This window comes from Frigoribacterium sp. CFBP 8759, assembly GCF_014841655.1.
Lineage (GTDB): Bacteria > Actinomycetota > Actinomycetes > Actinomycetales > Microbacteriaceae > Frigoribacterium.
In genome coordinates this window covers 113041-339515 of record NZ_JACYUH010000001.1, presented here as the reverse complement: position 1 = coordinate 339515, position 226475 = coordinate 113041, and the positions used below count along the sequence as shown (strand labels likewise).

General features: G+C 71.7%; 208 protein-coding genes, 7 tRNA genes and 1 riboswitch (2 of these 216 only partly in view). Of the genes, 129 read left to right on the top strand and 86 right to left on the bottom strand.

The annotated features are described in order from the left end of the window. Positions 1 to 45, top strand: the 3' end of a protein-coding gene (locus IFT79_RS01605; protein WP_082460573.1) for a citrate synthase. It extends 1251 nt beyond the left edge of the window; only the last 45 of its 1296 coding nucleotides appear in the window; its start codon lies beyond the left edge, outside the window; its stop codon occupies positions 43 to 45. A 99-nt stretch (positions 46 to 144) separates the two neighbouring features. Here the strand turns inward: IFT79_RS01605 and dapD are convergent, their stop codons facing one another. Next, entirely contained in the window at positions 145 to 1119 is a 975-nt protein-coding gene (gene dapD / locus IFT79_RS01600) for a 2,3,4,5-tetrahydropyridine-2,6-dicarboxylate N-succinyltransferase (RefSeq protein WP_056048688.1), read from the bottom strand. 76 nt (positions 1120 to 1195) lie between these two features. Here dapD and dapE point away from each other — a divergent pair, with 76 nt between their 5' ends. The 3 genes from dapE to IFT79_RS01585 all read left to right on the top strand — a co-directional run bounded on the left by dapE (position 1196) and on the right by IFT79_RS01585 (position 3779). Beyond that, entirely contained in the window at positions 1196 to 2269 is a 1074-nt protein-coding gene (gene dapE / locus IFT79_RS01595) for a succinyl-diaminopimelate desuccinylase (protein ID WP_056048684.1), read from the top strand. After that, positions 2254 to 3525: a hypothetical protein gene (locus tag IFT79_RS01590; protein WP_342211742.1), complete on the top strand. Its 1272-nt coding sequence runs from the start codon at positions 2254 to 2256 to the stop codon at positions 3523 to 3525. The genes dapE and IFT79_RS01590 overlap by 16 nt, the downstream gene beginning before the upstream one ends. An 83-nt stretch (positions 3526 to 3608) precedes the next feature. Further along, positions 3609 to 3779 (top strand): DUF3117 domain-containing protein, encoded by a 171-nt coding sequence (locus IFT79_RS01585; RefSeq protein ID WP_071256769.1) that lies wholly within the window; start codon positions 3609 to 3611, stop codon positions 3777 to 3779. Between the two features lie 158 nt (positions 3780 to 3937). On the opposite strand, the gene IFT79_RS01580 is transcribed toward IFT79_RS01585, so the two are convergent. Continuing rightward, positions 3938 to 4564: an O-methyltransferase gene (locus IFT79_RS01580; RefSeq protein ID WP_159827108.1), complete on the bottom strand. Its 627-nt coding sequence runs from the start codon at positions 4562 to 4564 to the stop codon at positions 3938 to 3940. Between the two features lie 69 nt (positions 4565 to 4633). On the opposite strand from IFT79_RS01580, the gene IFT79_RS01575 reads away from it, so the two are divergent. Next, entirely contained in the window at positions 4634 to 5041 is a 408-nt protein-coding gene (locus IFT79_RS01575; protein ID WP_056048676.1) for a hypothetical protein, read from the top strand. 117 nt (positions 5042 to 5158) lie between these two features. Here the strand turns inward: IFT79_RS01575 and IFT79_RS01570 are convergent, their stop codons facing one another. Then, on the bottom strand, positions 5159 to 6073 hold the full coding sequence (locus tag IFT79_RS01570; RefSeq protein WP_056048675.1) for a LysR family transcriptional regulator: 915 nt from the start codon (positions 6071 to 6073) through the stop codon (positions 5159 to 5161). A gap of 188 nt (positions 6074 to 6261) precedes the next feature. On the opposite strand from IFT79_RS01570, the gene IFT79_RS16595 reads away from it, so the two are divergent. Next, positions 6262 to 6384: a hypothetical protein gene (locus IFT79_RS16595; RefSeq protein ID WP_255350805.1), complete on the top strand. Its 123-nt coding sequence runs from the start codon at positions 6262 to 6264 to the stop codon at positions 6382 to 6384. A 175-nt stretch (positions 6385 to 6559) separates the two neighbouring features. Here IFT79_RS16595 and IFT79_RS01565 read toward each other — a convergent pair whose 3' ends face one another. The 3 genes from IFT79_RS01565 to IFT79_RS01555 are packed head-to-tail and all read right to left on the bottom strand — an operon-like array spanning position 6560 to position 9609. Beyond that, the gene (locus IFT79_RS01565; RefSeq protein WP_307784999.1) at positions 6560 to 7726 is read right to left on the bottom strand and encodes an Mrp/NBP35 family ATP-binding protein; all 1167 of its coding nucleotides are present in this window, start codon (positions 7724 to 7726) and stop codon (positions 6560 to 6562) included. Beyond that, positions 7719 to 8300 carry a DUF1003 domain-containing protein gene (locus IFT79_RS01560; protein WP_056048668.1) on the bottom strand — a complete coding sequence of 194 codons (582 nt, stop codon included), beginning with the start codon at positions 8298 to 8300 and terminating at the stop codon, positions 7719 to 7721. The genes IFT79_RS01565 and IFT79_RS01560 overlap by 8 nt, the downstream gene beginning before the upstream one ends. Beyond that, complete coding sequence (locus IFT79_RS01555) at positions 8287 to 9609, bottom strand: magnesium transporter MgtE N-terminal domain-containing protein (protein ID WP_192122740.1); 1323 nt, start codon at positions 9607 to 9609, stop codon at positions 8287 to 8289. The genes IFT79_RS01560 and IFT79_RS01555 overlap by 14 nt, the downstream gene beginning before the upstream one ends. 71 nt (positions 9610 to 9680) lie before the next feature. Here IFT79_RS01555 and IFT79_RS01550 point away from each other — a divergent pair, with 71 nt between their 5' ends. From IFT79_RS01550 to IFT79_RS01535, 4 genes are all read left to right on the top strand, one after another. Beyond that, the gene (locus IFT79_RS01550) at positions 9681 to 10181 is read left to right on the top strand and encodes a general stress protein (RefSeq protein ID WP_056048662.1); all 501 of its coding nucleotides are present in this window, start codon (positions 9681 to 9683) and stop codon (positions 10179 to 10181) included. Positions 10182 to 10198: 17 nt separating this feature from the next. After that, complete coding sequence (locus IFT79_RS01545; protein ID WP_192122739.1) at positions 10199 to 10840, top strand: hypothetical protein; 642 nt, start codon at positions 10199 to 10201, stop codon at positions 10838 to 10840. Between the two features lie 118 nt (positions 10841 to 10958). After that, positions 10959 to 11786 (top strand): YcnI family copper-binding membrane protein, encoded by an 828-nt coding sequence (locus IFT79_RS01540; protein WP_192122738.1) that lies wholly within the window; start codon positions 10959 to 10961, stop codon positions 11784 to 11786. Further along, positions 11783 to 12562: a copper resistance CopC family protein gene (locus tag IFT79_RS01535; protein ID WP_342211741.1), complete on the top strand. Its 780-nt coding sequence runs from the start codon at positions 11783 to 11785 to the stop codon at positions 12560 to 12562. The genes IFT79_RS01540 and IFT79_RS01535 overlap by 4 nt, the downstream gene beginning before the upstream one ends. Positions 12563 to 12639: 77 nt before the next feature. Here IFT79_RS01535 and IFT79_RS01530 read toward each other — a convergent pair whose 3' ends face one another. Both IFT79_RS01530 and IFT79_RS01525 read right to left on the bottom strand, forming a co-directional pair. Next, on the bottom strand, positions 12640 to 14160 hold the full coding sequence (locus IFT79_RS01530) for an aminopeptidase P family protein (RefSeq protein ID WP_192122737.1): 1521 nt from the start codon (positions 14158 to 14160) through the stop codon (positions 12640 to 12642). Between the two features lie 46 nt (positions 14161 to 14206). Then, on the bottom strand, positions 14207 to 15238 hold the full coding sequence (locus IFT79_RS01525) for an endonuclease/exonuclease/phosphatase family protein (RefSeq protein ID WP_173152734.1): 1032 nt from the start codon (positions 15236 to 15238) through the stop codon (positions 14207 to 14209). 83 nt (positions 15239 to 15321) lie between these two features. On the opposite strand from IFT79_RS01525, the gene IFT79_RS01520 reads away from it, so the two are divergent. Next, complete coding sequence (locus tag IFT79_RS01520) at positions 15322 to 16176, top strand: PHP domain-containing protein (protein ID WP_192122736.1); 855 nt, start codon at positions 15322 to 15324, stop codon at positions 16174 to 16176. Between the two features lie 155 nt (positions 16177 to 16331). Here IFT79_RS01520 and IFT79_RS01515 read toward each other — a convergent pair whose 3' ends face one another. Beyond that, positions 16332 to 17783 carry a DEAD/DEAH box helicase gene (locus IFT79_RS01515; protein ID WP_192122735.1) on the bottom strand — a complete coding sequence of 484 codons (1452 nt, stop codon included), beginning with the start codon at positions 17781 to 17783 and terminating at the stop codon, positions 16332 to 16334. Positions 17784 to 17867: 84 nt separating this feature from the next. Between IFT79_RS01515 and IFT79_RS01510 the strand changes: the two genes are divergently transcribed. Then, a complete protein-coding gene (locus tag IFT79_RS01510) occupies positions 17868 to 18587 on the top strand; it encodes a ferritin-like fold-containing protein (RefSeq protein ID WP_082460613.1) in 720 nt (239 codons plus the stop codon). A 106-nt stretch (positions 18588 to 18693) separates the two neighbouring features. Here the strand turns inward: IFT79_RS01510 and IFT79_RS01505 are convergent, their stop codons facing one another. Together IFT79_RS01505 and IFT79_RS01500 are read right to left on the bottom strand one after the other, a co-directional pair. Further along, positions 18694 to 18990, bottom strand: coding sequence for a hypothetical protein (locus tag IFT79_RS01505; protein WP_056048642.1), 297 nt, complete (start codon positions 18988 to 18990; stop codon positions 18694 to 18696). Between the two features lie 2 nt (positions 18991 to 18992). After that, positions 18993 to 19217 (bottom strand): DUF3107 domain-containing protein, encoded by a 225-nt coding sequence (locus tag IFT79_RS01500; protein WP_043595511.1) that lies wholly within the window; start codon positions 19215 to 19217, stop codon positions 18993 to 18995. A gap of 131 nt (positions 19218 to 19348) precedes the next feature. Between IFT79_RS01500 and IFT79_RS01495 the strand changes: the two genes are divergently transcribed. Together IFT79_RS01495 and IFT79_RS01490 are read left to right on the top strand one after the other, a co-directional pair. Next, positions 19349 to 22546 (top strand): UrvD/REP family ATP-dependent DNA helicase, encoded by a 3198-nt coding sequence (locus IFT79_RS01495; protein WP_192122734.1) that lies wholly within the window; start codon positions 19349 to 19351, stop codon positions 22544 to 22546. Then, entirely contained in the window at positions 22543 to 25896 is a 3354-nt protein-coding gene (locus IFT79_RS01490; protein WP_192122733.1) for a UvrD-helicase domain-containing protein, read from the top strand. Before IFT79_RS01495 ends, IFT79_RS01490 begins: the two co-directional genes overlap by 4 nt. Here IFT79_RS01490 and IFT79_RS01485 read toward each other — a convergent pair. Further along, positions 25887 to 26888, bottom strand: coding sequence for a phosphotransferase (locus IFT79_RS01485; protein ID WP_056048636.1), 1002 nt, complete (start codon positions 26886 to 26888; stop codon positions 25887 to 25889). The two genes, IFT79_RS01490 and IFT79_RS01485, sit on opposite strands and share 10 nt — an antisense overlap. Positions 26889 to 26962: 74 nt before the next feature. Between IFT79_RS01485 and nudC the strand changes: the two genes are divergently transcribed. From nudC to IFT79_RS01470, 3 genes are all read left to right on the top strand, one after another. Beyond that, positions 26963 to 27895, top strand: coding sequence for an NAD(+) diphosphatase (gene nudC / locus IFT79_RS01480; RefSeq protein WP_192122732.1), 933 nt, complete (start codon positions 26963 to 26965; stop codon positions 27893 to 27895). Next, complete coding sequence (locus tag IFT79_RS01475) at positions 27892 to 29604, top strand: ATP-dependent helicase (RefSeq protein ID WP_123571543.1); 1713 nt, start codon at positions 27892 to 27894, stop codon at positions 29602 to 29604. Before nudC ends, IFT79_RS01475 begins: the two co-directional genes overlap by 4 nt. A gap of 256 nt (positions 29605 to 29860) precedes the next feature. Next, complete coding sequence (locus IFT79_RS01470; RefSeq protein WP_192122731.1) at positions 29861 to 30373, top strand: hypothetical protein; 513 nt, start codon at positions 29861 to 29863, stop codon at positions 30371 to 30373. A 43-nt stretch (positions 30374 to 30416) separates the two neighbouring features. Here the strand turns inward: IFT79_RS01470 and IFT79_RS01465 are convergent, their stop codons facing one another. Next, entirely contained in the window at positions 30417 to 31811 is a 1395-nt protein-coding gene (locus IFT79_RS01465) for a zinc-dependent metalloprotease (protein ID WP_192122730.1), read from the bottom strand. A gap of 122 nt (positions 31812 to 31933) precedes the next feature. Here IFT79_RS01465 and IFT79_RS01460 point away from each other — a divergent pair, with 122 nt between their 5' ends. The 5 genes from IFT79_RS01460 (at position 31934) to IFT79_RS01440 (ending at position 38361) form a co-directional block, all read left to right on the top strand. Next, a complete protein-coding gene (locus tag IFT79_RS01460) occupies positions 31934 to 33046 on the top strand; it encodes a YlbL family protein (RefSeq protein ID WP_123571541.1) in 1113 nt (370 codons plus the stop codon). A gap of 145 nt (positions 33047 to 33191) precedes the next feature. After that, the gene (locus IFT79_RS01455; RefSeq protein ID WP_446718846.1) at positions 33192 to 36092 is read left to right on the top strand and encodes a UPF0182 family membrane protein; all 2901 of its coding nucleotides are present in this window, start codon (positions 33192 to 33194) and stop codon (positions 36090 to 36092) included. A 134-nt stretch (positions 36093 to 36226) separates the two neighbouring features. Then, a tRNA-Met gene (locus tag IFT79_RS01450) sits at positions 36227 to 36300 on the top strand. 103 nt (positions 36301 to 36403) lie between these two features. Further along, complete coding sequence (locus tag IFT79_RS01445) at positions 36404 to 37498, top strand: glycerate kinase (RefSeq protein ID WP_123571539.1); 1095 nt, start codon at positions 36404 to 36406, stop codon at positions 37496 to 37498. Then, positions 37495 to 38361: a carbon-nitrogen hydrolase family protein gene (locus IFT79_RS01440; protein ID WP_056049178.1), complete on the top strand. Its 867-nt coding sequence runs from the start codon at positions 37495 to 37497 to the stop codon at positions 38359 to 38361. Before IFT79_RS01445 ends, IFT79_RS01440 begins: the two co-directional genes overlap by 4 nt. Here IFT79_RS01440 and IFT79_RS01435 read toward each other — a convergent pair. Continuing rightward, positions 38347 to 39546 (bottom strand): aminotransferase class I/II-fold pyridoxal phosphate-dependent enzyme, encoded by a 1200-nt coding sequence (locus IFT79_RS01435; protein ID WP_192122729.1) that lies wholly within the window; start codon positions 39544 to 39546, stop codon positions 38347 to 38349. The two genes, IFT79_RS01440 and IFT79_RS01435, sit on opposite strands and share 15 nt — an antisense overlap. Positions 39547 to 39690: 144 nt before the next feature. On the opposite strand from IFT79_RS01435, the gene IFT79_RS01430 reads away from it, so the two are divergent. The 6 genes from IFT79_RS01430 (at position 39691) to IFT79_RS01405 (ending at position 46108) form a co-directional block, all read left to right on the top strand. Next, positions 39691 to 41430 (top strand): S1C family serine protease, encoded by a 1740-nt coding sequence (locus tag IFT79_RS01430; protein ID WP_192122728.1) that lies wholly within the window; start codon positions 39691 to 39693, stop codon positions 41428 to 41430. A gap of 175 nt (positions 41431 to 41605) precedes the next feature. Continuing rightward, a complete protein-coding gene (locus IFT79_RS01425; RefSeq protein WP_173152696.1) occupies positions 41606 to 42649 on the top strand; it encodes a glycosyltransferase family 2 protein in 1044 nt (347 codons plus the stop codon). 6 nt (positions 42650 to 42655) lie between these two features. Beyond that, the gene (locus IFT79_RS01420) at positions 42656 to 43462 is read left to right on the top strand and encodes a CDP-alcohol phosphatidyltransferase family protein (RefSeq protein WP_192122727.1); all 807 of its coding nucleotides are present in this window, start codon (positions 42656 to 42658) and stop codon (positions 43460 to 43462) included. Further along, positions 43459 to 44346 carry a glycosyltransferase family 2 protein gene (locus IFT79_RS01415; protein WP_192123107.1) on the top strand — a complete coding sequence of 296 codons (888 nt, stop codon included), beginning with the start codon at positions 43459 to 43461 and terminating at the stop codon, positions 44344 to 44346. Before IFT79_RS01420 ends, IFT79_RS01415 begins: the two co-directional genes overlap by 4 nt. Positions 44347 to 44398: 52 nt before the next feature. Further along, complete coding sequence (locus IFT79_RS01410) at positions 44399 to 45703, top strand: CDP-glycerol glycerophosphotransferase family protein (protein WP_192122726.1); 1305 nt, start codon at positions 44399 to 44401, stop codon at positions 45701 to 45703. A gap of 99 nt (positions 45704 to 45802) precedes the next feature. Then, on the top strand, positions 45803 to 46108 hold the full coding sequence (locus IFT79_RS01405; RefSeq protein ID WP_192122725.1) for a helix-turn-helix domain-containing protein: 306 nt from the start codon (positions 45803 to 45805) through the stop codon (positions 46106 to 46108). Between the two features lie 50 nt (positions 46109 to 46158). Here IFT79_RS01405 and IFT79_RS01400 read toward each other — a convergent pair whose 3' ends face one another. From IFT79_RS01400 to IFT79_RS01380, 5 genes are all read right to left on the bottom strand, one after another. Further along, the gene (locus IFT79_RS01400; protein WP_192122724.1) at positions 46159 to 46440 is read right to left on the bottom strand and encodes a hypothetical protein; all 282 of its coding nucleotides are present in this window, start codon (positions 46438 to 46440) and stop codon (positions 46159 to 46161) included. Between the two features lie 153 nt (positions 46441 to 46593). After that, complete coding sequence (locus IFT79_RS01395) at positions 46594 to 47397, bottom strand: hypothetical protein (RefSeq protein ID WP_342211740.1); 804 nt, start codon at positions 47395 to 47397, stop codon at positions 46594 to 46596. A gap of 9 nt (positions 47398 to 47406) precedes the next feature. Beyond that, on the bottom strand, positions 47407 to 48168 hold the full coding sequence (locus IFT79_RS01390; protein ID WP_056048596.1) for an ABC transporter ATP-binding protein: 762 nt from the start codon (positions 48166 to 48168) through the stop codon (positions 47407 to 47409). After that, positions 48168 to 48965 (bottom strand): ABC transporter permease, encoded by a 798-nt coding sequence (locus tag IFT79_RS01385; RefSeq protein ID WP_173152684.1) that lies wholly within the window; start codon positions 48963 to 48965, stop codon positions 48168 to 48170. Before IFT79_RS01385 ends, IFT79_RS01390 begins: the two co-directional genes overlap by 1 nt. Before the next feature lie 61 nt (positions 48966 to 49026). Then, a complete protein-coding gene (locus tag IFT79_RS01380; protein ID WP_159827048.1) occupies positions 49027 to 49740 on the bottom strand; it encodes a phosphocholine cytidylyltransferase family protein in 714 nt (237 codons plus the stop codon). A 264-nt stretch (positions 49741 to 50004) separates the two neighbouring features. Here IFT79_RS01380 and IFT79_RS01375 point away from each other — a divergent pair, with 264 nt between their 5' ends. From IFT79_RS01375 to IFT79_RS01365, 3 genes are read left to right on the top strand one after another with little or no spacing between them, the layout of a single operon-like run. Beyond that, a complete protein-coding gene (locus IFT79_RS01375; RefSeq protein ID WP_192122723.1) occupies positions 50005 to 51417 on the top strand; it encodes an ABC transporter ATP-binding protein in 1413 nt (470 codons plus the stop codon). Then, a complete protein-coding gene (locus IFT79_RS01370; RefSeq protein WP_192122722.1) occupies positions 51393 to 52958 on the top strand; it encodes an ABC transporter permease in 1566 nt (521 codons plus the stop codon). Before IFT79_RS01375 ends, IFT79_RS01370 begins: the two co-directional genes overlap by 25 nt. Before the next feature lie 25 nt (positions 52959 to 52983). Continuing rightward, a complete protein-coding gene (locus tag IFT79_RS01365; protein WP_043595414.1) occupies positions 52984 to 53244 on the top strand; it encodes a DUF3039 domain-containing protein in 261 nt (86 codons plus the stop codon). Positions 53245 to 53257: 13 nt separating this feature from the next. Here the strand turns inward: IFT79_RS01365 and IFT79_RS01360 are convergent, their stop codons facing one another. Then, positions 53258 to 54508, bottom strand: a complete 1251-nt coding sequence (locus tag IFT79_RS01360; protein WP_199859421.1) for a nicotinate phosphoribosyltransferase — start codon at positions 54506 to 54508, stop codon at positions 53258 to 53260. Positions 54509 to 54613: 105 nt separating this feature from the next. Here IFT79_RS01360 and murI point away from each other — a divergent pair, with 105 nt between their 5' ends. The 3 genes from murI to IFT79_RS01345 all read left to right on the top strand — a co-directional run bounded on the left by murI (position 54614) and on the right by IFT79_RS01345 (position 56910). Beyond that, entirely contained in the window at positions 54614 to 55468 is an 855-nt protein-coding gene (murI, locus tag IFT79_RS01355) for a glutamate racemase (protein WP_192122720.1), read from the top strand. 72 nt (positions 55469 to 55540) lie between these two features. Beyond that, entirely contained in the window at positions 55541 to 56287 is a 747-nt protein-coding gene (gene rph, locus IFT79_RS01350; protein WP_043595412.1) for a ribonuclease PH, read from the top strand. After that, positions 56284 to 56910 carry a non-canonical purine NTP pyrophosphatase gene (locus tag IFT79_RS01345; RefSeq protein WP_192122719.1) on the top strand — a complete coding sequence of 209 codons (627 nt, stop codon included), beginning with the start codon at positions 56284 to 56286 and terminating at the stop codon, positions 56908 to 56910. Before rph ends, IFT79_RS01345 begins: the two co-directional genes overlap by 4 nt. A gap of 62 nt (positions 56911 to 56972) precedes the next feature. Here the strand turns inward: IFT79_RS01345 and IFT79_RS01340 are convergent, their stop codons facing one another. The 3 genes from IFT79_RS01340 to IFT79_RS01330 all read right to left on the bottom strand — a co-directional run bounded on the left by IFT79_RS01340 (position 56973) and on the right by IFT79_RS01330 (position 59234). Further along, a complete protein-coding gene (locus IFT79_RS01340; RefSeq protein WP_056048583.1) occupies positions 56973 to 57680 on the bottom strand; it encodes a DedA family protein in 708 nt (235 codons plus the stop codon). Positions 57681 to 57846: 166 nt separating this feature from the next. Further along, positions 57847 to 57928: transfer RNA gene (locus IFT79_RS01335), tRNA-Leu, on the bottom strand. A 55-nt stretch (positions 57929 to 57983) separates the two neighbouring features. Next, positions 57984 to 59234: an MFS transporter gene (locus IFT79_RS01330; RefSeq protein WP_192122718.1), complete on the bottom strand. Its 1251-nt coding sequence runs from the start codon at positions 59232 to 59234 to the stop codon at positions 57984 to 57986. Between the two features lie 39 nt (positions 59235 to 59273). On the opposite strand from IFT79_RS01330, the gene mnmA reads away from it, so the two are divergent. The 10 genes from mnmA to IFT79_RS01280 all read left to right on the top strand — a co-directional run bounded on the left by mnmA (position 59274) and on the right by IFT79_RS01280 (position 70884). After that, positions 59274 to 60404, top strand: coding sequence for a tRNA 2-thiouridine(34) synthase MnmA (mnmA, locus tag IFT79_RS01325; RefSeq protein ID WP_192122717.1), 1131 nt, complete (start codon positions 59274 to 59276; stop codon positions 60402 to 60404). Positions 60405 to 60414: 10 nt separating this feature from the next. Continuing rightward, positions 60415 to 62766 (top strand): NAD-dependent DNA ligase LigA, encoded by a 2352-nt coding sequence (gene ligA / locus IFT79_RS01320; protein ID WP_192122716.1) that lies wholly within the window; start codon positions 60415 to 60417, stop codon positions 62764 to 62766. A gap of 125 nt (positions 62767 to 62891) precedes the next feature. Continuing rightward, positions 62892 to 64328: an alpha/beta hydrolase gene (locus tag IFT79_RS01315; protein ID WP_207116405.1), complete on the top strand. Its 1437-nt coding sequence runs from the start codon at positions 62892 to 62894 to the stop codon at positions 64326 to 64328. 106 nt (positions 64329 to 64434) lie between these two features. Next, complete coding sequence (gene gatC / locus IFT79_RS01310) at positions 64435 to 64734, top strand: Asp-tRNA(Asn)/Glu-tRNA(Gln) amidotransferase subunit GatC (RefSeq protein WP_043594160.1); 300 nt, start codon at positions 64435 to 64437, stop codon at positions 64732 to 64734. A 2-nt stretch (positions 64735 to 64736) separates the two neighbouring features. Continuing rightward, positions 64737 to 66287 carry an Asp-tRNA(Asn)/Glu-tRNA(Gln) amidotransferase subunit GatA gene (gene gatA / locus IFT79_RS01305; protein ID WP_159827029.1) on the top strand — a complete coding sequence of 517 codons (1551 nt, stop codon included), beginning with the start codon at positions 64737 to 64739 and terminating at the stop codon, positions 66285 to 66287. Then, positions 66287 to 67786: an Asp-tRNA(Asn)/Glu-tRNA(Gln) amidotransferase subunit GatB gene (gene gatB, locus IFT79_RS01300; protein WP_056048565.1), complete on the top strand. Its 1500-nt coding sequence runs from the start codon at positions 66287 to 66289 to the stop codon at positions 67784 to 67786. The genes gatA and gatB overlap by 1 nt, the downstream gene beginning before the upstream one ends. A 37-nt stretch (positions 67787 to 67823) precedes the next feature. Next, positions 67824 to 68621 carry a hypothetical protein gene (locus tag IFT79_RS16090; protein WP_192122714.1) on the top strand — a complete coding sequence of 266 codons (798 nt, stop codon included), beginning with the start codon at positions 67824 to 67826 and terminating at the stop codon, positions 68619 to 68621. Beyond that, the gene (locus IFT79_RS01290; protein ID WP_192122713.1) at positions 68614 to 69450 is read left to right on the top strand and encodes a DUF3097 domain-containing protein; all 837 of its coding nucleotides are present in this window, start codon (positions 68614 to 68616) and stop codon (positions 69448 to 69450) included. The genes IFT79_RS16090 and IFT79_RS01290 overlap by 8 nt, the downstream gene beginning before the upstream one ends. A 137-nt stretch (positions 69451 to 69587) precedes the next feature. Beyond that, a complete protein-coding gene (locus tag IFT79_RS01285; protein ID WP_192122712.1) occupies positions 69588 to 70433 on the top strand; it encodes a spermidine/putrescine ABC transporter substrate-binding protein in 846 nt (281 codons plus the stop codon). A gap of 52 nt (positions 70434 to 70485) precedes the next feature. Then, positions 70486 to 70884 carry a DUF3054 domain-containing protein gene (locus IFT79_RS01280; RefSeq protein WP_192122711.1) on the top strand — a complete coding sequence of 133 codons (399 nt, stop codon included), beginning with the start codon at positions 70486 to 70488 and terminating at the stop codon, positions 70882 to 70884. A gap of 10 nt (positions 70885 to 70894) precedes the next feature. Here IFT79_RS01280 and IFT79_RS01275 read toward each other — a convergent pair whose 3' ends face one another. Both IFT79_RS01275 and IFT79_RS01270 read right to left on the bottom strand, forming a co-directional pair. After that, positions 70895 to 72595 carry a discoidin domain-containing protein gene (locus IFT79_RS01275; protein WP_199859368.1) on the bottom strand — a complete coding sequence of 567 codons (1701 nt, stop codon included), beginning with the start codon at positions 72593 to 72595 and terminating at the stop codon, positions 70895 to 70897. An 83-nt stretch (positions 72596 to 72678) separates the two neighbouring features. Continuing rightward, a complete protein-coding gene (locus tag IFT79_RS01270; RefSeq protein WP_056048554.1) occupies positions 72679 to 73005 on the bottom strand; it encodes a DUF7882 family protein in 327 nt (108 codons plus the stop codon). Between the two features lie 191 nt (positions 73006 to 73196). Here IFT79_RS01270 and IFT79_RS01265 point away from each other — a divergent pair, with 191 nt between their 5' ends. The 5 genes from IFT79_RS01265 (at position 73197) to IFT79_RS01245 (ending at position 77981) form a co-directional block, all read left to right on the top strand. Then, entirely contained in the window at positions 73197 to 73913 is a 717-nt protein-coding gene (locus tag IFT79_RS01265; protein ID WP_123571520.1) for a DedA family protein, read from the top strand. Positions 73914 to 74022: 109 nt separating this feature from the next. Beyond that, entirely contained in the window at positions 74023 to 74856 is an 834-nt protein-coding gene (locus IFT79_RS01260) for a hypothetical protein (protein WP_192122710.1), read from the top strand. Between the two features lie 90 nt (positions 74857 to 74946). Beyond that, entirely contained in the window at positions 74947 to 75957 is a 1011-nt protein-coding gene (locus IFT79_RS01255; RefSeq protein WP_192122709.1) for an SDR family oxidoreductase, read from the top strand. After that, positions 75954 to 77417, top strand: a complete 1464-nt coding sequence (locus tag IFT79_RS01250) for a phytoene desaturase family protein (protein WP_192122708.1) — start codon at positions 75954 to 75956, stop codon at positions 77415 to 77417. Before IFT79_RS01255 ends, IFT79_RS01250 begins: the two co-directional genes overlap by 4 nt. 108 nt (positions 77418 to 77525) lie before the next feature. Continuing rightward, a complete protein-coding gene (locus IFT79_RS01245; RefSeq protein WP_192122707.1) occupies positions 77526 to 77981 on the top strand; it encodes an SRPBCC family protein in 456 nt (151 codons plus the stop codon). 83 nt (positions 77982 to 78064) lie between these two features. Here IFT79_RS01245 and IFT79_RS01240 read toward each other — a convergent pair whose 3' ends face one another. Beyond that, positions 78065 to 79747: a long-chain-fatty-acid--CoA ligase gene (locus tag IFT79_RS01240; RefSeq protein ID WP_056048538.1), complete on the bottom strand. Its 1683-nt coding sequence runs from the start codon at positions 79745 to 79747 to the stop codon at positions 78065 to 78067. Between the two features lie 123 nt (positions 79748 to 79870). On the opposite strand from IFT79_RS01240, the gene IFT79_RS01235 reads away from it, so the two are divergent. From IFT79_RS01235 to lepB, 3 genes are all read left to right on the top strand, one after another. Then, the gene (locus tag IFT79_RS01235; protein ID WP_342211739.1) at positions 79871 to 80689 is read left to right on the top strand and encodes an SDR family oxidoreductase; all 819 of its coding nucleotides are present in this window, start codon (positions 79871 to 79873) and stop codon (positions 80687 to 80689) included. A gap of 128 nt (positions 80690 to 80817) precedes the next feature. Next, positions 80818 to 81735: an oxygenase MpaB family protein gene (locus IFT79_RS01230; protein ID WP_056048531.1), complete on the top strand. Its 918-nt coding sequence runs from the start codon at positions 80818 to 80820 to the stop codon at positions 81733 to 81735. Positions 81736 to 81821: 86 nt separating this feature from the next. Then, positions 81822 to 82463: a signal peptidase I gene (gene lepB / locus IFT79_RS01225; RefSeq protein WP_342211738.1), complete on the top strand. Its 642-nt coding sequence runs from the start codon at positions 81822 to 81824 to the stop codon at positions 82461 to 82463. A gap of 106 nt (positions 82464 to 82569) precedes the next feature. Here lepB and IFT79_RS01220 read toward each other — a convergent pair whose 3' ends face one another. Continuing rightward, on the bottom strand, positions 82570 to 84264 hold the full coding sequence (locus IFT79_RS01220; RefSeq protein WP_192122706.1) for a long-chain-fatty-acid--CoA ligase: 1695 nt from the start codon (positions 84262 to 84264) through the stop codon (positions 82570 to 82572). A gap of 86 nt (positions 84265 to 84350) precedes the next feature. Then, a complete protein-coding gene (locus IFT79_RS01215) occupies positions 84351 to 84908 on the bottom strand; it encodes a TIGR03086 family metal-binding protein (protein WP_056048524.1) in 558 nt (185 codons plus the stop codon). Positions 84909 to 85019: 111 nt separating this feature from the next. Between IFT79_RS01215 and IFT79_RS01210 the strand changes: the two genes are divergently transcribed. Next, a complete protein-coding gene (locus IFT79_RS01210; RefSeq protein ID WP_056048521.1) occupies positions 85020 to 85316 on the top strand; it encodes a DUF6412 domain-containing protein in 297 nt (98 codons plus the stop codon). A 78-nt stretch (positions 85317 to 85394) separates the two neighbouring features. Further along, positions 85395 to 86138 carry a membrane protein insertase YidC gene (gene yidC / locus IFT79_RS01205; RefSeq protein WP_192122705.1) on the top strand — a complete coding sequence of 248 codons (744 nt, stop codon included), beginning with the start codon at positions 85395 to 85397 and terminating at the stop codon, positions 86136 to 86138. A 54-nt stretch (positions 86139 to 86192) separates the two neighbouring features. Here the strand turns inward: yidC and IFT79_RS01200 are convergent, their stop codons facing one another. Both IFT79_RS01200 and IFT79_RS01195 read right to left on the bottom strand, forming a co-directional pair. Further along, positions 86193 to 86744, bottom strand: coding sequence for a YceI family protein (locus tag IFT79_RS01200; protein ID WP_054144994.1), 552 nt, complete (start codon positions 86742 to 86744; stop codon positions 86193 to 86195). Between the two features lie 156 nt (positions 86745 to 86900). Further along, entirely contained in the window at positions 86901 to 87905 is a 1005-nt protein-coding gene (locus IFT79_RS01195) for an aldo/keto reductase family protein (RefSeq protein ID WP_056048517.1), read from the bottom strand. Positions 87906 to 88088: 183 nt separating this feature from the next. Between IFT79_RS01195 and IFT79_RS01190 the strand changes: the two genes are divergently transcribed. From IFT79_RS01190 to IFT79_RS01155, 8 genes are all read left to right on the top strand, one after another. Further along, complete coding sequence (locus IFT79_RS01190; RefSeq protein ID WP_192122704.1) at positions 88089 to 89528, top strand: glycosyltransferase; 1440 nt, start codon at positions 88089 to 88091, stop codon at positions 89526 to 89528. Positions 89529 to 89613: 85 nt separating this feature from the next. Beyond that, on the top strand, positions 89614 to 90225 hold the full coding sequence (locus IFT79_RS01185) for a GtrA family protein (RefSeq protein ID WP_173152630.1): 612 nt from the start codon (positions 89614 to 89616) through the stop codon (positions 90223 to 90225). 15 nt (positions 90226 to 90240) lie between these two features. Further along, positions 90241 to 91731 carry a glycosyltransferase gene (locus IFT79_RS01180; protein ID WP_342211737.1) on the top strand — a complete coding sequence of 497 codons (1491 nt, stop codon included), beginning with the start codon at positions 90241 to 90243 and terminating at the stop codon, positions 91729 to 91731. Then, a complete protein-coding gene (locus tag IFT79_RS01175) occupies positions 91728 to 93734 on the top strand; it encodes an ArnT family glycosyltransferase (protein ID WP_192122703.1) in 2007 nt (668 codons plus the stop codon). Before IFT79_RS01180 ends, IFT79_RS01175 begins: the two co-directional genes overlap by 4 nt. A 98-nt stretch (positions 93735 to 93832) precedes the next feature. Then, complete coding sequence (locus IFT79_RS01170; protein ID WP_056048509.1) at positions 93833 to 94699, top strand: DUF4397 domain-containing protein; 867 nt, start codon at positions 93833 to 93835, stop codon at positions 94697 to 94699. A gap of 132 nt (positions 94700 to 94831) precedes the next feature. Then, a complete protein-coding gene (locus IFT79_RS01165) occupies positions 94832 to 96001 on the top strand; it encodes a glycosyl hydrolase family 8 (protein ID WP_192122702.1) in 1170 nt (389 codons plus the stop codon). Then, on the top strand, positions 95998 to 96681 hold the full coding sequence (locus tag IFT79_RS01160; RefSeq protein ID WP_192122701.1) for a class F sortase: 684 nt from the start codon (positions 95998 to 96000) through the stop codon (positions 96679 to 96681). The genes IFT79_RS01165 and IFT79_RS01160 overlap by 4 nt, the downstream gene beginning before the upstream one ends. 92 nt (positions 96682 to 96773) lie before the next feature. Next, positions 96774 to 97580, top strand: coding sequence for a polyprenol monophosphomannose synthase (locus IFT79_RS01155; protein WP_056048503.1), 807 nt, complete (start codon positions 96774 to 96776; stop codon positions 97578 to 97580). Between the two features lie 108 nt (positions 97581 to 97688). Here IFT79_RS01155 and treZ read toward each other — a convergent pair whose 3' ends face one another. From treZ to IFT79_RS01135, 4 genes are all read right to left on the bottom strand, one after another. Beyond that, on the bottom strand, positions 97689 to 99461 hold the full coding sequence (gene treZ, locus IFT79_RS01150) for a malto-oligosyltrehalose trehalohydrolase (protein WP_192122700.1): 1773 nt from the start codon (positions 99459 to 99461) through the stop codon (positions 97689 to 97691). A 142-nt stretch (positions 99462 to 99603) separates the two neighbouring features. Next, a complete protein-coding gene (treY, locus tag IFT79_RS01145) occupies positions 99604 to 101979 on the bottom strand; it encodes a malto-oligosyltrehalose synthase (RefSeq protein ID WP_192123102.1) in 2376 nt (791 codons plus the stop codon). A 17-nt stretch (positions 101980 to 101996) separates the two neighbouring features. Continuing rightward, a complete protein-coding gene (gene glgX, locus IFT79_RS01140) occupies positions 101997 to 104195 on the bottom strand; it encodes a glycogen debranching protein GlgX (protein WP_082460561.1) in 2199 nt (732 codons plus the stop codon). A gap of 90 nt (positions 104196 to 104285) precedes the next feature. Then, positions 104286 to 105872 (bottom strand): S8 family serine peptidase, encoded by a 1587-nt coding sequence (locus IFT79_RS01135; protein WP_192122699.1) that lies wholly within the window; start codon positions 105870 to 105872, stop codon positions 104286 to 104288. Positions 105873 to 106166: 294 nt separating this feature from the next. Between IFT79_RS01135 and IFT79_RS01130 the strand changes: the two genes are divergently transcribed. Then, positions 106167 to 107126: an NAD-dependent epimerase/dehydratase family protein gene (locus tag IFT79_RS01130; protein WP_192122698.1), complete on the top strand. Its 960-nt coding sequence runs from the start codon at positions 106167 to 106169 to the stop codon at positions 107124 to 107126. Positions 107127 to 107231: 105 nt separating this feature from the next. On the opposite strand, the gene IFT79_RS01125 is transcribed toward IFT79_RS01130, so the two are convergent. The 3 genes from IFT79_RS01125 to IFT79_RS01115 form a co-directional block, all read right to left on the bottom strand. Next, positions 107232 to 107525, bottom strand: coding sequence for a hypothetical protein (locus IFT79_RS01125; protein ID WP_192122697.1), 294 nt, complete (start codon positions 107523 to 107525; stop codon positions 107232 to 107234). Positions 107526 to 107696: 171 nt separating this feature from the next. Next, positions 107697 to 108404: a hypothetical protein gene (locus IFT79_RS01120; RefSeq protein ID WP_192122696.1), complete on the bottom strand. Its 708-nt coding sequence runs from the start codon at positions 108402 to 108404 to the stop codon at positions 107697 to 107699. 120 nt (positions 108405 to 108524) lie between these two features. After that, positions 108525 to 109457, bottom strand: a complete 933-nt coding sequence (locus IFT79_RS01115) for an alpha/beta fold hydrolase (protein WP_277959749.1) — start codon at positions 109455 to 109457, stop codon at positions 108525 to 108527. Positions 109458 to 109625: 168 nt separating this feature from the next. Here IFT79_RS01115 and IFT79_RS01110 point away from each other — a divergent pair, with 168 nt between their 5' ends. Further along, positions 109626 to 110294 (top strand): NUDIX domain-containing protein, encoded by a 669-nt coding sequence (locus IFT79_RS01110; RefSeq protein ID WP_123571883.1) that lies wholly within the window; start codon positions 109626 to 109628, stop codon positions 110292 to 110294. 24 nt (positions 110295 to 110318) lie between these two features. On the opposite strand, the gene IFT79_RS01105 is transcribed toward IFT79_RS01110, so the two are convergent. After that, the gene (locus IFT79_RS01105) at positions 110319 to 111179 is read right to left on the bottom strand and encodes an alpha/beta fold hydrolase (protein ID WP_056048477.1); all 861 of its coding nucleotides are present in this window, start codon (positions 111177 to 111179) and stop codon (positions 110319 to 110321) included. An 85-nt stretch (positions 111180 to 111264) separates the two neighbouring features. Here IFT79_RS01105 and IFT79_RS17035 point away from each other — a divergent pair, with 85 nt between their 5' ends. The 3 genes from IFT79_RS17035 (at position 111265) to IFT79_RS01090 (ending at position 113353) form a co-directional block, all read left to right on the top strand. Further along, complete coding sequence (locus tag IFT79_RS17035) at positions 111265 to 111762, top strand: CGNR zinc finger domain-containing protein (RefSeq protein WP_123571882.1); 498 nt, start codon at positions 111265 to 111267, stop codon at positions 111760 to 111762. A gap of 86 nt (positions 111763 to 111848) precedes the next feature. Beyond that, positions 111849 to 112736, top strand: coding sequence for an NAD-dependent epimerase/dehydratase family protein (locus IFT79_RS01095; RefSeq protein ID WP_192122694.1), 888 nt, complete (start codon positions 111849 to 111851; stop codon positions 112734 to 112736). A gap of 176 nt (positions 112737 to 112912) precedes the next feature. After that, the gene (locus tag IFT79_RS01090; protein WP_192122693.1) at positions 112913 to 113353 is read left to right on the top strand and encodes a hypothetical protein; all 441 of its coding nucleotides are present in this window, start codon (positions 112913 to 112915) and stop codon (positions 113351 to 113353) included. A gap of 4 nt (positions 113354 to 113357) precedes the next feature. Here IFT79_RS01090 and IFT79_RS01085 read toward each other — a convergent pair whose 3' ends face one another. Further along, positions 113358 to 113756, bottom strand: a complete 399-nt coding sequence (locus tag IFT79_RS01085; RefSeq protein WP_192122692.1) for a hypothetical protein — start codon at positions 113754 to 113756, stop codon at positions 113358 to 113360. A gap of 73 nt (positions 113757 to 113829) precedes the next feature. Further along, positions 113830 to 113938: riboswitch (TPP riboswitch) on the top strand. Here IFT79_RS01085 and IFT79_RS01080 point away from each other — a divergent pair. The 4 genes from IFT79_RS01080 (at position 113934) to IFT79_RS01065 (ending at position 117533) form a co-directional block, all read left to right on the top strand. After that, complete coding sequence (locus IFT79_RS01080; protein WP_123571879.1) at positions 113934 to 114596, top strand: ECF transporter S component; 663 nt, start codon at positions 113934 to 113936, stop codon at positions 114594 to 114596. It overlaps the preceding riboswitch by 5 nt. 24 nt (positions 114597 to 114620) lie before the next feature. Continuing rightward, the gene (locus IFT79_RS01075) at positions 114621 to 116132 is read left to right on the top strand and encodes an ABC transporter ATP-binding protein (RefSeq protein WP_307785106.1); all 1512 of its coding nucleotides are present in this window, start codon (positions 114621 to 114623) and stop codon (positions 116130 to 116132) included. Continuing rightward, a complete protein-coding gene (locus IFT79_RS01070; RefSeq protein ID WP_192122691.1) occupies positions 116129 to 116923 on the top strand; it encodes an energy-coupling factor transporter transmembrane component T family protein in 795 nt (264 codons plus the stop codon). The genes IFT79_RS01075 and IFT79_RS01070 overlap by 4 nt, the downstream gene beginning before the upstream one ends. Beyond that, positions 116916 to 117533, top strand: a complete 618-nt coding sequence (locus IFT79_RS01065; protein ID WP_249407721.1) for an ATP-binding protein — start codon at positions 116916 to 116918, stop codon at positions 117531 to 117533. The genes IFT79_RS01070 and IFT79_RS01065 overlap by 8 nt, the downstream gene beginning before the upstream one ends. Here IFT79_RS01065 and IFT79_RS01060 read toward each other — a convergent pair. Next, on the bottom strand, positions 117489 to 119714 hold the full coding sequence (locus tag IFT79_RS01060) for an acyltransferase family protein (RefSeq protein WP_192122690.1): 2226 nt from the start codon (positions 119712 to 119714) through the stop codon (positions 117489 to 117491). The two genes, IFT79_RS01065 and IFT79_RS01060, sit on opposite strands and share 45 nt — an antisense overlap. 42 nt (positions 119715 to 119756) lie before the next feature. Here IFT79_RS01060 and IFT79_RS01055 point away from each other — a divergent pair, with 42 nt between their 5' ends. Continuing rightward, positions 119757 to 121382: a glycosyl hydrolase family 28-related protein gene (locus IFT79_RS01055; protein WP_192122689.1), complete on the top strand. Its 1626-nt coding sequence runs from the start codon at positions 119757 to 119759 to the stop codon at positions 121380 to 121382. A gap of 12 nt (positions 121383 to 121394) precedes the next feature. On the opposite strand, the gene IFT79_RS01050 is transcribed toward IFT79_RS01055, so the two are convergent. From IFT79_RS01050 to IFT79_RS01030, 5 genes are all read right to left on the bottom strand, one after another. Beyond that, complete coding sequence (locus IFT79_RS01050) at positions 121395 to 121712, bottom strand: metallopeptidase family protein (RefSeq protein WP_173154727.1); 318 nt, start codon at positions 121710 to 121712, stop codon at positions 121395 to 121397. Positions 121713 to 122027: 315 nt separating this feature from the next. Continuing rightward, positions 122028 to 122100: transfer RNA gene (locus IFT79_RS01045), tRNA-His, on the bottom strand. A gap of 59 nt (positions 122101 to 122159) precedes the next feature. Further along, positions 122160 to 122780 carry an oligoribonuclease gene (gene orn / locus IFT79_RS01040; RefSeq protein WP_123571875.1) on the bottom strand — a complete coding sequence of 207 codons (621 nt, stop codon included), beginning with the start codon at positions 122778 to 122780 and terminating at the stop codon, positions 122160 to 122162. A 78-nt stretch (positions 122781 to 122858) separates the two neighbouring features. Next, complete coding sequence (locus IFT79_RS01035; RefSeq protein ID WP_192122688.1) at positions 122859 to 124127, bottom strand: MFS transporter; 1269 nt, start codon at positions 124125 to 124127, stop codon at positions 122859 to 122861. After that, the gene (locus IFT79_RS01030; protein ID WP_192122687.1) at positions 124124 to 124597 is read right to left on the bottom strand and encodes a MarR family winged helix-turn-helix transcriptional regulator; all 474 of its coding nucleotides are present in this window, start codon (positions 124595 to 124597) and stop codon (positions 124124 to 124126) included. Before IFT79_RS01030 ends, IFT79_RS01035 begins: the two co-directional genes overlap by 4 nt. 95 nt (positions 124598 to 124692) lie before the next feature. Here IFT79_RS01030 and IFT79_RS01025 point away from each other — a divergent pair, with 95 nt between their 5' ends. The 5 genes from IFT79_RS01025 (at position 124693) to IFT79_RS01005 (ending at position 129093) form a co-directional block, all read left to right on the top strand. Next, positions 124693 to 124977 carry an oligoribonuclease gene (locus IFT79_RS01025; protein WP_157485491.1) on the top strand — a complete coding sequence of 95 codons (285 nt, stop codon included), beginning with the start codon at positions 124693 to 124695 and terminating at the stop codon, positions 124975 to 124977. A gap of 84 nt (positions 124978 to 125061) precedes the next feature. Beyond that, positions 125062 to 125322: a thioredoxin domain-containing protein gene (locus tag IFT79_RS01020; protein WP_192122686.1), complete on the top strand. Its 261-nt coding sequence runs from the start codon at positions 125062 to 125064 to the stop codon at positions 125320 to 125322. A gap of 97 nt (positions 125323 to 125419) precedes the next feature. Then, a complete protein-coding gene (locus IFT79_RS01015) occupies positions 125420 to 126718 on the top strand; it encodes a bifunctional glycosyltransferase family 2/GtrA family protein (RefSeq protein WP_192122685.1) in 1299 nt (432 codons plus the stop codon). Beyond that, entirely contained in the window at positions 126715 to 128841 is a 2127-nt protein-coding gene (locus IFT79_RS01010) for an ArnT family glycosyltransferase (protein WP_192122684.1), read from the top strand. The genes IFT79_RS01015 and IFT79_RS01010 overlap by 4 nt, the downstream gene beginning before the upstream one ends. 176 nt (positions 128842 to 129017) lie before the next feature. After that, positions 129018 to 129093 (top strand) — tRNA-Arg (locus IFT79_RS01005). A 153-nt stretch (positions 129094 to 129246) separates the two neighbouring features. Here the strand turns inward: IFT79_RS01005 and IFT79_RS01000 are convergent. From IFT79_RS01000 to IFT79_RS00990, 3 genes are all read right to left on the bottom strand, one after another. Further along, entirely contained in the window at positions 129247 to 130113 is an 867-nt protein-coding gene (locus IFT79_RS01000) for a hypothetical protein (protein ID WP_192122683.1), read from the bottom strand. A gap of 102 nt (positions 130114 to 130215) precedes the next feature. Then, complete coding sequence (locus IFT79_RS00995) at positions 130216 to 130512, bottom strand: hypothetical protein (protein WP_236557023.1); 297 nt, start codon at positions 130510 to 130512, stop codon at positions 130216 to 130218. Positions 130513 to 130670: 158 nt separating this feature from the next. Further along, entirely contained in the window at positions 130671 to 131690 is a 1020-nt protein-coding gene (locus tag IFT79_RS00990) for an aldo/keto reductase (RefSeq protein WP_173152568.1), read from the bottom strand. 47 nt (positions 131691 to 131737) lie between these two features. Between IFT79_RS00990 and msrA the strand changes: the two genes are divergently transcribed. The 6 genes from msrA (at position 131738) to IFT79_RS00960 (ending at position 136046) form a co-directional block, all read left to right on the top strand. Continuing rightward, positions 131738 to 132265 (top strand): peptide-methionine (S)-S-oxide reductase MsrA, encoded by a 528-nt coding sequence (gene msrA / locus IFT79_RS00985; RefSeq protein WP_159826945.1) that lies wholly within the window; start codon positions 131738 to 131740, stop codon positions 132263 to 132265. A gap of 55 nt (positions 132266 to 132320) precedes the next feature. After that, positions 132321 to 132536 carry a methyltransferase gene (locus tag IFT79_RS00980; protein ID WP_159826943.1) on the top strand — a complete coding sequence of 72 codons (216 nt, stop codon included), beginning with the start codon at positions 132321 to 132323 and terminating at the stop codon, positions 132534 to 132536. Between the two features lie 132 nt (positions 132537 to 132668). Next, a complete protein-coding gene (locus IFT79_RS00975; RefSeq protein WP_123571869.1) occupies positions 132669 to 133271 on the top strand; it encodes a single-stranded DNA-binding protein in 603 nt (200 codons plus the stop codon). Positions 133272 to 133371: 100 nt separating this feature from the next. Continuing rightward, on the top strand, positions 133372 to 133833 hold the full coding sequence (locus IFT79_RS00970) for a DUF6993 domain-containing protein (protein ID WP_123571868.1): 462 nt from the start codon (positions 133372 to 133374) through the stop codon (positions 133831 to 133833). Positions 133834 to 133870: 37 nt separating this feature from the next. Next, positions 133871 to 135556 (top strand): energy-dependent translational throttle protein EttA, encoded by a 1686-nt coding sequence (gene ettA / locus IFT79_RS00965; RefSeq protein WP_056048420.1) that lies wholly within the window; start codon positions 133871 to 133873, stop codon positions 135554 to 135556. A 16-nt stretch (positions 135557 to 135572) separates the two neighbouring features. Next, positions 135573 to 136046 carry an acyl-CoA thioesterase gene (locus IFT79_RS00960; protein ID WP_056048417.1) on the top strand — a complete coding sequence of 158 codons (474 nt, stop codon included), beginning with the start codon at positions 135573 to 135575 and terminating at the stop codon, positions 136044 to 136046. A 16-nt stretch (positions 136047 to 136062) separates the two neighbouring features. Here the strand turns inward: IFT79_RS00960 and IFT79_RS00955 are convergent, their stop codons facing one another. Beyond that, on the bottom strand, positions 136063 to 136932 hold the full coding sequence (locus tag IFT79_RS00955) for an acyl-CoA thioesterase (protein ID WP_236557022.1): 870 nt from the start codon (positions 136930 to 136932) through the stop codon (positions 136063 to 136065). A 21-nt stretch (positions 136933 to 136953) separates the two neighbouring features. On the opposite strand from IFT79_RS00955, the gene IFT79_RS00950 reads away from it, so the two are divergent. After that, entirely contained in the window at positions 136954 to 137625 is a 672-nt protein-coding gene (locus IFT79_RS00950; protein WP_192122682.1) for a hypothetical protein, read from the top strand. A gap of 51 nt (positions 137626 to 137676) precedes the next feature. Here the strand turns inward: IFT79_RS00950 and IFT79_RS00945 are convergent, their stop codons facing one another. The 3 genes from IFT79_RS00945 to pepN form a co-directional block, all read right to left on the bottom strand. Beyond that, entirely contained in the window at positions 137677 to 138162 is a 486-nt protein-coding gene (locus IFT79_RS00945) for a globin (RefSeq protein ID WP_192122681.1), read from the bottom strand. Next, entirely contained in the window at positions 138159 to 139160 is a 1002-nt protein-coding gene (locus tag IFT79_RS00940) for a mechanosensitive ion channel family protein (protein ID WP_249407720.1), read from the bottom strand. Before IFT79_RS00940 ends, IFT79_RS00945 begins: the two co-directional genes overlap by 4 nt. Positions 139161 to 139288: 128 nt before the next feature. Beyond that, the gene (gene pepN / locus IFT79_RS00935; protein WP_192122680.1) at positions 139289 to 141829 is read right to left on the bottom strand and encodes an aminopeptidase N; all 2541 of its coding nucleotides are present in this window, start codon (positions 141827 to 141829) and stop codon (positions 139289 to 139291) included. 91 nt (positions 141830 to 141920) lie between these two features. On the opposite strand from pepN, the gene IFT79_RS00930 reads away from it, so the two are divergent. From IFT79_RS00930 to IFT79_RS00910, 5 genes are all read left to right on the top strand, one after another. Beyond that, a complete protein-coding gene (locus tag IFT79_RS00930) occupies positions 141921 to 142547 on the top strand; it encodes a mycothiol-dependent nitroreductase Rv2466c family protein (RefSeq protein ID WP_056048400.1) in 627 nt (208 codons plus the stop codon). A gap of 21 nt (positions 142548 to 142568) precedes the next feature. Then, positions 142569 to 143054, top strand: coding sequence for a ribose-5-phosphate isomerase (locus tag IFT79_RS00925; RefSeq protein WP_043597130.1), 486 nt, complete (start codon positions 142569 to 142571; stop codon positions 143052 to 143054). 106 nt (positions 143055 to 143160) lie between these two features. After that, complete coding sequence (locus IFT79_RS00920) at positions 143161 to 144135, top strand: Fpg/Nei family DNA glycosylase (protein WP_123571865.1); 975 nt, start codon at positions 143161 to 143163, stop codon at positions 144133 to 144135. A 4-nt stretch (positions 144136 to 144139) separates the two neighbouring features. Continuing rightward, positions 144140 to 144763 (top strand): FMN-binding negative transcriptional regulator, encoded by a 624-nt coding sequence (locus IFT79_RS00915; RefSeq protein ID WP_123571864.1) that lies wholly within the window; start codon positions 144140 to 144142, stop codon positions 144761 to 144763. Next, a complete protein-coding gene (locus IFT79_RS00910) occupies positions 144760 to 146268 on the top strand; it encodes an amidohydrolase (RefSeq protein WP_192122679.1) in 1509 nt (502 codons plus the stop codon). The genes IFT79_RS00915 and IFT79_RS00910 overlap by 4 nt, the downstream gene beginning before the upstream one ends. A gap of 77 nt (positions 146269 to 146345) precedes the next feature. On the opposite strand, the gene IFT79_RS00905 is transcribed toward IFT79_RS00910, so the two are convergent. Then, entirely contained in the window at positions 146346 to 146834 is a 489-nt protein-coding gene (locus IFT79_RS00905; RefSeq protein WP_043597026.1) for a Dps family protein, read from the bottom strand. 186 nt (positions 146835 to 147020) lie between these two features. Here IFT79_RS00905 and IFT79_RS00900 point away from each other — a divergent pair, with 186 nt between their 5' ends. Both IFT79_RS00900 and IFT79_RS00895 read left to right on the top strand, forming a co-directional pair. Beyond that, positions 147021 to 148529 carry a sensor histidine kinase gene (locus tag IFT79_RS00900; RefSeq protein ID WP_192122678.1) on the top strand — a complete coding sequence of 503 codons (1509 nt, stop codon included), beginning with the start codon at positions 147021 to 147023 and terminating at the stop codon, positions 148527 to 148529. A gap of 29 nt (positions 148530 to 148558) precedes the next feature. After that, entirely contained in the window at positions 148559 to 149227 is a 669-nt protein-coding gene (locus IFT79_RS00895) for a response regulator (protein ID WP_056048385.1), read from the top strand. Positions 149228 to 149293: 66 nt separating this feature from the next. On the opposite strand, the gene IFT79_RS00890 is transcribed toward IFT79_RS00895, so the two are convergent. Next, complete coding sequence (locus IFT79_RS00890; RefSeq protein ID WP_192122677.1) at positions 149294 to 150082, bottom strand: SGNH/GDSL hydrolase family protein; 789 nt, start codon at positions 150080 to 150082, stop codon at positions 149294 to 149296. Between the two features lie 224 nt (positions 150083 to 150306). After that, a tRNA-Gly gene (locus IFT79_RS00885) sits at positions 150307 to 150377 on the bottom strand. A gap of 152 nt (positions 150378 to 150529) precedes the next feature. Between IFT79_RS00885 and IFT79_RS00880 the strand changes: the two genes are divergently transcribed. The 5 genes from IFT79_RS00880 to clpX all read left to right on the top strand — a co-directional run bounded on the left by IFT79_RS00880 (position 150530) and on the right by clpX (position 154991). Beyond that, positions 150530 to 150602 (top strand) — tRNA-Pro (locus tag IFT79_RS00880). Positions 150603 to 150664: 62 nt separating this feature from the next. Then, complete coding sequence (tig, locus tag IFT79_RS00875; RefSeq protein ID WP_056048379.1) at positions 150665 to 151990, top strand: trigger factor; 1326 nt, start codon at positions 150665 to 150667, stop codon at positions 151988 to 151990. A gap of 218 nt (positions 151991 to 152208) precedes the next feature. Further along, entirely contained in the window at positions 152209 to 152796 is a 588-nt protein-coding gene (locus IFT79_RS00870; RefSeq protein ID WP_043597035.1) for an ATP-dependent Clp protease proteolytic subunit, read from the top strand. Between the two features lie 40 nt (positions 152797 to 152836). Continuing rightward, positions 152837 to 153502: an ATP-dependent Clp protease proteolytic subunit gene (locus tag IFT79_RS00865; protein WP_056048376.1), complete on the top strand. Its 666-nt coding sequence runs from the start codon at positions 152837 to 152839 to the stop codon at positions 153500 to 153502. Between the two features lie 208 nt (positions 153503 to 153710). Next, positions 153711 to 154991 carry an ATP-dependent Clp protease ATP-binding subunit ClpX gene (gene clpX / locus IFT79_RS00860; protein WP_043597039.1) on the top strand — a complete coding sequence of 427 codons (1281 nt, stop codon included), beginning with the start codon at positions 153711 to 153713 and terminating at the stop codon, positions 154989 to 154991. Positions 154992 to 155038: 47 nt separating this feature from the next. On the opposite strand, the gene IFT79_RS00855 is transcribed toward clpX, so the two are convergent. Next, positions 155039 to 157066 carry a M3 family metallopeptidase gene (locus tag IFT79_RS00855; RefSeq protein WP_192122676.1) on the bottom strand — a complete coding sequence of 676 codons (2028 nt, stop codon included), beginning with the start codon at positions 157064 to 157066 and terminating at the stop codon, positions 155039 to 155041. Positions 157067 to 157100: 34 nt separating this feature from the next. Between IFT79_RS00855 and IFT79_RS00850 the strand changes: the two genes are divergently transcribed. Further along, positions 157101 to 157919 carry a methyltransferase domain-containing protein gene (locus tag IFT79_RS00850; protein WP_159826923.1) on the top strand — a complete coding sequence of 273 codons (819 nt, stop codon included), beginning with the start codon at positions 157101 to 157103 and terminating at the stop codon, positions 157917 to 157919. A gap of 84 nt (positions 157920 to 158003) precedes the next feature. Here IFT79_RS00850 and IFT79_RS00845 read toward each other — a convergent pair whose 3' ends face one another. Both IFT79_RS00845 and valS read right to left on the bottom strand, forming a co-directional pair. Further along, positions 158004 to 158261: a hypothetical protein gene (locus IFT79_RS00845; protein ID WP_123571857.1), complete on the bottom strand. Its 258-nt coding sequence runs from the start codon at positions 158259 to 158261 to the stop codon at positions 158004 to 158006. After that, complete coding sequence (valS, locus tag IFT79_RS00840; protein ID WP_192122675.1) at positions 158261 to 160879, bottom strand: valine--tRNA ligase; 2619 nt, start codon at positions 160877 to 160879, stop codon at positions 158261 to 158263. The genes IFT79_RS00845 and valS overlap by 1 nt, the downstream gene beginning before the upstream one ends. Positions 160880 to 161137: 258 nt before the next feature. Here valS and proP point away from each other — a divergent pair, with 258 nt between their 5' ends. Then, positions 161138 to 162673: a glycine betaine/L-proline transporter ProP gene (gene proP, locus IFT79_RS00835; protein ID WP_192122674.1), complete on the top strand. Its 1536-nt coding sequence runs from the start codon at positions 161138 to 161140 to the stop codon at positions 162671 to 162673. Between the two features lie 71 nt (positions 162674 to 162744). On the opposite strand, the gene IFT79_RS00830 is transcribed toward proP, so the two are convergent. The 4 genes from IFT79_RS00830 to IFT79_RS00815 are packed head-to-tail and all read right to left on the bottom strand — an operon-like array spanning position 162745 to position 167957. Continuing rightward, entirely contained in the window at positions 162745 to 164475 is a 1731-nt protein-coding gene (locus tag IFT79_RS00830; RefSeq protein ID WP_192122673.1) for a dipeptide ABC transporter ATP-binding protein, read from the bottom strand. After that, positions 164472 to 165368 carry an ABC transporter permease gene (locus tag IFT79_RS00825; RefSeq protein ID WP_192122672.1) on the bottom strand — a complete coding sequence of 299 codons (897 nt, stop codon included), beginning with the start codon at positions 165366 to 165368 and terminating at the stop codon, positions 164472 to 164474. Before IFT79_RS00825 ends, IFT79_RS00830 begins: the two co-directional genes overlap by 4 nt. Further along, positions 165365 to 166315 (bottom strand): ABC transporter permease subunit, encoded by a 951-nt coding sequence (locus tag IFT79_RS00820; RefSeq protein ID WP_192122671.1) that lies wholly within the window; start codon positions 166313 to 166315, stop codon positions 165365 to 165367. The genes IFT79_RS00825 and IFT79_RS00820 overlap by 4 nt, the downstream gene beginning before the upstream one ends. Before the next feature lie 4 nt (positions 166316 to 166319). Continuing rightward, positions 166320 to 167957 (bottom strand): ABC transporter substrate-binding protein, encoded by a 1638-nt coding sequence (locus IFT79_RS00815; protein ID WP_192122670.1) that lies wholly within the window; start codon positions 167955 to 167957, stop codon positions 166320 to 166322. Between the two features lie 116 nt (positions 167958 to 168073). On the opposite strand from IFT79_RS00815, the gene IFT79_RS00810 reads away from it, so the two are divergent. Then, on the top strand, positions 168074 to 168706 hold the full coding sequence (locus tag IFT79_RS00810) for a TetR/AcrR family transcriptional regulator (RefSeq protein WP_173152503.1): 633 nt from the start codon (positions 168074 to 168076) through the stop codon (positions 168704 to 168706). Here the strand turns inward: IFT79_RS00810 and IFT79_RS00805 are convergent. Further along, positions 168703 to 169212 carry a GtrA family protein gene (locus IFT79_RS00805; protein WP_056048350.1) on the bottom strand — a complete coding sequence of 170 codons (510 nt, stop codon included), beginning with the start codon at positions 169210 to 169212 and terminating at the stop codon, positions 168703 to 168705. The two genes, IFT79_RS00810 and IFT79_RS00805, sit on opposite strands and share 4 nt — an antisense overlap. A gap of 285 nt (positions 169213 to 169497) precedes the next feature. On the opposite strand from IFT79_RS00805, the gene IFT79_RS00800 reads away from it, so the two are divergent. Next, on the top strand, positions 169498 to 170754 hold the full coding sequence (locus tag IFT79_RS00800) for an LAETG motif-containing sortase-dependent surface protein (RefSeq protein ID WP_192122669.1): 1257 nt from the start codon (positions 169498 to 169500) through the stop codon (positions 170752 to 170754). Positions 170755 to 170769: 15 nt separating this feature from the next. Here the strand turns inward: IFT79_RS00800 and IFT79_RS00795 are convergent, their stop codons facing one another. Then, positions 170770 to 171750 (bottom strand): cation diffusion facilitator family transporter, encoded by a 981-nt coding sequence (locus IFT79_RS00795; RefSeq protein ID WP_159826911.1) that lies wholly within the window; start codon positions 171748 to 171750, stop codon positions 170770 to 170772. A 326-nt stretch (positions 171751 to 172076) separates the two neighbouring features. Between IFT79_RS00795 and ileS the strand changes: the two genes are divergently transcribed. The 4 genes from ileS to ndk all read left to right on the top strand — a co-directional run bounded on the left by ileS (position 172077) and on the right by ndk (position 177704). Further along, complete coding sequence (gene ileS, locus IFT79_RS00790) at positions 172077 to 175370, top strand: isoleucine--tRNA ligase (protein ID WP_192122668.1); 3294 nt, start codon at positions 172077 to 172079, stop codon at positions 175368 to 175370. Further along, positions 175367 to 176773: a bifunctional folylpolyglutamate synthase/dihydrofolate synthase gene (locus IFT79_RS00785; RefSeq protein ID WP_192122667.1), complete on the top strand. Its 1407-nt coding sequence runs from the start codon at positions 175367 to 175369 to the stop codon at positions 176771 to 176773. Before ileS ends, IFT79_RS00785 begins: the two co-directional genes overlap by 4 nt. Next, positions 176770 to 177198, top strand: a complete 429-nt coding sequence (locus IFT79_RS00780) for a DUF4233 domain-containing protein (protein ID WP_056048336.1) — start codon at positions 176770 to 176772, stop codon at positions 177196 to 177198. The genes IFT79_RS00785 and IFT79_RS00780 overlap by 4 nt, the downstream gene beginning before the upstream one ends. 89 nt (positions 177199 to 177287) lie before the next feature. Further along, positions 177288 to 177704 carry a nucleoside-diphosphate kinase gene (ndk, locus tag IFT79_RS00775; protein WP_056048334.1) on the top strand — a complete coding sequence of 139 codons (417 nt, stop codon included), beginning with the start codon at positions 177288 to 177290 and terminating at the stop codon, positions 177702 to 177704. 93 nt (positions 177705 to 177797) lie between these two features. Here ndk and IFT79_RS00770 read toward each other — a convergent pair whose 3' ends face one another. The 3 genes from IFT79_RS00770 to IFT79_RS00760 form a co-directional block, all read right to left on the bottom strand. After that, positions 177798 to 178721, bottom strand: a complete 924-nt coding sequence (locus tag IFT79_RS00770; RefSeq protein ID WP_192122666.1) for a DsbA family protein — start codon at positions 178719 to 178721, stop codon at positions 177798 to 177800. A 127-nt stretch (positions 178722 to 178848) separates the two neighbouring features. Then, positions 178849 to 179478: a vitamin K epoxide reductase family protein gene (locus tag IFT79_RS00765; protein WP_233568524.1), complete on the bottom strand. Its 630-nt coding sequence runs from the start codon at positions 179476 to 179478 to the stop codon at positions 178849 to 178851. A gap of 106 nt (positions 179479 to 179584) precedes the next feature. Further along, positions 179585 to 179767 carry a hypothetical protein gene (locus IFT79_RS00760; RefSeq protein WP_056048330.1) on the bottom strand — a complete coding sequence of 61 codons (183 nt, stop codon included), beginning with the start codon at positions 179765 to 179767 and terminating at the stop codon, positions 179585 to 179587. A 322-nt stretch (positions 179768 to 180089) separates the two neighbouring features. On the opposite strand from IFT79_RS00760, the gene IFT79_RS00755 reads away from it, so the two are divergent. The 5 genes from IFT79_RS00755 to IFT79_RS00735 all read left to right on the top strand — a co-directional run bounded on the left by IFT79_RS00755 (position 180090) and on the right by IFT79_RS00735 (position 187017). Further along, positions 180090 to 182825 (top strand): Rne/Rng family ribonuclease, encoded by a 2736-nt coding sequence (locus IFT79_RS00755; RefSeq protein ID WP_342211736.1) that lies wholly within the window; start codon positions 180090 to 180092, stop codon positions 182823 to 182825. Positions 182826 to 182843: 18 nt separating this feature from the next. Continuing rightward, the gene (locus IFT79_RS00750) at positions 182844 to 183650 is read left to right on the top strand and encodes a hypothetical protein (protein ID WP_192122665.1); all 807 of its coding nucleotides are present in this window, start codon (positions 182844 to 182846) and stop codon (positions 183648 to 183650) included. Next, entirely contained in the window at positions 183647 to 184699 is a 1053-nt protein-coding gene (locus IFT79_RS00745; RefSeq protein ID WP_056048320.1) for a permease, read from the top strand. The genes IFT79_RS00750 and IFT79_RS00745 overlap by 4 nt, the downstream gene beginning before the upstream one ends. Continuing rightward, the gene (locus IFT79_RS00740; RefSeq protein WP_159826904.1) at positions 184689 to 185573 is read left to right on the top strand and encodes a TIGR03943 family putative permease subunit; all 885 of its coding nucleotides are present in this window, start codon (positions 184689 to 184691) and stop codon (positions 185571 to 185573) included. Before IFT79_RS00745 ends, IFT79_RS00740 begins: the two co-directional genes overlap by 11 nt. Positions 185574 to 185637: 64 nt before the next feature. Then, entirely contained in the window at positions 185638 to 187017 is a 1380-nt protein-coding gene (locus tag IFT79_RS00735) for a hypothetical protein (RefSeq protein ID WP_056048313.1), read from the top strand. A 33-nt stretch (positions 187018 to 187050) separates the two neighbouring features. On the opposite strand, the gene IFT79_RS00730 is transcribed toward IFT79_RS00735, so the two are convergent. Continuing rightward, positions 187051 to 187326 (bottom strand): DUF4031 domain-containing protein, encoded by a 276-nt coding sequence (locus IFT79_RS00730; RefSeq protein WP_369794401.1) that lies wholly within the window; start codon positions 187324 to 187326, stop codon positions 187051 to 187053. Between the two features lie 175 nt (positions 187327 to 187501). Between IFT79_RS00730 and rplU the strand changes: the two genes are divergently transcribed. The 10 genes from rplU to IFT79_RS00680 all read left to right on the top strand — a co-directional run bounded on the left by rplU (position 187502) and on the right by IFT79_RS00680 (position 194857). Further along, the gene (gene rplU, locus IFT79_RS00725; RefSeq protein ID WP_056048310.1) at positions 187502 to 187810 is read left to right on the top strand and encodes a 50S ribosomal protein L21; all 309 of its coding nucleotides are present in this window, start codon (positions 187502 to 187504) and stop codon (positions 187808 to 187810) included. Between the two features lie 18 nt (positions 187811 to 187828). Beyond that, positions 187829 to 188095, top strand: a complete 267-nt coding sequence (gene rpmA, locus IFT79_RS00720) for a 50S ribosomal protein L27 (RefSeq protein WP_123571842.1) — start codon at positions 187829 to 187831, stop codon at positions 188093 to 188095. Between the two features lie 144 nt (positions 188096 to 188239). Then, on the top strand, positions 188240 to 189790 hold the full coding sequence (gene obgE / locus IFT79_RS00715) for a GTPase ObgE (RefSeq protein ID WP_123571841.1): 1551 nt from the start codon (positions 188240 to 188242) through the stop codon (positions 189788 to 189790). Further along, on the top strand, positions 189787 to 190632 hold the full coding sequence (gene proB, locus IFT79_RS00710; protein ID WP_159826900.1) for a glutamate 5-kinase: 846 nt from the start codon (positions 189787 to 189789) through the stop codon (positions 190630 to 190632). Before obgE ends, proB begins: the two co-directional genes overlap by 4 nt. An 86-nt stretch (positions 190633 to 190718) precedes the next feature. After that, positions 190719 to 191987 (top strand): glutamate-5-semialdehyde dehydrogenase, encoded by a 1269-nt coding sequence (locus tag IFT79_RS00705; RefSeq protein ID WP_056048302.1) that lies wholly within the window; start codon positions 190719 to 190721, stop codon positions 191985 to 191987. Between the two features lie 38 nt (positions 191988 to 192025). Continuing rightward, a complete protein-coding gene (locus IFT79_RS00700) occupies positions 192026 to 192247 on the top strand; it encodes a hypothetical protein (protein WP_056048301.1) in 222 nt (73 codons plus the stop codon). Positions 192248 to 192264: 17 nt separating this feature from the next. Further along, on the top strand, positions 192265 to 192891 hold the full coding sequence (gene nadD / locus IFT79_RS00695) for a nicotinate-nucleotide adenylyltransferase (protein WP_082060195.1): 627 nt from the start codon (positions 192265 to 192267) through the stop codon (positions 192889 to 192891). Further along, positions 192888 to 194105 (top strand): hypothetical protein, encoded by a 1218-nt coding sequence (locus tag IFT79_RS00690; protein ID WP_192122664.1) that lies wholly within the window; start codon positions 192888 to 192890, stop codon positions 194103 to 194105. Before nadD ends, IFT79_RS00690 begins: the two co-directional genes overlap by 4 nt. Positions 194106 to 194167: 62 nt before the next feature. Next, positions 194168 to 194581: a ribosome silencing factor gene (rsfS, locus tag IFT79_RS00685; RefSeq protein WP_192122663.1), complete on the top strand. Its 414-nt coding sequence runs from the start codon at positions 194168 to 194170 to the stop codon at positions 194579 to 194581. A gap of 200 nt (positions 194582 to 194781) precedes the next feature. Continuing rightward, positions 194782 to 194857: transfer RNA gene (locus IFT79_RS00680), tRNA-Ala, on the top strand. Positions 194858 to 195080: 223 nt separating this feature from the next. On the opposite strand, the gene IFT79_RS00675 is transcribed toward IFT79_RS00680, so the two are convergent. The 7 genes from IFT79_RS00675 to IFT79_RS00645 are packed head-to-tail and all read right to left on the bottom strand — an operon-like array spanning position 195081 to position 202363. Beyond that, entirely contained in the window at positions 195081 to 196541 is a 1461-nt protein-coding gene (locus IFT79_RS00675; RefSeq protein WP_192122662.1) for an 8-oxoguanine deaminase, read from the bottom strand. After that, positions 196538 to 197587, bottom strand: a complete 1050-nt coding sequence (add, locus tag IFT79_RS00670; RefSeq protein ID WP_199859365.1) for an adenosine deaminase — start codon at positions 197585 to 197587, stop codon at positions 196538 to 196540. Before add ends, IFT79_RS00675 begins: the two co-directional genes overlap by 4 nt. Next, entirely contained in the window at positions 197584 to 198573 is a 990-nt protein-coding gene (locus IFT79_RS00665) for a nucleoside hydrolase (RefSeq protein WP_192122661.1), read from the bottom strand. The genes add and IFT79_RS00665 overlap by 4 nt, the downstream gene beginning before the upstream one ends. After that, a complete protein-coding gene (locus IFT79_RS00660) occupies positions 198570 to 199466 on the bottom strand; it encodes an ABC transporter permease (protein ID WP_192122660.1) in 897 nt (298 codons plus the stop codon). Before IFT79_RS00660 ends, IFT79_RS00665 begins: the two co-directional genes overlap by 4 nt. After that, positions 199466 to 200380, bottom strand: a complete 915-nt coding sequence (locus tag IFT79_RS00655) for an ABC transporter permease (protein ID WP_056048290.1) — start codon at positions 200378 to 200380, stop codon at positions 199466 to 199468. Before IFT79_RS00655 ends, IFT79_RS00660 begins: the two co-directional genes overlap by 1 nt. Further along, the gene (locus IFT79_RS00650; RefSeq protein ID WP_192122659.1) at positions 200373 to 201236 is read right to left on the bottom strand and encodes an ABC transporter ATP-binding protein; all 864 of its coding nucleotides are present in this window, start codon (positions 201234 to 201236) and stop codon (positions 200373 to 200375) included. Before IFT79_RS00650 ends, IFT79_RS00655 begins: the two co-directional genes overlap by 8 nt. Then, entirely contained in the window at positions 201233 to 202363 is a 1131-nt protein-coding gene (locus tag IFT79_RS00645) for an ABC transporter substrate-binding protein (protein WP_056048287.1), read from the bottom strand. The genes IFT79_RS00650 and IFT79_RS00645 overlap by 4 nt, the downstream gene beginning before the upstream one ends. Positions 202364 to 202482: 119 nt before the next feature. On the opposite strand from IFT79_RS00645, the gene IFT79_RS00640 reads away from it, so the two are divergent. Together IFT79_RS00640 and IFT79_RS00635 are read left to right on the top strand one after the other, a co-directional pair. Further along, entirely contained in the window at positions 202483 to 203082 is a 600-nt protein-coding gene (locus tag IFT79_RS00640; protein WP_056048284.1) for a TetR/AcrR family transcriptional regulator, read from the top strand. A 68-nt stretch (positions 203083 to 203150) separates the two neighbouring features. Then, positions 203151 to 204551, top strand: coding sequence for an NtaA/DmoA family FMN-dependent monooxygenase (locus IFT79_RS00635; RefSeq protein ID WP_123571833.1), 1401 nt, complete (start codon positions 203151 to 203153; stop codon positions 204549 to 204551). 120 nt (positions 204552 to 204671) lie between these two features. On the opposite strand, the gene IFT79_RS00630 is transcribed toward IFT79_RS00635, so the two are convergent. Continuing rightward, a complete protein-coding gene (locus IFT79_RS00630; protein WP_056048278.1) occupies positions 204672 to 205409 on the bottom strand; it encodes an HAD family hydrolase in 738 nt (245 codons plus the stop codon). 141 nt (positions 205410 to 205550) lie between these two features. On the opposite strand from IFT79_RS00630, the gene IFT79_RS16085 reads away from it, so the two are divergent. The 3 genes from IFT79_RS16085 (at position 205551) to IFT79_RS00615 (ending at position 207081) form a co-directional block, all read left to right on the top strand. Continuing rightward, a complete protein-coding gene (locus IFT79_RS16085) occupies positions 205551 to 206267 on the top strand; it encodes a general stress protein (RefSeq protein ID WP_249407719.1) in 717 nt (238 codons plus the stop codon). A 128-nt stretch (positions 206268 to 206395) separates the two neighbouring features. Next, complete coding sequence (locus IFT79_RS00620; RefSeq protein ID WP_056048275.1) at positions 206396 to 206635, top strand: hypothetical protein; 240 nt, start codon at positions 206396 to 206398, stop codon at positions 206633 to 206635. Beyond that, positions 206632 to 207081 (top strand): MarR family winged helix-turn-helix transcriptional regulator, encoded by a 450-nt coding sequence (locus IFT79_RS00615; RefSeq protein ID WP_056048272.1) that lies wholly within the window; start codon positions 206632 to 206634, stop codon positions 207079 to 207081. The genes IFT79_RS00620 and IFT79_RS00615 overlap by 4 nt, the downstream gene beginning before the upstream one ends. Before the next feature lie 20 nt (positions 207082 to 207101). Here IFT79_RS00615 and IFT79_RS00610 read toward each other — a convergent pair whose 3' ends face one another. After that, entirely contained in the window at positions 207102 to 207413 is a 312-nt protein-coding gene (locus IFT79_RS00610; protein WP_056048270.1) for a hypothetical protein, read from the bottom strand. A gap of 176 nt (positions 207414 to 207589) precedes the next feature. After that, the gene (locus IFT79_RS00605) at positions 207590 to 208324 is read right to left on the bottom strand and encodes a FadR/GntR family transcriptional regulator (RefSeq protein ID WP_162234613.1); all 735 of its coding nucleotides are present in this window, start codon (positions 208322 to 208324) and stop codon (positions 207590 to 207592) included. 212 nt (positions 208325 to 208536) lie between these two features. Between IFT79_RS00605 and IFT79_RS00600 the strand changes: the two genes are divergently transcribed. The 3 genes from IFT79_RS00600 (at position 208537) to IFT79_RS00590 (ending at position 211934) form a co-directional block, all read left to right on the top strand. Further along, positions 208537 to 209928 (top strand): GntP family permease, encoded by a 1392-nt coding sequence (locus IFT79_RS00600; RefSeq protein ID WP_056048264.1) that lies wholly within the window; start codon positions 208537 to 208539, stop codon positions 209926 to 209928. Beyond that, positions 209928 to 210521 carry a gluconokinase gene (locus IFT79_RS00595; protein WP_082452443.1) on the top strand — a complete coding sequence of 198 codons (594 nt, stop codon included), beginning with the start codon at positions 209928 to 209930 and terminating at the stop codon, positions 210519 to 210521. Before IFT79_RS00600 ends, IFT79_RS00595 begins: the two co-directional genes overlap by 1 nt. Positions 210522 to 210773: 252 nt before the next feature. Beyond that, complete coding sequence (locus IFT79_RS00590) at positions 210774 to 211934, top strand: zinc-binding dehydrogenase (RefSeq protein ID WP_192122658.1); 1161 nt, start codon at positions 210774 to 210776, stop codon at positions 211932 to 211934. Positions 211935 to 212027: 93 nt separating this feature from the next. Here IFT79_RS00590 and IFT79_RS00585 read toward each other — a convergent pair whose 3' ends face one another. From IFT79_RS00585 to IFT79_RS00575, 3 genes are all read right to left on the bottom strand, one after another. Beyond that, positions 212028 to 212567: a GNAT family N-acetyltransferase gene (locus IFT79_RS00585; RefSeq protein WP_192122657.1), complete on the bottom strand. Its 540-nt coding sequence runs from the start codon at positions 212565 to 212567 to the stop codon at positions 212028 to 212030. Between the two features lie 144 nt (positions 212568 to 212711). Further along, entirely contained in the window at positions 212712 to 217781 is a 5070-nt protein-coding gene (locus tag IFT79_RS00580; protein ID WP_192122656.1) for a glycoside hydrolase family 3 N-terminal domain-containing protein, read from the bottom strand. Positions 217782 to 218022: 241 nt separating this feature from the next. Continuing rightward, the gene (locus tag IFT79_RS00575; RefSeq protein ID WP_192122655.1) at positions 218023 to 218520 is read right to left on the bottom strand and encodes a DUF4188 domain-containing protein; all 498 of its coding nucleotides are present in this window, start codon (positions 218518 to 218520) and stop codon (positions 218023 to 218025) included. A gap of 73 nt (positions 218521 to 218593) precedes the next feature. On the opposite strand from IFT79_RS00575, the gene IFT79_RS00570 reads away from it, so the two are divergent. Then, a complete protein-coding gene (locus IFT79_RS00570; protein ID WP_192122654.1) occupies positions 218594 to 219202 on the top strand; it encodes a MerR family transcriptional regulator in 609 nt (202 codons plus the stop codon). 65 nt (positions 219203 to 219267) lie between these two features. Here the strand turns inward: IFT79_RS00570 and IFT79_RS00565 are convergent, their stop codons facing one another. The 3 genes from IFT79_RS00565 to IFT79_RS00555 form a co-directional block, all read right to left on the bottom strand. Further along, positions 219268 to 220701: an MFS transporter gene (locus tag IFT79_RS00565; protein WP_173152434.1), complete on the bottom strand. Its 1434-nt coding sequence runs from the start codon at positions 220699 to 220701 to the stop codon at positions 219268 to 219270. Positions 220702 to 220758: 57 nt separating this feature from the next. Then, the gene (locus tag IFT79_RS00560; RefSeq protein WP_192122653.1) at positions 220759 to 223383 is read right to left on the bottom strand and encodes an ATP-dependent DNA ligase; all 2625 of its coding nucleotides are present in this window, start codon (positions 223381 to 223383) and stop codon (positions 220759 to 220761) included. A 132-nt stretch (positions 223384 to 223515) separates the two neighbouring features. Then, positions 223516 to 224403 (bottom strand): SDR family oxidoreductase, encoded by an 888-nt coding sequence (locus tag IFT79_RS00555; RefSeq protein WP_056049091.1) that lies wholly within the window; start codon positions 224401 to 224403, stop codon positions 223516 to 223518. Between the two features lie 93 nt (positions 224404 to 224496). Here IFT79_RS00555 and ku point away from each other — a divergent pair, with 93 nt between their 5' ends. Further along, complete coding sequence (gene ku, locus IFT79_RS00550) at positions 224497 to 225486, top strand: non-homologous end joining protein Ku (protein WP_192122652.1); 990 nt, start codon at positions 224497 to 224499, stop codon at positions 225484 to 225486. Positions 225487 to 225495: 9 nt separating this feature from the next. Here the strand turns inward: ku and IFT79_RS00545 are convergent, their stop codons facing one another. Together IFT79_RS00545 and IFT79_RS00540 are read right to left on the bottom strand one after the other, a co-directional pair. After that, a complete protein-coding gene (locus IFT79_RS00545; RefSeq protein ID WP_056048240.1) occupies positions 225496 to 225774 on the bottom strand; it encodes a DUF7218 family protein in 279 nt (92 codons plus the stop codon). A gap of 40 nt (positions 225775 to 225814) precedes the next feature. Further along, positions 225815 to 226475, bottom strand: the 3' end of a protein-coding gene (locus tag IFT79_RS00540; protein WP_192123098.1) for a phosphoketolase family protein. The gene runs 1715 nt beyond the window's last position; 661 of the gene's 2376 nt are visible here — the last part of the coding sequence; its start codon lies off the right edge, out of view — the gene reads right to left on this strand; the stop codon is at positions 225815 to 225817.

Here is a 226475-nt window from a genome sequence, read left to right as displayed (position 1 = left end):
CAGTTGTACCTGGGCGCGACCGAACGCGATTGGCCGCAGCGCTAGTCCGCCGGATCGATCGGCACGACGCGAGGGGGTGGGCACGACGCCGGGTTCAGACCTGGGGTCGTGCCCACCCCTTTCGTCGTGGTGCTCGTCGAAGACCTATGCGTGCAACTGCGAGTTGAGCGTGATGCCGTGGCCCTTGCGGGGCAGCACCTCGACGGCGCCGGTCAGCGAGTTGCGGCGGAAGAGCAGTCCGGGCTGGCCCGAGAGCTCGACGGCCTTGACCGTCTGCGGCGAACCGTCGTTGGTCGGGGTGCCGCCCACGACGACGACCTTGGTGCCCGCCGTCACGTAGAGCCCGGCCTCGACGACGGTGTCGTCGCCGATCGCGATGCCGATGCCGGCGTTGGCGCCGAGCAGGGCGCGGGCGCCGATCGTCACCCGCTGGGTGCCGCCGCCCGACAGCGTGCCCATGATCGAGGCTCCGCCGCCGATGTCGGACCCGTCACCCACGACGACGCCCTGGGAGATGCGGCCCTCGACCATCGACGACCCGAGCGTGCCCGCGTTGAAGTTCACGAACCCCTCGTGCATGACCGTGGTGCCGGGGGCCAGGTGGGCACCGAGCCTCACCCGCGACGCGTCGGCGATGCGGACGCGGTCGGGCGAGACGTAGTCGAGCATGCGGGGGAACTTGTCGATGCCGGTCGCGACGATGCCGGCACGCTGCAGCCTCGGACGGAGCCGTGCGAAGTCGTCGGGGTGGACCGGCCCCGCGTTCGTCCAGGTGACGATGGGCAGGTGCGCGAACACGCCGTCGAGGTTGACCGTGTTGGGCTCGACGAGGAGGTGGCTCAGCAGGTGCAGTCGCAGGTACGCGTCGGGCGTGGACGCAGGAGGCGCGCTCAGGTCGATCTCGACGGTCACCGGGACGAGGTCGACCGCGCGGCGCTCGTCGGGTCCGGCCGCGTCGGCCAGCTCGGCCGGGACGATCTCGGGGTCACGGTCGGCCGGGAGGGTGCCGAGCCGGGGGGAGGGGAACCAGGTGTCGAGCGTGGTGCCGTCGTGCGAGACGGTCGCGAGGCCGTACCCGTAGGCGTGGGTCGGGGCGGTGGCGGTGGCGTCGGAAGTCATGGACCCGAGCGTATCGGCAGCCGCCGACGGACCGCTTCGGAGGTGACCCGTGCCCTGGCCCCGTAAACTCGCCCGCATGGCACCGATCGACCTCTCCGTCTCGCCCGTGGACGTCACCAGGCAGCTCTGCGACATCCGATCGGAGTCGGGCGACGAACGCCTCGTCGCCGACGAGATCTGGTCCACGCTCGACGGTTGCGACCACCTCGAGTTGTTCCGTGACGGCGACGCGATCGTCGCCCGGACCCGGCTCGGCCGGGCCTCGCGGGTCGTCATCGCCGGTCACATCGACACGGTGCCGATCAACGACAACGTGCCCACGCGCTACGAGACCGAGGACGGGGTCGACTACCTCTGGGGTCGCGGCACCGTCGACATGAAGGCCGGCTGTGCCGTTCACCTGAGGCTCGCGGTCGAGTTGACCGAGCCCGGCGTCGACGTCACCTGGGTCTGGTACGACCACGAAGAGGTCTCCGACGCCCTGAACGGCCTGGGCCGCCTCGCGCGGGCCCGACCCGACCTGTTGGCCGGCGACTTCGCCGTCCTGGGCGAACCGAGCAACAGCGGGGTCGAAGGGGGCTGCAACGGCAACCTGCGCGCCGAGATCCGCACCTTCGGCGCCCGCTCGCACAGCGCCCGCTCGTGGGTCGGCGACAACGCCATCCACAAGGCCGCGCCGATCCTCGACGTGCTGGCGGCCTACGAGGCGCGAGAGGTCGAGGTCGACGGGCTCGTCTACCGCGAGGGCCTCAACGCCGTGGGCATCACGGGCGGCGTGGCCGGCAACGTCATCCCCGACGAGTGCATGGTGCACGTCAACTACCGGTTCGCCCCGAGCCGCAGCGGCGACGAGGCCGTCGCCCACGTCCGCGAGCTCTTCGAGGGCTTCGACGTCACGATCGTCGACCTCGCCCCCGGGGCCCGGCCCGGTCTGGACGCCCCGCTGGCACAGCAGTTCCTGCGTGCCGTGGGCGGCGAGGCCAAGCCTAAGTACGGGTGGACGGACGTCGCGCGGTTCTCCGCGCTCGGCGTCCCCGCGGTCAACTACGGTCCGGGTGACCCGATGCTGGCCCACCACGACGACGAGCGGGTGCCCGTGCAGCAGATCCTCGACAACGAGCGCGGACTGCGGGCGTGGCTGACGGCCTGACCGTCGACGACGCGAGTCGCGCCTCCTCGTCCCCGTCGACGCGGCACGATCCCCGACGACCGACCTCGGCGTCGCGGCGCCTCCTGTTGCGCTACCGGCTCACGCCGTGGTGGGCCCGGGTGCTCGTGGTGTTCGTCCTGTCGCGCGCCGTCAGCACGATCGCGCTGCTCACCTTCGCCGGTGCCCAGCAGGCCAACGCGTGGACCCTCGCGAGCCCGGACTACGGCAGCTTCGCCACGATCTGGGACGGTCACTGGTACAACATCATCGCCGTGGTGGGGTACCCGCGCGACCTCCCCATCACCGGCGACGGCCACGTCGGAGAGAACGCCTGGGCGTTCATGCCCGCCTACCCGTTCGTCGTCCGTGGGCTGATGGGCCTGACGGGCCTGTCGTTCGCGGCGCTGGCCGTCGTCGTGTCTGTCGCCTGTGCCGCGGGGACGGCCCTGTTGTTCTACCGCCTCATGCGGCACGCGCTGCCCGAGTCGACCTCGTTGTTCGCGGTCGTCCTGTTCTGCGTGGCGCCCCTGTCGCCGCTGCTGCAGGTGGCCTACGCCGAGTCGATGTTCCTGCTGCTGCTCTGCGCGAGCCTGCTCATGCTGGTGCGGCGGCAGTACCTGGCGATGCTGCCGGTCGTGCTGATCATGTCCTTCACGCGGCCCGGAGCCCTTCCGCTCGCCCTGGCGATCGGTCTCCACGGGGTGCTGCGCTGGTGGCGCCGGCACGACGATCCCTTCCCGGTGCGCGAGCGCGTCCGGGTGGCGGTGTCGACGGCGGCCACGGGCGTGTTCGGCGTCGCCTGGCTCGTCGTCGCCGGCGCGGTCACGGGGGTGCCGGGGGCGTACACCGAGACCGAACTCGCCTGGCGGGCGCCCTACATCGGCTACGGACCGCTCGTGCCGTTCACCCCGTGGGTCGACGGGGCGAACTGGTGGTTTCCGGGTGGTTCCGGCATCGCCCTCCTCGTGGTCACGCTCGTGGCGTTCGGAGCCCTGCTGCTGTCGCCGTGGGCACGCCGGACGAGCACCGACCTGAGGCTGTGGGGCGTCGCCTACGGGCTCTACCTGCTGGCGGTGTTCTTCCCGCAGTCCAGCACCTTCCGGCTCCTGATGCCGCTCTTCCCCCTGCTGGGCGTCCTCGCGGTGCCGCGCTCGAAGGTCTACCGGGCGCTGCTCGTCGCCGTGTTCGTGGCGGCACAGTGGGTGTGGCTCTACTACTGCTGGTGGGTGAACGGGTACGACTGGACGCCGCCGTGATCGGCCGGGGAACGGCGTCGTTTAGGTCGGGGGCCCGAAATCACGGATAATGGGACCAGCAACTTGCGAAAGGGGACTATCTGATGGCAGCCATGAAGCCGAGGACCGGCGACGGGCCTATGGAAGCCGTTAAGGAGGGCCGTCTCATCATCGTGCGTGTTCCGCTCGAGGGTGGGGGACGCCTCGTGGTGTCGGTCAACGACGACGAAGCCAAAGAGTTGCACGACGCCCTCGCCGGCGTCGTCAGCGCCTAGTCGGCCGCCTCCTTAATAACCCCGGACGCCCCGCCCGCCGCACCTGCGGCGCGCGGGGCGTCCGTGCGCGTGCCCGCCTCCGTGCGCGTGCCCGCCTCCGTGCGCTGGCTACCGCGCCGGTTGCCTGCTGCACGGGCAGGGAGCCCGGCGGGGGAGCGTCACCGCTTGATCAGCGAGAGCAGCCCGTCGCCCGCCGTCGAGAGCGAGCTGATCACGGCCGGTGAGGTGGACACCTCGGTCAGCAAGGTGCGGAAGCCCGTGGTCGTGCTGTCGCGGACGGCGGGATTGGCCACCCGTCCGTGCCAGAGTGCGTGCGCGACGAGGACGAGTCCGCCCGGGCGGGCGAGGCGCAGGCCGTGCTCGACGTACTCGATGACCGAGCCGGGGTCGGCGTCGACGAAGACGATGTCGTACGAGTTCTCGTTCATCCGGGGCAACACGTCGGCGGCACGGCCGGCGATCATGCGGAAGCGGCTGGCAGGGATGCCCGCCTGCAGGTAGGCGTCCCGGGCGGCCTGCTGGTGCTCGATCTCGCGGTCGATGGTCGTCAGGACGGCCGCGGGGGCGCCCGAGAGCAACCAGAGCCCGCTGACGCCCAGGCCCGTACCGACCTCGATGATCGACGAGGCGTTCGAGGCGGCGGCGACGACCGCGAGCTGGGCGCCGACCGCCGGCGAGACGGCCTCGACCCCGACCTCCAACGAATGCTGTCGAGCCTCGGCGATCGCGTCGCTCTCGGTGACGAGTTCTTCCGCGAACTTCCAACTTGACTCTATCTGCGACACACCCACTCCTCGAAAGGCCAACTCTAGGGGGTTCCCCGAGTCGTCACCGGTTAGTCTGCTTGCGTGTCCATGTTCGGTCTGACGTTCGACAAGCTGCTCATCATCGGTGTGCTCGCGGTCTTCCTGCTCGGTCCCGAACGACTGCCCGGCTACGCGGCGAAGCTCGCCCAGCTCGTCCGGACGGTGCGCGACATGGCCAACGGCGCGAAGACGCGCATGCGCGACGAGATGGGCCCCGAGTTCGACGATGTCGAGTGGCAGAAGCTCGACCCCCGTCAGTACGACCCGCGGCGCATCATCCGCGACGCCTTGCTCGACGGCACGGATGGCGCCCCCAAGCCCTCGGCGCCGAGCATGGCGACGGCCGGTGCCGCCGCCGCGGCTGTGTCCGCAGGGTTGCCGGGGGGTCGTTCCCCCGCGCAGGTGGTGCCGCTCGCGACGGGCGAGGTGCCGCCGTACGACTCCGAGGCGACCTGACCCGCCTGCGGCACCGCGCCTCCTGACCTCGTCGCCCGCCTCGTGGTCTGCCGTCCCGTGGCTCCTCGCCCCCAGCTCCTCACTCGGTTGCCACGCGGCCCGCGGGCGGCGTGGTGGTCAGACGCCTCCGTGCAGTGCCGCCACGCGTGAGGCCTCGGCCCTGAGCGCGTCGACGACCCGTCGCACCGAGGGACGCTCGGCCCGGTCGCGCCGCATCACGGCGGACACCCAGCGCACGGCCCGGATGCTCTCGAGCGGCACGAGCACCATGTCGTCCCGGGCGTCCTTGGCGGTGAAGCGCGGCAGCACGGCGATGCCGAGGCCGGCCCCGACGAGCGACTCGGTCACCTTGGTGTCGCTGAAGCGCTGGGCGACGCGGACGGGGCTGCCGGTCACGCGCTCGATCTCGCGGTAGACCCACTCGAACGGGAAGTCGTGCGGGACGCCGATCCAGTTCTCGCCCTCGAGGTCGCCGGGTGCGAGCGAGGCGCGACCGGCGAGACGGTGGTCGGCGGGCAGGGCGATGTCGAGGGGCTCGGTCAACAAGGGGACGGTGACGAGTCCGCGTCCGGGCCACGGCTTGTCGTCGGACGAGTGCGCCACGACGACGTCGTGGTCGGCGGCCAGCTCGGGGAACTCGCGGATCGACGGGTCGTGGTCGCTCGCGACGACCACCAGGCCGGGGGTCTCGGCCACCGTGCGCAGCAGCCCCGGCAGCAGCATCTGTCCGCCCGTGGGGAAGGTGGCCAGCGTGACCTCGCCCTGGGGGGTGGCGACGAAGTCGTCCCAGACCGCCTGGGCTCGCTCCAGTGCCACGGCGACGTCGGTGGCCGTCTGGGCCAGCACGCGCCCGGAGCCGGTGAGCACGATGCCGCGTCCCACCCGCTCGGTCAACGCCACGCCCGCCTCGCGCTCGAGCACCTTGAGCTGCTGCGAGACGGCACTCGGGGTGCGGTGGGTGGCCCGGGCGACGGCGGCCACGCTGCCTCGTTCGGCGAGTTCGCGGAGCAGTTCGAGACGCTTGACATCCATGTAGCAAATCTACGCTGTTTCGGTAGAAACGTGAGATTGATCTACCGCTTCTCGGGGCGCATCATTGAAGAGTCCCCGGAGCGCGTCGTAGCGCTCCCGAGCTCCGGTCGACCTGGTCCCGGGCTCGGTGGCGAATCCATCCCACCACGCAGAATCGCGCGTCGAACCGCGCCAGAAAAGAGTCCCCCATGCTCACCGGAATCATCGTCCTCGCCATCGCCGCAGTCGTCGGAATCGCCGGCTCGCTCGTCTCGGTCGCCCGAGACGGTTTCCGCGCCATCCCGACCAAGACCTACAACCGCTGGTCCTAGTCCGCTTCGCGGTGGTCGGCGCGTCTCCCTCCTGAGCGTGCCGTCACCGTGTGTGCCGCCTCCGTGCTGGGGTGCGGCACGAGCACGTCGCCGCCCCTCGGGCGAGACGCTGTGACGAAAGGGCACCTCGCCACGCGAGGTGCCCTTTCTGCACGTGCGGGGTGCTCGACCCCGGTCAGGTGACGCTGAGTCCGAGCTTCCGGCCGGCCAACCCCCGGGCCCGCACCGCCAGTCGGCCCGCCAGCTCGTCGATGGCCGTGGCCGCAGGATCGTCGGGAGCGGCGAGCACGACCGGTACGCCGTCGTCGCCCCCCTGGCGCAGGCCCAGACTGAGCGGCACGCTGGCGAGCAACGGCACCTCGGCCTCTTGACCGGACGACAGTCGGCGGGCGGTCTCGACGCCACCACCGGAGCCGAAGAGCTCGAGGACGCTGCCGTCGGCCTGGGGCAGACCTGCCATGTTCTCGACGACCCCGAGCAACCGCTGACCCGTCTGGCGTGCCACGAGCCCGCTGCGCTCGGCGACGTCGGCGGCGGCCGGTTGAGGGGTCGTGACGACCAGCACCTCGGCGTGCGGCAGCAACTGCCCCACCGAGATGGCGACGTCGCCCGTCCCGGGCGGCAGGTCGAGCAACAACACGTCGAGGTCGCCGAAGTACACGTCGGTCAGGAACTGCTGGATCGTCCGGTGCAGCATCGGCCCGCGCCAGGCGACGGCGGTCGAGGCGTCGTCGACGAACATGCCGATCGAGATGACCTTCACGCCGTGGGCGACGGGCGGCAGGATCATGTCGTCGACGCGGGTGGGCTTCACCGAGGCGCCGTCGGGGCCGACGAGGCCGAGGAGTCCGGGGATGCTGAAGCCGTACACGTCGGCGTCGACGACGCCGACGGCGAGACCCCGGGCCGCGAGGGCGACCGCGAGGTTGGCGGTCACGGTGGACTTCCCCACCCCGCCCTTGCCGCTCGTGACGGCGTACACGCGCGTCAGCGTGTCGGGGCCGAACTGCATGCCGCGCGCCGCCCGGCCCGCCCGCAGCTTCTCGGTGAGGGCGTGTCGTTCGTCCTTGGTCATGACGGTCACGTCGACGGTAACGTCGGTGACGCCGGTCACCGAGGCCGTGGCCTCGCGGACGTCGCGTTCGATCGTGTCGGCTGCCGGGCACCCCACGATCGTGAGCTTGACGGCCACCGTCGCCGCGCCTCCTGCGTCGACGACGACGTCACCGATCATGTCGAGTTCGGTGACGGGCTTGCGGATCTCGGGGTCGAGCACCCGCGCGAGCGCGCGACGGACGTCGTCCGGCGTCGCGGGGCGGGTGGCGGCGACCGGCTCAGCCACGGTGGTGGCCGTCGCGCCGGGCGTCGCGTCGTGACGACGAGGAGGTGCGGGTCGGCTCGACCGCGGGGCTCTCGTCGTCGTCGCGCCGGTCGAGCTCGTCGAGCAGCGAGCGGAGCTCGGCCCGGATGAAGTCCTTGCTGGCCATGTCGCGGATCGCGATCCGGAGCGCGACGACCTCGCGGGCCAGGTACTCGGTGTCGGCCAGGTTGCGTTCGGCGCGCTGACGGTCCTGTTCGAACTGCACGCGGTCGCGGTCGTCCTGCCGGTTCTGCGCGAGCAGGATGAGGGGAGCGGCGTACGACGCCTGCAGCGACAGGATCAGCGTCAGGGCCGTGAAGCCGATGGCGGCGCTGTCGAAGCGGATGTCGATCGGGGCGACCGTGTTGTAGATCATCCAGACGACGCAGAACAGGGTGAGGGCGATCAGGAAGTAGGGCGTGCCCATGCCCCGGGCGATGGACTCGGTCGCCCGACCGAAGCGGTCGCTGCTGACCCGCTTGCGCCCGGGCAGCACGCGGGGGCGCAGACCCTTGGGGGCGTCGAGGCGGACGTCGTTGCGGTTATCGCGGGCCATCGTCGCTCCTCGTGCTCTGGCCGATCGCGGGGCGACGGGCGCGGCCACGCGATCGGCTCGGGGTCAGCGGTTGGTCGGGGTCCTGACTGCGCCAGTCGTCGGGCAGGACGTGGTCGAGGACGTCGTCGATGGTGACGACGCCGACGAGGCGGTGCGCCGAGTCGACGACGGGGACCGAGACGAGGTTGTAGGTCGCCATGACCCGCGTGACCTCGAGGGCCGTGGCGTCGACGCGGACCGGTTCGGTGGTCTGGTCGAGGATCGTCCCCAGGCGCTCGTTCGGCGGGTAACGGAGCATCCGCTGGAAGTGCACCATGCCGAGGAACCGGCCGGTGGGCGGTTCGTAGGGTGGCAGGACGACGCAGACCGCCGCGCCGAGCGCCGGGGCCAGTTCGTGACGACGGATGAGGGCGAGGCCCTCGGCGACCGTGGCGTCGGCCGAGACGATGACGGGCTCGGTCGTCATCAGTCCGCCGGCGGTGTCGGAGTCGTAGCTGAGCAGCATGCGCACGTCGTCGGCCTCGTCGGGCTCCATCAGCGTGAGCAGCTGCTCGGTGCGTTCGTCGGGCAGCTGGGCGATGAGGTCGGCCGCGTCGTCGGGCTGCATCTGGTCGAGGACGCTCGCCGCACGGTGGTCGTCGAGGCCCGTGAAGATCTCGACCTGCTCGGCCTCGGGCAGCTCTTCGAGCACGTCCGCGAGGCGGTCGTCGGACAGTTCGCCGGCGACCTCGAGCCGCCGCTCGGGCGTGAGGTCGAGCAGGGTGTTCGCGAGGTCCGCTGGCACGAGGTCGGAGTACGCGGCGATCAGGTGCTCGGCGCTCTGCGCCTCGCCCGGTCCGGCCTCCTCGACGACGTCGTCCCACGCCGCGAACGCCGTCGGCGCCTTGACGAACGGCGACGGCGACGTCTTGGGCTTGCGCAGGAAGAGCTGGCCGACCTCCCAGTCGCCCTCGCTCACCTCGTCGATCGCCACGTCCTCGATGGTGGCGTGGCCGCCACCGTGCCGGAACGACACGCGACGACCGAGCAGGTCGGCGATGACCCGGGTCTCGCCGCCACGCTGCTCGAAGCGGCGGAGCGTGATGACGCCGTTCGTGATGATCTGGCCCGAGCCAATGCTCGTGACGCGTCCGATCCCCACGAAGACCCGGCGCTTGCCGGGGACCTCGACCACGAGGCCCACCACGCGCGGCGCCCCGGTGCGGCGGTAGACCACCAGCACGTCGCGCACCTTGCCGACCTTGTCGCCCGCAGGGTCGAAGACGGAGCAACCGGCCAGCCGGGCGACGAAGACTCTGGTTGCACTCACGCGTCCAATTTAGTCGCTCGCGGGGTCGCCGCCGACGGGTGCCCGGCAGGGGCACCGTGTTTAATGCTGGGATGACGAACCCGGGCCCCGTGGGCCGCCGCCCGCCGATGGTGCCCACCCTGCCGCGGGGCGACGTCCTCGGCACCTACGACACGTATCCCGAGGCGCAGCGCGTGGTCGACCGGCTGTCACAGGCCGAGTTCCCGATCAAGCGGCTGGCGATCATCGGCAACGACCTCAAGACCGTCGAACGCGTCACCGGTCGCCTGAGCTACGGGCGTGCCGCGCTGGCCGGGGCCGTGACCGGACTCTGGCTCGGCGTCTTCTTCGGGCTCGTCATGCTCGTCTTCGCGACCGAGACCGCCACCGCGGCCACCGTCGGGGCGGCGGCCCTGCTCGGAGCCGGCTTCGGCATGCTCTACGGCATCGTCAGCTTCGCGATCACCCGTCGCCGCCGTGACTTCACCTCGACGCACCAGGTGCTCGCGTCGAACTACCAGATCGTGGTCGACCCCGAGGTCTCCGGGCGGGCGCACGAGATCCTCGCGCGTCCCGAGACCCCGCGCCGCTGACGTACCCTGGTGTCGACATGGCACCCCGCGACCCCTCCACGACGGCCACCCGGGCCGAGCGCTTCGCGCGTGGTTGGCTGACCGCCGGTGCGTCGACCCTGGTCGCGGCCTTCTCCCACGTGGCCGGCGGTGGCATGGAGCCCGGACTGCTCGGCGTCGTCCTCGCCCTGGCCGTGGCCGTGCCCGTCTCGATCGCCCTGGCGGGCGTGCACCTCTCGACCGTGAGGCTCGCGGTCGCGGTCGCGCTCAGCCAGGTCGCGTTCCACCTGCTGTTCTCCCTCGGAGCCTCGGACGGCGGGGGCGCCTCGGCGACGGGCGGGCACCACTCCGCACTCGTGATCTCGACGATCGCCGACGGCGCCGCGTCCGGTGGCGGCGTCGGCCAGGCCATGGTCATGGGTGGCCCCGCCATGTGGCTGGCCCACGCGCTCGCGGCCGTGGTCACGATCGTCGCCCTGCGGCGTGGCGAGGGCGCCGCGTGGGCCCTCGTCCGACTGGCCATCCGCGGTCTGGCCGTCGCGCGCCTCCTGACCGCCGGGCACCGGCCCGAGGCGCCCGTCGTCCGGCGCCCGCCGACTCCGGTCGGCGTCCGTCCGCGCCCGCCCGGCCGACGACACCTCACGGCCCGACCCCGTCGCGGTCCGCCCTGCCCTGCCTGACCCCGCACACCGCCGACCTCCGTCGCCGGTGACCCCGTCGGACGCGCCCGTCGCGCCGTCGGGCCCCATCGTCATGCACCGCAGACCGATCGCACTCGCGATCGAGAGGACCAGATCCATGAACCGCAGCACCAACCCCATTTCCGTCGCGTCCCGCCGTCCCCGGTCGTCCGCCGTCGTCGCCCGTTCGGCAGCGGCCCTCGGCGCCGCCGCCCTGCTCGCGTTGGCCGCGCCCCTCGCGGCCTCGGCCCACATCCACGTCGAGCCCGGTCAGGCCGAGGCCGGGTCGTACGAGACGTTGACCTTCAAGGTGCCGAACGAGTCGGCGACCGCGGGCACCGTCGGGCTCGTCGTCGACCTGCCCACCGACACCCCGTTCACCTCGGTGTCGTACGAGCCCCTCCCGGGGTGGACCACCGAGGTCACCACCAGCACGTTGCCCGAGCCGGTCGAGCTCGACGGCACGACGATCACCGAGGCGCCGACGCAGGTGACCTGGACGGCCGAGGGCGACACGCAGATCGCACCCGGACAGTTCCAGCAGTTCGTCATCTCGGCCGGTGCGGTGCCCGACACCGGGTCGATCGCGCTGCCGGCCCACCAGCGCTACTCGGACGGCACGGTGGTCGACTGGGCCGACGCGACTCCCGCCTCGGGAGAAGAGCCCGAGCACCCCGCACCGACCCTCTACGTCAACGACGCGCCGCCGGCCGACGAGCACGACGGCCACGCGACGGACGACGACGCGACGACCGCGGGTGTCGGCACCTCCGGCGACTCGGCGTCGGGCTCCGGCGACGGCGCGGTCGGACCGCTCTCGATCGGCCTGGGCATCGGCGGTCTCGCCCTGGGTGCGCTGGCGCTCGTCGTCTCGGTCGTCGCGCTGACCCGTCGGCCCCGGGCGACCGCGTCCCGCACCTCGACGAACGGCGGGGTGGACGCGTGACGGCCGCGCGCTCGCGGACACCGCGCCTCCTCGGCGTCCTCGTGACGGCCGGGCTGGGTACCGCGGTCGGTGCCCTCGCCCTCGTACCGGCGGGATCGGCCGCGGCGCACGACTACGTCGTGAGCAGCACGCCGGCCGCGGGCTCGACCGTCGACTCGTCCCCGGCGACCGTGTCGATCACGTTCAACGACGTGATCCTCGACCTCTCGGGCACCGGTAGCTCGAACGTGCTCGAGGTGACGGACGCCGCCGGTCTGCACTACGAGGACGGCTGCTCGACGACCTCGGGACCGACGCTGACGACCGGTGTCGCGCTCGGGTCGCCCGGCGCCTACACGATGACCTACCAGGCCGTCTCGGCCGACGGCCACACGGTCTCGGACGCCGTCCCGTTCACCTACGCCCCCGCCGCGGGCACCGCGGAGGGGGCAGGCTCGCCGACCCGTCCGAGCTGCGGCAGCGCGGGAGGCGCGGCTGGCGGTGCCGGCGCCCCCACCGGTGACGAGACCGGGGCGGCCTCGCCCTCGGCCTCGTCCGAGCCCGAGATGACGACCATGGCGACCCCGGGTGACGACACCGTGGCGACGCCGTCGGCTGGGCCCGAGTCGGGCTCGGTGAACGCCGGACTCGTCATCGGCATCGCGGTCGCGATCGTCGTGCTGGCCGCCGCCGGTGTGGTCGTGGCCATCGTCACCGGCCGGCGACGTGACGGGACACCGTCCGAGACCGACGACACGTCGGCCCCGGACGGCGACTCGTCGTCCGACGGTCGATGACCCTGCCTCGCTGATCGGGGTGTGAACGGGCGAAGGGCCCCGGGTGCGACGCACCCGGGGCCCTTCGGTGTAGGACCTCAGCCGCGGGAGATCCACGCCTCGACGTCGGCGACCGTGCGGGGGATGCCCACCGAGAGGTTCTCGGCCCCGTCGGCGGTCACGAGGATGTCGTCCTCGATGCGCACGCCGATGCCGCGGAACTCCTCGGGCACGGTGAGGTCGTCGGGCTGGAAGTACAGGCCGGGTTCGATCGTGAACACCATGCCGGGCTCGAGCACGCCGTCGAGGTAGAGGTCGCGGCGGGCGGCGGCGCAGTCGTGCACGTCGATGCCGAGGTGGTGGCTCGTGCCGTGCACCATGTAGCGACGGTGGTACTGGTGGTCGGGCTTCAGCGACTCCTCGGCGGACACCGGCAGGAAGCCCCATTCGGCCGTCCGTTCGGCGATGACCTTCATGGCCGTCGCGTGGATCTCGCGGAACGCGATGCCCGGACGCACGATCGCGAACGCCGCGTCGGCCGCCTCGAGCACGGCTTCGTAAACGAGACGTTGCACGTCGGTGAACCGGCCCGAGACGGGCAGCGTGCGGGTGATGTCGGCCGTGTAGAGGCTGTCGAGTTCGATGCCCGCATCGATGAGGATGAGGTCGCCGTCGCGGACGACGCCGTCGTTGCGGGTCCAGTGCAGGACGCAGGCGTGGTCACCCGACGCGGCGATCGTGTCGTAGCCGACCGTGTTGCCGTCGGCGCGGGCCCGACGGTTGAAGGTGCCCTCGACGAGCCGCTCGCCGCGCGGGTGCGCGACGATGTCGTCGAAGTCGGCGATCACGTCGGTGAACCCCTTGCCCGTCACCGTCACGGCCTGGCGCATCTGCGCGACCTCGTACGCGTCCTTGACGAGACGCAGCTCGCTCAGGTCACGGGCCAGGTCGGCGGAGGTCGCCCGCTCGCGGGGGCGGTCGTCGTCGGAGGTCACGACGGCCGTCGTCCCCGCCGAGACGGGGGACTGCTCGGCGGCGGCCTCGACGACGGCGTCGAGACGGCGGGTCAGGTCGGGGTCGGCTTCGCGGACGACGAGGGTGCCGGCGTCGATGGTGCCGACCACGGCCTCGAAGTCGGCCAGGTCACGCGTGGCGAGACCCAGGTCGGCGGCGACCTGCGTCAAACAGGGGCGCGGGCCGATCCAGAACTCGCCGATCTCGGGGTTGGCGTAGAACTCGTCCGAGTCGCGCCCGGCGCTCGCCCGCAGGTACAGGGTGGCGTCGTGGCCCTCGGCCGTGGGCTCGAGCACGAGCACCGAGCCGGGCACGGTGTCGGAACCCCAGCCCGTCAGGTGCGAGAACGCCGAGTGCGCACGGAAGGGGTAGTCGCAGTCGTTGGACCGGACCTTGGCGGAGCCGGCCGGCACGACCAGGCGGGTGCCCGGGTGCAGCGCGGACAGCCGCTCGCGACGGTCGGCGGCGAACGGCGCCTGCTCACGCGGCTCGGGGAGGACGTCGGGGCGGTCGGCCCACTGCGACGAGATGTAGTCCTTGAACGTGTCCGACCCGGGGGTGGTGGAGCGGTTGGTGGTCGCGCGCGGCGCCTTCTGATCTGCCATGCCCACCATTGTCCCGCCAAACGGGCCGGACGCCCAGTCGGCGGGCTCAGGCTCCCGTGCGACTGAGCTGGGCGACGACCGCCCGGTGGTCGCTGCCGGCGTCGTCGAGCTCGGTCACGACCCGGAAGCCGGTCGGCAGCCACTGCTCGGTGGCCATGACGTGGTCGATCGGCGCACCGAGGAGGGGAGGGACGTCGGTCGGCCAGGTCCCGACGCCGGCGTTCGCGGTCGCCTCGGCGGCATCGCGGCAGGCTCCGAGCGCTCCACCGTCGGTGCCGAGCCCGGCCATGTGGTCGAGGGTGGCGTTGAAGTCACCCGCCATGATCACGTTCCCCGACCGGCAGACGTCGGCGAGGTACCCCAGGCCGGCACGCCACTGCCCCATGTGCTCGGGCGTCGGCGACACGGGATGGGCGGCGACGATCGTGGGGCCCTCGCCCGACACGGGTGTCGCGACGACCGTCGGGAGGACGGGCGTCGTCCGTGCGTCGGTGGTGCCGTCGTCACCGATCGCGACCTGGTAGTCGCCCAGCGCGGCACTGATCAGGAGGGTCGTCGAGCGGCCGCTCGCGATCTGGTCGTAGGCCACCGTGTGCACCCACATGGGCTTGCCGGCGGCGGCCATGGCCTCGGCGACGGCGACGCCGACCTCCTGGCGGGTCTCGGGCAGGGCGATCACGTCGGCACCGACCTCGGTCGCGAGGGCGACGACGGCGTCGGCCCCGGTCGCCGCGCCGAGGGTGTTCCACGACAGCACGGTGACGTCGGTGGGCGTCTTCTCGACGAAGTCGGTGCGGCCCAGGCCGCGAGCCGTCACGACGCCCGCCGAGAGGACGCCGAACACGAGCAGCAGCACGGCCGCGCTCGCCGTGAGCGACCGGATCGGCCGTGCGACCAGGCCCAGCACGAGCAGCAGCACCACCAGGACGATCGCGACGGCCCCGGCGACGAGGCGGAACGACACCACCTGACCGACCGGGAAGACGCGCTGCAGCCCGACGGCCTGGGGCCAGAGGGCGGCCAGGAGCACCGCGGCGACGGCGAGGACGAAGACGAGGGCGACGAGACGACGGATCATGGCCCCTGGAGCCTAGGGGAACCCCCGACCGCACGTCGGGCGCCGCACGGACGGCTCGGATGCGCGCCGCCTACGATGGGGGGATGCCCACGCGCCTGGTCGACCTGCACACTCACTCGAGCGTGTCGGACGGCACCGAGGCGCCCGCCGCGCTGGTCGCGTCGGCCGTGCGCGCGGGGCTCGACACCGTCGCCCTGACCGACCACGACAGCACGGCCGGGTGGTCCGAGGCCACGGCCGCCGTCGCCGGCACCGGTCTCACCCTCCTCCCCGGCATGGAGCTCAGCACCCGGCTCGGACTGAACAGCGTCCACATGCTCGGCTACCTCTTCGACCCCGCCCACCCGGGCCTCGTCGCCGAGACGGCCCGCCTGCGCGACAGCCGTCTGCACCGGGCCGAGCGCATCGTCGAACGCATCGCCGCCGACTACGACCTGACCTGGGGCGACGTCCTCGCCCAGGCCAGCTCGGGGGCGACCCTGGGACGGCCGCACATCGCCGACGCCCTCGTCGCCAAGGGCTACGCGCCCGACCGCAGCGCCGCCTTCGCGGGCATCCTGCACTGGCGGTCCGGGTACTACGAGCCGCACGAGGCACCCAGCCCCCTGATCGGCGTCCGCCTGATCCGGGAGGCCGGGGGCGTCCCCGTCATCGCCCACCCGGCGACGCGGGGTCGCGAGCCGAACGTCTCCAGCGAGGGCTTCGAGGCCCTCGTCGACGCCGGGCTGCTCGGCGTCGAGATCGACCACCGCGAGAACACCTCGGCCGGCAAGGCGCGACTGCTCGAGCTCGCCCGACGGTACGACCTCATCGTGACCGGGTCGAGCGACTACCACGGCGACGGCAAGCCCAACCGGTTGGGCGAGAACACCACGGCTCCCGGACAACTCGACCGGATCGTCGACGCGGCGACCGGGTGGGTGCCCGTCCGGGGCTGAACCGGCCCGCGCCTCCTCGTCCGCACGGCTCCCTGCCGGGCGATGACGTGCCGGACGGCGGCGTTCCGGACGGTGACGTGCCGGACGGCGACGTGCCGGACGCACGAGACCCCCTCGCCGCGGACGGTCGAGAGGGTCTCGCGCTGGATCGGTCGTCAGCCCTGCGGCTGTGACGACGAGTCGCCGGCGGGACGACGGCGACGGTTGCGGCTGCGCTTGCGCGGGGCCTCACCCGTGCCCTCGCCGGCCGAAGCCGCCGCGTCGGGCGCCTGTGCGGCGCCGCGGCCCGTGGTCGAGGGCTCACCGGAGGCCCGCACGGGAGCGTCGCCACGACCGCGACCGCGACCCCTGTCACGATCGCCCTGGGGGCCGCCGGTGCGCTCGCGCGAGCCGACCGAACCCGCCTTGACAGCTGACAAGGAGCTCGCGCGCAGGCGTCCCTTCGTCCCGGCGGGGATGTCGAGGTCGGCGAAGAGGTGCGGGCTCGACGAGTAGGTCTCGACCGGCTCGGGCTGGCCCATGTCGAGGGCCCGGTTGATCAGGGCCCACTTGTGCAGGTCGTCCCAGTCGACGAACGTCACGGCGATGCCGGTCTTGCCGGCGCGGCCGGTTCGGCCGGCGCGGTGCAGGTAGGTGTCGTGGTCGTCGGGCACGGTGTGGTTAATCACGTGCGTGACGTCGTTCACGTCGATGCCTCGGGCCGCGACGTCGGTCGCAATCAGGATGTCCTTCTTGCCCGCCTTGAACGCGGCCATCGCGCGCTCGCGCTGCTCCTGGTTGAGGTCACCGTGGACGGCCGCCGCGTTGAAGCCGCGGTCGTTCAGCTCTTCGACGAGCTTGGCGGCCGCGCGCTTGGTCCGGGTGAAGACGACGGTCTTGCCACGCCCCTCGGCCTGGAGGATGCGCGCGATCACCTCGTCCTTGTCGAGCGAGTGGGCCCGGTAGACGACGTGCTTGATGTTCGCCTGCGTGAGGCCCTCGTCGGGGTCGGTCGCGCGGATGTGGATCGGCTTCGACATGAACCGGCGTGCCAAGGCCACGATCGGGCCGGGCATGGTCGCCGAGAACAGCATGGTGTGACGGGTGGCCGGCACCTGCTGGAAGATCTTCTCGATGTCGCTGAGGAAGCCCAGGTCGAGCATCTTGTCGGCCTCGTCCAGCACGACCTCTTGCACCTCTTTGAGGTTCAAGAGGCGCTGGCCGGCCAGGTCGAGGAGGCGCCCGGGGGTGCCCACGACGATCTGCGCGCCGGCCTTGAGTTGCTCGACCTGGCCCTCGTAGGCCTTGCCGCCGTAGATGCTGACGATCTTGGTCGCCCGGTTCGAGGTGGCGAGCTCGAGGTCGTCGGCCACCTGGACGCAGAGTTCGCGGGTCGGGACGACGACGAGCACCTTGACGCCGGGGGCCGGGTCGAGGCCGATGCGCTGGATGATCGGGAGGCCGAAGCCGAAGGTCTTGCCGGTGCCCGTCTTGGCCTGGCCGATGATGTCCTGCCCGGCGAGGGCGAGGGGGATGGTCTGCGTCTGGATGGGGAAAGGTTCGAGGATCCCCTTCGACGCCAGAGCGTCGACCATGTCGGGGTCGATCGCGAGGTCAGTGAATGTCAAAGTGTTGCCCTGTCTCATATAGGGGGATGCGTCGAGTTTAGCCCGTCGCGACGGGCGGCCCCTCGGACCCCGTAAGATGTGGGCGTGGTGTCCTGGCCCGGTCGAGGTGCGAAACGCGGCGTCCCGTCCCTGCAGTGGCCGCGGCCCGCGGCGAAGCCGACCCCCGCGGCCCGGGTCGAGCTCGACCAGTTCACCCCCGACTTGTTGGTCTTCCTGGGGCACGCGGCCTACCTCGAACTCGCGCTCTTCGAGACGCTGGGCCGCTCGTCGGCCTTCGCCCCCGACGTCCGTGCGAAAGAGACCACCGGCCGCATCGCCGAGACGACCTTGGCCCGACACCGCGGCCTGGTGGCCGAGATCGAACGGTCCGGCCACGACGCCACCGAGTCGATGGAGCCCCACATCGCCGCCATCGACGAGTTCCGGGCCCGGACCGGAGGCACGGACTGGTACGAGGCGATCGTCGCGGACTACGTCGCGGCCGGCCTGCTCAACGACGTCTTCGTGCGGTTGGCGGCCGGACTGCCGGCGGACCACCACAAGCGGATCGTGGCGGTGCTCGAGGCCCACGACGACGCACCGCTCGTGGTGCGAGAACTCTCCGCGGCCATCGAGGCCGACCCGCGGCTCGCGTCACGGCTGGCCCTCTGGGGGCGCAGGTTGGTGGGAGACACCCTGTTGGTCGCTCGCGCCGCGGTGTCCGCGTCGCACGTGTCCGCCGACGACGAGCGTCTCGAACCCGTCTTCACGGAACTCATCGCCGCCCACACGCGCCGCATGGACGCCCTCGGACTCACCGCCTGAGCGCTGACCGCTGGTAGCCCTCCGGCTGGCGGGCGCGTGCCCGGCGAACTGGCGTGGCCGCCCTGGGCGACCGGCCGTGCATCGAGGGCCTGGCGGAGGCGCGGCGTCAGGAGGCGGAGCGCACCAGGCGGGCGAAGTGCTCGCTGTCGTGAGCCCGGCGGCGGGCCGCCGCGACACGGCAGACCACGAACGCGACGACGGCGGGGAGGACGAGTGCTGCCACCCAGATCCATCCGCCGTCGGCGGGCCATCCGGCCCAGGTCAGGACCTCCCACACGATCGCCGCCACGACGGCGCCGGACGCGGGCGCGAGCAGGACGCCGCGGGTGTCGCCGTCGGGCAGCGCGTAGTGGAGGACGAACCCGAGGATGGCGCCGCCCAGGACGACGAAGAGGAGTTCCACGACTAGCTGACGAACCCGACCTTGCGGCTCTCTTCGCTGCCGACCTCGACGTAGGCGAGCGATGCGGTGGGGACCAGGTAGGTCTTGCCCTTGGAGTCGGCGAGGGTGACGTACGACTTGCCGCCGTCGAGCGCGTCGCCGACGACCTTCTCGACCTCGTCGGCGGTCTGGGCCGTCTCAAAGCTGATCTCACGGGGGCTGTTGGTGATGCCGATGCGAATGTCCACGAGGTCACGATATCCGACCTCGCCGTCCCGGCTCTGCACGTTCTCTGTCGGCGCACACGGGGTGGCCCGTCGGGCCGTCGACGGTCCACGCGACCGACCTCGATGTCGGTGCCAGCCGGTAGCGTCGGGACATGGCCTCGACCGTCTCACCGCCCCTCTCGAGTCCGGCCCGAGCCTCGGTGCCGCCGGTGCTCGACGACTCGCAGCGGGCCGTGCTCGACCTGGCCGACGGGCGGTCGGCCGCGGTCCTGGGTGCCCCGGGCTCGGGCAAGACCCGCACGCTCGTCGAGTTCGTGGTCGACCGTGTCGAACGGCGCGGTTGGGGTCCGGCCGCCGTCATGGTGCTCGCACCGACGCGCTCGACGGCGACGACGCTCCGTGACGTCATCGCGTCGAGGCTCACCGTGCCGACCCCGGGGCCCCTGGCCCGCACCGTCTCGTCCCTGGCGTTCGACGTGGTCGGCCATGCGGCGCGGCTCGTCGGCCTGCCCACGCCGACCCTGCTGACGGGCGGCGACCAGGACAGCATCGTCCGTTCCCTCCTCGAGGGGCACGAGGTCGACGGCACGGGCCCGTCCTGGCCCGAGGGGCTCGGCCCGACCGTTCGTCGACTCCGCGGCTTCCGCACCGAACTGCGCGAAGTCCTCATGCGGTCGACCGAGCACCGCATCGGGTCCGAGGGGCTCCGACGAGCCGCCGAGAGGGCCGACCGGCCCGAATGGGCGGCGGTGGCCGACTTCCGCGACGAGTACCTGAGCGTCCTCGACGCCGCACGGGGGCGGCACCTCGACTCGGCGGACCTGGTCGACTACGCCGTCGCCGCCCTCGACCGCGGCGAGACCTCCCCGGTCGTCGAGGGGCTGAGGGTCGTCCTCGTCGACGACGCGCAGGAAGCGACCGAGTCGACCCTGGCGCTGCTCCGCGCCCTGACGCGGCGGGGTGTCGCCGTGGTCGCGTTCGGCGACCCCGACCTGTCCACCAGCGCGTTCCGCGGGGGCACGCCCGACGTGCTCGGTCGTCTCGGCCCTCGGCTCGGCCTGTCCGACGTCGAGACCCTGTACCTCTCCACGGCCCACCGGCACCAGCCTCCGTTGCGCGATCTCGTGCAGCGGGTCACCTCGCGCATCGGGACGGCCGGCGCCGGTCGCCAGCACGCCGCGGTGGCGGCTCCGGCGATCGAGCCCTCCGAGGCCGGGGGAGCGGCGGACCCGGTGGCGGTCCCGATCGTGACCGTCCGGGCCGACAGCCCGAGCCACGAAGTGGCGTCGGTGGCCCGCCTGCTGCGCGAGCACCACCTGGTCCGCAGGGTGCCGTGGTCGCGCATGATGGTGGTCGTCCGCAGCGGTGGGCAGGTGGCCGGAGTCGCCCGGGGGCTGCAGCTCGCCGAGGTCCCGACCCGCACCTCCGTCGCCGGACGCGCCGTTCGCGACGAACACGCGGCCCGCCACCTGTTGCTCGCCGCCGCCGTCGCCGTCGGTCGCGACGAGCTCACCGTCGAGCTCGCGACCGAGCTGCTGCTGGGGCCGCTCGCCGGCTTCGACGCGTTGTCGCTCCGACGCCTGAGGCTCGCCCTGCGAGCCGACGAGCTCGGCACGGGCGGCGTCCGCTCGGCCGACGACCTGCTCGTCGAGGCGCTCGAGGGAGCCGGTCGCTTCGTCACGATCGACTCGAGGTTCGCGGCCCGAGCCGGGCGTTTCTCGACCAGTCTCGACGCGGCCCGCCGTGCAGCCGCGACCGGCGCGAGCATCGAAGAGGTGCTCTGGGGCCTCTGGGAGCGCAGCGGACTCGCGGCCGAGTGGTCGGCCCAGAGCGACGGTCGCGGCATCGTTGCCGCCGAGGCCGACCGTCACCTCGACGGTGTCGTCGCCCTGTTCACGGCCGCCAAGCGCTTCGTCGAACGCACCCCCGAGGCACCCGCCGGTGCCTTCCTCGACTCGCTGCTCGGGGCCGAGGTGCCCGAGGACACCCTCTCGCCGCAGGCGACGGCCGAGACCGTGCTGGTGTGCTCGCCGTCGAACGCCGTGGGCATCGAGGTCGACGTGGTCGTCGCCGCTCGGCTGCAGGACGGCGTGTGGCCAAACCTCCGGGTCCGGGGCGGCCTGCTCGCCCCCGACGAGCTGGTCGACCTCGCCGAGCGCGGCCTGCTCCGCGGTGGTCCGGTCGACGACCACGACCACGACGACGAGCCGGCAGCCCCCTCCGACGCGCGGGCCACGGTTCTGTCCGACGAACTACGCATGTTCGCCCTCACCGTGTCGCGGGCCACCCGACAGGTCGTGCTCTCCTGCACCTCGAACGACGACGAGGGGCCCTCGCCGTTCTTCCGGCTGCTGCCCGACGGCTGCCCCGAGGCACCCGCCGGGCACCCCCTGTCGCTTCGAGGACTCGTGGGGCACCTCCGTCACGTGCTCGTCTCGTCGCCTCACGGACCACGGGCCGACGACGCGGTCGAGGCGTTGGCCCGACTCGCCGGCGAAGGCGTGGCGGGGGCGTCGCCGGACGACTGGTACGGGTTGCTCGACCCGAGCACCGTCGAGCCGCTCATCGACCTGGAGGCTCCCGAGGCCCACGTGCCGGTCTCGCCGTCGCAACTCGGGTCGTTCGAGGAGTGCCCCCTGCACTGGTTCGTCGACCGGTTCGGCGGGTCCCCTCCCAACGCGGCGATGGGTCTCGGCACGGTGCTGCACGACGTGATGGAGCACGCCGAGGGCACCGACGTCGACTCGCTCTGGCAGTCGGTCGAGGGGCGCTGGCCCGAGCTCGAGTTCGAGTCGGCCTGGATCGCAGAGGCCGAGAAACGCCGGGCGCGCGACATGACCGAGAGCCTCTCCTCCTACCTGCGGGACTTCGAGGCGTCGGGCGGGAGCCTGCTCGGCGCCGAGTCCACCTTTAGCCTCGACATCGGGCCGGCGCGTCTGCGCGGGTCCATCGACAGGGTGGAGCGCACCCGCGAGGGCGCCGCCGTGATCGTCGACCTCAAGACGGGCCGGTCGGCCCCGACGTCGCCCCAGGCCGTCGCCGAACACCCCCAGCTGGGCAGCTACCAGGTCGCCCTCGCCGACGGTGCCGTCGAGGCCGTGCCCGAGGGCACACCTCCCGGCGGGGCGAAGCTCGTGATCGTGTCGTCGGGCGTCCGGGGCAAGCTCTACCGGGAGCCCGCCCAGGGGGCGTTCGACGACGACCGACTCGCGGCCTTCCGTGCCCGGGTCGTCGACTCGGCCGAGCACATGGCGGGGCGGGTGTTCGTGGCCCGTCTCGACGACCACTGCGAAGGGCGGCACGGCGGATCGTGCCGCATCCACGTGGTGGGCGAGGTGAGCGGCTCGTGACGACCGGGGGTCGCGCCGCCGACGGGGGTGGCGCGGCGGGCACGCGTGACGGGGTCGACGGTCGTGGCGTCGACGGCACGACGCGCGCCTCCTCGTCCCGGCTCGGAGCAGCCGAGATCTCCGAGGCGCTCGGGCTTCCCACGCCGACCCCCGAGCAGCAAGCCGTCATCGAGGCCCCTCTCGAACCCGCCCTGGTCGTCGCGGGCGCCGGCAGCGGCAAGACCGAGACCATGGCCAACCGCGTGGTGTGGCTGCTGGCCAACCGTCTCGTCGGCGTCTCGCAGGTGCTCGGCCTGACCTTCACCCGCAAGGCCGCCGGCGAACTCGGTGAGCGGATCGAGCGGCGCATCGGCCAGCTCGCCGCCGTCGGACTGCTCGGCGACGAGGCCGATCCCTTCGACGTGCCCACCGTCTCGACCTACAACGCCTTCGCCAACGCGATCTTCCGCGACAACGCCCTGCGGGTCGGTCGAGAGAGCGAGTCGCAGGTGCTCGGCGATGCGTCCGCCTGGCAACTGGCACGCTCACTCGTCGTGGGCAGCCACGACGAGCGCCTCGCGGGGCTCGGTCGAAGCGTCGACGGCATCACCGAGGCCGTCCTCCGCCTGAGCCACGCCCTCAGCGAGAACGTCACCGGGCCCGAGCCCGTGGCACACCTGGCCGACCGGTTCCTCGACCTCGCGAGTCTTCCGTCGACCAAGGGCAGCGCCTACAAGTCGGTCGTCGACGCCGTCGGCGCGGTGTCGGCGCTCCCGCCGCTGCTCGACCTCGCCGTGGCCTTCGCCGACGAGAAGGCCCGTCGGGGCCTCGTCGAGTACTCCGACCAGGTGGCCCTGGCCCTCGAGGTGTGCGACACGGCGCCGAACGTCGTGGCCGAGTTGCGCGACCGCTACCGCGTCGTGTTGCTCGACGAGTACCAGGACACCAGCGTCGTGCAGACCACCTTGTTGTCCCGCCTCTTCGAGGGCACCGGGGTGATGGCGGTCGGGGACCCCCACCAGTCCATCTACGGGTTCCGGGGTGCCAGCGCCGCGAACCTCGGACGGTTCCCGGTGGACTTCGGAGCCCGGCCCGATGCGGTGTTCAGCCTCTCGACCAGCTGGCGCAACGCGTCACGAGTGCTCGACGCCGCGAACACCGTCGTGGCCGAACTCGCGCGGTCCTCCGGGGCGGTCGTGGGCGAGCTGCGAGCCCGGCCGGGTGCGCCCGAGGGGCGCGTCGAACTGCTCTTCGACCAGACGCTGCCGGGCGAGGCCGACCAGGTCGCGGCCTGGCTGCAGAGCGAGCTGGCCGTGCCCACGATCGTCGACGGCGAGCCCGCCCGCCGAACGGCGGCGTTGCTCTTCCGATCGAAGAAGACCATGCCCGTCTTCGTCGAGGCCCTCGCCGCTCGCGGCGTCAGGTACCACGTGCTCGGCGTCGGTGGTCTCCTGCAGCGGCCCGAGGTCGTCGACCTCGTGTCCTGCCTCCGGGTGCTGCACGACCCGTCGGCCGGTTCCGAGGCCATCCGTCTGATGGCCGGTGCCCGATGGCGGATCGGCGTTCGAGACATCGCCCGGTTGCGCGACGTCGCCTCGTGGCTCTTCTCGCACGACCACGCCCAACAGCGCCTCGACGACGAGGTCGCCGCCGGGTTCCGGGCGTCGGTCGCCGCGGGTGAGCACGGGTCGATCGTCGACGCCCTCGACTTCGTGGCCACGGCGCCCGTCACGCATCGGCAGCTCTCCGAGTTCAGTGACGAGGGGCTCGTCCGCCTGAGGCGGCTCGGCTCGCAGCTCGCCTTCCTCCGGGCCCGCACCGGTCTCGATCTCGTCGACCTGGTCACGCTGGTCGAGCACGAGATGCTGCTCGACGTCGAGGTGGCGGCGGCCACCGGCGCGCCGTCGGGGGGCGCGTGGCTGCAAGCCTTCGAAGACGAACTGGCAGGGTACGTCGCGACCGACGAGAACGCCGGCCTCGGGGGCTTCCTGTCGTGGCTGGCAGCCGCCGAGCGGCGTGACGACATGGGTCCGCGGTCCGAGCAGGCCGAGCGGGGCACCGTCCAGCTCCTGACCATCCACGGCTCCAAGGGGCTCGAGTGGGACGTCGTCGCGGTGCCACGACTCGTCGAGGGCGAGTTGCCCGGCACCTCCCGCGAAGGCGTGGGGTGGCTCGGTTTCGGCGAACTGCCGTACGAGTTCCGCGGCGATGCCGCCGAGCTGCCCGTGCTCGGCTGGCGGGGCGTGGCCGACCAGAAGGAGTTCGACCAAGCGCTGAAGGCGTTCAAGGACGAGTTGGTCGTCCGGCACCAGGCCGAGGAACGGCGGCTGGCCTACGTCGCACTCACCCGGGCCCGAGACGCCCTGCTCGTGAGCGGCTCCTTCTGGACGAGTGCCGTCCGCCCCCGCCCTGCCAGCCGGTTCGTCGTCGAATTGGCCGAGCGTGGGCTCGTGCCGACCGGTGACCTCCCCGAACGACCCGACGACGACGAGAACCCCCTGGCCGCCGCATCCCGAGAGCTCAGCTGGCCGCTCGACCCCTTGGGGCAACGCCGCGCGGTGGTCGAGGACGCCGCTGCACGGGTCACCACGGCCGTCGACCGGCGCTCACGAGACGAGCCCGCCGACACGCAGCAGCCAGGCACCGCGTCGAGATGGTCGTCCGACATCGACCTGCTGCTGCTCGAGCGCGACGCCGCGCGAGCGGGCGCCGGGGCGGTCCCCCTTCCCCAGCGCATCCCGGCCTCGAGGTTCAAGGACTACGTCGACGACCCCGCCGCGGTCGCCGCCGCGCTCCGTCGTCCCCTGCCCGAACGGCCCTACCGGGCGACCCGCCTCGGCACGCTGTTCCACGAGTGGGTCGAAGAGCGCTTCCGGCCGACGGGTCGTGCCGAGACCCTCGACGCCTGGGGTGACGAGAGCGATCTCGACGACGAGCGGGTCGGCTCACCCGGGTCGGGGCCGATCGATCCCGACGACGCGAGGCGGTTCGAGCAGCTGGTGACGACCTTCGAGCGCTCGGCCTGGGCGTCTCTCGAACCGACGGACGTCGAGCTCGAGATCCACCTCCCCCTCGGCAGTCGCACCGTCATCTGCAAGATCGATGCCGTCTTCGAACGCGACGGCCGGTTCGAGGTCGTCGACTGGAAGACGGGCAAGGCACCCACCGACGACGCCGACCTCGAGCTCAAGCAGCTCCAGCTGGCGCTCTACCGCGAGGCCTACGCGCGATTCAGGGGTGTCCCGGCGGACACGATCGACGCGGTCTTCTACTTCGTCGCCGACGACGTGGTGCTGCGGCCCCGGCACGTGGCCGACCGCGACGAGCTCGTCGAACTCTGGCAGCGGGTCGAGGCGTCGACTCAGACGTGACGGCGCTCGGTGGCCTCGAGCAGGTCCTCGACGCCGTCCACGTCCAAGGCCGCGGTCGAGCCCGAGCCGATGCCGGCCCGTCGGTCACCGGGCAAGGAGTCGACCAGCTTCGTCATCATCTCGACGGCGTCGTCGACCACCGACGTGTTCTTGGTGCCGGTGCCGTGCAGCAGCCACTTCGCCAGGTCGAGTTCGCGGTAGAGGGTCGCCCGGTGCCGCAGCTGGTGGTCGCTCGTGCCGCGAGCGGTGTTGTAGGCGTCGAACGCCGTGTCGACCGCCGTCGGGCTCGGGGCACCCAGCAACCAGGCGAGGTCACGGGCGGGGTCACCGACCTGGAGGTCGTGCCAGCCGAGCACACCGCTGACCGTGTCGCCGAGGACGAGCACCGAACCGGCGTCGAGGGAGCCGTTGACGACCGTGGGCTGGAACTGCCACAGCACCGAGTCCTGGATCGCGGCTTCCCATCGCTCGAGCAGCGCGGCCGGCAGGAGGCGGGTCGAGGCCGCACGATCGACCAAGGCCGCCGACGAGCGCATGGCCTCGAACGGGGTGTGACTGATCAGGCCGGCGTCGGTCACGAAGCTCGTCGGCAGCGAGTGGATCGCCGCCACGGCACGGCCGAGTGCCGTCGGGAGGTCGCTGGTGGCGGTCAGTCGCGAGATCGACAGGTGCTCGCCGGGGACGACGTCGTAGACGATGCCGCGTGTGCGGCCGATCGGGGCCTGACCCCGGTAGGCCGGCACGTCGAACGAGAGCCGCCCTCGGACGCCTGCGCTCAGGGCACGGAGGGCGACGAGATCGGCCGACTGCTCGGCCTCGGCCCGTTGCGAGCGAGGGACGCGGACGATGCAGTGCTCTCCGCCACGGCCGTCGACGAGTGCGGAGTCGAAGTCGCCGCCCGTCTCGCTGCCGTGGCGTGACGCACGCGTGACGTCCAGGTCCGCGACGGCGGCCGTGGCCAGCGCGGCTAGAGTGAGATGAGATCTGGCCATGCCCTCAGGGTAGGCCGCCGCACGCGATGCCCTGCCGTGCGCCACGCTGTCAACTCGCGATGATTGGTCGTCCGATGTCCTCGCCTCTCACGTCCCGGCTCCCGCTGTCCCGACACCAGGTCGACCGGGACTACCTCACCCGTGAGCGTGACGGAGTCGTCGACGAACTGCTCGCGTTGGAGGTGACCCGTGTGCTCCCGGTCTGGCGGGGGCGGACGTTGATGGCCTCCCCGGATTCCCTCGCGCTCCTGCCGGCTGCCGCGGTGCCGGCCGCCGACGACTACGTCTACCTCGGTGTCTCGAAGGACCCCTCCGCCGTCGAGCCGGTGGGCACACCCGTCCTCGCGGCGCTGCTCGACGACGAGCGCGCGCGGTCGCTCTCGTCCGACGACTCCGCCTGGGGCAGCCCGCGGGTCTCGGGAACGGCGTTGAGTGCCCGGGACGCGGGCCTCGCCGTCGAGGCCGTCGCCGTGGCGAACTGGCACGACTCGCACCGGTTCTCGCCGCGCACCGGCCGCCGCCTGGTCACCGACAAGGCGGGCTGGGTCCGTCGCGACCCGGATGACGGCCACGAGGTCTTCCCCCGGACCGATCCTGCGATCATCGTCGGCGTCACCGACGCGGACGACCAAATCCTGCTCGGCTCGAACGCCCTGTGGGAGCAGAACCGGTACTCGTTGCTCGCCGGCTTCGTCGAGCCCGGCGAGTCCCTCGAGCACGCGGTGCAGCGCGAGATCTTCGAGGAGTCCGGCATCAACGTCGTGTCGCCTCGATACGTCGGCTCGCAACCGTGGCCCTTCCCGGCGAGCCTCATGCTCGGCTTCCGGGCCGAGGTCGACGCCGACGACCCGGGGACGCTCACGCCTGACGGAGCCGAGATCCTCGACCTGCGCTGGTTCAGTCGTGACGACCTGGTCGCCGGCCTGGGCGAGATCGTCCTGCCCGGACGGACGTCCATCGCCCGGGCGATCATCGAGGACTGGTTCGGCGGCGAGATCGACCAGTGACCGAGGCCGCCGACCTGATCGCGGGGCTCGACGAACAGCAGCGCCGTGCGGCGTCGAAACTGCTCGGCCCCGTGTGCCTCCTCGCGGGTGCCGGTACGGGCAAGACCCGTGCCATCACCCATCGCATCGCCTACGGGGTCGCCACCGGCGTGTACGCCCCGAACCGCGTCATGGCGCTCACGTTCACCTCACGCGCGGCCGCCGAACTGCGCGGCCGTCTGCGTCACCTGGGCGCCGGGGGAGTCTCTGCACGGACCTTCCACGCCTCGGCCCTGTCCCAGCTGTCGTACTTCTGGCCGCAGACGATGGGTGGTCAGATGCCGCGCCTCCTCGACAGCAAGGCCAAGGCGCTCGCCCACGCCGCCGAGTCCCTGAGGCTCAAGATCGACACGGCGGCGCTGCGCGACCTCGCGGCCGAGATCGAGTGGCGGAAGGTCTCTCGGCTCACCCTCGAGGACTATGCCGAGGCGTTGCCGAGCAGGTCGTTGCCGCCGGCCATCAGCGTCGAGAAAGCCGTCGACCTGCACCGTGCCTACGAGGCCGTCAAGGACGAACGGCGACAGCTCGACTTCGAGGACGTCCTGCTCGCGACGGTCGGCATGCTCGAGCTCGAGCCGCGGGTGGCCCAACAGGTGCACGAGCAGTACCGCTTCTTCGTCGTCGACGAGTACCAGGACGTCTCGCCCCTCCAGCAGGACCTGCTCGACCTGTGGCTCGGCGGCCGGAACGACCTCTGCGTGGTCGGCGACGCCAGTCAGACCATCTACTCGTTCGCGGGTGCGTCCTCGGACTACCTGCTCGGGTTCGGTTCACGGTACGACGACGCCACGGTCGTCCGTCTCGAGCAGAACTACCGCTCGTCGCGGCAGATCGTCGACACGGCGAACCAACTCATGCGGGGCCGTCCGGGTGCCCTGCACCTCCACCCGGCCGTCGAGACGACGGGCCCGGTGCCGCCCGTGACCGAGTACGCCAGCGATTCGGCCGAGGCCAGGGGCATCGCCGAGACCATCGCCGACGAGATCCGGTCGGGCGTCGCGCCGGAGGAGATCGCGGTGCTGTACCGGGTCAACGTCCAGGCGGCGGCGATCGAGCGCGCACTCGCCGACGTCGGCGTGTCGACCCGCATCCACGGCGCGACGCGCTTCTTCGAGCTCCGTGAGGTGAAAGAGGCCCTGATGATGATGAAGGGCGCGGCGGTGAGCATCGTGGGCGAGCCGCTCTTCAAGACCGTCAGCGACGTCCTCCGGTCGCTCGGCTGGACCCAGGACGCACCCGACCAGAGAGGCGCGATCCGCGACCGCTGGGAGTCCTTGAACACGATCATGGGCCTGGCCGAGGCATCACCCCCCGGGACGACCCTCCGCCAGTTCGTCGACGAGCTCTTCGCCCGCCAGGCCGGTCAGCACGAGCCGACCATGGCCGCGGTCACCCTGGCGACGTTGCACTCCGCGAAGGGCCTCGAATGGCGCAGCGTCTATCTGATCGGCCTCAGCGAGGGCCTCGTCCCGATCAGCTACGCGAAGGACGACGCGGCGATCGACGAGGAGCGCCGCCTCTTGTACGTCGGCGTCACGAGGGCGCGTGAGCGGCTCCGGTTGTCGTGGAGTCGCTCGGGGCAGGGGCGCGGCGGCGAACGGCGGGTGAGCCGGTTCGTGGAAGAGCTGCGCACCCGCACTCCGGGTGCGGCGACACGTCCGCGCGAGTGACCAGCCCGTCGGCGATCGAGACCGACTCGACCTCGGAGTCCTCGGGGGCGCCGTCCGCGCCGGTCAGACGGGACCACAGCCGGCGGGCGGCTCTCGTGGCGACCTCGTGGACGGACAGCAGCGGAGGCGCGGTGAGGGGACGGGCGCTCAGCTGACCGGCGATCGCGGGCCAGGCACGGTCGGCCTCGCCGGCATGGAGGTCGAGACACCGGGCGCAGGCCGTCGAACCGGGCACCGTCACGGGGCCGATCCGCGCGTGACGATCGCCCACGCGTACGACGAGGTGCGTCAGGTCGGACCTCACCCACTCTCGGACGACCCCGGGGTCGAGCACGTGCCCGCCGACCAGGACGCCCGTGGCGTGCCGCGGTGGAGCCAGGTCGGCGTCGGCCCGTCGGACGTCGGCACCGCAGGAGCCGAGGAGGCGCGCGACGGCATCGGCGACGGGGCCCGGCCCGCCGACGACGACGGTCGGCGGGACGACCGACCGGGTGTCGCCGCCCAGCGCGGGTCGCAGGCGCTCGACGGAGGCTTCGACCGCGGCGCGATCCAGGCCGAGGTGGGCGACGAGGGTGGGCAGGCCCCCCGCGCCGTGCCCCGCGGCGAGGGCCGCGACCACCCGCTCGTCGAGCCTGCTGACCGGACTCAGGACGAGCGTGGGGCGGTCGACGCCGACCTGGAGGGTCGACGGATCGCGCCAGACGACGGGGATGCGGGGATCGAGGACGAGGGGCATCGTCCGATCATGTCGTGGGGCCGGGGCGGATGAGGAGTTGTCCACAGGTCCGCCCGGGTCCCGGTGACGGTGTCCGTCAGGACCGGGGGGCGTCCTGGTCGGGCCCGGACTCGCCGGGCTCGGTCGCCGAGCCGTCGTCCCCCTCGCGGGGGCGGTCGTCGGTCGTGTCGTCGAGCAGGTCCTGGATCGCCTGGTCGACGTCGTCGAAGGTGGGCACGTCCGACGTCAGGCGGGCCACGAGGGCCTGCGGGTCGTCGACGTCGGCGCTGGTGGGCACGATGTCCGGGTGCGACCAGAGGTCGTCTCGGCGCTCGGCACCGACGGCGTCGGTCACGGTCTGCCAGAGGACGGCCGCCTCGCGGAGGCGCCGCGGCCGCAGTTCGAGGCCGACCAGGGTGGAGAAGGCCGACTCGGCAGGTCCGCCGGCGGCCCGGCGGCGGCGGACCGTCTCGGCGATCGCCGCGGACTTCGGGAGGCGCGCCGTGGCCTGGGCGGTCACCACGTCGACCCAGCCCTCGATCAGGGCCAGGGTGGTCTCGAGCCGGGCGAGGGCGGCGAGCTGCTCGTCGGTCTTCGGGGGGATGAGGGCCCCGCTCTTCATGGCCTCCTGCAGGTCGCCGGGGTTCGAGGGATCGAAGTCCACCGCGAGTTCTTCGAGCCGGGAGGTGTCGATGCGGATGCCCTGGGCGAACTCGCGGATGGACGAGATGAGGTGCAGGCGCAGCCATCGGGCGTGCCGGAACAGGCGGGCGTGCGCGAGTTCGCGGACCGCCAGGTAGAGCTGCACCTGGTCGGCCTCGATGTCGAGGCCCTCGCCAAAGGCGGCGACGTTCTGGGGGAGCAGCGCCGCCTGCTGCTCGTCGAGGAGCGGGATGCCGACGTCGCCGCCGGACACGACCTCGGTCGAGAGCTGGCCGACGACCTGTCCGAGCTGCATGGCGAAGAGCGTGCCGCCGACGCTGCGCATGACCTGGCTGGCCCCGGCGAGCATCGAGCGCATCTCTTCGGGAGCCTGCTCGCTGAGCACGCCGGTCAGGGAGTCCGCGATCGACGTGGCCACGGGCTCGGCGAGCTGGCTCCACACGGGCATGGTGAGACGTGCCCACTCGGCGCGGGTCACGAGGCGCGGCGTGGCGGTGAGCTCGGCCACGAACGTGACGTCGTCGAGCCACAGCGCGGCGACGTGGAACGCCTGCTCGAGGGCGGCGGTCTCGGCCGCGGTCGGCACGACGGCGCTCTGGGCGCCCACGGCGGTCGCCTGTTCGGTGGCGATCGACCAGTCGATGCCGTCACCGCTGCTGTTGACGGCGTTCTGCAGCTGACTCATGAGTCGCGCCACGAAGGCAGGGTCGTCGGGCAGCCCGGCGGCCCCGGCGAGCTGCGACGGATCGATCTCGGAACCGCCGGACAGGAACTGCCGCAACATGTCACGGAACTCGTCCTCAGGCCCGCGCGGCGAATCATCGGTCATGCTGACTACGCTAGCTGCTGGCCGCACGAAGATCCTGGGATTCGGCCACCGCTCCGGGGGCGTCGCTCCGCTCGTGGCGAACGCGACCCGCGCCTCCCCGGCCGATCCCGAAAGGACCCTCCGTGGCCTTCTTCACGCCCCCGCGCACCGCCCCCTCGTCAGCACGCCGAGCGAGCAGGTTCGGCTGGCCCCTCCTGGGTGTCGCCGTCGTCTCGGCCGTGGTCCTGAGCCTCCTCCCGGGGCCCTACCTGATCGAACAGCCCGGCCCCGTGTTCGACACCCTGGGCAGTGCCGAGTACGAGGGTTCGTCCCAACCCCTGATCACCGTGTCGGGCCACGAGACCTACCCCACCGCGGGCACCCTCGACCTGCTGACCGTGAGCGTGCAGGGCAACCAGGACGTCCGGCCGGGCTGGGTCGACGTCGTCCGCGCGTGGGCGGACCGAAGCCGTTCGGTCATCCCGGTCGAGGCCGTGTACCCGTCGGGGGTGTCGAACGACCAGGTCGACGAACAGAACGCCGTCGACATGCAGAACTCCCAGAAGTCCGCGATCGCCGCGGCGCTGATCCACGAGGGGTACGCCGTCCCCAGCGCCGTGACGGTCAGCCAGGTCTCCGAGGGGAGCCCTGCCGAGGGCGTCCTGCGTGAAGGTGACGTCCTGGTCAGCGTCAACGGCACGAGTCTCGCCACCGATGCGGACGTGGACGTCCTCCGCGGCCTGGTGGCGGCGAACGGGGCGTCGACGCCGGCGGAGGTGGTCCTCGAACGCGCGGGGACGAGCATGACCGAGCAGGTCACCCCGCAAGAAGTCGACGGCACGCCGCTCCTCGGCGTCGGGGTCAGCGTGGACTACACGTATCCCTTCGACGTCACGCTCAAGCTCGACCAGGTCGGCGGACCGAGTGCCGGCATGATGTTCGCGCTCGGCATCATCGACAAGACGACACCCGGCGAGCTCACCGGCGGCGCGAAGGTCGCGGGCACGGGCACGATCACGGCCTCGGGCGAGGTGGGTGCCATCGGCGGCATCCGACAGAAGCTCTACGGCGCTCGCGACGCCGGGGCGACCGTCTTCCTGGCACCGTCCACGAACTGTTCCGAGGTCGTCGGGAACGTGCCCTCCGGGCTGGACGTCTACTCGGTCGCCACGTTGGACGATGCGGTCACGGCGCTCGAGACGGTCGCGGACGGCGGCGACACGTCGTCCCTGGCCACCTGCACGGCCGGTCGATAGCGCTCGTGCAGCCCGCGCAAAGCTGAGAAGGGGACGCTGAGTCGGCCAGGCTCGACACGTAGGATGGCCGTCCACGTCCCCGTCAGCCAGGAGTCCACCCTTGACGTCACCCGCATCGTCGCGAACCGCACGACGCTCGCCCCGATTGCCCGTCCTGGTCACGGTGGCCGTCCTCGCCGCCCTGGTCATCGCCTTCTTCATCTTCTCGTCGCTGCTGACCGACTACCTCTGGTACCAGCAGCTCGGGTTCACGGGAGTGCTCACGACACAGTGGATCTCCCGCCTCGTGATGTTCGCGGTGGGCTTCGTGGCCATGGCGGTGCCGGTGTACGTCAGCATCGAGGTGGCCTTCCGGTTCCGGCCGGTGTACGCCAAGTTGAACTCTCAGCTCGACCGCTACCAGCAGGTCATCGAGCCCCTGCGTCGGGCCGTCGTCATCGGCGTCCCCGCCGTCCTCGGCCTCTTCGCCGGCATCGCCACGTCGACGCAGTGGCAGACCGTCCTCGAGTGGATCAACCGCACCCCCTTCGGTCAGACCGACGCGCAGTTCGGGCTCGACATCGGGTTCTACGTCTTCGAGCTGCCGCTCTACCAGGCCGTGGTCGGCTTCGCCTCGGCCGTCGTGCTCATCGCCGGCATCGCCGCCGTCGCGACCAGCTACCTCTACGGTGCCCTGCGCTTCACCGGTCGCGAAGTGCGCATCTCGAAGGTCGCGCGCATCCAGTTGGCCGTCACGGCCGCCGTCTACCTGCTCCTCCAGGGCGTGAGCCTCTGGCTCGACCAGTACGCGACCCTGTCCGACGGAACGAACAAGCTCCTCACGGGTGCCACGTACACCGACGTCAACGCGGGCATCCCCGGCAAGCAGATCCTGGCCGGCATCGCGGTGGTCGTGGCCGTCCTGTTCATCGTGACCGCGATCGTCGGCCGCTGGCGCCTCCCGGTCATCGGTACGGCCGCGCTCATCATCATCAGCATCATCGTCGGGGGCATCTACCCCTGGATCGTCCAGCGCTTCACGGTCGAGCCCAGCGAGCGGACGGTCGAGTCGCCGTACATCGAGCGCAACATCCAGGCGACGCGTGAGGCGTACGGCGTGGCCGACGTCGAAGAGCAGACCTACGATGCGAAGTCCGACGCCGAGGCCGGCGCCCTGGCCGGTGACGCCGTCACCACCGCGAACATCCGCATCATCGACCCCGCACTCGTGACCGACGCCTTCGCCCAGCTGCAGCAGTACCGCCAGTACTACAGCTTCCCCGAGCAGCTCGCGGTCGACCGGTACACGATCGACGGCAACGTGCAGGACACCGTCATCGCCGTGCGCGAGCTGAACACCTCGCAGCTCGGCAACTCGGCGACCCCCTACAACACGACCTTCGTCTACACGCACGGCTACGGCGTGGTGGCGGCCTACGGCAACCAGCGGTCGGCGGACGGCCAGCCGGTCTTCCTCGAGTCCGGCATCCCGGTGACGGGCGCCCTGGGCGACGCCGGCGACTACGAACCGCGAATCTATTTCGGCCAGGAGTCGCCCACCTACTCGATCGTGGGTGGCGACGGCGGCAACGACATCGAGCTCGACTACCCGTCGGGCAGCAACGACAACGGCACCAACGAGACGACGACCTTCGAGGGAGACGGTGGGCCCAAGCTCGACAACGTCTTCAAGAAGCTCATCTACGCCATCAAGTTCCAGTCCGAGCAGATCTTCCTGTCCGACGCGGTGAACGACCAGTCGCAGATCCTCTACGACCGTGACCCCACCGAGCGCGTCCAGAAGGTCGCTCCCTACCTCACCATCGACAGCGCGCCGTACCCCTCCGTCGTCGACGGCAAGGTCGTCTGGATCGTCGACGGCTACACCACGACCAACGAGTACCCGTACTCGAAGCCGCAGGCGTTGTCCGACGCGATCGCCGACACGTACAACGACCGCCCGGTGTACGCCTCGAACAACATCAACTACATCCGCAACTCGGTGAAGGCCACGGTCGACGCGTACGACGGCTCGGTCAAGCTCTACGCGTGGGACACCAGCGACCCGATCCTGCAGACCTACGACAAGATCTTCCCCTCCACGCTGTCGCCGCTGAGCGACATGTCGGCCGAGCTGCTCCAGCACGTCCGCTATCCGCAGGACATGTTCAAGGTGCAGCGGGCGATCCTCGGCACGTACCACGTGACGGACGCCGACTCGTTCTACTCGAGCGACGACGCGTGGGTCACGCCCAACGAGCCGACGAGCAACGCCCAGAACCCGCCGTTGCAGCCTCCGTACTACCTGACGCTGCAGCTGCCCGATCAAGACCCTGCGTTCTCGATCTACTCGACGTACATCCCGCAACAGTCGGGTGAGAACGCCCGGAACGTCCTGACGGGCTATCTCGCGGCGAATGCCGATGCCGGGTCGACGCCGGGCGAGATCTCGTCGGACTACGGCAAGCTGACGCTGCTGGCCTTGCCGCGCACCGACACGCTGCCCGGTCCCGGACAGGTGCAGAACAACTTCAACACCGACACGGCCGTGGCCAACCAGCTCGCTCTCCTCACCCGGGGTGACACGAGCGTCGTCCGAGGCAACCTGCTGACCCTGCCGGTCGGCGGTGGTCTGCTCTACGTCCAGCCGATCTACGTGAAGTCGAACTCCGAGACGTCGTACCCGGTCCTGCAGCGCATCCTGGTCTCGTTCGGAGACAAGATCGCCTTCGAGGACACCCTCGACGGCGCCCTCGACTCGCTGTTCGGTGGCAACTCGGGTGCGACCGCCGGCGACAACGGCGTGCCGACCACGGGTGACGGGACCGACGGCACCGGCACCGGCACCGGCGACGGAGCGACCGACGGTGGTACGGCGACCCCCGACACCGGCGGCACCGGATCGGGTACCGACAACGCAGCGCTCGACCAGGCCCTGGCCGACGCTCAGCAGGCCCTGACCGACCGTGCCGCGGCCTATGCCGACAACGACCTGGTCGCGGCGGCGGAAGCCGACACGCGCCTCCAGACCGCGCTCGAGGACGCGGTCGCCGCCAGCGGTCAGTAGGCCCGAGCGGTGATCGTCGACCCCCCTTCCGGCATGCCGGGAGGGGGTTCGTCGTCGATCCAGCGTCGTGGGTGCCTCTTCCGGTGGCTCGATTGGACGGGGGCCGAACGGCGTGCTAGAGTCATTTCTTGTGCCGCGGGGTGGAGCAGTTCGGTAGCTCGCTGGGCTCATAACCCAGAGGTCGTAGGTTCAAATCCTGCCCCCGCAACAAGAACGATGAAGGCCCCGGTCGAATGACCGGGGCCTTCTTCGTGTCCTCGTGCGCGTGATCGGGTCTGTGCCCCGGCCGCCGATCATGCCAAGGTTGAGGCATGTCGAGACTCCGGGTGGTCATCGCGCCCGATTCGTTCAAGGGATCCCTCGGCGCACCAGAGGTGGCGGCGGCCCTCGCCGCCGGCTGGTCACGATCACGGCCGGACGACGTCGTCGTCACCCTGCCCTTGGCGGACGGCGGCGAGGGCACCCTCGACGCGTTCGAGCGGGCGTGCCCCGGGAGCGTCCGCCACGAGAGCGTCGTGGAGGGCCCTGACGGCCGCCCGGTCGACGCCCCCTGGCTCACGCTGCCCGACGGTACGGCCGTCGTCGAGCTCGCCTCGTCCTGCGGGCTCGGCCTGCTGAGCTCGCCCGCGCCGCACGACGCGAACACCCGCGGCCTGGGTGGCGTCATCCGTGCGGCCGTCGACGCCGGAGCCACCCGGCTCGTCGTCGGCCTCGGAGGCAGCGCGTCGACGGACGGGGGAGCGGGCGCTCTGACGATCCTCGGTGCCCGCATCGTGGATTCCCTGGGGGAGCCCGTCGCCTCGGGCAACCACGGCCTCACGACAGCCGCCCGGGTCGATCTGTCGGGTCTCATCGCCCTCCCGCCCGACGGCGTCACCCTGTTGGTCGACGTCGACAGCCCCCTGCTCGGTCCCGACGGTGCCGCGGCCGTGTTCGGGCCGCAGAAGGGTGCCTCCGTCGACGACGTCCTCGCACTCGAGCAGGGTCTCGAGCGTTTCGCGAGCCTCGTCGACGTCGATCCCACGACGCCCGGGGCCGGGGCCGCAGGAGGAACGGGTTTCGGTCTGCTCGCCTGGGGTGCCCGTCTGCAACCCGGAGCGGTCGCCGTCGCCGAGACGGTCCGTCTCGCCGAGGCCCTGGCCCACGGTGACGTCGTCGTCACGGGAGAAGGATCGTTCGACGGTCAGACCGCCGCCGGGAAGACCGTGTCGCTCGTGCGTCGGATGGCCGACGCCGTCGGAGTACCGGTCGTCCTCGTCGCCGGTGCGGTCGACGCGCCTGCGGACGGCTTCGCGGACGCCGTCTCGACCACGCAGGTGGCCGGGGGCGTCGCCGAGTCCACGACCCGCGCCTCCTACTGGGTGGGCGAGGCCGCCGCCCAGGTGGCGGGGCGGTGGGCGCGATGAGCGCCGGCAGGACACCCGAGGTCGTCGTCGCGGTCGTGCAGACCGCACCCGGCGACGACCCGGCGAGCAACCGGCGGACCATCACGGACCTCACCGAGGAGGCGGTCCGCCGCGGAGCACAGGTGGCGGTCTTCCCTGAGTACTCGTCGTATTTTTCCCCCGACCTGGGCCCGGCGTACCTCGAGGCCGCGGAATCGACGGACGGGCCCTTCGTGCGCCATCTGACCGCGCTGGCCGACCGGCTCGGCGTCGTGGTCGTCGCCGGCCTCGTCGCCGTCTCGCCCGACCCGGCCCGGTTCGAGAACCTGCTCGTGGCCGTGGCGCCCGGTCGGGGCGTCGTCGCCCGCTACTCGAAGCAGCACCTGTACGACGCATTCGGTGGGCAGGAGTCCCGGTGGATCGTGCCGGGCCCGTTGGCCGTCGCCGCGACCTTCGAGGTCGGCGGGCTCGTCTTCGGTCTGCAGACCTGCTACGACCTGCGGTTCCCCGAGGTCACGCGGACGCTCGTCGACGCCGGGGCCGACGTCGTCCTGATGCCGGCCGAATGGGTGCGCGGGCCGCTCAAGCAGCACCACTGGACGACCCTCCTGACCGCTCGTGCGCTCGAGAACACCGTGTACGTCGCCGCCGCGGACCACGCACCGCCGATCGGCGTGGGCTGCAGCACGATCGTCGACCCGACGGGCGTGGCCGTCGCCTCGGTCGGGGACGAGGTCGACGTCATGGCAGTGGCCGGGGTCTCGGCCGACCGGATCGCCGCCGTGCGGCGCCTGAACCCGTCCCTGGCCCTGCGTCGGTACGACGTGGTCCCGCGCCGCGTGGGGGCCGGCGAGACCTCCACGGAGCGCTCAGACCGAGAGTGACGCGAGTCGGGCCGCGGCCTGCTCGAGCACCTCGACGCGCTTGCAGAAGGCGAAGCGGACGAGGGACGACTGCTCGGCGGCGAGCGCCGGGTGGCAGAAGGCGCTGATCGGCAACCCGACGACTCCGACCGATTCCGGGAGGCGCCGGCAGAGCTCGGCCGCGTCGTCGAACCCCAGCGGAGCGGCGTCGGCGACCACGAAGTACGAGCCGCGGCTCGCGCGCACCGCGAAGCCGGCCCGACGCAGCCCGTCCGACAGCACGTCTCGCTTGTGGGCCAGCGTGCGAGCGATCCCGTCGAAGTAGGCGTCGGGAAGTCCGAGTCCGACGGCGATCGCGGGCTGGAAGACCGAGCCGTTCACGAAGGTCAGGTACTGCTTGACGGCGACGATGCGGTCGACGAGTTCGGCCGGACCGGTCAGCCAGCCGATCTTCCACCCCGTCGTGTTGAAGGTCTTGCCTCCCGACGAGATGCTGATCGTCCGGGCCGCCGCTCCGGGCAGGGTGGCGAACGGCACGTGTGCCGCTCCGTCGAAGAGCAGGTGCTCGTAGACCTCGTCGGTGACGACGAGCGCGTCGTGCTCGACGGCGAGTTCGAGCAGGAGGCGCCTGGTCGCGTCGTCGAGGACGCTGCCCGTGGGGTTGTGCGGGTCGTTCAGCACGACGAGGCGGGTGCGCGGTCCGAAGGCCCGTCGGAGTTCGTCCGGGTCGACGACCGAGTCCGGACCCCGGAGCGGGACGGTGACGTGGACGCCGCCCGCGAGCCCGATGACGGCTCCGTACGCATCGTAGAAGGGCTCGAGCGTCACCACCTCGTCACCGCGGTCGACGAAGGCCAGGATCGTGGCCGCCAGCGCCTCGGTCGCCCCCGCGGTCACGAGCACCTCGTGTCGCGGATCGAGGTCGATGCCGTAGAACCGCCTCTGGTGGGCGGCGACGGCGTCGAGGAGGACGGGCATGCCCCGGCCCGGCGGGTACTGGTTGAGGCCCGAGCGCAGTGCCTCGTGCGCCGCCTCGAGGACCTCGACCGGGCCGTCCTCGTCGGGGTATCCCTGCCCGAGGTTGATGCTGTCCGTCGCCGTGGCGAGCGCCGACATCTCGGCGAAGATGGTCGGGGCGAGTCGACCGGCGGCGTCGAGGAGCATGGCGCCGCTCGCCGCGCGTTGCCAGGGTGCTTGAGGAGTCATGATCCCGTCACCGTAGCCGCGGTGGAGGGGCTCTGGGGAGGTCCCGTCCAGCCGCCGCATAAGCTGGGCGCAGTCCGCTCACAGGCTCGCCGTATGATCCGCCCAGCTTGGGCGACCAGGCTGTCAGGGCTTGGAAGGAGCACCATGACCGACACCCCCCGCCACGACGACGCCGACGACGGAGCACCGCGCACGCCCGAGGGCACCGCCGACGGTTCGCAGGGCGTCCCGGGCACCGACCGGGCCACGAACGACGGTGCCCAGCCCACGACGCCGTACCCGGCGGACCAGGGCGTCACCTACGGTGCTCCGCCTCTCCCCGGCAGCACGCCGCGAGCGGGCGAGTTCGAGTCCGGCCCCGACGGGCGCCGGAACGACGACTCGCAGCCTCGACCCGGCTCGTTCCCGCATCCGTCGTCTCACCAGCAGGCGGGTCCCTACCAGCAGCCCGGTTCGTACCAGCAGACGGGTTCGTACCAGCAGTCCGGGGACCCTCAGCAACCCGGTCCCTACCAGCAGCCCGGTTCGTACCAGCAGCCGTCCTCCTACCAGCAACCCGGGTCGTACCAGCAGCCGTCCTCCTACCAGCAGGCCGGGACCGACCCCTATCGGCAGCCGGACTCCGACCCGTCGGCGTTCGCGTACGACACGACGAACTCGTACGCAGCGGCTGGTTGGCGGGCGCCTGCGGAGAAACCGAAGAAGAGCCGGCGTGGTGCGGGGTCCGTCGCGGCGGCCCTCCTGGTCGGCGTCCTCGTCGGAGGCGCGGCGGGCGGCGGCGTCGCCGCGGTGCTGTCCCGCGACTCCGGGGCCGGCGTCTCGGCCACGGGTCAGTCGCGAGACCTGACGGTCAACGACTACGACGACGCGACGGTCGTCACGGCGGTGGCGGCGAAGGCCACGAAGTCGGTCGTCACGATCAACGTGACGGCGGGCGAGTCCGGCGGCACCGGCTCGGGCGTCATCCTGAGCGACGACGGCTACATCGTCACGAACACGCACGTCGTCACCCTCGACGGGGCGAGTGCGTCGGGTTCCGTCACCGTCACGCTCAGCGACGGCAGCATCCTGCCGGCCGAGGTCGTTGGCCTCGACCCCACCGTCGACCTCGCCGTGCTGAAGGTCGACGCGCCCGGGCTCACCCCCATCGACTTCGCCGACTCGTCGGAGCTGAACGTCGGCGACACCGCCGTGGCCATCGGCGCACCGCTCGGTCTGTCGAACACGGTGACCGACGGCATCGTCTCGACCCTCAACCGCAGCATCACCGTGCAGTCCTCGGCCGCCCCGACGGACGGCAGCGACCAGGGCCAGCAGAACGACAACAACGGCCAGGGGCCCTTCTCCTTCAACAACGGCGACGGCGGCACGCAGAACCAGGCCAGCTCGGTCATCTCGCTGCCGGTCATCCAGACCGACGCGTCCATCAACCCGGGCAACTCGGGCGGTGCGCTGCTCGACTCGCAAGGAGAGCTGATCGGCCTCAACGTCGCCATCGCCAGTTCCGGAGAATCGTCCGGCAGCATCGGCGTCGGGTTCTCGGTGCCGTCGAACCTCGTGCAGCGCGTCGCCAAAGAGATCATGGCGAACGGGAAGGCCAGCCACGGCCTCCTCGGCGCCAGCGTGAACGACGCCACGAGCGACGCGGCCGCCACCCGGGTCGGGGCGCTCATCGTCCAGCTCAGCCCCGGTGGTGCGGCGCAGAACGCCGGCCTGCGGCAGGGCGACGTCGTGACCGAGTTCAACGGCGTGCCGATCAGCGACCGGACGGACCTCACGGCGCAGGTCCGGTTCCTCGCCGGTGGCGCGACGGCCGACCTCACCTACGTCCGGGACGGGAAGACCGACACCACGAAGGTGACCCTCGACACCCTGACCTCCTGAGGCTCTGCCCGGTCGGTGCGGCGGGGTGGGGACGCGACGGCGTCCCAACGGGGGTCGGGACGCGACGGCGTCCCGGCCCCCGTTGGCGTGTTGCTAAGCTCGCCACGATCCCTGCGGCCGTCCGCAGTCCCGACCCGCGCCTCCCCGGCGCTCACGAGCCCGAGGAACGCGATCCATGCAAGCAGGCGACGCCACCCGACCCGGTGTCTCGTACGTCATGCCCGTCCTCAACGAAGAGCACGAGATCCGGGCGGCGGTCGAGAGCCTGCTCGACCAGGACTACGAAGGCCCGTTCGAGGTGATCCTGGCCCTCGGTCCGAGCGTCGACCGCACGAACGAGGTCGTGGCCGAGATGTCGGCGGCCGACCCGCGTGTCCGCAGCATCCCCAACCCCGTCGGTTCGACCCCTGCCGGGCTCAACGTGGCCATCCGGGCCTCGGTCCACCCCGTCACGGTCCGCGTCGACGCCCACTCGGTGCTGCCTCGCGACTACACGCGCATCGCGGTCGAGACCCTCGAACGCAGCGGGGCCGACAACGTGGGCGGCATCATGGCCGCCGTCGGGCGCACCCCCTTCGAGAAGGCCGTCGCCCGCGCCTACGGCAGTCGGGTCGGCCTCGGTGGGACGCCGCACCACGTCGGCGGGGCCGAGGGACCGACCGACACGGCTTACCTGGGGGTGTTCCTCCGGCACCGTCTGATCGAGGTCGGCCTCTTCGACGAGGGCGTCAAGCGCGGTCAGGACTGGGAGCTCAACCGCCGGCTCCGGGCCACGGGCGGCACGGTCTGGTTCACCCCTCGGCTCGTGGTGACCTATCGTCCGCGACCGAGCCTGCGCAAGCTGGCGCGCCAGTTCGTCGCGACCGGGCTCTGGCGGGGCGAACTGGCCCGACGCTTCCCCAAGGCGAACACCGTGCGGTACCTGGTCCCTCCCGCCATGGTGCTCGGCGTGGCGCTCGGCCTGGTGGTCGGCCTGACCGGCCTGGTCGGCCTCGCCCTCGGCACCGCCCTCGGGTGGGCCACGCTCGCCCTCGTCGTACCCGGTGTCTACGTCGTCTTCGTGCTCGCGGCCGCTCTGCTCGCTGCCCGCGGCGACGACCTCCGCACCCGGCTCTGGTTTCTCGTAGTCTTGCCTTCCATCCACTTCGGGTGGGGCGTCGGCTTCGTGCTCGGCTTCCTCGACCTCACGAAGAACATCACCGCCCAGACCGGAAGGTAGCCGCCGATGACCGCGCTGCCCACCAGACCGAGCTCGATCGCCGAGCTGCGACGCGTCGCCCAGCCGCCCGAGGTGCGCAGCCGCGCGAACGCCGAGCACTGGACGGCCTCTCTGTACCTGCGCGACGTCTCGCCCTACCTGACCTGGTGGTTGCTCAAGACCAGCGTCTCGGCGAACGGCGTGACCGGGTTGATGATCCTCGTCGGCTGGTGCACCGCCCTGTCGCTGCTCGTGCCGGGCATCACCGGTGCCCTGCTCGCCCTCGTGCTGGGCCAGCTGCAGATGCTCGTCGACTGCTGTGACGGCGAGGTGGCCCGCTGGCGCGGAACGAGCTCGCCGGCCGGGGTCTTCCTCGACAAGGTCGGCCACTACTCGACCGAGGCGCTCATCCCGATCGTGCTGGGCGTCCGTGCCGCCGGGTTCCCCTTCGAGACCCCGGAGGACTTCCTCTGGACGACCGCCGGCTTCGCCCTGGCCCTCGTGATCGTGCTCAACAAGGCCCTCAACGACATGGTCCACGTCGCCCGGGCGAACGCGGGCCTCGCCCGGCTCGAAGACAAACGAGGAGGCGCGACCCAACCGAGCGGGCGCCTCCTGTCCCGACTGCGCAGCGCCGCGCGCTTCGTGCCGTTCCATCGGCTGTACCACTCGGTCGAGCTGACGATGCTCGTCTTCCTGGCCGCGATCGTCGGCCTCGTCGTGGGCGGTGTCACCGCCGACCGCGTCCTGCTCGTCGCCCTGCTCCCGCTGTCGGTGCTGGCGTTGGTCGGCCACTTCGTCGCCATCATGGCGTCGAAGCGGGTGCGATCCTGAGCGAGGTCCGGCCCCGGGTCGGAGTCGTGAGCCTGACCCAGGGGCGACGTCCGCGCGACCTGGCCCGGGGGTTGGCCACGATGCTGGCCCAGCGCGACGTCGAGCTGGACGTCGTCTGCGTGGTGAACGGACGAGACGCCGCGATCGCCGAGGTCGAGGTCCCGACCGGGGTCCGCCTGCTCGAACTCGCCGAGAACGTGGGCATCCCCGCTGGCCGTAACCGGGGAGCCGAAGCGGTCTCGGGCGAGTGGATCTTCTTCCTCGACGACGACGCGAGCCTGCCCTCCGAGCGGTTCCTCGCCGACGCCGTCGCGTTGATGCGGGCCCGACCCGAGATCGGGCTCCTGCAGCCGCGGGTCGTGGACCCCGACGGCGCCGCGAACCCCCGCCGCTGGACGCCTCGACTGCGCAAGGGCGACCCTCGCCGCTCGAGCGACGTGTTCTCCGTCTGGGAGGGGGCCACCCTGCTGCCGCGCGACGTCTTCGACACCTGCGCCGGCTGGGGGGAGCCGTACTTCTACGCGCACGAGGGCATCGAGCTGGCGTGGCGGGTCTGGGCCCAGGGCAGGCGCACCTGGTACGAGGGCTCGCTCGTGGCGAACCACCCGGCCATCGACCCGGCGCGGCACGCCGACTACTACCGTCTGAACGCCCGGAACCGGGTCTGGCTCGCCAAGCGCAACCTGCCCTGGCCGTTGGTCCCCGTCTACGTCGCGTCCTGGACGGGGGTCCAGCTGCTGCGCTGGGCACGCACCCCGCAACGCCTGCGGCCCTGGTTCGCGGGCTGGGTCGAGGGGTGGCGAGAGGCGCCGGGCGGTCGACGGTCCATCGGTTGGGTAACGGTCCTCCGCATGTCCAGGGCCGGTCGACCTCCGGTCCTCTAGGCTTTCCGGGGTCCGGCGCCGATCGGGTGACGGACCGACCCGAGGAGGGCATGTGCCGCTGACCCGAGACCTGGGGCTCGCCTGGAGCCTCGCCCGCCGGGCCGTCCGTTCACGCAGCAGTCGACGTCGGCTCGAGCGCGACCCGCGGGTCGCGGTGACGCCGGCTCCGGGCACCGTGCGCGTCGCCGTGTACTTCGCCGACACGGCCGTCAACATGTACCAGATCCGCCAGTGGTACGCGCCTCTCGCCCACCTGGCCGAGACCTTCCCCGTCGCCATCGTCGTCCGTTCGCCGGGCACCATGGTGACCATGCTCGACGAGAGTCCGGTGCCGTTGGTCTACGCCCGCAAGGTGGCCGACCTCGAGGACTTCGTCGCCGCTCAGCCGCTGGCCCTGACCCTGTACGTCAACCAGAACGCCAAGAACTTCCAGATGATGCGGTACGGCCGCATGTGGCACGTCTTCGTCAACCACGGCGAGAGCGACAAGATGTACATGACGACGAACCAGTTCAAGGCCTACGACTACGCCTTCGTCGCGGGCGACGCCGCGAAGGACCGCCTCGCCGCCAAGCTCTGGGACTACGACCTCGAGAAGCGCGCCGTGCCCATCGGCCGCCCGCAGGCCGACCACTTCTCGGGCGAGGTGCCCTACCCCGCCGACGACCGCCTCGTCGTGCTCTACGCCCCGACCTGGGAGGGTGACCGTCCCGCGGCCGCGTACGGGTCGATCGCGACGCACGGCCTCGCCCTCGTCAGGGCCCTGCTGGCGTCGGGACGTCACCGGGTCGTCTACCGGGCGCATCCGCGGAGCGGCGTGCTCGACCCCGAGTACCGGCGGGCGCACGAGGCGATCATCCGGGCCCTCGGCGAGGCGAACGCGCGCGATCCCGACGCCCACCACGTCCACGACGTGGGGCCCGAGCTCGGCTGGCAACTGGCTGCGGCCGACGTCGCCGTGACCGACATCTCGGCGATGGTCTACGACCGCCTCGCCACGGGCCGTCCCCTCGTCGTGACCCGTCCGGTCGCCGTCGAGGCCGACGTCGACGAATCGGGCTACCTCGGCGACGCCGAGTGGTTGACGGCCGACGGTGCGGGCGACATCGTCGCCCTCGTCGATCGGGTCGTCGACGATCCGGAGGCGCGGGGTCGCCTCGAACACTGGGTCCGTCGTCACTTCGGTGACACGTCGCCCGGAGCGGCCACGCATCGGTTCGAGAGCGCGGTGGCGCGCCTCGTGCAGCTGCGTGACGACTACGCGGCGCGCCGGCCGTCGACCGACGACCCACGTTCGACCGGTTCGGCGGGCGACGCCGACCAGGAGGCCGGCGACGCGGAGGCATCCGATCTTTGATCCCGAGCGCCACACTCGACGGGTCTCGAGCACTAGGGCTTCTATGTCTCGGTGCCATGGACTCTGGATGTCAGACGCTGAGCAGCGTATCCATGAGGCATGCCTGAACCGACGTCCGCCGCCGCCCGCCTCTTCGGAGAACGCATCCGTGACGCGCGTCTGCGCCTCGGGCTGAGCCAGGACGAGGTGGCGCACCTCGCGGGCATGAACGTGTCCAACTACGGAAAGATCGAGCGCGGCATCGGCAACCCCGTGCTGCACACGATCGTCCGTCTCGCCGTCGTGCTCGGTGTCGACCCGGGCGTGCTGGTCACCGACCTCGGGGCCGATCACCTGCCGCCCGTCCTCGAGGCCTTCACGGCTGCGGACTACGTCGCCGAGAGACGCGCTCGGCTCAGCAGCTGACCCGCCACCTCACGGGAAGGGCTCGTCGGCCAGGGTTCCGTCGACCAGGCTCAGAAACTGAACCGCCAGAGGTACTCCTCGCCGCCGGGCCGGAACCATCGCACGACGGCGATCGCACTCCGGCTCAGTTCGACGCCCAGCACGCAGAGGTCGACGGACTGGGCGGGGTCGAGACGGGTGGTCGCGACGGGGACGAGGAGCCCGGTGCCCACGAGGGTGACCCTGACGCCCGTCACGGTCTCGGGGGAGTCGTTGACCAGCCGGTAGACGCGGGGTGCGCGGGAGCGGTCGAGGCTGAAGGGGACAGTGTAGGCAAGGGTCGACGTCGTCATGTCGTCGACCCTAGGAGCGACCGACGCGGGTCGACGCGCGTTCTTGTGGACGACGGCTGACTGGGGAGGACCCGTCAGGGGCCGGATCGCCGCCTCGCGCGAGGCCCGCGTGGCCGCCTCGCGGACGCCGGGTCGCCCTGGCGAGGGGAACGGTCAGAGCGACAGGTCGAGGGGGAATTCGGCAGGGGCCGCACCGAACGCCGTGCGGGCCGTCGTGACGACCTTGCGTCCGAGGAGGTGGTTGCCCGTCCCTCCCACGACGGCACCGATGCCGAACGGAAGGGCCCTGCCGAGGACCGAAGCCCCCTGCGACGCGGCGAACCGTCGGACGAACTGCTTGCGGATCGTGTCGGTCAGGCCGCTCATCGCCGCCTTGGGCAGTTTCGAGGTCACGAGCTCACCCCAGAACGCGGTCCTGGCCGGGGCCGTCCCCATGGCCTCGCCCGCGAACTGTCGGACGAGGCTGGCACCCGGGCCGCCGAGCAGCATCGCCATGACGAGGGCCCGGGCGCGGTCGGGGTCCGAGACGGCGATGCCGTGGACCTCGGTCACGGACTGCGCGAAGAGGGCGCTCGCCTCGAGGAAGCCCGCGGTCTCGACACCCGAGAGGGCCAACGACACGCCCCAGCCGACACCGGGGATCACGGCGCTGGCCCCGACGGCGGCCCCGCCGGTCGTCACCGCGGCGAGGTACTCGCGTTCGAGGATGGTGATCAGCTTCTGTGGCGTCGCCTTCTTGTGCCGACGGCGCAGCGTGGCGACGTGCTTGACGACCACCGGACGTTGGACGGCCAGCAGCTTGTCGAGACGGCGCACCCAGGCGGTGTCCTCGGACCTGTCGGGCGCGGACGTCTGGTAGTGGTACTCGGTCGAGTTCCCGGCGTCACGGGCGACGAGTCGTCCGTCCGCCGTCGAGGCGTCGTGGTCGGGGCTGTGGGGCTGACTGCGTTCGGGCACTCCTCGACCCTACGCCGAGGGGCGGGGAGGGTGATCGGTGGCGTACCGGGCCAGGGCGTCGTCGAGTGGGCCGTCGAACACCAGGGCGCCCTTGTCGAGGTAGAGGCCCCGTCGGCAGAACCGTTTGAGGTCGCGTTCGTTGTGCGACACGAGGAAGAGCGTGCGACCGTCGGCGAGCATCTCGCCGATCCGGGCGTAGCACTTCTCACGGAACGCCTTGTCGCCCACGGCGAGCACCTCGTCGACCAGCACGACGGGCTCCTCGAGCCGCGAGATGACGGCGAACGCGATGCGGACCTTCATTCCGCTCGAGAGGTGTTTGTAGGGCGTGTCGACGAAGTCGCCGATCTCGGCGAACTCGATGATCTCGTCGAAGCGCCGGTCGATCTCGGGGCGGGACATGCCGTGCAGGCCGGCGGTCAGGTACACGTTCTCCCGGACGGTGAGGTCGGCGACGAAGCCACCGGTGATCTCGATGAGCGGCGCGACGCCGCCCGTCACCTCGACGGTGCCGGTGTCGGGCAGGATCACCTCGGCCACCAGCTTCAGCAACGTCGACTTGCCCTGGCCGTTGCGTCCCACGACGCCGATGGCCTCGCCCGGCTGCACCTCGAAGCTGATGTCGCGCAGGGCCCAGAACTCGCCCGGCCGGGACCGCCTGCCGCTGTCGGCGAAGAGGTCCTTGAACGACCGTCGGCCACGTCGGTTGCGGCGGAAGCGGATGCCGACCCCGTCGACGCGGATCACGGGGCGAGGTCCGGCGATGGTCATCAGATCTCCTTCAGGACGGCACGTTCGCTGGCTCGGAAGACGAGCAGCCCGACCGCCAGGACCACGACGCACACGCCTCCGCCGACCAGCACCTCGGTGAGGTCGAACTGTTCCGGGAAGAACGCCGACCGGTAGAGGCCGAAGATGCCGCTCAACGGGTTGAACGCCGCCAGCAGGTGGAGGCTCTCGGGGAGGTCCTGGGTGCCGTAGATGATGGGCGAGGCGTAGAAGGCGAACCGGAGGGCGAGCTTCGTGGCGCGCTCCAGGTCGCGGAAGAACACGACGAGCGGCGCGACGATCAGCCCCACCCCGGCGACGAGCACGGTCTGCATGACCATGGCCAGGGGGAAGAACACCACCTGCCACTGCAGGTGCGCGCCGCCCACGACGGCGAACAAGGCCAGGACGGGAAGGCTGAGGGTGAACTCGATGCCCTTCGAGCCGACGAGCCGGAACACCCAGATCGTCCGGGGGATCTTGGTCGACCGGACGAGCTTCGCCTCGCGGATGAACGCCCGGGTGCTGTCGGACACCGCCCCGTTGAACCACATCCAGGGCAGGAGGCCCGAGAGCAGGAAGACGATGTACGGCTCGTCGCCGACCGACCGCTTGAAGACGACCGAGAAGACGAAGAAGTAGATGCCCGACATGACGAGCGGGTCGAGGATCGACCAGAAGTAGCCGAGCTTCGACGTCGAGTACCGGACCTTGAGGTCGCGGCTCGTCAGCAGCCACAGCGTCTGTCGGTACCGCGCGAAGCCGCTACGACGGGGCCGTTCGGCCAGGTCAGTGCTCACGGACTTCCTTCTCGTTCAGGACACCAGGCACCGGCGCGCAGCCGTCGGGAGACGGCTCGGTTCAGACGAACAGGTTCGCGCGCTCGAGGTCTTCGGCGAAGTCGACCTCGACGGCGTAGAGGTCGGAGATGTCCACGGGCTCAAAGCGTAGCCCGTCCTGGCCGATGGCCAATTCGATGCCACGCTCGAAGTAGTCCTGGTTGTCGACCTTCGAGAGCTGGTGCATGAGCGTCGCCTTGTCGGCCTTCGACACGAAGTTGATGCCGACGGCCTCGCCCAGACCACCCTTGACCTGCTTCGACAACTCGGCGATGTAGCCCTCGGCATCGGTCGTGTACTTGACCTCTTCGTCGGACACCTTCGAGGTGTTGACGGTGACGAACGACTGGTCGTCGCGGACCAGGCGGGCCGCGCGAGTCAGGGCTGTAGGGTCGAAGACAACGTCGCCGTTCATCCACAGGACGCCACCGGAGGCGCTGGCCCGCAGGGCGCGGAGCAGGCTCTTCGACGTGTTCGTCTGGTCGTACATCTCGTTGTAGACGAACGAGGCCGACGGGAACGCCTCGACGATGTGCTCGAACTTGTAGCCCACGACGACGGTCACCCGGGCGTCGGGCCCGAAGGCGGCCCGGATGTTGTCGAACTGTTGCTGCATGATGGTGCGGCCGTCGTTGAGCTCGGTCAGTGCCTTGGGCAACGAGCGGCCGAGGCGGCTGCCGAGCCCGGCGGCCAGGATGACGATCTGCTGGCGGTGGTTCGTGTCGTTCTTGCTCACGCTGGTCTCCTCACAAGGGGCGAGCCCATGCGGGACGGGCTCTGCGGTGGCCCCGGCGGTGCGGACCGGACCCGTCTCTGGGTGCGATTCGCCTCGTGTTCGAGCGGTGTTCACCGCGGAGCATCGATCTGGACACGTCGTCGTGCTGTTGCAGACTACCCGATGGGGCCAGGAGCGGCCAGGGACCGTGCCCGAAGCGTGTCCGTTTCGTGATATGAGTCACCCGTCGACCGGTCGGCGTCGCGGCCTTGGTACGGTGGGGCGATGGCTGGACGGCGCGAGGACGAATTGGGTGACATCGCCCCCGACTCGACACCGGGTGACGACACGGTCGGAGCGGTGGGCGCGTCCGACCAGGGGGAGAACACAGTGGACGACGACTCGACGACCGCGGGGGACGTGGCCGAGGGGACGGCTGAGTCGACGGAGGCCGCGACGCCCCGCGTCCCGGTGACGAAGTCGTCGACCGCGCGCAAGCCCCCGGCACCCCGGAAGCCCTCGTCGCCCCGCAAACCCTCGCAGCGCACCGCCGCCGACCGGTCGGCGGCGGCCAAGAAGGCAGCGGCCACCCGTGCCGCGAACGCGCGCGCCCGGGCCGAGGCGGCGGCGAAGGCCGCGGAAGAAGAGGTCGTCGCCGAACTCGCCGACGCGGGTGCCACGACGGACGGCACGGTCGTCGTCCCCGTCTCGGCCGACGACTACTTCGGCGACGCCCTGACGGCCGAGGAGGAATCGGCGGTCGCCCCGGACGACACGCTCGCCGCCGACGCACCGACGACCGCCGGCGCTACCGCCCCGGCCGACGAGGCCACCGTCGAGGTCCCCGAGGCCGAGACCGAGGCCGACGACGTCGAGGCCGCCGAGGCCCTCGACAGCGAGGGCGACGTCCGACCGACCCGTCAGGTCGACGTCGAGGCGCCCGTCGTGCTGTCGATCTCGGGGCTCATGAAGCGCTACGGCGGCACGGTCGCCGTCGAGAACGTCGACCTCGAGGTGCGGGCCGGGTCGTTCTACGGCATCGTCGGTCCGAACGGGGCCGGCAAGACGACGACCCTGTCGATCGTGACCGGTCTCCTGCGTCCCGACGCCGGCACCGTGACCGTCCTCGGGGCCGACGTCTGGCGCGACCCGGCCGCGGCGAAGCGAAGCCTCGGCGTCCTCCCCGACCGCCTGCGGCTCTTCGACCGGCTGACGGGTGCCCAGCTCCTCTACTATTCCGCGACCCTGCGGGGGCTCGACGGCGTGACGGCGCGCAAGCGCTCCTCCGACCTCGCCACCGCGTTCGGGCTCCACGACGCGCTCGGCCGTCTCGTCAGCGACTACTCCGTGGGCATGACGAAGAAGATCGCCCTGGCCGCCGCGATCATCCACTCGCCCCGGGTCCTCGTCCTCGACGAGCCTTTCGAATCGGTCGACCCCGTCTCGGCCGCGACCGTGACGGACGTCCTGCAGCGCTACGTGGCCGGGGGCGGGACGGTGCTGCTCTCGAGCCACAGCATGGACCTCGTCGAGCGCATCTGCGACAGCGTCGCGGTGATCGTCGACGGCCACGTGCTCGCCAGCGGCACGGTCGACGAGGTGCGGGCCGGACGCTCCCTCGAGCAGCGGTTCGTCGAGCTCGCCGGCGGGCGCGCGGTCACGGAGGGCATGGAATGGTTGCAGAACTTCTCCGACTGAGGCTCCAGACGATCGGCAACACGGTCCGCTTCGGGCCCCGCCGACTGACCGTCGCCGTCGCGTCCGTGCTGGCCGTGTTGATCGCGACCATCGCGGTCGCGAGCCTCGTGAGCGGCCTGCGTGATGCGCCCCTCGACGACGTGCGCGCCCTCGCGGTCGGCGGGGGAGCCCTCTTGCTGGTCGGATTCGCCGTCGTCCCCTTCGCGACGGTCCGTCCTGCCTGGAGCGACCCCCGCCGCCTCGCCGTCCTCGGCGTGCCCGAGGGGCGGGCGGCGATCGGACTCGCGCTCGGTGCCGCGGTCGGACTCCCCACGCTGGCCCTGCTGGTCCTCTCGACCGGGTACGTCCGGGCCTGGGGCGAGGGCACCGGCGTCGCCGCGGTCGCGGTCGTGGGGGCACTCGTCGCCGGCGTCACCGCACTGTTGCTGGCCCTCGTGGCCTCCACGCTGAACAGCGTCGTCCTGACCTCCCGACGCGGTCGCGAACTCGCACTCGTCGGTGCCGTGCTCGTCGTGCTGCTCGCCGTGCCCGTGGTCGTCGACCTCGTCCGTCTCTCGCTGCCCGGCCGTTCGGGCACCGGCGTCGTCGCGGACGCCCTCGCCTGGACGCCCTTCGGAGCCGCGCTGGCGCTCCCCGGTCACGTCGCCGCAGGTCAGACCGGTCGCGTCGTGGCCGACGTCGCCATCGCCGCCGTCACGCTCGTGGCGCTCTGGCTCGCCTGGCGGGCACTCGTCGCGCGCGCGTTCGTCGACCGACCCGAGCCCGAGGAGGTCGACGACGGCGATGGACTCGGGTGGTTCGAGTACGTCAGGGCCTCGCCGACCGGAGCCGTGGCGGGCCGCAGCCTCACCTACTGGATGCGCGACGCCCGCTACCGCATGTCGCTCGTCATCATCCCGTTCCTCCCGTTGCTCGTCGTCCCCCTCGGCATCGCGGGTGTCAGCTGGAACTGGCTGGCCCTCGTCCCGGTGCCGATCATGTGCCTGATCCTGGGGTTCCTGCCGCACAACGACGTGGCCTACGACAGCACGGCGCTCTGGATGCACGTGGCGTCCGACACGCGGGGTCTGGCGGACCGGGTGGGGCGACTCGCGCCTCCTCTGCTGATCGGCGTCCCGCTCGTGGTGCTCGGCTCGGTCGTCGCGACCTGGTTGTTCGGGGACTGGCAGGCCCTGCCGTCCGAGCTGGGGGTCAGCGCCGGCTTCCTCCTCAGCGGCCTCGGTCTCTCGAGCCTGGTGTCGGCCCTCCTGCCGTACGCCACGGTCCGACCGCACGACGACCCGTTCCAGCAGCCGCAGTCGAACGGCGCGACCGCGGCCTGGGCCCAGACCGTCATGATCGGGGGAGCCGTCCTCGCCACCGCACCCGCCCTCTGGTTCGCCGGTCGCGGGCTCATCACGGGCTACCCCGCGGGCGGCACGTGGGCGCTGGTCCTCGGCGTCGGCATCGGACTCGTCGTGCTGGTCGCGGGTGTCGCCCTGGGTGCCCGGGTCTTCTCGCGGCGGGCTCCCGAGCTGCTGGCGTTCGCCCTCCGCAGCTGAGCCGAGGTCGACGTACGATGTCTGCATGACTGACACGCAGACGGGCGGCGGCCTCGACGTCATGGACCGCGAGCTCGAGAAGCTCCTGAACGACGAGGCGATCGACCCGGGCGACCACGAGCGCTTCTCGCACTACGTGAAGAAGGACAAGATCATGGAGTCCGCGCTGAGCGGCAAGCCCGTCAAGGCGCTCTGTGGCAAGAAATGGACGCCCGGTCGCGACCCCGAGAAGTTCCCGGTGTGCCCGACCTGCAAAGAGATCTACGAGAAGATGACGTCCGAGTGACGTCGGCGCCTGATCACGCGTAGACGGTCGGCACGACCGGCTCGCCGCGACCGAGCCGCAGCGCCTGGTCGGGTAGCTCGGCCACGGCCGCGGCTCGGTGGAGGCGCGCGCGAGCGACACCCCCCGGCCCGGTGTGCCGGGCGTCGATCTCGCCGGCCGTGACGAGCGGGACGTGCAGCGACCGTTCACCGGACGCCGTCTCCGACGACCCGACGCGGATGAGTTCGCGGGTGGCGACCCCGTCCACGATGACGCGCACGGGGGACTTCCGTCCACCCACGGAGGCCTTGTCGGCCGACTTCTTCGCCACGGAGACCCACTCGCCGTCGTCGCCGCGACGGGCGACCAGTTTGAAGACCATGCCGGCGGCCGGGTGGCCCGATCCCGAGACGACCGAGGTGCCGACGCCGAACGAGTCGACCGGGGCCGCGCGCAGGGCGGCGATCGTGTACTCGTCCAGGTCGTTCGTGACGGTGATCTTCGCCGCCGTCGCGCCGAGCTCGTCGAGCTGAGTGCGGACCTGGCCCACCAGCGACGGCAGGTCGCCGCTGTCGATGCGCACGGCCCCGAGCGACGGCCCGGCGACCCGGACGGCCGTGGCCACGGCTTCGGGGATGTCGTAGGTGTCGACGAGCAGGGTGGTGCCCGGCCCCAAGGTGTCGACCTGGGCGCGGAAGGCGTCCTCTTCGGTGTCGTGCAACAGGGTGAACGCGTGGGCGGCGGTGCCCATCGTCGGGACGCCCCACGACCGGCCGGCCTCGAGGTTGCTCGTGGCACCGAAGCCCGCGATGTAGGCGGCCCGGGCAGCGGCCACGGCGCTGCGTTCGCCCGTCCGCCGTGAGCCCATCTCGGCGAGCGGGCGACCGTCGGCGGCCGAGACCATGCGTGCCGCCGCGCTGGCCACGGCCGAGTCGTAGTTGAAGACGCTCAGCGCCAGGGTCTCGAGCAGCACGGCCTCGGCGAAGGTCGACTGGATGACCAGCAGCGGCGACCCCGGCAGGTAGACCTCGCCCTCGGCGTAACCCCAGATGTCGCCCGAGAACCGGTAGTCGGCCAGCCAGTCGGCGGTCGTCGCGTCCACGACCCCCGCCTCGCGCAGCCAGGCCACCTCGTCGTCGCCGAAACGGAAGTCGGCGAGCAGCTCGAGGAACCGACCGGTGCCCGCGACGATGCCGTAGCGCCGCCCCTCGGGCAGACGTCGCGCGAACACCTCGAACACGCTGTCGCGGTGGGCCGTGCCCGCCTTGAGGGCGGCCTCCACCATGGTGAGCTCGTACCGGTCGGTCAACAGCGCGCTGGTCACCCCGCCAGCCTAGGCTCGCCCGGTCGTCGAGGGGGTCGCGGCTCGCGCCGGGTAGGCTTCGTGGTCGTGACGGACGCACCCATCGGAGTCTTCGACAGCGGCGTCGGCGGGCTGACCGTGTCGAGGGCGATCATCGACCAGCTGCCCCACGAGTCGATCCGGTACGTCGGCGACACGGCCCATTCGCCGTACGGGCCGAAGCCGATCGCCCAGGTGCGCGGCTACGCCCTCGCCGTGATGGACGACCTCGTCGCCCAGGGTGTCAAGTTGCTGGTCATCGCCTGCAACACCGCCTCGTCCGCGGTGCTGCGCGACGCCCGGGAGCGGTACACGATCGGCGCGGGCATCCCCGTCGTCGAGGTGATCCAGCCCGCCGTGCGCGCGGCGGTGCAGCAGACGCGCAACGGCCGCATCGGCGTCATCGGCACCGAGGGCACGATCAACTCGCGCGCCTACGAGGACGCGTTCGCGGCGGCCGCGGGTCTCGAGCTGATCACGCAGGCCTGTCCCCGCTTCGTCGAGTTCGTCGAGGCGGGCGACACGTCGAGCCCCGAGCTGCGGGCAGTCGCCGAGGGGTACCTCGCCCCGCTGCGCGACGCCGGCATCGACACCCTCGTCCTGGGCTGCACGCACTACCCCCTCATGTCGGCGGCCGTCCAGTACGTCGTGGGCCCCGACGTCCGTCTCGTGTCCAGCGCGGAAGAGACGGCAGCCGACGTCTACCGCACCCTCGTCCAGCACGGGCTCGAGCGCACCGACCGGGGCGAGCCGCACCACGAGTTCGAGGCGACCGGGCCCGACGAGAAGTCGTTCCTGCGCCTGGCCCGCCGGTTCCTGGGTCCCGAGGTCTCGCGCGTCGGGCACCTCGAGACGGGGGCGATCGAGTTGCCCCCGGGCCGCCGCCCCGTCGACCGGACCTGACCCGCGCCTCCTGCGCCCGCGGGGTCGACGACCCCGCCCGCCACCGTCCATCCCCAGCCGAGAGAAGGCACCATGACCGACACCACGAGCACGACCGTCCGCGCCGACGGTCGCAGCACGACCGACCTGCGCCCCGTCACGATCGAGACCGGGTGGAGCGCCCACGCCGAGGGCAGCGCCCTCATCACCTTCGGCGGCACGAAGGTGCTCTGCACGGCGTCATTCACGAACGGCGTGCCCCGCTGGCTGACCGGCAAGGGCAAGGGCTGGGTCACGGCCGAGTACGCGATGCTGCCCCGGGCCACCAACTCGCGCAACGACCGCGAGAGCGTCAAGGGCAAGATCGGCGGTCGCACGCACGAGATCTCGCGCCTGATCGGCCGCAGCCTCCGCGCCGTGGTCGACACCAAGGCCCTCGGAGAGAACACGATCGTCCTCGACTGCGACGTCCTGCAGGCGGACGGCGGCACCCGCACCGCCGCGATCACGGGTGCCTACGTCGCCCTCGCCCAGGCGATCGAGTGGGGGCGCGAGAAGAAGTTCGTCGGGCAGAAGGCCACGCCCCTGACCGACAGCGTCTCCGCCGTCTCGGTGGGCATCATCGACGGCGAGCCGATGCTCGACCTCGCCTACGTCGAGGACGTCCGGGCCGAGACCGACATGAACGTCGTCGTCACGGGCAGCGGATCGTTCGTCGAGGTGCAGGGCACGGCCGAGGGCGCGCCGTTCGACCGTCGCGAGCTCGACTCGTTGCTCGACCTCGCCGTCGCCGGCGCCGTCGACCTGAGCCGCTTCCAGCGCGAGGCCCTCGGCCGATGACCCGCGTCGTCATCGCCACGCACAACCAGGGCAAGGTGGCCGAGCTCCGGCTGCTGCTCGCCCAGACGGCGCCGGGCGTCGAGCTGGTCGCCTACGACGGCCCCGAGCCGGTCGAGGACGGTGACAGCTTCGCGGCCAACGCCCTGATCAAGGCACGTGCAGCAGCACGTCACACCGGGCTGCCCGCCCTTGCCGACGACAGCGGGATCTCGGCGGCGGCCCTCGGCGGGGCTCCCGGCATCCATTCGGCGCGCTACGCCGGCACCCGCGACGCGGACGACAACATCGACAAGCTGCTGACCGAGCTCGACGGTGCCGACGACCGCTCGGCCTGGTTCTCGTGCGCCGCCGCCCTCGTCGTGCCGCCGGCCGTCGGTGCCCAGGGCCCCGACGGGCCGCCCGACGCGAGCGCGTGGGTCGAGCACGTCGAGTACGGCGAATGGCACGGCGAGGTTCTGGAGGCGCGGGTCGGCTCGAACGGGCACGGTTACGACCCCGTGTTCCGCCCCGAGGGCGAGAGCCGCAGCGCGGCCGAGCTCACCGCGGACGAGAAGAACGCCGTCAGCCATCGCTCCCGGGCGTTCCGGGCGATCGCGCCCCGGGTGGCCGCGCTCGCGGACTGAGCCGCGCGCGCCTCCTCGGGCCCTCGGTCATCTGCCGACGGGCGCCTGGGTGCCCGCGGTGGTCAGGCGTCGTGCGGCGCGGACGAGACCTGCGGCGTCTCGACCTCGCCCGAGGCCTCGGCCTTCTTGGCCTGGTGCACCCCGTGGAAGTAGTGGATCGCGATGGGGATCACCGTCGCCAGCACGGCCCCGAGCAGGATGAGGTCGATGTACGAGCTGACGAAGTCCGCGACGGGCGGGATGTGTCCGATGCCGAAGCCCGCCAACGTGATGCCCATGCCCCAGACGACGGCGCCGACGGCGTTGAACAGCGAGTACCGCCGGTAGCTCATGTGGCCGACTCCGGCCATGATCGGCGCGAAGGTGCGGATCACGGGGACGAACCGGGCGATGATGACGGCCATCGGGCCGAACCGCTCGAAGAAGGCGTTCGTGCGGTTGACGTTCGCGACGCTGAACAGCCCGCTCTCCTTCCGCTCGAAGATGCGGGGGCCGACCTTGTGGCCGATGAGGTAGCCGAGCTCGCCGCCGGCGAACGCGGCGATGCTGATGAAGATCGCGATCAGCCAGATCGGCAGGCCGAGGGCGCCGGGGTTCGTCGCGGCGAGGATGCCCGTGATGATCAACAGCGTGTCACCCGGGAACAGGAAGCCGATCAGCAGGCCCGTCTCGGCGAAGACGAGCAGGCAGACGCCGAGCACGGCCCACGGTCCGAAGGACGTGAGCAGGTACTCGGGGTTCAACCAGGGGATGGAGACGAGGGGCAGCATCGGGTGTTCTCCGGTCGTGGTGGCCGGCCTGCCGGTCTCGCTCAGGGTACCCGTGCGGGTGGAGGGACGTGAACCCTGGCGGGAGGGGCACGTCGTGACGGCGCTCTGTGTGCGGGAGAAGGGACGTGAACCCTGGCGGGAGGGGGCACGTCGAAGTCGTCGTCTGTGCGGGAGAAGGGACTTGAACCCTCACGCTCGAAAGCACAGGAACCTAAATCCTGCGTGTCTGCCAATTCCACCACTCCCGCGGCAGCACCGAGTGTACCGACGGCGACCCTCGGCGGGAACGGGGACGAGGAGGCGCTAGCGCTGCGAGCGGGGCACGTGCGGTGAGTAGCGGGGCACGTAGCGCACGAGGATCGCCGCACCCACGAGGCCGAGGACGCCCATCACCCCGCTGGCGAGCGAGATCGACACGACCGCGGTCACCCCGGAGATGAGCAGGGGCGCCGCAGCGCTGCCCGCGTCGCCGGTGAAGCGCCAGGCGCCGAGGAAGGGGGCGGGGTCGCCTTTGTCGGCCAGGTCGGCACCGAGCGTCATGAGGATGCCGCTGCCGACGCCGTTGGCGAGGGACATCAGGATCGCGACGGCGACGAACCATCCGACCCTCGCGTCGAGGTCGTGCGTGACCGACAGGGCGAGGTACGAGAGTCCGAGGCCCACCATGCAGGGGACGGCGCTCCAGAGGCGTCCAAAGCGGTCCATGATCTGTCCGCTCGTGTAGAAGAGCGCGAAGTCCACGGCGCCGGCGATGCCGATGATGATCGCGGTCTCGGACGCCCCGAGGCCGATGCTGACGGCCCAGAGGGGCAGCATGACCTGGCGACCGGAACGCATGGCGCCGATCAGGGCCGCCCCGCTGCCGAGCTTCAGCAGCACGCCTCGATGACGCCAGAGGGTCGCGAAGAGGCCGTGTGCCTCCCGGGCGACGAGGTCGGTGCCGTCCTCCGTGCCGCTGCCGGGCCGGACGCCGAAGGCAGCCGACGGGTCGCGCAGGACGAGCAGCGCGATCGCCGCGCCCAGGCAGCCGACGATGTGGACGACGAAGGCCGATTGCACGGACCCGGTCAGCTCGATGACCCCGGCCGAGAGGAACGGGCCGACGAAGTAGCCGAGTCGGAAGACTCCGCCGAGGCTCGACAGCGCCCTGGCGCGGATCTCGACGGGCACGAAGCTGGTCATGAAGGCGTGCCGTGCGAGGGCGAAGACCGCGGTCGCGAGGCCGATCACCAGCACGCCGACGGCGAGGACGATCTCGTTCGGCGCCAGCAGACAGGTGACGAGTCCGCCGATGCTCACGAGTGAGGCACCGATCATCGCGGTGCGCTCGCCGATGCGGCTGACGAGCCATCCGCTCGGGATGTCGCCGATCAGCTCGCCCACGAGGATGAGCGCGGCGACGAAGCCGGCGAAGGGGAGCGAGGCACCGAGCTCGCTCGCCACGACGGGGATGATCGGGATGATGGCCCCCTCGCCGATGGCGAAGAGCGCCGCGGGCAGGAACGCCGCGAGGGCCACCGACCGCATGCTGAAGGCGGGGGAGGAGGAAGACATGTCGCTCGCCACCCTAGGCCCGCTGCGTACACTTGTCGGATGAAGGTCTTGGCAGCGATGAGTGGTGGAGTCGACTCGGCGGTGGCCGCGGCGAGGGCGGTCGAGGCCGGCCACGACGTGGTGGGCGTGCACCTGGCCCTCAGCCGGATGCCGGGAACGCTCCGAACGGGCAGCCGTGGCTGCTGCACCATCGAGGACTCGATGGACGCCCAGCGCGCCGCCAACAAGATCGGCATCCCCTATTACGTGTGGGACTTCTCCGAGCGCTTCAAGCTCGACGTCGTCGACGACTTCGTCGCCGAGTACACCGCAGGCCGCACGCCCAATCCCTGCATGCGCTGCAACGAGCGCATCAAGTTCGCCGCCCTGCTCGAGAAGGCGCTCGCGCTCGGCTTCGACGCGGTCTGCACGGGTCACTACGCGACCATCGTCACCGACGACCGGGGCAACCGAGAGCTGCACCGCGCCTCCGCCTGGGCGAAGGACCAGTCGTACGTGCTGGGCGTGCTCACCGCCGAGCAGCTCGCGCACTCGATGTTCCCGCTCGGGGCGACGCCCTCCAAGGCCGAGGTGCGGGCCGAGGCCGCCGAGCGCGGCTTCAGCGTGGCGTCCAAGCCCGACAGCCACGACATCTGCTTCATCCCCGACGGCGACACCCGCGGGTGGCTCGCCGAGCGGGTCGGTGCCGAGACGGGTGAGATCCTCGATCGCAGCGGTGCCGTGGTCGGGTCGCACGAGGGGGCGCACGCCTTCACGGTCGGCCAGCGCAAGGGCCTCAACATCGGCTTCCCGTCCGACGACGGGAAGCCGCGCTTCGTGCTCGAGGTGCGACCGGTCGACAACACGGTCGTCGTCGGACCGAAGGAGGCCCTGGACATCGCCGAGATCGCCGGCGGCTCGTACACCTGGGCCGGGCTCGCCCCGGTCGACCCGACGGTCGCGTTCGACTGCGACGTGCAGATCCGTGCCCACGCCGACCCCGTACCCGCCGTCGCGCGGGTGTCGGAGGTCGAGGGTAAGAAAGAACTCGTGATCACACCTCGCGAACCCCTCAACGGCGTCGCCCCCGGGCAGACCGCCGTCGTCTACGTCGGCACCCGCGTCCTCGGGCAGTGCACGATCGACCGCACGGTCAGCGCCGTGCCCGTGCCTGCAGCCGTCACCGTCTGAGGCGAGCACGATGAGCGAGACCGGCGCCGATGCCGCCCCCTCCCGGCCCGCGGTCGAGACCGACGGCGTCCCCGGCGACCTGTCCCAGGCGCGAGACGAGGCCGAACGTCTGACGACCCGCATCCTCGTGCTGCGTGACCAGTACTACGAGGGCAACGGCTCGACCGTCACCGACGCCGACTACGACGGCCTCGTGCGACGCCTCGACTCCCTCGAACGGGCGCACCCCGAGCTGCAGAAGCCCGACAGTCCCACGCAGACGGTCGGTGGCCGGGCCGAGACCACGCAGTTCGCCCCGGTCGAGCACGCCGAGCGCATGCTCAGCCTCGACAACGTGTTCAGCGACGAAGAGCTCGCCGAGTGGGCGGGCAAGGTCCAGCGCGACGCCGGGGCCGAACGCGTGCGGTTCCTCACCGAATTGAAGATCGACGGCCTGGCGATCAACCTGCGGTACGAGGACGGCGTGCTCGTCACCGCCGCCACCCGCGGCGACGGCGTCGTCGGTGAGGACGTGACCGGCAACGTGCTCGCCATGGGCACGATCCCCGAACGGCTCGAGGGCACCGGGCACCCGCCGCTGGTCGAGGTGCGAGGCGAGATCTTCTTCCCTGTCAGCGAGTTCGACGAACTGAACGCCCAGCAGCGCGAGGCGGGAGAACGCGTCTTCGCGAACCCCCGCAACGCCGCCGCCGGCTCGCTGCGTCAGAAAGAAGAGGGCAAGAGCCCCGAGAAGCGCGAGTTGATGCACGCACGCCTGCGCCGCCTGCGGATGCTCGTGCACGGCATCGGCGCCTGGCCGGTTCGCGAACTCGAGCGGGCGACCGAAGTCCGGTCGCAATCCGAGGTCTACGACCTGCTGGGCGGGTGGGGCCTGCCCATCTCGACCCACTACCGCGTCTTCGACACCGTCGACGAGGTCGAGGCCTTCATCCACGACTACGGGGTGCGGCGCTCGTCGGTCGAGCACCAGATCGACGGCATCGTCGTCAAGGTCGACGACCTGGCCCTGCACGAAGAGCTCGGAGCCACGAGCCGGGCTCCTCGGTGGGCGACGGCGTTCAAGTACCCGCCCGAAGAGGTCAACACGACGCTGCTCGACATCGTCGTGAGCGTCGGACGCACGGGTCGGGCCACGCCCTTCGCCGTCATGGAGAAGGTCGAGGTCGCCGGCAGCGAGGTGCGCCAGGCGACCCTGCACAACCAGCAGGTCGTCAAGGCGAAGGGCGTGCTGATCGGCGACACCGTCGTGCTGCGCAAGGCGGGCGACGTCATCCCCGAGGTGCTCGGCCCGGTCATCGAGCTGCGCGACGGCACCGAACGCGAGTTCGTCATGCCCGTCGACTGCCCCGAGTGCGGCACCCCGCTCAAGCCCGCCAAAGAGGGCGACATCGACCTACGCTGTCCCAACGCCGAGAGCTGCCCTGCCCAGGTCCGCGGACGCGTCGAGCACATCGCGTCCCGCGGCTCGCTCGACGTCGAAGGCCTCGGCGAGGTCGCGGCGGCCGCGCTGACGCAGCCCGTCGAGCCGGCCACGCCGCCCCTGCGCACCGAGGCCGGCCTCTTCAGCCTGACGATGGCCGACATCTTCCCCGTACGGGTCGTCGTCCGCGACACCGAGACCGGCATGCAGAAGCTCGAGGCCGACGGGCAGCCGAAACTCGTCACCCCGTTCCGCCGGAAGCGCGCCAAGCGCGACGGCGCCTTCGACGCCTCGGCGACCGAGTTCTCGGGTGACGAGACCTCGGTGCCGTCCAAGACGGCGATCGAGATGCTCGCGAACCTCGAGAAGGCGAAGACCAGCCCGCTGTGGCGGTTCCTGGTCGGTCTGAGCATCCGACACGTCGGGCCGGTCGCGGCCCGGGCGCTGGCCAACCACTTCGGCTCGCTCGACGCCATCCGAGCCGCCTCGCGGGACGAGCTCGCGGCCGTCGACGGCGTGGGCGGCATCATCGCCGATGCGCTGCTCGCCTGGTTCGACGTCGACTGGCACGTCGAGATCATCGATCGGTGGACGGCGGCGGGAGTGCAGTTCGCCACACCCGGTCATCCCGGACCGGGTGCGGCCGAGGCGGCGGGTGGCGTGCTCTCGGGCGTGACGGTCGTGGCGACCGGGAGCCTCGAGGGGTTCACGCGCGAGGGCGCACTCGAGGCCATCGTCGAGGCCGGCGGCAAGGCGGCGAGCAGCGTCAGCAAGAAGACGGACTTCGTCGCGGCCGGACCCGGCGCCGGATCGAAGTTGACGAAGGCCGAGCAACTCGGGGTACGGATCATCGACGCGGAGCAATTCGCTGTCCTCCTTAAGGAGGGCCCGGCGGCTCTCGTTGTCCCCCAGGTGGGGGACGAGGAGGCGCCTGAATCATGATTTCCCTGGTCAGGGGCACTTTCGTTTCCTAGGATGTGAGGACGTGTCGTTCTCCAGCAGTAGGGAGCCGGGGTACAGGCACGTGACTAGGGGGAAGACCCGACGTGCTGTTCCTCGCTGCAGCAATGCTTTCTGCCTCGGTGCACCTCGCCGGGGTGGCCGACGCTCCGACCGTGCCGTCGGCGACCGACGTGACGCTCGACCGCCCGGCCACCGGGCCACTCGTCGGGGAGTCGCCGGGCAACGTCCCGGGGGTCGCACCGGTACGGGACGGTCGTGCCGTGCCCGAGCTCGACGGCTGCCGGGAGGTCGAGGCGACCGCCTTCTCGGCCGAGGCCTGCCTCGACCAGCTGGCCCGCGCCTCCTCGGCCGGGGTCGAGCGCTTCGCCGACACCCTCGACGCCGACGGTGACGACGCGACGGCGCTGACGGCGGCGCTCGGTGAGCAGGTCGCACCCGAGGTCACGGCCGCCTGGTGGTCCGGGCTGGGCGACGGTCGGCAGGCGGTCCTCGCGCGCAGCGTGCCGGGCGTCGTCGGCAACCTCGAGGGCGTCCCGTACTCGGTGCGCGACACCGCCAACCGGCAGCTCCTGCGGTACGCGACGGTCGCCGTCTCGCAGCGGATCGGTTCGGACGACGAGGAGCCGGGTGACGCCCGTCGTCTGGCCATGCTCCAGCAGGTGCGGGCGACGCTCGACGGGGCGACGAACGACGTCCCCTTCGCCGGGGCGGCCGACCGACACCTCGTGGCGCTCGACACGGTCCTGCCCGGACGCGCGGCCGTCACCGTCGGCGACCTCGACACCGCCGACGACGTCAGCGTGCTCGTCCCCGGCATGCTGTTCACGGTGTCGGACCAGCTCGTGGACTGGACCAACACCGCCGGCGCCCTCCACGACGAGCAGGCCACCTGGGCGACGTTGCTGGGCCGCGGTGGCCCCGGCCCCGTGCCGACCGTCGCCGTCGTGGCCTGGATGGGCTACCAGACGCCCGACCTGACCAACTTCTACGACCTCGGCCTCGCTCGGCAGGGTGCGTCCCACCTCGTGGACGCGCTCGACGGGCTCGACGCGGCCCGGGCGGACGACGAGCCGCGGGTGTCGGTCATGGCGCACTCGTACGGCTCGACGACGGCGACGATCGCCCTGTCGTCCGGAGGCGTGTCGGTCGACTCGCTGGTGCTGCTCGGATCGCCGGGCAGCGTCGTCTCCGACGCCGGGGAGCTCGCGGTCCGCGGTCACGACGTGTACGCCGCCGCCGGCAGCTTCGACCCCGTGGCCGGGAGCGGCTTCTTCGGGGCCGACCCGGCGACGGGCGCCTTCGGCGCCGTCGTGCTGCACCTGAGCGGTGGAGCCGACGCGGTGACGGGACACGCCCTGGCCTCCGCCCTCGGTCACAACGACTACTTCCGGGCCGGCACCGAGTCGATGCGCAGCCTGGCCCTCATCGGGCTCGGGCACGGCGCACTCGTCGACGGTCGCACCGGCCAACCGGGCGAGGGCGGTCCGGAGGCGCCCGCCCTCACGCTCGTGCGGCCGCAGGACGTCTACTTCCGCGACTGAGGGTCCGACGCCGCGACCCCCCACGACCCCGCGCGTCGGTGCCGCCCCGTAGAATCGTGCGGTACCGCCGCCGCGGTACCCCCGCACGACCACGTGAGAGAGAAGCATGTCCGAAATCACGCGCGAGCAGGTGCAGCACCTCGCCGGTCTCGCCCGCATCGCCCTCACCGAGGCCGAGATCGACACGATGACCGCCGAGCTCGGCCACATCGTCGACAGCGTCGCCAAGGTCCGAGAGGTCGCGACCGACGACGTCCCGGCGACCAGCCACCCGATCCCGCTCGAGAACGTGTTCCGGCCCGACGTCGTGGGCGAGACGCTCACGGCCGAGCAGGCCCTGTCCGGCGCCCCCGACCACGACGGCTCGCGCTTCCGGGTGAGCGCGATCCTGGGAGAAGAGCAGTAGCCATGACCGACACCACCTCGCTCGTCCACCTGTCCGCCGCCGAGCTGTCGACCCGCCTCGCCGCCGGCGACGTGTCGTCGGTCGACGTCACGCGCGCCCACCTCGATCGCATCGAGGCGGTCGACGGGGACGTCCACGCCTTCCTGCACGTCAGCACGGCCGCACTCGACACGGCGGCCGACGTCGACCGCCGCCGCGCCGCGGGCGAGGCCCTCGGCCCGCTCGCCGGCGTCCCGATCGCCATCAAGGACGTCCTCTGCACGATCGACATGCCGTCGACCTCCGGCAGCAAGATCCTCGAGGGTTGGGTGCCGCCGTACGACGCCACCGTCGTCGCCAAGCTGCGCGCGGCCGACCTCGTCCCCCTCGGCAAGACCAACATGGACGAGTTCGCGATGGGCTCGTCGACCGAGTTCTCGGCCTACGGACCCACGCACAACCCCTGGTCGCTCGACCGCATCCCCGGTGGCTCGGGTGGTGGCTCCGCGGCCGCCGTCGCCGCCTTCGAGGCGCCCCTCGCCCTCGGTAGCGACACCGGCGGGTCCATCCGCCAGCCCGGTGCCGTCACCGGCACCGTCGGGGTCAAGCCGACCTACGGGTCGGTCAGCCGCTACGGCGCGATCGCCCTGGCCAGCTCGCTCGACCAGGTCGGCCCGGTCAGCCGCACGGTGCTCGACAGCGCCATGCTGCACGACGTCATCACGGGGCACGACCCCCGCGACTCCACCTCGCTGCGCGACGCCTGGCCCTCGTTCACCGAGGCGGCCCGCACCGGTCTCGCCGGCGGTGCCCTGCAGGGCGTCCGCATCGGAGTCGTCCGCGAGCTGAACGGCGAGGGCTTCCAGGCCGGCGTCAAGGCCCGCTTCGCCGAGGCCCTAGACCTCATGAGCGCGGCCGGTGCCGAGATCGTCGAGATCTCGGCCCCGAGCTTCGAGCACGCCATCAGCGCCTACTACCTGATCCTGCCGGCCGAGGCGTCGAGCAACCTCGCCAAGTTCGACTCGGTGCGCTTCGGCCTTCGGGTCGTCCCCGAGGGAGGCGGCACCGTCGAGGACGTCATGGCCGCCACCCGCGAGGCCGGCTTCGGCCCCGAGGTGAAGCGCCGCATCATCCTCGGCACCTACGCGCTGAGCGCGGGCTACTACGACGCCTACTACGGCAGCGCGCAGAAGGTGCGCACCCTCGTGCAGCGCGACTTCGCGGCGGCGTTCGACCAGGTCGACGTCCTCGTCTCGCCGTCGGCGCCCACCACGGCGTTCCGGCTGGGCGAGAAGATCGACGATCCGCTGGCCATGTACCTCAACGACATCACGACGATCCCGGCCAACCTGGCCGGCATCCCCGGCATCACGGTGCCGATGGGCCTGGCCGCCGAGGACGGGCTGCCGACGGGGTTGCAGTTCATGGCCCCCGCGCGCGGCGACGCCCGCCTCTACACCTACGGCGCCGCCCTCGAGCAGTTGCTCGAGCAGGGCTGGGGCCACACGCTCATCTCGCGCGCGCCCGACCTGAGCGCGACCGAGCAGACCGCCGCCACCGAGGGAGTCATCTGATGGCCAAGGCAGACCTGATGGACTACGAGAAGGCCCTCGAGCAGTTCGAGGTCGTCCTCGGCTTCGAGGTCCACGTCGAGCTCGCGACCAAGACCAAGATGTTCTCGGACGCCCCGAACTTCTTCGGTGGCGAGCCCAACACCAACGTGACCCCGGTCGACCTGGGACTGCCCGGATCGCTGCCGGTGGTCAACGAGCAGGCCGTGCGCTACTCGATCAGCCTCGGCTTGGCCCTGGGCTGCTCGATCGCCGAGAGCTCGCGCTTCGCCCGCAAGAACTACTTCTACCCCGACAACCCCAAGAACTACCAGGTCAGCCAGTTCGACGAACCCATCGCGTTCGAGGGCGAGGTCGAGGTCGAGCTGCCGGACGGGACCGTCTTCGCGATCCCGATCGAGCGCGCCCACATGGAAGAAGACGCCGGCAAGCTGACGCACGTCGGCGGGTCGACCGGTCGCATCCAGGGCGCCGAGTACTCCCTCGTCGACTACAACCGCGCCGGCATCCCGCTCGTCGAGATCGTCACCAAGCCGATCATCGGGGCGGGCGCCAAGGGCCCCGAGCTGGGCGCGGCCTACGTGTCGACCATCCGTGACATCGTGCGGGCCCTCGGCGTCAGCGAGGCCCGCATGGAGCGCGGCAACCTGCGCTGCGACGCGAACGTCTCCCTGCGTCCGCACGGGCAGGAGAAGCTCGGCACCCGCACCGAGACCAAGAACGTCAACTCGTTCCGTTCGGTCGAGCGCGCGGTCCGCTACGAGATCCAGCGTCAGGCCGCGATCCTCGCCGCGGGCGGCACCATCACGCAAGAGACGCGCCACTGGCACGAAGACACCGGTCGCACCTCGGCGGGCCGCCCCAAGAGCGACGCCGACGACTACCGGTACTTCCCCGAGCCCGACCTGCTGCCCGTCGTCCCTCCTCGCGAGCTCGTCGAAGAACTGCGTCTGGCCCTTCCCGAGGCGCCGGTCGCCCAGCGTCGCCGGCTCAAGTCCGAGTGGGGGTTCGCCGACCTCGAGTTCCAGGACGTCGTGAACTCCGGCCTGCTCACCGAGCTCGTCGAGACCGTCGCCGCGGGTGCCTCACCCCAGGCCGCACGCAAGTGGTGGACCGGCGAGATCGCCCGCCTCGCCAACGCGCAGGGCGTCGAGGCCTCGAGCCTCGTGTCGCCCCTGCACGTCAGCGAACTCATCGCGCTCGTCGAGAGCGGCGAGCTGACCGACCGACTGGCCCGTCAGGTGCTCGAGGGTGTCGTCGCCGGCGAGGGCAGCCCGTCCGAGGTCGTCGAGGCCCGCGGGCTGAAGGTCGTCTCGGACGACGGCGCGCTCATCGCCGCCATCGACGAGGCCCTGGCCGGTCAGCCCGACGTGCTGGCGAAGATCCGCGACGGCAAGGTCCAGGCCGCCGGTGCCGTCATCGGCGCCGTCATGAAGGCCATGAAGGGGCAGGCGGACGCCGCGCGCGTCCGCGAGCTGGTGCTCGAGCGGGCGCAGGCCTGATCGACGTGACCACGGCCGCGGCAGGGAGCGGCGCACGATGAACCTCGTCGCGCGTCTGCGCCCCGCCGTGCCCGTGGCCGTCGCCCTCGTCGGCGTGCTCGTGACGCTCGCGGTGGCCTCGCGCGTCCTGCCCGGCCGGGTCGTGATGGTCCACCTCAGCGAGACGGGTGGGTCGGCGTTCGCGGCGAGCCGTGACGACCTCGTCCTCCTGGGCGCCGTGCTCGTGGTCGGCATCGTCGTGACCTGGTCGGTGTCGGCTCTGTTCCTCGCGGTCACGCCCGCCCGCCACGTGCTCGTCCCGCACGCCGCCTTCTGGAAGAACCCGGCCAACCGGGCCGAGATGAGGCGCCGGTACCAGCGCTACCTCGCGGTGGCGACCAGCGCCTCCCTGTGGTTCGTCGCGGCGCTGTTCGTCCTGGCCCTCGTCTCCCAGGGCGGGCCCCTCGCGGCCTGGTGGCTGCCCGCGGCCGTGTCGGCCGCGTTCGTGCTCTTCGTCCTGGGTGGTCTGATCTGGGTGTTCACGGCCGGCTTCACGCCGACCCCGGCGGGCGTCGCGGTCCGCACGGCTGCATCCGACCGCGAGGCGCGGGTCGCGTCGTCACCGTCCTCCACCCGCGTCGCGCTCCCGAAGCCCGACGCGTCGGCGGCGCGTCCGCCGAAGGTGAGCGCGCGTCCGACGGAGGCGACGCCACGGAGCGGCACCGCGCCTCCTGCTCCGTCCCCCCGGCCGGGCCGCACGTCCGGGCGTCCCGAGACCGCACCCGCCGACGGCCCGCGAAAGGGCCCACCCCGCCCCTACCAACCCCGACCACGCTCCGGAGGCCCCCGTGGATGACGACCGGTACGGTGCCGACGTGCTCGCCGGCGACTGGAAGCGCTCGACGAAGCCGGCGCCGACGCCGACCGACGCGGTCCGCGACCTCGTGGTGGAAGAGGTCCGGTCGGGCTTCACGGGCGCGATCGTCCGCGTCGAGGCCGGCACCGTCGAGCTCGAGGACTGGAAAGGCCGGGTGCGGGCCTTTCCGATGTCGGGCTCGTTCTCGATCGATGGCGCCCCCGTCGCGCTGCGGGTGCCGCGGGCGGCACCCCAGGGGCGCGCGCGCACGGCGTCCGGCTCGTTCGCCGTCGAGGGGGCCAAGGCCCGGGTCGCCCGTCAGAGCCGCATCTTCGTCGAGGGACGGCACGACGCCGAGCTGGTCGAGAAGGTCTGGGGCTCCGACCTGCGGGTCGAGGGCGTCGTCGTCGAGTACCTCGAGGGCGTCGACCACCTGGCCGACGTGCTCCGCGACTTCCGGCCGGGGCCCGAGCGACGCGTCGGCGTGCTCGTCGACCACCTGGTGCCGGGCTCGAAAGAGAGCCGTGTCGCCGAGGGCATCGCCCGCAGTCCGCTCGGCCGCCACGTGTTGGTGGTCGGGCACCCGTTCGTCGACGTCTGGCAGGCCGTCAAGCCCGGGCGGCTCGGTGTCGAGGCCTGGCCGGTCGTGCCCCGATCCGTCGAGTGGAAGCACGGCGTGTGCGAGGCCATGGGCTGGCCGCACGAGGACCAGGCGGACATCGCGCGGGCCTGGCAGCACATCCTGTCGCGCGTGCGGAGCTATGCCGACCTCGAGCCGTCGGTGCTCGGCCGGGTCGAGGAACTCATCGACTTCGTCACGTCGGGCTGAGTCCCGGCGTCGACGCGGGTGACGCGGCCCGAGTCGTGCATCGCCGTCGACTCCGCCGGGCTGCTCGGACACCTCGATCCCCGGGAATCGCCCGGGCGTGTCGGCGTCCCGGCCGCTTTTCGCCCTAGATTCGAGGCATGGCCGAGCAGATCGAGGGACGCGTGAGCTCTGCCGTCGACGCCTGGCTGCGCTGGCTGCCCCGGTGGCACATCGGCACCGCCCGCGGTCGCACGCGACCGTGTCGGGTGTGCCTCGGCTCGCCCGTCGCCACCGCCGCCGGATTCGACCACGACGTGCCGCACGCCGTCCAGCACGCGCTGCTGAACCGGATGCGGCAGATCGTCGACGACGACGTGGACGAGTACACGGCCCGCAACCTCCCGCTCGTCACGCGCGAGCTGCGACTGGCCGAGGCCCAGGAGGCGCGGGGCTACCGACCCGAGCAGGGTCTCGACCCCGAGTTCCAGGGTCTCGATCTCGACCCCGAACCCGAACCGGGCCAGCCGTTCCTCTTCACGCTCGCCGGGCTCGCGGGGATGCCGGCGGACGCCGGCATCGTCCCGCCCGACCCGACCGTCGTGGGCGCGTCCACGGACTCCACGTCCGAGGCCGACGTCGCTGCCGCGCCGTTCGACCCCGACGACCTCGACGGCTGGCTGCTGCCGCCCGACTCGGTGACGCCGACCGACGCGCCCGTGCCGGACGCGCCTCGTCCGCCCGCCGGATCGGAACTCCGACCGGGTCCGGCCCCACGACCCGAGCCCGAGCCCCAGCCCGAGTACTCGGACGAGGCCAAGGCCGCACTGCGACACGAGATCACCCTGGCGGGCGACCACGCCGAGTCCGTCGGCACGAGCCTGTGCCTGGCCCTGGTGCAGCACCGTCCGCGCATCGCCGAGGCCCTCGACCGCCTCGTGGCCCCCCAGGTCGACGAACTGCTGGCAGAGTTGTCGCGCGCACTCGAGCAGCCGCGGTCGCGCTGAACCCGAGCGACCCGGTCCGCGGCTGGAGCCGACGTCACGAGAGGACACCGAGATGACCCGCCCCAGCCCGACCTTGTCCCCGACGACCCGGCGGCGGGAGGTCGGCCCGGCCTGGTGGCCGATCGTCGTCGACCTCGTCGCGGTCCTGGCCTTCGTCGTCATCGGCCGTCGCAGCCACGCCGAAGGTCTCGACCTGCCCGGCCTGCTCGGCACGCTGTGGCCGTTCGTGGTCGGCTCGGTCGTCGGCTGGGCGAGCGTGACCGGCGTCCGCTGGCCGCTGTCGGCCGTCCGCTCGGGAGCGGTCGTCTGGGTCTCCACCGCCGTGATCGGCGTGCTGCTCCGTGTGGTGAGCGGTCAGGGTGTGCAGGTCAGCTTCGTCGTCGTGACGGTCGTCGTGCTCGGCGTGTTCGTCGTGGGGTGGCGAGCGGTCGCCGCCCTCGTCCGCCGCTGACGCGGGGACCTCAGACGACGCGGACCGAGCGGGCCTCGATGCCCACGTTGCCCCGGCCGTCGAGCGCGTAGACGTAGATCTTCCACACCCCGGGGCGAGACGGGGCCTGCACCGTCATGGTCCCCGGCCCCGTGGTGGTCGCCGGCATCGGCCGGAGGGACTCGTCCCCGTCGACGTACCGGCTCGTGGCGTAGACCCGGTAGGTCACGGGGTCGCCGTCGGGGTCGGTCACCGAGGTCGTCAGCGTGACCGGTGTGCCCGGGCGCACTCCCGACGCCGGGGACAGCGTCATTGAGCGCACGACGGGCGACGTGTTGGTGGGCGCCTCCCCGCCGTAGGCGCGTTGCACGGCGAAGTACGACAGCCGACGGAGGCCGTCGGTCCGGAGGTTCAACCAGACGCCGGGCTCGTCGTTCTCGAGGCCGTAGTTGAACACGGTGGCCCCGAGGGCGACGCCGGGATGGGACTGGACGGCCTGCCACGCGGCGGTGTAGGCCCGGGCCTTGGCCTCGTCGCCGGGTTCGAGCGGGATGCCGTTCGCGTCGTCGGGGACCTCCCACGATCCGGCCGGACCGGTCTCGGTCACCAGGTAGGGCTTGGTGTAGCCGCCGGAGTTCCACCCGTCCTCGAGGTACCCGACACCGCCGTACGAGTTGACCGAGTAGAAGTCGAGCGACGGAGCGTGCTCCTCGTAGTACGAGAGGGCGCCGATCCAGGCGTCGGTCGAGGTGACGGGGTGGCCCGGGTCGATCGAGTGGATCGTCCGGGCGACCTCGTCGACGAAGCGGGCGTAGGCGACACGTTGGCTCTCGCCCTGCCCCAGCATCACCTCGTTGCCCACGTCCCAGGCCAGGAGGCTCGGTCGATCCCGGTAGGCGGCCACGGTCGAGCGGATGCTCGCCAGGGTGGCCGTCTTGTACGCGGTGTCGCCGACGTAGTCGACGCCGTGGTCGAGCCACAGGCCGGCGACGACGTGGAGACCGGACGCCGACGCGGCGTCGAAGAGGCGCCCCGAGCCCGTGTCGGTGCCCCAGGTGCGGACCGTGTTGGCGCCCATCGAGGCGATGTCGGGGAAGTGGGTGGCCGCCTCGGCGACCGGGGCGCCGTAGGTGACCCCCTCGACCATGAAGGGCCGCCCGTCGACCTCGAGGTGCCACGAGCCGGCACCACCGGCGAGCCGGACGCCCGGGGTGGCGGACGACGACCCGGTCCGGGACCCACGCACCGTCAGCTCGGACAGCGAGTACCCCGTGCCCGTAGCCGAGACCGTCGCGAGCACCCGGACGTGCCTCCCCGTCCCCGCCACGTCGTACGTGTCCGTGCCGCCGTCACCCCGGGTCGTCGACGCCAGCGTGCGCCAGGTCTTGCCGTTCGACGAGATCTGGACCTCGTAGGCCGTCGCCGGGGCGTCACCCCACTGCAGCGAGACCTGCGACACGTCGACCTGCGGCCCGATGCTGACCTGCAACCACTGCGAGCCCGCCCGCGCGCTCCTCCAGCCCGTCCGCCCGTCGCCGTCCACCGCGGCCGCTGCCGGGGTGGACCGCGAAGCGACCGACGAGGCCCCCGCACTGCGTCCCTGCGAGAGGACGGCGTCCGAGGCCCGGGCCGCGACGGGGGCCTGGGCCGTCACGAGGGCCGCGACCAGGGCGACCGTCATCATCGTGGCGATCGCCAGACGGCCCGCGCTCGCGCGCCTGGCACCTTGCATGACCGCCCCCTCCGTCGCCGTCGGGCCCACGGTACGGAACGGACCCGAACCGGGTCAACGCCTCGAAAGGGGGGAGGCGCGGGTCAGCCGCGTCGTTTGGCGCTGTTGTCGAGACTGGGCTCGTCGGTGAGGACGAGGCCGGACGAGCTGTTCGACGAGGCCGTCAGCTCGGTGAGCCAGTCACGGTTGATCGACGGCACCCGGCCGCCGGAGTACTTGAAGTAGAGCGGGATGCCGGCGTCCAGCCAGATGCTGCTGCGACCGTCACCGACCTTCTGCGTGTCGCGCCACGAGAAGAAGAACGACTCGCGGCGACGCAGCTTGGTGGCGATGACGATCTGGAGGTGTTCGAGCACGCGGTCCTCGAACTCGACCTCGATGCCCGAGGTTCCGTAGATGAGCGATCCCATTGGGGTCCTGTTTCGTGAGTGTGTCCGGCGTCGGAAACCAAGCCGACACAGGTCAATGTAGCAAGCGATGCGGTGTTCCCCGTCAGGCGCAGCCCACCCGGGCGTTGTGGGCGGACGCGCAGGCTGCCCCGCCATACTCGGGGCTGCCGATCCGTTGCGCCCCCGAGCGCCCGACCGACCACCTGGGACCCATGACCTCGACAGCCCTCGTCCTCCGCGCCTCCTCGTCCTCGAGCCAGGACGTCGTCGCCGACCTCGACGGCCTCGTCGGGTTCGCCGCCCGCGTCATCGACGCCCTCGGCGAGTGGGGCGTCGCCCTGCTGACCTTCGTCGAGACCGTGTTCCCGCCGATCCCCAGCGAGGTCATCCTGCCGCTGGCCGGGTTCCTGGCCGGCGCCGGGTCGATGAACATCGTGCTGTTGATCGCGCTGAGCACCCTCGGCGCCTACCTGGGCGCCCTGGTCCTCTACGGGCTCGGGGCCGGTCTCGGCCTCGACCGCAGCATTCGGTGGCTGGCCAAGTTGCCGCTGGTCGACCGCCACGACTTCGAGAAGGCGGCCGGCTGGTTCGAGCGCCACGGGCGGTCCGCGGTGTTCTTCGGCCGGTTCATCCCGGGCGTGCGCAGCCTCATCTCGCTTCCCGCCGGTGCCGAGCGCATGCCCCTGCTGGTCTTCTCGGTCTTCACGATCGTGGGCAGCGGCCTCTGGAACGGGCTGTTGATCGGGTTGGGCGCCGCCCTCGGCACCCAGTACGAGCTCATCGACCGGTACGCGAAGTACCTGGACTACGTCGTGTACGCCGCCATCGCGGGCGTCGTGGTGTTCCTCGTCGTCCGGTCGGTGCGCCGCCGTCGAGCCGGCGTCGACGACGCGTCGCGTGACGCCGTCGATCAGGACGTTCGCGGCTGACGTTCCGTCGCCGTCCAGGCGGCGGGCCGGGACGATCCGTACCGTGGTGGGCAGACCGACGTCGCGCCCCGCGCGCGGCACCGAGCACACGATCCGACAGGACACCACCATGGGATTCCTCGACCGCCTCCTCGGCCGCGAGCCGCAGCAGGGCCAGCCGCAGCAGCCCTCCGCTCCGCAGGGCTACCGGTACGGGCAGCAGAGCTACGAGCAGCCCGCCGCCCCGCAGCAGGGGTACGGCCAGCAGGGGTACGACCAGCAGGGCTACGGCCAGCAGTCGCCGGTCCCGGCCTCGTCGGCCGGCACCGGACCGGCCCGCAGCGACGACGAGATCGCCGTCGAGCGGTACCGCTACCTGCTGAAGACCGCCCCGCCCGAGACCATCGAGCAGGTGCACGCCGAGGCGTTCGCGAAGCTCAGCCCCGAACAACGCCGTCTCGTCTTCGACCAGCTGACGGCCGAGTCGAGCCCCGGCGAGGCACCGCGCGGCGACGACGCCGGCTCGCTCGCCCAGGCCGCCACCCGGTCCGAGCTGCGACGACCCGGGACCCTCGAGCGCACCCTCGGCGGCGGCCCGGACGGACGGCAGCAGGTCGGGCCGAACGGCCAGCCCCTCCGTCAGGGCCCCGGCATGGGTTCGATCATCGGCGGGTCGATCCTGGGCACGGTGGCCGGTTACGTCATCGGGTCGACCTTGATGAGCGCGTTCCTGCCCGACGCCGGGGCGACGGCGGACGGAGGCGCGGGTGACGACGCCGGCGGCGACCAGGGCTCCGAGGGCGAGGGCGGCGCGGACGGCGGTGCCGACGCCGGCACCGAGACGGCGAGCGACGGCGGCGGCGACTTCGGTGCCGACGGGGCCGGCGACTCCGGCGGGGGCTTCGGGGACTTCGGGGGAGGCGACTTCGGCGGAGGCGACTTCGGCGGAGGCTTCGACATCTGACACCTGGGCATCACCCCCGGGACGGACCTCCGGTCGCGGACTAGCGTCGGGGGTCCGTCCACGATCCGCCGAGAGGCCCGAGGGAGCACCATGACCAGCACGAGAACCGCCGTCGTCACCGGAGGGTCCGCGGGACTCGGCCGGGCCACCGTCCGAGAGCTCGCCGCGCGCGGATGGGACGTCGCGATCCTCGCTCGGGGACAGGACGGCCTCGACGGGGCCGTCCGCGACGTCGAGGCCGCCGGTCGCCGTGCGCTGGGCATCTCGACCGACGTGGCCGATCGCGCCCAGGTCGAGTCGGCCGCCGATCGCGTCGAGGCCGAGCTCGGGCCGATCGACCTCTGGGTCAACGACGCGATGGTCGGTGTGTTCGGCGAGTTCCTCGAGACGGACCCCGACGACTTCGAGCGGGCCACGGCCGTCAACTACTTCGGCTTCGTCAACGGCACTCGTGCGGCCCTGTCGCGCATGGTGCCCCGCGACCGCGGGCAGGTCATCCAGGTGGGATCGGCGCTCGCCCACCGAGGCATCCCGCTCCAGGCCTCGTACTGCGGCGCGAAGCACGCCGTCCAGGGCTTCACCGAGTCGGTGACGACCGAGTTGATCCACAACAAGAGCTCGGTGCGGATCAGCACGGTCGACATGCCGGCCCTCAACACCATCCAGTTCAACTGGGTGCGCTCGACCCTGCCCGAGCACCCCCAGCCCGTGCCGCCCATCTTCGAACCCGAGGTCGGGGCCCGGGCGATCGCCGACGTCGCCGACAAGCCGCGTCGCCGGACCTGGCTCGGCGAGCCCACCGTCATGACGGTGCTCGGCAACCGGTTCGTCGCGAACTTCCTGGACGTCTACCTCGCCAAGAGCGGGTACTCCGGCCAGCAGGCTCCCGACAAGAGCGAGCCCATGCTGCCCGACAACCTCTACGAGCCCACGGCCGGTGACCACGGGGCTCGCGGCATCTTCAGCGACCGCGCGCGCACCACGAGTCCGCAGGTCTGGTACACCCGCAACCGCGCCCTGACCATGGGGGCCGTGGTGGGGGCGTCCGCGGCCGCCACCGCCGCCGTGGTGGGTCGGGTGACCCGCGGGCGTCGGGCATGAGCGCCGCGCCCGAGGTGGACGCGGTCGTCGTCGGTGCGGGGCCCAACGGTCTCGCGGCGGCCGTGGTGCTCGCTCGGGCCGGTCTCCGCGTCGAGGTCGTCGAACGGGCCGACACGATCGGTGGGGGAGCGCGCACGCAGGAGGCGACCCTGCCGGGCTTCCGCCACGACATCTGTTCGGCCGTGCACCCCATGGCCCTCGCCTCGGGGTTCTTCCAGCGGTTCCAACTCGACCGCCGGATCGAGCTGACGGTCCCCGACATCTCGTACGCCCACCCGCTCGACGGCGGACGTGCCGGCATCGCCTACCGGGACCTCGACCGGACGGCGGACGGGCTCGGTGCCGACGGGGCCGCCTGGGCGCGCCTCCTGCGGGGTCTGGTCGAGACCGAGCCCCGCATGGCGAAGTTCACGATGCGCGAGCTCGTCCGGGTGCCGGACGACCCGGTGACCCTCGCGCGCTTCGGTCTGGCCGCCCTGTCGCAGAGCGGCCCCTGGTGGAACGCCGGGTTCTCGGGTGACGAGGCCCCGGCCATGCTCGCCGGGGTGATGGCCCACGCGATCCGCCCGATGCCGAGCCTGTCGACCTCGGCCGCCGGGCTCGTCCTGGCCGTCCACGCGCACGCCCGGGGCTGGCCGGTGCCGACCGGTGGCAGCCAGTCGATCGTCGACGCCATGGCCGACGACGTCCTGGCCCACGGAGGCACCATCACGACGGGCGTGGACGTCACGTCGATCGACGAGCTGCCGAGGGCGAAGGCCACGATCTTCGACACGAGCGCCCGTGCCCTGGCCGACATCGCGGGCAGTCGTCTGCCCGACCGGTACGAGCGCGCCCTGCGGCGCTTCCGGTACGGGAACGCGGCGGCCAAGGTCGACTTCGCGCTGTCGGGGCCGGTGCCCTGGGCGAACGAGGAGGCCCGGCGCAGCCCCACGCTGCACCTCGGGGGGACGCGGGCCGAGATCGCCTCAGGCGAGCACGACGTCGCCTCGGGTCGACACGCCCGCACGCCATACGTCCTGGTGGCCCAAGCGGGCGTGGTCGACGGCACGCGCGCCCCCGACGGTCAGCAGGCCCTGTGGGCGTACACGCACGTCCCGCGCGGGTCCACGGTCGACCAGACCGAGACCGTCATCGCCGGCATCGAGCGCTTCGCGCCGGGGTTCCGTGACACGATCCTGGCCACGAACAGCCGGACGGCGGTCGACCTCGAAGCGCACGACCCCAACTACATCGGCGGCGACATCGCCGCCGGGGCCCCGAGCGTCTGGCAGCTGGCGGCACGGCCGACGCTGTCGACCGAACCGTGGCGCACGCCGACGCCGGGCCTCTACCTGTGCTCGTCCTCGACCCCGCCGGGCCCCTCGGTGCACGGGCTGGGTGGGGCCTACGCCGCGCGCAGCGCCCTGAAGCACGAGTTCGGCATCGGCCGGCTGCCGTACCTCGGCGTCGACTCCTGATCGGGTCGACTCCCGACGGGGGAGGCGCCCGACGCCCGATCTGATCCACGGCGCCAGGGGCGCGTCAACGGGGTGCGCGGCGCGCGGGGACCGTGCCAGGATCGACGGATGAGCACCACGCACCGCTTCATCGAGGCCTCACCCCACGACGTCTTCGACGTGCTGAGCGACGGGTGGCTCTTCACGAGCTGGGTCGTCGGGTCGGCGCGCATCCGCGAGGTCGAACTGACCTGGCCGAGCGTCGAGGCCAAGGTCCACCACTCGTTCGGAGTCTGGCCGTTGGTCATCGACGACGTGACGACCATCCTCGAGTGGGACCCTCCGGTCCGGGCCGTGTTCCACGCCAGGGGCTGGCCGATGGGCGAGGCCCGGGTCGAGATCGACGTGCGCAACCGCATGGGCGGCTGCTTCGTCACGATGACCGAGTACGCCGTCGCGGGCCCCGGTCGGCTGGTGCCGAAGGCCCTGATGGACCCGCCGCTGCACTGGCGCAACAGAGAGGCGCTGCAGCGACTGGCCTGGTTGGCCGAGGGTCGCATGACGGATCGCGTCTCGCCCAGCTGAGCCGCGCCTCCTGAGCCGCGGCCGGGGGTGGACCGACCCGCACCTGCCGACCGTCGTCCGGTCGAGGAGGCGCGGGTCCGGTCTCAGCGCTCGGCCAGCGAGTCGCGTACCTTGCGGCGCAACACCTTGCCGATGAGCGACCGGGGGAGGTCGTCGACGACGACGATGCGCCGCGGCACCTTGTACGGCGTGAGGTGCTTGCGCGCGAACGAGCGCAGGGCCGCGACGTCGACGTGGGCGCCCGGCTTCACGACGATCGCGGCGGCCACCTGTTCGCCGCCGGGGGTGGGCAGACCCACGACCGCGGCTTCGGCGACGCCCTCGAACCGGGTCAGGACCTCTTCGACCTCGGACGGCGAGACGTTGAAGCCGCCGGTGATGATGAGCTCCTTGATGCGGTCGACGATGCGGACGAACCCGTCGTCGTCGATGGTGACGATGTCGCCGGTGCGGAACCAGTCGCCGTCGACGAAGACCTCGCCCGATTCTTTCGGCTTGCGGTAGTACCCGCTGAAGACCTGCGGGCCACGGACGATCAGCTCGCCGCGTTCACCGGCCGCCACGTCGACCGTGGGGTTCTCGGGGTCGACGACGCGCACCTCGGTGCCCGGCAGGGGCAGACCGACCGTGCCGGCGCGGCGCGTCGGACCGACGGGGTTGGCCATGAGGACGGGCGAGCACTCGGAGAGCCCGTAGCCCTCGACCAACCAGCCGCCGGACTCGGCCTCCCACGGCTCGACGACGTCGGCCGAGAGCGGCATGGCCCCCGAGATCGCGACGTCGACGCCCTTCAGCGAGACGCCGGCGTCGTCGGCGGCCTTCTGCAGACGGGCGTAGATCGGGGGGACCGCGGGCAGGAAGGTCGGCGGGTGCTTCTTCATGACCTTGAGCACCAGCGCCGGGTCGAAGGCCGGGAAGAGCACGAGTCGGGCGCCCATGCTCATCGCGAAGGTGAGGCAGAGCGTCAGGCCGTACGCGTGGAACATCGGCAGCACCGCGTAGACGACGCAGGTGCCGCGTTCGATCGTCGGCACCCAGGCCTGGGCCTGCGCGGCGTTCGACAGGAGGTTGTGGTGCGTCAGCTGGGCACCCTTGGGCGCGCCCGTGGTGCCGCTCGTATACTGGATGACCGCCAGGTCGTCGGTGGTCGGTCGGGGGTGCCTCGCCTTGATGCGCGACGAGCCGACGACCTTCTCCCACGGCGTGGTGCCCGTCACGGTCGTCGTGAGGCGTTCACGGGACTGGCGGGCCTTCTTGATCGGCAGGGCCAGGGCCGCCCGCGTGGTGAACGGCATCGCCCGGGTGACGTCGACCGAGACGAGGTGTTCGACGGCCACGTCGTCGGGGAAGGCCTGGATGGTCTCGACCACCTTGTTCCAGGCGATGGCCACCTTGGCGCCGTGGTCCTCGAACTGGTGACGCAGCTCGCGCGGCGTGTAGAGCGGGTTGTGCTCGACGACGATGGCGCCGAGGCGCAGCACCGCGTAGAACGCGACGACGTGCTGCGGACCGTTCGGCAACACGATCGCGACGGTGTCGCCGTGCCCGACCCCGAGCTTGCGCAGCCCCTCGGCCGCCCGCGCGATCTGGTCGACGAGCTCGGAATAGGTGGTCGTCGCCCCGAAGAACTCGAGCGCCACCGCCCTGGGGTACCGCGCCGCGGAGGCCTCGACCAGGTCGAGCAGCGAGCCGTCGACCGGTTCGAGGTCGTGCGGCACGCCGGGTGCGTAGGAGTCGAGCCAGGGACGAGCGCTGTCGGTGGTCACCGAGCCACTCTATCGACCGCCGGGCGTACCCCGTGGGCTCGGTGCCGGCTGGCAACCTGACCGCGGACGAGGAGGCGCGGCGCAGCATGGTCCTCGACATCACGAAGAGAGGAACGACACATCGTGAGCAAGGTCTGGTTCATCACCGGTGCATCCAAGGGCTTCGGCCGCGAATGGGCCGAAGCGGCCCTCCAACGCGGCGACAAGGTCGCGGGCACCGCACGGAAGATCGACGACGTCACGCCCCTCGTGGACGCGTACGGCGACTCCTTCCTGCCCCTCCAGCTCGACGTCAACGACCGTGCGGCCGACGTCGCCGCGGTGCAGAAGGCCGCCGAGCACTTCGGACGCCTGGACGTCGTCGTGAACAACGCCGGCTTCGGCCACTTCGGCATGATCGAGGAGATCACCGAGGACGAGGCCCGTGCCCAGCTCGAGACGAACCTGTTCGGCGCCCTCTGGGTGTCACAGGCGGCGCTCCCGATCATGCGCGAGCAGGGCTCGGGTCACATCGTCCAGGTGTCGAGCATCGGCGGCATCAGCGCCTTCCCGACGGTCGGCATCTACCACGCCTCGAAATGGGGACTCGAGGGCTTCAGCCAGTCGCTGGCCCAGGAGGTCGCGGGCTTCGGCATCAAGGTGACCCTCGTCGAGCCCGGCGGCTACTCGACGGACTGGTCGGGCCCCTCCGCCTCGCGCAGCGACGAACTCGAGGCCTACGCCGACGTCCGTGAGGCCGCGTCGAAGCGTCCCTCGGCCGCCGACCCCGGCGACCCCACGGCCACCCGTTCGGCGATCCTCACGGTCGTCGACGCCGACGAGCCGCCGCTGCGCGTCTTCTTCGGCAAGGCGCCGCTCGAGATCGCCACGAAGGACTACGAGTCGCGTCTGGCGACCTGGAACGAGTGGCAGCCCGTCTCGATCGAGGCCCACGGGAACTGAGACCCACCCCGAGACGCGCGCCGCGCCTCCTGCCCCTCCCCGGGACGCAGGAGGCGCGGCGTGCGTCCGGCGGGACCGCCGACGGCGTCCGCCGCGAGCGTCCAGCCGCCGCGGCGCATGATCGACACATGCCCGCACTGACCGAACCGCTCCGCGCCCGCCTGCAGTACACCTTCAACGGGCAGTACACGGGCACGCCCGAGTGGGTCACCGACCTCGAGAAGGGCGACGACGAGGGGTTCTTCCTGCCGGGCTCGGCGGTGTGGGCCGTGCACGGCGCCATGTCGACCATCCCCGCCGGCGTACGGGCACTGCTCGTCCAGGCGCTGCACCCGGGGGCGCTCGCCGGCGTCCACGACCACTCGCGCTTCCGCGAGGACCCGCTCGGCCGTCTCGCCGGCACCATCCGCTGGATCTACACCGTCTCGTACGGCAGCCGCGAGGCCGCCACCCACGCGTCGAACTGGGTGTCACGCCTGCACACGAAGGTCGTCGGCACGTACGACGACCGGAACGGCGTGACCCACGACTACGCCGCCAACGACCCGGAGCTGCTCAGCTGGGTGCACATGGCCTTCGCCGACTCGTTCCTCGCCGCCTACCTCGAGTGGGGCCGAGAGCCGATCCCCGGGGGGCCCGACGCCTACGTCCGCGAGTGGGCGACGGCCGGCGAGCTGATGGGCGTGCCGAACCCGCCGCGCAGCGTCGCCGAGATGCAGTCACAGCTCATGGACTTCGACCGCCGGGGCGTGCTCGAGCGCACCGCGCGCACCGACGACGTCGTGAAGTTCATCAAGCGGCCCCCGCTCTTCCCCGCCCTGAAGGTCGGCTATCCCGTGCTCTTCAACGGCGCGGTGGGCACGCTGCAGCCGCGCTTCCGCGAGTTGCTCGGGCTGCGCGCGCCGCACGTCGGCCCGATCGGCATCCCGACCCGGGCGCCGGCGCAGGCCATGCTCGCGGGCGTCGGGGGAGTCCTCGGCAAGCGACCCGTCGCCGAGGAGCACGCCCTCGCCCGGCTCGACCGCATCGGGTGGACGGCCGCCTGACGGACGACCCGGGGCAGCGGGACCGTGGCCCCACGGCCCCCTGACCGGGGAGGGCGGGCGCGGGCACGCGCTGACAGGATGAGCCGGTGACCGACAGCAGCCCCCTCGCGGACGCGACCGACGAGGGCGAGGGGACCCGCGCCTCCGGGGTCCGCCGGAACCCCACGGGCCGGTGGCTGCTCGAGTTGCTCGCGATCGTCCTGGTGGGGCTGTTGCTGTCCTGGGGCGTGCGGACCTTCCTCGTGCGCAGCTTCTCCATCCCGTCGGGATCGATGGAACGGACGCTGATGATCGGCGACCGGATCATCGTCAACGAGCTGGCACCCGGACTCCTGCCGTTGCACCGCGGCGACATCGTCGTCTTCGAGGACCCGGGCGGGTGGCTCGGCTACGGCGACGACGCCGGTCAGGATCTCGTCAAGCGCGTCATCGGCCTGCCGGGCGACCACGTCAGCTGCTGCGACGCGGACGGCCACGTGCTCGTCAACGGCCTGGCCCTCGACGAGCCGTACCTCACGCTCGCCGACGGCGGACCCCGCGCCTCGGCGACCGACTTCGACGTGACCGTGCCCGAGGGGGCGCTCTGGGTGCTCGGCGACAACCGCGACCGGTCGGCGGACTCCCGCGCACACCAGACCGGGCCCTACGCGGGCTTCGTGCCCGTCGACGACGTGATCGGGCGGGCGTTCGTGGTCAGCTGGCCGGTCGACCGGTGGCAAGGCCTCTGACCACGCCGACCGGACACGCCGACCGGACCCGCAGACCGGACCCGCAGACCGGACACGCCGACCGGACCCGCCGACGGGGCCCCGTCGGCAGGTCCCGCCCGGAGGGTCAGCCCGCGGCGATGAGCCGGTCGCGCACCTCGCGCCGCAGCACCTTGCCGATCAGCGACTTGGGCAACTCGTCGAGCCGGACGACCCGCCGCGGCACCTTGTAGGCCGCCAGCTGGCCGCGTGAGGCGTCGCGGATGGCCTCGGCGTCGAACTCGGCACCCGGCTCGAGCACGACGGCCGCCACCACGTCCTCGCCGCCGCCCGACCGGGGCAGGCCGACCACGGCCACCTCGGCCACGCCGGGGGCGTTGCGGACCGCCTCCTCGACCTCGGAGGGGGCGACGTTGAAGCCACCCGTGACGATGAGCTCCTTGATGCGGTCGACGATCGTGACGTACCCGTCGGCGCTCATCGTGACGATGTCGCCGGTACGGAACCAGCCGCCCTCGAGGAAGGCCTCGGCGGTCTCGTCGGGTCGGTTCCAGTAGCCGCGGAACACCTGGGGGCCCCGCAGCAGCAGTTCTCCGGCGGCCCCGGCGACGACCGGGCGGCTCGGATCGGGGTCGTCGCGGTCGACGACCAGGGCCTCGGTCGACGGGAACGGCACGCCCACGGTGCCGACGCGACGGGTCGGGCCGATCGGGTTGCCGAGGGCGACGGGCGAGGTCTCGGTCAGTCCGAACCCCTCGACCAGCATGCCGCCCGTGACGCCCTCCCAGGCCTGGACGACGGCGCTCGGCAGGTTCATCGCGCCCGAGATCGCGAATCGTGCCGACGACAGGTCGACGCCGCGCTCGCGGGCCGCGTCGGCGAGGCGCTGGTAGATCGGCGGCACGGCCGGCAGGAAGGTCGGCGGGTGCTTCTTCGCGGCCTTGAGCACGAGGTCGACGTCGAACTTGGGGAAGAGGACGAGGCGCGCCCCGATGCTCATCGCGAACGTCAGGCAGAGCGTGAGGCCGTAGGCGTGGAAGAAGGGCAGCACGCCGTAGACCGTCTCGTCGCCGTCGACGAGGCCCGGCACCCAGGCGCGACCCTGCGCAGCGTTGCTGCGGAGGTTGCGGTGGGTGAGGATCGCGCCCTTGGGCGAGCCCGTGGTGCCGCTGGTGTACTGCAGCAGGGCGATGTCGTCGACGTCGGGTCGAGGGTGCTTCTTGCGCAGCGGACGGTTCGCGAGCAGCCCCTGCCAGGTGACGTCGCCCTCGGCTCCGTCGGTGAGGGCCGCGCGGCTCTTCTTCGCGGCGGGCACCGGCAGCTTGAGGGCGAGGCGCGTGCCGAGGGGCATGCCCTTCGTCACGTCGACCGAGACCACGGTCGAGAAGCCGATGTCGGCGGGCAGGGAGCGCAGTCGGTCGACCAACTTGTCCCAGGCGATGGCGATCGTGGCGCCGTGGTCCTCGAAGAGGTGGCGCAGCTCACGGTCGGTGTAGAGCGGGTTGTGCTCGACCACGACCGCGCCCAGGCGCAGCACCGCGTAGAACGCCACCACGTGCTGCGGGCTGTTCGGCAGGATCAGGGCGACCCGGTCGCCGCGACCCACGCCGAGCCTCCTGAGGCCCTCGGCCGCGCGGGCGACCTGGTCGCCCAGGTCGCGGTAGCTCGTCTCGCGGCCGAAGAACTCGAGGGCCGGCTTCTGCCGGTACGTCGACACGGCGTCGTCGATGAGGTCGACGAGGCTGCCCGTCACGGGCTCGATGTCGGCGGGGACGTCGGGGGCGTAGCTGTGCAGCCACGGGCGATCGATCGGGGCGGTCATGCCCCCACCTTGGCAGGGCCGGGTGATGAACCCCCGGGAGGCGCGGGTCGCGTCGCCGAGGACGCCCACCCGGGTGGGCGGACGGCTCAGCGGGCGTCGCGCCCGGTGAGGGCGAGCAGGCGGATGCGCAGCGGCGCGTCGTCGTCGACCGGGACGGGGGACGCGAACAGGCCCGAGGCCTCGAGGGCGTCCTTCTGCGGCGCGAACACGCCCCAGACGGCCTCGACGAGCGCGTCGTCGAGCTCTTCGTCGGTCCCCACGGCGCGGGCGAGGTCCCAGGTGTGGATCGTCACGTCGGCGACCTGCTCGGCGAGGTACTCGTGGACGGGCACGACGTCGGCGCTCAAGCGCACCTCGGCGTGGGGGTCGGCCGCGCTCCAGGCGGCGGTGGCGGCACCGGACCACCGGTGCCAGGCCTCGACGAGGTCGTCGCCGAGCGGCTCGATGGAGTTCTCCGCCTCGGAGGGGTCGCCGCCCTCGAGCAGCAGCGGCACCCACTGCTGCTCGCGCGTGACGTGACGCACGAGGTCGCGGACCTTCCACTCGGTGTCCGGCGTCGGGGCGTCCCAGTCGGCCACGGCCTCGACGCGACGGGCGAACTCGTCGTGGGCGGTCTTCTGCAGGGTGATCCAGTCGACGGTCATCGGGAGTCCTCTCGGGGCGGGGCGGTGGCTCTCGGCGTCAACCGCGTGGGACGGCACGGTGTTCCCGAGGGCACTGCCCCGATGGTAGGACCGTCGGCTAGGGTCGTCGGCATGACCCTCGGCCTCTCGATGCTGGCGCCCCTCGCGGCGTTCGTCGAGGCCGTGCTCTCGTCCGGCGGGGCGCCGCTGTCCGCGGTCGTGCTCGTCGGCCTGCTCGGCGCCGCCACCGCGGTGGCCGCGCTCGGCGTCGCCCGCGTCGTGCTCACGCTCTGCGGGCTGGCCGGGGCGGTGCCCGAGGTGACGCTCCGTGAAGAAGCCGGCACGCGCCTCCTCGTCTGGCGACGCGACCCGGACGCCCGCGGGCACGTGCGGTCCCGGGCTCCCGGGCGGGCCGTCCCGGCCGCCTGAGCGCACCCGCGCCCGCGTCGACCCGACGCCCCTCGGCGGCCAGAAGACACCCACCGTCTCTCTGACCGAGGAGTCCGCATGGACCTGTCCACCTTCCCCCCGATCGCCGTCGTCCTCGGCGGTCTGCAGTCGATCGTCACCACCCTCGGCGTGCTCGTCGAACCGGTGGCCGGGTCGTCCGCCGCCGCCCTCGGCGTCGTGCTGCTCACCCTGCTCGTCCGGCTCGTGCTCGTGCCCGTGGGCGTCTCGCAGGTGCGCGCCGAGGTCGCCCGTCGCCGCCTGGCCCCCGCGATCGCCGACCTGAACCGCCGGATCACCGACCCCGCGGCCCGCAGCAAGGCGCTGATGGCGCTGTACGCGTCCGAGAAGGCGTCCCCGCTGGCCGGCTGCCTGCCGACGCTCGCGCAGGCACCCGTGCTCACGGCGGTCTACTCGCTGTTCGCGCACTCCGAGATCGCCGGGCACGCCAACGCCCTGTTGACGCACACCCTCGGCGGAGCCGCCCTCGGCGCCAACCTGTTCGCGTCTCTTGCGGTGGGACTCCCGGCGATCTGGCCGTACCTGGTGCTGCTCGCGCTGCTCGCCGTCGTGGTCGAGACGAGCCGGCGTGCCACGCTGCGCTTCACCGGCGCGGTCACCGTCACGACGGCCGCACCGGGGCAGGAGGCGCTCCCGGGCATGGCGGGCATGGTGCGCTGGCTGCCCTTCGTCAGCGTGCTGTTCGCGGCGTTCGCCCCGCTCGCGGCCGCCCTCTACCTCGTGACGAGCGCGGCCTGGACGCTGGGGGAGCGCGCCGTGCTGCGGCGCGTCCTCGCGGGATGACGCGGAAGGGCCCGCCCTCGCCGAGCGAGAGCGGGCCCTTCGTGGTGCCGGTGCCTACGCGGCGAGCGTGAACTGGATCTCGAGCGTGACGGTGACGTCGTTGCCCAGCGTGAAGCCGCCGGCCTCGAGGGCCGCGTTCCAGGTGACGCCGAACTCGGTGCGGTCGATCTTGGTGGTCGCCGAGAAGCCGAGCTTGGTCTGGCCGTAGCCGTCGACGACGAGGCCGCCGAACTCGCTCTTCAGGGTGACGGGCTTGGTGACGCCGCGGAGGGTGAGGTCGCCGTGCACGAGGAACGCGTCGTCGCCCTTCTCCTCGATGCTGGTCGACACGAAGGTCATCTTGGGGTGCTCCTCGGCGAGGAAGAAGTCGCCGGTCTGCAGGTGGCCGTCGCGGTCCTTCTGGTTGGTGTTGACCGAGGCCACGTCGATCGAGGCGGTGACCTTCGAGGCGGTGTGGTCCTCGGCCGTGACCAGCGAGGCGTCGAAGGACTCGAACGAGCCCTTGACCTTGCTGATGGCCAGGTGGCGGACGCTGAACGAGACCTCGCTGTGGGTGGGGTCGAGGTTCCAGGTGCCGGCGGGGATCTTCTCTGCGGTGATGGTCATGGTGTTCTCCTGAATCTGTGAGGTCGAGGTCGATGACGTATCATCGAAGCTGGTACGAGTATATGCAAGCGCATCCAGCGGGACAACATTCCCGGGGTGTCCGGACGATGTCGAGGGGATGTCCTGCGGACCGGCCCGGGTCGGGCCGGACGGGTGTCAGGCCGGGCGGCGCTCGGGGGAGACGGTCTTGCCGGGGTCCTTCTCGGCGAGGTCGCCGAGCGCCTCGTCGATGCGGGCCATGACGTCGGCGGGCACCGTGACGCCCGCCGCCTTGACGTTGTCGGCCACCTGCTCGGGACGCGAGGCCCCGATGATCGCGGAGGCGACGTTGTCGTTCTGCAGCACCCACGCGATGGCCAGCTGGGCCATCGAGAGGCCGAGGTCGGCGGCGATCGGTTCGAGCTTCGCGACGCCGGTGAGCACCTCGTCGGTGAGGAAGCGCTTGATCGTGTCCGCGCCTCCCTTGTCGTCCGTCGCGCGGCTGCCCGCGGGCAGCTCGGCTCCGGGCTTGTACTTGCCGGTCAGGACGCCCTGGGCGACGGGCGACCAGACGATCTGGCCGAGGCCGTGCTGCTTGCTCGCTGGCACGACGTCGGACTCGATGACGCGCCAGAGCATCGAGTACTGGGGCTGGTTCGAGATCAGCTGCACGCCGTGCTTCACGGCGAGCTCGTGGCCCGCCCGGATCTGCTCGGCGGTCCACTCGCTGACGCCGATGTAGAGCGCCTTGCCGGCGCGGACCACGTCGGCGAACGCCTGCATGGTCTCTTCGAGCGGGGTCTCGTGGTCGTAGCGGTGGGCCTGGTAGAGGTCGACGTAGTCCGTGCCGAGGCGGCGGAGCGACCCGTCGATCGACTCGAGCACGTGCTTGCGGCTGAGGCCGACGTCGTTGTGCCCGCGGGGGCCGGTGGGCCAGTAGACCTTCGTGAAGATCTCGAGTCCCTCGCGACGCTCACCCTTGAGGGCGTCGCCGAGGACCTGCTCGGCCGCGGTGTTCGCGTAGGCGTCGGCGGTGTCGAAGGTCGAGATGCCGGCGTCGAGGGCCGCACGGACGCACTGCGTCGCCACGTCGTTCTCGACCTGGGACGCGTGCGTCAGCCAGTTGCCGTAGGTGATCTCCGAGATCTTGAGTCCGCTGTCGCCGAGGTGTCTGAATTCCATGACCCCACGCTACGCGTCGCAGGGGACGCGGCGAAGGCCCGTGCGGTCGACTGAGGAGGCGTACAGTGACGATTCATCAGATCATGTCCCCCGGCTGGGGGACACGATCCGTCGGACGTCGCGGTCCCCTGCGGGACCGGACGTCCGAGGCTCCCGCTGCCCCGACCCGACTGGATCACCACCGTGACCTCCGCACCCGCCTTCGCGGCGCCCGGCCCCGTCCTGACGCCGACGCTGCCCGCGACGCCGACACCGTTCGTGCCGAACCGGGGCGGCCCGCCCTCCGTCCCGGGGGAGGACGTCTCGGCCGCCCTGCCGTGGGCGGACTGGTCGAGCCTGCAGTGGGCCGGCACGGCGCTGCTGGCCGTGCTCGTCGCGCTGGTCCTGACCGTCACCATCGGTCGCATCGTGCGCAGGCTCTACCTTGTCCGCGAGCTGGAGGAGCTCGGCCACGGCGACCTCGACGGCCCGGTGCTGCCCCCGGCGCACGCGTTCACGGCCCTGGTGCCCGCGCACGGGCCGGCCGGCCTGGCCGTGACGCTCGACCTGCTGGCCCGGCAGCGGCACCCCGACGTGCGCGTCCTCGTGGTCGTCGACGTGGACGACGCCCTGACCCTCGACGTCGCCGCCTCCGCCGTCCGGCGTCATCCGGAACGGGTCCGGATCGTCAGGACCGGCCCGCTCGCCGGGCGGACGCCCGTGGCCGCCTCCTCCCTCGCGGACGAACTCTCCCCCGACGGTGACGGCATCGTCGGCGTCTTCTCCGCGGGCGACCGGCCGCACCCCCGCCTCTTCGCCCTGGTCGACTCGGTCCTGACCCGCACGGACGCCGACGCGGTCCAGCACGCCAGCCGCCCGGCGCTCGCGGCGACCCCCTGGTGGACGCCCCGGTCGACCGTCGACCGCTGGTGGTGGTCCCGGTCGGTGGTCCGCTCCCACGGTCGCGCCGGCTTCGTGCCGCTGTCGGACAGCACGCTCTTCGTGCGTCACGCGTGGCTCGCCTGGGCGGGGGGCTGGGACGCCTCCCGCGTCGAGGCGGGCCTGGCCCTCGGCGTGCGCATGACGGCGGCCGGTGCCCGGATCGTCATCGCGACCTCGGCCGAGGCGACCACGGTCGAGCGGTCGCCGGGTGGGCTCCGCGACCTGGCCCGTGCCCGGGCGACGTGGGTCCGCGGCTGCCTGCAGGTTCTGGGGCAGGGCGACTGGCGTCGGCTCCGGCCGGGCGCGCGGCGCCGTGCCCTCGGCGTCCTCACCGAGCCGCTGGTCGACGCCGCCGTGACGATCGTGATGGCCGTGACGGTCGCCTCGACGGTCCTGGTCGGTGCACCCGTCCTCGTCGTCGCGCTCGCGGCGCTCCCGGTGCTGCCCTGGATGCTCTCGCAGCTCCTCGACGTCGGGGCCACGACGGAGGCGGCTGCGGAACAGGGGCGGCGCGCGACGAGCCGGGAGCGCCTCCTGGTCGTCGTCGGTTCGGTGCCGGACCGGCTGGTCACCCTCTGCGCGGTCGTCACGGCGGTCGCGGCGGAACTCGCGATCGTCCGCCCGCGGGTCGTCGGCCCCTCGACGAGCGCCCCGGTCCTCGCCGGGCGACCCGTCGGGCTCGACGAATCCGCCGTCGGATGACCGGCAGATGTCGCCTGTCTGGCAGTTGGCCCAGATCTGCGTACCCCGACCAAACCGATCCGGCGACGTCCCCCGAACCGGTGTCATGCCCGAACCAGAGTCCCCCGTCCAGGGGGCACGTCCCGACCGTGCCGCCACGACGAACCCGACGCCACCCCTGCGCCTCGTCGCACGGGTGAAGGAGCTCGCGACGTTCGGCGCCGTGGGCGGGATCGCCTTCGTCGTCGACGTCGGCGTGTACAACCTGCTGCGCGCCACCCTGCTCGACGACAAGCCCATCGGGGCCAAGGTCGTCTCGGTGATCGTCGCGACGGCCGTCGCCTGGCTCGGCAACCGGTACCTGACCTTCCGGGAAGGACGCAACCAGGCCGTCGTCCGCGAGGCCGTCACCTTCGGCCTCGTCAACGTTGGCGGCCTGTTGATCGCCTCGGCCTGCCTCTTCGTCTCGCACTACCTGCTGGGCTTCACGAGCCAGCTCGCCGACAACGTCGCGGCCAACGGGGTCGGTCTCGTCCTCGGGACCGCCTTCCGCTACCTGGCCTACCGCCACCTCGTCTTCCGCGGCTCGCCCGCGGTCACCACCACGGCCGACACCCCCGATCCGTCGGCCGCGCTCGCCACCGTCATCGGCCCCCGGCCGACCGACGACCCCATCCCGCAGACCACCTCGCAGGCCCACCTGCACCCGACCCCCTGACTGGAGAGTGATCCTGTGTCGACTGACCCGACCCAGATCCCGACATCACATCTCGCAGCGGGCGAACCCGCCCCGTTGCTCACCCCGCAAGCCCCCGCCGACCCGTCGCAGTTCGTCCCGAACCGTGGCTCGACCGGTGCCGCCGACTCGATGATCGGCTTCCAGCTGCCCGACTGGTCGCCCCTCGAGTGGATCGGCTACTCGTCGCTGATCGTCGTGACGATCCTGCTGACCGCGGTCGCCGTGTCGACCCTCTGGTGGATGCTGCACGCCTGGCGGTCGAAGGACAACCTCGACGACAGCCAGTTCAGCGAGAACCCCCTCGACGCCGCCCACTCGTTCACCCTGCTCGTGCCCGGCCGGCACGAGGAGGAGGTCATGGGCCAGACCCTCGACCGCCTCGCCCAGCAGGACCACCCCGACTTCGAGATCATCGCGATCGTCGGCCACGACGACCCCGGTACCGAGCGGGTCGCCCGTGAGGCGGCCGCCCGTCACCCCGAGCTGATCCGCGTGGTGGTCGACTCGAGCGTGCCGAAGAACAAGCCCAAGGCGCTGAACCTGGCCCTCCAGTCGTCGCGTGGCGAGATCGTCGGCGTGTTCGACGCCGAGGACGAGGTGCACCCCCGCCTCCTGACGCTCGTCGACTCCCGGTTCACCGAGACCGACGCCGACGTGGTGCAGGGCGGCGTCCAGCTGATGAACTTCCAGAGCAGCTGGTGGAGCCTGCGGAACGTGCTCGAGTACTACTTCTGGTTCCGGTCGCGCCTGCACTTCCACGCCAAGGAGAAGTTCATCCCGCTCGGCGGCAACACCGTCTTCGTGCGCAAGGACTGGCTCGACTGGTCCGAGGGCTGGGACGCCGAGTGCCTCGCCGAGGACTGCGAGCTCGGCGTCCGCCTCTCGAGCGCCGGGGCCAAGGTCGTCGTGGCCTACAGCCCCGAGGTCGTCACCCGCGAGGAGACCCCCGGCACCTTCGTCTCGCTGCTCAAGCAGCGCACCCGCTGGAACCAGGGCTTCATGCAGGTCTACGGCAAGGGCGAGTGGAAGAAGCTGCCCCGCCTGCGCCAGCGCCTCATGGCCCGCTACCTGCTGACCATGCCGTTCATCCAGGCCGCCACCGGTCTGCTCATCCCCGTCTCGATCGTCCTGATCCTGACCACGAAGGTGCCGACCGCCATCGCACTCGTGTCGTTCGTGCCCCTGGCGCCGACGCTCGTGCTGTTGGCCGTCGAGTTCACCGGCCTGCGCGAGTTCGGGCGGGTCTACGACCAGAAGGTCCGGGCCCGGGACTACTTCCGCCTCGTCTGGGGACTGCTGCCGTACCAGATCTTCCTCGCGCTCGCCGCGGTCCGGGCGGTCTTCCGCCAGCTGCGCGGCCTCAACGCCTGGGAGAAGACCGAGCACACCGGCGCGCACCGCGACGAGGTCGCGACCGAACCGCAGGAGGCGCCCCGCGCCTCCTCGACGGAGCCCGCCCTGGCCATGACCGGAGGTGACCGATGACCAGCACGCTGAACCGCCCCCGCGCGGCCGACACCACGGTGTCGAACGGACCGGGAACACGCGTGGTCCCCACGAAGGACCCGCGGGGCGCCCGGCCCGCGTCGTGGTTGCGTCGACACGGCGCGAGCCTCGCCTGGCTGCTGCCCGTCCTCGCGATCGCCGCGGTCGTCATGGCCTTCAACATGGACGGCTCGCCGCAACGCATCGACGACGAGGGCACCTACGCCGCCCAGGCCTGGGCCATCCAGAACCTCGGCGAGATCACCCACTACACCTACTGGTACGACCACCCGCCGGTCGGTTGGCTGCAGATCTCGGCCTACACGGCCCTGACCGGCGCCTTCTCGCGGTACGACGTCGCCGTGCTCGCCGCTCGCGAGGCGATGCTGTTCTTCACGGTCGTCTCGGTGGCCCTCGTCTGGCTGCTCGGCCGCAAGCTCGGCCTCAGCCGTCCCGCGGCCGCCGTGGCCGGTCTCGTGTTCGCCGTGTCGCCGCTGGCCCTGCAGTTCCACCGCACGGTCTACCTCGACAACGTCGCCACCCCGTGGCTGCTGGCCGCGTTCGTCTTCGCCCTGAGCAAGCGCTACCAGCTCGCCGGCTTCGCGGCGGCGTCCCTCTCGTTCGGCATCGCGGTGCTCTCGAAGGAGACGTACCTGCTGGCGCTGCCCTTCCTGGCCTGGATCATGTGGCGCGGGGCCGACAAGTCGACCCGTCGGTACACGTTGTCGATCGCGGGCAGCCTGCTCGTGCTCGTCGGCCTCGGCTACGTCGCGCTCGCCGCGGTGAAGGGCGAGCTGCTGCCCGGTGCCGGCAGGGTGAGCCTGCTCGAGGGCATCCAGTTCCAGCTCGCGACCCGTGAGGCGAGCGGCTCGGTGTTCGACACCGGCAGCCTCTTCTTCGCGACCGTGTCGCAGTGGTGGCAGCTCGACCAGGTGCTCATCGTGCTCGGCACGCTGGCCTCGGTCGTCGCGGTCTTCGTCAAGAGGCTGCGCCCGCTCGGCGTGATGATGGTGTTCCTGATCGCCTTCATGTTCCGTCCCGGCGGCTACCTGCCGGTGCCCTACGTGATCATGCTGCTGCCGTTCGCGGCGCTCCTCGTCGCGGCCGTCACCGACCACGCGGTCCGGGCGTTCCGTGCCCGTCGGGCCGGCGCGCTCTCGACCGCGGCGTCCCGCACCGGTTCGGTGGCCTGGCTCGCCCTGACCCTCGCGGCCGTCGTGGCGATCGTCCCGCTCTGGGCCGTGCAGTTGCGCGGCTTCCTGGACAGCGACCTCGACGCGCCCATGCGCAACGCCGAGAGCTGGGTCGAGACGAACGTGCCGAAGGACAGCCGCCTGCTGGTCGACGACGCGGTCTGGGTCGACCTCGTCAAGGCCGGCTTCGCCCGCGACAACGTGATCTGGTTCTACAAGATCGACACCGACGGTGCCGTCCAGGCGCAGTCGCCGAACGGCTGGCGCGACTCGGACTACCTCTTCGAGACCGAGTCGGTCCGCACCTCGGGGCCGACCTCGCCCGAGATCCGCGAGGCCCTCGCGAACTCGACCGTGATCGCCTCGTTCGGCGACGGCGACCAGCAGGTCAACGTCCGGCAGATCGACAGCCAGGGGGCCGCGCAGGCGCAGACCGAGGCGGACGACGCCGCGTCGGCCCGTTCGCAGGCCGGTGCCGAACTCGCCCAGAACCCGAACCTGCAGATCTCGTCGACCCTGTCGACGGCGCTCTCGGACGGCCGCCTCGACCCGCGCGCGATCATCGTGCTCGGTCAGCTCGCCGCCCTCGGGCCGATCTCGGTCGCCGACCCCGCGGCCCTGCCGGGCGAACAGGACGCCCTGTTCCGGCAGTTCGACGTCACCCCGCAGGGCGGTCAGTCGGTCGACGAGGTGCGGACCACGCTCGAGGGCCTGGGCAGCGTCTACGTCCCCGAGTCGGTCGTCCCCTCGGGCGACGGACTGCGCGTCACCTTCTCGGCCGTCGCACCGACGGGCGTCCTCGCGAACTGATCGCCACGCCGGCGTCCGTCCTCCCACGGGCGCCGGCACCTCCTCACCGCGTCCCACCCGTCCCGGGTGGGACACCCGACCGGAAAGGACCAGCCATCGTGGCTTCCCTCTCACGCACCACCACCGCACCCGCCGCCGTCACCGGCGTCCCGTCCCGACGCCGCCGTCTCGCGACGGTGCTCGCCCTCACCGCCGCCACCGGGGTCGCCCTCGCCGGCGCCCTCGTGGGCACGTCGCCCGCGCACGCCGCCGACGGGGACGGCTGGGTCCGCGTCGGCCACCTCTCGCCCGACACGAAGGCCGTCGACGTCACGCTGACCTCGCTCAAGGGCGGGCAGGTCGTCATGGACCTCGACGACGTCACCTACGGCCAGGTCAGCCCCTACCAGGCGCTGGCCGCGGGCACCTACGTGGTCTCGATGACGGCCGCGGACGCACCCACCAGTGCCAAGCCGGTCATCACGTCGAACATCACGGTCGACAGCGGCCAGCCGATCACCGCCGTCGCCTACGGCCCGAACGACGACCTGAAGACCCAGGTCTTCACGGACGACCTGACGGCCCCGGCCGACGGCCAGGCCAAGGTCCGCCTCGTGCAGGCCGCGAACGTCAGCAAGACCGTGACGGTCGCGACGAGCACGGGCACCACCATCGCCGAGGACGCGCCCTTCGGCAGCGCCAGCGGCTACGCGCAGGTCGCGGCCGGCCCCTGGACCCTCGACCTGACCGGCAAGAAGGTGACCGGCACGAGCGACGTCGACCTCGCGGCGGGCAGCATCAACACGCTGTTCGTGCTCGACAACTCGACCGGCGGTCTGACCGTCGTCCCGGTCGTCGACAGCGCGGCCACGGCGCAGGCGCCCGTCGGTGGTGTCCAGACCGGTGGCGGCTACCTCGCCGAGCACCCGCAGAAGAGCGAGACCAAGGGCCTCTGGGCCACCGTGCTCGGCTGGTTCGGGGCCTGACGCCCGGCACCATCCGACAGGACGAGGAGGCGCGGTGAGCGACCCGTCGCACCGCGCCTCCCCGGCCCCGATCGCGTCCAGAGCGTCGACCGGGTCGACCGACCGCAGCACCGAGCAGGAGAAGAGAACGACATGACGAAGAAGACGAAGGCGCTGCTCGCAGCGGCCGTCGTGGTGGCCCTCGCCATCACCGCCGGCATCGCCTCCCTCGTCGTCGGAGGGGCCGGCGGCCCGTCGACGGACCAGGCGGGCGCGAACGCGACCGGCACCCCCGGGACGGGTACGGCCACTCCTCAGCCACGGACGGCCGCCGAGATCGGCAAGGACTTCCTCGACGGGTACGTCGACGACGACGGCCGCGTCGTGCGTCGCGACCAGGGCGACGACACCGTCAGCGAAGGGCAGGCCTACGGGATGCTCATCGCCGTCGGAGTGGGCGACGAGGACCGTTTCGATGCGATCTGGGACTGGACGAAGAGCAACCTGGTGCGCCCGGACGGCCTGCTGGCCTGGCAGTGGAAGGACGGCGAGGTCGTCGACGACATGCCGGCCAGCGACGCCGACGTCGACGCGGCTCGGGCCCTCGTGCTCGCCGGCTCGACCTTCGACCGCTCCGACCTCACGACCGAGGGCGTCGACCTCGGCACCGACGTGCTCGACGAGATGACGGTCTCGACCGACGTCGGCCGCATCCTCTTGCCCGGACCGTGGGCGATGGGCTCCGGCCCGTGGTCGTACAACCCCTCGTACGCGTCGCCCGCGACCTTCGCGCAGCTCGGCGAGGCCAGCGGCGACCCCCGATGGGCCGAGCTCGAGACCGGCTCGCGAGCCGTGACAACGAACATCCTCGCCTCGACGGCCCTCCCGAGCGACTGGGCCCAGGTGCAGCAGGACGGCACGACGGTCCCGCTGCCGAGCGCCGACGGGTCGTCGGGCACCGTGCAGTACAGCTACGACGCCGGTCGGCTCGCCCTGCGCTACGCCGAGTCGTGCCAGCCCGAGGACGTGGAGCTCTCGGCGTCGATGGCCTCCGTGCTGCAGCGCTACGACGAGCTGCCCATGCAGCTCGACCTCGGCGGGCAGTCGGTCGGTTCGGACCAGAGCCCCCTCGCCTACGCCGCCCGTGCCGCCGCCGAGGCCAGCGACGGCCAGCACGACCGGGCGACGGCCGACCTGCGGACCGCCGACTCGCTGTCACAGTCGACGCCGACCTACTACGGCAGCGCCTGGGCGGCGCTCGCCGCCCTGCAACTCGAGGGTTCGAGCCTCGGCGCCTGCACCCCCCTGGTGGTGAACGGATGAGCCTCTCGACGTTCGTCGCCGGTCACCGCGCGGCGGTCCTCGCCGCGGTCGCCGCCGTCGTCCTCGTGGCCGGTGGCGTGACGGTGGCCGCCGTCGCCGCCCGGACCGACGCGGACGCACCCGGCTCCGTCGCCACGGCCCCCGCCACCACCGGTGTGACGCCGGATGCGGCGAGCGGAGCGGCCGGTGCCTTCCAGGACCCGGCGGCCCCGTCGTACACCTCGCCCCCGGCCGACGCGACGCCGGTCCGCCTGCAGATCCCCTCGATAGGGGTCGACTCCGGCCTCGAAGACCTCGGCCTCGGCGCCCAGGGCGAGCTCGACCCTCCGAAGGAGTGGCTGTCGGCTGGGTGGTACCAGGACGGCGTCGTCCCCGGCGCGGTCGGACCGGCCGTGATCGCCGGACACGTCGACTCGGGTGACGCCCCCGCGGTGTTCGTCGACCTCGCGAAGCTCGTGCCCGGCGACGAGGTGCAGGTGACGCTGTCGACCGGCTCGGTCGAGACCTTCCGCGTCACGGGCAGCGAGCGCACCCCGAAGGCGACGTTCCCGACGAGCGACGTCTACGGGGCCAGTCCGACCCCCGGCCTCCGGCTGATCACCTGCGACGGCACCTTCGACCGGTCGACCGGGCACTACGTCGACAACCTCATCGTGTTCGCGGACCTCGTGGCCTCGTGACCTGACGCCCGACCGACGCCTCCGACACCCGACACCCGACACCTCCGACACCCGACACCTCCGACTCCCACCCGACGGGAAAGGACCCCACCATGAACGACGCCCTCGTCATCATCCCGACCTTCAACGAGCGCGAGAACCTCGACTGGATCGTGGGGCGCACCCTCGCCTCCGGCGCCGCGGTCGACGTCCTCGTCGTCGACGACGGCTCGCCCGACGGCACCGGAGAGCTGGCCGACGCCTACGCCGACCGCGATCCCCGCGTGCACGTGATGCACCGCACCGAGAAGGCCGGCCTCGGCGCCGCCTACCTCGCCGGCTTCGCCTGGGGGCTGGAGCGAGGCTACGACGCCCTCGTCGAGATGGACGCCGACGGCTCGCACCACCCCGAGTACCTGCCCGGCATGCTCGAGCTGCTCCGCGAGAACGACCTCGTGCTCGGCTCACGGTGGGTGCCCGGCGGCGCCGTCGAGAACTGGCCCCTCCGCCGGGAGCTGCTCAGCCGTGGCGGCAGCTGGTACACGCGGGGAGCCCTGGGCATCCGCGTGGCCGACACGACCGGTGGGTTCCGGGTGTTCCGCTCGTCCGCGCTGCGCCGGATCGACCTCGACCGGGTCGAGTCGCGGGGGTACTGCTTCCAGGTCGACCTGCTCTGGCGCGCGCTGCAGGCGGGCCTGCGGGTCGTCGAGACTCCGATCACGTTCACCGAGCGCATCCACGGCGCCTCGAAGATGAGCGGTTCGATCGTCCGGGAGTCGCTGACCAAGGTGACCCTGTGGGGTCTGCGTCGACGGTCCCGCGCCGTCGTCGAGTTGGTCGTGCGACACCGTCGCCTGCCGAGCGTCCGCGCGACCTCGCACCGGGTCGGGCCCGTGCGTGGCGGCGTGTCGACGCGCTAGCAGGGAGGCGGCACGCGCGCGCCCGGGGTGGTCAGCCCCGGGCGCGCGTCATCTGTCCTGGCCCCGGTCGGGCCCGCGTCGGCCGAGTGCGCGTCGGCCGTGCCCGCGTCAGCGGACGATCGCGACCGAGTGCGCCGGGAGCAGAAGGCTCGACCCCTTGGCGATCGACGCGTCGCTGGCGAACAGGACGGTCTCGGCGCTCACCGCGACCCGCGCCTCCTGGTCGGCGAGGTTGATCGCCATCTTCAGGTCACCGCGCGTCAGCACGAGCCAGCGGGCGTCGCCGTCGTACTCGACGCCCGTCTCGCCGAAGCGGGGGTCGGTCAGGGCGGGCTCGCTGCGGCGCAGCGCCCCCAGACGGCGGTACGCGTCGAGCAGCACCGCGTGGCGGCCGGTCTCGAGCTCGGACCAGTCGAGCTTGCTGTCCTCGAACGTCGAGGGCGCCTGCGGGTCGGGCACGGACGACTCGTCCCAGCCCATCTTCGCGAACTCCTCGATGCGGCCCTTCGCCGTCGCCTCGCCGAGGTCGTGCTCGGGGTGCGAGGTGAAGAACTGCCACGGGGTCGAGGCGCCCCACTCCTCGCCCATGAAGAGCATCGGCGTGTACGGACCGGCCAGGGTCAGCGCCGCGGCGATGATCAGCTGCCCGTCGTCGAGCGTCGCGGCCAGGCGGTCGCCGATCGCCCGGTTGCCGATCTGGTCGTGGTTCTGGTTGGCCACGACCAGGCGCCAGGTCGGCATGTGCTCGGTGTCGACCGGGTACCCGTGCGTCGCCTCGCGGAACGACGACCAGGTGCCGTCGTGGAAGAAGCCCTTGGTCAGCACCTTGGCCAGGGCGCCGAGCGGCTCGAAGTCGGCGTAGTAGCCGGTCGTCTCGCCGGTGAGCGCGACGTGCACGGCGTGGTGGAAGTCGTCGCTCCACTGCGCGTCGAGGCCGTAGCCCTGGCGGTGGTCGGGGCCGAAGCCGCCGCCGTCGCGCGGGGTGACGAGGCGCGGGTCGTTCAGGTCGCTCTCGGCGATCAGCGAGAGCGGCCGGCGCAGGTGGCTGCTGAGGGCGGCGGTCCGCTCGGCGAGCTCTTGCAGCAGGTGGACCTCGCTGTCGTCCTTGAGGGCGTGCACGGCGTCGAGGCGCAGGCCGTCGACGTGGTAGTCGTCGAGCCACATCGCCGTGTTGTCGAGGATGAACTCGCGCACCTCGTGGGCGCCGTCGTCGTCGAGGTTGACGTTGTCGCCCCAGGTGTTCGCGTGCTTGCTCGACAGGTACGGCCCGAACAGCGGCAGGTAGTTGCCCGACGGGCCGAGGTGGTTGTACACGACGTCCTGCACGACGCCGAGACCTGCCGCGTGCGCGGCGTCCACGAAGCGCTGGTACGCCTCGGGACCGCCGTAGTTGTCGGTCACCGTGAACCAGTCCACGCCGTCGTAGCCCCAGTTCCAGCGGCCGTTGACGCCGTTCACTGGCAGCAGTTCGACCAGGTCGACGCCGAGGTCGACCAGGTGGGGCAGCTTCTCGATCGCCGAGTCGAGCGTGCCCCCGGGCGTGAAGGTGCCGACGTGCAGCTCGTAGACGACCGATCCCGCCAGCTGGCGGCCGGTCCACGCGTCGTCGGTCCACGCGAAGGCGCCCGGGTCGTAGGTCTCGCTCAGGCCGTGCACGCCGTCGGGCTGGCGACGCGAGCGGGGGTCGGGCAGCGGCGTCTCGCCCTCGGGGGAGTCGCCGCCGTCGAGCACGAAGCCGTAGCGGTGCCCCGGGCCCCGGTCGAGGTCGGCGGGGGCGCGCCACCAGCCCGTGTCGGGCTCGGCGGACAGCGGCAGCAGCTCGCCGTCGAGGTGCAGGTGGACGGTGGTCGCTTTCGGGGCCCAGACGTCGTAGACGCTCATCGGTCTCCTCGGGTTCGGAAGGGGCGGGGGAGGGGGTCGAGAAGGCACGACATGCCGCTCACGTCGAGAGGTGAGCGGCATGTCGTGACGTCTCGCCCGGGGGCGACGGTAGTCGGGCGCGACGGGGCGCGACCCGACGGGGTCAGTCCTCTGCGGGGATCAGCAGGGCGACGGGGTACGTGTCGAGCACGTCGGCCAGTCGGAGGCGACCGCCCTCGTGCCGACGGCCGGTGAGCACGTCGCGGTACGCGCCTCCTGCGGTCAGGACCACGGTGTCGTCCCAGCCGCCGGCCTGCTCGAGGGCCACGGGGAGGCGGGTCGCGATCGCGAGCGCCCCGCCGCGGTCCACGGCGACGGCCGACGCGGCCTGCTCGCCGAAGACCGGCAACGCGGCGTAGCGCGTGAACAGGTCGGGTCGGTCGCGGCGCAGCGTCAGGGCGTGGTGCGTCACCACGAGCTTGGCGGCACCGGTGTCGTCGATCGCCGGCGTCGCGCCGCCGCGGACCTCGTCCAGGAGGCGCCGGCGGAGGGCGAAGTCGACCTCGCGTCGGTTGTCGGGGTCGACGAGCGAGAAGTCCCACAGCTCGCCGCCCTGGTAGACGTCGGGGCTGCCGGGGCCGGTCAGCTGCATCAGCGCGACGCCGAGGGAGTTGCTGTAACCGGGTGCACGCAGCACGTCGACGATGCGCTCGACCTCGTGACGCACCTCGTCGTCGTCGAACGCGGAGTCGACGGCGGCGTGCATCCGTCCTTCGAAGGCCTCGGCCTCGTCGGTGCGGTCGGTCCACGTGGTCGACGTGCTCGCCTCGCGGGACGCCTTCTCGGCGTAGGCGTGCAGGCGCTCGCGCGACGCGGGCCACGAGCCGACGATCGTCTGCCAGAGGATGTTCTCGAACGGGCCGTCGCCGACCGGGGCCAGCTCGCGCAGGCGTTCGAGGGTCGCCGCCCACTCGGTGGCGACCTCGGCCAGCACCGAGACGCGGGCGCGGACGTCGGCGCTGCGCTTGGTGTCGTGCGTGGAGAGGGTCGTCATGCCGAAGGGACGCTCGGCGAGGCGGACCTGCTGACGCGCGTGGAACTCGTCCGGCGTGACGGAGAACTCGCTCGGATCGGCGCCCACCTCGGTCAGCGTGGCCAGGCGGCTGTAGCGGTAGAAGGCGGTGTCCTCCACGCCCTTGGCCATGACCATGCCGCTCGTCTGCTGGAAGCGCACGGAGGCGGGGTGCGACTCGTCGCGCAGCACGGCGACGACGCGTCCGACGGCGTCGGCCAGGTCGGGGCGGTGGGTCGTGGCGACCTCGGCGGCCTCGGTCAGCCACTCGGCACCCTGCGGCAGGTAGCTGCGGTACACCGGGAAGGCGGCGGCGAGCTCGGCCAGCGCGTCGACCACGGACGGGTCGACGGTGTCGCCCTCGGCGATCAGCCGGGCGAGGCGGTTGATCTCGCTGCCGAGGATGCCGTCGGCGATGCCGCGCTTCGTGCCGAGGATCATCTCGTGCCAGTCGACGGGCTCGTCGCCGGTGGTCTCGTCCGCCCCGGCGGCGTGCTCGTCGGCGTCCACGCCGCGGGCCCGGCGCAGGCGCGCGTCGAGGGCGTCGAGGGCGGGTGCGCCGTTCGGGTCGACGAAGAGGCGGTCGAGGTCGGCGAGGGCGTCGTAGCCCGTCGTGCCGGCCGTCGCCCAGTCCTCGGGGAGGCGCTCGTCCCCCTCGAGGATCTTCTCGACGAGCACGTGGGCGTCACCCGTCAGGGCCGCGAGCAGGTCGAGGTAGCCCTTCGGGTCGGCCAGTCCGTCCGGGTGGTCGACGCGGAGGCCGTCGACCAGGCCTTCCGAGAACCAGCGGCCGATCTCGGCGTGGGACTCGGCGAAGACTCCCTCGTCCTCGACGCGGATGCCCGCGAGGGTGTTGACCGCGAAGAAGCGGCGGTAGTTCAGGTCGGTGTCGGCGCGCTTCCAGTGCACGAGCTCGTAGTGCTGCCGCGAGTGCACGGTGGCGGCGTCGTCGCCGGGCGAGCTCGTTCCCGGGGCGATCGGGTACACGTTGTCGTAGTACTGCAGCTCGTCACCGTCGACCGTGAGGCCCTCGATCGAGCCGTCCGCCGCGGCGGGCTCACCGAGCACCGGCAGCAGCACTTTGTCGCCGCCGGCGGCCCAGTCGACGTCGAACGCGTCGGCGTAGCGGGATGCGCGGCCGTGGGTCAGGAGGTCCCACCACCAGACGCTCGCCTTCGGGGTGGCGACGCCGACGTGGTTCGGCACGATGTCGACCAGGACGCCGAGTCCTGCGGCGTGGGCGCGGGTCGACAGCTCGTCGAGCCCCTCGGCGCCGCCCCGCTCGGGGTCGACCTGGCTGTGGTCGACGACGTCGTACCCGTGGTCGCTGCCCGGTTCGGCGGCGAGGATCGGGGACAGGTAGACCCAGTCGGCACCGAGGTCGCGCAGGTAGGGCACCAGCTCGGCTGCCGCGTCGAGATCGAAGGAGGCGCGCACCTGCAGGCGGTACGTCGAGCGCGGGTGCATGGTCGGTTCGTGTCGGGTCACAGTTCTTCCTCGGCCGTGGCACGCAGGACGACGAGCGAGCGACCCGCCACGGGGAGTCGATCGCCGGCCCGCAGGGCCGCGGGGGCCTGCGGGGTCGAGGGCGGTTGGGTGGTGGTGGCGGCGCGGGTGGCCGTCGGGGTGCGGGGGGCTGCGCTGGCGGGCGGCGGAGGCGCCGTCACGGTGCTGTCGACGACGACCTCCCAGCCCTGGGCGTACTCGTCGGGCGGGAGGACGAAGGTGACCGTCTCGGCGCTGGCGTTGAAGTACAGGACGAAGTTGACGTCGGTGATGCGACCGCCTCGGGCGTCACGGCCACGGATGCCGTTGCCGTTGAGGAACATGCCGATCGCCTTGGCGTAGGACTCGTTCCACTCGCCCTCTTGCATGGCGTCGCCCTCGGTCGTCAACCAGACGATGTCGGGCAGGGGCTCGCCCTCGCCACGGGTGACGGGACGGCCGTTGAAGTACCGCTGGCGGCGGAAGGTCGGGTGGTCGTGGCGCAGCTTGATGACCTCGGCGACGAACTCGATCAGCTCGCGGTCGGCGTTCGGCCAGTCGATCCAGCTGATCTGGTTGTCCTGTGCGTACGTGTTGTTGTTGCCGCCCTGCGTGCGACCGAGCTCGTCGCCGTGCAGCAGCATCGGCACGCCCTGGCTGAGCAGCAAGGTGGCGAGGAAGCTGCGCTGACGCTGCTCGCGCAGGGCGCGGATCTCTCCGTCGTCGGTCTCGCCCTCGACCCCGGAGTTCCACGAACGGTTGTGGCTCTCGCCGTCGTTGCCGTTCTCGCCGTTGGCGTCGTTGCGCTTGTCGTTGTAGCTGACGAGGTCGCGCATCGTGAAGCCGTCGTGAGCCGTGACGAAGTTGATGCTCGCGACCGGGCGTCGCCCGTCGCGTTCGTACAGGTCGGCGGAGCCGGTGATCCGGCTGGCGAACTCGCCGAGCGTCGAGGGCTCGCCGCGCCAGAAGTCGCGGACGGTGTCGCGGTACTTGCCGTTCCACTCGGTCCACTGGGGCGGGAAGTTGCCGACCTGGTAGCCACCGGGGCCGACGTCCCAGGGCTCGGCGATCAGCTTGACCTGCGAGACGATCGGGTCCTGCTGCACGAGCTCGAAGAAGGTCGAGAGACGGTCGACCTCGTAGAACTCGCGGGCGAGCGACGCGGCGAGGTCGAAGCGGAAGCCGTCGACGTGCATCTCGGTGACCCAGTAGCGCAGGCTGTCCATGATGAGCTGCAGCGAGTGCGGGTGACGGACGTTCAGGCTGTTGCCGGTGCCCGTGTAGTCCATGTAGTGCTGCTGGTCGCCGTCCATCAGCCGGTAGTAGGCGGCGTTGTCGATGCCCTTGAACGAGAGGGTCGGACCCAGGTGGTTGCCCTCGGCCGTGTGGTTGTAGACGACGTCGATGATGACCTCGATGCCGGCGTCGTGCAGCACCCGCACCATCGTCTTGAACTCCTGCACCTGCTGGCCGATGTCGCCGGTGGCCGAGTAGGCGGCGTGCGGGGCGAAGAACCCGATGGTGTTGTAGCCCCAGTAGTTGCTGAGGCCCTTCTCGAGCAGGGTGTTGTCCTGCACGAACTGGTGCACGGGCATCAGCTCGAGGGTCGTGATGCCGAGCTTCTTCAGGTGGTCGATGATCGCCGGGTTCGCGACGCCGGCGTACGTGCCGCGTTCTTCTTCGGGGATGTCGGGGTGCGTCTCGGTGAGGCCCTTGACGTGCGCCTCGTAGATGACGGTCTCGTCGTAGCTGTACTTGGGGGCGCGGTCGCCCTGCCAGTCGAAGAACGGGTTGATGACGACGCCCAGCATCATGTGCGGGCCGCTGTCCTTGTCGTTGCGCGAGTCGGGGTCGCCGAACGTGTAGGCGAACAGCGCCTCGTCCCAGTCGATCTCGCCGCAGGTGGCCTTGGCGTAGGGGTCGAGGAGGAGCTTGTTCGGGTTGGCACGCGAGCCGTTCGCGGGGTCGTACTCGCCGTGCACGCGGTAGCCGTAGCGCTGACCGGGTTGCACGGTGGGCAGGTAGGCGTGCCAGACGTAGGCGTCGACCTCGGTGAACTCGACCCTCGTCTCGGTGCCGTCGTCGTCGAACAGGCACAACTCGACCTTGCTGGCGGCTTCGCTGAAGATCGCGAAGTTGGTGCCGCTGCCGTCGTAGGTCGCGCCGAGGGGGTAGGGGTTGCCGGGCCAGGTGTGCATCGAACCTCCGATTGGGACTCGCTCAGNCGGGCCGGGCGGGCGCCCCGTCGGGGCGGTGCTCGCTCTGTGGTGCTCCTCCTGCTGGGTCGGCTACTTCGTCACGGCGGCGAGGGCGTCGACGATCCCCTCACCGAACCAGCCGTTGTCGGCCGGCGTGCCGGTGCAGGTGGTCGTGCCGGTCGGGCACGGGGTGTCGGTCGCCTGTCGCTCGAGCAACCCGACGAGGGCCGTGCCGCCGAGACGCGGGTGGGTCGACTTCAGCAGGGCCAGCACGCCGGCGACGTGCGGCGAGGCCATCGAGGTGCCCGACTTGGTCCCGTAGCCCCCGCCGGTCACGGTCGAGAGGATGGCCGAACCGGGGGCCGCGACGTCGACGACGCCCTCGCCGTAGTTCGAGAAGCCCGACTTCGCCCCGGCCGAGGTGGTCGACGACACGGTGACCACGCCGTCGAGCTCGGTCGGGATGTCGAGGCAGCGTGAGTCGATCGGGCGGGTCGTCGGCATGGTGTCGTTCGGGCTGTCCGTGTCGACCGTCTTGTTCGCGAGGTCGATCGACGAGTTGCCGGCCGCCGCGACGTTGACGATGCCCTTCTTCTGGGTGAACTGCACGGCGCGGTCGACGGCGGTCAGCACGGCCGCCTGGTCGACGTCCGAGCCGCACCAGAACTGCCACGGGTCGACGTAGTAGCTGTTGTTCGTGATGTCGGCACCGGTCGCAGCGGCCTGCATGAAGCCGCAGATCGCGGCCTCGGGGTAGATGAAGCCGTCGTCGCTGACGACCTTGACGGCCGACATCGTCACGCCCGGGGCGACGCCCACGATGCCGACGCCGTTGCGGGCCGCGGCGATCGTGCCGGCCACGTGGGTGCCGTGGTCGCTCGTCGTGGGCTGCCAGGCGGCGTAGCTCGAGTCGGGCGTCCCGGTCAGGCAGCTCGCCGAGGCGGCCACGTCGATGTTCGGCTGCAGGTCGGGGTGGTCGCCCTCGATGCCCGAGTCGAGCACGGCCACGAGCACGTCGCGGCTGCCGTCGGTGACCTGGTGCGCCTGGTCGGCCCCGATGGCCGTGAGGTCCCACTGCTGGGCCTCGAGGGGGTCGGCGACGACGGTCGTGGCCTCTTCGAGTCGCTGCTCGGGCGAGGTCGCGGCCTTCGGCTTGCCGGCGTGTCCCGGACCACCGGGTTTGCCTGGACCGCCCGGGTGGCCGGGCCTGACGGGCTTGCCCGGGCCCGGGGCGGTCGTGCCGACGCCGTAGGTCGGGTCGGTCTCGGCGACCGCGGCGGTGCGGGTGGCACCGGCCGACGAGACGGCCTTGTCGCTCCGCACCGAGGGGGCGAAGTTCGCGTTGCTCGACTGCGCCACGACCACGCCGAGCTCGGCGTACGCGGCGATGACGCTGCCGCCGGCCGCGGCGACCGCCCGCTCGACCTGCTTGGTCGCGCCGGGGTTGGCCTTGCCCGCGTTGACGACGTAGTTCATCACCGGCCCCTCGACGACCGGCAGCGTCGGGGCGGGGCCCGGCTTGCCGGGTGCGGCGGGTGCACCGGGCGCGGACGCGGGAGGCGCGGCGACGGCGGCGCCGGAGCCCACGGCGACGAGTCCCAGGGTCAGGGACGCCGCGAGACAGACGGTCGTGACGCGGCGGCGGGTGCCGCGGGCGCGGGGGTCGGTGAAGGTCATGGTTCTCCTCGTCGGGTCGCGCGTGCCGGATGGGACGCGCGGAGCGGATGGCTCGTCGCGGGCCGTGCCCGATGATCCGACGAGCCGCCGTGCTCCTCAGAGGAAGTCTGGAGAATCCGGGGCCACGGCGCAGTGGGCACTTGAGGGGACGCCGCGTGACCCCCATGCGGGGTACACCGCTGTCGGGGGCGCCGGGTAGCGTCGAGCCATGTCCTCCGATGCCGTGCGCAGAGCTGCCACCCTTCGTCCCCGCCGTCCGTTCCCGGCCCTCTCGATCGTGTCGGGGGTCGCGTCGTGAAGATCGTCGTCATCGGGTCCACCGGCCACGTGGGCGGATTCCTCGTCCCGCGACTCGTCGAGGCCGGCCACGAGGTGGTCGCCGTCAGTCGGGGGGAGTCCGAGCCCTACCGGTCGCACGCGGCGTGGTCACGCGTGACGCGCCTCCTGCTCGACCGCGAGGCGGGCGACGCCGACGGCACGTTCGCGGGCGAGATCGCCGGGCTCGGGGCCGACGTCGTGATCGACATGATCTGCTTCACGGTCGCGTCGGCGCAGCAGATGGTCGACGCCCTGCAGGGCACGGGCACCGTGCTGGTGCACTGCGGCACGGTCTGGGTGCACGGTCCGTCGCGTGAGGTGCCGATCACCGAAGAGGACGAGCGCACCCCGTTCGGCGAGTACGGCACGCAGAAGGCCGCCATCGAAGAGTTGCTGCTCCGCGAGTCACGGCGCCCGGGCGGAGTGCAGAGCATCGTGCTGCACCCCGGGCACATCACCGGCCCGGGTTGGCCGATGATCAACGCGGTCGGCAACCTCGACCTCTCCGTCTGGGAGGCCCTCGCCGCCGGGCGCGAGATCGCGATGCCGGGCCTCGGGCTCGAGACCGTCCACCACGTCCACGCCGACGACGTCGCGCAGGCGTTCCAGCTCGCGGCCGAGCGGCACTCGCAGGTGGTCGGTGAGGCCTTCCACGTCGTCAGCGAGCGGGCGATCACGCTGCGCGGTCTCGCCGAGGCGATCGCTCGGCACCACGGTCAGGAGGCGCGGCTGCGGTTCGTCTCGTGGGCCGAGTTCCGAGACCAGACGTCCGACGAGAACGCGGACGCGTCCTGGCAGCACGCGTCGCGCAGCCACTCGATGAGCATCGCCAAGGCGCGCCGTCTGCTGGGCTACTCGCCGCGCTACACCTCGGTCCAGGCCGTCGTCGAGGGCCTCGAGTGGCTCGAGGCCGACGGGCAGCTGACGTTGGGCTGAACCGGGTGGTGATGGTCGGCCGCCGGGGCGGACGGGGCCGATCCGATCGCCAACACCCGGGTGATCCGCCGGGGCTCCCCGGGCGGAACATCACGACGGCCGTGGTCAGCCGCGGCGGAGCAGGTGGGCGGTGACCGCGGCCTGCCACGAGTGGCCGTAACGGGTGGTGCCGGCCGCGGTGCGGACGACGAACGCGCCGGCGCGGTAGGCCAGTCGCCCGTGGCTGACGAGCTGCTCGCCGAAGCGCTCGGCGATCGACCACGTGTCCGACGACTCGAAGCTGATCGCCACGGGGAACCGCGAGCGGGGCAGGTGCACCTCGACGGGCGCGGCGTGGGGATGCGTCGGGAGGCGCCCGAGGAGCATCGGGGGAGTCAGGGGGGAGGCGGTGGGGACCATGGGGCTCCGTTCGTCGGTCGGCCGCGTGGCCAGGGCAGAGGAAACCCCCTCGCGCAGGGGAGCGCGAGGGGGGCCACCGGGATGACCGGCCCTCGACGAAAGGTGAGGGCCGGCGCGTCGCCATGGAGACGACCCGGAGACCTGCCGACCCGGAGTCGGCAGGCGGGGGTGTTACTCCGTGGCGGCGGTGATCTTCGCGACGCCGACGAGCATCTCGTCCTGGACGGCGTCGGTCTTGAAGGTCTGGTTCAGCAGCGACGCGGCGTCGGGGCTGATGTGCACCGTGGTGCCCTCGAGGACGGCGTTGGAGCCTTCCATCTGGATGGGCTTGAGCGTGCCACCCCAGAGGTTGAAGAGGTAGGCGTCCTCGGCGGCGACGGTACCGTTGGCGGTCACGGTGCCGTAGAGCTTGCTCTCGCCCGGGTCGATGCGGAAGTCGGTGAGTTCGACGACGGTGCCGTCGGCCGAGGTCAGGCTGAGGCCGGAGCCGTCGTGGTCGATCTCGCCCTGGACGTAGGGGCGCACGTCGCTGTCGGGGCCGTAGTAGTCGACGTTGCCGCCCGTGATGGGGAAGGCGAAGGTGCCGTCAGTGAAGGTCGCGGTGCCGACGACGCCGGGGGTCAGGCCCAGGCTCGTGAGGGCGTCGACGAAGGACGCGTCCACGGCGACCTGGGTGTCGACGCCGTTGCTGAGGTCGGCGATCGACGCAGCGGGCGTCGAGGCGGCGCTGGGCTCGGAGGACGACGAGCTCGACGAGGAGGACGTGTCGGTCGAGGTGCCGGAGTCCATCGAGCACGCGGCGAGGGAGAAGATCAGGGCGCCCGAGGCGACGAGGCCGAGGGTGGTCTTGGTGATGTTCTTGCGAGTGAAAGCGTTCATGGTGAAGCTCCTTGTCAGTTGGTCCCGGTGGGGATGTACTGGGTTCGCCACCGGGCCCGAAAAGGATTGGAACGCATCTACTTCGTTACCCCGCCGTGACCTCCACCGCCGCGTGCGGCTTCACCCGGCGAGGAACTCGTCGGTGTCGTCGGCGATCCGAGTCGACTGCGTGTGGTGCAGGTAGTGGTCTCCGTCGAGCTGGACGACCTGGCCGCGGTCGACGCTCGCCGCCTGCTTCTCGTGCAGCTCGAGCCAGCCGTCGTCGTCGGTGCCGTCCTGCACCACGAAGAGAAGGACCGGCAGGTCCGCCGGGAACGTCCGTCCGCTGACCGAGGCGACGTTGCTCGCGGTGTGGTCCATCTCGTCGAGCAGGGTCGGGGCGGTCGCGTTCTTCGTGGTGAGGAAGCGCATCTGTTCTTTCGTGCCCTCGTCGTAGGGCAGTCCGGCGTAGGCGTCGCCGGCGAGTGCGCTCGCCACGCGGAGCAGACCCAGGCCGCGAAGCGTGGTCAGTCCGTCGGTCGGCACGGGGTCGTCCGTGCCGGGCTGGTCGGGGACGCTGCTGTCGATCCCGATGAACGCCGTGAGTTCGTCCCCGAAGAGCCTGCTGTACTCGAGGGCGTAGACGCCCGAGATCGAGTGCCCCATGAGCGCGTAGCGGTCGATGCCCAGTCGGCGGAGCGCCTCGTGCACCTCGCCCGCGATGTTCTCCGCCGTGCGGGGGGAGTCGGTCTGGTCGCTCAGCCCGGTGCCGAACGGCTCCACGGCGACGACGCGATGGGTGTCGTCGAGCTCGGAGATCAGTGGCTGGAAGTCCAGGCCGGGTGCCGCCGTCCCGAGGCCCGGAAGCAGGACGATCGTGTCCGCGCCGGACCCGCTGACGACGACGTTCATCTCCCTCCCGTCGACGGACACGAGCTCGCCGTACGAGGTGATGGCGGCCAGCTCCGACCCCGTGGCGACGACGTCGACGATCGACGTGGTCGCCAGCGTCAGGACGGGCAGGGCCACGAGGGCGCCGACGGTCCGCAGGGTCACCTTGAGGGTTGTACGCACGGGGTCCTCTCTCCGGGCGTCCGGGTCGGGTCCGGACGCTCCTCCGGAAGCACACCAGAGGGTGACGTCCTCGAGAAGTGCCGAGGCGTCACCACATCCCGTGACGGATGTCATCACCGGCCGTTCCCGCCCTCGCGGGTCGTCGCCCTCCGTTATTTTCGTGGGGTGATGAACTCTCGTGGCTCCCGTTCCCCCGACGGTCGCGGACGGACGGGCCTCGACCTCACCGGCCGCGACCTCGCCCGCAACCCCGACGTCGTGGTCCGCGACGTCGAGGTGACCTCGGACGGCTGGCACGTGCTCCGCCGCACCACCTTCGACGTGCGCGGTCGCGACGGGCGGTGGTCGACCCAGCAGCGCGAGACGTACGACCGCGGCAACGGGGCGACGATCCTCCTGTTCGACCCGCGGCGGGGGACGGTGCTCCTGACCCGGCAGTTCCGGTTCCCCGCCTACGTGAACGACCATCCCGACGGGATGCTGGTCGAGACCGCCGCGGGACTCCTCGACGAGGACGATCCCGAGACCGCGATCCGCCGAGAGACGCGCGAAGAACTCGGGGTCGAGGTGGGCGGGTTGATCCACGTGTTCGACGCCTACATGAGCCCGGGGTCGGTGACCGAGCGCGTGCACTTCTACGCCGCCACGTACTCGGTGGCCGACCGCACCGGTGACGGGGGTGGCGTCGAGGAGGAAGGGGAGGACATCGAGGTCCTCGAGCTGCCGTTCCGGGACGCCCTCGAGATGATCGCCGACGGGCGCATCGTGGACGGCAAGACGATCATGCTGCTCCAGTGGGCCGCCCTGAACCCGGGCCGCCTCGACCTCCGGTCCTGAGCGGGCGGCCGCGGGTGGTCCGGATCACGTGTTCGGGAGCCACTCCCGGATCGTGGCCGCGACCAGATCGAGGTGCGACTCGAGCAGGAAGTGTCCACCGTCGACGAGCTCGACGCGAGCGTCGGGGGAGTCGCGGGTGAACGCACCCGCACCGGTGGCATCGAAGATCTCGTCGTTGCGGCCCCAGATCGCGAGGACCGGGACGCGGGAGGCGCGGAGCCAGGAGTGCACGGCGGGGTACAGGGTGCGGTTGGTGGCGTAGTCGCGGAAGAGCGCCAGTTGGACGTCGTCCTGTCCCGGTCGGGCGAGGAGCGCGAGGTCGTGCTCCCAGGCATCGGGGTCGACGGACGTGGGGTCCGGTACACCGTGGGTGTACTGCCACTCGACCGCCTCGCGGCCCAGGGCGGGCCGGAGCGCGTCGCGCGTCTCGGGTGTCCGTTCGGCGGCGTCGGCCCAGATCGGGTCCCAGAAGCTCGGCACGAAGCCTTCTTCGTACGCGTTGCCGTTCTGCGAGACGACGGCGGTCACCGCGTCGGGCTCGGCCAGCGCGAGGCGCCACCCGACGGGGGCGCCGTAGTCCTGCACGTAGATCGCGTACCGCGCGACGCCGATGATCGACAGGAAACGACCGGTCACCCGCGCCAGGGCCTCGAAGGTGTAGTCGAACTCGTCGACCGACGGGGCGGAGGAGCGGCCGAAACCGATGTGGTCGGGGGCGATGACGCGATATCGGTCGGCCAGTGCGGGGATGAGGTGGCGGAACATGTGCGAGCTCGTGGGGTAGCCGTGCAAGAGGACGAGGACGGGCGCGTCGGCGGGCCCGGCGTCGCGGTAGAAGACGTCGAGCCCGTCGACGGAGGCGGTGCGGTGGTGGACGGTGTGCATGTCTAACCCCTTTGGATTGTTTTAGTGGTTATTCCGACGGTAGCATGGTCGAGATGCGCCGGACGGTGCGAGAGAGCGGGGAGACGTGCTGCGTGACGAAGAGCTGCTGCTGGCCGTGCTGAACAGCGCACCGGTGGTCGACGGCATCCCGACGGACGCCCTCGAGGGCGCGGCAGGGCGAGATCTGGCGCGGACCTGGGGTGGTACCGGCTCCTCGGGCGAGGTCGCCCAGCTCCGGCGCGTGCGGGAGGCCCTGCACGCCGTCGTCCGCGGTGGTGACGACGGGGCCGTCGGCGAGCTCGCCGACGTCATGGACCGGGCCGTGCAGATCCCCCGGACGACCCGGGACGGCGTCGTCTGGGAGCTCCGGGTCGCCGATGACGACCGCCTCGCCGCCGAAGCCGTGTCGGCGTGGTCGAGCGTGACCTCGCGGCTCCCCGGGCGCCTCCGGGCCTGCGCGAACGACGAGTGCAACCTCTTCCTGGTGGACCACAGCCGTCCGGGCAGTGCGAAGTGGTGCTCCATGGCGACCTGCGGCAACCGGATGAAGGCGCGGACGCACGCACGCCGCGTGAAGGACTGAGCGCGCCTCCTCGGGGCCGCTCGGCGTAGCGTCGTCCGGGTGGATGCTCCGGCCCTCGGCGCATCCCTCGATCGAGGGAGCGCGTCATGAAGGTCGTCATCACGGGATCACGAGGCAAGGTCGGCCGTGCCGCCGTCCGCCGGTTCGTCGAGGCCGGGCACGACGTCCTCGGCGTCGACCTCGTCCGGCCCGTCTTCGACACGGGCGTCGACGAGCCCGGCCGGTACGTGATGGGCGACCTGACCGACGCGGGGACCGCCTTCTCGGTCGTCGCGGGGGCCGACGTCGTCGTCCACGTCGCGGCCATCCCGCAGCCCACCGCGAACCCGGCCCACGTCGTGTTCCACACCAACCTGATGTCCACGTTCAACCTGGTCGAGGCGGCCGTACGGTTCGGCGTGCCCCGCTTCGTCAACGTGTCGAGCGAGAGCATCGTGGGCAACTTCTTCCCCGAACGGCCCTTCCTGCCCGACTACGTGCCGGTCGACGAGGAGCACCCCCTCCACCCGCAGGACCCCTACGCCCTCTCGAAGGCGTTCGGCGAACAGCTGATGGACGCCGCCGTCCGCCGCTCCGACCTGCGCGCGATCTCGATCCGCCCGAGCACCGCCCACGACGAGAGCAACTACGAGGCCAACCTCGGCCCTCAGGTGCGCGAGGCCGACCCCGACAGTGCGAACTTCGGCAGCTACGTCGACGCCGACGACCTCGCCGACGCCCTCCTGCTCGCCGCAGAGTCCGACCTGCCGGGTCACGAGGTCTTCTACATCGCAGCAGCCGACAACGCCGGCGGCCACGACTTCGCCGCCACGCTCCGTCAGCACCACGGCGACCGGATCGAGTTGCGCGAACTCGCCCGGGCCGACGCGTCGGGCATCTCGACCGCCAAGGCGGCCCGCATGCTCCGCTGGAGGGCGAAGCGCTCCTGGCGAGACCACCTCGACACCGAGGGTCACGCCCTGCCGAAGGCCTGACCGCCGACGAGCGTCAGAGCAGCTCGGCCAGCAGGGCGAAGGTGCGGTCGGTTGCCTCGAGGTGCCTGTCGTGGTGGACGCAGGGCGGACGACGGATCCGCCAGGCATGTCACCATGGGGCGTACGCCGACCCGACCGAGCCGACGCACGCACGAACGCACGAGAAGGGCACGATCATGGCCGATGCCGGGTTCAGCAAAGAAGAGAAGGCCGCCATGAAGGAGCGCGCCGCCGAGCTCCGGGCCGAGGCGAAGCGTCAGAAGCTGGCCGACAAGTCGGCCGCCGAGGCGCAGGACGCCGCGGACGCCATCGCGGCCATGACCGACGTCGAACGACCGATCGCCCAGATGGTGCACGAGGTCGTCGCCGAGCACGCCCCGAACCTCGCCCCCAAGACCTGGTACGGCTTCCCCGCCTACGCCGGGGAGGACGGCAAGGCCGTCGTGTTCTTCCAGCCCGGCGCCAAGTTCGGCACGCGCTACTCGACCCTCGGGTTCCAGGACGGTGCGCAGCTCGACGACGGCACGCTCTGGCCCACCTCGTACGCGGTGACCGGCGCCGACGACGCGACCCGCGCCTCCGTCGCCGCCCTCGTCCGGAAGGCCGCCGGACTCTGACGCGTCAGTACGCGTCGGCCGACAGGGCGATCAGCAGGTAGGCGACCGGCCCGGCGAAGGCGAGGAGCACCGCCAGGGTGACGGCGGTGATCGGCAACCCCATCAGGCGCTGTCGGAGGGCGAGGGAGACCACGCCGACGACGACCGTCACGACCGCGAGGACCCAGCACAGCACCGACGCCACCGTCGCGACGCCGAAGGCGTGGATGCCGTACGCCGCCGCCTCGCCGCGGTAGGAGTGGATCATCGGCTGGAGGACGACGAAGGGGACGACCCCGGTGACGACCACGAGCACCACCGAGGTGATCGGCAGGACGAGGCGGGCGGGGTGGCGTGGCCGAGGGCGGGCCGGGCCCGGCGGCGGAGCCGGAGGCGCGGGCGGTGCGACGGGAGGCCAACTCATGCCGCCACCCTAGGCGGACCGTTCGGTCGACGCCGTCGCGGACGCGTCCCTCGGCCCGGCGCTATGATCGTCCCCACAACACACGGGAGTCCGGTGAGCCGGGCTGAGAGGAAGCGAACCACGCTTCGACCGTTGAACCTGATCTGGGTCATGCCAGCGCAGGGAGGAGAAGAACAGATGTCCACGTCCACGCCCGAAAACCGTTCCACGGCGGCTCGCGACAGGTCGACCGGCTTCACGCCGAAGGCTCGCACCACCCCCACCCGGCGCTGGCGCGTCGTCGACATCGTGGTGGCCAGCGTCATCGGCGTGGCCGCCGGCGTCGTCTTCTGGGCCTGGGGCCTGGCCTACACGCCCATCGACAGCGTCCTGAGCTTCTCGGGCGGCTTCGAGGGCATCCTCAACGGCGGCTGGCTCTTCGCCGGCGTCCTGGGCGGCATCGTCATCCGCAAGCCCGGGGCCGCCGTCTACACCGAGGTCGTCGCGGCGGTCGTCTCGATGCTGATCGGGACCCAGTGGGGCTTCTCGGTGCTCATCTGGGGCATCGTCCAGGGCCTGGGCGCCGAGATCGTGCTCGCGGTCTTCCTCTACAAGTCGTGGCGGATCGGCACGGTGCTGCTCGCGGGTGCCGTCGCCGGCCTCGCCGTCGGCCTGATGGACACGAGCTTCGCCTCGGCCGCCGCCTACGCCGCCGGGTCGAAGACGATCTACGTCGTGACCTCGGTCGTCTCGGGCACCGTCATCGCCGGCCTGCTCTCGTGGCTCGCGGCCCGCGGCCTCGCCCGCACGGGCGCGCTCTCGCGGTTCGCCTCGGGACGCTCGGCGGACGCCCGGATCTAGGCGCGCCTCCTCGTGGTCCTTCCCGTGAGCGGAACGAGCGGCGGACGACCGGCGGTGGACGCGGGTGCCCGCGTCACCGCCCGGGGCTGGGGGTGGCGGCACGCCGGTCGTCGCCTGCCCGCCGTCTCGCAGCTCGACCTCGACGTCGCCCCCGGTGAGCGCGTGCTGCTGCTCGGCGCGTCCGGCGCCGGCAAGTCGACGCTGCTCGCCGGCCTCGCCGGGGTGCTGGGCGGAGACGACGAGGGCGACGAGGCCGGCGACCTGCTGGTGGACGGCCGCGCCCCCGCCGAGCAGCGCGGCCGGGTCGGCCTCGTCCTGCAGGACCCCGACTCGCAGGTCGTCCTCGCCCGCGTGGGCGACGACGTCGCGTTCGGCTGCGAGAACCTCGGCGTGCCCCGCGACGAGATCTGGCGCCGCGTCGGGCACGCCCTCGACGCCGTCGGGCTCGACCTGCCGCCGTCCGCGTCCACGTCCGAGCTGAGCGGCGGCCAGAAGCAGAGACTGGCGCTGGCCGGGGCCCTCGCCATGCGTCCTGGCCTGCTGCTCCTCGACGAGCCGACGGCCAACCTCGACCCCGAGGGCGTCGTCGAGGTGCGCGACGCCGTGGCCCGCGTCGTCGCCGACACCCGGGCGACGCTGGTCGTCGTCGAGCACCGCGTGTCGGTCTGGCTGCCCGTCGTCGACCGCGTCGTCGTGCTCGACTCCGGTGGGGGAGTCCTGGCCGACGGTCGCCCCGACGACGTGCTGCGTGCCGAACGCGACCGCCTCGTCGCCGCCGGGGTCTGGGTGCCCGGCGCCGCGCCTCCTGCGCCCGTCCGGTCGCGCACGACCGGTGACCGGTTGGTGACGGCGTCGGGTCTCGACGTGGGGCACAAGGGGCCCAAGGGCCGCGCGGTGGCCACGGGCATCGACCTCACGGTCGTCGAGGGGCGGGCGCTCGCGGTGACCGGCACGAACGGCTCGGGCAAGTCCACGCTCGCCCTCACCGTCGCGGGGCTGCTCGCCCCCGTCGCCGGAGTCCTCGAGGCCACGCCGTCGTTCGCCGACGGCGCCGGTCCGTCTCCGATCCGATGGAAGCCCCGACAGCTGCTCACCCGCGTCGGCACCGTCTTCCAGGACCCGGAGCACCAGTTCCTGACGGCGACCGTCCGTCGTGAGCTGGCGGTGGGGCCGGAGGCGCTGGGCGCGTCCCCGAGGGAGGTCGCGTCGCGCGTCGACCACCTCCTCGACCGCCTGCGTCTCGACCACCTGGCCGGTGCGAACCCGTTCACGCTCTCGGGCGGCGAGAAGCGCCGGCTCTCGGTCGCGACCGTGCTCGCCTCGCGCCCGTCGGTGCTCGTGCTCGACGAACCGACCTTCGGGCAGGACGCCCGCACCTGGCACGAGCTCGTGGTCCTGCTGGCCGACCTGCTCGACGAGGGCCGCGCGGTCGTCGCCGTGACCCACGACGCCGAGTTCGTGGCCGCCCTAGCCGACGACGTGCTCGACCTGAGCGCCCACGCCCGCCGCGCCGACCCCGTCGAGGCGCGTCGATGAGCGTGCTCACCCCGGTCGTGGCGACCGGCGTGGTCGGGCGCGTCAACCCGGTCGCGAAGCTGCTCGCCGCCGTCGTCCTCGCGCTCGCCCTCCTGCTGTCGATCGACTGGGTCTCGGCCGGCACCGCTCTGCTGCTCGAGGGGCTGTTGCTGCCCTTCGCCGGTCTGTCGGCCCGGCAGCTGCTCGCCCGTTCGGCGCCGCTCTGGATCGCCGCCCCGACGTCGGTCGTCGCCATCGCCCTCTACGGACGCGACGGCGGGGCGTCGGTGGTCGAGTGGGGGTTCCTCTCGGTGACCGAGGGGTCGCTGGCCCTCGCCGGCGCGATCGGCCTGCGCATCCTCGCCGTCGGGGTGCCGGGCATCGTGCTGTTCGCGACGACCGACCCGACCGACCTGGCCGACGGTCTCGGGCAGGTGTTGCGGCTGCCGGCGCGTTTCGTGCTGGGGGGACTCGCCGGGTTGCGTCTGGTCGGGCTGTTCATGGACGACTGGCGCCAGCTCGCGTTGGCCCGACGTGCCCGGGGCGTCGCGGACTCGGGCGGTCCGATCGGTGCGCTGCGGCGGTTCGGGCAGCAGGCGTTCGCGTTGCTCGTGCTGTCGGTCCGACGCGGCAGCAAGCTCGCCACCGCCATGGAGGCCAAGGGCTTCGGCAGCGACGCCCCGCGCACCTGGGCGCGTCCGTCGTCGTTCGGCCTGCGGGACGTCGTCCTCGTCGCCATCGGCGTCGTCATCGCCGCCACCTCGGTGACCGCGGCCGTCCTGGCCGGCACGTGGGAGTTCGTCCTTGCCTGAGCACGTCGCCGTCGACGAGGCCGTCGACGTCCTGCTCCGCCGAGCCGAGGAGGCGCGGGTCGGCTCGCGTCGCGTGGTCCTGTTGATCGACGGCCGCTCGGGTTCGGGCAAGACCACGCTCGGCCGTGCGGTGGCCGCCGCGTGGCCCGACGACCGGCTGGGCCCTGCACGGCTCGTGCACCTCGACGACGTCTACCCGGGCTGGTACGGGCTCGAGGCGGCCTCCCGGGCGCTCGAGACGTCCATCCTGTCGCCGGTCGCTCCGGGATGGCAGCGGTGGGACTGGGAGCACGACCGCGCGGGGGCGTGGGAGGTGCTCGACCCGGCCGTCTCGCTGATCGTCGAAGGGGCCGGGGCGGTGACCCGCGCCTCCTCGTCGCTCGCCGACGTCCGCGTCTGGCTGGAGCTCGACGCGGACACCCGTCGGCGACGGGCCCTCGACCGCGACGGTGCCGCCTTCGAACCGTGGTGGGACGTCTGGGCCGCTCAGGAGGATCGGCACCTCGCGCGCTCGTCGCCCCGGGAGCTCGCCGACGTGGTCGTCTCGGCCGGGTGGTCGCCGACCTCAGAGCACGCCCCGGGCTCGGAGCAGGTCGCCCAGGACGGGTGACACGGCGAGTGCGAACGCGGTCGTGAGGTGGACGCGATCCTCTTTCACGGGGACGTCGCCGACGAACGCCGGACAGAGGTCGCTGACGCAGGTCAGCACACGCAGGTCGACCAGCACGCCGCCGATCGACTCGAGCACGTCCTGATCGGCGGCCGCGCGGTCGATCCAGGTACGGGACGTCCGGGAGATGCAGTCGACGGGGCTGCCCCCGCGCCGGAAGCACGACGCGATGTCGGCGTCGTCCGGCGGCGGAGTGAGGACGACGACGGACCCCGCGGCCTCGGCCAGGCGCCGGGCGTAGGCGCCGAAGCCCTCGGACCACCGATCGGGCGTGATCGTGCCGCCTCCGTCCTCGGAGAGCGTCTGGTACGAGTTGGTCACGAGGACGACGTCGGGGTGCGTCTCGTCGATCAGGGCGAGGGTCTCGTCGTTGTGCGCCCGGCAGGACTCGAGGATGCCCGTGACGTCGTTCTGGACGCGGATGTCGACGAACGGGCAGGCGAACTTGGCCCGGTTGACGAGGGTGAACCCGCTCTCGGCCGACTCGGCCAGCGGGACGAGCGCGTCGAGGTGGTGCATCGCCGTCGAGTCCCCGACGAGCACGACGGTGGTGCTCGCCGAGGGAGAGGTCCACGAGCAGTCGTCCGGGGTGAGGCCCTGGGCCTCGGCGTCGCCGCAGGCGAGGTGCGGGCTGCCGGTCCGCGTCCCGTCGAGGACCGACTCGATGCTCGGGTCGAGCTCGGGCCACGAGGTCGCGGACAGCGCCCTGCTCACCTCGCCGGACCACTCGTCGACCGACGGGACGTCGAGGCCGTCGAGGCCGTCCGTCCCGCCGGGCTCGGCGGGCTCGCCGGGCTCGCCGGTCGTCCCCACTGCGGCGCCGTCGGGGCCTCCGTCGGTCGACGCGGAGGGCAGGACGGGTGGAGCAGCGGCGGGGCGGACGGCGTCCACGGCGAGGGCGGTGGCCGTGAGGGCGGCCACCGCGAGCAGCGCGGCCCCTCCGCGCCGGTAGGTCGATCGATGGTCTCGTCTCCACCGTCGCCAGGCGTGCCCGGGTGGTCCCGGCTCGAGCAGGGGCGAGGTGATGAGCGGCCGTTCGACCAAGTGGTAGGTCAGTGCGGACAGGACGAGGGTGGACACGAGGACGGCCGGCCAGAGCCGGGCCGGTTCGTCGCCGAGCAACGACGTGCCGACGACCAGGGCGACGAAGTGCCAGAGGTAGATCGAGTACGAGAGGTCTCCCACGATCATCACGGGCCGGCCGGCGAGGGGCCCGAGCCACGGTGTGCCGGCGCACCCCGTGCCCGAGGCGAGGACGAGCAGCGTGGCCGCCACGGGCAGCAAGGCGCCGGGGGCCGGGAACGGGACGGTGCCCGTCGTGACCCAGGCCGAGGCCACGACGCCGACGATTCCGACCCACGCCAGGGCCGGACGGAGGGCGGCGGGGAGCCGGGTCATCGCGGAGGCCGCCGTCGCGAGGAGCGCTCCGAGGGCGAGCTCCCATGCGCGGGTCAGGCTCGAGAAGTAGGCGACGGTCGGCGACGTCGTGGACTGGTGCCAGGCCCACGCCAGCGATCCGAGCACGAGCACCAGAAGCAGGACCCCCAGGGCGACCCTCGGGACGGTCGGCCCCTTCCGTCGCCGGGCGACGGCGACCGCGGCGACGACCACGACGGGCCAGACCAGGTAGAACTGCTCCTCGACGGCGAGGGACCAGTAGTGCTGGAAGGGCGACTCGGGGCCCTGGGCGGCGAAGTAGTCGGTCCCGGTGGCGGCGAAGTGCCAGTTCGCGAGGGACGCGACGGACCAGAGCGCGTCGATCGCCGCCGACGCCCCGCGGGACGAGCCGACGACGAGCCAGGTGGCCGCCGTGCCCAGGACGAGCACCAGGACGCTCGCCGGAACGATGCGGCGGATGCGTCGTCGCCAGAAGGCCGCGACCGAGATCCGTCCGTGACGATCGGCCTCGCGCAGCAGGAGCCCCGTGATCAAGAACCCCGACACGACGAAGAACACGTCGACCCCGACGAATCCACCGGCGGGCCGCCCCGTGACGTGCTCGAGGACCACCATCGTCACGGCGAGGGCCCGGAGGGCCTGGACGTCGAGACGGTGGGCGAGGGCGGGACGGCGAGAGGCGATGTTCTGGTCGATGGTGTGCACCCGATCTTCTGACGACATGTGGTGAGGCATATATTACCCACGCTCGTGTACCCTGCCGTCATGACTGATCCACTCGACCAGACGCCGATCCGATCGCGTCGCGGTTTCCTGCTCGTCGGTGCGGCGGGCATCGCGGCGGCCGGTGCCGCGGCCGTCGCCCCCGGCACCCGTGCCGCTCGCGCCGCCGACGGGCCGGCAGCCGACGCGCCGCCAGCCGACGGTTCGGGGGCGTCGCCGGCTGCGGAGGTCGGGACGTCGGACGACCGCACGGGGGTCGACGTCCGTGACCACGGTGCCGCCGGCGACGGTCTGACCGACGACACCGCCGCGTTCACCGCGGCCGTCGAGGCGGCCAGGGTGGTCCGGGGGCGTGTGCTCGTCCCGGCGGGCACGTACGTCGTCGACTCCGTCACGGTGCCCCTGTTGGTCTCGATCCAGGGCACGGGGGCCGATGTCAGTCGCTACGGGGCCTCGACCGACGGTGGCGTCACCATCCGGCACCTCGCCCGTTCGACGAGGCCGATGGTCGTCGTCGACGGGAACGGTGTCACGCTCGAGGGGCTGACCCTGCAGGGCAACGGCTCGGCGGCACCCCTCGTCCAGGTCGTGAACGGGTTCGAGTCGCGCTTCGACAGGGTGCAGTTGGCCGGCGTGGCCGGAACGGCCCTCCTCGTCGAGCGCGTCAACAACAACCTCTGGTCGGACCTGTTCGTCAACAACTGCGGGTCGGCCGACGCGGCCGCGGTCGTCGTGCGGTCACCGGCGTCAGGTGGGTCGAACACGAACACGTTCACCTGCGTCAACCTGCACATCGAGGGCAGTGCGAACGTCGCCCTCGATCTCGCCTGGGGTTCGACCGCCGAGTACTTCGTCGAGTTCGTGAGGCTGATCGCCCCGCACATCGAGACGTTGCAGCGGGCGGGATCGGGCGGTGACGCGACCGTGCGCATCGGCAACGTCCGGCAGATCGAGTTCGTCGCCCCGACGATCTACGGTGGCCCGGGTCCCCTGATCGAGCACTACGAGAGGCGACGTCGTGGCGTCGACATCGACGGCGGCATCCGCCTGCTCGGCGGTGCCCTGCTCGGCGCGGACCCTGCCCAGGTCGGAGCGTCGACCGTGCTGGTGCGGCTGACCAAGGGCGACGACTTCGCCCTGGTGGGCACCCGTCTCGGTCGCTTCACGCAGGCAGGGGTCGAGTTGGGGGAGGGGTACGGCTCGCGGTTCGCCGTCGATCCAACGACACGGATCGCCACGACCGGCTCGGCCGTCGACGTCGTCGACCGACGAGAGGTCGAGGCTCGGCCGCTCTGGGCCTGGGGTGGCGACCTCGCGGTCGGACGTCGGTTGCTGGGTGCCCTCGGTGGCCCCTCGCCCGTGGCGTCGGCCATGGGGCGGAACGGCGACGGCGCCCCGGTTCCCACCCTGTCGGGTTCCGATCTGAGGGGAACGGTCGGCTTCGGTTCGGGTCGGGCCCGTCGTCCCGGCACGCAGGTGCGGGTCCGCTATTCGAAGCCCTTCACCACGGCGCCGGTGGTCTCGATCTGTCCGGCGTCGAACACGGCTGCGTCCGCCCAGTTCTTCGTCGTCTCGCGACCCGACGCCTTCGACGTCGAGATGGTCGGTGACCTCGAGGAGGGCCTCTCGGCCGACGCCTACCGGTTCACGTACCAGATCATCGGCTGACGGCGGCCTCCGTCAGGCCCAGCCGAGTTCGTGCAGTTGGTGGTCGTCGATCCCGTAGAAGTGGGCGATCTCGTGGACGAGCGTGACGTGGATCTCGTCGGCGAGCTGGTCGAGGTCGTCCACGGCGGCGAGGTGCGGTTCTCGGTAGAGGATGACCCGGTCGGGTAGTTCGCCGAAGCCGTACTGTCCACGCTCGGTCAGGGCGACGCCGTCGTAGAGGCCGAGCAGGTCGAGCGTGCCGTCCTCGGGGCGGTCTTCCGTGACGAACACGACGTTGTCGAGCCCGTCGACCATGTCGTCGGGCAGCAGATCGAGTTGGTCGACCACCATCGCGTCGAAGGCCTCCGCGCTCACCTCCGCCGGGTCGATGCCTGCTGCCGGTCGTTCGTCGGCATCCAGCGCGTCATCGCCGTTCTCGGGGGAGTCGTCCACCCTCTCACTCTCGCACGCCCACACGGCCTGTCGCTGGACGCCGCCCCATGCCCGCGACGAGCGCAGCGATGCGGCAACCCGCCAGGCCGTGACCGCGACGAGCGCAGCGAAGTCCCGACCCACGACGTCTCGGATGCGCTCGCGCATCCGAGACCAAAAGGCCCCAGAACCCAAAAAATCCCCTGCCCATCGGAGGGCAGGGAATTTCATTTGGGTGAGTAACGGGGCTTGAACCCGCGGCCTCCTAGACCACAACCAGGCGCTCTACCAGCTGAGCTATACCCACCATGTGTCGTTTCCGACGATGCTGGCGACTGCCGAGGCGATCGCAACGAGAAGACTCTACTACAGCCGGGGGGCCCATTCGTCCACGACGGCCTTCGAGATCGCCTGGACGTCCTCGGTGGTGGGACCCGGGTCGGCGACGAATCCGGCACGGCGGTAGTACTCGAGTTCGCGGATGGATTCGAGGATGTCGGCCAGGGCTCGGTGTCCGCCGTGTTTCTGCGGAGCGTTGAAGTACACGCGGGGGAACCAACGGCGGGCCAGCTCCTTGATCGAGGACACGTCGACGCTGCGGTAGTGCAGGTGGCCGTCGACGCGCGGCATGTACTTGGCGAGGAACGCGCGGTCCGTGCCGATGGTGTTGCCGGCGAGGGGCGCGTGCTGCTCGGTGGGCACGTACTTCAGGATGTACTCGAGCACCTCGAACTCGGCCTCGGCGAGGCTGACGCCGTCCGGGATCTCGTCGATGAGGCCGGACGAGCGGTGCATCTCTGTGACGAAGTCGCCCATGTTGTCGAGGGCGGACTGGTCCGGCTTGATGACGATGGCGAAGCCGGGGTGCACGGGCTTCAGGTCGAAGTCGGTCACGACCACGGCCACCTCGACCAGTTCGTCGACCGAGAGGTCGAGCCCGGTCATCTCGCAGTCGATCCAGACCAGTCGGTCGTTGCTCGTAGCCATTCCGCGAGTCTAGTCCGGTGCCCTTCCGGCACCGCGCCTCCTGCACGGGACCAGGGCAGGAGGCGCGGTGCGGTGCGGTCAGATCGCCTCGCCGGCTCCGATGGCCTCGGCTTCGACGCGAGCCGGTTCGGGGCCATCGTCGACCCGGCGCAGGGCCCCGCGGGCGGCTACCACGACGACGAAGGCGACGGCGACGCTCGCGGCGGCGAACACGTAGGCGGCACTCGGGTCGATGGTGTCGGCGAGCAGGGTCGCGACGGGCGGGGCCACGGCGCCGCCGAGGAAGCGCACGCCCGAGTAGGCGCTAGACGCGACCGAGCGGGGCAGGTCGGTCGCCTCCATGACGGACTCGGTCAGCACCGTGTTGAGCACGCCGAGCACCAGGCCGCCGACCACCACGCAGACCACGAGGGCGGCCGGCGTCCGGACGACGACCGCGGCGGCGACGAGGTCGAGCGCGAGCAGGGGGAGTGCGATGCGCAGCACGGTCGTCCGACGCAGGCGTGCGGTCAGCAGCGGGGCGACCCAGACCGAGGTGATCGCGAGGCCGACGCCCCAGCCGAAGAAGGTGAACCCGATGCCGAGAGCCCCGAAGCCCAGCGGGTACGGCGTGTACGCGAGCAGGACGAAGAATCCGATGTTATAGAAGAGGGCGGTCGCCGCAAGGGCGCCGAGGGCCGGGCGACCCAGGGCGCGGAACGGGGCCGACAGCGTCGTGGGCGTGGGTTTCTCCATGGCGTCGCCCTTGAGGAACAGCACGATCGCGATGAAGGCGATCGCCATCAGGGTGGTGACGCCGAAGAACGGGCCGCGCCAGCTGACCGAGCCGAGCAGGCCGCCGATCAGGGGGCCGATGGCGATGCCGAGTCCGAGGGCCGCCTCGTAGAGGATGATCGCCGAGGCCGTGCCGCCGGACGCCGCGCCCACGATCGTCGCGAGGGCGGTCGAGATGAACAGGGCGTTGCCGAGCCCCCAGCCGGCACGGAAGCCGATGATCGACCAGACGTCGCCACTGGTGGCGGCGAGCAGGGCGAAGAGCACGATCAGGGCGAGCCCGATCAGCAGGGTGCGCTTGGCGCCGAGTCGACTCGACACCCAGCTGGTGAAGAACATCGCCACGCCCGTGACGGCGAGGTAGCTCGTGAAGAGCAGTTCGGTCTGGGTCGGGCTGGCCTTCAGCGACTCGGCGATGGCGGGGAGGATCGGGTCGACGAGCCCGATGCCCATGAAGGCGACGACACAGGCGAAGGCGATGGCCCACACGGCGGTCGGCTGCTTCAGGATGCTCGGCCCGGATTCGTGCGCGATGCCGGAAGAGGACGAGGAGCTCGAGGCAGAGGCGCTCACGCGAACACCGCCTCGGCGTCGGAGTGGACTTCCGCGTGGCCGGCGGCGCGGTGGCCGACCCGCGACGCCAGGAGGCGCGTGGCGTGCTCGAGCACGGCCCACTCGTCGTCGTCCAGGTCGGCGAAGAGGCCGCCGAGCGAGTCGGCGAGTTGCCCCCGCCACTCGACGAGCGCCGCCGTGCCCTTGTCGGTGATGGCGATGAGCCACGCCCGGGAGTCGTCGGTGTCGGCGATGCGCTTGACGAGCTCGTCCTCGGCGAGGCCCCGGAGGAGCTTGGTCATGGTGGGCTGCGACACGCGGCTGGCCCGGGCGAGGTCCCCGACGCGGAGCTCGCCGTCGGTCGTCAGGATCGAGAGCGTGCGCCACACGGCGGGTGAGGTGGTGCGGCCGGTCTCCTGTGCGGCGATGCGCGTCAGGCGATGGGTCGACGTCAGGAGGGATTCCAAGATGTCTGTCGGCTGGGGAGTCATCCCTCAAGTGTATAGCCAAGCTATATAGGTTGGCTATGCATTGTCGCCGGGCGAAGCTGGGCGCCGACTCCGTGCCTCCTGGTAGACCTGTGGACATGACAGACAGCAAGCCCACCGTGGCCGAGGGTTCCGAGTACGTCGTCTTCTTCGACGGCGGTCCGAGCGACGGCTCCACCGACACCCGCATCAGCACCGACGGCTCGTACGACGAGCAGATCACCGATTTCGTGTTGGTCGACGGCATGGAGACCGGCATCGTCTACACCGCCACCGAGGCCAAGATGGTCGGCGAACAACTGCAGGTCCACTACTCGCTCGACGCGAAGGACAGCGACCCCGTCGTCGACCCGGAAGACCGAAACGACGACCGCGACAACTGACGTCGGCGGCCCCGGCCGCACCGACTCACCAGACCGCAGGAGGCGCGGGGGAAGTTTCCCCCGCGCCTCCTCGTTGTCCCCGGCATGATGCTCGAGCTCTACACGTCGGCCTTCTGCGGTCCCTGCCACGCGGCCAGGGCGGTCGTCGCCGAGGCGAAGGACCTCCTGCCCTCGCTCGTCGTCGACGAGGCCGACGTCGCCGCCCGGCCCGCCGACGCCGAACGGCGCGAGGTCCGCAGCACGCCCACCATCGTGGTCACGCGGGACGACGGCGAGGTGGTCTTCCGCTCACCGGGCGTGCCGACGTTGGACCGCCTGCTCGGGGCCCTGGCCCTCGCGATCTGATCGCGGGACCCCCGTCATGGAAGGCCCATAGGATCTCCGCGGCGTCGCCATCGACTGATGCGAGGCCGCTGATGGCGTGGCGACCGATCGTGGTCCCATGCCTGACACCGACATCCTGCGTCTCGACATCGTGGTGCCCGTCTTCGACGAGGCCGCCACCCTCGAGGCCAGCATCACGAGCCTCCATGACCATCTGACCCGCCACGTCACCGAGACCTGGCGCATCACCGTGGCCGACAACGCCAGCACCGACGGCACGCCGGCCCTCGCCGACGACCTCGCCCGACGCCTGCGGTGCGTGACCGCCGTCCACCTCGCCGAGAAGGGCCGAGGCCGTGCCCTCAAGCAGGTCTGGGCGGCCTCGCCCGCCGACGTGCTGGTCTACCTCGACGAAGACCTCTCCACCGACCTCTCTGCGCTCGGCCCGCTCGTCGCACCGTTGCTCTCCGGCCACTCCGACCTCGCGATCGGCACCCGGCTGAGCCGGTCGTCGCGGGTCGTGCGCGGCGGCACGCGGGAATTCGTCTCGCGCAGCTACAACTTCCTGCTGCGTCGCACGATGGGGGTCGGGTTCAGCGACGCCCAGTGCGGCTTCAAGGCGATCCGGCGCGAGGCCGCCGAGCGACTGCTGCCCCTCGTCGAGGACACCGGGTGGTTCTTCGACACCGAACTGCTGATCCTCGCCGAGCGCTCGGGCCTGCGCATCCACGAGGTGCCGGTCGACTGGGTCGACGACCCCGACAGCTCGGTCGACATCGTCTCCACGGCCGCCGCCGACCTCAAGGGGATGCTGCGCGTGGGCACGGGCATCGCCCGGGGCGCGATCCCGGTCCAGGCGGTGTACGACGCGATCGGGAGGCGTCCGTTCGAGCCGCCCGCGCCTCCGACGTTCTTCTCGCAGGTCGTGCGGTTCGGCGTCGTCGGGGTCGCCTCGACCGCCGCGTACGCGCTGCTCTACCTCGGCGCGCAGCAGGTGATGCCGGCCCAGGCGGCGAATTCCGTGTCGTTGCTCGTCACGGCCGTGGTCAACACGGCCGCCAACCGGCGGTTCACGTTCGGGGTACGGGGGGCGTCGGGCGTGGCGCGACACCAACTGCAAGGGCTGATGGTCTTCGTCCTCGCCTGGGCGCTGACCTCGGGGTCGCTCGTCGTGCTGCACGCCGCGGCTCCCGCGGCCGACGCGCAGGCCGAGCTGCTGGTCTTGACGGCCGCGAACCTCGTCGCGACCGTCCTGCGCTTCGTGCTCCTGCGCGTCTGGGTGTTCCGGTCGGAGGCGACGCACGTGACGCCGGGACCGGCCGACGAGCGGGTCGGTGTCGCCGACCCCGTGTCCGACCTCGCCACCCGCGTCGCCGCCGTGGCCGGCGACGACGACGTCACGGTGGTCGGTCGATGAGCGCCGGGACCACGCCGGTGCCGCTGACCGATCGACGCTCGCCGTCCGGGTCGGCCGGCCCGCGCCTCCGTCCGCTCGCTCGTCGCCTGGTGCGCGGGCGTGAGGACGCGGCACGGTGGGAGCGACCGGCGTTCCTCGCGCTGCTGGTCGCCACGGGGGCTCTCTACCTGGTGAACCTGTCGGCGAACGGCTGGGCGAACTCGTTCTACTCGGCCGCGGTGCAGGCCGGTTCGCAGAACTGGGAGGCGTTCCTCTACGGCTCGTCCGACGCCGCGAACTCGATCACGGTCGATAAGCCGCCCGCGAGCCTGTGGGTCATGGCGTTGTCGGTCCGGGTGTTCGGACTGTCGTCGTTCAGCATCCTGCTGCCCGAGGCACTGATGGGCGTCGCGACCGTCGGACTCGTCTGGGCCACGGTGCGGCGGCACTTCTCGGGCGTCGCCGCGTTCGTCGCCGGTGGAGTCCTCGCGCTGACCCCGGTCGCCGCGTTGATGTTCCGCTTCAACAACCCCGACGCGCTGCTCGTGCTGCTGCTGACCCTCGCCACGTACCTGACGCTGCGCGGCGTCGAGACGGGCCGCGTCCGTTGGGTCGTCTGGGCGGGCGTGGCGATCGGCTTCGGCTTCCTGACCAAACAACTGCAGGCGTTCGTCATCCTGCCCGTACTGGCCGGGGTGTACCTCGTCGCGGCGCCCGTCCTGCTGCGCAAGCGGCTGCTGCACCTGCTGGCCGCGCTCGGTGCGGTCGTGGTGTCGGCCGGCTGGTGGGTCGCCCTCGTCGAGCTGGTGCCCGCGGGCATGCGGCCGTACGTCGGCGGCTCGCAGACCAACTCGTTCCTCGAGTTGACCTTCGGCTACAACGGCCTCGGACGGCTCACGGGCGACGAGACCGGCAGCGTGACGGGCGGGGGCGGCGGCACCGGTGCCGCCACGACAGGCATGTGGGGCGAGACCGGCATCACCCGGCTCTTCACGGGCGAGTTCGGGGGCCAGATCACCTGGTTGCTTCCCGCCGCCCTCGTGATCGGCGTCTCGGCACTCGTGCTGCTCGGCTGGCGACACCGGACCTCGGCCCGTCGGGCGACCCTGCTGCTGTTCGGGGGCTGGACGGTGCTGACCGCCCTCGTCTTCAGCTTCATGTCGGGCATCTTCCACGCGTACTACACGGTGGCGCTCGCCCCGGCCATCGCGGTCGCCCTCGGGGCTGCGGCCGACGTGTTGTGGCGACGACGGGCCCGGTCGTGGGTGCGGATCGTGCTGGCGGCGTCGGCTCTGCTCACGGGCGTCTGGGCCTGGGTGCTGCTCGGTCGGGCGGAGTCCTGGCAGCCGTGGCTCCGGTACGTCGTCGTCACGCTCGCCGTCGTGGGCGCCGTGCTCGTGCTGCTGCCGCGACGGGGCCGGGCGCTCACGGCCGCGACCCTCGCCGTGCTGCTCACGGGCGGCCTGCTGGCTCCGGCGGCCTACTCGGTCGAGACCGTGTCGACGGCCCACACCGGTTCGATCGTCACGGCCGGGCCGACCGTGTCGGGTGGCACGGGCGGGTTCGGCGGTGGTGGCGCGGGTGGCGCGGGCGGCGCCGGCGGCTTCGGCGGTCGCGGCGGGGCCGCTGGTGGCGGGCCCGGTGGCGGGGCTGGCGGAACGCCCCCGCAGCTGCCGGGCGGCACCGGCGGGGGAGCGGGCACCGGCACCGGCACCGGCACCGGGGCCGGAACCGCAGGAGGCGCGGGTACGGCCACGCGCGGACTCCCCGGTGGCGGGGGCGGAGCCGGCTCGCTGCTCGGCTCGGGCTCGGTCAGCGACGAGCTCGCTGCCGTGGTCGGCGCGGACGCGGACCGGTACACCTGGGTCGCCGCGGCCGTCGGGTCGAACAGCGCGGCGGGCTACCAGCTCGCGACGGGCGACCCGGTCATGGCGGTCGGGGGGTTCAACGGCAGCGACCCGTCACCGACCCTCGCGCAGTTCGAGCAGTACGTCGCCGACGGGCAGATCCACTGGTTCGTCGGAGGTACCGTCGGGCAGTCGAACGGCGGCAGCTCCTCCTCGAGCGAGATCGCGGCCTGGGTCGAGGCGAACTTCTCCTCGACCGAGGTCGACGGGGTCACGCTGTACGACCTGACCAGCTGACCGACCGGACGTCGCCACCGGTCCGCCCGGCCGCCCCGCACCTCCGGGGCGCGCGAGACACCGCGTTTCGTGCACCGCACCGCGACTAGTCGGGGGTCGGTGCACGAAACGCGGTGCGGAGCGTGGCTGGACCGCTACCGGGACGGAGGAGCGGGCACGGTATCGTGGTCGGGTTCGCCCCCGTAGCTCAGCGGATAGAGCAGGAGCCTTCTAATCTCTTGGTCGCAGGTTCGATTCCTGCCGGGGGCACCACGCAGCCCATGATCTACGCGGTGCTTCTCATCTCTTGGTCGCAGGTTCACGGTGTGGATGACGCTGGCTGCCGGGGGCACCACGCGACACCCCCCCCGCACGACGACGCGCCCCCGACCGAGGTCGGGGGCGCGTGGTCGTTCGTTCGCCGGGTCAGTCGTCCGCGCGTTCGGGTGTCGTCCGGCGTCGGACCTGGCTCGCACTGACCGGCTGCTCGAAACGCTCGTCGTCCATCGCATCGTCGCGGGTGTCGTCGTGGCTCGCGTCACCCGGCGTGACCGCCGGTGCCTCGGGCGCGGACACCGGCGATGGTCCGGCCAGCGGGGCGGGAGCCATCGGTGCCCGGTAGGCCTCGTCGCCACCGCGAATCGGGGCATCGTCGAGGGCCGCGGGGCGGAGCGCTGCCGAGGGTGCGGCACCCGAAGGCGCGGAGGCCTCGGCACGACGCTGCTCGGTCGCCGCCGCAGCCCGCTGCTCGGCCTCCCAGGCCTTCTGCTTCGCGGCCGTGTCTCGGTCGACGTCGGCTTCTTCGTACTTCCAGCGGGCGAGATCGTCGCGGAAGAGCTTCTTGGCCCGCCCGGGGCGGTTCTGCCACTCGACGAGGCGGTCGCGGAGTTCACCCAGCGTCTGCTCGGACTGGAAGCTGAAGGACGCCGAATTGCGCTTGATCTCGGCCAGTTCGTGAGCCGCCCAGTCGGCGGCGAGGGTGCTGCCGGTCGCGGGCGACAGCCGCAGTCGGACGTCGGCTTCGTGGCCGAGGTGATCGGCATAGGCGCGCTCCTCGACTCCGAGCGAGCTGTAGACGGCACCCTTGCGGGCCGCCGAGACGAGGGCCGCGACCGCCGCCGCTTTCGCCTCGTCCTCGTGCAACGACACGACCCGCCGCGTGCTCGCCCGGCCGATGAGGGCTGCGACGATGCCTGCCACGACGATGGCGACGAAGGGGATCACCGCATCGGTGACGACACGCCACCCGTTGTCCGAAGAGAGCCATTCGACGAGATCGTTCCACCACTGCATGGGGCGAACACTACAGCCGAGGTCGAAGGTTGCACGGCTGCGACATGCTGTCGAGCCCGCCGTCGGGGACGCCGTCACGGTGCTCCGGCGGAGGCGTCGGGATCAGGCGAACCGGAAGCAGTCGGTGGCGTCGTCGCGACTCCAGAACTCGCCGATCTCGACGAACCGACGCTGACGGGGCAGGAACCGCTTGGCGCGGTAGCGATCACCCTGCGGGTCGTCGAAGCGCTCGACGTAGCCCACGATCTCGCCACCGGGTCGGGTCACCCGGGCGAGGTCGTCGTGCACCTGGACGAGCTGTAGGCCGCCCCGGGTCGAGCGCAGGGAGGGGAGGGGAACGCCCGCGTGAGCGTGCGGCGCAGGCGGGACGATCGCGTGGTCGAGGGTGCTGCTGGTCATGAGGTGCTCCTGAGGTCATCCGGCCGATGCTGTCGAGAACACCCCTGACGCTAGGGGCGACCACCGACATCGACGTCGGACACCTCGGACACCTCGGACACGTCGGACGCGTCGGACGCCTGGAGGGCGCGGTGCCCCGTCGGCACCGCGCCGTCCGGTCAGCGGCCGGTGCCGTCGACCGCCAGCGGCTCGATCGCCGCGAGCTCGTCCTCGGTCAGCTCGGCACCGTCGAGCGCGTCGAGGCTGTCGTCCAGCTGGGCCACCGACGAGGCGCCGATGAGGGCGCTGGTCACGGCGGGTTGGCGCAGCACCCAGGTGAGCGAGAGCTGCGCGAGCGACTGGCCCCGCGCCTCCGCGATCTCGTTCAGGCCGCGGACGCGGGAGAGGTAGGTCTCGTCGAGGGCGTCCTCGGAGAACCACCGGCCCTCGGCAGCGCGCGAACCCGCGGGAGCACTGCCCGAGAGGTAGCGGTTCGTCAGGAGGCCCCCGGCCAGGGGCGAGAACACGATCGAACCGACGCCGCGGGTCAGGAGGGTGTCGAAGAGCCCTCGCTCGGGCCGGCGGTCGAACATGTTGTACCGCGGCTGGTGGATCAGCAGGGGCACGCCCTCGGCGGCCAGGGCGTCGATCGCGGCCTCGGTCTGCGCCGGGTCGTAGTTGGAGATGCCGGCGTAGAGCGCCTTGCCCTGCCGGACGGCCGTCGCGAGCGCCCCCATCGTCTCGTCGATCGGGGTCTCGGGGTCGGGGCGGTGCGAGTAGAAGATGTCGACGTGGTCCATGCCGAGCCGCCCGAGGCTGGCCTCGAGCGAGTTGAGCAGGTACTTGCGCGACCCCCCGTCGCCGTACGGCCCGGGGGTCATGTCGTAGCCCGCCTTCGACGAGACCACGATCTCGTCGCGGTAGGGGCGCAGGTTCGCCGCGGCGATGCGACCGAACTGCTCTTCGGCCGAGCCGTAGGGCGGGCCGTAGTTGTTCGCCAGGTCGAAGTGGGTGACCCCCCGGTCGAACGCGCGCAGCACGATGTCGCGCTGCGTCTCGAGGCCCCGGTCCGAGCCGAAGTTGTTCCAGAAGCCGAGGGAGATGCGGGGCAGCCGGAGTCCGCTGCGGCCGGTACGGACGTAGTCGAGTCGTGAGTACCGTGCGTCGTCGGCGACGTAGGGCGTGAAAGGTGATCTCATGCGGTCAGCCTAGGGCGGGCCCTCGGCTCGGGAGTAGGTTCACGGGCATGACGACGTTCGTTCTGGCCGGTGGGTGCTTCTGGTGCCTCGACGCGGTCTACCGCACCCTCGACGGCGTCACCGAGGTGGTCTCGGGTTACACCGGCGGAGACACCGAGCGGCCGAGCTACGACGACGTGTGCACGGGCCGCACGGGTCACGCCGAGGCCGTCGCGGTCGGCTTCGACCCCGAGAAGCTCCCCGCCGACGTCGTCCTCGACGTCTTCTTCACCCTGCACGACCCGCGGCAGCTGAACCGGCAGGGTGCCGACGTCGGCACCCAGTACCGCTCGGCGATGTTCGCCGCCGACCACGACCAGGAGGCGCTCTTCCAGGCGGCCCGTGACCGTGCCTCCGAGGCCTGGGGCGGCGGTGTCGTCACGACGATCGAGCCGCTGTCCACCTGGTACGACGCCGAGGAGCACCACCAGGACTTCTTCGCCAAGAACCCCGGCCAGGGCTACTGCACCGCCGTCGCGCTGCCGAAGGTCACCAAGATCCGCAAGTCGTACGCGAAGTACGTGCTCGCCTCGTAGACGGGTCACGCCGCCCGGTGTGACCGACCGAGAAAGAGGAAAGGGGCGCTCGACGATGAGTGACCAGAACACCTTGCACCGACAGACCTGGGTGGCCGTGGGCCCGGCAGGCGCGGTCGGGACCATCCTGCGGACAGACGACGGCTTCACGGTGCGCCTGTCCGCGAAGGGAGCCGACGGCGGCGTCTACCCGAGCCTGGCCGTGGCCAAGAGCGCCCTGTTCGCGGCGTTGGGGCCCGGCGCCGACTACCCGGAGTTCCACGAACACTGAGCCCCGATCGTCCCCGGTCGTCCCCGGACGACCTGTCGTCGTGTCGTCCCCCGGGCGGCCCCCGCGCCTCCTTCTCCACAAGGAGGCGCGGGTGCCGTCCCGGGGGTCCCTCGCCCCCGCGAGACTCCCGACATGACAGACACCATCACCCTCACAGGGATCATCGCGACCGACCCCCGGGCCCTCGTCACGCAGACCGGCCTCTCCATCACGAGTTTCCGACTCGCCTCGACGCAGCGACGGTACGACCGCGTCAAGGGCGAGTGGATCGACGGCGAGACCAACTGGTACACCGTGACGTGCTTTCGTCAGCTCGCCGACAACGTGCTGGCCAGCCTCCGCAAGGGGCAGCGGGTCGTGGTCACGGGGCGCGTCCGCATCCGCGCGTGGGAGTCGGGCGAGCGCAGCGGCATGACGGTGGAGGTGGACGCGGACGCGGTCGGTCACGACCTCGTCTGGGGCAGGTCGACCTTCGAACGGCGGGTGGCGTCCGCTTCGTCCGCCACGGCGGGCTCCTCCCCGGCCGCGGGCGGGGGCGATCCCACCGTCGCCTCCGACGAGAGCGGCTCGGCACCCGAGACGGAGGCGGACCACGGAACCGGTCACGGAGGCCCTCCGGACGGAGCAGCGACGGATGCGTCGTCGGACCCCGACCGGGTGGCGATCCCCGACGACGGCGCGGACTGGGGTGCTCCCACGGCCGTCGGCGCGGACGAGGTGGCGGCCCCGTTCTGACCACCCCGGTGACGCCCGTGTCCCGGGCCCGTGGGTCGGCACGCCGTAGACTCCTCACGGCTCGCCGACCCGCGGCCGCCGCCAGCGACGAAGGGCCCCCGTGACCGGTTCGAGACCTCCACGCGGCCTGGCGCTCGCCGCGATCGTGCTGGCCGTGGCGATCCCCCTCGTGGGGTGCACCTCGTCGCCCGAGCCGTCACCGACGACGTCGTCCGTCGCCCCGTCGACGGACGCCCCGCCGTTCTCCTCCACGTCCACGACGGCCGAGGCGCTGGCCCACTTCGACGAGGTGAACGCCGCGACCGTCGCGGCGAACGCCCGCCCGGGTGGGCGCGCCGTCGTCGACGCGCTGGTGGCGGCCGGCTTCGACAAGTCGACGATGCAGGTCACCGCCGACACGACCTCGATCGGCCGCGACGCCGACAGCGTGCAGTTCTCGGTGCTCTGGGGTCAGGACTGCCTGATCGGGCAGGTCTCGGGCGCGGGCTACAGCAGCCAGACGGCGCCGGTCCTCGGCACGGGCGCCTGCCTCGTCGGGTCGACCCGAGCCATCGACTGGTGACGTCGGGGGCGGGGCCCCGCCCGATAGACTCGCTGTCATGGCCGAATACATTTACTCGATGGTGCGCGCCCGCAAGGCGGTCGGCGACAAGCTGATCCTCGACGACGTCACCATGTCGTTCATCCCGGGGGCGAAGATCGGTGTCGTGGGGCCGAACGGCGCCGGCAAGTCGACGATCCTCAAGATCATGGCGGGGCTCGACACCCCCAGCAACGGCGAGGCGAAGCTCAGCCCCGGCTACTCGGTCGGCATCCTGATGCAAGAGCCCGAACTCGACGAGACCAAGACCGTCCTCGAGAACGTGCAAGAGGGCGTGGGGCCGATCAAGCAGAAGCTCGACCGCTTCAACGAGGTCTCGGCCGCCATGGCCGAGCCCGACGCCGACTTCGACGCGTTGCTCGCCGAGATGGGCACCCTCCAAGAAGAGATCGACGCCGCCGACGCCTGGGACCTCGACTCCCAGCTCGAGCAGGCCATGTCGGCCCTCCGCACGCCTCCGGGCGATGCCGAGGTCGCGAACCTCTCCGGTGGTGAGAAGCGTCGCGTCGCGCTGTGCAAGCTGCTGCTGCAGAAGCCCGACCTGCTGCTCCTCGACGAGCCCACCAACCACCTCGACGCCGAGAGCGTGCTCTGGCTCGAGCAGCACCTCAGCAAGTACCCCGGCGCCGTGCTCGCCGTGACCCACGACCGGTACTTCCTCGACCACGTCGCCGAGTGGATCGCCGAGGTCGACCGCGGCCGCCTCTACCCCTACGAGGGCAACTACTCGACCTACCTCGAGAAGAAGGGCGAGCGCCTCCAGGTCCAGGGCAAGAAGGACGCCAAGCTCGCCAAGCGCCTCGCGTCCGAGCTCGAGTGGGTCCGGAGCAACGCCAAGGGTCGTCAGGCGAAGTCGAAGGCGCGTCTGGCGCGCTACGAAGAGATGGCGAACGAGGCCGAGCGCACGCGCACCTTGGACTTCGAAGAGATCGTGATCCCCGTGGGCCCGCGTCTCGGCTCACAGGTCATCGACGCCAAGAAGCTCCACAAGTCGTTCGGCGAGCGTGTGCTCATCGACGACCTGTCGTTCACGCTGCCCCGCAACGGCATCGTCGGCGTCATCGGGCCGAACGGCGTCGGCAAGACCACCCTCTTCAAGACGGTCGTCGGGCTCGAGCCGCTCGACGGTGGCGAGCTCAAGGTCGGCGAGACGGTCGACATCTCGTACGTCGACCAGAGCCGTGGCGGCATCGACCCCAACAAGAACCTGTGGGAGGTCGTCTCCGAGGGGCACGACTACATCCAGGTCGGCAAGACCGAGATCCCGTCGCGGGCCTACGTGTCGCAGTTCGGCTTCAAGGGTCCCGACCAGCAGAAGAAGGCCGGCGTGCTGTCAGGTGGTGAGCGCAACCGCCTCAACCTGGCGCTGACGCTCAAGCAGGGCGGCAACCTCCTCCTGCTCGACGAGCCCACCAACGACCTCGACGTCGAGACGCTGGGCAGCCTCGAGAACGCGCTCCTCGAGTTCCCCGGCTGCGCCGTGGTCATCACTCACGACCGGTGGTTCCTCGACCGGATCGCCACGCACATCCTCTCGTGGGAGGGCCTGAACGACGACGGGACGCCCAACTGGTACTGGTTCGAGGGCAACTTCGAGGCGTACGAAGAGAACAAGGTCGAGCGCCTCGGCGCCGACGCGGCGAAGCCGAGTTCGGCCACGTACCGCAAGCTCACGCGCGACTGACCGGCACCGCACCGTCATGACCCGCCTGCACGTGCCGACCCGAGTCCGCTGGAGCGATCTCGACGGGTACCGTCACGTGAACAACGCGTCGATGCTGCGCCTCCTCGAGGAGGCGCGCATCGACGCGTTCTGGTCTGCCGACGGGGCGATCGACGAACGGTCCTCGGCCGCCGTCCTCGACGGCAGTCCGAACGCCGCGACGATGACGCTCATCGCCCGGCAGGAGCTCGAGTACCTCGTCCCCATCCCGTACCTGCGGGCCCCGCTCGACGTGCAGATCTGGGTCGGGCGACTCGGCGGGGCGAGCCTCGAGGTCTGCTACGAGGTCTGGTCGCCCGAGGGCGTCGAGCCCCGGACGCTGTTCACGAAGGCCGCCACCACCATCGTGCTGGTCGACTCGGCGACGAATCAGCCCCGGCGCATCTCCGACGTCGAGCGCGACGCCTGGTCGCCGTTCGTCGAAGAACCCCTGGCCTTCCGCCGGCGCTGACCAGGAACGTGGCGGGTCAGCCTCGCGGCACCCGCACCATGCCCTCTTGTGCGACGCTCGCCACGAGAGTGCCCGCGCGGTCGTAGATGCGCCCGAGCGAGAGGCCACGTCCGCCCACCGCATTGGGGCTCTCTTGCACGTAGAGAAGCCATTCGTCGACGCGGGCGGGACGGTGCCACCACATGGCGTGGTCGAGGCTCGCGGCCTTGAGCCCGGGGGTGACGAACGCGACGCCGTGACGGCGGTAGATCGGTTCGAGGAGGGTGTAGTCGCTCGCGTACAGCAGGGCGGCACGGTGCAGGTCGGCATCGTCGGGCAGTGGGCCGGTGGCCTTGAGCCAGACGGCCTGGTGCGCGACGTGGTCGCCCTCGACGCTGAAGAAGACCGGCGACGGCACGTGGCGCATGTCGAACGGCCGCCGGGCCCACGACTGGGCGACGGGGTTGTCGACCGCGGACAGTAGCTCGGCGTCGCTCGGGACGTCCTCGGGATCGGGAAGACCGGAGGGCATGTCGACCTGGTGGTCGAGCCCCTCGTCGGGGGTCTGGAAGGACGCGATCATCGAGAAGATCGGCACGCCGTCCTGCGACGCCTGAGTGCGACGGGTCGCGAACGACCGGCCGTCGTGGATGCGGTCGACCGTGAACGTGATGGGGATGGTGAGGTCGCCGGGCCGCAGGAAGTACGAATGCAGCGAGTGGACGTCGCGTCCGCCCCCGACGGTGCGCTGGGCGGCGACGAGGGCCTGCGCGGCGACCTGGCCGCCGAACACGCGACCGAGCGGCTCGGGCTGTGACCCACCCGTGAAGACGTCCTGACCACCGACGTTGCCCGCCGGCGAGAGGTCGAGGGTGGACAGCAGGCTCTGCAGCGGATCGTCGGTCACGCGATGTAGTTTAGGGGGCCGATGAACGACGCATTCACCCTCCCCGACTCCCTGTCCCTCAGCGATCTCGCGACCTATCTCGGGCGTGCGGGCCGGGTGGAGGACGGCTCGGTCCGGCTCATCGCCGGCTCCGGTGTCCTGGCCGTCTACGTCGCCGTGTTCTACCCGATGGGTCTGCTCGACTCGAGCCCCACCGTGCTGGGGCTCCGCACCTTCCAACTCGACGACCGCCCCGAGTTCGACGCCGTGGTCCCGGTCCGGTCGCTGAAGGAGCGCCTCGTACGCCTGCAGAACGACGTCGTCGACCCGACCGCTGCGGTCACCGCGTCCGTGCCCGCCACGGTCAACACCGTGACGTGGGCAGCGATCTCGCCGCCACGCGGGGGCTGGACGCGACTCGGCCCGATCGAGGCCGACCGCCTCCGATCGACCGCCGAGGCCGGAATCGCCCGCGTCGCCGAGGCGATCCCCACGGGCACCGGTGAGCAGATCGTGCACCGGGTGCGAGCCGACGTGTGGTCGGCCCCCGTCGAGGGTGCCGAGGGGGTTCCCGCCGGAGCCGGCTTCGGTGCCCTCAGCCTGGGATTCCTCGACGGCGAGGACGAGGTCGCGGTGTTCGAGACCGGCACGTGGACCCGCCTCACGACGCCCAAGGGCCACGTGCTCGTCAAGCGGCGCTCGTCCCTGCTCTGACGATCGGCCCGGAGGTGGGCGGTCCGAGGCGGGCGGCCCGGCGGTGGGCGGTCAGCGCTCGAACGTGTTGACCATGGCCTGCGCGGCGCGATCCAGGTAGCCCCAGAGCATCGCGTCGTCGAGCGGAGCGAGTTCGAGTTCGTCGACGGCCACCCGCATGTGCTGCAGCCAGTGGTCACGTGCCTCGGGCGTCACCCGGAACGGCATGTGCCGCATGCGCAGGCGGGGGTGCCCGCGCTCCTGGCTGTAGGTGGTGGGGCCGCCCCAGTACTGCTCGAGGAACCCCGTCAAGCGTTGGATCGCGCCCTCGAGATCCGCTTCCGGGTACATCGGCCAGAGCACCTCGTCGGTCCGGACCCCCTCGTAGAAGCGGCGGACCAACTTCTCGAAGGTCGGCCGCCCACCGATCTGCTGCCAGAAGTTGCCCTGGGCGGCGTCGTCACCGAGGCCCCGCCGGACGGTGACCGGCACGGCAGACGGCGGGGGAGTCACGGGCTGAGCGGTGGACGGGCGCGGCGTCACCGGCAGGTCGGTCATCTGCGCTTGCTCCGCGGCACGTGGGGCGTCGGCGCCGTGCGGGGCGCCCGGGCGCCCTGGACCGAGGAGGCGCTGTCGAAGCCGGTGAGGACGACGCTCGTCAGCGAGGGCAGCACGATGTCCATGGCATCCAGGGTCTTCTTGAGACGGGACCGCAGCTCCCGGTCGACGTTGTCACGGTCGGCGGACCGTGTCTTGGCGACGATGCGGATGACCACGTGCTCCTCGGCGATCGACTGGATTCCCCAGACCTCGGGCTGGTCGATGATGGCGCGCCTCCACTTCGGGATCGCGGCGAGCTCGTTCGCGGTGTTCAACATGGCGTCCTGCACCTGGTCGACGTCGGCGGAGTACGGCACGGCGAGGTCGATGACCACGCGCGTCCAGCCTTGCGACATGTTGCCCACGCGCAGGATCTCGCCGTTGCGGACGAACCACAGCACGCCGTTCACGTCGCGGATCTGCGTGACGCGGATGCCGACGGCCTCGACGACGCCGGCCGCGGGCCCGACGTCGACGACGTCGCCCACCCCCAGCTGATCTTCGGCGACCATGAAGATGCCGTTGAGCATGTCCTTGACGATGTTCTGGGCGCCGAACGCGAGTCCGGCACCGACCACGCCCGCCGCGCTGACGATCGCGACGGCGTTGAAGTTCAGTTCGCCGAGGATCAACACGAGCGCGATGCCCGCGACGACGACCGTCACCACGTTGTTCAGCACGCTGCCGAGCGTGCGGGTGCGCTGGACGACCCGGACGGCCTGCAGCGGCGAGGCCATGAGGGCCTGCGTGTCGTCGACGTTCTGCTTCCGCTTGATTCCGTTCACGACCTGGTCGACGACCCGCCGGATGGTGAAGTGCAGGGCGACGCGCAACAGCACCGCGACGAGCAGGATCGCCACGATGCGGATGGGAACGCGCCACATCGTCCAGAAGGCGTCCCAGTCGAAGGCGATCGGGGCGGCGGGGTCGGTGGCGGCAGCGAGGAGGAGGTCCATATGAGCGACAAGTCAAGCACGCCACCGCAACCCCACCCGGGAGGTGCCTGGACGCCGGAACGGCGGGCCCTGTGAGAGGGCCCGCCGTCCGGGTCGGTCGTCGGGTCGTCGCGCGACCCGGGGCACGACTACTGCTGGTCGACCGCCTGCACCCGCAGGGCCCGCTCGACGCCCGCGACGCTCTCGCTCACGATGCGGCGCAGGGCCGGCGTCTCGGGGTTCGCCTCGAGCCACGCGTACGACGCGTCGACGAGGGCCTGGTCGGCGAGGCCGGCCGGGTACAGCCCCGAGACGAGGGTGTCGGCGATGTGGTAGCTGCGCGACTCCCAGATGCCGGTGAGGGACGAGAAGTAGCGCTCGACGAGCGGCTGCAGGATCGCCGGGTCGTTCGTGTGCTGGAACCCGAGGGTCGTCGCCCGGACGATGGCGTTGGGCTGCTCGGCGCTGTCGACGACCGACGCGAAGGCGGCGAGCTTGCCCTCGGTGGTCGCGATCGTCGCGCGGGCCCGCGCGGCGGCCTGGGCGCCGTTCGCCGTGTTGTCCTCGGCGAGGGCGGCGTCGATCTCGGCCTCACCGGCACCGCCGACGAGCACGAGGCCCTCGAGCAGCTGCCAGCGCAGGTCGGTGTCGACGGTGAGGCCCTTGAGAGCGAGCGATCCGTCGAGCAGGCCGGCCAGCGCCTCCCGGTGGGTCTCGGTCGACGCGATCGCGGCGAAGAAGGTGACGAACTGGAACTGGGCGTCCGACCCGGCCTCGGCACCCTGGGCGAGGGCCCAGAGGCCGTCGCCGACCTCGGTGATCGTGGAGGTGCGGCGCGCGGGGGCGACGTAGCTGCGGGCGGTCTGCAGCAGCTGTGAGAGCGTGGTGCGGATCGTCGTCGACTCGGTCTCGGTCGCGATGTTGTCGAGCACGAGACGCACGTAGTCCGAGGCCGAGGTCTCGGCGTCGCGCGTCGCGTCCCAGACCGAGCCCCAGACGAGGGCGCGGGCCAGCGGGTTCGAGATCTTCGAGAGGTGGGCGATGGCCGTGGCGAGCGACACCTCGTCGAGTCGGATCTTCGCGTAGGCGAGGTCGTCGTCGTTGATCAGCACGAGGTCGCCGCGGTTCAGGCCGACCAGCTCGGGGACCTCGGTACGGGTGCCGTCCACGTCGATCTCGACGCGGTCGGTGCGGACCAGGGCGTCGCCCTGCAGGGCGTAGAGGCCGATGGCGAGGCGGTGCGGGCGGATGGTGGGGTGGTCGGCGGCTGCCTCCTGGAGCACGGCGAACGAGGTGATCACGCCGTTCTCGTCGACCTCGAGCTCGGGACGCAACGTGTTGACGCCCGCGGTCTCGAGCCAGAGCTTCGACCAGCTGGTCAACTCGCGGCCCGAGGTGGCCTCGAGTTCGACGAGCAGGTCGCTCAGCTCGGTGTTCGAGTGGTGGTGCTTCTTGAAGTACGCGGCCACGCCGGCGTAGAAGGCGTCGATGCCCACCCAGGCGACGAGCTGCTTGAGCACCGACCCGCCCTTGGCGTAGGTGATGCCGTCGAAGTTGACCTGGACGTCCTCGAGGTCGTTGATCGTGGCGACGACGGGGTGCGTCGACGGCAGCTGGTCCTGGCGGTAGGCCCAGCTCTTCTCCATCGCCTGGAAGGTGGTCCAGGCCTCGGTCCACTCGGTCGCCTCGGCGGTCGAGATGGTCGAGGCCCACTCGGCGAACGACTCGTTCAGCCAGAGGTCGTTCCACCACTTCATCGTGACGAGGTCGCCGAACCACATGTGCGCGAGCTCGTGGAGGATCGTGACGACGCGGCGTTCCTTGATGGCGTCGGTCACCTTGCTGCGGAAGACGTAGGTCTCGACGAAGGTGACGGCACCCGCGTTCTCCATGGCACCGGCGTTGAACTCGGGCACGAAGAGCTGGTCGTACTTGTCGAAGGGGTACGCGTAGTCGAACTTCTCTTCGTAGTAGGCGAAGCCCTGACGGGTCTTCTCGAAGATGTAGTCGGCGTCGAGGTACTCGGTGAGGGATCGGCGCGTGAAGATGCCGAGCGGGATCGTGCGGCCGTCGGAACTGGTGAGGTCGCTGCGGACCACGTCGTACGGGCCGGCGATGATCGCCGTGACGTAGCTCGAGAGCACGGGCGTGGGCGAGAAGGTCCAGGTGCCGGTCTCACCGTCGACGACGGGTTCGGGCGTGGGCTGGTTGCTGACGACCTGCCAGCGTGTGGGTGCGGTGACCGCGAATTGGAACGTCGCCTTGAGGTCGGGCTGCTCGAAGACCGCGAAGACGCGGCGGCTGTCGGGCACCTCGAACTGCGAGTAGAGGTAGACCTCGCCGTCGACCGGGTCGACGAACCGGTGCAGGCCCTCGCCGGTGTTGGTGTACTCGGCATCGGCGACGACCTCGAGCACGTTCTCGGCGGCCAGCTCGGCCAGCTGGATGCGCACGCCGTCGGAGACCGCGTCGACGTCGAGCGCGGTGCCGTTGAGGGTCACCGAGTGCACGGTGCGGGTGAGCGCGTCGATGAAGGTCGACGCTCCGGGGGTGGCGGTGAAGCGCACGGTGGTCGAGCTGCCGAACACCTCGTCGCCGCGGGTCAGGTCGAGGGCGATCTCGTACGACTGCACGTCGACGACGTTCTTGCGCTCTTGCGCCTCGACGCGGGTGAGGTTCTCTCCGGGCACGCTGGCTCCATCCGTCTTGGGGGTGAGGGGGGACTCGTGGTCCGCTGAAAGCCTAGACCGGCTGTACGACGCCGGGGTGTTGACTGAGGGCATGACCGACACCCCCGCTCCCGCGTCCCACACCGTCGTCGACTTCTGGTTCGACCCGTCGTGCCCCTGGGCCTGGATGACCAGCCGCTGGGTCGACGAGGTCGCGAAGCACCGTGACCTCGACGTCACCTTCCACGTGATGAGCCTCGCGGTCCTCAACGAGGACGCCGACGTCAGCGACGAGTACAAGGCGAACTTCGCCCGCATGCTGCGCTACACGCGGCTCGTCACGGCCGCAGGTGAACTCCACGGTCAGCAGATCGTCAAGCCGCTCTACGACGCCCTCGGCACCCGCATCCACCACGAGGGCGAGAAGGACGGCGACGTCGTCATCGCCGGTGCCGTGGCCGAGGTCGGACTGCCCGCCGACTTCGCGCGGTACGCGGACGGCGACGAGTACGACGAGCAGATGCGTGCCAGCCACTTCGACGGCATCGGCCGGGTCGGCCAGGACGTCGGCACGCCCGTCATCTCGGTCGACGGCGTCGCCTTCTTCGGCCCCGTCATCTCTCCGGCGCCGAAGGGCGAGGAGGCGCTGCGGCTGTGGGACGGAGTCGTCGCCGTGGCCTCGTACCCCGGCTTCTTCGAGATCAAGCGCACGCGCACGGTCGGGCCGATCTTCGACTGAGCCGGTCGTAGGATCGTCTCCATGCGCATCCACGTGGCGACCGATCACGCCGGCCTCGACTTCAGCACGACCGTCATCCAGCACCTCACCGACGCGGGCCACGACGTGACCGACCACGGTCCGACGAGCTACGAGCCCCTCGACGACTACCCGTCGTTCTGCATCGCGGCGGCCCGGGCGACCGTGCGCGACCAGCGTGCCGGCCACGAGGCGCTGGGCGTCGTCTTCGGCGGCTCGGGCAACGGCGAGCAGATCGCCGCGAACAAGGTCGAGGGCGTCCGTGCCGCCCTGGTCTGGAACGACTCGACCGCCAAGCTCGCCCGCCAGCACAACGACGCGAACGTCATCGCGATCGGGGCGCGCCAGCACACCGAGGCCGAGGCCCTGGCGTTCATCGACGCCTTCGTCGCCGAGCCGTTCAGCCACGACGAACGCCACGTGCGCCGCATCGCGCAGGTCGGCGAGTACGAGACCACGGGCGCCATCGCCGGTCACCCGGTCGACTGACGACGTAACGTCGAGAGCGGCGGGACCCCGACCGGGGCCTCGCCGCTCCGTCGTCTCCGGCGACACGCCCGAGACCGTTCCATCGACCACCGAGAGAGGTGTCGCCGTGCCCGAGGGCCATTCCGTCCACCGCATCGCCAACCAGTTCGAGCAGAGCTTCGTCGGCCACCGAGTCCGGGTGAGTTCGCCCCAGGGTCGGTTCGCCGACGGGGCGACCAGGCTCGACGGCGCCACGATGGTCGACTCCAAGGCCGTCGGCAAGCAGATGTTCCTCGAGTTCGACAACGGCCTGTGGCTGCACGTGCACCTCGGGCTCTACGGTGCGTGGGACTTCGCGGGCGCCATCGCCACGGGCCATTCGATGGCCGAGTCCCGGACTCGCCGGGCGGCCACCCGCAAGGCCGAGAACGCCCCCGACGACGACGGCGAGGACTCGATGGCCAGCATCGGGGCGCCACGCCGGTCTCGCGTGCGCATGGCCGAGCAGGAGAAGACCGAGGACGACATCGACTCGTTCCCGCCCGAGCCCGTCGGGCAGGTGCGCGTGCGGCTGTTGACCGACACCGCGGTCGGCGACCTCCGTGGCCCGACGAAGTGCGAGGTGCTCGACGCGGCCGGGGTCGACCTGGCGATCTCCAAGCTCGGTCCCGACCCCCTCGTCGACTCGCCGAAGAAGGGCGCCGACCGCTTCGTGTCGATCGCGGGCAAGAAGCGCACCCCGATCGGCCTGTTGCTGATGGACCAGAGCGTGGTCAGCGGCATCGGCAACATCTACCGGGCCGAGCTGCTGTTCCGGGCCCGGCTCGACCCGCACACTCCCGGCAACCAGGTCCCCGAAGAGGTGCTGCGCGCCCTCTACAAAGACTGGACGAAGCTGCTCAAGAGCGGCGTGGAGCTCGGCCAGATGATGACCATGGACGGTCTCACCAAGTCCCAGCACGCCAAGGCCCTGCGCAGCCGGGCCGACCGGCACTGGGTCTACCACCGCGAGGGTCTGCCCTGCCGGGTCTGCGGGACTAACGTCGTGATGGAGATGGCCGCGGGTCGCAAGCTGTACTGGTGCCCGACCGACCAGACTTGATCGCATGCGGCACACCCCCACGTTCGTCCTGTCCGACGTCGACGAGGTCAAGAGACTGATCCACGAGAACCCGTGGGCGACGATCGTGTCGCACACGGCGGCCGGTCTCGTCGCGTCGCACTACCCCGTCGTACTCGAGCAGGACGACGCCGACCCGGGGGCCATCGTGCTCGTCAGCCACGTCGGTCGTCCGGACGAGCGCTCGCACGAACTGGGCGAGCACGAGGTCATGGTGATCGTCCAGGGCCCGCACGGCTACGTCTCACCCGGCTGGTACCCGGCCGAGCAGATCATCCCCACCTGGAACCACGTCACGGCGCACCTCTGGGGCACCCCCGAGATCCTCTCGGACGACGAGAACTTCCGCGTGCTGGGCGAGCTCGTCGACCACTTCGAGCGCGTCATGCCCGAGCCCTCGACCCTCACCCTCGACGACGAGGGCTCTCGCCGGGTCGCGAAGGGCACCGTCGGCATCCGGCTGCGCGTGACCCGGTTCGACGCCCGCGCCAAGCTGAGCCAGAACAAGGCACCCGAGGTCGTCGACCGCATCGTGGACGAGCTCGAGCACGGCGAGCACTACGCGCAGCCGGCGCTCGCCGCCGAGATGCGCCGGGTGCGCGACCGATGACGGTCGGCGCAGGAACCCGGGCCGAGGAGGCGCGGCGCACGCTCCTGACGGGCGCCCGCCTGGTCGGCGGCGGACCCGCTCCCGTGGACGTCCTGCTCGAGGGTGGCCGGGTCGTCGCGCTCGCGTCCGGTCCCGCCCCCGTCGGTGCCGAGGTGGTCGACCTCGACGGCCGCTGGCTCGCCCCGGGCCTCTGGGACTCCCACGTCCACATGGACCAGTGGGCGTTGGTGCGCCGACGACTCGACCTGTCGCGGGCACGGTCCGCCGCCGAGGCGGCCTCGATCGTGGGGGAGCGCCTCCGCGTCGAGCCGGTCGAGGCGGGCGGGACCCTCGTCGGCTACGGCTTCCCGGACGCCCTCTGGCCCGATGCTCCGAGCCGCGCGCTCCTCGACTCGGTGGCCGGTGACGTGCCGGTCGTCCTCGTGAGCAACGACCTGCACTCCGTCTGGCTCGACTCGTCCGCCCTGGCCCGTCACGGTCACGCCGACCACCCGACCGGCCTGCTGCGCGAGCAGCCGGCCTTCGACGTCAGCGCCGCGGTGAGCGTCGTACCGGACGAACAGCTCGACGGGTGGGTCGCCGAGGCCGTCGACGCGGCCGCCGCACGGGGGGTCGTCGGCGTCGTCGACCTCGAGATGACGCTGTCGCTCGACCGCTGGACACGTCGGGTGGCCGGAGGCACGCGGGGCCTCCGCATCCGTCCCGGGGTCTACCCCCGCGACCTCGACGCCGTCGTCGCCCGCGGGCTGCGCACCGGCGACGTGGTCCCGGGCACCGAGGGCCTCGTCACCATGGGGCCGTTCAAGATCATCACCGACGGTTCGCTCGGCACCCGCACCGCGTACTGCCACGACCCGTACCCCGGGCTCGAGGGCGACCCGGCTGCTCGGGGGGTGCGCATCTACGAGACCGACGAACTCGTCGGGTGGCTGCGCCGCGCCTCCTCGGCGGGACTCGTGCCGGCCGTGCACGCGATCGGCGACGCCGCGAACGCCCAGGCGCTGGACGCCCTCGAGCTGGTCGGCTGCGGCGGGAGCATCGAGCACGCCCAACTGCTCGACCTGCACGACGTCGACCGGTTCGCGCGCCTCGGCATCGTGGCCAGCGTGCAGCCCGAACACGCCATGGACGACCGCGACGTCGTCGACCGGCTCTGGGCGGGCCGCTCCGAGCGGGCCTACGTCTTCGAGAGCCTCGTCGCCGCCGGCGTCCGCCTGCAGCTCGGTTCGGATGCGCCGGTCGCCCCGCTCGATCCCTGGGTGGCGATGGCCGCGGCGATCTCGCGCTCGCGCGACGGACGCGAGGCGTGGCACCCCGAACAGCGACTGGTCGCCTCGGCGGCGCTCGCCGCCTCGACGGGCGGTCGAGCCACGGTCGAGGTCGGCTCCGTCGCCGATCTCGTGGTCACCGAGGTCGATCCGCTCGCCGCGTCGGACGACCAGCTGCGCCGGATGCCCGTCGTCGGCACGGTCCTGGCGGGTCGGTGGACGCACCGCACGCTCTGACGAGGCGGTGCCGACCCGACACGGCGAAGGCCGCCACCCCGTGCAGGGTGGCGGCCTTCGTCCGTCTGGCGAGGAGGTCAGCCGGCGACGTGCGCGGCGAGGAACCAGCGGTCCTTCTCGAGGCCTCGCGAGATCTCGATCGCGACGTCCTGGCTCGAGGCGTCGAGCTCGCCGAGCTCGTCGATGGCCTCGCGGACGGCGACGAGCGAGGCGTCGATCTGGGCGACCAGCTCGGCGATGGTGACGTCGATCTGGTTGAAGCCGGGGGAGGTCGGGGGGATGACCGTCTTGGCGGCGACGGTCTCGATGCGACCGTCGACCGGCAGGCCGAGGGCGACGACGCGCTCGGCGGCGAGGTCGGCCCACTCGCGGGCGTGGTCGACGACCACGTCGATGAGTTCGTGGACGGCGACGAACGCGATGCCGCGCACGTGCCAGTGGGCCTGCTTGCCGTTGACCGACAGGGCCGTCATGTCGGTGACGATCTGGCTGAGGAACTGGGCGACGCCGGCGGCGACGTCGGGGTCGACGGAACCCTGGGGGACGGTGCGGGTGATGTCGGTCATGACGTGGTCCTTTCCTAGACGATGGAGGCAACGCTAGACGTCTGGGAGAATTCCGCAAGCAAGCTGAGGCTCGGCTCACCTAGGCCAGCCTCACCTCACCACGGGTCGTGAGGGGGGATAACCCCACCGGCGGTCCGGGCGCTGGCACCATGGGGTGGACGCCCCGTCCGGACCAGGCTCGAAGGCATGATCCAGGAGACCACCATCACCGCCGTCAACCCCTACCTCTCGCCCCCGTCCCGCCCCGGCGGCTACCGACGACGCTGGCGCGAGTTGCCCCGCGAACTCGGCTACGTCGCGCTCTCGGCCGTCCTCGTCGTCATCGTAACGGTGGCCGCCTCGCTGTTCCTGCACACGGTCAGCGGGTCGAGCGACTCGTTGTTCACCCTCGTCTTCCTCGCGATCGTCGTCTTCGGCGCGCTCTGGATCGCCCGATGGTTCGGCACCTTCGAGGTGCTCCGCCTGCGGTGGGCCAGCGACCGACCCATCCGCCCCGTCGACTGGACGCCGAACACCGAGTGGGGCCGGTCGACGAACCGCTTCGCGCGGGCCGTCTCGGTCTTCGCCAACCCGCACTACTGGCTGTACCTGCTCTACGGCGTCGTGGTGTTCCCGATCGTGGCGGGCTTCACGTCCTTCGTCCTCGTGGGTCTCCTGGCCGGCCCGGTGCTCGCCGTCCTGGGGGTCGTGCTCGTCTTCCAGGCGTTGCCGCCGTTCGACACCTTCAACTGGGCGTCCGCGATCGGCAACGGCGGAGGCGCGGTGCTCGTCGTCCTCGCCCTCGCGCTCTTCGCGGGCGTCGTGCTCGTCTATCCCTACGTCGTGCACGGGTTCGTCGTCATGCACCAGGCGATCGCCGCCGTCATGCTCGGGGGGTTCCGCAGCGAGCAGCTCGAGGTCGAGCTCGCCGACCGTGAGATCTCGCGCACGGCCGCCCTGTCGGCCGAGGGCACGGCCCTCCGCCGGCTCGAGCGCGACATCCACGACGGACCGCAACAGCGTCTGGTGCGTCTGCAGATGGACCTCGCCGCGGCGTCCCGCGCCGTCGACACCGACCCCGAGAAGAGCAAGACCCTCATCGAGGAGGCGCGGGTCCAGTCCCGCGAGGCCCTCGAGGAGCTGCGTGCCCTGTCCCGCGGTTTCGCGCCTCCGCTGTTGATGGACCGGGGCCTCGTGGCGGCGCTCGAGTCGCTCGTCGACCGCTCGGTGGTGCCCACCACGATGCTCGACCGGGTGCCCACGCACGTCGTGATCCCGAGCGACATCGAGCGCAACGCGTACTTCATCGCGTCCGAACTGGTGACGAACACGGGCAAGCACGCCGGGGCGGCCAGCGCCGACCTCGTGCTGCGCACGAGGCAGGCTCCCGACGGCATCGGCACCCTGCTCGAGCTCGTCGTGACCGACGACGGGCGCGGCGGCGCCGGCCTGCGCGACGGCCACGGTCTCGCCGGGGTGCAGGAGCGCCTGGTGGGCCTCGGCGGCTTCCTCGACATCAGCAGCCCGCAGGGCGGGCCGACCATCGTCACGGTGAGCATCCCGATGACGATCGAGGTGCCGAGCAACCCGACGCTGCCGCTGCCGACCGAGCCGCTGCCGCCGTTCTCGTCGACGGCCGTGACCGAGCCGCTGTCCGACGCCGCGCTGCCCGACGGGCCGCTCGACCCGCCGGCCGGGCCGCCCGCGCGACCGTAGTCCGTGGGCCGCGCCCGTAGTCTGGACGCGTGAGTCTCGAGAGCCCCTCCCGTCAGCCCCTCCGTGTCGTCGTCGCCGACGACTCGGTGCTGCTGCGGGAGGGGCTCGTCCGACTGCTCGACGAGATCGGGGTCGACGTCGTGGGGGCGTACGGCGACGCCGACGCCTTGCTGGCCGACCTCGACGAGGTCCGTCCCGACATCGCCGTCCTCGACGTCCGCATGCCGCCCACGCACACCGACGAGGGCGTCCGGGCCGCGATCGAGGCGCGACGCCGTCGGCCCGACCTCGGCATCCTCCTGCTGTCGCAGTACGTCGAGGTGGCCTACGCCCGCGACCTGCTCGAAGCGGGCTCGGGCGGGGTCGGCTACCTGCTCAAGGACCGCATCGCCTCGTTCGACGAGTTCCGTGACGCGCTCGGGCGGGTGTCCGACGGCGGCACGGTCCTCGACCCGCAGGTCGTCTCGCAGTTGCTGGGCCGTCGCAGCGATCCGCTCGCCGCGCTCACGCCGCGGGAGCGGGAGGTCCTGACGCTGATGGCCGAGGGTCGCACGAACGCCGCCATCGCGGCCGAACTGGTCATCGGCACGGGTGCGGTGGAGAAGAACGTCACCTCGATCTTCCAGAAGCTCCTGCTGGAGGACAGCGGCACCGACCACCGCCGGGTGCTCGCCGTGCTGGCCTTCCTGCAGCACTGAGTCGACGCGTCCCCCGCGTCGGCATCGCGCCCCTGACCGGGCGGCCGAGGTCGAGGACGGGCGTCGTCAGCTGGTCGTGCCCGGAGGGGTGTCGGCCGGGTCGGCGGGGGAGTCCGCCTGGGGGGCGGCGACCCGTGCGCCGGCGACGTCGAGGACGACGTCGCGCAAGGCGTGGCCGAGGGCTTCGTACCCGGCCGTCGTGGGGTGGATGCCGTCGACGGTCGTGCCGGCGGCGAAGACGTCGCCCGCCCGCGCAAACCCCCAGGGGTCGGTGAAGGTCCAGCCCTTGTCGGCGACGTAGCGTTCGAGCTGTGCCTCGTACCGGGCCGCGGCCCGGGGTGCACGGTCGTAGGGCGGGATCGCGGCCACGACGACGTGCTCCGGCCGGATCGTGTCGACGATGGCGTCGTACGACGAGGCGGACTCGGCGAAGCCCGTGCCGAGGCGCACGTCGTTGGTGCCCGACATCAGCACCAGGACGTCGACGTCGGCGACGGGGCGCACCGCGGCGGCCTGCTCCTGCACGGTCGAGCCGCCCTTCGCGTAGCCGCCGACGTAGTCGACGCCGTCGCCCTGGGCGTAGGTCATCCAGGTGTCGGCGGTGAGCCCCTCGCTCAGCAGGCGACCTCCGCCGGCCGTGAGCGAGTCGCCGACGATCGCGACCCGCACCCCGCCCGAGGTGGGTGCCACGGCCTCGCCGGGCCCGGCCGCGGCCTGCGCGATCGCGCCGGACCCGGACCCGGACCCGGACCCGGAGGCGCTGGTCGCCTCGGTCGGTGGGGCGGCGCACCCGGCCGCCAGGGTGGCCACGACCGCACCGACCAGCGCGACCCGTGCGAACGTCGCGCGTCTCATGTGGCCATCTTGGGTCACGTCGCGCCGGGAAAAATCATCCGCCAGCACGACTTCCCCCCGAGCTGGCCGAGAGACCCCTGAAGGCCGCCGACGCCTGCGTGCAAGGCCCGGAGAACATTTCATCGAGGGCGCCTGCCGGCGTCGACGCCTGCGTGCAAGGCCCGGAGAGATTTCATTCGAGGCGCCCCCCGGCGCCGGACGCCGGAGGCGTCGAATGATTCGAGAGGGGATGACGGGAATCGAACCCGCGTGATCAGTTTGGAAGACTGAGGCTCTACCATTGAGCTACATCCCCGTGAGCGGCCGGGCCGCACGGGTGAGACCAGCATAAGGCATCCGACGAGGTCGCTCAGTCACGGCCCCTCGGTGTCGGCTAGACTCGACGCGGCCTTCACGTACCCGACCTCAACGGGGATCACGCGTGCCGGCCGGTTCCAGGCTGATACACGGGGCGTAGCGTAGTGGCTAGCGCGTCCGTTTTGGGGGCGGAAGATCGCAGGTTCGAGTCCTGTCGCCCCGACGATCGTCTACCTGCTGTCTCGGATGTGAGTTCAGCGCCACCAACACAGGAGAAGCCCCACATTGGTCCAGACCACGGTTGAGAAGCTCAGCCCCACGCGCGTCAAGCTCAACATCGTCGTCACCCCCGACGAGCTCAAGCCCAGCGTCACGCACGCCTACGGTCACATCGCCGAGTCGGTCAACATCCCCGGGTTCCGCAAGGGCAAGGTGCCGCCGCCCATCATCGACCAGCGCGTCGGTCGTGAAGAGGTGTTGAACCACGCCGTCAGCGAGAGCCTCGACAAGTTCTACCGCGAGGCCGTGACCGAGACCGAGATCCGCGTCCTCGGCCGTCCCGAGGCCGACGTGGTCGAGTGGCCGAACGTCAAGGACTTCTCGGGCGACTTGAAGATCGCCGTCGAGGTCGACGTGCGTCCCGACTTCGACCTGCCCGAGTACGACGGCCTCGAGTTGACGGTCGACACGGTCGACATCACCGACGACGAGATCGCCGAAGAGCTGACGAACCTGCGTACCCGTTTCGGCACGCTGGTCACCGTCGACCGCCCCGCGACCACGGGTGACTTCGCGCAGATCGACCTGACGGCCACCATCGGCGACGACGTCGTCGACACCGCCAAGGGCATCTCGTACGAGCTCGGCTCGGGCGAGCTGATCGAGGGCATCGACGAGGCCCTCGAGTCCCTCACTGCCGGTGAGAGCACCACCTTCGAGTCGAAGCTGCTCGGCGGAGACCGCGAGGGCGAGACCGCCCTCATCGCCGTCGACGTCACGGCCGTCAAGGAGCGCGAGCTGCCCGAGGCCGACGACGACTTCGCCCAGATCGCCAGCCAGTTCGACACGATCGACGAGCTCAAGGGCGACCTGAAAGAGCAGCTCGCCAAGTCGAAGACCTTCGGTCAGGGTGCCCAGGCACGCGACCAGGTCGTCGAGAAGCTGCTCGAGGCCGTCGAGATCCCCGTCCCCGAGAAGCTCGTCGAGGACGAGGTGCACCGTCACCTCGAGCAGGAGAACCGCCTCGAGGACGACGAGCACCGCGCCGAGGTGAAGGAGAGCAGCGAGAAGGCCTTCCGCAACCAGATCCTCCTCGACGCCATCGCCGAGAAAGAGGCCGTCAAGGTCGAGCAGGACGAACTGACGCAGTACCTCATCCAGGGTGCGGCGCAGTACGGCATGGAGCCCGGCGAGTTCATCAAGGTCCTCGACCAGAACGGCCAGATCCCCGCCATGGTCGGCGAGGTCGCCCGCAGCAAGGCCCTCGCGGTCGTGCTCAGCAAGGCCAAGGTCGTCGACGGCAAGGGCGACTCGGTCGACCTGTCCGCCTTCACGGCGACCGCCGGCGTCGGCGGCGACGACGACGACCACGCGGGTCACGACCACGCGTAAGCGAGAGCGGCGGGTCGGCTGACCCGTCACGTCCGAGAGGGCCGGGTGCGAGTGCGCACCCGGCCCTCCGTCGTTCCCGGCACCGCGCCTCCCGGGCTCGTGGACGGGCCCCCGACGAGGCCGGGGAGGCGCGGTATCTGCCGTGGGCGAACAGCCCGGAACCCGTGCGTTGGCTCCGATAGATTCGACGACAAGCGACAACGAATGGGAGCTCCACCATGGCCGACGTGACACTGCCCAACAGTGTTTTTGACCGACTGCTCAAAGACCGGATCATCTGGCTCGGCTCTGAGGTCCGCGACGAGAACGCCAACGAGATCGCCGCGAAACTGCTGCTGCTCGCTGCGGAAGACAGCGAGAAGGACATCTACCTCTACATCAACTCGCCCGGCGGGTCGATCACGGCGGGCATGGCGATCTACGACGCCATGGAGTTCGTTCCGAACGACATCGTCACCGTCGGCATCGGCATGGCCGCCTCGATGGGCCAGCTGCTCCTGACGGCCGGCACCAAGGGCAAGCGCTACATCACGCCGAACGCGCGTGTCCTGCTGCACCAGCCGCACGGCGGGTTCGGCGGCACCTCGTCGGACATCCAGACGCAGGCGCAGCTCATCCTCTCGATGAAGCGTCGACTGGCCGAGATCACGGCCGCACAGACGGGCAAGACCGTCGAGCAGATCAACGAAGACGGCGACCGCGACCGCTGGTTCACCGCCGAGGAGGCCCTCGAGTACGGCTTCGTCGACCACATCCGCGGCTCGGCCACCGACGTCGTCGGCGGCGCCGGCACCGACCAGGCCTAGGCCCTCCGCCCCTTCGTCAGAACGAGAAAGAGAAGAACTCATGGAACTCCCGATGATGGGTGGCGCGGGTCGAGTGCAGACCCCCAGCTCCCGGTACATCCTGCCCAGCTTCGAAGAGCGGACGGCCTACGGCTACAAGCGTCAGGACCCGTACGCGAAGCTGTTCGAAGACCGCATCGTCTTCCTCGGCGTGCAGGTCGACGACGCCTCGGCCGACGACATCATGGCCCAGCTGCTCGTGCTCGAGAGCATGGACCCCGACCGCGACATCACGCTGTACATCAACTCGCCCGGTGGCTCGTTCACGGCCATGACGGCCATCTACGACACGATGCAGTACATCCGTCCCGAGATCCAGACGGTCTGCCTCGGTCAGGCCGCCTCGGCCGCGGCCGTCCTGCTCGCCGCGGGTCAGCCCGGCAAGCGTCTCGCCCTGCCCAACGCCCGCGTGCTGATCCACCAGCCCGCGACCGGTGGCAGCAGCGGCGGCCAGGCCTCGGACATCGAGATCCAGGCCGCCGAGGTGCTCCGCATGCGCACCTGGCTCGAAGAGACCCTGTCGAAGCACTCGAACAAGACGCCCGAGCAGGTGAACCGCGACATCGAGCGCGACAACATCCTCGGTGCGCAGGAGGCCCTCGACTACGGTCTCGTCGACCAGGTCCTCGGTTCGCGCAAGAACCAGCCGGCGGCGCTCACGCGCTGATCACGGCACGACGACGACGGCCCCGGGCACCCGCCCGGGGCCGTCGTCGTGTCGACGGGCGGAGGGACGCCCCGGCGTCCGTCCGCCACCACCGCGGATGTGCTCGAACCCCCCGGGTCGGTCCGTGAGTGTCGGCGGATCGGGTTAGGCTCGTCCCACACGACGACCGGTCCCGGTCGATGACCTCAGCCAATCAGGGAGGCCGAGCATGGCGCGCATAGGTGAGAGTGCCGATCTGCTCAAATGCTCGTTCTGCGGCAAGAGCCAGAAGCAGGTCCAGCAGCTGATCGCCGGTCCCGGCGTCTACATCTGCGACGAATGCGTCGAGCTCTGCAACGAGATCATCGAAGAGCGCCTCGCCGAGGCCGGCGACGAACCCGCGAGCGAGTTCGACCTGCCCAAGCCCCGCGAGATCTACTCGTTCCTCGAAGAGTACGTGATCGGTCAGGACGCGGCGAAGCGTGCGCTGTCCGTGGCCGTCTACAACCACTACAAGCGGATCCGTGCCGCCTCCACCCTCACGGCCGCCGAGTCGCTGGCCGACGAGGTCGAGATCTCGAAGTCGAACATCCTGTTGATCGGCCCGACCGGCTGCGGCAAGACCTACCTGGCCCAGACCCTCGCCAAGCGACTCAACGTGCCGTTCGCCGTCGCCGACGCCACGGCCCTGACCGAGGCGGGTTACGTCGGCGAAGACGTCGAGAACATCCTGCTGAAGCTGATCCAGGCTGCGGACTACGACGTCAAGCGGGCCGAGACCGGCATCATCTACATCGACGAGATCGACAAGATCGCCCGCAAGGCCGAGAATCCGTCCATCACGCGAGACGTCTCGGGCGAGGGCGTGCAACAGGCACTGCTCAAGATCCTCGAGGGCACCGTGGCCTCGGTGCCGCCGCAGGGTGGCCGCAAGCACCCCCACCAAGAATTCATCCAGGTCGACACGACCAACGTGCTGTTCATCGTCGCCGGGGCGTTCGCCGGACTCGAGGACATCATCTCGAACCGCGCCGGCAAGCGGGGCATCGGCTTCGGCGCCCCGCTGCACAGCAAAGAAGACGAGGCGGCCCTCTTCAGCGAGGTCCTGCCCGAAGACCTGCACAAGTTCGGTCTGATCCCCGAGTTCATCGGCCGTCTGCCCGTGGTGACCACGGTGACGCAGCTCGACCAGCCGGCCTTGATGCAGATCCTCACCGAGCCCAAGAACGCCCTCGTGCGGCAGTACCAGCGCATGTTCGAGATCGACGGGGTCGAGCTCGAGTTCGATCGCGGCGCCCTCGAGGCGATCGCCGACCTGGCCGTCCTGCGCCAGACCGGTGCCCGTGGTCTCCGCGCCATCCTCGAAGAGGTCCTCGGGCCGATCATGTTCGACGTTCCGTCCGACGACACCGTCGGGCGCGTCGTCATCACGCGGGCGTCGGTGCTCGAGAACGCCGCGCCCACGATCGTGCCGCGCCTCGTCGAGCAGCGCACCGAGAAGTCCGCCTAGCAGCGACGTCAGAACGCCCCGGCCGGTTCGGCCGGGGCGTTCTCGTGTCAGGCGAGGCCGCGGCGGGCGAGCAGCGGCTCGACGCGGGCGTCCCGCCCACGGAAGTCGCGGTAGGCCTCGAGGGGGTCCTTCGAGCCGCCGACGCCCAGCAGGCGTGCGCGGAACCGGTCGCCGTTCTCGCGGGTCAGCCCGCCGTTCTGCTCGAACCACTCGACCGTGTCGGCGTCGAGCACCTCGCTCCAGATGTACGAGTAGTAGCCGGCGTCGTAGCCCCCCGAGAAGGTGTGCGCGAAGTACGTGCTCGAGTAGCGGGTGGGGACCGACGCGAGGTCGAGGCCGACCGCGGCCAGCGCCTCCTGCTCGAACGCCTCGACGTCGGTGACCGCCGCGGCCTCGGCCGACGAGAGGGCGTGCCAGGCCTGGTCGAGCAGGGCCGCGGCGAGGTACTCGCTCGTCTCGAAACCCTGGTTGAAGCCCTGGGAGGCGAGGAGGGCGTCCACCAGTCGTTGCGGCAGCCGGTCGCCGGTCTCGTGGTGCACGGCGTAGTTCGCGAGCACCTCCGGCCAGAGCATCCACATCTCGTTCACCTGGCTGGGGAACTCGACGAAGTCGCGGAAGACGTTGGTGCCCGAGAAGCTCGGGTAGGTCACCCGGGCGACGAGACCGTGCAGGGCGTGCCCGAACTCGTGGAAGAACGTGGTCACCTCGTCGAGCGTGAGGAGGGTCGGCTGGTCGGCCGGCGGCTTCGGGACGTTGAGGTTGTTCACCACGACGGTGGGCAGCCCGGTGAGCAACGACTGCGAGACGAGCGGGTTCATCCAGGCGCCGCCGCGCTTGCTGTCGCGCGTGTAGAGGTCGAGGACGTAGAGGCCGACGTCGCCGCCGTCGGCGTCGGTCACCTCGAAGACCCGCGCGTCGGGGTGGTAGCCCATGAGGTCGGCGCGTTCGGCGAACCGCAGGCCGTAGAGCAGCCCCGCGGCGAAGAAGATGCCGTCCTGCAGCACGCGCTCGGCCTCGAAGTACGGGCGCATCGCGGCCGTGTCGACGTCGTGCTCCTCGGCGCGCACCCGTTCGGTGTAGAAGGCCCAGTCCGAGGCCCGGATCGTCCGGCCGGCGACTCGCTCGAGTTCGGCCTGCTCGGCGCGGGCGTTCTGGGCGGCAGGAGGCGCCAGTCGCCCGAGCAGGTCGGCCACCGCCTCGGGGGTGCCCGCGGTCTCGCCCGCCGTGACGTAGGCGGCGTGCGACGCGAAGCCGAGCAGTTCGGCCCGCTCGGCGCGCAGCCGGGCGATCTCGAGGACGAGTTCGCGGTTGTCGTGGTCGCCTCCGCGCCGCCCGCGCGACAGCGATGCCTGCATGATCCGATCCCGGAGTCCCTCGTCGGTCAGGCTCGCCAGGTAGGGGTGCCCGCTGAAGAGGACGAGCGTGATGACGTAACGGCCCTCGAGCCCTCGCTCTCGGGCCGCCTCGGCGGCGGCCGCGATCGCCCCGGCGTCGAGTCCGTCGAGTTCGGCGACGTCGTCGACCACGACGGCGAGGTCGTTCGTGTCGGCCAGCAGGTTCTTCTCGAACCTCGTGGACAGGGTGGAGAGCCGGCCGTTGAGGTCGCGGAGGCGGACCTTGTCGTCGTCGGCGAGGGCGGCTCCCGAGCGGGTGGCCTCGGCGACGAGCCGCTCGACGAGGTAGCGCTGCTCGGCGGTCAGGTCGAGGGCGTTGCGGCGCTCGTGCACGCTGCGGAGACGGGCGAAGAGCCGCGGGTCGAGTCGGATCGCGTCGGCGTGCGCCGCGAGCCGCGGGGCGAGTTCGAGTTCGAGGGCGTCGGTGGCCTCGGTCGAGTCCGACGAGGTCTTGTTGAAGAAGACGTGCTGGACACGGGTGAGGATGGCGCCGCTGCGTTCGAGGGCGGCGACCGTGTTCTCGAAGGTCGGCTCGTCCGGGTCGGTCGCGATCGCCTCGACCTCGGCCAGCTGTTCGGCGAACCCGGCGTCGAACGCGGGGCCGTAGTCGTCGTCGGTGATGCTCGCGAACGGCGGCAGAGAGTACGGCAGCGTGCTGGGGGAGAGGAACGGGTTCGTCATCAGCCCACACTAGGAGGCGCGCTAGGGTCGCCGCATGAGCGAACGCCCCGAGACGCCCGCCCGGTACACCCACGGCCACCACGAGAGCGTGCTGCGGAGCCACGCGTGGCGGACGGTCGAGAACTCCGCCGCGTACCTCGAGCCGCACCTCGTGCCCGGGGTCAGCGTCCTCGACGTCGGGTCGGGGCCGGGGACCATCACCGTCGACATCGCCGGCCGCGTCGCGCCCGGTCGCGTGATCGGCATCGACGCCGCCGCCGGCATCGTCGAGCAGGCGACGTCGCTCGCGGTCGGGGCCGGGCTCCACAACGTCCACTTCGAGACCGCCGACCTGTTCGCCCTGCCGTTCGACGACGACGCCTTCGACGTGGTGCACGCGCACCAGGTCCTGCAGCACGTCGGCGACCCGGTCGCCGCCCTGCGCGAGATGCGCCGGGTGGCGCGGCCCGGGGGAGTCGTCGCCGTCCGCGACGTCGACTACCACGGCTGCGTCTGGGCACCCGAGAACCCGGGTCTCGACCGGTGGATGGACGTCTACCAGACCGTGCACCGGGGCAACGGCGGTGAACCCGACGCCGGGAGGCGCCTCAAGGGGTGGGCGCTCGAGGCGGGCTTCGTCGACGTGGCGAGTAGCGCCTCCGTCTGGTGCTTCGCGTCCGACGAGGACCGCACGTGGTGGGGCGACAGCTGGGCGGCCCGCGCGACGGAGTCGGCGTTCTACGCCGACGCGATCGAGAAGGACGCCGCCACGCACGACGAACTGCATGCGATCGCCGACGCCTGGCGCTCCTGGCGTGACGCCCCCGACGGCTGGTTGATCATGCCGCACGGCGAGCTGCTCGCCCGCGCCTGACGGCTCACGACCTCCCCGGTGGACGCGACGTGCCGCTCACCTCGAGAGGTGAGCGGCACGTCGTGGCTCCGAGGACGGGCCGGTTCAGTCGTCGTCGCCCTCGGCGTCGACGGGCTCGTGGATGCGGGCCTCGCCGGTGACGGCGTCGACCCGGATGACCGTGCCGTCGTCGAGTTCGACGACGGGGCGTCGCTCGAGCCAGGTCAGCGTCCAGCGCCACGACGTGGCGTCGACTCCCTGGTCGGAGAGTTCACGCTCGACCTGGGCGACCGCCCCGAGGACCGCGGCGGGCAGCTCGGCCGGAGCCGCGCCTCCGACGCTCCACCGCGTACCGAGCTGCATCAGGCACCCGCCGTCGGGGCCGGAGCGGCAGCAGCGCCGGCGTCGGCCGGCACCTCGGCGAACACGATGTCGCCGACCGCCAACTCGTCACCGTCGGCGAAGGACAGCTCGGCGATCTTGCCGACCGCGGCGAGGTCGCCCGCCGCGAGCTTCACGAGGTCGAGCTGGGCCGAGGGGCCCGTGATGACGGCCGAGGCCACCGGGGTCTTCTGTGAGGCCTTGGCGTCCGACTTCGCCCGCCGGACGAAGATCAGTGCCTGCCCGACGAGCCCGACGAGGCCGGACGAGGTCTCGCCCTCGGAGAGTCCGAGCTCGTCGACCGTCGGCCACGCGGCCCGGTGCACCGAGTCGTCGTGCGTCCAGGACCAGACCTCTTCGGTCGCGAACGGCAGGTAGGGCGCGAGCAGACGCAGCAGGCCCTCGAGCACCGTGCGCAGCGCGAGCACGGCCGAGGCCTGCTCGGCCGGCGTGGTGGCGCCGTAGGCGCGCTCCTTCACGAGTTCGAGGTAGTCGTCGCAGAACGTCCAGAAGAACTTCTCGGTCGTCTCGAGCGCCCGGGCGTGGTCGTAGCCCTCGAGCGCCTCGGTCGCGGTCTCGATCACGGCGGCGAAGGACGCGAGGAGGTCGCGGTCGAGCGGCTGGGTGATCTCGAACTCACCCGACGGCAGCTCGAACGAGTACACGAACTTGGCGGCGTTGAGCACCTTGATCGCCAGACGGCGACCGATCTTGATCTGCTTGGGGTTCTGGGGGTCGAACGCCGCGTCGGTGCCCAGGCGGCTCGACGCCGCCCAGTAGCGCACCGAGTCCGAGCCGTGGTCGTCGAGCATGGCGGCCGGGGTCACCACGTTGCCCTTCGACTTCGACATCTTCTTGCGGTCGGGGTCGACGATGAAGCCCGAGATCGACGCGTTCTTCCACGGCACGGTGCCCGACTCGAGCTGCGACCGCAGCATCGTCGAGAAGAGCCAGGTGCGGATGATGTCCTGCCCCTGGGGGCGCACGTCGTACGGGAACACGAGGTCGAACAGCTCGGGGTCGCGCTCCCATCCGCCGGCCAGCTGCGGGGTGAGCGACGAGGTCGCCCAGGTGTCCATGACGTCGACCTCGCCGACGAATCCGCCGGGCACGCCCCGCTGCGACTCGTCGTATCCGGGGGCGGCCTGGGACGCCGGGTCGATGGGGAGCTGCGCCTCGGTGGGAACGATCACCTGGTCGAAGACGGGGTTGCCGTCGCCGTCGAGCGGGTACCAGACCGGGATGGGCACGCCGAAGAAGCGCTGGCGCGAGATCAGCCAGTCGCCGTTGAGGCCGTTGACCCAGTTGTCGTAGCGGACGCGCATGAAGTCGGGGTGGAAGGCCACCTCACCGCCGCGCTCGAGGAGCGAACCCTTGAGCTGCTCGTCCCGGGCGCCGTTGACGATGTACCACTGACGCGTCGACACGATCTCGAGCGGCTTGTCGCCCTTCTCGAAGAACTTGACCGGGTGCGAGATCTTGCGGATCTCGCCCACGAGCTCACCCGACGCGGTCAACTGCTCGACCACGGACTGCTTGGCGCTGAAGACCGTCTTGCCGGCCAGCTGCGCATAGGAGGCGCGCCCCGCCTCGGACGTGATCGCCTCGGGGGCCTCGCTGACGAAGCGGCCGTCGAAGCCGATCACGGCACGGTTCGGCAGCTGCAGCTCGCGCCACCAGACCACGTCGTTGGTGTCGCCGAAGGTGCAGACCATGGCGATGCCCGAGCCCTTGTCGGGCTGTGCGAGGTGGTGGGCCACCACCGGCACCTCGACGTCGAACAACGGCGACCGGACGGTCGTGCCGAACAGCGCCTGGTAGCGCTCGTCATCGGGGTGCGCGACGAGGGCCACGCAGGCCGGCAGCAGCTCGGGCCGCGTGGTGTCGATCAGCACGTCGCCCTGACCGTCGGTGCGGTGGAACGCGAGCTTGTGGTACGCGCCGGGCATCTCTTTGTCCTCGAGCTCGGCCTGCGCCACGGCCGTGCGGAACGTGACGTCCCAGAGCGTGGGGGCGTCGGCCTGGTAGGCCTCGCCGCGGGCCAGGTTGCGGAGGAACGCCTTCTGGGCGATGGCCTGCGAGTCGTCGTCGATGGTGCGGTAGCTCTGGGTCCAGTCGACCGAGAGGCCGAGCTTCCGCCAGACGTCCTCGAACTGCTTCTCGTCCTCGACGGTGAGCCGCTCGCACAGCTCGATGAAGTTGCGGCGCGAGATCGGCACCTGGTCGGCGGCCTTCGACGACTTGTTGTCGCCCCCCTCGAAGGGCGGGGTGAAGTCGGCGTCGTAGGGCAGCGACGGGTCGCAGCGCACGCCGTAGAAGTTCTGCACGCGACGCTCGGTCGGCAGGCCGTTGTCGTCCCAGCCCATCGGGTAGAAGACGCGCTTGCCGCGCATGCGCTCGAACCGGGCCTTGACGTCGGTGTGCGTGTAGCTGAACACGTGACCGATGTGCAGGCTGCCCGACGCCGTCGGCGGCGGGGTGTCGACCGAGAACACGGAGGCGCGGGTCGCGTCGGTGCGGTCGAAGCGGTAGGTGCCGCCGGCCTCCCAGACCTGACCCCAACGGGCCTCGAGTCCTTCGAGGGCGGGCTTCTCGGGCATCGCTGACGGCATGGTCTTCTCCGGTTCTGTGGACGGCACCGTGTCGGTGGGGAGGTGCCTGGTTGTGGGACTCCGACCAGTGTACGCACCCCCGCGAGGGCTCCTCGTGGACCGCCACCGCGCCTCCAGCGCGCTGCGGTGCCTGCACGCCTGCACCCCCTGCACTGGTACTGACATGGCGGTTCTGTTAGGCTCGACGGGTTTTTTGCCGACGCTGGGGTCGACTGCCACCGCCCGACGACCTGGAGGCCTCACCCGATGTCAGCCAAGAAGAACGACAGCAAGAAGCCCGCCCGCCGCAGCCTGACCACCGACGACGTCACCGTCGTCGAAGAGGGTCTGCTCAAGCGCGCGGTCAGCGCCGCAGCCCTCGGAAACGCCATGGAGTGGTTCGACTTCGGCGTCTACGCCTACATCACGACGACCATCGCCCAGGTGTTCTTCCCGCCGGGCAACGACGCGCTCAACATCCTGTTCACCTTCGGCACGTTCACCGCCGCGTTCATCGTGCGGCCGATCGGCGGCGCGTTCTTCGGCCCGCTCGGCGACCGCATCGGACGCCAGAAGGTGCTCGCCCTCACGATGATCCTGATGGCCGCGGGGACGCTCGCCATCGGCCTGATCCCGTCGTACGCGACCATCGGCCTCTGGGCGCCCGTCCTGCTGCTGTTGGCGCGCCTCCTGCAGGGCTTCTCGACCGGCGGTGAGTACGGAGGCGCGGCCACGTTCATCGCCGAGTACTCGCCCGACAAGCGCCGCGGCTTCATGGGCTCGTGGCTCGAGTTCGGCACGCTCGCCGGCTACGTGCTCGGCGCCTCGCTGGTCACCGGCCTCCAGCTCGGCATGAGCGAGGAGGCGCTGCTCGCCTGGGGCTGGCGCATCCCGTTCCTGATCGCCGGACCGCTCGGCCTGATCGGGCTCTACCTGCGCCTCAAGCTCGAAGAGACGCCGGCCTTCCAGAAGCAGCAAGAAGAAGCCGCCGGTCGCGAGCACGTCAAGGTGCCCCTCGTGAAGCTCTTCGCCGAGAACTGGCGGGCGTTGATCGTCTGCATCGGCCTGGTGCTCGTCTTCAACGTGACCGACTACATGCTGCTGTCGTACATGCCGACCTACCTCACCAACACGCTGGGCCGCAGTGCGACCTCGGGGCTGTTGCTCGTCATCGTCGTGATGGTGCTGATGATGATCGTCATCACGTTCAGCGGACGCCTGAGCGACCGGTTCGGCCGTCGACCGGTGCTGTTCGCCGGCTGCATCGGATTCTTGGTGCTGTCGTGGCCGGCGCTCAAGCTCGTGCAGTCCGAGAGCACGCCGCTCGTCTTCGTCGGCCTGCTGGTGCTCGGCCTGGTGCTCGTCACGTTCACGTCGACCATGCCGTCGACGCTGCCCGCGCTGTTCCCGACGATCATCCGCTACGGCGCACTGGCCATCGCGTTCAACGTGTCCGTCTCGCTCTTCGGCGGCACCACGCCCCTGGCCACCGAGGCGCTGGTCGTCTGGGCCGAGGGCGAGGGCTTCTCCTGGGCCCACGACATCCCCGCCTTCTACCTCATGGCCGCGGCCGTCATCGGCCTCGTCGCCGTGTGGTTCACGAAGGAGACCGCCAACGAGCCGCTGCTCGGCTCGGGCCCCTCGGTCGCGACCGACGACGAGGCGCGCGAGCTGGTCGAGGCCTACGCCGACGAGTCGAGCGAGGTCGCGAAGTCGGGCTGGGCGCTCGAGTGGGCGCAGTCCGGCCTCATCGACGTGGTCGACCCGAAGGCCGCCGAGGCCGACGCCGCCCGCCGCGGCTGAGGCGGCTGCCCGCCCCGGCGGGCGGGGCCGCGTCCGCCCCGGGGTAGGGCCCGGCTAGGGGCAGGGCCCGGCTAGGGGCGGGCGGCGAGCAGGGCGCGGGTGTGGGCGTGCTGCGGGGCGGAGAACACGTCGGCCGTGCGGCCCTCCTCGACGACCCGGCCCTCGTGCATCACGGCGACGCGATCGGACATGTGCTCGACGACGTCCAGGTCGTGCGAGATGAAGACGCAGGCGAGCCCGTCCTCACGCTGCAACTCGTCGAGGAGGTCGAGCACCTGGGCCTGGACCGAGACGTCGAGCGCCGAGACCGGCTCGTCGCAGACGATCACCCGGGGCCGCGGGGCCAGCGCGCGCGCGATCGCCACCCGCTGCCGCTGTCCGCCCGACAGGGTGTCGGGCCGCCGCGTCACCGTGTCGGCGTCGAGTCCGACCCGTGCCAGCAGGGCGACGACCTCGGGCTCGACGGGACCGAGGCGCGTGCTGCGGCCCGACGTCAGCGCGTCGGCCAGCAGGCGGCCGACCGTGAACCGGGGGTCGAACGAGCTCGAGGGGTCCTGGTAGACGGCGCCGAGGTCGCCACGGCGGGGACGACGGTCGCGCTCGCGGGCCGGGGCCCAGGACGTGCCGAGCAGATCCACCGTCCCGGCGTCGGGATCGTCGAGGCCGAGCAGCAGGCGGGCCGTCGTCGTCTTGCCCGAGCCCGACGCGCCGACGAGGCCGAGCGTCTCGCCGGCCCCGAGCGAGAGCGAGACGTCGTCCACGGCGACCCGGTCGGGCCCCCGGCGCCCCGCGAACACCCGGCGCAGGCCCGTCGCCACGAGGACGGGGCCGGACGGGGGAATCGTCGCCGCGACCGGCGTCGACGGGCCGGGAGCGCCTCCTGGGCCGGGCGCGTCGGAGGCGACCGGCGTCGTCGACGCGGGCGCGCCTCCTGCGTCCGGGCCGTCGGAGGTCGCGGGGGCGGAGAGGCGGCGACCCCGCGGGGCTCCGCCGGGCAGGGCGGCGATGAGCATGCGCGTGTAGTCGGCCTGCGGCGAGTCGAGCACGGTCGCCGTGTCACCCTGCTCGACGACGTGCCCGTCGCGCATCACGACCACGCGGTCGGCCAGGCGCCGGACGACCCCGAGGTCGTGACTGATCGCGAGGACGGCCGTGCCCGTGTCGCGCAGGGCGGCGAGTCGGTCGACGACGAGACGCTGCACCTCGGCGTCGAGGGCGGTGGTGGGCTCGTCGGCGACGATCACGCCGGGTCGCAGGGCGAGGGCCGCGGCGATGAGCGCCCGCTGCCGCAGTCCGCCCGACAGCTCGCCCGACCGCAGGCCCCGGCGCACCTCGGGGTCGGGCATGCCGACCTCGGTGAGGGCCTCCCGCACGCGGGCTCGGCGGGCGGCCGGCGAGAGTCGGGTGTGCAGTCGCAGGGCATCGTCGATCTCGCGGCCGACCGGGCGCAGGGGGTCGAGCGAGACCAGGGCGTCCTGCAGCACGAGTCCGATGCGCGGTCCCCGCAGCCGACGCCAACCCCGTTCGGACAGGGTGAGCAGGTCGTCGTCACCGAGCCGCAGGGCGTCGGCCGTCACGGTGCCACCGGTCAGCCCGAGCAGGGCCCGCGCGGTCACGCTCTTGCCCGAGCCGGACTCGCCGACCAGGGCCACGCACTCGCCGCGACCCATCGAGAACGACACGTCGTCGACGGCCGTCACCCCACCGAAGGTGACGTGCAGGCGGTCGACGACGAGGTCGTCCGAGGAGGCGCGGTGCCGGTCGCGGGGAGCGGCGCCGGTCGCCAGCGGGTCCGTGGTCATCGTCGTCCTCCTCGTCCGCGTCGTGCGAGACCTCGCCCCAGCACCGTGGCCGACGCGGTCGTCACCACGACGGCGAGCCCCGGGAAGACGGTCATCCACCAGGCGACCGCGAGGTACGTGCGCCCGGCCGAGAGCATCGCGCCCCACTCGGGTGCCGGGGGCGGCGACCCCAGCCCGAGGTAGCTCAGCGACGAGGCCCAGACCACGGCCTGACCGAGGCCCAGCGTGGCGAGCACGACCACGGGGGCGAGGGCGTTCGGCAGCACGTGACGCACGAGGACGAGCCCGGGGCGACGGCCGAGCACCGTCGCGGCCTCGACCATCGGCGACCGGCGGACGGCCGCCACCTGGCTGCGGACGATCCGCGCGTACCCCGGCGCGGTCGCGAGGCCGACGGCGATCGTCGCCGGCACGGCCCCCGGCCCGGTGAAGGCGATGACGACGAGCGCCAGCAAGAGGCCGGGCAGGGCGAAGAGCACCTCGAGGACGCGGCTCACGCCGGCGTCGGTCGCGCGGCCGACGAGGCCGCGACCGCCGAGGCCCGCCAGGACGCCGAGGACCACGCCGAGTCCCGTCCCGATCATCGTGGCGACGAGGCCGATCGTCAGCGAGGCACCGGCTCCGTGGACGACGCGGGTCCACACGCCTCGCCCCGACTCGTCGGTGCCGAACGGGTGCGCGAGCGACGGACCGGCGAACGCGTCGGTCGGCGACACGGCGAGCGGGTCGGCGGGGGCCAACAGGCCCGGTGCGACCGCCATCACGACCAGCAGCGAGAGCAGTGCGGCCGCCACGAGTTCGGTCGGGCCGAGCGGCAGGCGCCGCCGGGCGGTGCGGGACGAGGAGGCGCGGGCCGGGTCGGCACCCCGGGGCAAGTCGGGCAGCGCCGTCATGCCGCACGTCCTCTCGGGTCGACCGCGCGTTCGGCCAGGTCGCCGAGCGCGACCACGACGACGTAGGCGAGCGCGGAGACCAGGGCGACGCCGGTCACGAGCGGGATGTCGCGCAGCGTGACCGCGCCGAGCAGGGTGCGACCGAGACCCGGGCGGGCGAAGACCGACTCGACCACGACGGCGCCGCTGAGCAACGAGCCGAAGGCCCAGCCCGACAGGGCGAGCCCGGGCAGCGCCGCGTGTCGGAGCAGGTGGCGGACGAAGAGTCCCGACGGGCCCTCGCCCCGGGCTCGTGCCGAGAGGGCGAACGGGGTGGCCGCCGCGTCGAGCAGCGAGTCGCGGGTGACCTGCCCGAGGAACCCGGCGACGGGGATCGCCAGGGTGACGACCGGCAGGACGAGTCCCGCGGGGGTTCCCGTGCTCACCGGGGGCAGCAGCCCGAGCCGGGTGCTGAAGACGAGGATGAGCAGACTCGCCAGCCAGAAGTGCGGCACGGCCGAGGCGACGACCTCGAGACCCGACGACACCGCGGAGGCGATCCGGCCGCCGAGGGTCGCCCACCAGGCCGTCGCGATCGCGATCGACCAGGCCACCACCAGGGCGAGGAGCGCGAGACCGATCGTGCCCGGCAACTGGTCGAGCAGCAACCGGCCGACGTCGGTCCGCAGCGAGTACGACGTCCCGAGGTCGCCCGTGGCGAGCCGTCCGAGCTGCGCGAGGTACTGCACGAACAACGGCTGGTCCAGGCCGTACTGCCGACGGACGGATTCGAGGGCCTCGGCCGAGGCCTGCGACCCCGGACCGCCGAGGATCGCCTCGGCCGGGTCGCCCGGGACGAGCCGGATGGCGAAGAAGATCAGCGTCGCGACGGCCCAGAGCACGAAGAGCGCGCCGAGCAGGCGGCCGACGAGCCACCGACCCGCCCGTCGCCACCGCCCCGGACGCACTCGATCAGCTCGTCTTGTAGGCGTCGTACATCGTCGGTGCCTGGACCGTCGGCAGGGCCCGGACGCCCTGGACGGCCGAACGCACCAGGTAGTGGTTCTGCTGGTCGTACAGCGGCAGGACGTGCCATCCCTCGAGGATGGTCTGCTGGGCCTGCTGGTAGAGGTCGGCGCGCTCGTCGGCGTCGCTCGTCCGGGAGGCGCGGGTCAACAGGTCGTCGAGGGCCGGGTCGCTCGTCTGCGAGAGGTTGGCGAAGTAGCCGCTCGGGGCGGGGGTGATGCCGTCGCTGTCGTAGAGGATGCGCAGCACGTCGGGGCCGACCTTCGTGTAGGGCGCGCTCACCAGGTCGTACTCGTTCGCCGCGAGGGCGCCGTACCAGCTCGAGAGGTCGAGGGGTTCGAGGGTGACGTCGAAGCCCAGGTCCTTGGCGCCGGCCTGGACCTGCTCGAACAGCGACTGCTCGGCGGGGATCGACTGGTTCGTGCTCACGGGGAAGGTCGCGGCGAGTCGCACGCCGTCCTTCGTGCGGTACCCGTCCGCGTCGCGGGTGGTCCACCCCGCCTCGTCGAGCAGGTCGTTCGCCGCGTCGGTGTCGACGTCGAAGAGCGACTCGTCGGAGAACGCCAGGGGCTCGACGCTCGACAGCGGACTGTACGACCGCTTCGCCGTGCCGAAGAACAGCGAGTCGATGCCCGAGTCGACGTCGACACCGCGGATGAACGCCTCGCGAACGCTCGCGTCGTCGAAGGGCGCCTTGCCGGCGTTGAGCTCGATGCGGTTGGAGGCGCCGGGGCGCGGGGCGTCGATCTCGTCGAGCGAGTCGTCCTTCGCCGCGGCGACGAGGGTGTCGGGCTGCGCGTTGTCGATCACGTCGACCTGGCCGGCCTGCAGCGCGGCGTAGCGGGACGCCGAGTCGGGGATGAAGCGCCAGACGATCTCGTCGAGGTGGGCGGGCCCCTGGTGCCCGGCATCGGCCGGCGGCGAGCTGTAGTCGTCGTTGCGGGTGAGCACGACCTGTTGCTGCTTGGTCCACGACTCGACCGCGAACGGGCCGGTGCCGACCGGTGACTCGCAGTTGACCTCCTGGCTCCGGGTCAGGGCCTCGGGTGACTCCATCGCGAGCCAGGGCTGTGAGAGGGACTCGAGCAGGGCGCTGTCGGGCTCGCTCAGGTCGAAGCGTGCCGTGCGCGCGTCGACCGCCTCGACGCCGGTGACCTTCCCGAGGGCGAGGTACCCGGTCGACGACAGCGTCGCGGGGTCCTGGAGATGGGCGACGTTGGCCGCCACGGCGGTGGCGTCGAAGGGGGTGCCGTCGGTGAACGAGACGCCGTCCTTGAGCGTGAAGGTCCAGCTGAGGCCGTCGGAGCCCTCTTGCCACGAGTCGGCCAGCCACGGGACGATGTCGCCGTTGGCGTCCTTCGAGACGAGCGACTCGAGGTACTGCGTCGACACGAGTGCCTGCGGGTAGTTGCCGCCGACGTGGGGGTCGAGGCAGGTCGGCTCGGCGTCGCCCGAGGCGTAGGTCAGCGTCCCCCCGGCGACCGGGGTGGACGAGGTGTCCGGGTCGCCCCCGCTCGTGCAGCCGGCGAGCACGAGGCTCGCGATGGCGGTGGCGGCGATCAGGACGGGCAGGCGGCTGCGCATGGGGCTCCGGGGGAGTGACGGGACGTCGGGTGGGATCCGACGACGCCGAGACGAGGCGGCATTCGTGGACCGGGTGCAACAAGTGCGCCGTCAAGTCTAGCGGCATGATGGTGGCCATGTCAGATGGACCAGACGCCACCCGCCCTCGGCGGCCGGTCGGCCGACCGCGCCGCTCGTCCGCCGAGATGCTGGCGGACGCCGCGGCCGAGTTGTTCCTCGAGAACGGCTACGCCGGGACGACCGTCGACGACATCGCCCGTCGGGCCGGCGTCAGCCGTGGCACGTTCTTCAACTACTTCGAGGCCAAGTCCGACCTCTTCTGGCTCGACCTCGACCAGAGCCTCGCCGATCTCGGCGACCTGCTGCGCGCCTCCTCCGAGCTGTCGCCGGTCCGCGCGGTCGAGGCCGCACTCGTCGCGCTCGCCGAGGCCCACGACCCCGAGCGCGTGCCCTGGGCCCTGACCCAGTCCGAGGCGATGGCCCTCGGCGACGACCTCGTCGCCTCGGCCGCGGTCCGGTTCGTGCGTCAGCAGGGGGCGGTCGCCTCGTACGTGGCCGAGCGGTCGGGGCGGGATCGGTCGGATCTCGCGGCACAGGTGATCGGTTCGACGTTGATCGCGGCGGCGGCGGCCGCCATCGCGAACTGGGCGCGTGCCGGGGTGTCGCGCGGCCCCCTCGGGCCGGTGGTCGCGGCGGCCGTGGGCCCCGTCGCGGACGGACTCGACGCCCGGGAGGCGCGCTCGGCCTAGACCGTCGGCGTCGGTGACGTCGACGGGGACGTGGGCGAGAGGACGTCCACGAGCTCGGCGCGCTTCGGGAAGACCCACTTGTTCATCGCCCAGTACCGGAACACCATGGCGAGCATGGTGCCGATGATCGGCCCGCTGACGAAGTCGGCGATCTCTTGCGTGGTGCGCGAGACGTTCGGCACCTCGAGGCCGAATCCGTAGCGCGAGAGGTAGAGCGGCGCGGAGTTGAGGCCGACCCCGATGACGCTGACGATGACGAAGAGCAACATCTCGTGGGCGGTGTGACGCTCGCCTCGGTCGTCGAACGACCACTTCTTGTTCATCCAGTACGAGAAGACCGTCGCGACGATGATGCCCAACGCGAGGGCGGTGACGGGGTGCTGAGGGATGACGAACAGCTTGAGCCCGTAGTTGATCACCATGGTGATCACGAAGCCGATGCCCCCGACGACGAGGAACCTCGCCGCGGAAGGGTGCTCTCTGATGAGCTTGATGACTGCTTGCACTGCATCACGGTAGCCGAGGGCGCGCGGAATCGGCTGAAAGCGACCACGGGATGCGTCACAAATCACCCCCCGAACGAGAGGGTGAGCCCGCTCGGCGCCGGAGGATTGAGGACGGCTCAACCTTGCGGATGACTTCTCGTCACGGCCTGGTCACGGCGTGAGGATCCGTCGCCCCCGGTGGCTAACGTCGTGCTCGTCGGACCGGATCACCGGGACGGCGACCGGTCGCCCCGGGGTGGGTCAGGGCGACCGGTCCACACTGACTCACTGAAGAGGACACCACTCATGAAGAAGACCGTGTCGACCGCCACCGTGCTGTCGACGGCCATCGTCATCGCCCTGGGGGGCATCGCGCTGAACGGACAGGCGGCTTCTGCCGAGCCTGCGCCGCTGGATCGGACGGCGACGGCGGCGCCGTCCGAGGTCGAGCCCGAGGTCGGGGGCCCGGCCGTGCTCGAGGGCGTCGAGGACGCGCCGGCGGTGACGCCGACGCCCGAGATCGACGACGACGCGGAGCCGGCCGCGCCCGCCGTCGGGACCGGGGCCGACGCCACGACCGGCCCGTCGGACGAGTCGGGGGACGGCTCCGGGGTGACCGACGACGGCGCGACGGCCCCGTCGGCGCAGCCGTCCGCGGCGGCCCCCACTGCGGCCGAGGGTGCTGCTGCACCGGCGGCACGGTTCACGGTCGCGAGCCCCCTGGACGGTGCGGTCTACGCGACCCTGGGCTACGAGCTCGTGATCGAGGCACCCGATGCCCGGTTCTCGTACGAGGTGTTCGACTCCGCGGGACAGTCGGTCCGGGGCGAAGCGGACGTGGCCGGTCCGCGGGCCGTCCGGTTCGTGCACCTGCCCCAGGACGCAGCGCCCGAACAGTCGATGACCGTCGTCGTGTCGAACGCGGACGGTTTCGTCCTCGGTTCCGAGACGCGGTCCTTCCGGGTGGAGGTTCCGACCTCTCCTGCCGTCACCATCGGGTCGCCGCGACAGGGGGAGACGCTGCGAACCCCCGCGACCACGTGGCCGGGGGGCGGCTCGTTCGTGCTCGAGGGCACCGGCCAAGCGGGCTCGTGGCTGCACTACTCGTACGAGGCGCTCTCGGAGCAGACCGGGTGGGGCAGCGACTACGACTCACCGATCGTGCGTGCCGACGGCACGTGGGCGATCGGCGACGGCCTGCCGTACGGCTCGTGGCGTGCCACGGTCCAGCAGTACGCGGGCGCGGGCGACCCGAGCCTCGGGGGAGTCCAGCAGCCCCCGCGGAGTCGGCTGTCGGCACCGGTGACCGTCGACTTCACGTTGGCCGCACCGGTCGTCGTCGCCGCTCCGTCCGAGCCGGTCGTGGTGCCCGTCGCCGTGCCCCCCGCGGCTCGACCGTCCGTGCCGATGCCCGCACGGGTCGTCCCCGTGGCGCACCGCTCCGACCTCGCCTACACGGGTTCATCCGAGACGACTCCATGGGCGGGTCTCGCCGGCATGGTCCTCGTGGGGCTCGGGGCGGCGACCGTCCTCGTCATGCGGCGCCGCGCCTCCCGGGGCTGAACCGCCGCGCGGCCGTCAGTGACGAGCCGGGTCGGACGCCCTCCGTGGCGTCAGGCTCGGCTCGTCCGGCGTCGAGAGTGTGAGCACGGCCTCCTCGACGGCGTCGTGGTCCTCGAGCTGCCGCTCGACGCGGCGCAGGGCGACGGCGACGTGCTCTTCGCGGTCGTCGCCCGTCATGTCGACGGCGGCGACCAGGTAGAGCCGACCCGGACCGACGAACTCGGTGTGCAGGTAGGTGACCCGCTCGATCTCGGGGCGCGCGAGCAGACGTTCGAGCACGGTCGACTCGAGCTCGTCCGAGGGGCTCTCGCCGACGAGGAACCGCCGGTTGCGGTCGATCAGCACCAACGCGACCACCCCCAGGAGCACGCCGACGGCGATGGACCCGATCGCGTCGAACACCGCCGAGCCGGTGACCTGGTGCAGGAAGATCCCGAGGAAGGCGATCAGCAGGCCGATCAGGGCCGCCGCGTCCTCGGCGAACACCGCCCGCAGGGTCGAGTTCGAACTGCGCAGCACGTGCCGCAGCGTCGGCACCTGCCGTTCGGCCGCCGATCCGCGGGCCTGACGGAACGCCTGCAGGAAGGACGTGCCCTCGAGCACGAAGGCGATGGCCAGCACGACGTAGTTGATCAGGTAGTTCTCGGCCTCCTCGTCGGCGGTCAGCTGGGAGATGCCGTGCTGGATGGACACGACGGCGCCGACGGTGAACAGGCCGAACGCGGCGAACATCGACCAGACGTAGGTCTCCTTCCCGTAGCCGAGGGGATGCGCGTCGTCCCGTCGCTTGACGCCCCGTTTGTCGGCGACGAAGAGGAAGATCTCGTTGCCCGTGTCCGCCCACGAGTGCGCGGACTCCGCCACCATCGACGCGGAACCGGTGAGGAAGGCGGCGACCGTCTTGGCGACGGCGATCAGCAGGTTGGCGACGAACGCCACGATCACGGTGACCGTGCTCTCGGGCTTGACCGGGGGGTCGGACGGGGTGGAGGACATGGCCTCGATCCTGCTCCTCGGGACGGCCTCGCGCCTCCTCGGCTCTGACGGTAGGATCGAGCACGCATCGATCCGGCCATCACCGGGGAGCACCCGGAAGAAAGCGAGCGGCGGGCCCAGGCCCGGTGGTCGTCGGTAGAACCGGGCGGGGCAGGCCCGTCACAGCCGCAGCAGAGCGGTCGCGGTCGCCGTCCGAGAGGACGACGACGGCGGCAAGCGGGGTGGTACCGCGCCACCCGGGTCAGGCACCCGGACGGCGTCCTCGTGGTCAGAAGGTCCCTCGGCCAGCGCAGCGGGGGCGACCCACCGCACGACCTGGAGAACCGATGACCTACCCCAAGGGTTCCGACGCCACCGGCGTCCCCGCCTCCCCGCGATTCCCCGAGATCGAGACCGGCGTCCTCGCCTTCTGGAAGCGCGACGACACCTTCGCCGAGTCGATCCGTGCACGCGAGGGCTGCGACGAGTGGGTCTTCTACGACGGCCCGCCGTTCGCCAACGGCCTGCCGCACTACGGGCACCTCCTGACGGGTTACGCCAAGGACGTCTTCCCGCGGTACCAGACCATGCGCGGCAAGCAGGTGCACCGCCGCTTCGGCTGGGACACCCACGGCCTGCCCGCCGAGCTCGAGGCGATGCGTCAGCTCGGGCTGACCGAGAAGCACGAGATCGACGACATGGGCATCGACGTGTTCAACGCCGCCGCCCGCCGATCGGTGCTGCAGTACACCGACGAATGGCAGCGGTACGTCACCCGCCAGGCGCGCTGGGTCGACTTCGACCACGACTACAAGACCCTCGACGTCGACTACATGGAGAGCGTCGTCTGGGCCTTCAAGCAGCTGCATGACAAGGGACTCGCCTACGAGGGCTTCCGTGTGCTGCCCTATTGCTGGCACGACCAGACCCCCTTGTCCAACCACGAACTGCGCATGGACGACGACGTCTACAAGAACCGTCAGGACCAGACGGTCACCGTCGCCTTCCCCCTCGTCGGCGCCAAGGCCGAGGCGCTCGGCCTGACCGGCGTCGAGGCGCTGGCCTGGACGACCACCCCGTGGACCCTCCCGACCAACATGGCGCTGGCCGTGGGACCGGCCATCGACTACGTCACCGTGCCCCACGCCCTCCTGCCGGGCGAGCGCACCGGCGACCAAGAGCTGTTGACCGGCAGCGTGTTCCTGCTCGCGGCCGACACGCTCGGCGCCTACGCGCGCGACCTGGGCTACGAGTCCGCCGAGTCCGCCCAGGCCGCCGTCACCGCGACCTTCACCGGCGCCGAGCTCGAGGGCGTCGAGTACGACCGCATCTGGGACGTCTACGCCGACACCGAGGCCTGGGGCACCGAGAACGCCTGGCGCGTGCTGGTCGCCGACTACGTCGCCACCGGCGAGGGCACCGGCATCGTGCACCAGGCCCCGGCCTACGGCGAGGACGACCAGCTGGTCTGCGCCGCCGCGGGCATCCCCGTGATCGTCTCGGTCGACGACGGTGGGCGCTTCCTGCCGATGTTCGACGAGCTGGGCGTCGCCGGCCTCCAGGTCTTCGAGGCCAACAAGCCGTTGGTGCAGCGCCTCCGCGCCGACGGACGCCTGGTGCGCCTCGCCAGCTACGAGCACAGCTACCCGCACTGCTGGCGCTGCCGCAACCCCCTGATCTACAAGGCGGTGTCGAGCTGGTTCGTGCGCGTCACCGAGTTCCGCGACCGCATGGGCGAGCTGAACCAGCAGATCACCTGGGTGCCCGACAACGTCAAGGACGGCCAGTTCGGCAAGTGGGTCGGCAACGCCCGCGACTGGTCGATCTCGCGCAACCGCTACTGGGGTTCACCGATCCCGGTGTGGAAGAGCGACGACCCCGCCTACCCGCGCGTCGACGTCTACGGCTCGCTGGCCGAGATGGAGGCCGACTTCGGCCGCCTGCCGCTCAACGCCGACGGCGAGCCCGACCTGCACCGCCCCTACATCGACGAGCTCACCCGACCGAACCCCGACGACCCGACCGGGCAGAGCACGATGCGCCGCATCGAGGACGTCCTCGACGTCTGGTTCGACAGCGGCTCGATGCCGTTCGCGCAGGTGCACTATCCGTTCGAGAACCAGCAGTGGTTCGACGAGCACAGCCCTGCCGACTTCATCGTCGAGTACATCGGCCAGACCCGTGGCTGGTTCTACACGCTGCACACGCTCTCCACCGCGTTGTTCGACCGCCCGGCCTTCTCGAACGTGGTCAGCCACGGCATCGTGCTCGGCTCCGACGGTCAGAAGATGTCGAAGAGCCTGCGCAACTACCCCGACGTCAGCGAGGTCTTCGACCGCGACGGGGCCGACGCCATGCGCTGGTTCCTCATGTCGAGTTCGGTGATCCGCGGCGGCAACCTCGTCGTCACCGAGGAGGGCATCCGCGAGGGCGTCCGGCAGTTCCTGCTGCCGCTCTGGAGCACCTGGTACTTCTTCTCGCTCTACGCCAACGCGGCGTCCGGAGGCGCGGGTCGTCACGCCGCCCCCGGTTACGACGCGCAGTGGCGAACCGACTCGGGCGACGTCCTCGACCGCTACCTGCTGGCGAAGACGCGCCTCCTGGTCACGGACGTCGAGGCGGCCCTCGACGCCCTCGACACGCCGCGGGCCACCGCGACGCTGCGCGACTTCGCCGACGTCCTGACCAACTGGTACGTCCGACGCTCGCGTGACCGGTTCTGGTCGGGCGACGACGTCGACGCCTTCGACACCCTCTTCACGGTGCTCGAGACCCTCACCCGGGTCGCGGCCCCGCTCGCGCCCCTGGTCGCGGACGAGATCTACAAGGGACTCACCGGGGGTCGCTCGGTGCACCTGACCGACTGGCCCGACGCCTCGGCGTTCCCGGCCGACGACGCCCTCGTGGCCGCGATGGACGCCGTTCGCGCGGTCGCGTCGAGCGGCCTGGCGCTGCGCAAGGCCCAGGGGCTGCGCGTCCGCCTGCCGTTGGCCCGTCTGACCGTCGTCACGCCCGACCCCGCGGGCCTCGAGGCGTTCGCCGACATCGTGCGCGACGAGCTCAACGTCAAGCAGGTCGTCGTGACCCGCCTGACCGAGGAGAGCCTCGGAGAATACGGCGTCACCCGCAAGCTCACCGTCAACGCCCGGGCGGCCGGTCCGCGCATCGGCAAGCAGGTGCAACAGGTCATCCCGGCGGCGAAGAGGGGCGACTGGCAGCCCGCGGGCGAGAACGTCGTCGTCGGTGGCGTCGAGTTGCTGCCCGGCGAGTTCACGCTCGAGCTGGCCGTCGCCGACGCGTCGAGCGCTCTCGCCTTCGTCGGCGACGGCGGCTTCGTGCTGCTCGACACCGCGACCACGCCCGAGCTCGAGGCCGAGGGCCTGGCCCGCGACGTCGTGCGTGCCGTGCAGCAGGCCCGGAAGACCGCCGACCTCGACGTGTCCGACCGCATCGTGACGACGCTCACGACCGACGCCGTCGCGGCGGCCGCCGTCGAGGCCCACCGTGAGCTGATCTCCCGCGAGACCCTGACCACCGAGCTGATCGTCGACGTCCAGGAGGGCGTCGGCGAGCGGCCCGAGAAGACCGTCGTCGGATCGGGCTCCGGCTCGGCCGTCGTCGTGGAGGTACGACGCGCATGACCCCGAAGAAGAACGACCGTCAGGGCGATCCCGCCGACGAGCAGGGAGGCGAGTACGCGGCCGGCGCGCAGCGCGTCCACGACGAGCTGCTGGCACGCATCGGCGAGCAGGCCCCGCAGCCGCGGCTCGAGCCGACCCGGCGGGCCGTCGAGCTGTTGGGCGACCCGCAGCGGGCCTACCCGGTGATCCACCTCACCGGCACGAACGGCAAGACGTCGACCAGCCGGATGATCGAGAGCATCCTGCGGGCGCACGGCCTGCGCACCGGGCTCATGACGAGCCCGCACCTCGTGCACCTCAACGAGCGCATCGTGGTCGACGGCGAGCCGATCAGCGACGAGCGCCTGGTCGCCAACTGGGACGACATCCAGCCCTACCTGACCATGGTCGACACCGATCTTCAAGCGTCGGGGGAGCCCACCCTGACCTTCTTCGAGGCCCTGACGGTGCTCGCCTTCGCCTGCTTCGCCGACGCTCCCGCCGACGTGGTCGTGCTGGAGGTCGGCATGGGGGGCGAATGGGACAGCACGAACGTGGCCGACGGCCAGGTCGCCGTCTTCACCCCCATCGCCCTCGACCACCAGAACCGTCTCGGCTCGACCGTGGCCGAGATCGCCCGCACGAAGGCTGGGATCGTCAAGCCCACGGCCGCCGTGGTCTCGGCGTCGCAGACCCCCGAGGCCCTGGTCGAACTCGAACGCGCCGTCGAGTTGAGCGAGGGGTCGCTCGCGGTCGAGGGCACCGCCTTCGGCGTCGAGTCGACCACCGTCGCCGTCGGCGGCCAGGTCGTCACGATCCTCGGGCTCGCGGGCCGGTACGACGATCTGCTCCTGCCGCAGTTCGGCGACCACCAGGCCCAGAACGCCGCCGTCGCGGTCGCGGCCGTCGAGTCCTTCCTCGGCGGCGGGTCGCAGCCGCTCGACCACGAGGTGCTCGCCGAGGGACTCGCGAGCGCGACGTCGCCCGGTCGCCTGCAGATCGTCGCCAACGAGCCGACGATCCTGGTCGACGCGGCGCACAACCCGCACGGCGCCCGCGCCCTGGCCAAGGCCCTCGACGACTACTTCCAGTTCGGCGGCGTCGTCGCGGTGCTCAGCGTGTTGGCCGACAAGGACGCCGCGGGCATCGTCCGCGCCCTGGCGCCCACGATCACCCAGTTCGTCGTGACGAGCTCGAAGTCCGACCGGGCGATCGACGCCGACGAGCTCGCCGCCATCGCGGTGGGCGTCGTGGGTGCCGATCGCGTCGTCGTCGAGACCGACCTCGTGGCGGCCCTGCGCACGGCGCGCGACCTGGCCGACGAGGTCGAGGGCGACGAGCCCGGCGGCGTCGTCGTGACGGGGTCGATCACGCTGGTCGGCGACGTCATCGCCCTCTCTCAGCAGCCCGAGGGGCTCTCGTGACGACGCCACCGCCTCCCGCCGGAGCCGGAGCCGGAGCCGGCGGGCGCGCGCCGCGCCCCCGTCGACGTCGCGGGGCGGCCGAGAGCCTGCTCTCGATCGTCCTCGTGCTCGAGGCCATGACGCTGTTCTTCGTCACCCTCGTCGTCTTCGGGCGGCAGTTGCTGCCGGCCGGCGTCGCCTGGGGCGGAGGCCTCGCCGCGATCGTCCTGACGCTGCTGATCTCGCAGACCCTGCGCTGGCGGTGGGGCGTCGCCCTCGGCTGGCTCGTCCAGCTGGGTCTCGTGGCCTGTGGGTTCCTCGATCCGGTCATGTTCGTCGTGGCCGCCCTGTTCGTGGCCATCTGGACCTACTGCCTCGTCAAGGGCACACAGCTCGACCGCATGAACGCCGCCCGGCTGCGCGACGCGCCCGGTGACGTGGCCTGAGCCGACACCCACCGACCCGTCCTCCGGGCGCCCGCCCGCGAGCCATCCGCCACCCACCGAGCCATCCGCCACCCACCGAAAGAGGAGCAATGTCCGATCTCGAAGAAACCCTCGTCCTCGTCAAGCCCGACGGCGTCGCCCGCGGCCTGACCGGCGAGATCCTGCGCCGCATCGAGGCCAAGGGGTACTCGCTCGTCGACGTCCGCCTCGTGCAGGCCGACCGCGACCTGCTCGCGAAGCACTACGAGGAGCACGTGGGCAAGCCGTTCTACGAGCCCCTCGTCGAGTTCATGCAGAGCGGCCCGACCGTCGCGCTGCGCATCGCGGGCGACGCCGTCATCGCGGGCTTCCGCTCGCTCGCGGGCACGACCGACCCGACGACCGCGGCCCCCGGAACGATCCGTGGCGACCTCGGCCGCGACTGGGGCCTGAAGGTCCAGCAGAACCTGGTGCACGGCAGCGACAGCCCCGAGAGCGCCACGCGCGAGCTGGCCCTCTGGTTCTGAGCCGCCGACCGGCGTGACGCCGGAGACCACCGAGCCCGCGCCTCCTGAGTCCATCAGGAGGCGCGGGCTCGGTCGTGTCGACGGGTCGCGTCGTCAGGGGGTCGGCGTCGCCGTCGAGCCCTCGGTGTCGCCCGTGCTCGTGTCACCGGTCGGGGCGCCGTTCTGCACCTCGGCGACGAACTGCGCGAAGGTGCTCGCGTCGGTCAACGAGCCCTGGTACTGCTGGCCGTTCACCAGGACGAGCGGGGTGCTCGCGAGCTTGTCGAGCGACGAGTTCGGGATCGGGTCGTTCAACGCCCGCTGGGTGGCCGAGGCGACCCAGTCCTCGAAGTCGCCTCCCGTGATGCACGACGGGATCCGGTCGTCGGTCGCCCCGGCACCCTGCACCAGGGTGACGAGCTCGTCGTTCGTCAGGCCCCGGGTGTTCTCCTCGGGTTGCTGCGCGAACAGGGCGGTGTTGACGTCGAGCGCCTTGTCGGGCTCGTGGTTCGCGACGCAGGCGAAGGCGTTGGCGGCCCGCGTCGAGTACCGGCTGCCCTGCGAGGCGTTGTCGAGGAACCCGATCGGGTGGATCGCCAGGGTCGCGGCACCGCTCGAGACGGCTTCCTCGAGCTGCTGGGCGTTCGTCGTGTCGAACTGGCCGCAGAACGGGCACATGTAGTCGAGGTAGACCACGATCGACGGCACGTCGCCCGAGGCGCTGGGGGCCGGGGTCGGGGTCGCGTCGGCGGCGAGGGCGCCACTCGGCACGGCGGTGACCGCCCCGTTCGAGCCCTCGAGCACCAGGCCGTCACTGGCCATGTTCGCAGGGCCGGGACCGGCTGGCTTGATCGACTGCGTGATGACGAGCGCGACGATCGCGAGCACCGCCACGATGCCCACGACCAGGCCGCCCTGCAGGAGCCACTTGTTGCGTCGTCGACGACGGGCCTCGGCCTCGCGCGTGACGCGGGCCTTCTCGCGGGCTGCTTCTCGGCGTTCTTTCTTGCTGGCGGGGGAGTCGGTGGGTGGCGTCATCAGTCCTCGTCGTGGCTCGGGGGTCGTCGGTCAAGACTGGCGAGGTCGACCCTGATTCGGCTGGGAGCGACCTGGGTGCGACCGAGGGAGCGTGTGGGCCCGAGCCGGGGACGCAAGGAGGTGCGGCTCACCCGAACAGCGTCGGCAGCAGCAACGGGAACACGACGACGATGGTCGTGGCGACGACGATGTAGTTGAGCACCGGCAGCACCCACGAGTAGGGGAGGAAGCGTGCCGCCGCACGTCGGAGCGGCCCGTCGGGGACGGTGACGCCGCGAGCCGCGCCCCACACCGTGAAGACCCAGAACAGCGGGATGGTGAAGAGCCAGACGAGCATGCACCACGGGCAGAGCGCGCCGATGACGAACACGGTCTGGGTGAAGAGCCAGGTGATGAAGATCCAGGCGAGCAGCAGCCCGAGGTTGAAGGCCAGCCAGAACCACCGGGCGAAGCGCGCACCGGCGAGCAGGCCCAGGCCCACCGCCACGGGGGCCGCGAAGCCGATCAGGCCGAGGATCGGGTTGGGGAAGCCGAAGAGCGAGGCCTGCCAGCTGTTGATGACGGGTGAGCAGCCCACGAACGGGTTGACGTCGCAGCCGAGCGCCGCGCCCGGGTTCTCGAGCAGTCGGAACTTGTCGAGGGTCAGGGCGAAGGCCCCCACGAGTCCGCCGAGACCGGCGACGACGAGCAGCACGGCCGCGACGAACGGGGTGCGGCCGGTGGGCAGGGTCACGGCCCGAGGCGTCTCGACGGTCACGTCCAGCAGTATCGCACGGGCCGTCGGGGCGTCCGCTTTGACCCCGGACCGGCGTGGGCGTGCGATAATCGAGCCAGTCGTGGGGCCCAGGCCCCGAGATCCAGGCTTACCGGGCAGTGCCGGCCGTCGTCGTCACGCGAGAGATCGCGTGGTCGACCAGGTCGAGCGGAATCCGGGCCAGAGCGCAGGCGCTCATCGTCGGATGGCCAGTTCCGAACCAGCAAGGCGACACGAAGAACAGCACGTCGACGAACGACATCGAGGGCGACGACCGCAGGTCGGTCGACACCCCGGGTGACCGAACGTGGCGTGTCCGACAAGGCGCGCCGTGAGAGGGCGCGGTGGTCAGGGGCAGGTGCCACGTCACCGCCCGGCCACGACACGAGAATTCCTGCCGACGGCATGGCCTCGGCGGGGCGAGGAGCGCACCGCAAGTGGTGAACGACAACACAGACAACGACGGACGTCCGAAGAAGAGAAGGGGATTGTTCGCAGGCCTCAGGGCTCGCCAGGCGGCGGTCGACGCCGCCCCGGCGACGGCCCCCGCCAGGCAGCAGGCAGCACTCCCTTCACCCGTCCGGACGACAGACGACGCCCAGGAGGCATCACCCGTGACCCACGAGACCGAGACCACCGACGAGCAGGTCGCGGCCCAGGCCCCGACCTCCCAGCAGAGCGAGACCGACGCCGTCGCCGAGGCGTTCGTCGCTGCGGCGACCCAGCCGTCACCGACCGGGGCCGCGACGGCCGACGACGCGACGACCGACGGGGCGTCGCCGATCCCGGCGAACCTCACGACGACGTCGTTGATCTTCCACGCACCCGAGATCACCGTCCTGCCGGCCCGCCCCGGTCGACGACAGCGCGACGACCGTGACGACCGGTACGACCGCGACGACTCGTGGGACGACGACCGCGAGGGCGACGACGACGACCGCGACGACCGTGACGAGCGCGACGACCGCGAGCAGCAGCCCGCCTCGCGTCGCCGCCAGCGCGGCCGCTCGCAGGACCGCGAGGAGCGCGACTCCGAGCCCCGTGGTCGCGACCGCGACCGTGCCCCGCGTCAGGCCGAGCTCATCACCGAGCCGCAGCGCATCAAGGGCTCCACGCGTCTCGAGGCGAAGAAGCAGCGTCGTCGCGACGGCCGGGACGCCGGACGCCGTCGCACCGTCATCACCGAGGCCGAGTTCCTCGCCCGTCGCGAGAGCGTCGACCGCAAGATGATCGTCCGCTCGTCGGGCGACCGCATCGAGATCGGCGTCATGGAGGACGGCACCCTGGCCGAGCACTACGTCGCCAAGGCGCAGAACGTCTCGTTGATCGGCAACGTCTACCTCGGCCGCGTCCAGAACGTGCTGCCCAGCATGGAGGCCGCCTTCGTCGACATCGGACGCGGTCGCAACGCCGTGCTCTACTCGGGCGAGGTCGACTGGGACTCCCTGTCGACGGGCAACCAGCCCCGTCGCATCGAGCTGGCCCTCAAGCCCGGCGACCGCGTGCTCGTCCAGGTCACCAAGGACCCCGTCGGCCACAAGGGCGCTCGTCTCACGAGCCAGATCTCGCTGCCGGGCCGCTACCTCGTCTACGTGCCCAACGGCTCGATGAACGGCATCAGCCGCAAGCTGCCCGACACCGAGCGCGCGCGTCTGAAGAAGATCCTCAAAGAGGCCCTGCCGGAGAACACCGGCGTCATCGTGCGCACGGCGGCCGAGGGCGCGACCGAAGAGCAGCTGACCCTCGACGTCAAGCGCCTCACCAACCAGTGGGCCGACATCGAGAAGAAGGTCGCGGCGGGCAACGCCCCGAACCAGCTGCACTCCGAGCCCGACCTGCTGATCAAGATCGTGCGCGACGTCTTCAACGAGGACTTCCACGAGATGGTCATCGACGGCGACGAGGCGTTCGAGACGCTGCAGTCGTACCTCTCGGCGGTGGCGCCCGACCTCATGGACCGCGTCAAGCGCTATGAGGGTGACAAGGACGCGTTCGACGAGTACCGCCTCAACGAGCAGATCGAGAAGGCGCTCGACCGCAAGGTCTGGCTGCCCTCGGGCGGTTCCCTCGTCATCGACCGCACCGAGGCGATGACCGTCGTCGACGTCAACACCGGCAAGTTCGTCGGTTCCGGCGGAAACCTCGAAGAGACGGTCACGAAGAACAACCTCGAGGCCGCCGAGGAGATCGTCCGTCAGCTGCGCCTCCGCGACATCGGCGGCATCATCGTCGTCGACTTCATCGACATGGTGCTCGAGTCCAACCGTGACCTCGTGCTGCGTCGTCTGGTCGAGTGCCTCAGCCGCGACCGCACCAAGCACCAGGTGGCCGAGGTCACGTCGCTCGGGCTCGTCCAGATGACGCGCAAGAAGTTGGGCCTCGGCCTGGCCGAGTCGTTCTCCGAGGCCGGCAGCGCTGCGCGCGTCCAAGAACAGCAGCCCCGCAAGGGCGGCCAGCAGGGCGACCGCCGACGTGGCGGCCAGGCCGGCGGGTCCGGCAAGTCGGGCGGCAACGGCCACAACACGGGCGCCGGTGCCGGCACCGCGCCGCAGTCCGGTCGCGGCGGCCCCTCGGCGCCGACCGGTGGGGCTCACCCCACGACGGGTACGCACGCCATCACCGACGACGTGAAGAACGCCCTCTCGCGCATCGCGGCGAGCACCATCGCCCATGCCGAAGAAGGCGGCACCAAGGACGGCGACGCGGCCAGCCAGGCCGCCGCGGCGGTCGAGGCCGCCATCGACGCCGCCGCCGCGAGTGCCACGAAGGCCGAGCCGGCCGCCGAGGCAGCCGGTGACCAGGCGGACGAAGGCCGTCGCGGGCGTTCGGGCCGCAAGGGCCGCCGTGGATCGTCACGTGCCGCGCGCGAGACCGGCGAGGACGCCGCCGAGTCGGCTCCTGCCGAGTCGTCGCCCGCCGAGTCCGCTCCCGCCGACTCGAGCGCCGGTGTGATCGAGGTCCCCGCGGCCGCCCCGGCCGAGCGGTCGGCTCCGGCCGCCGCCGTGGCCGCACCCGTCGACGAGCCCACGGAGGCGCCGGTCGCCAAGGCCACGGAGCGTCGCCGGTCGTCGGCCACGGTCTCGACCCCGGACGCCACGGTCGCGATCCTCGACATCCCCGTCGCGACCACGCGTCGCGAGCCGCGTCGCATCAGCAGCCAGGACGCCGAGCAGCTGCTCGACTCGGTGCTGGGTGCGCTGCCCGAGCCGAAGCAGCCCGGGCAGGGGCGTTCGCGTTCGCGCCGCGCCTCCAGCCAGGGCACGACCGCAGCGGCTCCGGCCGAGCCGACGACGACCGGCGAGTCCGGTCCGTTCATCCTCGGCGTGGGGGTCAGCTCCGACGATCTGTAGGTCGTCTAGGGTGACTGCGTGCCTCTGACCCAGCCCGGACCCCCGACCGTCAGGTCGAGGCTCCGGGCTGCGTCCGTCTCGGCCTCGGGGCCGGAGGGACGCGAGCGCCTGCTCGTGGCGGCCACGGCCCTGGTCGTCGTGCTGGTGGCGCGTTTCGCCCTCGGCCTCGTCGCGCTCGTCGGTTCGGCGGTCGGCTTCTCGGTGACGGCGTTCCCCAGCGGGTTCGTCGCGACGCCGGTCGGGCAGTTCCTCGGCAGCTTCGTGCTCTACCCGTTCCCGTTCTACCTCGCCTCGTTCGTCGTGCTCGCCACGATCAGGCCGCTGACGCCGCGGTCCGACCTCCGGACGGTCGTGCGCCACGCCGTGGTCGCGGGCGGAGCGGGAACCCTCGCGCTGGCCGTCGTCGGGATCGTCCCGGGCATCGTGCTCTCGATCGACGGCGGTACGTGGGTGAACCTCGCGCTCTACCTGACGACCATCCCGCTGTCGGCGGGCATCGTCGACACGGCCCTGCTCGTGGCCGGGGCCGTGCTCGCCCGGTTGTGGCTGGGCGGCGGCCACGGCGACGAGGTCTGGGCGGTCGAGCCCGCGCCCCGGGTCGCCGAGGCCGGGGAGGGTGACGACGCGGGCGACGTCGAGGACGACGTCGCGCCTCCTGCCGTCCGGGGCGATCGCTCCACCCGCCTCCCGACGACCGTCGCCGCGGCGCCGTCGGCCCCCGTCGTCCCGCCCGAGCGCCCCGTCGTGCCGTCGCACCCGGCCCCCGCACCGGACGACTGGTCGCGCTTCGCGCCCCCGGCCGGTCCGAACGAGGACGACCGGTGAGCGCTCCCGTCCGGGAGCGCACCGACCACGCCGGGCACGGCGCGGGACGGCGTGCGCGTCGGGCACCGTCGCGCGTCCCGCTGCTCGTGGCCGGTGGGCTCGTGCTCGCCGTGCTCGTGGCGGTCCGCCTCGCCTCGCCCCTCCTCGGCCCGGGCCTGCTGCCGAACGCGCTGCAGGACTTCGTCACGCTGACCATCAGCGTCATCGTCGAGTCGATGCCGTTCGTCCTGCTCGGCATCGTCCTGTCGATCATCGTGCAGGAGTGGCTGCCGCAGGCGTTCTTCTCGTCGTGGCTGCCGAAGCGGGGGCTGCCCCGTCGCGCGGTCATCTCGTTCCTCGGCATGTTCCTGCCCGTCTGCGAGTGCGGCAACGTGCCCTTGGCGCGGGGGCTCGTGCTCAAGGGCTTCACGGTGTCCGAGTCGATGACCTTCCTGCTCGCGGCGCCGATCCTCAACCCGATCACCATCATCACCACGCACCAGGCGTTCGGGTGGGACGACGGCATCCTCGTGGCCCGGTTGATCGGTGGGTTCGTCATCGCGAACCTGATCGGCTGGCTGTTCAGCAAGCACCCGAACCAGCAGAGCCTGCTGACCTCCTCGTTCGCGGCCGAGTGCCGGGTCGACGACGGCCATGCGCACGGCCGGGGTCGCACGGCGAAGAGCGTCGACCTGTTCCGCCGCGAGATGTCGACCATGATGCCCGCGCTGTTCATCGGCGCGGCCATCGCGGGCGCGATCCAGACGATCGTTCCGCGGTCGGTGCTCGTCGCGCTCGGCAGCAACCCGGTCTGGTCGGTGCTGGCGATGATGGTGCTGGCCTTCGTCATCTCGATCTGCTCGAACGTCGACGCGTTCTTCGTGCTGCCGTTCGCCTCGACGTTCATGCCCGGCGGCATCGCCGCCTTCCTCGTCTTCGGCCCCATCATCGACGTCAAGATGCTGGCCCTGTTGCGGACGACCTACACACCCAAGGTGCTCGGGCAGGTCACCCTCGTGGTGGCCCTGACCAGTGCCGCGATCGGACTGGTGGTCAACTATGTCGCCTAGCCCTGCTCCTCGCCCCTGGCGCCGACTGCTCGACCGGTGGCAAGGGGTGCTGCTGACGCTCGTCGTCGGCGTCGCCACCCTCTGGCTCGCCGCGACCGGGCAGCTCGTGCTGTACATCCACCCCCGGTACGACGTCTTCACGGTCGTGATGATCCTGATCGGCATGACGCTGTCGTTGGCCACGCTGGCGTTCTCACCCGTCCGGGGCGACGACGCGCACGACGGCCACGACCACGATCCCGGGCACGACCACGACCACGACGGCCGCCTCGACGCGGCCGAGGTGCCCGCGGTCGAGGACGGCCTCCGGCCGCGCCGGCGTCGGCCGGTCGCCACCGGCGCACGACGTCTCGCCTTCTCGGTGGGCGTCGCCGTCACCGCCGCCATCGCGATCGCCGTCGTCGCCCTGCCCCCGGCCACCCTCACCAGCGCCACGGCCGGCCAGCGCGACGTGAACTCGTCGACCGCGGCGCTCGACCGTACGACCGTGGCCGACGCGACCAGCGCCTCCTCGGACGCCTACCGGTCGTTCAGCGTCCTCGACTGGGCCGGCTTGCTGAGGCAGACGACCGACCTCGCCTTCTACGAGGGCAAGACCGCCGACGTCGTCGGGTTCGTCACGCCGTCCGACACCGACCCCGACGACGTGTTCTACGTGTCGCGCTTCGTGATCACGTGCTGCGCGGTCGACGCCCAGCCCGTCGGCGTGCCCGTCTACCTGCCGGGGTGGCAGGACCAGGTAGCCGCCGACGACTGGGTCGAGGTCACGGGCGGCTTCGACACCAACCGCAGCAGCTCGAGCCAGGACCCCGTCGCCCTCGTGCCCGACGACGTCACCACCGTGGGACAGCCCAGTGACCCGTACCTCTACTGAGGGCGGACGGGGCCGGGGCGCGACGGGAGGGGCTGCCACGCCCGATCCGTTCGCGTCCGACCCCGTGTTCCTCACCGAGCAGGACGCCCGTGAGGCCGGTGCCCGCTGGCGCACGCGATGGGTCGCCGTCGTCACCGTCCTCGCGGTGGTCTGTGCCGCCTTCGTGGGCCTGACCTACTTCCAGGGCCCCAAGGCCGGCGAGACGCAGGTCGACACGACGGCCGTGGTCGAGCGTCCCGGTCAGCAGCTGCGGGTGTTCGCCAACCAGGCGCTCGCGCACGTCGACGCCTCGCAGGTGGTCGTGACGCCCGCGGCCGCCTTCACGGTGCAGACGTCGGGTGACGTGGTCGCCGTGACCTTCACCGGCCGGCTCGCGTACGACACCGACTACCACGTCCGCGTCGACGGGGTCTCGAGCGTCTACCAGCGACAGACCTCGACCCTGGAGGCGCGGTTCAGCACGCCCCCGGCGACGGCGTACCGGCTCGTGCGCGGCACGTCCGGGGCCGACGACCGCATCGAACGGGCCGGGCTCCGGGGCTCGGACAGGACGACCGTCTGGTCCGCGCCGCGCATCCAGGCCTACGAGGTGTTCGACTCGGCCGTCGCGGTCGTGACGGACGACGGGACGCAGAGCAGCCTCAGCCTCGTGTCGCTCGACGGGGCCGCCGTCGAGACCCTGCCCGTGCCCGAGGCCCCCGGCCTGATCACCCGCTTCGCGGCCGACCGTGCCACGACCACGCTGGCGTTCTCGTTCCGTCCGACCGGTTCGGACGTCGAGACGTTGTACACGCTGCCGCTGCAGGGGGAGCGGGCGGTGGCCCCGGTCCTCGGCCTGTCCGGGCAGCCCGTCGAACCCACCGACTGGGCCTTCGTGCCGGGTGAGGACGACGTCGTCGTCCAGGCCGTCGACGACTCGGTGAGCGTCATCGACCTCTCGGGAGTGGACCCCGTGCGGCCCGTGGGGACGTACTCGCTGTTGCAGGGGGTGTCGCTCGACGGCACCACGCTGATCGCCGCGTCGGCGATCGCCTCCATGGTCGTCGACCTCGCCACGGGGGACGAGCGCCCCCGTGCCCCCGCCCCGGTCGACGGCGTCCTCCCGTTCGCCGGACCGCTGGTGGCCCTCGACCCAGGCCACGTCGTGCAGCAGGTGTCGGTCCCGTCCGACGACGGGCTCACGTACCGGACGCTCGTCGTCGCCGACGACGGTGCCACGTCACGGACGCTCTGGCAGCCCCCGAGCGCATCCGGTGTGATCGAGGGCTTCGACGTCTCCCCGAACGGGCAGTACCTGGCTGTCCAATCGGTCGGGGACGCGACGACGCCGACCGACTACTCGTACACGATCGACCCCGTGGCCGACGGGGTCACGACCACCATCGTCGAGATCGCCTCGGGCGCGGTCGTGGCCAGCTACGAGGGCTTCGACACGAGTTGGTGACCGCGCGGCTGCGGCCGGGGCGGACGGAACCGGTCAGGCCGTGAGGCCGCGTTTCACCCGCTGGGACACCCGCAGCCCGCTGCGTTCGAGACGGCGGGCGAGGTCGAGGCCGGTCACGGCGACGGCCCCACCGGCGATCAACTCCGCCCGTCGGGACTCGGGCACGTCGTAGTGGTCGTGGTCGAACCCGCGGCGGGGGATGCCGTGACGGGCGGCGAAGGCGTGCAACTCGTCGTACGAGTCGTCGCTCACCAGGTGTGCCCACAACGTGTCGTGGGCCGGCCACACGGCCTCGTCGATCAGGATCACGCCCTGGATGCTAGTCGTCGGTCCGCCTGCCGGTGCGGGGGTCGTGGACGGAGGAGGCGCGGCGCCCGTCGGAGGACGCGTTGACGGCCCCAGCGGCCCCCTGTACGATGGGCGGTTGGTGCGCGCTGGCTCAAGGCCGCGTCGTGCCGGACACCCCAACTCTTAAGGAACAGACATGGTCTACGCAGTCGTGCGCGCCGGTGGTCGGCAGGAGAAGGTCGAGGTCGGCACGATCGTCACCCTCGACCGCCTCAAGGCCGCCGAAGGCGACTCCATCACCCTCCCCGCCGTGCTGCACGTCGACGGTGACACCGTCACCTCCGCCGCCGACGCCCTGGCAGGGATCACCGTGACCGCCGAGGTGCTGAACGACCTGCGCGGCCCGAAGATCGTCATCCAGAACTACAAGAACAAGACCGGCTACAAGCGTCGCATGGGCTTCCGTGCCGACCTGACCCGCGTCAAGATCACCTCGATCAACTGAACCAGGGGCTGAGAACACATGGCACACAAAAAGGGCGCATCGTCCACCCGCAACGGTCGTGACTCGAACGCACAGCGCCTCGGCGTGAAGCGCTTCGGCGGCCAGGTCGTCCTCGCCGGCGAGATCATCGTCCGCCAGCGCGGCACCCACTTCCACCCGGGCGTCAACGTCGGCCGCGGCGGCGACGACACGCTCTTCGCCCTCGCCCCCGGTTCGGTCGAGTTCGGCGCCAAGGGCGGCCGCAAGGTCGTCAACATCGTCGCCTCCGCGACGGCGACGGTCTAGCACCACCACGCGGCGTCGGCACACGACCCGCATCGGCGGCCCCTCGCGGGTCGCACCGTCTGGGGCGAGCATCCTGCTCGCCCCAGACGTGTTTGACCCGGGCAGCTCGCACCGGCACGCACAGACAAAGAGATCAAGCACCTCATGGCCACATTCGTCGACCAAGTGACCCTCCACCTCCGCGCCGGCAACGGCGGCAACGGCTGCGTGTCCGTCAAGCGCGAGAAGTTCAAGCCGCTGGCCGGCCCCGACGGCGGCAACGGCGGTCACGGCGGCGACGTCGTCATCGTCAGCGACAGCGGCGTCACGACGCTGCTCGGGTTCCACCGTGCACCGCACCGCTCGAGCGACAACGGCGGCTTCGGCATGGGCGACCACCGGGCCGGCACCAACGGCGAGACCCTCGAGCTCGTCGTGCCGGTCGGCACCGTCGTGAAGTCCGCCGACGGCGTCGAGTTGATCGACATGGTCGAACCGGGCATGCGCTACGTCGCCGCCGAGGGCGGCATCGGGGGCCTCGGCAACGCGGCCCTCTCGTCGACCAAGCGCAAGGCGCCCGGCTTCGCCCTGCTGGGCACCCCCGGCTGGGCCGGAGACGTCCTGCTCGAACTCAAGGTCGTCGCCGACATCGCGCTCGTGGGCTACCCGTCGGCCGGCAAGTCGAGCCTCGTCGCCGCCCTCTCGGCCGCCAAGCCGAAGATCGCCGACTACCCCTTCACGACGCTGCACCCCAACCTCGGCGTCGTCGAGTCGGGTGACACGCGCTACACGGTCGCCGACGTCCCCGGGCTCATCGAGGGGGCCAGCGAGGGCAAGGGCCTCGGGCTCGAGTTCCTCCGGCACGTCGAGCGCTGCTCGGCCCTGCTGCACGTGCTCGACTGCGCGACGCTCGACCCGGGCCGCGACCCGTTGACCGACCTCGACGTCATCCTCCGCGAGCTCGAGGCGTACCCCGTCCCGGACGGCCAGAAGCCGCTGCTCGACCGCCCGCAGCTGATCGCGCTCAACAAGGTCGACGTGCCCGACGGTCGCGAGCTGGCCGACTTCGTCACGCCCGAGCTCGAGGCCCGCGGCTACCGCGTCTTCGAGATCTCCGCCGTGAGCCACGAGGGCTTGCGCAACCTGTCCTTCGCCCTGGCCGAGGTCGTCGAGGCCAGCCGCGCCGAGATCGCGGCGCGACCCGCGCCTCCTCGCATCGTCATGCGCCCCCGGGCCGTCAACGAGAAGCCCTTCGTCATCAGGGTCGAGGGTGGCACCTACGGCAACGTCTACCGCATCCTGGGCCAGAAGCCCGAGCGGTGGGTCGTGCAGACCGACTTCAACAACGAGGAGGCCGTGGGCTACCTCGCCGACCGGCTCAACGCCATCGGCGTCGAGGACGCCCTGTTCAAGGCGGGTGCACAGGCCGGTTCGACGGTCGTCATCGGCCCCGAGGGCGGCATCGTCTTCGACTGGGAGCCCACCCTCACCTCGACGGCCGAGCTGATGACCAGCGCCCGCGGCACCGACCCGCGCCTGATCCAGAACGACCGCCCGACCCGCAACCAGCGCCGCGAGGAGTACTTCGAGCGCATGGACGCCAAGGCCGAGGCCCGCGCCGAACTCCAGCGTGAACGCGCCGCCGGCCTGTGGACCGACGACGAAGGGTTCCTCGTGAAAGAGGGCGACGACGTCGAAGGCGACGAGCGGGCGTGACCGGGGGCGTCGTCGACCGCGCCGGCCTCGGCACGGCCCGCCGCATCGTGGTCAAGGTCGGCTCGTCGTCGATCAGCGGTGAGAACGCCGGACAGATCGAGCCGCTGGTCGACGCCCTCGCCGCGACCTACGGGCGGGGTGCCCAGGTCGTGCTCGTCTCGTCCGGGGCCATCGCCACGGGCCTGCCGCACCTGCGCGTCGACTCCCGCCCGACCGACCTCGCGACCCAGCAGGCGGCCGCCGCCGTCGGGCAGAACGTCCTGATCTACCGGTACCAGCAGAGCCTGCGCCGCTACGGCATCGTGGCGGGGCAGGTGTTGCTGACCGCCGGGGACATGCAGAACCCGACGCACCGCAGCAACGCCCAGCGCGCCATGGAGCGCCTGCTCGAGCTGCGCATCCTGCCGATCGTCAACGAGAACGACACAGTCGCCACCCACGAGATCCGCTTCGGCGACAACGACCGGCTCGCGGCGCTGGTGTCGCAGCTGGTCGGTGCCGACGCCCTCGTCCTGCTCAGCGACGTCGACGCCCTGTACACCCGCCCGCCGCACGAACCCGGCGCCGTCGCCCTCGTCGACGTGCCCTTCGGCGACGACCTCGCCGGGGTCACCTTCGGCGCGGCCGGTGCGGCCGGCGTCGGCACCGGAGGCGCGGGCACGAAGGTCGCGGCCGCCCGGTTCGCGGCCGAGGCCGGCACCCCCGTCCTCGTGACGAGCGCCGCCAACGTCGCCCGGGCCCTCGCGGGCGAGCAGGTCGGCACCTTCTTCGAGGCGGCGGGAGCCGCGGGGTCGGGACCTGCGGCGGGGGAGCCAGGGACCGCGGGCGGGCGACCGGACTGACCCGCGCCTCCTCGGGGGGTCCGCGCCGCCGCGGTGACCGCCGGAGCGGTCTCGCGGGACGGGGGAGCGGCGCATAGGCTTCGTGCATGTCGCTCATCGATGCCCCGGCCCCGTCGCTCACCGACAAGCTGACCGCCGCGAAGGCCGCCTCCCGCGTGCTCGCCACCGCGACGGCCGACCGCAAGGACGCCGGTCTGCGCGCCGTCGCCGCCGCCCTGCTCGCCAACGTCGACCGGATCGTCGCGGCGAACGAGCTCGACCTGGCGAACGCGCGCGAGAACGGCGTCGGCGCCTCGCTCCAGGATCGCCTGAGGCTCGACTCCGGTCGACTGGCCGGGCTCGCGGCCGCCACCGAGCTGGTGGCCTCGCTGGTCGACCCGGTCGGCGAGTCGGTGCGGGGCAAGGTGCTGCCGAACGGGCTGCGCCTCGACCAGGTCCGCGTGCCGTTCGGCGTGGTGGGAGCCATCTACGAGGCCCGGCCGAACGTGACGGTCGACATCGCCGCGCTCGCCCTGAAGAGCGGCAACGCGGCCGTCCTGCGCGGCGGCAGCGCGGCGCAGCAGTCCAACCGCGTGCTGGTCGAGGTGATGCGCGAGGCCCTCGCCGAGGTGGGGCTGCCGGCCGACGCCGTCGTCACCATCGACGAGTTCGGCCGCGAGGGGGCCGCCGACCTCATGCGGGCCCGAGGGCTGGTCGACGTCCTGATCCCCCGGGGCAGCGCCGAGCTGATCGACACCGTGGTCCGCGAGTCGACGGTCCCCGTCATCGAGACCGGTGCCGGGGTCGTGCACGTCTTCCTCGACGCGAGCGCCGACGAGGGCTGGGCCGTCGACATCGTCCAGAACGCCAAGGTGCAGCGTCCGAGCGTGTGCAACGCCCTCGAGACGTTGCTCGTCCACCGCGAGGCGGCGGAACGCCTGCTGCCGCCGGTGCTGGGTGCCCTGCGCGCGTCCGGCGTGACGATCCACGGCGACGAACGGACGCTCGAGGTCTTCCCCGACGGGGTCCCGGCGACCGACGACGACTGGGCGACCGAGTACATGGGGCTCGACCTCGCCGTCCGGGTGGTGGCCGACGTCGACGAGGCCATGGCGCACATCGCCCGGTGGTCGACGCACCACACCGAGTCGATCGTGACCAACGACCTGGTGACCGCCGAGCGGTTCCTGGCCGAGGTGGACAGCGCCGTCGTCATGGTCAACGCCTCGACCCGCTTCACCGACGGCGGCGAGTTCGGCTTCGGGGCCGAGGTCGGCATCTCGACCCAGAAGCTCCACGCCCGCGGACCGATGGGGCTCGCCGAACTCACGAGCACCAAATGGGTCGTGCGGGGTCAGGGCCAGGTCCGCGGGTAGACTGGCCGACGATCGTCACCGCCTGAACGGGAGAACCCATGCTCGACGCCTCGCTGCTGCTCGCCGAAGCCCACGAAGAACTCGCACCGCTGATCGCGCCGGCACCCGTCATCGCCGGTGTCTTCGCCGTCGCGTTCCTCGTCCTCGGCTACGTGGTGTTCAGCTACCGCGACGTCGCCAACCGTTCGCTGCGCAAGGCGAACAAGCTCGACCACCACGACGGCCCGATCGACGAGTTCGGTCACCCCGAGAACCACTGACCGCCGAGGTCGGCGAGATGGTCGTGGCGGGCGCCACCGTGCCCGACGGCGAGGGCGTCAGGCGACCCCGCGTCGGCATCATGGGCGGCACGTTCGACCCGATCCACCACGGGCACCTGGTCGCGGCCAGCGAGGTCGCGCAGTCGTTCCACCTCGACGAGGTCGTCTTCGTGCCGACCGGTCAACCGTGGATGAAACCCGAGGTCAGCGAGGCGGAGCACCGCTACCTCATGACGGTCATCGCCACGGCGTCGAACCCGACCTTCACGGTCAGCCGCGTCGACGTCGACCGCGAGGGGCCGACCTACACGATCGACACCCTGCGCGACATCCGACGCCTCCGTCCGACGGCCGAGCTCTTCTTCATCACCGGCGCCGACGCCGTCGCACAGATCCTCGACTGGAAAGACGTCCAAGAGCTCTGGGACCTCGCCCACTTCGTCGCCGTGTCCCGGCCGGGGCACGACCTCAGCGTTAGCGGTTTGCCCGAGAGCGACGTAAGCTTGCTCGAAGTCCCCGCACTGGCCATCTCGTCGACCGATTGCCGCGCCCGGGTGGGTCGAGACTTTCCGGTGTGGTACTTGGTCCCCGACGGCGTCGTCCAGTACATCTCCAAGCACCATCTGTATCGGAGCGTTTCATGAGCACGTCCGACGGTCAGCCGCCCCTCACCCGGCGACAGATCCGCGACCTCGAGCGAGCCCGCGAGGCCGGTCAGGCCATCACCGGTGCCGTGCCCGTGGTGCCCGCCTCGACGTCCGCTCCCGCCCCGCGGCCCGCGACCCCCCCCACGGGTGACGTGCCGATGCCGACTCCCGTGCCGTCGGCTGCCGCCCTCCGCGACGTGCCGCCCCCCGCACCCGGCTCGGTCGTCGACCCCGGCACCGGCCTGACCCGCCGCCAGATGCGCGCCCTGCGCGACGCGAGCCAGAGCCGCGACGCCTCCCCAGTGCCTCTGCAGGCACCGGCTCCCGAACCCCGTCGTCCGTTGGCCGACGCGCTCAACACCGTCGACGAGATCGCCCCGGCCGCCGACCGGCCGGCCTCTGCGCCCGGTGCGCCCGCGCCGGCCTCGGCGGCCCTCCGTCCCGCCTCGGCCCCGGTGCCGTCTGCCGTGTCGGACGTCGACCCGTCGGACGACGACGACTCGTCGGACGACGTCCCCGGGCCCCGACGGACGGGTGCGACCGGCGCGGCGACCCCGGTGTCCTCGACCCCCACCCCGACGCCGACGGTGTTCCCGTTCGCCCTGTCCGACGAGCAGGACCGCAGCGGACAGGACTCGCCGAGTGCGCCTCCTGCCCCGTCCCGTCCCCTGTCGTCGGCGCCGCGACCGTCCGGCGTCGGTCCGTCGCGCGACCAGCGCGACGACTCGTCCGACGCCGCGCCCGTCGTCTCGTCCGGCCACTGGTCCACCCAGTCCGACGAGCCCGACGCGGAGTCCGTCCCGGGCCGCCAGCTCGGCACCAGCACCGGTCAGCAGAACGCCTTGATCCTCACCGACGCGCAGGTCGCCGACGTGACCGGTGCGCTGAACGCGACCGGCGAGATCATCATCACGGGCTCGATCGACCTGCCGCGCAGCCTGGCGTCGACCGGCTCGCAGGCACGCATCGACAACTCCGACATGGACCGCATCCTCGAGCAGGGCGACGCCGAGCAGGCGTCGAGCGACGCCGAGCCCGTGCGCGCCAGCCGGGCCATCAGCACGCACACGTCCACCCGCGCCGTCGTGCTGGCCGCGTCGCAGCCCAAGGGCAACCACCTGCCGCTGATCCTCGGCATCTCGGGCGGCGTCGTGGGCCTCGGTATCATCGGCTTGATCATCGGTGGCTTCGCCACCGGGGTGCTGGGCTGAGGCCCGACCCACCCGAACCGACCCCGGTCGGCCCGCATCACCACCTACCCCCTAAGGAACACGTGACAGCCACCCCTCGTGCCATCGAGCTGCTGCAGATCGCCGCACGCGCGGCCGACGACAAGCAGGCCGACGACCTCGTCGCCCTCGACGTGTCCGGCCCCCTGCCCCTGACCGACGTGTTCCTGCTGGCCACCGGCCGCAGCGAACGCAACGTGGTCGCCATCGCCGGCGAGATCGAGGACAAGATGCTCGAGGCCGGCGTCAAGACCCTCCGCCGTGAGGGTCGTGCCGAGGGCCGCTGGGTCCTGCTCGACTTCGGTGACGTCGTCGCCCACGTCTTCCACGACGAGGACCGTCAGTACTACGCCCTCGAGCGCCTCTGGAGCGACTGCCCGACCATCCCGCTCGACGTGCTGACCGAGTCGGCCACCGCTCCGGCCGAGCTCGCAGCCGACGCACCGGCCGAGGCCTGACCGCCCCGCGCCTCCTGGGCCCCGCCGTGTCGGCGGGGCCTCATGACATGCCGCTCACCCCCCGAGGTGAGCGGCATGTCGTGTCTTCTCGGCCGCGCTCGAGCAGGGTCGAGGGCGGGTGAACGTGCGCGGTCGAAAAGTGTAGTAATGTAGACGAGTTGCTTCCGACGGGGTGAAAACCTCAGAAGTGCAGCAGTTCTGGGTCTGTGGCGCAGCTGGTAGCGCACCTGCATGGCATGCAGGGGGTCAGGGGTTCGAGTCCCCTCAGATCCACCAGAACCACCGAAAGCCCCTCCTCGTGAGGGGCTTTCGTCGTTGTCGGGCCGTCTGTTCGAAGGCGTCGGCCGCTACGCCGCTACGAAGTAAACACTCCGCCACGAGATGCCGTGGCGGAGTGTTTACTTCGTGGCGGGTCGCGCGGGTCGGGTGGGTCGTGCCCTCACGCCGACGGGCGCGAGAGGCGCATGAGGCGCAAGAGGCGCAGCGGGCGCGGGTCGCGTCAGACTCGGGCGCGCAGCTCCGCCGACGCCCGGGCCGCGCCCTCGGCGAGCAGACCCTGGTCCGCGTGGACGAGCTCGCCGTCCGCCACGACCGCGTCGCCGCCGACCCAGAGCCGGGCCAGCGGCGGCATCGAGGCGAGCCCCAGGGCGGCCACCGGGTCGGCGATACCCGCGAACTCGACCCCGTCGACGCGCCAGAGGGCGAGGTCGGCGAGCTTCCCGACCTCGATCGAGCCGAGGTCCACGTCGCGTCCGAGCACGCGGGCACCGCCGATCGTCGCCAGGCGCAGGCCCTGCCGGACCGAGAACGCGTCCGCCCCGGAGCGCAGGCGCCCGAAGAGCACCGCCTGCCGGATCTCGGTGCCGAGCTGGCCGGACTCGTTCGACGCAGCACCGTCGACCCCGAGCCCGACGGGCGCCCCCGCGCGCAGCAACGACGCGATCGGGGCGATGCCCGCGGCGAGACGACCGTTCGACGACGGGCAGTGCGCCACACCGGTCCCCGTCGCGGCGAACCGTCCGATCGCGTGGTCGTCGAGGTGGACGCAGTGGGCCATCCAGACGTCGTCGCCGAGCCAGCCGAGGTCCTCCAGGTACTGGGTCGGCGTGCGACCGAACCGCTCGAGGCAGAACGCGTCCTCCTCCACGGTCTCGGAGCCGTGGGTGTGCAGCCGGACTCCGAGCTGCCGCCCGAGGACGGCGGCCTCGCGCAGCAGGTCGGGCGTCACCGAGAACGGCGAGCAGGGCGCGATCGCGATCTGGACCCGCGCGTCACCGGACGGGTCGTGGAACCGCGCCACCGCCTCCTGGCTGGCGCGCAGCGCGGCGTCCGTGGTCTCGACGGCGAAGTCCGGCGGCAGGCCGCCCTGCGACCGACCGAGGTCCATCGAACCCCGGGTGGCGTGCAGGCGCACGCCGACGGTCGTGGCGGCCCGGACGATGCCGCCCAGCAGGTCGCCGGCACCGGCCGGGAAGACGTAGTGGTGGTCGCCGACGGTCGTGCAGCCCGACCGGGCGAGCACGGCGATCGCGGCGGCGGCCCCGGCCTCGACGAGCGGCTCGTCGATGCGCGCCCAGGTCGGGTAGAGCGCGACGAGCCAGTCGAACAGGATCGAGTCCTGCGCGATGCCGCGGGTCAGCCACTGGTAGAGGTGGTGGTGCGTGTTGACCAGGCCGGGGGTCAGCAGGTGGCCCCGGCCGTCGACGCGCTCGACCGCGATCGGTGCGGCATTCGGCCCGGCTGGCTCAGAAGCAGGCCCGCCCGACCCGGGAACCGACCCGGCCGCCGGGCCGGGCGGGGACAGCCCGGCGGTGCACCACGCGGGGGCGGGTCCCGGCCCGACGGCGACGATGCGCGATCCGTCGACGACGACGTGCCCGCCGGCGTGCTCGGTGTCGTGGGAGTCGACCGTCGCGACGTGGGCGCCCTCGACGACCAGGCGCCGGATGGGCGGGGTCACGCCGCCAGCCACGCCGCGATCTCGCCGGCCGCCCGCTCCTTGAGCCCGTCGCTCGCCCCCGAGCACTCGATCGAGCTCAGCGCGCACGCGGCGAGCTGCTCGTCGGAGAGGCCGAGGGTGGTCCGGGCCAACTCGTACTCGGCGAGCACGCCCGGCCCGAACAGGATGGGGTCGTCGGCGTTGATCGAGCACCGCACGCCGGCCTCGACGAGGCGCTTCAGCGGGTGGTCCTCGATCGTCGGGATCACCGAGAGCAACACGTTCGAGGTGAGGCACACGTCGAGGCAGACGCCCTCGGCGGCCAGCCGGGCCATCAGCGGTGCGCTCCGCACGGCCGTCACGCCGTGCAGCACACGGTCGGCACCGAGGACGTCCAGCGCCTCCTCGATCTGGTCCGGGCCGGCGAGCTCGCCGGCGTGCGGCGTCGAGAGCAGGCCCGCGTGCTTGGCGATGCGGAACGCCTCCTCGTAGCGCGCCGCCGGGTTGCCGCGCTCGTCGTTGGCGAGGCCGAGCGAGACGACGCCGCGGTCGGCGTAGGTGGCGGCCAGGTGGGCCAGCTCGTTCGCGGCCTCGACGCTCTCGGTGCGGTCGACCGTGATCATCAGGCCGACCTCGACGCCCCATCGCTCGCCGCTCTCGGCGCAGGCCGCGAGCATCGCCCGCAGCGAGTCGTCGAGGGACCCGAAGGTGGCGACGTAGAACTGCGGGCTCGCCCCGAACTCGACGTAGGCGACGCCCTCGACGGCGCAGTCCTCGATCGCCTCGTCGATCAGGCGGAAGAGGTTCTCCCTCTCGGCCAGGACCACGAGCATGCCCTGGTACGTCGCACTGAACTCGCTGAAGTCGCCGAAGCTGGTCGGCATCGGCACGACGACGCCCGACGCCGCCGCCATGTCGGCCAGCGAGTCGGGGCGGATCGCCGCCTCCATGTGCAGGTGCAGGTGGCCCTTGGGCAGGGCGCGCAGGTCGCGCACGACGGCGCCGGCGGGTGAGGGGGTGGCAGCCGAGGAGGCGCGGGTCGCGTCGGCGGGGGAGGTGGTGGTCACGAGCGGGCTCCGTGGATCAGGGCGTCGACGAACGACGGGAGGAAGAGGTCGGTGTGGACGGCGGTGACCGCCGTCGTGTGGGTCGACGGGTCACCGGTCGGCACGGGGCCGTCCGGGTGCCAGTCGACCTCGGCGCCGTCGGCCGTGCGCAGCACCCGGCCGCGGGTCGCGAAGCCGTCGTTCGTGATGCCGACGGGGCCGGTGACGCTGTCGGCGATCCACTCGGGGTGGACCATCAGCGCGGCGGCGAGTCCGTCGTGCACGGGGCTGACGCGGCGGCCCCAGGCGTTCCGGTAGAAGTCCAGGTAGGTCGCCAGGACGTCGGCGGCGAACGTGCCGGTCGGCGTACCCGAGTCCCGGAGCGCCGCGACGTGCGACTCGTCGGTGATCACCTGCGACGTCGCGTTCACGCCGACCATGAGGCGCGAGGTCGCCGGGGCGGCGAAGACCTCCCGCGCGGCCACGCCGTCGTTCTGCACGTTCGCGTCGACCATGTCCGTGCGGCCGAGGGGAGGGAACGGCCCGCTGCCGCCCATGATCGTCACCGACCGGAAGAGGGTCAGGAGGCGCGGCTCGGCCCTCAGCGCCAGGGCCACGTTGGTGAGCGGCCCGAGGGTGAGCAGGTCGATCTCACCCGGGGACTCCCGGGCGACCTCGACGAGGCGTCCGGCCGCCGGGGTGTCGAGCAGCACGCGCGGGAGCGGCCGGTCGGCGACGACGTCACCGAGACCGTCGTGACCGTGGACGTAGTGCGCGATGTGCGCCTCCGCCTCGAGTGGGCCCTCCGCGCCCCGGGCGACCGGGACGTCCTCGAGCCCGACGAGCCGAAGCACGTGTCCGACGTTCCGCAGGGCGTCGTCGACGACGCAGTTGCCGTAGACGGCGGTGATGCCGACGATCTCGACGTCGGGCTGTGCGGCGAGCCAGAGCAGCGCGAGGGCGTCGTCGATGCCGGTGTCGGTGTCGACCAGCACGCGGCGCGTCACGAGGCGGTCGCCTTGCCGGCGTTGGGGCCCCACTTCGCGAGCACCGCCGTCTCGACGAACGTCGTGACCGTGTAGAGCACGATCGAGACGAGGGTGATCAGCACGACGATCGCCCAGATCTCGCCGTACTGCGACTGCGACTTGGCGGCCGTGATGGCGGCGCCGAGGCCCTCGTAGGTGAACAGCCACTCGTAGAGCATCGCGCCGGTGATGGCTCCCGGCACGGCGATGCGCATCGAGGCGAAGAAGTACGGCAGGGCGGTGGGGAACGCGACCTTGCGCATGATCGTCCACCGGCTCCCGCCGTAGACCCGGATGAGGTCGACCGACTGGGCGCTGACCGAGCGGAAGCCGAGGGTCAGGTTCACCAACAACGGGAAGAACACGACCACTCCGCCGATGAAGCCGGCGGTGACGATGCCGTTGCCCAGCACGAGGTAGATCACGGGTGCCATCGCGAGCAGCGGGACGGTGCGCAGCAGCATGGCGATCGGCATGAACATGAACTCGACCGGGCGGATCAGGGTGAACACGACCGCCACGACGAGGGACCCGCCGACGCCGAAGACGAAGCCGATCGCGGCGTGCCACAGGGTCACGCCGAGCAGACCGGCGATGTGCACGCGGTTCTCGGCGGCCGTGGTCCGACTGAGTTCGGAGTCGACGAAGAACCAACGGAACACGTCGGCCGGGGTCTTCGCGATGAACGCGTTGGCCTGCAGCACGACGATGGCGAGGTTCCACAGGATGCCGAGGATGATCGCCGAGATCGCGATCGTCAGCACGGTGCGGCCGATGCGCCGCAGGACGAACCGGGCCGTCGAGGAGGCGCTGGTCGAGACCGCGGGTGCGGTGACGCGGGTGCCGGTGCCCGTGGGCAGGGTCGTGGCCATCAGAACCCCTCTCCGGCGCGGCTGTCGCCCGCCGACCAGGGCGTGACCAGTCGGCTGATCCGCCCGATGACGAAGTAGGCGATCCCGGCGATGCCGCCCGAGATCAGGGCCAGCGCCCAGAGCTTGACCGACGCCGCCGTGGCCTGCGCCGCGAGCAGCAGGATGCCGAGGCCCTGGTCGACGCCGATGAGGAAGTACTCGCCGAGCACCGCCCCGAGGAACGCCGCGGGTGCCGCCAGCTTCAGCGCCGCGAGGATGCTGGGGAGGGCGGCGATCAGACGGACCTTGACCAGCTGCGTCCAGCGCGAGCCGCCGTAGGCCGTGATCACGTCGAGCTGGGTCTCGCTCGCGGCCCGCAGGCCGAGCAGGGTGCCGATGACGGTGGTGAAGATCACGCTGAGCGCGGCCAGGAAGATCGACGTCGTCCGGCCGCCGGCGGGCGACATGAGCGTGACGATCGGCGCGATCGCCGTCAGCGGGATGCACGAGCAGACCACCGCGAGCTGGGTCGAGAGGCCCTCGAACCACGGCACGAGCAGCACGGCGAAGGCCAACGCGAACGCGATGAGGTTGCCCCAGAGGAAGCCCCACGCCGCGCTGCCGGCGGTCGCGCCGATGGCGCGCCAGTAGACGAGGTCGCTGAGGTCGGTGACGAGCTGGACGAGCACCTGGCCGGGTGGGGGCACCGAGCCCGTCACCGAGAAGAGCGTGACGGCCACGACCTGCCAGATCGCGACGATGAGCACGATGCCGACGAGGGCGCCGACCCACGGCGGGGCAGCGGCCATCGAGCCGAGCACCGACCGTCGCTCGCGACCCCGGACGGTCTCGGCCTGGAGCGCCACGCTCTGGCCCAGCTCCGCCTCGACCTCGCGCTCGGCCGTCTCGCGGGGCGAGGTGTGCAGGTCAGTCATCGGCGGCCGCCCCGTGCGAGCCGAACAGGATCTCGGAGATGCGGTCGACGTACGCGTGGAACTCAGGCGTGCGGGTCAGCTCGGGCAGGCGCGGTCGGGGCAGGTCGATCTCGACCACCTCGGCGATGCGGCCGGGCCGGGCGCTCATCACGGCGACGACGTCGGACAGGAACACGGCCTCGGCGATGCCGTGCGTCACCATGAGCGTCGTGGCGGGCTTCTCGCCCCAGATGCGCAGCAGCTCCACGTTCATGCGCTGCCGCGTCATGTCGTCGAGCGCGCCGAAGGGCTCGTCGAGCAGCATGATGGTCGGCTGCACGGCGAGGCAGCGGGCGATCGAGACGCGCTGGCGCATGCCGCCCGACAGCTGCGCCGGCTTGGCCTTCTCGAAGCCCTTCAGGCCGACGAGGTCGATCAGGTCGTCGATCAGGCCGGCCGGGGGAGTCAGCCCGGCGACTTCGAGCGGCAACCGGATGTTGTTCTCGACGCTGCGCCAGGGCAGCAGGGCCGAGTCCTGGAACGCGATGCCCGTCTCGTGCCCGCGCTGCACCTCGGCCGCGGTCTTGCCGTTGATCACGACGCTGCCCGAGGTGGGCGTCTCGAGCCCCGCCAGGATGCGCAGGATGGTCGACTTGCCGCAGCCCGAGGGGCCGAGCAGGCTAAGGAACGAGTCCTTCTTCGTGCCCAGGTCGATCTGCGTCAGGGCCTGCACGCTCTTCCGGCCGAGCTGGAACGACTTGGTCAGCCCCTGGATGTTGATGCCCGTGGCGAATTCGGGTCGGCCGGCGGGGTCTCCCGTGGCCGTCGTGAGCGGCAGCGTGGTGCGCGCGGTCGTGGTGCCGTCCGTCATGGTCATGCCGTGGGGATCTCGAAGGTCGTGACGAGGTCGGGGTTCTCCTCGTAGACCTCCTTGATGATGCTCAGGTCGAAGAGGTCGTCGGCCGACACGTCGGTGCCCATGGCCTTGAGCGAGGCGATGTTCTCGGCGACCAGCTCGTCGGTCATCGTGAACAGGCCGTTGGCGTTGACGTCCTCGGTGAGGATCAGCGTGTTCTGCGCCTCGGCCTCGGCCGTCTGCTCCTCGACGTCGAGGTCCTGGTCCTTGCCGTACTTCTCGGCGGCGTACTTCGCGCTCTGCTCCGGGTCCTTCACCGCGTCGGTCCAGCCCTTGATCTCGGCGACCAGGAAGGCCTTGAGCATGTCGCGCTCGTTGTCGATGGTGTCCTGCGTGACGGTGAAGGTCTCGGCGACGAACGGCAGCCCGTTGTCGGCGAAGCCGAGCACGACCGGGGTGAAGCCGTCCATCTCGGCGAGGATCGGCTCGTTCGTGATGTACGACATGTGCGCGTCGTAGGCGTTCGTCTCGAGCGGGGCGATGTCGTACTGCGTGGCGACGAGTTCGACGTCGTCCAGCGTCATGTCGTTGGCCTTGAGGAAGCCCTCGAAGATCGTCTGGTTGCCGCCGGACTGCACGCCGATCTTCTTGCCCTTGAGGTCGGCCAGGGTGCGGATCGGCTCTCCCTCCTCGAGCGAGAGCAGGCAGAACGGGTTCTTCTGGAACGTCGTGCCGATGATCTTGAGGGCGGCGCCCTGGGCGACCGAGGGGCCGGTGAGCGAGGCCGACGACAACCCGACCTTGGCCTGCCCGGCGAGCAGCGCCTCCTCGGCTCCGGTCTGCCCGCCGCCCGCGAGCAGCGTGACCTCGCTGAAGCCGGCGTCGGTGTAGTAGCCCTTCTCCGTGGCGAAGTACTCGCCCGCGAACTCGATGTTCTTGATCCACGAGAGCTGGACGGCGATGGTGCCGAACGACCCGCCCGACGCGGCCCCGCCGGTCGCCGCGCCCGTCCCGGCCGACGAGTCGGTGCAGGCGGCGAGCAGGGCGGTCGTGCCGACGACGAGGGCGGCCGACCCGCCCAGGCGCAGGAACCCGCGGCGGTCGAGGGAGGTGGAGCGGAACGCGGGAGGAACGGAGAGAGGGCTCATGGGGGAACTCCTGAGGTTCGTTCGGGTGAGGTGTCGAAAAGCTAGACCCGGACTGTTTCATCGTCGTTTCGGTCGTGTTGCCGTCGTCGCCGACCTCGCGAGACGTTAGTTTCGGGGTCATGGCCACGCGCGAGTCGTCCGACAAGAGGGCCGAACTGCTCGAGCGCGTCGTCGACCACGTGCTCGAGAACGGCGTCGGCCAGCTCACCCTGCGCGCCCTCGCGACGGCGGTCGGCTCGAACAACCGCATGCTGCTGTACTACTTCGGCAGCCGCGAAGAACTGGTCGTCACGGCGCTGCACGGGGCCGAACGGCGGTTCCCGGGCATCGTCGGGGTCGTGGACCACCTGGCCGGGCCGGACCTGCCGCTCGACCAGCGCCTCCTCGCCGTCTGGCGGACGGTGTCCGATCCCGTCAACCAGCCCTTCAACCGCCTGTTCTTCGAGGTGTTCGGCCTCGCGAGCTTCGATCGCGAGCGCTACGCCTCGCTGCTCGGCGACATCGGCTCCGAGTGGGTGGGTCAGGTGGCGGCCGCGTACCGCGCCGAGGGCGTCGAGGAGGCGCGGGCCGAGTCGCTCGCGCACGAGACGGTCGCGCTCTGGCGCGGTCTCCAGGCGACGCTGCTCAGCGCCGGGGCGAGCGCGGCCGTCGACCGCGCGGCCGTCGACGCGACCGCGGCGCTCGTCGCCCGCGTCCGCGCCGCCGCCGTCCCCGCCTGAGGGGAGCCCCGTGTTAAGACCTTGTTTCGGGGCTGGACTCTGGGTGAACCATCCGGTTCACTGACGGCATGAAGCAGATCCGTCTCGGTGTGTTCGAAGTCGCCGGCCCCCAGGTCGGCGGCACCCTCAGCTGGTCCCACCCGCGCAGCGACTCGCTCGGCTACCACGGGCTCGACCTGTGGATCGGCATGGCGAAGCTGCTCGACGCGGCCGGCTTCGACTTCCTGTTCTTCGCCGACGGGTTCGGCTACCCGTCGGTCGACGGCGACCTGCCCGAGACCGCGGCGCGGGGCGGCATCAACTTCCCCGGCATGGACCCGGCCCTGCTGATCCCGACCCTGGCCCGCGAGACCGAACGCCTCGGCTTCGTCGTCACCTCGTCGACCGGCCTCGACCACCCCGTGCAGTCGGCCCGCCGCTTCGCCACGCTCGACCACCTGACGGGCGGCCGCATCGGCTGGAACATCGTCACGGGCGCCTCGCAGAACACCGTCGCCGAGCTGTTCGGCCACGACCAGATGCGGGGCCACGACGCCCGCTACGACCAGGCCGACGAGTACGTCGACCTGGCGATGACGCTCTGGGAGGGCTGCTGGGAGGACGGCGCGTTCCGCGGCGACGCCGAGGCGGGCGTCCTCGCCGACCGAGACCGGATCCACCGGGTCGAGTTCGCCGGTGAGCACTTCCGGTCGTCCGGCTACTTCACGGTCGCCCCGTCGCCGCAGCGGACGCCCGTCCTGTTCCAGGCCGGCACGTCCGACCGGGGGCGCGCCTACGCCGCGCGCAACGCCGAGTGCGTCTTCGTGCAGGGCACGACGGTGCCGAAGACGGCCGCGAACGTCGCCGACATCCGCGCGAAGGCGGCCGCCCTCGGCCGCGACCCCGAGTCGGTCAAGATCATGGTCGGGCTCACCGTCACGGTGGCCCCGACCCACGACGAGGCCGTCGCGCTGCGGAAGGAGTTCGACGACCTCCAGACCGACGAGGTCGTCGCCGTCCTCTACGCGGGCAACACGGGCATCGACCTGCTCTCACTCGACCCGTCCCGCGACCTGACGCAGCTGCAGGACGACGGAGGCCCCGTGGGGCAGATGGGTCAGAGCAACATCGACCGGTTCCTGCCGAAGGACGGTTCGCCGGCCCCGACCGTGCGCGAGATCCTCGACGACCTGCGAGGCAAGGGCACCCGGGGGCTCCAGCTGGTCGGCGACCCCGCGGAGGTCGCGGACGAGCTCGAGCGGCTCGTCGACGAGACCGACCTCGACGGATTCCTGATCGAGCCGATCTTCGGCACGGCCGACCTGGCCGACTTCGCCGACCTCGTCGTGCCCGAACTGCGTCGCCGCGGCCGGATGCCGGCCGAGCCGGCCACGGGCACGCTGCGGGAGCAGATGCTCGGCCGCCCCGGCGCACACCTCTCGGCCGACCACCCGGGTGCCCGCTTCGCGGTGGTGCCGGCGACGGTCTGACGCCGGCCCGGACGCCGCCGACGCCGATCCCGCGACGGGTGGCGCGCCTCCTCGGGGGCCGTGTCCCGGACGCCCGGGGCGCTCTGGGCGTGCGGTTGATCGGGGGAGGCGCGGCTCGGCTCAGGAGGCGCGTCCCGCCCAGGCGCGGATCGCCGGGTACAGCTCGGGCAGCGTCCCCGCGCGATGCGTCGGCCGGGCGTCCGCGGAGGGGAACCGCTCGACCAACGCGGTCGGCGAACCCTGGGCGGCGGCCGGTTCGAGGTCGTTCGGCCAGATGTCGCCCACGCTGAGCAGACGGTCGGGGCGGCCGGCGAGACCCGCGTCGGCGCGGAGCCGGTCGAGAACGGCGGGCAGCCCGGACGGTTTGCGCGCGTCGGTGACGATCTCGTCGACGCGGTCGGCGAGGCCCAGTCGTTCGAGGGGCTGGACGACGCCGTGCTCGGGGGAGTTCGTCACGAGCACGACGTGCACGCCGTCGGGCAGCGAGTCGAGCAGTTCGGCGAGTCCGTCCGGCGCCTCGATCTCGAGGCGGCCGTCCGCGAGGGCCGCCCGGGCCCCGGCGTACGCGGCCGAGCGGGCCGCGTCGGCGACGCCGAGGGCGCGCGAGACCCGCTCGGCGACGACGTACCCGTCGGGCGATCCGTCGGCCTCGGCCAGGGCGGCCTCCACCCCGGCGGGTTCGTCGGCGAGCGGGCTGCCGACGAACCGGGCCAGCGCCGCTTCGACCAGCCGGGGTGGGTGCCGCTCGTCGGTCGCCGCGAGGGCCTCGTCCAGGAGGCGCGCGTAGGTCAGGACGGCGCCGTCGCCCAGGCAGACGGTCCCGTCGAAGTCGAGCACGAGGACGTGGGTGGTGGTCATCCGTCGATCCTGCCCCACCCGCCGACATCGGAGTGTGGGAGGGGCCGTGGCGCGGCCGGTGGGACTGGGAGCGCGCCAAGGAATGCTGTGGGCCGTCTGTGCATTCCCTCCGCGTCGACGCGGGCGCGATAGAACGGGAGCATGAGCAACGAGCAGGACACCACGCCCACCCCCGACGACCGCCCCCGCCCCGCGTACGGCGAGTACGCACCGCAGTCCGCCGGACAGCAGCCGGCAGGCGACCAGGGTCAGCAGGCCGGGCAGGCCCCGGGCCCGTCGGGCACGGTGCCGGATCAGGGCGATCAGTCGGGCGCGCCGTACGGCCAGCCCGGCTACGGCCAGCCCGGGCCGCAGGCCACGCCGACGACGGGCACCCCGGGCCCCGGCGGCATCGGCGCCTTCGCGGGTGCGGGCTACCCCCAGGTGCTCGCGTCGTTCACGAAGTACGAGGACGCCCAGTCGGCCGTCGACCTCTTGTCGGACGAGGGCTTCCCCGTCGAGAGCGTGTCGATCGTCGGGCATGACATCCGGACCGTCGAGAACGTGTCGGGTCGGTTGACCTCGGGCAAGGCCGCGGGACGCGGTGCCGGTGGCGGAGCGTGGTTCGGCCTGCTGCTCGGCTTGCTCTTCGGCATCTTCGCCCCGTCGGGTGCCTGGATCGGCGTGCTGCTCGTCGCCGTCGGCCTCGGTGCGCTGTGGGGAGCGCTGTGGGGCTTCGTCGGCCACAAGATGCTGCGTGGTCGTCGCGACTTCTCGTCGGTCCGCACCATGGAGGCCGGCCGGTACGAGGTGCTGGTCCGTGGTGAACTGGCCGCCCGGGCGCACCAGACGCTGGCGCAGGGTCGCAAGGTCGCCTGAGCGACGCCACCCGCGCCTCCTCGGTTCCGCCGTTCCGCGCCCGCCCCGTTCGTCGGGGCGGGCGCGGTCGCGTCTCCGTCCGCCGTGGCCCTGTCGTTGGGGCACCAATCGTTGGTAGACTAACCATCATGACGAGACCCGAGCGGCACCACGACCACGGCAGCAGGTTCGGCGACCTGGTCGAGCGCATGAACGCCCGACTGCGTCCCTACATCGGCGGCGCGCAGCTGGGATTGAAGAACGAGGCGCCGGCGGTGGCCCCCCAGCACGGTGGCACCTGCCCGCTCTGCGGCGCCCCGATGGACGAGCACGTCGTCGACCGCACGGGCGTCCGCACCATGGTGCACTGCCCGGCGCCGCGGGCATGAGCGCCGCCGGCGCCGATCCGCTCGAACTCGAGAGCCAGATCTGCTTCGCGCTCTCGGTCGCCTCGCGGGGCGTCGTGGCGGCCTACCGTCCGGTGCTCGAGCCGCTCGGGCTGACGCACCCGCAGTACCTCGTCATGCTGGCCCTCTGGCAGCACGCACCGCTGTCGGGTCGTGAGCTCAGTCGTCTGCTGCGGCTCGACCCGGGCACGCTCAGTCCGCTGCTCAAGCGGCTCGAGGCCCAGGGCATGCTCACCCGAGCGCGCCGGGCCGACGACGAACGCGCGCTGTCGATCGAGCTGACCCCGGCCGGTGCCGCGTCGAGGCGTGAGGCCGAGAGCATCCCCGCCCGCATGATGGCGCGGCTCGGGGTGACGCCCGACGAGCTCGTCGTGCTGCACCGCACGATGACGAAGCTGATCGCGGCCGCCGACGCCGAGGGCGACTGACCCCCTCGGCTCGCCGTGCCTCAGCGCAGCGGCGCGGGGACGCTCGCCGAGCGCGACCACACGACGTCGACGGTGCGCCCGAGGACGCGGGTCGCGATCTCGCCCGCCAACGCCTCGCGGAAGTGCGACGCGGCCCGCTCGTCCGAGACCACGACGTCGACCCGCAGACCCGCGAGCTCGTCGGTCACCAGGGCGGGACCGTCGGCGAAGCGCACGAGGTACTGGTGGTCCGTGACGGGGACGTTCTCGTAGTGGTCGCGGAGGCTCTTCTCGAGCAGGCGGACCGAGTGGATTCCGTCCTTCGGCTTGACGAGGGCGCTGAGCGAGATCATGCGTCGATGCTCCACCCCGGGGGCGACCGGTGCGTGAACAGGACGTGACGGGCGCCTGTGCGTCCACCGCGCCTCCTCGGTGGGTCGGCCGTACGCGCCGACCGCACGGCCGGGACCGGGCGGGAGGCTGTGGCCGAGCAACGGCCACGGCCGGGCGGGCGGGCGGTCGGGGCCGATCAGGCGGCGGGGGAGCCGCCCGACTCGGCCACGAACTCGTCGACGGTCGTGTCGATCAGCCGCCACGAGCGGGAGAAGGCCTCGTCGGCGTCGCCGGCCCGGATCGCGAGGGCGAGGTCGAGGTGCAGTCCGGCCGCCGCGGGCGTGTACTCGGTGATGGTGAAGCGGCGTTCTTCGGTCCGGGTGCGCAGCAGGGCCTCGACGGTGGACGCGAAGTGGCCGATGACGTCGTTGCCCGAGCCCCGCAGCACGGCGGTGTGGAACGCGACGTCGGCCTCGAGGTAGGCGCGGCCGTCACCGGACGCGGCGGCGGCGACCATGGTGCGGGCGGCGTCCTCGACGGCGGAGGCCTGGTCGGGGGTGAAGGCGAGCGCGCTCAGTCGGGCCGCGACCGGCTCGAGCCCGAGCCGCAGCTCGAGCAGTTCGCGCATCTGGACGAAGTACTCGGGACTGCGACCGCGCCAGAGGATGATCTGCGGGTTCATGAGATCCCACGAGGTGCGGGGGAGCACCTGCGTGCCGATGCGCTGACGCGGCTCGACCATGCCGAGCGACTGCAGCACGCGCAGGGCCTCGCGCAGCACCGACCGGGACACCGTGAAGCGGACGGCCAGGTCGTCGAGGTTCAGGATGGAGCCCACGGCCAGTCGACCGTCGACGATCTCGCTTCCGAGGACGTCGACCACCCGGGCGTGCAGGCCGCGTTCTCGTGATGCTGCGAGGCCGGGGGTCATCGACGACTCCTTGATCGAGGGGGGTGGGCAGGCAGGTGGCGGGGTGGTGCCGACTGTGGCACACTCCATAAGTCTGATTATTCACACTAATCAGATTCGTTCGTGGGACAAGACTGCCAGACATCCGTCCGGCGCCGACGGACGACAACCCCCCGGGCTCCGGCCCACGACGAAGAGGTCGCAGTGAAGCGTCCTCGGAAGGACGCGACGGAATGCACCTCCTCGCAGCGGCCACGGCCGCCCCCACGCCCTCGGGCACCGACGCGCAGTTGATCATCGCGGCCCTCGTGGGCATCGTCGTGATCGTCGGCCTCATCACCTGGCTCAAGGTCCACCCCTTCCTGGCGCTGCTGCTCGGCGCCGTCGGGGTCGGCATCGGCGCCGGCCTCGCCCCGGGCGACGCCGTCACGAGCTTCGGCACGGGCTTCGGATCGACCATGACGAGCGTCGGCATCCTGATCGGGCTCGGCGCGATGTTCGGCAAGCTGCTCAGCGACTCGGGCGGAGCGGACCGCATCGTCGACACCCTCATCTCGCGCTCGTCGCAGAAGGCGCTGCCCTGGGTGATGGCCCTGATCGGCGCGCTGATCGGCCTGCCGATGTTCTTCGAGGTCGGCCTCGTGCTGCTGATCCCCGTGATCGTGCTCGTCGCCCGCCGGTCGGGCCTGCCGCTCATGCGCATCGCGATCCCGGCGCTCGCCGGCCTCTCGGCGATGCACGCCCTCGTGCCCCCGCACCCCGGCCCGCTGCTCGCCGTCTCGACCGTGGGCGCCGACCTCGGCCTGACGCTCGGCCTCGGCGTGCTCGTCGCGATCCCCACGGTGATCGTCGCCGGCCCGCTGTTCTCGACGCTCGCCGCCAAGTGGGCGCCCGTGCCGGTCCCCGACCTCTTCGTCTCGAAGGAAGAGGACGGCGGCGAGGGCTCGGCCCGCAGGCGCCCGAGCTTCGTCAACGCCCTGATCGGCATCCTGTTGCCCGTCGTGCTCATGCTCGCGCGCTCGATCCGCGAGGCGGCGCTGCCCACGGCGACCGGCTCCTGGGTCGACCTGCTCGAGTTCCTCGGGACGCCGATGGTCGCGTTGACCGTCGCCGTGCTCTACGCGATGGTCTTCTACGCCCGCGCCGGGGGCATGGACAAGGCCGCCGTGTCGAAGACGCTCGGTTCGTCGCTGCCCGACGTCGCCGGCATCCTGCTCATCGTCGGCGCCGGTGGCGGGTTCAAGCAGGTCCTGATCGACACGGGCATCGGGACCGTGATCGGTGACGCGGTGTCGGAGTCGGGCGTGAGCGTCCTGCTCGTCGCCTGGGTGGTCGCGGCGCTCGTCCGCGTCGCCACCGGGTCGGCCACCGTCGCCACGGTCACGGCCGCCGGCATCATGGCCCCGCTCGCCGCCGACATGTCGACCCCCGAGGCGTCGTTGCTGGTGCTCGCCATCGGTGCGGGCTCGGTCTTCCTGTCGCACGTGAACGACGCCGGCTTCTGGCTGATCAAGGAGTACCTCGGCACCACGGTCGGCCAGAACTTCAGGACCTGGAGCCTGATGGAGTGCGTCCTCAGCCTCACGGCCCTCGCCGGGGTCATGCTCGCGAGCGTGTTCATCTGATGACCGTCCTCGAGAACGCGGACCGCGCCTCCTCGGCTGCCGCGCCGGATGCGGGAGGCGCGGTGCCGGCGGGCGGTCCGTACGCCGCCGACCCCGTGCTCGTCGTCATGGGCGTGTCGGGTTCGGGCAAGTCGACCGTCGCGGCCCTGCTCGCCGAGCGGCTCGGCTGGGACTCGTACGAGGGCGACGACCTGCATCCCGACGAGAACGTCGAGAAGATGGCGGCCGGCACCCCGCTCGACGACGACGACCGGGCACCCTGGCTCGACACGGTCTCGTCCTGGATCGTCGAACACGCCCTGGCGGGCGTGCCCGGCGTGATCACCTGCTCGGCGCTGAAACGGAAGTACCGCGACGTGCTGCGCGAGCACAACGTCGTCTTCGTCTACCTGCGCGGCAGCCGCGACCTGCTCGGCGACCGCATGGCCGCCCGCGAGGGCCATTTCATGCCGACCGCCCTGCTCGACTCGCAGGTCGCGACGCTCGAACCGCCCGAGGCCGACGAGCGGCACGTCGTGGTCGACGCCGGCCGGTCGCCCGAGGACGAGGCCGACGACGTCATCCGGGCGCTGGGGCTGACGCCGGTCGCCTGAGCCGGGCCGCGCCTCCGTCCCTCCTGCCGGTGCCGTGACCGGGGCTCGAGTGGGCAAGAGATGCTGGTCACGGGGTGGGCGACGGCATCTTCCGCCCACTCGACGGTGCGGCGCGTTCACCGGGTGGACGCCCGCGGTTCGCCGGTCCGCCACCCGCCCTGCCTAGGGTCGTGGCGTGCGCCGGAGGCCGGGTGCGAGGGGTGGGGGACGATGTCGAGGGCGACGCAGGCGGGGCGGCCGCGGGTCGACCCGATGCGTCCCGTGCTCGACGGCCGCGACGTGTGCCTCGACCCGCCGGCGTCGGCACAGGTCTGGCTCGGCACCGGGGTCGGACGCGGACACGGCTTCAGCGAGATCGCCGTGCCCGGGGTGCGCCTCGCGCGCGGGGACACCCTGGTCGCCGTCGAGCTCACGGCCGTCCGCCTCGACGTGGTGCGCTCCCTCGGCGATCGGGGGGCGGCGTGCCTGCCCGTGGTGCCGGGCGGCTCGGCGGTCGGGCAGGTCGTCGAGGCCGACGAGCACGCCCGCGCCCACGACGGCCGACGGCTGCGGCCCGGCATGCGCGTCGTCTGGTCCGGCACGGTGGCGTGCGGTCGGTGCGTCCCGTGTCATCGGGGTCTGACCTCGGCCTGCGTCTCGGGGGAGCGGTACGGCGAGGAGCGCACGCGGCGCAGCTGGCAGTTGTCCGGCACGGTCGCGAGCCACGTGCACCTGCGCCGGGGGACCACCGTGGTGGTCGTCGCCGACGACGTGCCCGCGGCCGTGCTCGCCCCGGTGGCGGGCGTGACCGCGACGGCCGCGGAGGTGCTGCACCGCGCCTCCTCGGTGCTCGGACTCTCGGGGGTGCCGTCACTCGCGGGCCAGGTCGTCGTCGTGTCGGGGGCGGGTGCCGTCGGACTGGTCGCGACGGCCATGGCCACGGACGCCGGGGCGCGCGTCGTGGTCGTCGACCCCGAGGAGGCGCGGCGCGAGCGGTCGCGCGCGTTCGGCGCCGTCGCCGTGTCCGACCCCGGGGCGGCGACCGGGCCGCACGCCCTGTCTCGCGTGCTCGCGTCGGTCGACCGGTCGGGGCGTCACCGCACGGTGGGGCTCGCCTTCGACGGGGTCGCGGCGGCGTCGGCCCTGGTCGAGCGGGTGGCCGTCGGGGGAGTCGTGGTGCTGGCGGGGGCGGCAGCGCGCGGCGGGGAGGTCGGCGTGAGCGGTGCCCGGCTGGTCGAGGGGCTCGTCACGGTCGGCGGCGTGCGCGACGCGGAGCCGGAGCGGCTCGACTCGTCCGTGGCGTGGGCGACCGAGGCGTGGCGGCGGTGGCCGCTGGGGTCGCTCGTGGGCGGGACGATCCCGCTGGCGGAGGTGGGCACGGTGCTCGCCGCGGCGGACGCGGACGACCGCCTGGTCGGGGTCGAGCCCGGGTAGGCCACCGGGTGGGGCCCGTCGCGTCTCGCGTACCCCCTGTCTCGGCGGTCCGTCGCCCGGAGCGGCGTCGCCGGTGGCGTCAGGAGGCGCGGGTCAGGAGGCGCGGCTCAGGCGGTACAGCACGTGCGGCCGGAGTGCGTGGCCCGGCGGGAGGGCGGGGTGCTCGAAGTCGTCGGCGGGGTCGTGCGTCATGCCGAGGCGGCGCATCACGCGGCGGGACGGTTCGTTGGTCGCCGTCGTGAAGCTGACCAGGGCGGGCAGGTCGGCGCCGGCCGGGTCGAACGCGAACCGGACGACCTCCCGGGCGGCCTCGGTGGCGACGCCTTGACCCCAGGCCTCGCGGGCGAGTCGCCACCCGATCTCGACCTGCCCCACGAGCGCGGGGTCGAACGAGGGACGGGACAGCCCGACGAAGCCGACGAACGCACCCGAGTCGCGACGCTCGACGGCCCACAGCCCGAAACCGTCCGCCTCGATCGCGGCGTCGAGCCGGTCGACCAGGGCGTCGCTCTCGGCACGCGTGCGGGTCGAGGGGAAGTACCTCATCACCTCGGGGTCGGCGTTGAGGGCCGCGAACGGCGCACGGTCGGCCTCGTGCCAGCGGCGCAGCAGCAGGCGGTCGGTGGTGAGCATCCCGTGACGCTAACAGCGGCTGCGCTCAGGTGACGCAGTGCCGACGCGACGACGAACCCCGTTCCGAACGATGCACCCGGAAGAAGCGGGGTGCATCGTTCGAGACGGGGTTCGTGGGGGGAGGCGCGGTGCGGCGGGGGCGCGTCAGCCGCGGTCGCGAGGCCGACGCAGCCGCAGGGCGACCCCGAGCGCCACGATCAGGAACGCCGCGAGGGCGATGCCGATCCACTCGCCCGAGCCGGTCCAGGCGAGCCCGACCGGCGACGCCACGACGGTGCCGCCCGAGCCCGTGCCCGTGCCCGACCCGCCGCCACCCGGCGTGCCCGTGCCCGGTGTCCCGCCACCCGGCGTCCCCGGGTCGCCCGGCACCGCCGCGGCGAGCACCGTCAGGGTGGCCCGGGCGATCTGTCCCGTCCCCTCGAGCTCGACGACGTGCGTCCCGGGTTCGAGGTCGGCCGGCACGACGAACCGCAGCACGCCGACCCCGGCCGCCGTGGCCGTCGTGGCACCGATCGACTGCGGCTCCGAGAACACGGTGCCCGCGAGGTCCTCCCCGGCGACGAACCCGGTCGCCGTGATCGACACCGTGTCGCCCGGGCGGGCGGTCGCGGGGTCGAGCGTGCCGGGCACGACGACCTTCGTCGGCTCGACGACGTCCAGGTCGATGCCGAGCACCGTCGCGAACCCGGCCAGTGCCACGTCCGGCAGACCGCGCTGCAGCGCGTTCTCGGCGTCGGCCGTCAGGGCCGCCGACCCGTCGACCGCCGTGCCGTCCACCATCGCCTGCTGGGCGAGGTCGCGGGCGACCGACACGAGGGCGTCCGCCGTGGACATCGCACCGAGGTCGGTCCCGCCGACCGGGGCGACGGCGGCGAGCAGGAGGCGCAGCGCGGCGGCGGCGTCCGTCACGGCACCGTCGCCGTCCCACACGTCGGCGTCGAGCACGGCCTGCACCGCCGCTCGGGAGGCGCCCTCGGGCAGGGAGGCGACCAGCGCCTCCAGACGCTCGCGGGCACCGTCGGTGCGCAGGCCCCAGCCGTACGGGTAGAGCGGCTCGTAGTCGGCGTCGCCCACGTTGATCGGCACCTGGTCGGCACGGGCCGCCCAGGTCACGGGCAGGCGCCCGGTGAACGGTCGGTCGCCGAACAGCACGTCGGCGACGCCCGCACCCTCGGAGCCCGGCAGCGATGACGCGACGACCGCGTCCGCGACGCTCACGACGTCGCCGAGCAGTTGCGGTCGGCCCGAGACCACGAGCACCACGCACGATGCGGCAGCGGCGCAGACCTCGTCGACGATCGCCTGGTCGGAGGCCGTCAGCGACAGGCTCGAGCCGTTGTTCGGCACGTCGCCCTGGCCCTCGGCGTACGGACGCTCGCCGACCACGACGACACCGGTCTGACCGGCGCCGATCGGTGCCGAGGCGTCGGGGCTGAGGGTGACCGAGGCGCCGGGAGCGACCTCACGGATGCCCTCGGCGATGCTCGTGCCCGTCGTCGTGTCGCCCGATCCGCCCTGCCAGCTGATCGTCCAGCCGCCCATCTGGCGGCCGAGGTCGTCCGCGCTGGAGCCGGCCACGTACAGGTCGGCGTCCGCGGCCAACGGCAGCGCGCCTCCGGCGTTCTTCAGCAGCACCTGCGACTCGCCGGCGGCCTGACGGGCGACGGCGCGGTTATCGGCCGAGCCGACGCCGTCGACGTTGGTGCGGTCGGCGAACGGCTGCTCGAACAGGTTGAGGTCGAACTTCTGCGTGAGGATGCGACGCACGGCGTCGTCGACCCGCGACTCGGCCACGTCACCGGAGCGGACGGCCGCCACGATCGCGTCGATGAACGCGCCGTAGTTGTACGGCGCCATCGCCATGTCGAGCCCGGCGTTCACCGAGCGCACGGCCTTGTCGGCGTAGCTGCCGCCGGGCAGCTTGTCGATGCCCTCCCAGTCGCTGATCAGGAAGCCCTTGAACCCCAGGTCGCCCTTCAACAGGTCGTCGTTCAGTGCCGCGTTCTCGTGCATGCGCACGGGCCCGTCGCCCAGGTCGACCGCCGAGTACGACGGCATGATCGTGCCCACGCCCGCCTCGAGTGCCGGCAGGTACGGGTCGACGTGCAGCCGGGTGAAGTCCTCGAGCGAGTCGGCGTGCGTGACGCCCTGGTCGATCGGGTACGCACCGGTGCCGGCCACGGACTCGTCGTAGCTCGTGCCGCCGTCTCCGGCCCAGTGCTTGGCCGTGGCCAGCACCTCGTCGGCACCGCCGATGTCGGTCGGGTCCTCACCCTGCAGGCCGATCACCGACGGGGCGGCGAAGGTGCGAACCAGGTCGGGGTCCTCGCCGAACGACTCGTAGCTGCGGCCCCACCGCTCGTCGCGGGACACGCAGAGGCACGGGGCGAAGGTCCACGGCACGCCCGTCGCGCGCACCTCGGTCGCCGTGACCTCGGCGATCCGCTCGACGAGGGCCGGGTCGCGGGTCGCGCCGAGGCCGGTGTTGTGCGGGAAGATCGTCGCGCCCACCACGTTGCTGTGGCCGTGCACGGCGTCCACGCCGTAGACCATCGGGATCTGCAGGCGAGTCGACAGGGCCTCGCGCTGGTAGGCGTCGACCATGTCGGCCCAGGCCACCGCGGTGTTGCCCTCGGGCACCGAGCCGCCACCGCTCAGCAGCGAGCCGAGCGCGCGTCCGCTGACGTCCTGCGGCGACGACAGCCCGAGCCGCTCGGCCTGCGCCATCTGGCCCACCTTCTCGTCGAGCGTCATGCGGCCGAGCAGGTCGGCGACGCGGTCGGCCGTCGGCAGCGACGGGTCGAGGTACGGCAGGTCGTGCGCGCCGATCACGACGCGCGGACCGTCACCGACCTTCGCCGTGGTCGAGGCCAGCGCGATCGCGAACTCCTTCGACTCGGCGGCCCCCGAGGAGGCGCGGGTCGACACGGTCACGGGTTGCGCCGTCCCCGAGGCGGTCCCCGCCGCGAAGGTCACGGTGCCCGAGGCCGCGTCGTAGTCGGTGCCCTCGACGGCCGTGCCGTCGGCGGTCGACCACTCGACCGACACGTCCGACGCCAACGGCTCGTCGCCCGCCGTCGTCACGGTCAGCGGGATCTCGACCGAGCCGCCGGCGTCCACCAGGTAGACGTCCTGCGACGGGTCGACCGTGACGGACGCGGCGCTCGCCGGGGTGCCGTAGAGCTGCGTGTCGTCGAGGGCGTAGCCGACCGGGGCGGGCGTGCCCGGGGTGAAGGTGAACGAGTAGCCGAACGCGCTCGTCAGGTCGAGGGTGCCGTTCGTCGTCGCGGCGTCACCCGGCTGGTAGCCGGACGGCGTGAACGCCGAGAAGGGCAGCTCGACGAGCTTCCAGCGGCTGGTGCTGCTGCCCCAGTTGTCCTTGAAGGTCGTCGCCCACAGCTCGCTGGTCTCGGCGGTGTCGCCGCCGGCCGGGTCGCCGTCCTTGAGCTCGACCTTGATGTCGGCGCCCGCCGTCGGGGAGGCCGGGTTGTTCGCCTGCGAGGCGTACCACCAGAAGCGCAGGCCCTGGTAGCTCGACCAGTCCTGGCTGTCGGCGAGGTTGTGGCTGAGGCCGCCGTAGCCGCCGGCCGGGATCGACGAGGTGCCGCTCAGCACGTGGTTGTCGGCACGGCCGTCGCGCTCCTGCACGGTGACGTCGCGGCTGATGGTGGGCTCGAGCGGCGCGGGCGAACCCCAGGTGAAGAAGCCGAGCGGGTCGGCCGTCGTGCCGAGCGGGACGTCGCCCTCGAAGTCCTCGATCATCGTCGCGCGCTCGAAGAGGGCGACGTCGTCGACCTGCCAGGTGCCCGCGCCGAGGCCGGTCAGGGTCACGGCGAAGCCGGTCGACGCCGACGGGTCGAAGCGCAGGTCGCTGGACGGCTGGCCCTTCTGACGGAGGTCGGCGAACAGCACGCTGACCTGCTTCCAATCCGCGCTGTCGTCGACGACGGTCTGCTCGAAGAGGGCGCCGTCGCCGTTCTTCAGCTCGTAGCGCAGGGGCAGGCCCGAGGCGGCGCCCTTGAACCAGAACGAGAAGCCGTCGTGGTCGCTCCAGTCCGTGGCGGGGACGTCGTGCGAGAAGCCGAACCAGCTCTCGGCGGTGGTCGGGCCGGCGACGGTGACGCGCAGGGCCTGGACGCCGGTCGCTCCCTCGCGCTGCGCCTCCCCGGTCTCGAGGGTCGGGGTGACGGCGGGGCTCTGGCCCCAGCCGAAATAGCCGCTCGGCACGCCGCCCTCGAAGTCGTCGAGCACCGTGCTCGCGCCGACGTTCGGCAGGGTGCCCGTCGGGGTGAGCGCCACGGTGAGCGTGGCCCGCGTGCCGACGACCGTCGGGTCGCTCGGCTCGGACGCGGTCAGCTCGATCGACCTGCGGGGCGTGAGGGCGCCCGTCGAGGTCGTGACGAGGTCCACGGAGGCGCTGGTCTCGCCGGGCGCGAAGGTGACGGTCTCGTCGAGCGCCGTGTAGTCGGTGCCCGCCACCGCCGTGCCGCCGGTGGAGCGCACCCGGACGGTGACCGGCTCGTCGCTCGGACCGGTCAGGCTGAGGCCCGCGGTCAGGGTCTGGCCGGCCGCGACGGTCGCGGTCGACCGGTCGAAGGTGACCGAGCGCGTCTCGGCCTCACCGAAGACCTGCAGGCCGAAGGCCGAGTAGCCGTAGAAGTGGGGGCGCGCCGGGTCCCAGGTCGCGGCCGACCGGTGCAGCATGCTGACGCGCACGTACCGGGCCTCGGTGGGCGTCGACAGGGTCACGTCGTCGCGGCCGCCGTCGCTCGCGACGGTCTGCGCGGTGGTCCAGCTCGCGGGCAGGGTCGGGTCGCCCGACGTGACGTCGACCGTGTAGTCGGTCGCGTACGAGGCCTCCCAGTCGAGGCCGATCGCGTCGACGCGGGCGGTGCCGCCGAGGTCGAGGATCACCGACGCGGTGAACTCGACGTCCTCGTCGGGCCCGTTGCCGCTCGCCCAGCGGGTCGCCGGATCGCCGTCGATGAGGGCCTCGGCGGGGAACGTGCCGTCGCCGTCGGCCTGGCTCGCCGAGGCGGTCACCGTGCCGAAGCGGGCGAGGTCGACCGGTGCGGCCTGCGCGGCGATCGCGGGCAGGCCGCTGAGCAGCAGGGCCGCGGCGGCGGTCCCGGCGGCGAGCGCCAGACCGCGGCGCGGACGGCGCGGGGCTCGCGACCGAGGGGTCGAGGAGGAGCGGGCAGGGGCAGCGGACACGATTACTCCCTTGTAATCACGGCTGTCTCACGACAGAGCTGGAGCCACCCCCGAACGAGGGCGGCTCACGTCTGGCTCATCGTAGGGTCACAGGCGACTCGAGGGCAATGGGGCCCGTGGGGGCTTGACGCGACCGGCCGACAGCGCACCGCGTCCCGTGCACGGCACCCCGTCTCGACCGGGTGCGGTGCACGACACGCGGTGCGGTGACGGACGCGGCGCGGCAGGGCGGCACGCGGCGTCAGGCCGACGCGGTGCCGGGGGTCCGGCCGCTCGCGGCCCGGGCCCGCGCGGTGTCGCTGCGCGGACCGACCGGCACCGACCTGGTCGCCCGGGCCAGCCCCGACGGTGCCATGCCGACGTACATGCTCTCGGCGCGCTCGACCACGAAGGTCTCGTGCCAGATGCCGACGGCCCCCGGGGCCTTGCGTGCCCGACGGTTGAACGCCGTCCAGGCCGGCCGGTGCGCCTGCTGCGGCGAGCTGGCATAGGCGTAGAGCTTCTCGAGCGACGTCCAGTACTGCACGAGCACCGGCCCGCCACGTCCGAGCGTCAGCCTCATGCCCGCGAGCCCGCTCTCGGGATCACGGAACAACTCGGTGAGCATCGGTCCCATCGCCGCGAACACCGGCCCCCACTGGTCGGGCCGCCACCAGCGGTTGACGGTCATGCCGATCAGGAAGACGACGAGTTCGCCGTCGTGCTCGTGCGTGGTGCGGCCCGGGTTGACTCTCGACATGATGTCTCCTTAGATGGATAGTAGTGCTCTCCAATATTGGAGAGTCGCGCTATCCAATGTCAAGGGGCAGTCCGTGCGCATCTCCCAGCTCGCCGAGACGACCGGGGTGCCGGTCGCCACGATCAAGTACTACCTGCGCGAGGGGCTGCTGCCCGAGGGCGAGCGCACCAGCGCCACCCAGGCCCGGTACGGGGACAACCACGTGCGCCGCCTGCGGCTCGTCCGGGCGTTGCTCGGCGCGGGCGGGCTCAGCGTCGCCGGCGCGCGCGCCGTCCTCGGGCAGCTCGACGGTGAGCACGAGACGGTCGCCGAGGTGCTCGGCGTCGCCCAGTCGGCCGTCACGACGACGGCCCCAGAGGGCGTCGACCTGTCGCGGGCCGAAGCGCTCGTGGCCGGGTGGGGGTGGACGATCGATCCGGGGTCGGCCGACGTGCTCGCCGCCCTCGAGGTCGCGGTCGACGGACTCGAGGCCGCGGGGTTCGAGCTGCCCGACGGGACGCTCGATGGCTACGCGCGGTCGATGGCCGAGGTCGCCGAGGCCGAGATCGCGGGCATCCCGGTCGATTCGGTGGACGCCGCGGTGCAGTACGTCGTGCTCGGCACCGTGTTGGTCGAGCCGCTCCTGCTCGCCCTGCGCCGCCTGGCCCAGCAGGACGCGTCCTGGCGCCGCTTCGGGCCCTGACACCGCGCCTCCGGCTGGTCGCGTCCGGCTGGTCGCGTCCGGCTGGTCGCCTCGCGCCGGCGCCCTCAGGAGGCGCGGGTGCGGTCGCGCAGACCGACGAACGACACCAGGGCGCTCACCCCGAGCAGCACGGCGACCACGATCACGACGCGATGGAACCCGCCGACCGTGAGCGCGCCTCCGGCGATGACCCCGAGGAACGCGACCGCGACGAGCCCCGCCACGCGCGAGATCGCGTTGTTGACGGCGGAGGCGATGCCCGACTGGCCGGCCGGGATCTGCGACAGCACCGTCGAGGTGAGCGGAGCCACGGTCACCGACAGGCCGAAGCCGAACAGGACCACGCCGGGCACGACCTGCCACCAGACGTCGATCGGATCGGCGACCAGCAGCATCCAGAGGAATCCGCTCGCCGTGATCAGCGGCCCGACCGTCATGAACGGGCGCGGGCCGTGGGTGGCGGCGAGCGTGCCGAACAGGGTCGAGAACAGCAGCGACACGATCGTCGTCGGCAGGGTGACGAGCCCGGCCAGGGTCGCCGTCAGACCCGCCAGCTCCTGCACCACCAGGGGGATGGTCAGGGTGCCGAGGCTGAGGGCCGCGTAGATGCCGACGGTGGCCAGGTTGCCGACGGTGAAGGTGCGGGTCCGGAACAGCGTCAGCGGCATCATCGGAGCGGGTGAGCGGCGCTCCCACCAGACGAAGGCGGCCAGCGCGGCGAGGCCGACCACGAGCGGCGTGACGACGAACCAGGTGCCGAACCCGACCCGCTGCCCCTCGATGAGCGCGAAGACCGGTCCGGCGAGGCCCACCGCGGCCAGCACGGCGCCCACGACGTCGACCCGCGGGGGAGCACCGTCGCGCCCCCGGTGGGCGTCGCCGGGCAACCGGGTCATCAGCACGAGGGTGAGGACGACGGGCACGACGACGACGGCGAACACCCAGCGCCAGCCGAGCGTGTCGACGAGCGCGCCTCCGGTCAGCGGACCGATCAGGAACGCGACGCCGGTCCAGGCCGTCCAGCTGCCGATGGCCTTGCCCTGCGCGGGGCCGCTGAAGGTCGAGGTGATGAGGGCGAGGCTGCTCGGCACGAGGAGGGCCGCGGTCACGCCCTGCAGGGCCCGGGCGGCGATCAGCAGGCCCGGGTCGGGGGCGAGGGCGGCGAGCACGCTCGTCACGGCGAAGCCGATCAGGCCCGCGCGCAGCACCCGCACCCGGCCGAACGTGTCGCTGAGCGAGCCGGCCACGAGCATGAGCGACCCGAGCGTCAGCAGGTAGGCGTCGACGACCCACTGCTGCAGGGCGAGGCCCGCGCCGTCGTCGGCCGTCGCGCCGCCTCCCGTGCCGGTGCCGAGTTCGCGGGCGATCGCGGGCAGCGCCACGGTGACGATCGAGCCGTCGAGGAACGCCACGAACGAGGCCAGCACGGCGACCACGAGGACGACCCGCCTGCCGCGCAGGGTCGCGGCGTCGCTCGGGGCGGGGGGAGGTGTGCTCATGCTGCACTCAACACCCGACGGGCGCCGATCGATGCCCCGTCGTCCGACGGCCCGGCCTCACCCCTCGCGGACGACGTCGTCCGGCGACTTGTCGGGCCGCCACCCGCGCCAGCTCGGCTGCCGCAGCCGCCCGGTCGAGGTCCACTCGGCGATCGACACCTCGCCCACCCGCGACGGGGTGACCCAGTGGGCGCCGCGGGCGTCCACGGCGGGCACGCCCACCAAGGGGCTGGTCTTCCGCTCGGCCGCGCGCAACGCCGGCAACAGCTCGTCGAGCTCGCGGTCGGTGAACCCCGTGCCGACCCGGCCGACGTAGTGCAGCCCGTCCTCGCCCGGCACGCCCATCAGGAGCGAGCCGACGCCGTCGGCCCTCCGGCCGGCACCGGCGCGCCAGCCCGCGATCACGACCTCCTGCGTCTGGTGGTGCTTCATCTTGATCCAGGCGCGGGACCGTCGACCGGCGCTGTACGTCGCGTCGCGCCGCTTGGCGACCACGCCCTCGAGGCGCAGGCGCTTCGAGGTGGCGACCGCCGCCTCCAGGTCCCCGTCGAACGCCGGGGGCACGTCGACGGCCCCGCCGCTCTCGACGATCCGCTCGAGCACCTCACGCCGGTCGTCGTACTCGTCCTTCACGAGCGAGCGCCCTTCGGCCCGCATGACGTCGAACAGCAGCAGCTTCACCGGCGCGCCCGCGGCGGCTCGCGCCACGTCGCGCGACCGCGTCAACCCCATGCGCGTCTGGAGCAGGCCGAAGTCGGGGCGACCCTTCTCGTCGACGGCCACGATCTCGCCGTCGAGCACCGCGCCTCCTTCGCTGTCGACCCGCTCCGCCAGCACCTGCAGCTCGGGGTAGGCCGGGGTGAGGTCGTTGCCGTTGCGGCTGGTCAGCGTGACCGCGCCGTCGTGGACGACCGCCACGGCGCGGATGCCGTCCCACTTCATCTCGAACGCCCACCCGCCCTCGGACACGTCGTGCGCGTCGCCCGTCGTCGCCAGCATCGGCGCGACCGGGTCGGGTGCCGGGAACTCCTGCTTCCCGTCGCGAGCCGAGGAGGCGCGGCCCGACCCTCCGGGGGAGCCGCCGGTCGCGTGCGCCGCGCGTGAGGACTTGCCGGCGTCGCCTCGCCGATTCGCCCGCGCGGACGGCGGCAACTCAGGGGATCGCGCGTCTTCGGTCGTCTTCCGGGCTCGATGCGGTCGTCCTCCTGAATTGCCGACGGAAGCGCCGTCGTGCGAGCCGACGTCGCCCGCGTCGTCCTTCATGCGGTGGATGAGCCAGTTCGATTCCGCCCGCCCACCGCCGTGGCCGGTGTGGATCAGCGCGACGCGTCGGGTGCCGCGCTGCTCGCCGTGCAGCACGACGATCACCTCCTTGCCCTCCCGCCACTTCTCGAGCTCGTACTCGCCGGAGTCCCAGATGGTCACCTCGCCGGCGCCGTACTCGCCCTTGGCGATCGTGCCCTCGAAGGTGCCGTACTCGAGCGGGTGGTCCTCGGTCTGGACGGCGAGGTGGTTCGTGCCCGGGTCGTCGGGCTCGCCCTTCGGCAACGCCCAGCTGACCAGCACGCCGTCGTGCTCGAGGCGGAAGTCCCAGTGCAGCGAGCTGGCGTGGTGCTCCTGGATGACGAAGCTCGTGCCGTCGGTCGAGGCAGGGGCCTCGGCGGGCACGGGCTCGGCGGTCTTCGACGCGTCGCGCTTCGAGCGGTAGACCTCGAGGCGGTCGCGCACCTTCTCGGAGGGGTCGTGGTCGGGGGCCTCGGTGTTGCGGAAGTCCTCGCCCAGCTCGCCCGAGGGCACCGGCACGTGCGCCGAGACGTCGGCCAGGGGGTCGCCGCGCCGCTTCAGGCGCGAGAGCACGTCGGTGTACTCGAGCTGCGCCAGGGTCTTCGACGCGAGTTCGCGCCAGGTGCGAGGCATCGCCACGGTCGGCCGGGACCGACCCCGCAGCGAGTACGGGGCGACCGTCGTCTTGTTGCCGTTGTTCTGCGACCAGTCGAGCAGCACCTTGCCCCGGCGGTCGGCCTTGCCCATGGTGCTGAGCACGAGGTCGGGGTGGTCGGCCTCCATCGCACGGGCCAGTTCGTGGGCGACCTCGCCGACCTGGGCACTGGTCTGCCTCCCGTCGAGCCGGGCGTACAGGTGCACGCCCTTGCTGCCGCTCGTCACGGGCATCAGCTCGAGGCCCATGCCCTCGACGATCGGCTTGAGCAGCTGCGCCACGGCGACGCACTCGGCGAGGCCGACGCCTTCACCCGGGTCGAGGTCCAGCACCAGTCGGTCGGGGTTGCGCTGCGCCCCCTTCGGGCCGAACCGCCACTGCGGCACGTGCACCTCGAGCGCGGCGACCTGCGCCAGCCAGGTGAGCGTCGCGACGTCGTTCACCATCGGGTAGACGTTGGCGTGGTCCTTGTGCTCGAGGGTGTGCCGGGCGACCCAGTCGGGCGCGGAGTCGGGCAGGTTCTTCTCGAAGAACACCTCGCCGTCGACGCCGTTCACCCAGCGCTTGCGGGTGGCCGGCCGCCCCTCGACGTGCGGCAGCATCCACTCCGCGACGGCGGCGTAGTAGCCCAGGACGTCGGCCTTGGTGGTGCCGGCATCCGGGTAGAGCACCTTGTCGAGGTTCGTCAGCTGCAACCGGTGCCCGCCGACCTCGACCGTCTCGCCGCGTCCCTTGCCCGCCATCGCGCGCCTCCCTGTCTCGTGTGTTCCTCGTTCNACGACGGGGACCCGCCGGATCGACCACGGCCCGCCTCCCCGCGGGGCGGGACGACGGGCCGTGGCGTCGTCGGGACGACGGAGCCGAGGAGGCGCGGATCAGACCGCGGGCATCGCTCCGGCGATCGTGATGGTCGCGCCCGAGGTGTAGCTCGACTCCGGGCTCACCAGGTGCACGTACGCGGCGGCGAGCTCGGCGGGCTGGCCGGGGCGACCGAACGGCGCCTGGCCGCCGAACTCCGACACCGTCTCGGCGTCGTCGGAGCCGGGCTGCAGGGGCGTCCAGACCGGGCCGGGGGAGACCTGGTTGACGCGGATGCCCTTGGGCGCGAGCTGCTGCGCGAGCCCCGAGGTGAAGACGCCGATCGCACCCTTGGTGAGCGCGTAGTCGATCTTGTCCGGGCTCGGCTGCGTGCCCTGCACCGAGCCGGTCGTCACGATCGACGAACCGGGCTCGAGGTGCGGGATGGCGGCCTGGGTCAACCAGAACAGCGAGTAGACGTTGGTCTTGATGGTCGAGTCGATGTCCTCTGTGGTGAGCGTGAGGATGTCGTCGTTGCTCTTCATCCGGCCGGCCACCATGACGAGGGTGTCGAGCCCGCCGAACTCGTCGACGGCCTTCTGCACGAGGTCCTTGCAGTACTGCTCGTCCGAGATGTCGCCGGGGACGAGGACGGCCTTGCGCCCCTCGCCCTCGAGCAGGTCGCGCACCTCCTCGGCGTCCTTCTGCTCGCTGGGAAGGTAGCTGAGCACGAGGTCGGCGCCCTCGCGGCTGAGCGCGATCGCGGCGGCGCGACCGATGCCCGAGTCCGCGCCGGTGACGACGCCGCGGAAGCCGGTGAGGCGCTCCTTGCCGACGTAGCTGGTCTCGCCGTGGTCGGGCTTGGGGTCCATCTTCCAGGCCTCGCCCGGCAGCGACTGCTCCTGCTTCGGGAACGGCGGCGCGGGGTAGAGGTCGACCGGGTTCTTCTTGTCGTATTGGCTCATGACGTCCACGGTGCCCTCGCCGCGCCTCGGCCGCTCGGGGGTCTGTACCCCACCGGTGGTCATTCGGAGCGCACGCGGAGAAAGATGAGCGTCATGCGATCGATCTGGAAGGGCGCGATCACGTTCGGGCTCGTCAACGTCCCCGTCAAGTTGTACAGCGCCACCGAGGACCACGACGTGTCCCTGCACCAGGTGCACGACGCCGACGGTGGCCGCATCCGGTACCAGCGGAAGTGCGAGATCTGCGGCAAGGTCGTCGACTACGAGCACATCGACAAGGCGTACGACGACGGCGACCGCACCGTGGTGATCACGGGTGACGACCTGAAGTCGCTGCCCGAGGAGCGCTCGCGCGAGATCGACGTGCTCGAGTTCGTCCCGAGCGACCAGGTCGACCCGATCATGCTGGACCGCAGTTACTTCCTCGAGCCGGACGGCACCTCGCCCAAGGCCTACGTGCTGCTGCGCCGGACCCTCGAGGAGACCGACCGCACGGCCATCGTCCACTTCTCGCTGCGGCAGAAGACCCGGCTCGCCGCCCTGCGCGTCCGCGGCGACGTGCTGATGCTTCAGACCCTGCTCTGGGACGACGAGGTGCGCGAGGCACGGTTCCCGGCGCTCGAGAAGCAGACGCGCGTCAGCGACAAGGAACTCGACATGTCGTCGTCGCTCGTGGACTCGTTGAGCGACGACTTCGAGCCCGCGGACTTCAGCGACGACTACCAGGAGCAGTTGCGACAGCTGATCGACGCGAAGCTGGAGGAAGGCGAGTCGCTCGACACGGACGCCACCTTCGGCGAGAAGCCGGAGGACGACGACGAGGGCGGCGAGGTCATCGACCTGATGGAGGCGCTGCGTCGGTCGGTCGAGAAGAACCGGTCGGGCGGACATCCGAAGCCGACCAAGAAGGCCGCGTCGACGTCGGCGACGAAACCCGCCGCGAAGAAGTCGCCTGCGAAGAAGGAGCCCTCGAAGAAGGAGTCCTCGCGGTCGACGTCCGGAGGGTCGGGTTCTGCGGCGAGGAAGAAGCCCGCCTCGTCCGCCTCCGGCAAGAAGGCGGCCCCGAAGAAGAAGGCCGGCTGACCGCGACGGTCAGTGTTCGCGGAGCGCCTCGATCAGGTCGGCCTTCTTCAGGTCGGAGTAGCCGGTCACGCCGAGTTCCTTCGCGCGTGCCTTGAGTTCCTCCACCGTCCAGTCGTCGTACGACCCGGACTTCCCGCCCTTGGCGGCCACCTTCTTCTCGCTGTTGCCCTTCTGGGCGGCGGCGTTCGAGATGCGCGCGGCCTTCTCCTTCGACGCCCCCTCGTCGCGGAGTGCCTCGTACATGTCGGGGTTCTTCAGCTGCGGGGGAGTCTCGTCCTTCGGTGTCATGCGCCCGACCGTACGCCCGGCGCGGCGGCTTGTCGCACCCCTAGGCGCCGAACTGCCAGCCGGTGACGTCGGGGTGGTCCTCGCCGTGCTCGTAGGCGTACGCCCGGGCCGCCTCGCGCCGCGACTCGACGTCCGCCACCAGCTCGGGGTGCTCGTCGGCCAGGCCCGGTACGCGGTGGAGCACGTCGAGCACCAACCGGTAGCGGTCGATGTCGTTGAGCATGGCCATGTCGAACGGCGTCGTGGTGGTGCCCTTCTCCTGGAAGCCGCGCACGTGCAGGTTCGCGTGGTTCGTGCGGCGGTAGGTGAGCCGGTGGACGAGCGACGGGTAGCCGTGGAAGTCGAAGACGATCGGCTTCGAGGTCGTGAAGAGTGCGTCGAAGTCGTCGTCCGTGAGGCCGTGCGAGTGCTCCCTCGCGTCCTGCAGCCGCATCAGGTCGACCACGTTGACGACGCGCGTGGTCAGGGACGGCAGCACCTGACGGAGCAGGTCGGCGGCCGCCACGGTCTCGAGGGTCGGCACGTCGCCCGCGCAGGCCAGCACCACGTCGGGGTCGACCCCGTCGACGGGAGTCCCCTCGGTGCCCGCCCACTCCCAGATGCCGACGCCGCGTCGGACGTGCTCCTCGGCCTCGGGCAGCGACAGCCAGGCGGGGGATTCCTGTTTGCCGGCGACGATCACGTTGACCGTGTCGGTCGTG

Excerpts from the sequence above, each read along its gene's own strand:
- dapD (WP_056048688.1), bottom strand. The coding sequence starts at position 1,119 with ATGACTTCCGACGCCACCGCCACCGCCCCGACCCACGCCTACGGGTAC.
- dapE (WP_056048684.1), top strand. The coding sequence starts at position 1,196 with ATGGCACCGATCGACCTCTCCGTCTCGCCCGTGGACGTCACCAGGCAG.
- IFT79_RS01585 (WP_071256769.1), top strand. The coding sequence starts at position 3,609 with ATGGCAGCCATGAAGCCGAGGACCGGCGACGGGCCTATGGAAGCCGTT.
- IFT79_RS01575 (WP_056048676.1), top strand. The coding sequence starts at position 4,634 with ATGTTCGGTCTGACGTTCGACAAGCTGCTCATCATCGGTGTGCTCGCG.
- IFT79_RS01570 (WP_056048675.1), bottom strand. The coding sequence starts at position 6,073 with ATGGATGTCAAGCGTCTCGAACTGCTCCGCGAACTCGCCGAACGAGGC.
- IFT79_RS16595 (WP_255350805.1), top strand. The coding sequence starts at position 6,262 with ATGCTCACCGGAATCATCGTCCTCGCCATCGCCGCAGTCGTCGGAATC.
- IFT79_RS01560 (WP_056048668.1), bottom strand. The coding sequence starts at position 8,300 with ATGGCCCGCGATAACCGCAACGACGTCCGCCTCGACGCCCCCAAGGGT.
- IFT79_RS01550 (WP_056048662.1), top strand. The coding sequence starts at position 9,681 with ATGACGAACCCGGGCCCCGTGGGCCGCCGCCCGCCGATGGTGCCCACC.
- IFT79_RS01545 (WP_192122739.1), top strand. The coding sequence starts at position 10,199 with ATGGCACCCCGCGACCCCTCCACGACGGCCACCCGGGCCGAGCGCTTC.
- IFT79_RS01540 (WP_192122738.1), top strand. The coding sequence starts at position 10,959 with ATGAACCGCAGCACCAACCCCATTTCCGTCGCGTCCCGCCGTCCCCGG.
- IFT79_RS01530 (WP_192122737.1), bottom strand. The coding sequence starts at position 14,160 with ATGGCAGATCAGAAGGCGCCGCGCGCGACCACCAACCGCTCCACCACC.
- IFT79_RS01525 (WP_173152734.1), bottom strand. The coding sequence starts at position 15,238 with ATGATCCGTCGTCTCGTCGCCCTCGTCTTCGTCCTCGCCGTCGCCGCG.
- IFT79_RS01520 (WP_192122736.1), top strand. The coding sequence starts at position 15,322 with ATGCCCACGCGCCTGGTCGACCTGCACACTCACTCGAGCGTGTCGGAC.
- IFT79_RS01495 (WP_192122734.1), top strand. The coding sequence starts at position 19,349 with ATGGCCTCGACCGTCTCACCGCCCCTCTCGAGTCCGGCCCGAGCCTCG.
- IFT79_RS01485 (WP_056048636.1), bottom strand. The coding sequence starts at position 26,888 with ATGGCCAGATCTCATCTCACTCTAGCCGCGCTGGCCACGGCCGCCGTC.
- nudC (WP_192122732.1), top strand. The coding sequence starts at position 26,963 with ATGTCCTCGCCTCTCACGTCCCGGCTCCCGCTGTCCCGACACCAGGTC.
- IFT79_RS01465 (WP_192122730.1), bottom strand. The coding sequence starts at position 31,811 with ATGACCGATGATTCGCCGCGCGGGCCTGAGGACGAGTTCCGTGACATG.
- IFT79_RS01445 (WP_123571539.1), top strand. The coding sequence starts at position 36,404 with ATGTCGAGACTCCGGGTGGTCATCGCGCCCGATTCGTTCAAGGGATCC.
- IFT79_RS01440 (WP_056049178.1), top strand. The coding sequence starts at position 37,495 with ATGAGCGCCGGCAGGACACCCGAGGTCGTCGTCGCGGTCGTGCAGACC.
- IFT79_RS01435 (WP_192122729.1), bottom strand. The coding sequence starts at position 39,546 with ATGACTCCTCAAGCACCCTGGCAACGCGCGGCGAGCGGCGCCATGCTC.
- IFT79_RS01430 (WP_192122728.1), top strand. The coding sequence starts at position 39,691 with ATGACCGACACCCCCCGCCACGACGACGCCGACGACGGAGCACCGCGC.
- IFT79_RS01425 (WP_173152696.1), top strand. The coding sequence starts at position 41,606 with ATGCAAGCAGGCGACGCCACCCGACCCGGTGTCTCGTACGTCATGCCC.
- IFT79_RS01420 (WP_192122727.1), top strand. The coding sequence starts at position 42,656 with ATGACCGCGCTGCCCACCAGACCGAGCTCGATCGCCGAGCTGCGACGC.
- IFT79_RS01405 (WP_192122725.1), top strand. The coding sequence starts at position 45,803 with ATGCCTGAACCGACGTCCGCCGCCGCCCGCCTCTTCGGAGAACGCATC.
- IFT79_RS01400 (WP_192122724.1), bottom strand. The coding sequence starts at position 46,440 with ATGACGACGTCGACCCTTGCCTACACTGTCCCCTTCAGCCTCGACCGC.
- IFT79_RS01390 (WP_056048596.1), bottom strand. The coding sequence starts at position 48,168 with ATGACCATCGCCGGACCTCGCCCCGTGATCCGCGTCGACGGGGTCGGC.
- IFT79_RS01375 (WP_192122723.1), top strand. The coding sequence starts at position 50,005 with ATGGCTGGACGGCGCGAGGACGAATTGGGTGACATCGCCCCCGACTCG.
- IFT79_RS01370 (WP_192122722.1), top strand. The coding sequence starts at position 51,393 with ATGGTTGCAGAACTTCTCCGACTGAGGCTCCAGACGATCGGCAACACG.
- IFT79_RS01365 (WP_043595414.1), top strand. The coding sequence starts at position 52,984 with ATGACTGACACGCAGACGGGCGGCGGCCTCGACGTCATGGACCGCGAG.
- IFT79_RS01360 (WP_199859421.1), bottom strand. The coding sequence starts at position 54,508 with ATGGTGGAGGCCGCCCTCAAGGCGGGCACGGCCCACCGCGACAGCGTG.
- rph (WP_043595412.1), top strand. The coding sequence starts at position 55,541 with ATGACCGACACCACGAGCACGACCGTCCGCGCCGACGGTCGCAGCACG.
- IFT79_RS01345 (WP_192122719.1), top strand. The coding sequence starts at position 56,284 with ATGACCCGCGTCGTCATCGCCACGCACAACCAGGGCAAGGTGGCCGAG.
- IFT79_RS01340 (WP_056048583.1), bottom strand. The coding sequence starts at position 57,680 with ATGCTGCCCCTCGTCTCCATCCCCTGGTTGAACCCCGAGTACCTGCTC.
- IFT79_RS01330 (WP_192122718.1), bottom strand. The coding sequence starts at position 59,234 with ATGTCTTCCTCCTCCCCCGCCTTCAGCATGCGGTCGGTGGCCCTCGCG.
- mnmA (WP_192122717.1), top strand. The coding sequence starts at position 59,274 with ATGAAGGTCTTGGCAGCGATGAGTGGTGGAGTCGACTCGGCGGTGGCC.
- ligA (WP_192122716.1), top strand. The coding sequence starts at position 60,415 with ATGAGCGAGACCGGCGCCGATGCCGCCCCCTCCCGGCCCGCGGTCGAG.
- IFT79_RS01315 (WP_207116405.1), top strand. The coding sequence starts at position 62,892 with ATGCTTTCTGCCTCGGTGCACCTCGCCGGGGTGGCCGACGCTCCGACC.
- gatC (WP_043594160.1), top strand. The coding sequence starts at position 64,435 with ATGTCCGAAATCACGCGCGAGCAGGTGCAGCACCTCGCCGGTCTCGCC.
- gatA (WP_159827029.1), top strand. The coding sequence starts at position 64,737 with ATGACCGACACCACCTCGCTCGTCCACCTGTCCGCCGCCGAGCTGTCG.
- gatB (WP_056048565.1), top strand. The coding sequence starts at position 66,287 with ATGGCCAAGGCAGACCTGATGGACTACGAGAAGGCCCTCGAGCAGTTC.
- IFT79_RS16090 (WP_192122714.1), top strand. The coding sequence starts at position 67,824 with ATGAACCTCGTCGCGCGTCTGCGCCCCGCCGTGCCCGTGGCCGTCGCC.
- IFT79_RS01285 (WP_192122712.1), top strand. The coding sequence starts at position 69,588 with ATGGCCGAGCAGATCGAGGGACGCGTGAGCTCTGCCGTCGACGCCTGG.
- IFT79_RS01280 (WP_192122711.1), top strand. The coding sequence starts at position 70,486 with ATGACCCGCCCCAGCCCGACCTTGTCCCCGACGACCCGGCGGCGGGAG.
- IFT79_RS01275 (WP_199859368.1), bottom strand. The coding sequence starts at position 72,595 with ATGCAAGGTGCCAGGCGCGCGAGCGCGGGCCGTCTGGCGATCGCCACG.
- IFT79_RS01270 (WP_056048554.1), bottom strand. The coding sequence starts at position 73,005 with ATGGGATCGCTCATCTACGGAACCTCGGGCATCGAGGTCGAGTTCGAG.
- IFT79_RS01265 (WP_123571520.1), top strand. The coding sequence starts at position 73,197 with ATGACCTCGACAGCCCTCGTCCTCCGCGCCTCCTCGTCCTCGAGCCAG.
- IFT79_RS01260 (WP_192122710.1), top strand. The coding sequence starts at position 74,023 with ATGGGATTCCTCGACCGCCTCCTCGGCCGCGAGCCGCAGCAGGGCCAG.
- IFT79_RS01255 (WP_192122709.1), top strand. The coding sequence starts at position 74,947 with ATGACCAGCACGAGAACCGCCGTCGTCACCGGAGGGTCCGCGGGACTC.
- IFT79_RS01250 (WP_192122708.1), top strand. The coding sequence starts at position 75,954 with ATGAGCGCCGCGCCCGAGGTGGACGCGGTCGTCGTCGGTGCGGGGCCC.
- IFT79_RS01245 (WP_192122707.1), top strand. The coding sequence starts at position 77,526 with ATGAGCACCACGCACCGCTTCATCGAGGCCTCACCCCACGACGTCTTC.
- IFT79_RS01230 (WP_056048531.1), top strand. The coding sequence starts at position 80,818 with ATGCCCGCACTGACCGAACCGCTCCGCGCCCGCCTGCAGTACACCTTC.
- IFT79_RS01220 (WP_192122706.1), bottom strand. The coding sequence starts at position 84,264 with ATGACCGCCCCGATCGATCGCCCGTGGCTGCACAGCTACGCCCCCGAC.
- IFT79_RS01215 (WP_056048524.1), bottom strand. The coding sequence starts at position 84,908 with ATGACCGTCGACTGGATCACCCTGCAGAAGACCGCCCACGACGAGTTC.
- IFT79_RS01210 (WP_056048521.1), top strand. The coding sequence starts at position 85,020 with ATGACCCTCGGCCTCTCGATGCTGGCGCCCCTCGCGGCGTTCGTCGAG.
- yidC (WP_192122705.1), top strand. The coding sequence starts at position 85,395 with ATGGACCTGTCCACCTTCCCCCCGATCGCCGTCGTCCTCGGCGGTCTG.
- IFT79_RS01200 (WP_054144994.1), bottom strand. The coding sequence starts at position 86,744 with ATGACCATCACCGCAGAGAAGATCCCCGCCGGCACCTGGAACCTCGAC.
- IFT79_RS01195 (WP_056048517.1), bottom strand. The coding sequence starts at position 87,905 with ATGGAATTCAGACACCTCGGCGACAGCGGACTCAAGATCTCGGAGATC.
- IFT79_RS01185 (WP_173152630.1), top strand. The coding sequence starts at position 89,614 with ATGCCCGAACCAGAGTCCCCCGTCCAGGGGGCACGTCCCGACCGTGCC.
- IFT79_RS01175 (WP_192122703.1), top strand. The coding sequence starts at position 91,728 with ATGACCAGCACGCTGAACCGCCCCCGCGCGGCCGACACCACGGTGTCG.
- IFT79_RS01165 (WP_192122702.1), top strand. The coding sequence starts at position 94,832 with ATGACGAAGAAGACGAAGGCGCTGCTCGCAGCGGCCGTCGTGGTGGCC.
- IFT79_RS01160 (WP_192122701.1), top strand. The coding sequence starts at position 95,998 with ATGAGCCTCTCGACGTTCGTCGCCGGTCACCGCGCGGCGGTCCTCGCC.
- IFT79_RS01155 (WP_056048503.1), top strand. The coding sequence starts at position 96,774 with ATGAACGACGCCCTCGTCATCATCCCGACCTTCAACGAGCGCGAGAAC.
- treZ (WP_192122700.1), bottom strand. The coding sequence starts at position 99,461 with ATGAGCGTCTACGACGTCTGGGCCCCGAAAGCGACCACCGTCCACCTG.
- treY (WP_192123102.1), bottom strand. The coding sequence starts at position 101,979 with ATGCACCCGCGCTCGACGTACCGCCTGCAGGTGCGCGCCTCCTTCGAT.
- glgX (WP_082460561.1), bottom strand. The coding sequence starts at position 104,195 with ATGCACACCTGGCCCGGCAACCCCTACCCCCTCGGCGCGACCTACGAC.
- IFT79_RS01135 (WP_192122699.1), bottom strand. The coding sequence starts at position 105,872 with ATGACCTTCACCGACCCCCGCGCCCGCGGCACCCGCCGCCGCGTCACG.
- IFT79_RS01125 (WP_192122697.1), bottom strand. The coding sequence starts at position 107,525 with ATGGTCCCCACCGCCTCCCCCCTGACTCCCCCGATGCTCCTCGGGCGC.
- IFT79_RS01120 (WP_192122696.1), bottom strand. The coding sequence starts at position 108,404 with ATGAACGCTTTCACTCGCAAGAACATCACCAAGACCACCCTCGGCCTC.
- IFT79_RS01110 (WP_123571883.1), top strand. The coding sequence starts at position 109,626 with ATGAACTCTCGTGGCTCCCGTTCCCCCGACGGTCGCGGACGGACGGGC.
- IFT79_RS01105 (WP_056048477.1), bottom strand. The coding sequence starts at position 111,179 with ATGCACACCGTCCACCACCGCACCGCCTCCGTCGACGGGCTCGACGTC.
- IFT79_RS01095 (WP_192122694.1), top strand. The coding sequence starts at position 111,849 with ATGAAGGTCGTCATCACGGGATCACGAGGCAAGGTCGGCCGTGCCGCC.
- IFT79_RS01090 (WP_192122693.1), top strand. The coding sequence starts at position 112,913 with ATGGCCGATGCCGGGTTCAGCAAAGAAGAGAAGGCCGCCATGAAGGAG.
- IFT79_RS01085 (WP_192122692.1), bottom strand. The coding sequence starts at position 113,756 with ATGAGTTGGCCTCCCGTCGCACCGCCCGCGCCTCCGGCTCCGCCGCCG.
- IFT79_RS01080 (WP_123571879.1), top strand. The coding sequence starts at position 113,934 with ATGTCCACGTCCACGCCCGAAAACCGTTCCACGGCGGCTCGCGACAGG.
- IFT79_RS01070 (WP_192122691.1), top strand. The coding sequence starts at position 116,129 with ATGAGCGTGCTCACCCCGGTCGTGGCGACCGGCGTGGTCGGGCGCGTC.
- IFT79_RS01060 (WP_192122690.1), bottom strand. The coding sequence starts at position 119,714 with ATGTCGTCAGAAGATCGGGTGCACACCATCGACCAGAACATCGCCTCT.
- IFT79_RS01055 (WP_192122689.1), top strand. The coding sequence starts at position 119,757 with ATGACTGATCCACTCGACCAGACGCCGATCCGATCGCGTCGCGGTTTC.
- IFT79_RS01050 (WP_173154727.1), bottom strand. The coding sequence starts at position 121,712 with ATGGTGGTCGACCAACTCGATCTGCTGCCCGACGACATGGTCGACGGG.
- orn (WP_123571875.1), bottom strand. The coding sequence starts at position 122,780 with ATGGCTACGAGCAACGACCGACTGGTCTGGATCGACTGCGAGATGACC.
- IFT79_RS01030 (WP_192122687.1), bottom strand. The coding sequence starts at position 124,597 with ATGACTCCCCAGCCGACAGACATCTTGGAATCCCTCCTGACGTCGACC.
- IFT79_RS01025 (WP_157485491.1), top strand. The coding sequence starts at position 124,693 with ATGACAGACAGCAAGCCCACCGTGGCCGAGGGTTCCGAGTACGTCGTC.
- IFT79_RS01020 (WP_192122686.1), top strand. The coding sequence starts at position 125,062 with ATGATGCTCGAGCTCTACACGTCGGCCTTCTGCGGTCCCTGCCACGCG.
- IFT79_RS01015 (WP_192122685.1), top strand. The coding sequence starts at position 125,420 with ATGCCTGACACCGACATCCTGCGTCTCGACATCGTGGTGCCCGTCTTC.
- IFT79_RS01010 (WP_192122684.1), top strand. The coding sequence starts at position 126,715 with ATGAGCGCCGGGACCACGCCGGTGCCGCTGACCGATCGACGCTCGCCG.
- IFT79_RS01000 (WP_192122683.1), bottom strand. The coding sequence starts at position 130,113 with ATGCAGTGGTGGAACGATCTCGTCGAATGGCTCTCTTCGGACAACGGG.
- IFT79_RS00995 (WP_236557023.1), bottom strand. The coding sequence starts at position 130,512 with ATGACCAGCAGCACCCTCGACCACGCGATCGTCCCGCCTGCGCCGCAC.
- IFT79_RS00990 (WP_173152568.1), bottom strand. The coding sequence starts at position 131,690 with ATGAGATCACCTTTCACGCCCTACGTCGCCGACGACGCACGGTACTCA.
- msrA (WP_159826945.1), top strand. The coding sequence starts at position 131,738 with ATGACGACGTTCGTTCTGGCCGGTGGGTGCTTCTGGTGCCTCGACGCG.
- IFT79_RS00980 (WP_159826943.1), top strand. The coding sequence starts at position 132,321 with ATGAGTGACCAGAACACCTTGCACCGACAGACCTGGGTGGCCGTGGGC.
- IFT79_RS00975 (WP_123571869.1), top strand. The coding sequence starts at position 132,669 with ATGACAGACACCATCACCCTCACAGGGATCATCGCGACCGACCCCCGG.
- ettA (WP_056048420.1), top strand. The coding sequence starts at position 133,871 with ATGGCCGAATACATTTACTCGATGGTGCGCGCCCGCAAGGCGGTCGGC.
- IFT79_RS00960 (WP_056048417.1), top strand. The coding sequence starts at position 135,573 with ATGACCCGCCTGCACGTGCCGACCCGAGTCCGCTGGAGCGATCTCGAC.
- IFT79_RS00950 (WP_192122682.1), top strand. The coding sequence starts at position 136,954 with ATGAACGACGCATTCACCCTCCCCGACTCCCTGTCCCTCAGCGATCTC.
- IFT79_RS00945 (WP_192122681.1), bottom strand. The coding sequence starts at position 138,162 with ATGACCGACCTGCCGGTGACGCCGCGCCCGTCCACCGCTCAGCCCGTG.
- IFT79_RS00940 (WP_249407720.1), bottom strand. The coding sequence starts at position 139,160 with ATGGACCTCCTCCTCGCTGCCGCCACCGACCCCGCCGCCCCGATCGCC.
- IFT79_RS00930 (WP_056048400.1), top strand. The coding sequence starts at position 141,921 with ATGACCGACACCCCCGCTCCCGCGTCCCACACCGTCGTCGACTTCTGG.
- IFT79_RS00925 (WP_043597130.1), top strand. The coding sequence starts at position 142,569 with ATGCGCATCCACGTGGCGACCGATCACGCCGGCCTCGACTTCAGCACG.
- IFT79_RS00915 (WP_123571864.1), top strand. The coding sequence starts at position 144,140 with ATGCGGCACACCCCCACGTTCGTCCTGTCCGACGTCGACGAGGTCAAG.
- IFT79_RS00910 (WP_192122679.1), top strand. The coding sequence starts at position 144,760 with ATGACGGTCGGCGCAGGAACCCGGGCCGAGGAGGCGCGGCGCACGCTC.
- IFT79_RS00905 (WP_043597026.1), bottom strand. The coding sequence starts at position 146,834 with ATGACCGACATCACCCGCACCGTCCCCCAGGGTTCCGTCGACCCCGAC.
- IFT79_RS00900 (WP_192122678.1), top strand. The coding sequence starts at position 147,021 with ATGATCCAGGAGACCACCATCACCGCCGTCAACCCCTACCTCTCGCCC.
- IFT79_RS00890 (WP_192122677.1), bottom strand. The coding sequence starts at position 150,082 with ATGAGACGCGCGACGTTCGCACGGGTCGCGCTGGTCGGTGCGGTCGTG.
- IFT79_RS00870 (WP_043597035.1), top strand. The coding sequence starts at position 152,209 with ATGGCCGACGTGACACTGCCCAACAGTGTTTTTGACCGACTGCTCAAA.
- IFT79_RS00865 (WP_056048376.1), top strand. The coding sequence starts at position 152,837 with ATGGAACTCCCGATGATGGGTGGCGCGGGTCGAGTGCAGACCCCCAGC.
- clpX (WP_043597039.1), top strand. The coding sequence starts at position 153,711 with ATGGCGCGCATAGGTGAGAGTGCCGATCTGCTCAAATGCTCGTTCTGC.
- IFT79_RS00855 (WP_192122676.1), bottom strand. The coding sequence starts at position 157,066 with ATGACGAACCCGTTCCTCTCCCCCAGCACGCTGCCGTACTCTCTGCCG.
- IFT79_RS00850 (WP_159826923.1), top strand. The coding sequence starts at position 157,101 with ATGAGCGAACGCCCCGAGACGCCCGCCCGGTACACCCACGGCCACCAC.
- IFT79_RS00845 (WP_123571857.1), bottom strand. The coding sequence starts at position 158,261 with ATGCAGCTCGGTACGCGGTGGAGCGTCGGAGGCGCGGCTCCGGCCGAG.
- valS (WP_192122675.1), bottom strand. The coding sequence starts at position 160,879 with ATGCCCGAGAAGCCCGCCCTCGAAGGACTCGAGGCCCGTTGGGGTCAG.
- proP (WP_192122674.1), top strand. The coding sequence starts at position 161,138 with ATGTCAGCCAAGAAGAACGACAGCAAGAAGCCCGCCCGCCGCAGCCTG.
- IFT79_RS00830 (WP_192122673.1), bottom strand. The coding sequence starts at position 164,475 with ATGACCACGGACCCGCTGGCGACCGGCGCCGCTCCCCGCGACCGGCAC.
- IFT79_RS00825 (WP_192122672.1), bottom strand. The coding sequence starts at position 165,368 with ATGACGGCGCTGCCCGACTTGCCCCGGGGTGCCGACCCGGCCCGCGCC.
- IFT79_RS00815 (WP_192122670.1), bottom strand. The coding sequence starts at position 167,957 with ATGCGCAGCCGCCTGCCCGTCCTGATCGCCGCCACCGCCATCGCGAGC.
- IFT79_RS00810 (WP_173152503.1), top strand. The coding sequence starts at position 168,074 with ATGTCAGATGGACCAGACGCCACCCGCCCTCGGCGGCCGGTCGGCCGA.
- IFT79_RS00800 (WP_192122669.1), top strand. The coding sequence starts at position 169,498 with ATGAAGAAGACCGTGTCGACCGCCACCGTGCTGTCGACGGCCATCGTC.
- IFT79_RS00795 (WP_159826911.1), bottom strand. The coding sequence starts at position 171,750 with ATGTCCTCCACCCCGTCCGACCCCCCGGTCAAGCCCGAGAGCACGGTC.
- ileS (WP_192122668.1), top strand. The coding sequence starts at position 172,077 with ATGACCTACCCCAAGGGTTCCGACGCCACCGGCGTCCCCGCCTCCCCG.
- IFT79_RS00785 (WP_192122667.1), top strand. The coding sequence starts at position 175,367 with ATGACCCCGAAGAAGAACGACCGTCAGGGCGATCCCGCCGACGAGCAG.
- ndk (WP_056048334.1), top strand. The coding sequence starts at position 177,288 with ATGTCCGATCTCGAAGAAACCCTCGTCCTCGTCAAGCCCGACGGCGTC.
- IFT79_RS00770 (WP_192122666.1), bottom strand. The coding sequence starts at position 178,721 with ATGACGCCACCCACCGACTCCCCCGCCAGCAAGAAAGAACGCCGAGAA.
- IFT79_RS00740 (WP_159826904.1), top strand. The coding sequence starts at position 184,689 with ATGTCGCCTAGCCCTGCTCCTCGCCCCTGGCGCCGACTGCTCGACCGG.
- rplU (WP_056048310.1), top strand. The coding sequence starts at position 187,502 with ATGGTCTACGCAGTCGTGCGCGCCGGTGGTCGGCAGGAGAAGGTCGAG.
- rpmA (WP_123571842.1), top strand. The coding sequence starts at position 187,829 with ATGGCACACAAAAAGGGCGCATCGTCCACCCGCAACGGTCGTGACTCG.
- obgE (WP_123571841.1), top strand. The coding sequence starts at position 188,240 with ATGGCCACATTCGTCGACCAAGTGACCCTCCACCTCCGCGCCGGCAAC.
- IFT79_RS00705 (WP_056048302.1), top strand. The coding sequence starts at position 190,719 with ATGTCGCTCATCGATGCCCCGGCCCCGTCGCTCACCGACAAGCTGACC.
- IFT79_RS00700 (WP_056048301.1), top strand. The coding sequence starts at position 192,026 with ATGCTCGACGCCTCGCTGCTGCTCGCCGAAGCCCACGAAGAACTCGCA.
- nadD (WP_082060195.1), top strand. The coding sequence starts at position 192,265 with ATGGTCGTGGCGGGCGCCACCGTGCCCGACGGCGAGGGCGTCAGGCGA.
- IFT79_RS00690 (WP_192122664.1), top strand. The coding sequence starts at position 192,888 with ATGAGCACGTCCGACGGTCAGCCGCCCCTCACCCGGCGACAGATCCGC.
- IFT79_RS00660 (WP_192122660.1), bottom strand. The coding sequence starts at position 199,466 with ATGGCCACGACCCTGCCCACGGGCACCGGCACCCGCGTCACCGCACCC.
- IFT79_RS00655 (WP_056048290.1), bottom strand. The coding sequence starts at position 200,380 with ATGACTGACCTGCACACCTCGCCCCGCGAGACGGCCGAGCGCGAGGTC.
- IFT79_RS00650 (WP_192122659.1), bottom strand. The coding sequence starts at position 201,236 with ATGACCATGACGGACGGCACCACGACCGCGCGCACCACGCTGCCGCTC.
- IFT79_RS00645 (WP_056048287.1), bottom strand. The coding sequence starts at position 202,363 with ATGAGCCCTCTCTCCGTTCCTCCCGCGTTCCGCTCCACCTCCCTCGAC.
- IFT79_RS00640 (WP_056048284.1), top strand. The coding sequence starts at position 202,483 with ATGGCCACGCGCGAGTCGTCCGACAAGAGGGCCGAACTGCTCGAGCGC.
- IFT79_RS00635 (WP_123571833.1), top strand. The coding sequence starts at position 203,151 with ATGAAGCAGATCCGTCTCGGTGTGTTCGAAGTCGCCGGCCCCCAGGTC.
- IFT79_RS00630 (WP_056048278.1), bottom strand. The coding sequence starts at position 205,409 with ATGACCACCACCCACGTCCTCGTGCTCGACTTCGACGGGACCGTCTGC.
- IFT79_RS16085 (WP_249407719.1), top strand. The coding sequence starts at position 205,551 with ATGAGCAACGAGCAGGACACCACGCCCACCCCCGACGACCGCCCCCGC.
- IFT79_RS00620 (WP_056048275.1), top strand. The coding sequence starts at position 206,396 with ATGACGAGACCCGAGCGGCACCACGACCACGGCAGCAGGTTCGGCGAC.
- IFT79_RS00615 (WP_056048272.1), top strand. The coding sequence starts at position 206,632 with ATGAGCGCCGCCGGCGCCGATCCGCTCGAACTCGAGAGCCAGATCTGC.
- IFT79_RS00610 (WP_056048270.1), bottom strand. The coding sequence starts at position 207,413 with ATGATCTCGCTCAGCGCCCTCGTCAAGCCGAAGGACGGAATCCACTCG.
- IFT79_RS00605 (WP_162234613.1), bottom strand. The coding sequence starts at position 208,324 with ATGACCCCCGGCCTCGCAGCATCACGAGAACGCGGCCTGCACGCCCGG.
- IFT79_RS00600 (WP_056048264.1), top strand. The coding sequence starts at position 208,537 with ATGCACCTCCTCGCAGCGGCCACGGCCGCCCCCACGCCCTCGGGCACC.
- IFT79_RS00595 (WP_082452443.1), top strand. The coding sequence starts at position 209,928 with ATGACCGTCCTCGAGAACGCGGACCGCGCCTCCTCGGCTGCCGCGCCG.
- IFT79_RS00590 (WP_192122658.1), top strand. The coding sequence starts at position 210,774 with ATGCGTCCCGTGCTCGACGGCCGCGACGTGTGCCTCGACCCGCCGGCG.
- IFT79_RS00585 (WP_192122657.1), bottom strand. The coding sequence starts at position 212,567 with ATGCTCACCACCGACCGCCTGCTGCTGCGCCGCTGGCACGAGGCCGAC.
- IFT79_RS00575 (WP_192122655.1), bottom strand. The coding sequence starts at position 218,520 with ATGTCGAGAGTCAACCCGGGCCGCACCACGCACGAGCACGACGGCGAA.
- IFT79_RS00565 (WP_173152434.1), bottom strand. The coding sequence starts at position 220,701 with ATGAGCACACCTCCCCCCGCCCCGAGCGACGCCGCGACCCTGCGCGGC.
- IFT79_RS00560 (WP_192122653.1), bottom strand. The coding sequence starts at position 223,383 with ATGGCGGGCAAGGGACGCGGCGAGACGGTCGAGGTCGGCGGGCACCGG.
- IFT79_RS00555 (WP_056049091.1), bottom strand. The coding sequence starts at position 224,403 with ATGAGCCAATACGACAAGAAGAACCCGGTCGACCTCTACCCCGCGCCG.
- ku (WP_192122652.1), top strand. The coding sequence starts at position 224,497 with ATGCGATCGATCTGGAAGGGCGCGATCACGTTCGGGCTCGTCAACGTC.
- IFT79_RS00545 (WP_056048240.1), bottom strand. The coding sequence starts at position 225,774 with ATGACACCGAAGGACGAGACTCCCCCGCAGCTGAAGAACCCCGACATG.